Below are 230,686 nucleotides of genomic sequence, written 5' to 3' on the forward strand. Positions count from 1 at the left end.
TTTGTTGGGCTTTTCGTTTTTCATATCATTTCTGTTTTTGAAAAACTCTCCATGTAAACTAAATTCAGGAATCTACACAGCTCAGCCGACCACATCTACAACCAATTACACAAAAAAAGCCCTGCAAGTTTTACACCTGCAGGGCCTTCTATATCAAGCGAATCTAAGCGTTAAGCATCGATTTTCGCGTATTTTGCATTTCTTTCAATGAAGTCCCTTCTTGGTGCCACCTCATCACCCATTAACATGGAGAAGGTACGGTCGCAATCAGCAGCGTTTTCAATAGTTGCCTGCATCAAGGTACGGGTAGCCGGGTTCAAAGTCGTTTCCCAAAGCTGTTCAGCGTTCATCTCACCCAAACCTTTGTAACGTTGAATGTGAACACTTTCCTCTTTACCTGCACCTTTTAAGCGTTGTACAGCAGCATCACGTTGCTGATCATTCCAGCAATATTCCTGCTCTTTACCTTTTTTAACCAGGTACAACGGTGGCGCAGCGATGTAAACATAACCAGCCTCAATAAGCGCCTTCATGTAGCGGAAGAAGAAAGTCAGGATCAGCGTGGTAATGTGCGATCCGTCGATATCAGCATCCGTCATGATTACGATCTTGTGGTAGCGAAGTTTGGTCAGGTTTAGTGCCTTATCATCTTCCGGCGTACCGATGCTCACGCCAAGGGCGGTGAACATGTTCTTGATCTCGTCATTTTCGTAGATCTTGTGCTCCATGGCTTTCTCCACGTTCAGGATCTTTCCTTTTAGTGGAAGAATGGCCTGGAAGTTACGATCACGTCCTTGTTTCGCAGTTCCACCTGCGGAGTCACCCTCCACCAGGTACAGCTCACATTTTACCGGATCACTGTCAGAACAATCGGCAAGTTTACCTGGCAAACCAGATCCACCCATTACAGACTTACGCTGTACCATCTCGCGTGCTTTACGTGCAGCAGCACGGGCAGTGGCAGCAAGAATAACTTTATTGATAATTAAACGGGCTTCCTTCGGATTTTCCTCCAGGTAATTGTTTAAAGCTTCACCAACGGCGATATCAACCGCACCCATAACTTCAGAGTTACCCAATTTGGTTTTGGTCTGACCTTCAAATTGTGGTTCGGCAACTTTTACAGAAACTACAGCGGTAAGTCCTTCTCTAAAGTCATCACCGGTAATTTCAATCTTCAGGTTTTTAACCAACCCTGATTTATCTGCATAAGCTTTCAGCGTACGGGTTAGACCTCTTCTGAAACCAGCGATGTGTGTACCACCTTCGTGAGTATTAATATTGTTTACGTAAGAGTGTACGTTCTCTGCGTAGCTGTCATTATACTGAAGTGCAAGCTCAACGGGAATACCGTTTTTCATACCTTCAACGTAAATCGGCTCCGCAATAAGTGACGGACGGTTACCATCAAGGAACTGAACGAACTCTTTTAGACCACCTGAAGAAAGGAAAAGTTCTGATAGGAAGTTTCCTTCTTCGTCTTCTTCACGCTCGTCGGTCAGCGTTAAGCTGATGCCTTTATTTAAGAAAGACAATTCTCTTAAACGTGAAGCAAGCGTGTCATAACGATATTCTGTAGATTGTGAGAAGATCTCCGGATCTGGAGAGAAAGTGATTACCGTACCACGTTTTTCTGTTTCGCCTACTACTTTAACGTCGTACTGCGGTTTTCCCTTTGCATATTCCTGAACCCAAACTTTTCCTTCACGATGTACTTCAGCTTTAAGGTGTGTAGACAAAGCGTTCACACAACTCACCCCCACACCGTGTAAACCACCGGATACTTTGTAAGTATCTTTATCAAATTTACCACCGGCGTGAAGCACTGTCATTACAACTTCTAATGCAGATTTTTTTTCTTTCTGCATCATTCCGGTAGGAATACCACGACCATTATCGGATACGCGGATAGAATTATCTTTAAGAATAGTAACAGTAATGGTGTCGGCATGACCAGCTAAAGCTTCGTCAATGGAGTTATCGACAACTTCATACACCAGGTGGTGTAGACCTTTAACACCGGTATCCCCTATATACATCGAAGGGCGCTTACGCACCGCTTCCAATCCTTCTAATACCTGTATATTATCTGCCGAATAATTTGACTTTGGATCTTTTTCTTCGCTCATATTTTTTAGTAATACAATAAGCTTCAAAAATAGCGATTTTAGCCCAAATAGCCGAATATTTGAGCAACTATTTGACTTAATGTGGACTAAAAAAGCGTTAAAAAAGCATCTTTCTTAGGATACTAAATTTGAAATTTTATATTTGCTAAAATTATCAGTTCTGTTTAACGGGCGACGAGGCATTTTGAGCTTCCATTGCAGAATAAATCCAAAAAAATTCAAATCAACAATTCAAAATAGATGAACATTAAGACGTTACAATTCGGTAAAATAGCAGCTGCAGTTGCACTGGTTTCAGTTATGGCTGCTTGTCAGAACAAAGAAACCGCTACTACTACCCCAACCAAATCTGCTGATGCCGGTACCGTAAGTACTAAAGATCAGATTGTATATGTGAACTCAGATTCATTATTGACCAAATACGATTACTTCAAAGACTTAAAAACCAAACTTGACGGGAAAGCGAAAAGCGCTGAGCAGGATATGGGTTCAAAAACACAAGCTTTTCAGCGTGAGGTAGCACAATATCAGCAACAGCAAAACACCATGGCTGCTGATCAGCGCGCTGCTACAGAACAAAGACTTGCACGTAAACAGCAAGAGTTGCAGGCTTATCAGCAAAATGCTGGTGCTGCTTTGCAGAATGAGCAAGCTACAGAACAAGAAAAACTTTACGACAAAGTTGCTGACTACCTTAAAGGCTATGCAAAAACCAAAGGTTACAAAATGGTGCTGACTTACTCTAAAGGCAACAGCGCAATCTTATTTGCTGACGAATCTTTAGATATCACCACCGAAGTGATCAAAGGTTTAAATGAAGACTATAAATCAACCAAGAAATAGTTAGAAGCTTATTTAATATTTAAAAAATGCCCTAGTGATAGGGCATTTTTTATGTGATTAGTTTAGTCGTTCAGATCGCCTTCTTTCTCAAAGAAATTGTCGGTATGTTCATCGATCTCCCTTCGGTCGCGCTTGGTAGGCCTGCCTGTTCCACGATCACGCTTCATCGATGGTGAGTGGAAAACAGATTTATATGCAATGGTATCCTCCAAAGGCGTGATATCTTTGTACTTGGTAACAGCAATCTTATACTCCGAACGCTGGTGTAGCAGTTCGAGTACTTCAATAACCTTCTTCTCTATACCCTTAGATACCTGGTAAACATCACCCGGCTTAACGATGGCCGAGGGTTTAACGTTCTGACCATTCTGTTTTACGCGGCCCGCCCGGCAAGCTTCCGTTGCGTTGGTGCGGGTTTTGAAGAGCCTTATCGCCCACAAATATTTATCTATTCTCAGTTTTTCCTGTTCAGCCATAAAAACAGCAAAATTACATAACAAACAGCCAGCAATACATAAAATTGATTTATTTTGTCAAAAATTAGATAAAAACATGATAGCAGATTTAAGAAAGTTAATTGAGGCCGCATGGGAGGACAGATCTTTACTAGAATATAGCGAGTATGCAGAGGCCGTTGAAACGGTGATTATGCAGTTAGACAGAGGCGAATTGCGCGTTGCTGAACCAGTTATGAACTCCTGGGGCATCAACGAGTGGGTTAAAAAAGCGGTGATCCTATACTTTCCGATCAGAAAGATGCGCGAAATTGAAGTTGGTCCTTTCGTGTTTCACGATAAAATGAAGCTAAAAACCAACTACAAAGAGCTTGGTGTTCGCGTGGTACCTCATGGTATTGCAAGATTCGGTGCTTATTTGGCGAAAGGCGTGATCATGATGCCTTCGTACGTGAATATTGGTGCTTATGTAGACGAAGGTACCATGGTTGATACCTGGGCTACGGTTGGTTCATGCGCACAGATCGGTAAAAATGTACACTTAAGCGGTGGTGTTGGTATCGGTGGTGTTTTAGAGCCTATTCAAGCAGCACCAGTGATCATTGAAGATAACGTATTTATCGGTTCAAGAGCCATCGTGGTTGAAGGTGTTCGTGTAGAATCAGAAGCGGTATTGGGTGCCAATGTGGTCCTTACGGCATCGACCAAGATCATCGACGTAACCGGTCTTGAACCCGTAGAATACAAAGGTATTGTACCGGCAAGATCTGTGGTTATTCCAGGTACTTATGCTAAGAAGTTCCCTGCAGGTGAATATCAGGTACCATGTGCCTTGATCATCGGTAAGAGAAAAGAATCAACTGATAAAAAGACATCATTGAATGATGCGTTAAGAGAAAATAACGTAGCGGTTTAATGAAAATCGGATTTGAGGGTAAACGGGCGGCCAATAATTTAACCGGCTTAGGTAATTATAGCCGCTCGTTGATATTACAACTGGCAAATTATTTTCCGAATAACGAATATCTGGTCTATACCTCCAAAGTAAAGGACCACCCCCAGATACAGGCATTCTTTAAAACAGCGGCTATCAAGCTGCAACTTGCCTGGAAAGGTCTGCTCTGGAGAAGCTTCGGCATACTGAAGCAACTAAAAGCAGACGACATACAGCTCTACCACGGACTGAGTCAGGAGCTCCCATTCGGGATTGCTTCATCCGGAATTAAGTCCATCGTCACCATTCACGACCTGATCTACATCAGGTTTCCACAGTATTTTCCATTTATTGACAGGCAGATCTACCGCTTCAAAGGGCAGTACGCCTGCAAACATGCAGATGGCGTTATTGCGATCAGTGAGCGCACGCGTCAGGATCTGATTGCGCTCTTTAACGTGCCTGCTGAGAAGGTTAGCGTCATCTATCAGAGCTGCGATGACAGCTTTAAACAGCCTTTTGAACCTTCAAGGCTGGCTGCGATAAAGGAAAAATATGCACTACCAGATCAGTATATCCTGAATGTGGGCACCATTGAAGAACGTAAAAATCAGCTGTTGCTGGTTCAAGCAATGCCTTTGCTGCCTATGGATTGCAAACTGATCCTTATTGGTAAAGAACAGGCCTATGCAAAGAAGATTCGTGCAGCGATTGACCGTTTAGGTTTACAGGAGCGTGTAATCTTTTTAAAGGATGTTTCCTTTCTGGACCTGCCGGGAATTTACCAACAGGCGAAGGTATTTGTTTACCCTTCCCTATATGAAGGTTTCGGTATCCCGATCATTGAAGCGTTATATTCCGGTGTACCGGTTATTGCCGCTACAGGCTCCTGCCTGGAAGAGGCTGGCGGACCGGATAGCATCTATGTAAATCCTCAGGATGTTGAAGGCCTTGCTGCTGCGCTGAACAATCTGCTACATACACCTGAGTTAGGCGGGCAAATGATTGATAGAGGCCTGAAGTTTGTTCAGAAATTTGACAATAAGGTTATTGCTTCAGCGGTTATGGCCTATTATGAGGCTATTGCTTCAAAAAGATAATTGCATTTCTATTCGTAATTTTGCCAGATGTTTAAAACTGATATTGACAAGTGTCTTGCCGTGTTGAAGGAAGGTGGTGTGATCCTTTATCCTACGGATACGATCTGGGGTCTTGGCTGCGATGCCACCAACGAGGCCGCAGTAGAGAAGATTAACCAGATTAAAGGCCGCGCAGCGGATAAGAGCTTCATCATTCTGCTGGATACCGACTCCAAGATCCAGAGCTATGTTTCTGAAGTGCCAGAGGTAGCGTACGACCTGATTGAATATGCGGAGAACCCGATGACAGTGATCTTCGACAATGCCCGCAACCTGGCTAAAAACGTGATCAATCAGGATGGCAGTGTAGGTATTCGCGTCGTGCGTCATGATTTTGTGCAGCAACTGCTACAAAGATTCCGCAAGCCGATCGTCTCTACTTCAGCGAATATATCCGGTGAACCTAGCCCTAAAAACTTTGACATAATTAGCGAAGAGATCAAGTCTAAGGTAGATTACATTGTGGAACACCAACAAGATGACCGCGCAGAGAAGAAGCCTTCTACCATCATTAAAATCGGGGCTGGCGGCCAATTTTCCTTTATTAGAAAGTAAGTTTTGCTACTTTTGCAAAACTCAGCAGATGGCCCTATTTAAGGGTTAAAGCACGAGGAATATGCTATGGAAGAACATTTGAGGCATCCTGTTTTTAAGTTGCTGGCCAATATTGCCGACAAAAACCAGATCGAAGCATACGTGATCGGTGGTTTTGTTCGCGATCTGCTGTTGAAGCGCCCATCTAAAGACATAGATATCGTTGTCTTAGGCAACGGTATTGAGTTTGCCGAACTGGCTGGTAAACTGCTGAACGCTAAAGTGAGCGTGTTTAAGAACTTTGGCACCGCCATGTTGCGGTATCAGGATCTTGAAATTGAGTTCGTCGGCGCCAGAAAAGAGTCTTACCGTGCAGATTCCAGAAAGCCCATCGTAGAGAACGGCACCATTAAAGATGATCAGCTGAGACGTGATTTCACGATCAATGCTTTGGCCATTTCCCTGAATAAGGCTAACTACGGTGCAATGGTTGATCCATTTAACGGGATCAACGATCTTCAGCAGAAAATCATCAAGACACCGCTTGAACCGGAACTTACGTTTTCTGATGATCCCCTGCGTATGATGCGGGGTATCCGCTTTGCTTCCCAGCTTTCCTTTGCGATTGAAGCCGAAACACTGGCGGCTATTGCTAAACAGAAAAACCGGATCAGTATCGTGTCAAAGGAACGTATTACCGACGAGTTGAATAAGATCATTCTTTCTCCGGTACCATCTGTAGGTTTCAAATACCTTTTCGATACAGGGCTGCTGCATCTGATCTTCCCGCAAATGGCAAACCTGTATGGGGTGGAGATCATCAACGGTAAAGGTCATAAGGATAATTTCTACCATACGCTGCAGGTGCTTGATAACATCTGCAAGGATACCGATGACCTTTGGTTACGCTGGGCGGCCATTCTGCATGATATTGCAAAGCCCGCAACCAAGCGCTTCGAGAACGGTCATGGCTGGACTTTCCATGGGCATGAGGATAAAGGTGCCCGTATGGTGCCGCAGATCTTCGCGCAGCTGAAACTGCCTTTGAACGAGAAGATGAAGTTTGTGCAGAAGCTGGTGCAGCTGCATTTACGTCCGATCGTACTGGCACAGGAAGTGGTAACTGATTCTGCGGTTCGCCGTTTGCTCTTTGATGCCGGCGACGACATCGAAAGCCTGATGATGCTTTGCAATGCTGATGTAACTACAAAAAACGAGTATAAAGTAAAAAAATACCGCAATAACTTCGAACTGGTGAAACAGAAGCTGAAGGATGTTGAGGAACGCGATAAGGTGCGGAACTGGCAGCCGCCGGTTACAGGCCAGGATATTATGAATACCTTCGGCATTGCCGCCGGTAAAGAGGTTGGTTTGATTAAAAACGCCATCAGAGAAGCTATTTTAGAAGGCGAAATACCAAACAGTTATGACGAGGCGTTAAAGTTCATGCTTCGAAAAGGCGGTGAATTTGGCTTGAAACCCGTGACACCATTACCATTATAAATAATAAACTTTATTTTTTAATTTTAGTAAGAAAATAGACCAATGGCGATATATAGATTTAAGGTAAGCTTTGAAGATTTTGATGAGGTAGTGCGCGAAATTGATATTAAGTCAAACCAGACTTTTGAAGATTTACATAAGGCCATTCACCAGTCTACAGGCTATAATCCAGAGAAATCGTCTTCATTTTATATCAGTACTGATCACTGGATCAAAGGTGATGAGATTGCTTATCTGCCAAATCAGCGTAAGGTTGACCGTGGCGTAGCGCTAATGGAAAATTCTAAGCTTAGCAGTTTCATTGAAGATCCACACCAGAAATTTTACTACATCTATAACTTTGATCGCCCTTTTGATTTCCATGTGGAGTTGATAAAGATCATCCTGCAGGCAGATCCTAATTTGCAGTACCCTGCCATTATCAAAAAGATCGGCGAAGCACCAAAGATCATTGATAAGAACAACTTCGGTCAGGTGGCGGTATCCAGCAATCCGGTGTCTAACGACTTCGACTTTCTTAACGAGATGAACTTCGTTCCGGAAGATACTGAAGAGATCGAAGCGATGGATGGTCGTGGTATTAGTGCCAGTCAAACTGATGATGACGACCATGAAGATGACAGCGATACGGATGAATTCTCAGATGATGAAAATTATGAGGATGAAACCTACGACGATAAAGAAGACTATTAATGCCCACTAATGGCATTGTCTAAAACATTAATTTCTATTGTTGGCCCTACGGCTGTCGGCAAGACGGCCCTGGCCATTCAAGTGGCGCAGCACTTAGGCACCGAGATCATCTCTGCAGACTCCCGGCAGTTCTTCAAGGAAATGGAGATCGGGACCGCAAAGCCTTCTGCGGAGGAACTATCTGCTGCGCCTCATCACTTCATTAACTCCCACCACACCACAGAATTCTTCTCCACCGGCGACTTTGAAATACAGGTCATGGAGCTTTTAGAGGAACTGTTCAGAGAAAAGGCCCAGGTGGTGATGTGTGGCGGTTCCGGGCTCTATGTAAATGCCGTGCTCAACGGACTGGATGAACTGCCAGCGACTGACCTCTCCATCCGTGCTGCGCTAAACGAACGGTTCCAGTCCGAAGGACTTGAGGGCATAAAGGCCGAATTGGCCAGTCTCGACCCTGAATACTACGCTCAGGTTGACCAGTTTAACACCCAACGCCTCATCCGCGGACTGGAGTTTGTGTTATCAACTGGAAAGAAGCTATCTTCTTTTCAGCAGAACAGCAAGAAGAAAAGGCCATTTAACATTTTAAAAATAGGGCTTAATAAAGACCGCCAGGCGCTGTATAATCAGATTAACAGGCGTGTGGACCAGATGATGGCGTTGGGCTTGTTAGAAGAGGTAAAAAGACTTCTGCCCTACCGCGAGTTGAATGCCCTGAAAACTGTCGGTTATGCCGAGCTATTCGAGTACCTGGATGGTAATTGCAGCTTAGCGGAGGCTGTGGATAGAATTAAACAGAATACCAGGCGCTTTGCTAAAAGGCAGCTTACCTGGTTTAGAAGGGATGAAGAAATCAAGTGGTTTGAACCGGAGCAAACCACTGAAATCCTTGCTTATATTGATCATTACAGATCAGGTCAATAGTACGATCGTTAGGACAAATGACTAATGCAACAGCTTTAAGCCTGTGCAGTCGGTCCGCCGAAGCCCATTGGCAATACCGGTGGCTCCTGTGTTTTAATCCTTCCATGTAAAGCTTCATATTTCTCTACATTGTCTTGCATGGCTTCTACAAGCCTCTTCGCATGCTCTGGTGTAAGAATAATCCTGGATTTTACCCGTGCTTTAGGTACGCCAGGCATCACCCTGATGAAGTCTAATACGAACTCCGTGTTGGAATGTGTGATGATGGCCAGGTTGGAGAAGATACCCTCTGCAACTTCTTCTGACAATTCTATATTTAGCTGGTTTTCGTTGTTTTGCTCTTCCATATAACAAAACTACCTTTTTAATATTACAGGAAACAAGGATTGAAAGATTATTCAAAAAAAAATCCCCCGACATTACTGAAGGGGGATTTGATATAATTATAGAAGATATTAAGCTTCTACTTCTTCTTGTTTTGAAGCCAACAACTTGTCGTATTCTTCTTGAGAACCCACAATGATACGCTCGTAGCCACGTACACCGGTACCTGAAGGAATCAAGTGACCAACGATAACGTTTTCTTTTAAACCTAACATATGGTCACGTTTACCTGCGATGGCTGCCTCATTCAATACTTTGGTAGTTTCCTGGAAGGAAGCTGCAGAGATGAATGATTTAGTACCTAGGGATGCACGTGTGATACCCTGAAGGATAGAACTTGCAGTTGCAGGTCTTGCATCACGTACCGTGATCTGTTTCATATCCTTACGTTTTAACTGAGAGTTTTCGTCTCTTAGTTTACGCATAGATAAGATCATACCTGGTTTAACGGTTTCTGAATCACCAGCGTCTACAACAACTTTCTTATCATAGATCTCGTCATTCTCTACCATGAAGTCCCAACGGTCTACAGAGTTATTTTCTAAGAAAATAGTGTCTCCCGGATCCTCGATGTGAACTTTCTGCATCATCTGGTGAACAATCACCTCGAAGTGCTTATCGTTAATTTTCACACCTTGTAAACGGTAAACCTCTTGTACACCATTCACCAGGTATTCCTGTACAGCTGCAGGCCCTTTGATTGCAAGGATGTCAGCAGGTGAGATTGAACCGTCAGACAGCGGCATACCTGCTTTGATGAAGTCATTATCCTGTACAAGGATGTGTTTCGACAACGGTACAAGGTATTTTTTAACCTCACCATCTTTAGATTCAATGGTGATCTCGCGGTTACCACGTTTCACACCACCTAAAGTTACCACACCATCAATCTCTGTTACTACAGCAGGGTTAGATGGGTTACGTGCTTCGAACAACTCGGTTACACGTGGAAGACCACCCGTAATGTCTCGTGTTTTTCCGCTTGTACGTGGAATCTTAACTAAGATCTGACCTGGTTTAACAGCATCACCTTCGTCAATTGCAATGTGTGCACCTACCGGGATGTTGTATCCACGGATCAGCTCACCTTTTTTATCCACTACTCTTACAGAAGGGTTTTTAGTTTTATCCCTAGTATCGATAATTACTTTCTCACGGTGACCAGTTTGCTCATCTGACTCCTCACGGAAGGTTACACCTTCAACGATGGCATCAAACTCGATCTTACCAGCGAACTCGGAGATAATAACCGCATTATATGGATCCCATGAACAGATCTTGTCGCCTTTGGTGATTTTCGCACCGTCTTCAACAAATAAGAATGAACCGTAAGGGATGTTATTGGTCATGAGAACTTTGTCAGTTCCTGGCTCAATAATCTTAAACTCACCTGAACGACCTAATACAACTTGTTGTACACCGTCTTCAGTTTCATTCTCTACTGTACGTACGTTTTCAAACTCGATCACACCATCAAACTTAGCAACTACCTGAGATTCGGCAGCAATGTTTGATGCAGTACCACCGACGTGGAACGTACGAAGTGTAAGCTGTGTACCCGGCTCACCGATAGACTGTGCAGCAATTACACCTACAGCCTCACCTTTTTGAACACGTTTACCAGAGGCAAGGTTACGTCCGTAACACAATGCACATACACCGCGTTTATTCTCGCAGGTTAATACCGAACGAATTTCAACACCTTCAATTGGAGATTCTTCGATCGCTTTAGCAATGTCCTCGTCAATATCCTGACCAGCAGCTACCAAAAGCTTTCCATCTACAGGGTTGTAAACATCATGCAGGGAAATACGACCTAAGATCCTGTCATATAACGGCTCAACGATATCCTCGTTATCTTTAAGGGCAGTAGTATACATACCTCTCAAAGTACCGCAATCTTCAGAATTCACAATCATATCCTGTGCAACGTCATGCAGACGACGGGTCAAGTAACCAGCATCAGCTGTTTTCAAGGCCGTATCCGCCAAACCTTTACGCGCACCGTGGGTGGAGATGAAGTACTCTAATACCGATAGTCCTTCTTTAAAGTTCGAAAGGATCGGGTTTTCAATAATTTCACCACCAGAACCAGATTTTTGTGGCTTAGCCATCAAACCACGCATACCGCAAAGCTGACGAATCTGCTCTTTGGAACCACGGGCTCCGGAATCAAGCATCATGTATACAGAGTTGAAGCCCTGGTTATCGCTCGATAGCTGCGTCATCACGAATGATGTTAAACGGTTATTGATGCGGGTCCAGATATCAATGATCTGATTGTAACGCTCGTTGTTGGTAATGAATCCCATGTTATAGTTATTCCTTACTTCTTCAACTTCCGCTGATGCCTGCTCTAATAATGTATGTTTTTCAACAGGGATGTTAACATCCTGAAGGTTAAATGATAGTCCACCACGGAATGCCATTTGGAAACCTAGTTCTTTGATATCATCCAAGAACTTGGCTGCACGTGCCATACCCGTAACTTTTACTACGTGACCAATGATATCTCTAAGAGATTTCTTAGTCAATAGTTCGTTGATGTAACCTACTTCCTCCGGTACCATTTGGTTAAACAATACACGACCTACAGTAGTGTCAATCAATTGCATCTTAATCGATCCATCTTCCTGTTTAACGTTCGCTTTTACTTTGATGAAAGCATGTAAGTCAATGCGTTTCTCGTTGTAAGCGATGATAACCTCTTCAGATGAATAGAAGATTGAACCCTGACCTTTAACCACGCGGGTCTCATCAGTTTTACGGCCTTTAGTAATGTAATAAAGACCCAAAACCATATCCTGAGAAGGTACTGTAATCGGTGTACCATTCGCTGGGTTAAGGATGTTGTGGGCAGCAAGCATCAAGACTTGGGCTTCCAAAATAGCTGCATGACCTAAAGGTAAATGCACGGCCATCTGGTCACCGTCAAAATCCGCGTTGAATGCTGTACAAACAAGTGGGTGTAATTGGATCGCCTTTCCTTCAATTAATCTTGGTTGGAAAGCCTGGATACCCAACCTGTGTAACGTAGGTGCACGGTTAAGCAATACAGGGTGACCCTTTAATACGTTTTCAAGAATATCCCAAACTAAGGGATCTTTTCTATCGACGATTTTCTTAGCAGATTTAACCGTCTTCACAATACCACGTTCAATCATCTTACGAATAATGAACGGTTTGAAAAGCTCGGCTGCCATATCTTTAGGTAAACCACATTCGTGTAACTTCAGGTTAGGACCTACAACAATTACCGAACGAGCAGAATAATCCACACGTTTACCCAACAAGTTCTGACGGAAACGACCTTGTTTACCTTTCAGGATATCTGAAAGTGATTTCAAAGCACGGTTACCTTCAGTCTTAACGGCGTTTACTTTACGTGAGTTATCGAATAACGAGTCAACAGCTTCCTGCAACATACGTTTTTCGTTACGTAAAATTACCTCAGGCGCTTTGATCTCGATCAAACGCTTAAGACGATTGTTACGGATAATCACACGACGATACAAATCGTTCAAATCTGAAGTCGCGAAACGGCCACCTTCCAATGGAACTAATGGACGTAACTCAGGCGGGATCACAGGAACAATCTTGATAATCATCCATTCTGGATTATTCTCAATACGTGTTCTTGCACCACGGAAAGCTTCAACAACCTGTAGACGTTTCAAAGCTTCGTTTTTACGTTGCTGAGAAGTCTCAGTTGCTGCCTGGTGACGCAGGTTGTAAGATAAAGTATCTAAATCAATACGTTTCAACAAGTCTTCCAAAGCTTCAGCACCCATCTTAGCGATGAATTTGTTTGGATCCTTGTCATCAAGGTACTGGTTTTCCTTTGGTAACTTATCTAAGATATCCAGGTATTCTTCCTCCGTAAGGAAGTCCATGTGCTGGATGCCTTCTTCTGCCATAAAACCAGGCTGAATAACTACGTAACGCTCGTAGTAAATGATCAGGTCTAATCTTTTGGTTGGAAGTCCTAATAAGTAACCGATTTTATTAGGCAATGAACGGAAATACCAGATATGCGCAACAGGCACAACAAGGTTGATGTGGCCCATACGCTCTCTACGTACTTTCTTTTCCGTAACCTCAACACCACAACGGTCACAAACGATACCTTTATAACGGATACGTTTGTACTTACCGCAATGACATTCGTAATCTTTTACCGGGCCGAAAATACGCTCGCAGAACAAACCATCACGTTCAGGCTTGTAAGTACGGTAGTTAATCGTCTCAGGTTTTAAGACCTCACCACTCGAACGCTCCAAAATAGCCTCAGGCGAAGCCAGGCTAATGGTGATCGAGGTGAAATTGCTTTTTAATTTATTATCCTTTTTGTAAGACATAGCTTTTTTGAGTTTTAAGTGATAAGCTTAAAATGGTACGCCTCACAGCGTACCATTCTTTCTTAAAACTTTTAGTCTAACGTAATATCCAAACCTAATCCACGTAGCTCATGTACCAATACATTGAATGATTCTGGTACACCTGGTGTAGGGAGGTTCTCTCCTTTCACAATGGCTTCATAAGTTTTCGCTCTACCAATAACATCATCCGATTTAACGGTTAAGATCTCTTGTAGAATGTTGGCTGCACCAAATGCTTCCAGTGCCCAAACCTCCATCTCACCAAAACGCTGACCACCAAACTGTGCTTTACCACCCAGAGGTTGTTGTGTAATTAATGAGTATGGTCCGATTGAACGTGCGTGCATCTTATCATCAACCATGTGACCCAGTTTCAGCATGTAGATAATACCTACTGTAGTTGGCTGGTCGAAACGCTCACCTGTTAAACCGTTGTATAAATAGGTTCTTCCTGTTGCAGGTACACCAGCTTTGGCGATCCACTCTTCAACCTCATGTAACTTCGCACCATCAAAGATTGGAGTCGCGAATTTCACGCCCAGTTCTTTACCAGCCCAAGCCAATACAGTTTCATAGATCTGTCCAAGGTTCATACGTGAAGGTACACCCAGTGGGTTCAACACGATATCAACCGGTGTTCCGTCTTCAAGGAACGGCATATCTTCATCACGAACGATACGGGCAACGATACCCTTATTACCGTGACGACCAGCCATCTTATCCCCTACTTTCAATTTACGCTTTTTAGCAACATAAACCTTAGCCATTTGTACAATACCTGATGGCAACTCATCACCAACAGAGATGGCGAATTTGTCACGCTTGTATGCACCAAGCTCTTCGTTTACGCGGATACCATAGTTATGGATCAACATTTTGATCTGCTCGTTTTTGTCATCATCAGTAGTCCATTTGTATGGATTGATGTGCGCATACTCCAGATCAGCTAAACTTTTCTGCGTAAACTTCGCTCCTTTAGGGAACAACAGCTCCTTGTAAACATTGTAAACACCTTGTGAGGTCTTACCATTTACAATCTGGAACAATTTGTCTAGCAGCTCATTTTTAAGGTTAGTTGTTGCCAATTCATATCTCTTGTCTAATTTTTCTATAGCAGATTTTTCTTCCGCTTTAGAAGTTTTCTTAGCTCTAGAGAACAACTTGGTATCAATTACCACACCTTTAATAGATGGAGGTGTTTTAAGCGATGCATCTTTCACATCACCAGCTTTATCTCCAAAAATCGCACGAAGTAATTTCTCTTCCGGAGAAGGATCAGACTCGCCTTTAGGTGTGATCTTACCGATTAGGATATCACCTTCTTTAACCTCAGCACCGATACGGATAATACCGTTCTCATCTAAATCTCTGGTTGCTTCTTCAGAAACGTTAGGGATATCTGGTGTTAACTCCTCTTCCCCACGTTTAGTATCACGCACCTCTAATTCAAACTCCTCAATGTGAAGTGAAGTAAAGATATCTTCTCTAACAATACGCTCGTTAATTACGATCGCATCCTCAAAGTTGTATCCTTGCCAAGGCATGAAAGCTACTTTTAAGTTTCTTCCTAATGCCAGCTCACCATTTTCGGTTGCATATCCCTCGCAAAGTACTTGTCCTTTAACAACACGCTGACCTTTCTTAACGATAGGCTTTAAGTTGATACAAGTATTCTGGTTGGTTTTCTTGAATTTAATTAATTTATAAGTCTTGCTGTCACCTTCAAAAGAAACTAAACGATCAGCATCGTTACGCTCATATTTAATAGTGATCTCGTTAGCATCAACATATTCTACAACACCATCACCTTCAGCATTGATCAACGTTCTGGAGTCACGGGCAACGCGACCTTCCAAACCTGTACCAACGATTGGTGCTTCAGGACGTAACAATGGTACGGCCTGACGTTGCATGTTCGATCCCATCAAAGCCCTGTTCGCATCATCATGCTCCAGGAAAGGAATCAATGAAGCAGCGATCGAAGTAATCTGATTCGGCGCTACGTCCATTAAGTCTAATTTCTCAGGCTCAATAACCGGGAAGTCACCCTCATAACGTGCTTTAACACGTGAGGTGGTGAAGTTACCTTTATCATCATACTCCGCATTTGCTTGCGCGATGGTTTTACCATCCTCATCTTCAGCAGATAAGTAAACAACCGGCTCATCAACAGAAACCACACCATCAACTACACGTTTGTATGGGGTCTCAATGAAACCAAGGTTATTGATCTTCGCGTGAACGCAAAGAGATGAAATCAAACCAATGTTTGGTCCCTCTGGCGTTTCGATGGTACACAAACGACCATAGTGCGTATAGTGAACGTCACGAACCTCGAAACCTGCACGCTCACGTGAAAGACCACCTGGACCTAAAGCTGATAAACGACGCTTGTGCGTGATCTCTGCCAATGGGTTAGTTTGGTCCATGAACTGAGACAACTGGTTGGTACCAAAGAAAGAGTTAATAACCGACGATAAAGTACGGGCATTAATCAAATCTGTAGGTGTAAAAACCTCATTGTCGCGAATGTTCATACGCTCGCGGATGGTACGGGCCATACGTGCTAAACCAACACCAAACTGGGCGTATAACTGCTCACCTACGGTACGAACACGACGGTTCGACAAGTGATCGATATCATCCACCTCTTCTTTGGAGTTGATCAATTTGATCAGATACTTAACAATCGCAATGATATCCGCTTTTGTCAATACCTTCACGTGCTCCGGGGTATCCATTTTCAGTTTCCTGTTGATGCGGTAACGACCTACATCACCAAGGTCATAACGTTTGTCTGAGAAGAACAAACGCTCAATGATACCTCTTGCAGTTTCCTCATCAGGTGGTTCTGCGTTACGCAAAGCACGGTAGATGTTTTCAACAGCCTCTTTTTCAGAGTTTGAAGTATCTTTCTGTAAAGTATTATATATGATGGTATAATCAGCCTGGCTGGCGCCGTCCTCTTTAGATAAGATGATTGTTTTCACGCCAGCATCGATGATCATATCGATGTGATCTTCTTCTAAAACAGTATCCCTGTCTAAGATAACTTCGTTACGATCTATTGACACAACCTCACCGGTATCCTCGTCAACAAAATCTTCAACCCATTTTCTAAGAACCCTTGCAGCAAGTTTACGACCGATGTATTTCTTCAAACCAGACTTGCTAACTTTTACTTCGTCAGCTAAATCAAACAGTTCTAAGATATCCTTATCAGAGTCATAACCAATAGCACGCAATAAAGTGGTTACCGGGAATTTTTTCTTACGGTCGATGTAAGCATACATTACGTTGTTCACGTCTGTAGCAAACTCGATCCATGATCCTTTGAAAGGAATTACACGGGCAGAATAAAGCTTGGTACCGTTAGTGTGACGGCTTTGGCCAAAGAACACACCTGGAGACCTGTGTAATTGAGAAACAATAACACGCTCTGCGCCGTTGATAACGAATGTACCCTTAGGGGTCATGTAAGGTATAGTACCTAAGTATACATCCTGAATAATGGTTTCAAAATCTTCGTGCTCCGCGTCGTTACAAGAAAGCTTTAACTTAGCCTTCAACGGAACACTATAAGTCAATCCACGGTCGATACACTCAGGTATATCATAACGCGGTGGATCGATAAAATAATCTAGAAATTCAAGAACGAAAATATTTCTTGAATCTGTAATTGGGAAGTTCTCCGCAAACACCTTAAACAAACCTTCTGTGTGACGGTTATCTGAGGTGGTTTCGATCTGGAAGAACTCGCGGAACGATTGCAACTGCACATCCAGAAAATCTGGGTAATCTATGATATGCTTACTACGTGCAAAATTTACTCTTTGGTCGACTTTATTTGCCAATGGACTAAAGTTAATTTACTTTAAGAATAAACTATTTGTTTGGTTTGCCGTTATACATTTTCATCAACCAAGCAAAATGAAAAGTTTATAAACAGGTATAGACTCCGACTATTCAGTCGGAGTCTATATTAAAATGTGGTTAAATTAAGTGATTACTTAATTTCAACTACAGCTCCAGCTTCTTCAAGTTGTTTTTTCAACGCTTCAGCTTCGTCTTTAGCAACACCAGCTTTAAGTTCTTTTGGAGCACCATCAACTAAATCTTTAGCTTCTTTCAAGCCTAGACCAGTTAAGTCTTTCACCAATTTCACAACTGCTAATTTAGCACCACCAGCTTCTTTCAATATTACATCAAAAGTAGTTTTTTCTTCTGCAGCCGGAGCAGCATCAGCAGCAGGGCCAGCAACAGCAACTGCAGCAGCAGCTGGTTCAATACCATACTCGTCTTTCAAGATTTGAGCTAATTCGTTAACTTCTTTAACTGTTAAGTTTACTAATTGCTCAGCAAACGCTTTTAAATCTGCCATTTTTATAGATTTTAAAAATTTACGTAAAATAATTTATTATAATATGAAACTTATCAGGTGTTCCTTAACCTTCTCTTTCTTGAAGAGTTTTAACAATTCCTGCAATTTTGCCACCGCTTGATTTTAACGCTGAAATAACGTTTTTAGCAGGTGATTGTAATAATCCAACGATGTCTCCGATAAGCTCTTCTCTCGATTTGATGTTTACCAAAGCATCTAAGTGGTTATCACCAACGTATACCGAAGCATCGATATAAGCTGCTTTTAACACTGGTTTATCAGATCCTTTTCTCAAGGCTTTGATCAGCTTAGCTGGACCATTGCTTTGTTCTGAGAATAATAATGCTGACTGACCTTTTAGTGCTGCAAAGATCTCTGATGCATCGCCATCTAATCCTTCAATCGCTTTTCTGATTAAAGAGTTTTTAGCTACCTGCATTTCAATCCCGCTCTCAAAACATTTGCGGCGGATATTATTCACTTTTGCAACTGTCAATGCTGAAGTATCTGCAATATAGAAATTGCCATACTGTTGCATTTTAGCTTGCAGAGTTGAAACTAGTTCGTGTTTTTCTTCTCTGTTCATAATTAGATCCCCGCTACTGATTTAGTTTCGATTGCAATTCCAGGACTCATTGTTGAAGAAACGTGAATGCTCTTGAAATAAGTTCCTTTTGCAGCAGATGGTTTTAATTTCGAAATTACCTGAAGTACTTCTAAAGCATTTTCATATATTTTCTCTGCTGGGAATGATACTTTTCCTATCGAAGCATGAATGATTCCAGTTTTGTCAACTTTAAAATCGATCTTACCTGCTTTTACCTCATTAACTGCTTTACCAACTTCATTGGTTACAGTTCCTGATTTAGGGTTTGGCATAAGGTTACGTGGACCTAAAACGCGGCCCAGTTTACCTACTTTTGCCATACACGCAGGAGTAGTGATAATAATGTCAACATCTGTCCATCCACCTTCAATCTTAGACACATATTCATCTAAACCGACGAAATCTGCACCTGCCGCTTTAGCCTCTTCTTCCTTATCAGGATTACAAAGAACTAATACACGTACAGTTTTACCTGTACCATGTGGTAAAGTAGCAATACCACGTACCATTTGATTGGCTTTACGTGGATCTACACCCAAAGATACATCAATATCTACTGATGCATCAAATTTAGTTGTAGTAATTTCTTTTACCAAAGCAGCCGCATCCTGTAAAGAATACGTTTTACCAGATTCTAGTTTAGCATGTGCCTTTTTTTGATTTTTTGTTAATTTAGCCACTGTTGTAAACTGTTTTTTGTTAATTAATTTGTCCAGGGCGCATCACCGCTAACGGTGATTCCCATACTGCGTGCTGTACCGGCAACCATACTCATTGCCGACTCGATAGTAAATGCATTTAAATCTGACATCTTATCTTCAGCAATCGATCTAACCTGATCCCAAGTCACCGAACCAACTTTTTTACGGTTGGGCTCAGCAGAACCACTCGTTAATTTAGTTGCATCTTTTAACTGGATAGCAACCGGAGGGGTTTTGATGATGAATTCGAAAGACTTGTCAGCATAAACAGTAATTACAACTGGTAATACTTTACCGGGCTTATCTTGGGTACGAGCATTGAATTGCTTGCAAAACTCCATGATGTTAACACCTTTAGCACCCAATGCAGGTCCTACCGGTGGCGAAGGATTTGCAGCTCCACCCTTGATTTGTAATTTAACAAGCGCACTGACTTCTTTTGCCATTTTCTGTTTTGTTAATTTGAATACTCAATGTTATTTTTGGAAGCAAGTAACATTTAAGGCTTTTATGATAGTAGTAATCCCTCGAGATTACTCTTTTTCGACTTGCATATAGTTAAGTTCAAGCGGTGTTTTACGACCGAAAATCTTAACCATTACTTTTAATTTTTTCTTTTCTTCGTTTACTTCTTCAATAACGCCGGTAAATCCGTTAAACGGTCCGTCCATTACTTTAATGTTTTCACCTACATAGTAAGATACACTCATCACCTCACTTTGCTGGCTCATCTCGTCAACCTTACCTAAAATGCGGTTAACTTCTGCCTGACGCATTGGAACCGGAGTACCATTTTTGTCACCCAGAAATCCGATAACACTATTTACACCTTTAATAACGTGCTCAAGCTCACCATCCAGTTGAGCTTCGATTAACACGTAACCAGGGTAGAAGTTACGTTCTTTGGCTATTTTCTTGCCCTCTTTCATTTGGTAGTATTTCTCCATGGGGATCAATACTTGAGGAACTCTTTCAGAAAGACCTAAACGGCTGATTTCAGAATCGATATACTGTTTTACCTTCTTCTCTTTTCCACTAACAGCCCTAACCACATACCACTTTAACTGATCGTCCATTCTAGCTTATTAATTTGAGAGTGATTTATAAAAAGTATCCAGTACAAATACAGAACCCTTATCCATTGCAAAGATAACGATTGCAATGACTAAAGAGGCAACTAAAACCAACATCGCGGAATTTTGCAAATCCCCCCATGTAGGCCAGGTAACCTTTTGGGTCATTTCTTCATACGATTCTTTTACAAACTGAACTACTTTAGCCATTATTCTATTTTTTGCACGGGAACAAGGATTCGAACCCTGATCAAAGGTTTTGGAGACCTCTATTCTACCATTGAACTATTCCCGTGTTTAAAAAAACTTAGTACTTGAATGAGCCAAATTTCGCCGTATCCAAGTACTAAGCTCTATTTTCTATCAGATTGCTCCGATAATTATTTTACGATTTCAGTTACCTGACCAGCACCTACTGTTCTACCACCTTCACGGATAGCGAAACGTAGACCTTTTTCCATTGCGATTGCGTTGATCAATTTAACATTGATGGTAACGTTATCACCTGGCATAACCATTTCAGTTCCTTCAGCTAGTGAGATCTCACCAGTTACGTCTGTGGTACGGAAATAGAATTGTGGACGGTATTTGTTGAAGAATGGAGTGTGACGACCACCTTCTGCTTTTGATAATACATAGATCTCAGCTTGGAAATCAGTGTGAGGTGTTACAGAACCTGGTTTACAGATTACCATACCACGACGGATATCAGTTTTCTCAATACCACGTAATAATAGACCTACGTTATCACCTGCTTCACCATAATCAAGGATCTTACGGAACATCTCAACACCTGTTACAGTTGATTTAAGATTTTCTGCACCCATACCCAAGATCTCAACTGGATCACCAGAGTTGATTACACCACGCTCAATACGACCAGTTGCTACAGTACCACGACCAGTGATCGAGAATACATCTTCAACAGGCATTAAGAATGGAAGATCAGTTAAACGTGGAGGAATTGGTACGTAGTTATCTACAGCATCCATTAATTCCATGATTTTAGCAACCCATTTCGGATCACCGTTCAATCCACCTAGAGCAGATCCTTGGATAACTGGAATGTCATCACCTGGGAAATCATAGAAAGATAATAGTTCACGAACTTCCATCTCTACTAGTTCTAGTAACTCAGGATCGTCAACCATATCCACTTTGTTCATGAATACTACCAATGAAGGAACACCTACCTGACGAGCCAATAGAATGTGCTCACGAGTTTGTGGCATCGGACCATCTGTAGCCGCTACAACGATAATAGCACCATCCATTTGCGCCGCACCTGTAACCATGTTTTTCACGTAATCCGCGTGACCTGGACAGTCAACGTGAGCATAGTGACGGTTAGCAGTTGAATACTCAACGTGTGCAGTGTTAATAGTGATACCTCTTTCTTTTTCCTCAGGAGCTGAGTCAATAGAATCAAATGAACGCGCCTCAGATAAACCAGCATCAGATAACACTTTAGTGATAGCTGCTGTTAAGGTTGTTTTACCGTGGTCAACGTGACCGATTGTGCCGATGTTTAAGTGCGGCTTACTGCGGTCAAACTTTTCTTTTGCCATGTTTTTATACTTATTAGTAGGTTAACTTTTATTTTTATTTGTTGTTGTAATTTCAATGCAGAAGACCTTGTTCATGCTGTGTGTTATTACAGATTAACAAAGTCTCTTGTTTCTTTTTTGAGCCAAAGATGGGACTTGAACCCACGACCTCTTCCTTACCAAGGAAGTGCTCTACCGCTGAGCTACTTCGGCTTTTAAATCCTTATGTCCTGCCGAACAGCCCATCCAATTTTAGAGCGGAAGACGAGGTTCGAACTCGCGACCTATAGCTTGGAAGGCTATCGCTCTACCAACTGAGCTACTTCCGCTTCTTAATGGTGGGGAGAGAAGGATTCGAACCTTCGAAGTCTTGCGACAACAGAGTTACAGTCTGTCCCATTTGGCCACTCTGGTATCTCCCCGTATTGAGCCTCCTATCGGGATCGAACCAATGACCTACTGATTACAAGTCAGTTGCTCTACCAGCTGAGCTAAGGAGGCTAATACTATAATTTCACAGAACAAATCCATTTCTTGTTTAGAAGCGAACCGCTGTCCCTGAAATGGAATGCAAATATACACGCATATTTCAACTGTCCAAAACTTTTTTCAAAAAAAAGATTGGCAGTTTAAGTGCTGCCAATCCATTTTTGTCGCTATTAGAAAATATATCCTTAATACTCAGCAACTTCATAAGTCCGTAAAAATTCTTTGTGCTCATAACTTTTTGCACGATTTTTAGCTTTATGCCTGGTGATTTGTTTAATCAATGACTCGACCGACAAATCTGTAGCCTCTTCAAAGGATTTACATTGTGCTTTTGCAAACATGGTTCCGCCCGGTACATTGAGCTTAATCTCGCAAATTTTGTTTGCCTCATCTTCCACTTTGGACAGTTTCAGGTAAACTGCCCCACTCACAATCTGGTCAAAGTACTGGTCCAGCTTGTTTGCTTTCTTCTGAATAAAGTTTAACAACTTGATGTCTGCATCGAAGCGGATTGATTGAATTGTAATCTTCATGTTTTCCTCCTTTTGTTACGCCTTTGGATGGGCTTGTTTATAAATTGATTTTAGTCTTTCAATAGAATTGTGTGTATAGACCTGTGTGGCCGCCAGGCTGGCATGCCCAAGCAACTCCTTTATCGCATTCAGGTCGGCACCACGATTCAATAAACTGGTGGCATAAGAGTGCCTCAATACGTGCGGGCTCCGCTTCTCCTGTGTGGATACGAGTGCCAGGTAGTGCTTTACTTTATTATAAACATACTTCGCATATAACGGCTCGCCTTTGTCGGTAACGAAGAGCGATGCTGTTGCGGTATCAAATTGCTGCAGGTGTTTCATATCCAGGTAAGCTTTAAGCTGCGCAGATAGCTGTGGCGTAACCGGCACAATACGCTCCTTGTTCCCTTTACCCAATACACGAACCGTGTGCTCATAGAAGCTTACATCTGTTTCTTTCAAGCTGATGAGCTCCGACAGTCGCATACCGGTACCGAAAAACAGTTCCATCATCATCTTATCACGCAGGGATGGGAAACTGTTGTCGAACACAACCTCCGAATCCAGCAGCTCGTCCATCTTTTGTTCATCCACAAACACCGGTAGCTTTTTAGTGATCTTAGGTGCCTTTACAAGCAACATCGGATTACGGGATACCAGGCCCTGGCGTTGCAGGTACTTATAGAAGCTGCGTAAGGTAGAGAGCTTTCGGCCGATAGAACTCGTACCCAGGCCCTGTTCCATCAAGTAAACGATATACTCCCGGGCATGGATATGCTGCACAGCTTCAAAGCTGAGCGCATAGTTGCATCGAATAAAATCTTCAAACTGCAGCAGATCCTGTGCATAGGCGGTCTGCGTATGAGCGGAGTATTTCTTCTGCTCTGAGATGTATTGTATAAAACGCGCTTTCAACATAATCCCCTGATCTTCGAAATCAAGATACACATTGCCAACTAAAGAACAAAGTAAAAGGCTGATTTAAAAAGACGACCCTGGCTGATCTGACCCCAATTCGCTATAATATGGACTAGTTTACGATGTCCTGCCATGATGTATTTTGCTTCATTCCGATCTTCAAAATTCACGAAAATGCGGGCAAATTTCTCCAGCAAACCGGAAGAACCCTGGACAGAAGTGAATTGTCAATTTACATAATCAAAGTACCTTTAACCATTATTTTTCGTTAAATTGATTGATGAGTCAGGCCTTACTTGATCAAACGGTTATACAGTAAATCAATGGAGTCCAATACGCATCCCTGTCACTGTTGGAATATCGTCTCACAATCCAAAAGAGATGTGGAAGACGAGCAATTTTTCCGGAACTACTTTGACGCCAAAAGGAACTCTCCCGACTTTCCCTTCGTCATCTTTGCAAATGGTGTCCCCAACCCTTTCGAACTGGCACAAATTCAGGGCTTACCCACAACTTTCCAGAAAACGGCAAGGCCAATTATCCTGGTTTTAAAACAGCCCCTTAGTGATGTTTACGATTGTCTGCAAATGCTGATTACCGGAATTGACGACATGGTGGAATGGTCAGGCAGAAATGAGCTTGTTGTCTATTTCGAATCGAAGTATGCGCACAGCAACAGCATTAAGAAGGTACTTGACTCTGCATTCGTAAAAGAGACATTAATAGGCAGCAGCATAATCTGGAATACCTTTCTTTTTGAACTGATAGAAACCATCCTGTTTTCACAGGCACCGGTATTGTTAATTGGTGAATCTGGCACAGGCAAAGAACTAATTTCAAACCTGATCCATACAGTTGATTTGCGCAAAAACAAAAAAAATCTGATCGTCGTAGATTGTACAACCATCGTTGCGGAGCTTTCTGGCAGTGAGCTTTTTGGCCACGAAAGAGGATCGTACACCAATGCGGTTCAGAGCAGAGAAGGCGCTGTTGCCCTGGCAAATGGCGGGACGCTCTTCTTAGATGAGATCGGAGAGTTGCCGCTGAACCTTCAGCCAGAACTATTGCGGGTACTTCAGGAAGGAACATATAAGAAGATCGGCAGCAATACCTGGCAGAAATCATATTTCAGATTGGTATGCGCTACAAACAGAAATCTCCTGTCGGAAGTTGAACAAGGTCGCTTCCGACAGGATTTATATTTCCGTATTTCCGACTGCCAGCTGCGGGTTCCATCTTTGGACGAGCGACGGGAGGACATCCCTGCCCTTGTCGATTACTTCCTGACGCAATTGTTCGAAGACAAAGAACGCCCGGAACTTGACAAACCTGTTTTGCAGTATTTGCTTAACCGACCATATGTGGGCAATATCCGGGAATTGCGCCAGCTTGTCCAGAGAATGGCCTTAAAACATGTAAGGCACAACAAAATCACCATAGGTGAACTTCCGGCCGCAGACCGGCAACTCGCCAGTGCCACACAAAGGTCCAATAGACCTCCAGAAAGTATGGAAGCGCTCATCCGTAAGGCCCTGCTTACCGGCGAAGACTGGTGGAAGCTCAAGGATAGAATATCAGAAACAGCCATTGAAGTGGCCCTTGATCTTGAAAATAACAACAAACAAAAAGCAGCAAAAAGACTTGGTGTTGACGTGAGAACCGTTCAGCAATATGTGAAAAAGAAAGTAACAGCCGCCTTGAGCAATCTATAAGTTATACGCACAGCGCTTTTCCGCTAAACTTTCCCGCCGCAAAACAATGTGTTGGAAACTGACCGGCTTTACTAAGATTATTTAAGGTCCTGACAAACATGGCGGAACCACCACGTGGCGCAACAAACATTCCATTTGGCTTTACAACAGGTCTTCCACTTGAATTGATCACGATATCAAAGCCCCATGTGAAGGCATTTAGCAGGACATTCTTGTTTCCCTTACGCACACCAACCAAGGCAACTTCGGCATTCCAGAACACGCGCTTACCTGCAGAAGCACTTGCCAAACTTCTGCTGGGCTGGTCTTCAAAAAGCAGGTGGTAGCACAAATGATTGTGGGAAGAAGGCCGGTCCATGAAGGCCGTGACCTGTAAATTTGGATCGCCGACACCGGGTTCATTCCAATAATACGGATTATCGGCCACAGCGCCAGATGCAGGAATCGGATCAACATATTTGCTGTATTTTTTAACTGTTCTACCGGTCGTTTGGTTGAGCGTCTGATTCGTTTCTATCACTTGTATCCATCGAAATTGAGGTTTACCTGCAGCATCCACAAATCCAGCCTTTTTAACCGCATCCATATCTGTAATCCTGAAACCCAACTCGATGTGCATGGCTCCTCTGTCGTTTCCGGCTGTTGGAGCCGGCCTGCAAATACTTCCATCTAGGTAACATACCCTGTAGGCTGCAGTCTTCTCTAGAATACCGAGCTTCCGGCCGCCGTAATAGACCACGGTCGACAATGGATATTTTAATTTGGGCAGCAGGTTCATGGTTGCCCAGCTTCTTTTATCAAGTATTCCTGTTGCCGGTAATTTAGCCTTTGCTTGCCAGGCGGCAATTGCACAAGCCAGGTCAGCTTCTGTTACAGCAGCGCCGAGCCTCAATAGCCTTAGCAACTCTGGGATGGCATTTACTTTACCTGAGATGAGGCAGCCCCATCCAATATCTTTGGCAGCAATCCTGTTTGCTGTGCGCGCGCTGCCAACTTTGGCGGCAGACAACGTTCCACAGGCTGCAGGAGCCACTTCTGAGTACAGTTCATCCTCAAAAGAATACTCCTGGAGGATAGATTCGAGTTCGGGAACAAGCTCGAACTCTCTTGATTGACAATTGTTGCACATCTTGTGTTCTGTTTAATAGGTGTATGTACTTTTTTCGAAATGCATTTTACTCCTAGTACCTTCTGGAAAAGCGTTGTTTTTCCCGGTTTAGCCGGCGGTAAATATGTAAGCCAGGTAACAGCGCACTGACCTCCGGATTGATATTTACGGTGGGTGCAGAAAGATCTATTCCGGTCACGGTATAATAGCTGTGAATGTAACGCTGAATGGCATCCCGGAAAGCATCGGCCCAATTGGTCGCATGATCCCTGCTGGAAACATTGGTCCAGTTGCCATAACGAATGCCGAGAATAATCTTCTCCCCATTTACAGCCAAGTCGCGGTAAAAGGAAATACTTGTATTATCCCAGCCCTGTAAGGCCTTCATGCTGTCCACACGATCCATCCAGGGCTCTTCATAAGGAACCATGATGCGTCCCCCCAAAAACTCCCGCACTTCAGGTCTGGAAAGAATCCATTGTTCAATAAGCGTCTCAATTCTGGCAACAGTTGGCAGGTCGCCAAATTGATTGTGTGCACCTTCCGCCAGTATCCGGTGGGTATCCCTTAAGGCATTCAGCAGTTTGAATCCGTCCGGCCTGATCGTTGTATTGTCCGACTGCACAAAGTATTCGGTCGCCTCATGGATCAAACGATGAAAGGACTGCAGGAACTTCGATCTCCTGTCTGCCGGGTTAAATCCTGGCTTCACGTTTCCAAGCACAGCCAGATCATATTCACTGGTATATTCATAGTTCTTGCGCGTTGCCGTAAGACGATGCTGCTGATCTTGAATATAACCCCAAAGAATGTGGTTTAACGGCCGAAGTGGGTCGAGTGCAAAGTTGAGCAGCGGATCTTTGTACCCGTTTTTGATATTCTGAAACCTTCTGGCCAATGCGTTCATGGTTTGGCTAACCTTGCCTTCTTCATGCCAGTAGTTCCAGATCAGTTCAATCAGGTTCGCATCCGCATTCCCCTTTAAATATCCGGATTCCGCCCCTGTTCTGATAAAATATTCTTTGATCTTGGCTTTGATCAAATCGTAATACGGAATGATTTTGTCCTTGCCCAGGTAATCATTTAAGTCGAAGCTATCTTCGTTCGAACTATATTCGTCGGCAAATCTAGCCAGGCTATAAACATGTTCTACATACCGCTCTGTGGCAAACTTCAGCAAACTATAAGCTTCTGTCCGGTTGAATGGTAAACGCATGGAATCAGCAAGCTTCATTTGCTGACTTTCACTCAGCTTATCCTTTTTTGAACCGGCAGTTGGAGACCCAGAATTGAAGTAGGCTCTTCCTTTTCCACCTGGCCCCTCAAAACGCAACACCTCATCTATGAAATTGCTGTAGTGCTTAAAATCGAGTTTATGACTGTTGATCGTATCCCATAGTGCCTGATCCTTGGTTTGTCCGCCACTCGTTGGCGTTAACCGGATCTCCAAAGGCTCTTTAAACCCAAAGGATTTTAAATTCACATTGACATCGCTCTCTATAGACACAGGGTTGAGTTCTGAATTTTCAGGCGGATGAATAATCAGTGTGATGGTATGGTCTGAATTTGCCAGCTGTGCAGGATCAATGACATGCGTATATCTGGGATTATCGGCCAGCGATATCAGCTGATCAATCCCTTTGTAAGTAAGCCTGATGGTGTCGTTCGGCTGCAGATCTGCGTTCGGAATGAAATTCTTGTTTGTTAGCCGGAACTTTTTGACAATCGATGAGCCATCCTCTGCTTTCTCTCTTGTAATGGAAACTTCCAAATCAGCCGGATCATAATTTCGGGTTATGTCGAGTGGCCTAATAATTATCTTGGTCATGATTTTATGTATTTAGGGTTGAATTTTTAATTTCTTTCAAATGCCCACCTCCGCAATTGTTGAGTGAGTACCTGACTTTCTTCTTGGGCGCCAATGGCCAGGTCGAATTTAGCCTGGCCGAATAAGGCGAATACAAGCGTTGGAGGCATGGATTGTAGTTGTAATTTTTTAGATCTCCATAATTGATACAGTGCTTGAAGTTTCCGCGGCTCCCGCTTTTGCAAGGGAAAGAGTTCATAGAGCTTTTTAGCCTGCATCTTTCCTGTTGTATGATGAATCACCAGATCTACGAAAGGATCTATTTGCTTTTCAATGGTGCTTATGATTCTGACTGAAGCAGCATCAAGTCCCTGTTTTGGATAAAACCTGGTCCACATCTCCCATAAAGTATCCCATTGTTCATGTGGATACAACTGTTTTCCAAATGCACAGCTAAGCTGAACCCGGATATAAGGTGTTGGATGGGGATCAACGACATTCAACCGGAATTGAAAATATCTGGGCAAGGTTACCACGCCCATCAATCCAAGTGTTGCAGAAATGCCCAGATGGCCCATGGCCCATACGTCGCTTACGATCTCCGAAATACAGCGGTTATAGTATTCCCAGGCGAGTTTATCGGGAGAACTGGTTGCCTTTTTTGCCAGGACGGTGCTTAAACTGGGCACAAGATTCAACAAAGCAGCGGCCTGATGCCCGACCTCATGAATCAGGGACGAAGCAATTCCACTACCCACCATCCGCTCTCTGGGCACCCGAATAATTGCGACTGGATTCTGAACACCGCCTGGCAATCGTGTGCGGGCTCTCCTGATGGCTGCCCCATGGCCCCGGTCCAGGTAAACCATCAAATTGGGTATTTCTGTAAACGGCTCAAGTACCTTGAGGCCATCTTCAGCAAGCACATCCAAACCTGCCGCCCAAATACCAACATCGTATTCCCCACGTTGGGACAGTACATCGGCGAAAATGTCCAGTTGATCTAAAATGTTGTTAAATCGTATTTTTAGAACCGTAAAGCGGCTTTGAAAATGCCGTTCGTCAATCTTAAGCCTTTCAGCCTCTTTTAAATCTTCAATGAACTTGTTTATGCCTTTTCTTAATACTGATTTTTCACGCTCAAGCAAAGCAATCACTTCCTTGTACGCAGCCTTGCCGATTGAAGCACCTTTAACCATTGGCATGGTCATACTGAAAGGCTTAACCTGGTTTAATCGCGCCAGCAGTGATCGGGCTTCGTTGTTCAGGTATTCAAATGAATATTGCATCGTACCTGCCTTTATTGGTTCCTACGGCTCTTTCTCATCAATAAACCAGGTGCATGCCGCATTGCCGCGCTGATTAAAGCATTTCTGGCATCATCACCTTCGTTGCCGGAAGGCCTCACGTTGTCCAGGGAAGCCGCAGCATCGTTTGTCAGACGCACAAGCGCCCGTGCAACTTCAAATTCCTGATCCTCAAGACTCAATCCTTCCAACTCCAATTCAAACATGTTTGATGCGGCCGAACCCAGCTTCCCACCAACCGCGGTACCTACTGGCCCGCCGAAAAAGGTACCTGCAGCAGCTCCCGCAACCGGTAGTGCGGTTTTAATGACGGAACGCAATATACCTTTAAGTGGCCCGCTGAGACCGCCCAGAAAGTGATCCAGCTCCCGATCGTTATTTGTAGCCAATAGCTCAGCTGCCAGCTCCATTTCTTCCATTTCATCTTGTTCCATTTCGCCGTCCATTTCAGACTCCATATAGTATTCATAATCTTCCATTTCGGACTGCGGCCCTTCCGATCCTGGCTGAGCTGCTGCAGCACCTTGCGGAGCTGGCCCTTCCGGGGCTGCCATTGATCCGGAATTTCCAGGCTCTATCATCGACTGCTGCAACGCATTCACGTTTGCGTTGGTAGTGGCCAACTGACGGGAAAGACTCTGAATGGTGTCCATCAAATAGCTTGGTATACCAGCGGAAGCTGCTGGTGTTGCTGCAGTTCCTGCATCATAGTCCGCAAATCCAGATTGCGCAAGATTGCTGTAACCATAAGGCTGAGCGGAATAACCTCTGCTTTGGCCCCAATAGCGGTTGCGCCATGGGCGCAGGGCAGCGCGATAGGGATTGTTCCGGTAGTTCTGCCGCTGAAAACCAAAGCCAATGTAGCCCGGACGTGACATTCTATAGTAAGGCGCTGCCCCTGCCCTTGGAGAAACCCGAACACCGGATCTGGGCGTATAAGGCCTCTGCCGTCCGCTTGATCCGGAGGGCCGCCGGGAGCCAGTGCCGCCTGTCCGCCTATGATCACGAACATTTCGGCTGCTCTCCTCCTCAAATTCATCTTCATACTGGTATTCCTCCTCTCGTTCAGCTTCATCTTCAGCCTCGTACGCAGCTTCCCCTTCGTACGCACTTTCATCTTCGTACTCAAACTCGTCTTCATAGTTTTGCTCCGTATTGAACTCTGGAATCAGTTCATCTTCGTTTTCATATTGGCTGCCAGACTCATCCTCGAATTCAAAACCTGACTCCTGTTGCGGCTGACTTCTTCTATAAGGATCATAGCCCGCCTGACCATATGCGTTGCCGTAGTTATACATGTGATATCGTTTTAGGTGTTTATAATTAACAAACCATTTTCACTAGGTTATCCCAAACTGATGCCAAATGCTAACTATCTAAAAATGAGGTATTTACATATCATACCTGCGAAAAGGAATTCGTTTTCCTGTTGGTTTTGGTTTGAACACGAAAAATCTGTCGCAATAAATAGGATCTTGCTGTCGGATTTTAATTCTTTAAACGAGTTTTACATTGAGGCTTTGAATGAAATTACAGGATCAAGCAAAGAATCAGTCCCTCGGAGTTTTACCTACACTAACCCCAACTTTCCCGCTGCCAAGTTTAGACAGTCCAGATCTGATCATACTGGAAATTAGGCCGGATAATAAAAGAAATCGCCTGTTTTATGATCAAACCAAACCATTCTGTAAACCTCTTAATGAGGTTTGATGCATCTTGCTATGATGACCATCATCTTAGCAGAACATGCAAATAGTGCCATTGATGTGCTTAAAGTATTAAAAATGGTGCTAGTACATGACATAGTTGAAATCGACGCCGGCGATACATTCATTTATTATACCGCGAAAACTTGACAGGTTTGAACCACTTTTGCAGAATACTTCTAACAATTGGGGGTACTTGGGCTGAATTCCATGTGAACTATGATAAGTTTTACAACAAGAAAAAAGCCATTGAACGGGGACCAAGTTCTATCTGGATGTATGCCGTAAACCCCCTTCAGGAAAGTGTTGAAAAAGAAATTCTTAGAAAGTAGTTGACTGTCATTTTTCTAAATCGGGATAATGGCAGCAAAAGAAAAGTTTGAAATTTATCTACATTGCAGTAGACCGAACCCTGCTTTTTTAATGCATGGATGAACAGACCTGTAGTAAAGGCCTGGTAAACACCTGACCACACTTTGAACTTCTTGATGGCCTTCAGGGGATAGCTGCTGTATCTGTAGTAGACTTTCATTTATGGAGTTTGTCTTTACGTACTACAAAGACAACTTAATTTCACCTGCATATCTTGCTATAGACTTCTTCTTTTGTCTCTCAGGATTTTTGACTGCCTATGCTTGCGATTCTAATATATCGACTTTAGGTTTGATGGCTTTTCTAAAACTAAGGCTAAATCGCTTTCATCCGCTTGTAATCATCGGTTCCATTATAGGCCTAGCGGGGCATAGGTTTGTACATTTGTGCTGAAATTATCAAAAATTATGGCGGGTGATTATGAGTGGAAAGTGAAAAATGACATGGATCAAACTTCAGTTTTACCTTGCCCATAGAATACAAGACTTTTTTGTAAAGATGTATTTCGTTTTAAAGTAAGCAGAGGTGGTGGTTTCTACACCTGGTTGAAGCCTCCACAATCAAGCCGGAATGGTGAAAATCAGATACCTGAGCAGGAACTTTGGGAAGCTTTTAGGGAAAGTAAATGCAGATCTGGAAGCCCCAGAATTACTAAAACGCTGAAATAAGAAGATAAAGTGTACAGACCTCGGGTTACCAGAATTATGAAAAAGATCCATCTAAGAAGTATGTGAAAAAGAAATTCAAGATAACTTCTGATTCGAATCATAAATCTACGGTACATGAAAATAAATTAGACCGGAATTTCAAGCCAGGTACTTTAGGGGCCGCCTGGCTATCGGATATACCATATATTAAAACAAAGCAGGGATGGTTGTGCCTGACAACTGTTATAGATATTGGTGACAGGAAAGTAATCGGTTGGGCGCTGAGCGCAACAATGAAAACCAATAATTCGGTTGTCCCGGCATTTAGAATGGCACAAAGAAATAGGCCAATTACACAGAAACTGCTCTTCCATTCTGACCAGGGTGTTCAGTACGCCTGCAATGAATTCAAAACATTACTTGAAAGCAATCCCTTGATTATAAGAAGCATTAGCAGAAAAGGAAATTGCTGGGACAATGCGGTGGCGGAGAGCTTCTTTAAAACATTAAAGGCCGAATGTATATACAAGAACAAGTTCGAAAATCAAGCCCAGGTAGCAATCGTGGTGTTTGAATACATAGAAGCCTGGTACAACCGAAAAAGAATGCACTCTACCATAGGCTTAATGTCCCCAGAGAGCTTGAAAGAAACTTAAACAAACGGAATATTGCAGCTTAACAAAATGTTCGTTTTATTGTTGCAATTCCACTATAAAGATGTTGTCAACATCGTTAAACAAGTTAGGTTTTTTGCCCCCCCCCTTGTCGGTACTATCTAAGGTAAATCAAATCAATCTAGGTCTCCACATATACAAACTCAACTATGTATATGTGAAGAGGTAGATTATCGATGCATCGAATCATCGTGCAGATAAAAAGGACCAGAAGAAATCGAAAACGTCGATCACTAAGGAGAACTATTTACTCATTATAAATCGATAAATTAGGTGCTAGCATCTTAGTAGACATTCCGACTAAATACTTCAGACTCTACATACTTGTTCTTCTAGTTAAATTTTTGAACCTTTGTATAAGTTCGAGTTTGCTAACCGCATGAATATTAGTTGTTGCAACGTATACTGGATAAATAACAACCTGTTGAGTTGGGGAACCCCCATCGGGATCATTGGGGGAAAGGCCACTTTCCTGCATGATTAACTGTGCTATGCGATACGCATCTTTACTAAGCAACAGTTCTTTTTGCTCTTTTGTTAAGCCAACTTTTTTTGCGGCTTTATTCGGTTCATTTTGAAAGGACTCAGATAACAGGGGGTCTGTCGCTAGTTCAATGAGAAAGTCTGCAAAATTTTTCATAACTGTCCATACAATTATTTCGTTACTGAAAGACGCTTAACTTTGTGCCTCGACGCTGGACTCGGTCTCGGTAACAAGAGATACGTCCGGAAGTATTAGATCATTAAGTGTCAAACCCAATTTATACAGCATGTCTTCATTGATCTCCGCTAAACCCTTTGGTGGAATATAAAGGGTTGATATGCCAGAAATATTTGCTGTTGACAATTGATTTAGCGTAGTTTCGATTATTTTAGGCTGACAGATCGGGTATTGAGCCGCTTCATAAACCACCACAAGTTGGTCAGGTGAGTATTCCTTAAGTAGGACATCGATTAACACTTCAAGTCCATTCTTATTGTATTTCCGCTCAGTGTTATAGCCCAATTCCCCAATTACACTTATCTGCCACAACACCAACGATACATATGGATCAAACCTTCTGTTGAACAATAGAAAATCAGATGCTTCAAAGCTTTGGCATCCATCGGCGCCGGGATCTACACCTAGATCAGCATACAAACAGTCTTCTGCCGATATTCCGGGCAACATTCTAGCGTCAAAGCCTTCGGATCGGGCTTGCTTGATCGCTTCATGACTAGGAAAGACGAATACCCCTGGATGGCCATAGAACGCGGCACAAACCTTTTCACCTGCACGAACACACGTGAGAATTCTTTTTACCATCTCTAAGTAGGTAATAATGCGTTTTTTCTCAGCGTGATAGTAGTGCTGTAAAGATTCATTGTTCGGGTTTAAGTTTCTTACCCAGTGTATAGTTGCCGGGTCCGCGACAAGGTAGATTAAACGATCAGCTTGTTCCATATGCGCCTTACTTTCCAAAGTTATTTGACCAACAACACTGATACCAGTACCAACAATGATTAATGAGCCTTTTTTATTTGCTTCCATATTAGTAATTTAAATAGTGGTTAATAATTTCGATCACCTCTTCATGTACTGTGAAAATGTGAATCCTCGTGTAGCCTCTAGCGCGATTGTTTTACTTTCTACATTCACGATGACGACCACCCATTCAAATGCTGCCTGATCACCTACACTTATATCACTTGCTATTGCTTCACGTAATTTGATTGCATCTTTACTTGAGATTATTGCTTGTTGTTCAGACGATAAGCCAGATTGCCTTAGATACTGTTCTGGATTATTAGAAAACTCCTCAAGTGTTCTTGGATCTTCAGCAAGCCGAAGAATCAAATTTGTTAATTCCTGTGCCATAATGGTTGTTGTTTAAAGTTTATCCTCTACCTAATGAACCTCCGCCTGTTAGGCGGTTTGAAAGGGCCGAGAAGTCTCGACGTGTTGTTAAAACTTTGTCCAAGCTTCCCCTAGTCCAAGTCAATACAACTACGGTTATTCCATCCGCAGAATCTGCTGATGCACCCAAAGACGTATCATTAATGACTGCATCACGGACGAGTGCTGCATCGTTACTTTGCAAAATGGCTCTTTCGGCCGCTGATAACCCAGCTTCTTTTGCGGACTTTTCCGGTTCTGCTTGGTACTTTGCCAATGCTTGAGGGTTCTCTGCAAGCACCAGAAGAAACTTTGTGAAATTTTCTGCCATGATCTTAAAATTTTGATTTTAATATATGTTAATTGGCATTCTTTTAGATTACATGAGAATAAAAGTAAGTTGTCTAAAATAGTACGCTCAACTACTTTTAAAATTGAATTAGCTGATTAGGATTCTCTCTTCCATGAATGTATAAGCTTTGCAAGGAGTTATTATGCCGCTAGTTCTAAGCTCGAGACTGATTTGCTTTGACAGAATACTGGAAATGAGGTGATAAAAGCTAGGGATGAGCCAATTCGTTTAAAGCATATTGCTCACTAATTTTATTAAATATAAGAAAGGATCAGAGTACAGGAAATAGCTAGTTATAGCTATTTTGAAACCTGGATGAATGCTACTATCCATGGTAGATATTCTGACTAAAGTGGTTCTCCGTCACTTTTGGTGATTCAATCTGATTTTATTAGGATCATTTTTCTTAGTAACTGAAAGCCAGCTCTGCCGTACATTCTTCTCTTGATGTTTTTAATGCGCTTAACCTGCCCTTCAACTTGGCCGTTACTTGTTCCAGTTTTTAAAGCGTTATTTACCGCCTCGTAGTCCTTCAATAGGTTTTTGGCGAAATTTCTAAGGCCACACTTTGGAGTTGCTACAGATTGCCTGGTGCCTTTCAGGCATATGATCTTTGATAGTGGTATAACCATGGCTGGTATAATTTCTGGTATGGACAGCGATTCTTTGACCTTCGTAATAGACCTCAACGGTGTCCTGATCATAAGCAATCCGCACTTCATAATTACAGCTTTTAGAGACCCACTGTCTCATGTTATCTGACTTTACGGTCAGGGGAACTCCCCAGAAGTAATTGATGGTATGATTCAAAGCCTTCACCACTTGAGCTAGTTTGGCATCAGGAAGCGCCTCCATATAACCATAACCGCTAAAAGGAAGTACGGCAACATATACCGGGCAGGGTATAAGTTCTCCTGTTGAGGGATCTGCATAATGTAGCACATCGCTTGCGAAGTCCACTTCCAAAAGCTTTGCCGGGGAAAGCAGTAAACGGGTCACCCCAGTGCGGCTAAGTTCCTTTTTAAAGTACATGATCTGGTTGATGAAATGAGCTTTGCGGGGTCAGCATTCTGTGGTACAGATGGCTTATGCACTCTCCTGATCAGGAAAGGTCTTGCGGACAATGGAAGTTATCCTTCTCATCATATCCTGGTAAAGGGTATAGTTGGAGGACCGCCACCAGAGCGCACCACTTTGCTGCTGCTCACGCATGGCAAAGTAGGGTGTTCCCATCTTTATGCCTAGCTCTTCTTTAGCCTCATTGGACCTGGAAATTGCGCAACCATCATTATTGGAGAGCACACAACCTGCTTTTCCTCGCAGCTCGGGCTGAAAAACCCGTTCAGCACTAACGTAAAAGTTGTTCGAATCTATTAATGCGAGCACCGTTCCTCCTCCTTTGATCTAAAATACTATGTGGCACCACCCCCCAAATTTCAAAATGAGTAATTTCATTTCTTTCGATGGGCTTAAAATATGGGTTATCGGGCATCAAGTATTCTTTCTGCCCTTTTTTGAAATAGGAACGGAGGATAAATTCATTATCAATAATACCAACTACAATATCGCCTGATGACGGTGTTAATGATTTATCAACAACAAGCAGATCATCAGGAAAGATTCCTGAACCTACCATACATTCACCAGTTACTTTTGCAAAAAAGGTTGCTTCCGGGTATTTTGTAACATAATCATTCAGATCAATCCTTGCTTCCTCATAGTCAGCCGCTGGGCTTTCAAATCCGGCATGTATTTTTTCTGCAAAAAGAGGCATTAAAGCACCTCTCCCTTTTCCTCGCTCGTAAATCGTTATTTCTTTCATCAGCTAACCATTTGAGTCTACAAATATTGCTAATATTTTTAGTATCCCAAGGCTATTCTGTACATTGTTGAAAAAAATAGGTCTACCTCAAGCTAATGCTTTAGTGTTAACGTCGCCGGTAAAATAAAAAACGACCGTTTTTTTGATAAGGGAATGTGTGAGACCTTACAGTTAAGTTCGAGCGGAGTATTACACAATTGATGCGAAACTTTTGTCCAACTAATAAGGGGTTGGTACAGCTTTCTGAAGGTTTAGCATTAATCAGTTGATGCAGGATTCTTTTTAAATAATTTTAAGTCGTATCATTACTTCATAGCATACTGGTATAATTACCCAACTGGCAATCTAAAAATGCACTCGCTTCCGCTCTCAAATAGACTATACTTCACAAGTAGTTCTTTTATTAAGCAGCTTTGCTTCGTCTGCCGGATCACGCAATAAAATTTAATTATGGCAAAATCGACCAAAGCTCTAGGAGCAAATGAGGAACTTGAAATTGTATCTAAGATGCCAAATCCAAGGCTTGTGAAACTGATTGTGAAAAACTTCAGGTGTATAGGGAAAGAACCGGTTAGTATCGATCTAAGTGATATTGTTGTTCTTGTTGGGTCAAATAATGCTGGGAAGAGTTCGCTCCTAAGGGCATATGAACTAGTGATGTCGGAAGGGTCAAAAGCCGCAGATCTAAAAACAGATGACTTTCCAAACAATGTAGTCGATCCAGAAAATCTTCCAGAAATTGAGCTACATACGATTGTATTTGAATCAAGGGTCGGGGAAATGTGGCTAGAAGCGACGGCTGAGAACGAGTTTCTTGTTAGAGAGAGATGGACTTGGCGAAATATTGGAAAACCGGAAAGGCGAGGATGGGATGTCTCAGCAGGTGAATGGCATAGTAGCAAGGCACCGTTTGGATTTGCTAGTATAGCAAACTTAAGAAGACCGGAGCCGCATAAGGTAGATGCCTTTAGTAAGCCAGAGGATCAAGCGGATAATATCAAAAAGCTATTGCTTTCCGCAATACAGGATCGGGTAAATCAGCTAAAGACCGCTGAGGAAAAAAATGAATACCATTCAATGATTGAATCGGTGAAAAATGTACAGCTTCAGATTGTTCACGAAACAAAGGGGCAGCTTGACGAGGCCAATACCGAACTGACTTCACTGATAGGCAAAGTTTTTCCAAATTATCAGATTAATTTTAGTGCGCAACCAGACAATAACGCAGAGTCGGTGCTTTTTAAATGGACATCGGAACTTTTGATGGGGCCAATCGATGGTTTTATGAGCACCATTGATCGTCAGGGCAGTGGGGCAAGAAGAACACTGCTATGGACTGCCCTAAAATATATTTCTGAAACCGAGAGACCTGTGAAGGCAGATGACCAACCCACCCGCCCTCACATACTGCTTATAGATGAACCCGAAATATGCCTTCATCCAAATGCAATAAGAGAAGCCTGTAAAGTTTTATATGATTTACCATCCCTTGGAAACTGGCAAGTAATGGTGACTACACATTCGCCCATCTTTATTGATTTCTCCCGGGATAATACAACGATCGTCAGGGTAGAAAGAAATCACAAAGGAGACGTTGGAGGTACAACTATATTTAGACCAGAAAAGGCTAAGCTCGATGATGATGATAAGATTAATCTAAAACTACTTAATATATGTGACCCTTATGTTGCAGAGTTTCTCTTTGGTGGAAAGGTAATCATAGTGGAAGGGGATACTGAGTATACAGCTTTTAACTACATAAGATCGATTTTTCCTGAGGAGTATCAGGATGTTCATATCATAAGGGCTCGAGGAAAGGCAACCATAGTGTCACTGGTTAAAATATTGAATCATTTTGGCAAGGGATATTCGGTGCTTCATGATAGTGATATGCCTTTAACTAAAAAGGGGAATATGGCAAATCCGACTTGGGGAAACAATCCAAATATTTTAGAAGCGGTAGCCGCAAGGCCTGATGGAACAAATGTAAGACTACTCGCATCATTGCCGAATTTTGAGCAGGCGTATTTTGATATGGAGGTATCCAAAGAGAAGCCTTATAATGCCATAGTTACACTTAAAGAAAATATGGAAAAGTTTGATGTAATAAAATCGCTACTTGATGCTCTATTGGATCATGATAAAGAAGTACCTAACAATTGTGTCGAATGGTCTAATCTTGAGCAGCTGAAGAAAGATTTGGAAGCTGTGACTAGTGAATAAAAAGTCAAAGCAGCCATCTCGTGGCTCAAAAAGAACAAATAGGTCCCTTTACATATCGTTATACCATACTTTTCTGATAATGTATCTAATGCCATTTTACCTTTGTGCAACATTAACTTTTTATGAATCAAACAAAACCGCTATACAACATTGCCAACTTGCCAGACAGAAAAACGTTAGATAAAGTGACTTCAGCGCTTCGCAGTGCTGATCTTTCAAAAGTTTCTTATCAAAAAGTGCTTTACAGCCTATTGAATGACCTTAAGGTGATTCCATTTGTAATAGCTAAGCTTAAAGCAGGGCACCACATAGAGAGGGCAAGGATAAATGAGCCAAATCAACTTTTTTATTCTGAAAAGGAAATTAGTTACAGAACTGACTTTCAAAACATAAAGAGCTATGGAAGGGCTAATTCCCCTGGACAATCTCTTTTTTATGGTGCTGTTAAGACTGAAAATATTGAGCATCCAAGAATAATAAATTTACTTGAAACGAGTGAAATGTTCCGTAGCGCAGATAGAAAACGTGATGCAGAATTTGTTATGACGGTAGGTAAGTGGAGAATCAGAGAGGATTTTGAAGTAATCGAGTCTGTTTTCAATAAACATAATATTCAAACTATCCCACAGATAAAACAATCTTACGAGTATTATCTAAACAAACTAAAGGCTGAAATGCCAGACCGAATTGATGACATTGAATTTCTATTAGAGTTTTTCTCTGATGAGTTTGCAAAAAAAGAAATCAAATCAGGCGATGATTACAAAATCTCGGCAGCTTATACTGAACTTGCTATGAACTTCCACAATGTTGCTGGTGTAGCATATCCAAGTGTGAGAACAGACTATCAGGGCTTTAATGTTGCTCTCGGTATCTATGCAGTTGAAAACTTCTTAGAACTTGAAGTAGCCGCTATGTTCAAAATTTACAAAAAGGGAGAACAAACGTTTATGGATAATTTGGCTTATGCGACCGATTTAGGAGAAATGAAAAGTGACTTTAAATGGATTGACATCAAAGGAACGCCAGAGGACTTTATAAATGAACATTTACTAAAAAATTGAATATAAAATAATAGCGAACCCATTTTCGATAGCCGAATGATCATTAAAGCCAACTTAAAGAACTTCACCCAAAAGTTTTGTCCCTTTTTATATGATATTATAAACAATAAAGAATACATCTGGAATGAGGTATCATCTAAATTTGAAGTAAAACTTAATAATGCAAATGAAAAGGTTCTTAGTGAGGGGGGGATAATTATAGAAAACTCTTTGCCTGCTTTATTAGGAAGAGCTGAACAAGGGGATGTTTTGTGTATTTCCTTTTTAAGATTTATTGATTCAGAGATAAAAACTTTATATGATTTTGTTCCACCTCATTTAAAAAATACAGCTATAGGGTTGTTTCACAGATTATTTTTGGAATTTGATAAAAAGGAACAAGCTAAACCAAATCCGACATACTTAAACGGACTATCTGAGATCATGTCCATAAATAAGTTATTGAAAACGGGCGATTACGAATTAGATGGGATAGAAGATAGCCTAACAAATAATAAACGTGCTGATTTCACCTTAATACATAATCAAACCAAAGCTAAGTCTTATGTAGAAGTATTTAACATTCATGTTGATTCCAAACAAGTAGAAGATTGTGAAGCATTTGATAGATTTATGAATCATAGAATCAATCAAAAGTATTTGGAAAAAACCAAACATTTAGACGATGATATCAAGTCTCGGTTTTTTCTAATCTCTATTATATGGGCTGATGATGATGTAGCCGAATTAGTCAAGCAATATTGTCAAAATTTTGATTTAAAGGATATTCAAGCTATAGGACCATGCTCTTTGGTTCAATATAATAAAGATGGAAACAAAATGTTCTATTTCGGATTGAATGAATAATCAAGAGTATTTCTGCTTTTGGACATACTAACAATAAACCTTGCTAAATTCACTTTAACCCGGCTTTGTTTTGTATTGACTTGCTGTAAAATCCACCGTTTTTGATATCTAAATAGGTCTAAAGGGTTATGGCTTGGTATTATGAGGAAAGTCACAATTTTTAAGCTCGAAGTATACAAGGCTAAAATGACAATAAAACACTAAGCCTTGTTCTCAGCCTCACTAATACAATGCGATAGTTAAGTCTATTTTTAATATTCCACTTGAGTTAAATTAAATTTCTTGGAGAATTCATAGTCAAGTTCATTAATTATTTTATACAAAGCTGGAACTATTTTATCTACATAGTCGAATGTGAAATTAAGATACATACTTTCTACAAAATCTTCATTCGGAAATTGTCGGATAAATTCTTTTGAAATTTTGCCCCTATTGTGAACTGCTAGATTTCTCTGTTTAACAAGAAGATTTATTGTTTCAGATTTTTCTTTAAACACTTCTACTCCAATTCGGTCTTTAAAATATTTTTTAATACCATCAATGCCTTGATAAAATAGGGTTTCAATTTTCTTTTCAGCAATTGCATTAATTAAACTTGAATAATCTGTGAATGATAAAATGAAGTCTAGTTGTTCGGTTTCTTTAGATTTGAGCACCCGAGGGTCGCTAACAACAATTTCCGATAAAATTTCTTTGAAATAATTTTCAAAGTTGTCAATTGTTTTAACGTACATCATTGTCGACAACGTCTTTTCGTAGTAATTTACTTCCAAGAATTCTTTTTCCAGCTTGGGATCAAGGTCATAGGGGATTTCTAAGTTGTCATTGAAAGTTCTGAGTTTCGTAATGGATTTTAGTAAGTCTTCATTTATAAGATTGTTACTTACTTTGAAATATAGTAGAATCCTTTCGATATTCTCAAATTCGACAGCAGCTGTAGTAAATGATTTTGAGGCTTTATTTTTCTTTTGTGGTGTTTCCAATGTTCAACCTTTTGGTAATAACGGCAATGTTAATATAATTTAAGTAACCTAAGGCAGACGATGTGTAATTCGAAATTCCAAATTAAGTGCCTTGAAGACCAACCTCATCTGCTCAGGAACTCTCTTAATTGTTTCATATTTTCGAATGCATGACCTATAGCGTTAATATCAAAACCTTTAGAAACACTCTCACTATATTTTGAAAGGAATTCCGCGGCAATTTTAGAGTAGGTAATGTAATCACCATTGATGGTAAGACCCTCCATTGATAACATCTTAAGGTTCCAAGCCGAAGCCTCTTCTAACGATATCAAGTCTTCAAAGTTATTGTAAATCTTTCCGCCTGATATTTTAACTGGATAGCCGCCTATTTGACCATTAGGACCTGGTAAATGGCAATTTAGATCGGAATTATCAATAAGCGCATTAATTATTGGAATTGTGGTGCATGCTGTTATTCGGTTTACCGAGCTGTCACCATTACAACCGAAGTTGTCAAACAACTCATTTGTTGATTTAAGTTCTACATCATTCATCCACACTCTGGGATTGTGACCCGACACACGATTCGTCAATATGTTATTAACATTATAGTGCTGAGCAAGCATTCTAAAGCTTGTCTCGTGATTTAATTTAAGTATTGATTCTAAGATACTAATATTCCCTATGCCAGAGAATACCTTTAAGCCTTGCCTTTTTAATATATAGTTTACAACATCGGGATAGCAACAATTTATAAGTCTAGTTTGTATTCCAGAGTCGTCAATACAGGTCGCAAGTATGTTTGCTAAATACCATTGAAACAATACTGTTGGACCATAGCCGTTAGTTTTTATGAATTTGGACCATAGCGATTCTTTTTGCAACTGCCACATTGATTGCAAAGAAGCTGTATGAATAATGAGCTGAGGAGATATTCTCCTTATTACGTTGATAATCTGTTCTTTGTGTTGCCAATCAATTTGAAATGGAAAATATCTAGTACGTGAACCCAGAAGCCTTGATCTGGCATTTCCAATAGTGGAATGCCAGACGCAATTCTCCCGTATTCTACTTATTATATAGATATCTATTTGGCATGAATCTATAGCAGTCAGTTCTGTCAATATGCTCTGAGCCAATAAGCCAGTACCGGTTATGATAACCTTAAAACGTTCCAATTATGTTGTGAGCTAACCGTGTAACATCATGAAGAAAGCTTCCACTAAAAATATTTTTATCATAATTACTTAAGCAAGTTCTAAACATTTTGTCTCTACTTTCCCAGCGGTCTGCTATAGGATAATACTGTGTCCGGTATTTATCATTATGTGAAATGTGCAATGCTGTGCCACTGATTTCCCTTTTCAGGCCGGCCCCTAGAGTTAAGCGGCTTATCATGTCCTGATCTTCCCAACCCCAACCATGTAACGATGAATTATACCCGTTAATAGCTCTAAAACTATTAATAGACGTGATCAGAAGGCCAGGAGCGTTACGGGTGCCGTCGGTTGCATCCTCTTCTGAATCGATTATTTTAAGAGTTCTCCCATCTCTGGTCTTAATATTTAATTGGTATCCAAAACTCACAATATGATTATTGTCAATTGAGTTTACTATTGTTTCTTTCACGCCTTTGAGCGTCCCAAAAGTTCCAGAATCACATGAAACAGTGGCAAAAAGCTTTACCACATCTTCGGTATTAAGAATAATGTCGCAATCACAGAAAAACAGGTAATTGTTTTTTGCATAATACGCTCCAATATTTTGGGCAGCTGCTTTATTGAAAAAGGGTTGTTCCTGGACCTGAACAACATTGATGTTATATTGATTCTCTAATTGGCTATTTAACAACTTGGTATCCCCGTCATAGTTTACCACTATAACTTCACCGCCCAATTTTTCTGCACAATTTGAAATCGAGGAGATGGACTGACTCAGCTCTAGCCTATTTTTCCAAGAAACTATTATTGACAACATATGTTTATGATTAATTGAGAATTTGAAGTATTTCGAGGGCAATTATTTCCGGATTAACACTTGGAAGCGTTAGCATGTCATCATAATTTCCAGCTTTACCAGTATATGATGGTTCCCAGCCAAAACGTTTGTCCACCTTAATTCCGCTCATTTCTACTATTGATCCAAAGCCACCGTCTCTATAATGATCTTCAATAGTAAATATATACTTGACTTCTTTCAGAAGATCTTTTAACATGCCAAAGGGAAGCGGGTGTACCTTAATACAGTTAATTATTCCTAATGACACGCCTTTTTCTGCAAGTATCTTTTTAATTTTAAGCGCTATATCTACGGCTAAGCCCGTCGCAATCAGCGAAATTTCTTTGTGGTTTGTTGCCCAATAGCATAAGTCGGAAGCTTTTTTGATATCCATATTTAAAAGCTCCTCCCTCGGAAGTCGCAAATACGCCGCTTTATCCTGACTTGTAATTTGTTCCATCGAAAAGATGACGTCAGCAGAAGAGTATGGAGACCAGATTGAGATGTTCGGGAGGCTACGGATGATGCAAATGTCATTTAATGCTGAATGTGATTGCCCGTTCTTTCCTGTAAAGCCACCTGAGTGGGACCCAACTAAAACTACCATCATATTGGTTTGTGAAATACAAGTTCGTATTTGATCTAAGCCTCTAAAACACAGGAATGCAGAAAATGAAAACACCCACGGCTTTAATCCCATGGATGCCATTCCTGCAGCAACAGATATCATATTTTGCTCGCAAATTCCACACATGATGAAGTTTTCTGGCTTGGACTTTGCAAAATTTTCGGCCCCATAAGAGTCTGCAAGATCTCCATCTAAAAGCCATATATCATCATCGATTAGAGCTAGCTGGATTAGGTAGCTTGAACAGAATTCAGCAAGTCTCATATTAGCGATTATTGATGTTTAAGTATTCAGAAGAGCTTAGTTGGCCACAATGAAATCTTAATGGATCATTTTCAATAATATCTATGCCTTTTCCTTTGATAGTTTTTGAAATCAGTATTTTAGGCTTTTTTGTTGTAGCTTTCAATTTATTAACTCCATCTCTTATAGAATGAAAGTCATGGCCGTCTATCTCTATAGCTTCCCACCCAAATGCCTGCCATTTTGTTAGAGAATTGACCAGAGGATTTTTTGGAAAGATATTTGTAATTCTGTATCCGCATTCCTGATAACCATTCTCATCGAGAAAAACATAAAGATTGTCAATTTCGTATCTTGAAGCAAACATTGCCGCTTCCCATATTTGTCCTTCTTGGCATTCCCCATCACCAATTACAACCCATATATTCGATTCATATTTTCTTGAACCTAAAGCCATTCCACATGCAACTGAAATGCCTTGACCTAAAGAGCCAGTTGAGAAATCAATTCCTGGGCTAAGGAGCATGTTAGGATGGCCTTCCAAAATGGATTCCAACTGGCCTATTGAGTAGAGTTGATTCTTATCGAAATATCCCAAGTCAGCTAAGATTGCATATAAAGTAACAGCCGCATGTCCCTTAGAAAGTATAAAACGATCTTTTTCAACTTCCTTAAGAAACCTCATTTCATATTGAAAGATATACAAGAGGATTTCAACACAACTTAAGCAACCTCCGAAATGACCTCCGCCGATCTTGTATAAAACATCTATGATTTGTTTCCTCAAGTTACTAGCCTTTTTATTAAAAAGATCCTCTTGAAATTTTAAGTTGCTATCTATCATAGAGCGGATTTGTTAACTTTTCTGTACGATTAGTGATATTCCATATTTAAGATCCTTGTAGAGACTAGGTGAATCAACTTGATTGTTGCGCCAGTCCGTAATGGACACGATGTTCCCAAATCGAGAAAATAAACTTTGATAATCTTCTACCTTATTATTTAGTACGCCACTGTCTTGCTCGGTACCACTAAAATCTGTAGATATTTGGAGAAAGAAATACTGAGTTGCTTTTAATAAGCCAAATAGATTTTTAGTACTTAAGGGGACATCTATCGAAAATCTGTTAATTGATAGAAGTTCATAATGGTACCAACTCATGCCTCTGCAGAATATTAGATCTAACGACTCAGGTTCCAATATGGATCGTAAGTTTGCAGCATCAAAGCAATGAAAGTCGATATTTGGATAATTTTCCCTAGCAATTGTTATTGCATGTTCTGAACTGTCCATTCCAATTACTTTAAAGCCCATTTGATGAAGAATATTGGAATGGAACCCAACGCCACATCCTAAGTCAAGAACAGATGCGCCATTTTGGATATTAATCTTATCAATTAGTTGCCTTTTAATAAAACTTTCCTCAAATTTATAGTCATAATTCCACCCGCCATCTTTGTAGAAATTGTTGTAAAAGTCCTCTGAATGATTTTTCATATGAACGTTGTAAAGGTGATGGTTCTTTTTGGTCGAAAGGAAAACACACTATATGGTGAGAATATTTCCCCTGAAATCGCAGGGGAGATCGCAACGATTCTTAATACAAATGGTTTTCAAGCAACCTGTTATGAGTTCAATCCTGATAATATAAAAATATCAATAAAAGAATATAATCCAAATGTTATTTTCAATTTAGTTTATGGCTACACCAACAAAGGTGGAACCATACGACTATCTCAACCGGATGTAGTTAAACTACTAGAGACACAATTTGACTGCATTGCTGGTGCAACCTCAGCTGCACAATTCATAGTGCAAGATAAATTGCGAACTGGCGACTTACTTACAGAAAAGGGCTATAATGCACCTAAAATTATAATTTTAGACAATTATGTTGAAGGAACACCCGTTGTTCTAAAGCCTAGGTTTGGCTCAAGGCATGTCAACGTCCGGGTTGTGAATTCTATTATTGACATAAACAGTCATTTAGAAAAAAATTCAGATGTGTTGATTGTTGAGTATCTTCCAGATGACGAGTTTACCACGGCTGTATACCAGGTTGATGGAGGCACCTTTGCATTTACTCCGATTAAAATTCAATATGATTCATTAGCTGAATGTGCTATTATGAATTGGCCAATGCACACTTGGGATTATGTTTACGATTTCCATGATGAATTCAATTTAAAGCAACTCGCAGTAATGCTATTCCTTGACTTCAACTTAAAGGACTATGCACGAATTGACTTTAGAGTCAAAAACGCTATTCCTTATGTCTTAGATATAAATTCGTTGCCCAATCTTGATCCAAATATTAGTTTATTTCCACTTTCAGGCATTAGTGACGGAAAGACCTATGAAGAACTGATAATTAACATTGTAAGATCCACCTTGTATAATCATGGAAGTATATCTAATTAATGCCTGCGGAAATATTATTTTAATGTTGTATAGTTCCAACCTTGGAAAGTCTTTCGACTCTTATCAATCTACTACCTTCAAATTAGCTGAACAATATCAATTAACTTTTGATCTAATGTGTATGGTGGATAAAGAGGAATTAGTAGCGAGATTTTGGAATAGAGATAAGACTGAGGAAGAGGTCTGCTTTAATGCAATTCGTTCAATTGCCCTATTATTACAGACCGAGTCAAAAAAGAACGTTCTAAGGCAGATAACAACTAAAAAAGGGCCTTTTATTATAAGAAGCAATAAGTTATCAAATGAATTGCATATCCCATACAAGTACATTTCCTACTATAGTGAAGGACTGTTTGGATTAGTCGTGGATGTGGGTACGCTTCACTTGACAATTGAAGAGGTAAACCTTGAAAAAATAAATTATGAGGACATTAGTGGATTGATTAAATTATACTTCATAAGCTACTCTTATTATCACCACCACAATGGACTCCTTTATGGAAGAACTTTTGAGCGCGGTGTTGGTGAAACAAACTCATGTGGCTCTGGCGCCGTATCAATGGCAGTCGCGTATTGGATTAAAGTCCACGGTACCTTCATGTCTGACTTCAAAACGAATGTTATTTTTAACTCTGGTGAGATCTTAGAAGTTGAGTCGCATTCTGACAGAAAAATCGTTATTCTAAGAGGTAAATCAAAGCTAATTAAAATGCTAAATTTAGATGTGTAAACCAAATAATTAAGATGGCATGTCAGGAACCCTATAATGTTGAATTAAAAGAAGCATCCAGAATTCTCTCTGTTAATGATTTTTTCTTGTTCCTCATTAGGGGAGCTCCATCATACGGCCATACTATCATTAAAGGCGAGCGCCATATTCCGTTTGGTCATGTTGCTAAGCCTAGTAAAAGTGACGCTATTAGAAGTTGGTCGGCCTGTGAACATCTACCTTTTTGTGATGAAAATATTTTCGCAGCTGCAAAGAGGTTAAACGACACTCTTAAAAGTGTTATCTTAAACAAAGTCGCAAACGAAAAAAAGATAGGAATACTTCTATCCGGAGGTTTAGATTCGTCTATTGTAACATACATCGTCTCTTTAAAAAGTAGAAATGTCATATGCTACACCTTAGAATATAAGGGGAGAGTAGGTACCAAAGAAGCCAAGATTGCCAAAAGGTTAGCCGCTGACTTACATTGCGAACATGTTGTTGTGAAGATTGATGAAAAGGAATTCGAACAGATGAACTTGGAAATATTACAGCATCATAACAGACCACTAATATGCTGGAGTGCCATTAACCAGCTAGCTTTACTAAAACAAGCAAAAAGAGATGGTTGCGACTTTGTTATCTCTGGGATGGGAAGTGATGAAGTCCTTGTAGGTTATCATAAATTAGGGCACTGCCTTATTGACTTCAACAAGTACATTGAAAACTCTCCGCCTGATAGTTGGAGAAAATACATGCAAGAAGAAAGCCTCGAGCAGTCACTTCTGTTCACAGGTAACACAAACCCTTTTCCGAAGTCTACTTTAAAGAACATTTTTCCCGCTCAGAAAATAACCTGCGATAAATACAATGATTTGGAAGCTTTTTATGCAAACTTGTTAAAAAACAACCCAAGATGTTCAATTGAATCATTGTTCATTCAACAGGAACTGGAATTTAGGGTTGGCCAAATACTTCTACCAGACTATAACGTTGTGGCAAAAATCGCAGACATTGAAGTTTTCTATCCTTTCCTAACAGAACAGGTTATAAAGGAAGTGGCGAACATCCCGTTTAACTACAAATATGTAGTCAACAAAAGTAGTTTTTTAAAATATCCGCCCGCTACCAAATACATTGATAAGTTAGTTTTAAGATTAGCTTTTGAAGATGAAATTCCCACCTATATACACCAAAGGAGCACGCGCCTCACGTTTACTGCGCCATTTGCTGTTTGGATTAGAAAAGCAGATGTACTAGAAAAAGTTTTTAATGAGATACTAGAGTCGACGTTAATGGTACATCTTGGGATTGACCGTGTTTATTTAAGAAAGTATTTCCGTGGGTTTAATGGAAATCCATGGAGAAAACCCTTTCAGCTTTGGATTTTGTATCAAACAGCACTTTGGTCCTCCAGGCACGGGATCCTATTTGGTGCTTAGGGAGTAGTTAATCTACTTTTCTTATTTTCGCTTGTACGAATGGACCCATAAATTGAAGAGATGTATTTTCTAAAAGAAGTTGGTTATCCTTTATCAGCTGAAAATCATTGTTCCACATCTTCAAAAATTTCCTTCTTACAGGCGAGTTAAGTCTTGTTGTATATGCTGTTGTTAGAGAATTTGGGCGTCTTCTTCTGACATAAAGAAACTCATTAATGTTCATAATACAATCTAAGATAAAGAAACTGCGAAGCAGATACTGTGTATCATTTGCAAAAATTTTATCTTCAGAAAACTTACCGCACGATTGATAGGCTTTTTTCGATATTATTGATGTTGGATGTAGAAGTGCATGTCCTGGTCCATTTTCTAATGCCATTTTCACATTACGAGGGTATCTTATAGCTTGGACAGTTTCGGTAAAATAATCTACTCTTACCTCATTTGAGCCGCATAAATCACAGTTATTGGCTGACATAAAATTTGAAAGCGCACCAAATCTGTCGTAACAAGGTAAATCATCTGAGTCTTGGAAGCATTTAAGTTCACTTTTCCCTTCTTTGATTAGAGAATTTCGTATTATATAAGGGCCGACTGGATTGGGTGAGAACTCATAAACAAAAGAGCTAGGATAATTGTCAACTATGTTTCTAACATTTATAGAGTCATCTTCGTCAAGTCCAATATAAGTGTGCAATTTGCTACTTTCATTCATGAACTTTAGCAAAGTTGTTAAGAATGTAAAGTCCCCTTTGTGAGGTATAATTATGTCAATTTCATTCACCTGCTCAGCTTCTTCGAATTTGAGCGGAATTTCTTTAACGAAAATTTTTGTGAATGGTGTTTCTCCGTTAAATAACGATGTTAGCAAAGAATACAAGCATTTGTTTTCATCGATCTGGCTTTTTAAGAAGTCCTTACATGCATGAAACGAACAACTAAAGCTATAAATAAGCTCGTCATAGCTTATTTCATACAATGGTTGATCCTTGGTACTTGTTAAAAGAATTAAGGCGTTCGTCTGCTTGCTGTGAAATTGGGTTAGCTTAAAGACAATCGACTCTAAAAAGGTTATTGATGTTTCAATCGGATCATCAAATTTCCAGAATAAAAGAAAGTCATAGTCTTCATTGATTTCTCCTAAATTTGTTGTGGTACAAACCTTAATCCTTTTTAAATCATACGCTGACCAAAGTATAATTTTGTGGATGGGTTTTCGTGCAAATACTGTTTGTTTCATGATAAATAAAAGTTGAAATGGCAATCGCTAATGGTGAATTTTTAAAAAATCTGCTCATCGAAATAGCAAATGAACCTCTGTATCCAATAATATCTTCCAACAAATCTGTCACGGTAAAGCCAGATGTCCTACTTACAAACTTAAGAGGTAGCATCGGATCACTGTATGTACGTACCCTTTACCGAGCACTCCAAGTAAATGAAGATTTTCCATTTAAGTGGCGGCTTGAAAACAAGTATGTTCAATATTTGATATTTTCATCGTATTTGCCACTTTCTGTCCCTGAAACGATTAGCCTGTCAGATATTGTTTTACAAGAAGAAAAGGGCCTGATTATCGACAAGTTACTTAAAAAAGGTTATTTCTTAAAATCGACATTAGGCCATAGCTCGGGGGATGACAATTCTTTTGACAGGACGTCTGAGCTTCAATCAATCTTGCAGAATTATAATCCTAAAGAGAGTAGAAACTTTGATGAAGTCTGGGTTTTGCAACAAAAATTAAACTTAAAAAAAGAATTTCGGGTTCATTCCTTCGGTCAAGATGTAATTCAAGGCCTGTCCTTCGAAAGATATGGGTTAAATGCAACCGATAATTTCGTTGCTCCTGAGGAGTTCGTAAAACACACTCTAGCCAAATTACCCGCGAGCATCACGCATGGATGTTTAATTGGCTGGGATGTGGGTGTAAATTTTGACAATCAATTCTACATCATAGAGGCTAATTATACTGGTTTTCATCCAGTATATAAACGAGGCTTTCAAACGAGTGGCTACTTTCAAGATAATGTTTACGGTCCAATATCTTGTCTAAGATTAAATTTATATTTCAAAAATAAGTATGGCCTATCCCTTTGCAAGATCAATAAAAAGCTTATAACAGAGTTCCAATTTATGAAAGCTATGGATTTTCACCTGAAGTTAGAAAATGGTGCTTTGGATGAAAGCATTCCGAGAGATGAAGAAAATGAGGCCGTGGCGGGACTTTTATACGCAGGGCGATATAATGCAGGTGTAGAACCTACTACGTTATCGTACTTAAAAAATATGAGTTTCATTCAACGAATATACATTGTATCGCATGAGGAGTCTTTTACTGTCCTTGAAGAAACATTTAAGAATATAAACAAGGTATTTGTAATTGAAGAAGAAAAACTGTTCGAAGGAATTGAATTAGAATTATTTTCTTCTTGTAATGATAGGTTAAAGAGAGAAATCATAATATTTAATGCCCATAGAATAGTAAAAGAGAAATATTGCATTTTTTTTAAGCCTTATTCTATTGTAGTTAAACACCTTGCACGATCTGATTTCTTTATAGATGGTAAGATCATTAATTTTAAACATTTTGTTTTATCCAAAAGAAAAAGTAGTCAATGCATGTTAAGACTACTAAAATTGCCTGCTTCAAACTACGAATATGAAGATAATACTTTTTATAAAGTGAGCCTATCTAAGCAGCTTTCAGAGTACATAACAAAAATTCACGAAGACTTTTTGGTAAATATTATTACAAATCACCCTACTACAGTTTTTTCATCAGTATTTTTCAATTATCTAGAAAACAGCAATCTTTACTATTTGTCTTACCTTCAATGTTCTGAAAATTATGTAAAAGTGTTTAAATCTACAATTGACGGTTCAGGAGTTTCTATCGATCACCCCAAGTATAAGAACACGTTTATGTTGATTGATTGTGCGCCATAGATCTTGTAATTGTCACCACTTAATTGATGTGCATATACATCATCGCCTGTATAAATGGTCTGTCCATCTTCATCTGGAACATAATCTATCAAAATTATCATAACTGTTTTTGTCCTCTTTATCTACTATGATGTCAGCGGTATATATCTGAAATTTCATCTTCTTGCTTGAAAATAAGAAGATAAAAACTGATTTTATTAACTAAGTGTTTTAATGTCAATTTTCGTGATTAATCATCTTAATTATTATTAATCCCTCAATTTTTGATCAGGTAAAAAGAGTTAGTATAAAACCTGTACGCTCCCCTCTCCGACCAAGCGACACTTTCCCCAATTATCAAGAACTCATTCCATTAATCAAACGGCATTTTCTAGTTTTTGATAATGAGTAAATGATAAATCCAAATGTGGTCATGCATTACCCCCGTCTCACTAATCGATCACTTTTAGTAAGCAAGCCAATATTTACTACGTCGCTGATTTCAACCCTTATCTAAACACAAGTCAGTCTTATTGTGCCGTCTCATTAATCAATGTATTTTTTATCGCTCCGCGTAACGTTTAAGTATCAATATCCACGAAAGTAAGTTCGGTGCATGCTAAGTTACATCAGGTACTCTTCTTTCCATATAAAGAGACATCTACCTGCAGTACAGTCCACCCTAACACAAAAAAGCGCCTGTGAATTGCTTCACAGGCGCTTTTAATTTATGTATTGAAAAGAACTAGATCGTTCCTTCTAATTGCATATTTTGTTTGTAGATAGCATGTTTAACTTGCATGCGACGAGCTACGGATTTTTTCTCGTATGCCTGACGACTACGCAGTTCTCTCAAAACTCCAGTTTTCTCAAACTTCTTTTTGAAACGTTTTAGCGCTTTATCTAATGATTCGCCGTCTTTAATATTAATGATGATCATAACGTTGAAATACCTCCTCTCGTTGTTTTTAGGACTGCAAAGGTAGCATAAATTATTTTAATATCAGCACAATAATTATACCGGCTGAAATAATTGAACCAGAAAGGTTGGTGCTGAAATGGGAGTCGAGCCGCCCTCAAGCCGCCCTTGACCCGGCCTCCAGCCGGGGTTGACTCGCCCCCTGGCCGGATCAACCCCGGCTAGAGGCCCTATTTACCCCTATATAACCCTTGATCATTGCTACCAATTCGGGCAAGCTAAGACTATTATGGTCCTACAGCAGGATAGGCACAAAAAAATCCGGCACCTCAAATGGAAAGGGCCGGATCAACAATATATTTGGTTAGAATATGTTGGATGGATGTTATTCTTCTTTATGCATTCAGCACTTCACGGGCGATGACGATCTTCTGGATCTCTGAGGTCCCCTCGCCTATTGTGCAGAGTTTACTATCACGGTAAAACTTCTCTACCGGAAAGTCTTTGGTATACCCGTAGCCGCCAAAGATCTGTACGGCTTCAGTACTGGCCTTCACGGCAACTTCTGACGCAAAGTATTTGGCCATTGCAGATTCCTTTGTCATCTTCAGTCCACGGTTTTTCAGATCAGCAGCCTGTCTGATCAAAAGCTCTGCAGCTTCGATCTCTGTAGCCATATCCGCCAGCTTAAAGCTGATACCCTGGAAGTTTGCAATAGGTTGTCCGAACTGATGGCGCTCCTTGGCATAAGCTACCGCAGCTTCATAAGCACCTTTGGCGATACCCAGAGATAGCGCAGCGATCGAGATCCTGCCGCCATCGAGTACTTTCATGGCTTGTTTGAAACCTTCACCCTCAACGCCCAGCAGGTTTTCCTTCGGTACCCTGCAGTTGTCGAAGATCATCTCTGTAGTCTCGGAAGCACGCATACCCAACTTATTCTCTTTTTTACCAGCAGAAAATCCTGGTGTTCCACGCTCCACGACGATGGCGGAGATACCCTTAGAGCTACCCGATTCACCGGTACGCACCATAACAACGGCGACATCGCCAGAGTTACCATGGGTGATCCAGTTCTTGGCGCCATTGATCACGTACTCGTCGCCTTCCAGCCTGGCAGTGGTCATCATCCTTAAGGCATCTGATCCTGTGTTAGCTTCTGTAAGGCCCCAGGCACCGATCCATTCTGCTGTAGCCAGCTTCGGCAGCCATTTCGCTTTCTGCTCCTCGTTTCCGAAGGCTAATATATGTCCTGTACAAAGGGAGTTGTGTGCTGCAAGCGAAAGGCCGATAGAGCCGCATACCTTTGAAATACCGACGATGACGTCTACATACTCCTGGTAGCCAAATCCTGAACCGCCATAGGTTTCGGGTACGAGCACCCCCATCAAACCCAGTTCACCGAGTTTTTTAAATACCTCCACCGGGAAGATCTGTGCCTCGTCCCATTCCATCACATGTTCACGAATGTGTTTCTCCGCGAAATCCTTAACCATACTCCTAACCATCATCTGGTTCTCTGATACAGAAAAGCTGTATCCCATTGGTTCACTTAATGTTTCAAGCATGTTGTTGTGTTGTATTTTCACAATGATAAAGAATTATAACAACAGCAATTACAACAAAATATTTGCCCAAGAACAGAATGAAATGGTATTTAGTTCAATATCCCGATTGGTTAATCCATCCCCTGCTAAACACAGCAATACAAAGCCAAGGAGATTTTTTTTCAAAAAGGCCTGAGTTGCATTGAATTTTAGGTGTAAGAAGCCAAAGAAAAGGTCACCGGGCTAAATTCAGCCAGTCTTTCCTCACCCTTAAGGAAGTCTAATCCAATGATAAAGGAGAAAGCAGAGACTTCTGCACCAAGTTGTTCGATCAGTTTTGCAGCTGCTACAACCGTACCGCCAGTGGCCAGTAAGTCGTCATGAACAAGCACCTGCTGTCCTGCCCTTAGTGCATCCTCGTGCAATTCCAGTACAGCACTGCCGTATTCCAGGTTGCAAGCCTGCTGAATGGTTTTGAAGGGAAGTTTACCCGCTTTGCGGATCGGCACGAAGGGAACATTCAAGGCCTGTGCAAGCAGCATACCGAAAAGAAAACCGCGACTTTCAATACCTGCCACAACATCGATCTGCACACCAGACAAACGCTCCACTAATGCTTGGGTGATTTCCCTGCACAAAGCAGCATCTTTAAGAATTGGCGTGATGTCTTTGAAAATGATACCTGGCTTTGGAAAATCAGCCACATCTCTAACGGTGTCTTTAATTTTTGACTCAATCATAGCTAAAATGAAAAATACGGCACCAGCTTGTCTACAGTTTCTGCAGGCAGGATGGCTACCTTTTTTAAGTCTGCAAAACTACTGTAATTTCCGTGTTGTTTCCTATATTCTATAATTGCGTTCACCTGTTTATACCGCAGGTATGGGTGTTGTCTCAGCGTTTCGAAGTCGGCCGTATTGATGTTGATCTTTCTTAACAGGCCTTCATCGATGCGGATCTGTGGCCTGATCTGTTCGTAGTGGGCGCTGTCGATACCAAATACTTCCAGCAGTTGTTCTGGCTGTGCAAATCCGCCTAGCCGTTCCCGGTACTTAAAGATCCTTCTGGCGAATGCCGGTCCGATGCCATTGATGGCTTGCATCCCAGTGGTGTCAAGGCCATTTAGCTCATATATTGTGGCTGTTTTCTTCGTGAATGTAGCTTTGGCATAGGTTTGCTGAACGGGCTGCCGGTTGGTATCCCTGATCTGTACATGAGCCTTGAGCAGCTCGTACAACTCCGGCCGGATGGTGTACATCTTTTTGAGATCTTCTGCTTTGCGGAACCTGCCACCCTTGCGCCTGTAATTGATAATTGCGGTAGCCTGCTTAGGCGAAAGGCCAAAGCCCTCCCAACCTGCCTGGTCCAGGGTGTTCGGGTCAAAAGCATGGAAGTTCAGTATTCTGCCGGGACGATCGCCTCTTGTGAAGGGCGTCTTTTTTGCCTCCACATTGAAATGCTGGCCAAGCTTCAGGCTTTTGATTTCAGCAAGAGCAGCCGGTTCCAAGGTGTCTGGTTGCAGCCAGCGATATAACCTGGGCAAGGCCAAGAACAATATGATCAGGACAAAAAGGGTCAGAATTCCATTGAACTCCGCCTTTGTAAAATTAAAGTAGGTATTGATCCATTTACGCATAGCTGTACAGTATAGCCCGGGTTTTAACATTATTAATCATATTTTTGAAAAAAGCTTTTAATACCATATTCATGAAGATCATTACCACACAGGAATTCGCGAAAGCCACGAAAATTGATAAACTCGGCGTGCCAGGTTTAGCTAAATTGCTGATGGAGGTCATGAAACTCAATGACATCAATGAGGTATTTTCTAAGAACCAGCATTTCGAAGGACTGGAGTTCGTAGACAAGATCCTCGAGACTATCGGCGTGAGCATCGAGTTCGATGAGCAGGACTTGAAGAACATTCCAAAGACCGGCGCTTTCATCGCGATAGCGAATCATCCTTACGGTGGTGTTGAAGGCCTGGCGCTGGTAAAGCTTTTATGCACCGTACGGCCAGAAGCTAAGGTGATGGTTAACTTTATCCTGAAGAAAATACCCAACCTGAGTGAGTTTTTTGTCGCCGTAAACCCCTTTGAAAACGTTCAGCATTCGTCCAGCATCAGCGGTATTAAGGCCACACTGGACCTGCTTAAAACAGGTACGCCTATCGGTATCTTCCCTGCTGGTGAGGTTTCCACCTTTTCATTGGAAAAACAGGAGATCACCGACCGTCTTTGGCATCCTGTGGTTGGCAAACTGATCGCCCGGGCTAAACTTCCAGTGGTGCCGATATATTTTCATGGCAACAATGGGGTGCTGTTTAATATCCTGAGCTTTATTCATCCCACGCTTCGTACGGCGAAGCTGCCTTCAGAGTTCCTGAATAAAAAAGGTTTAAAAATCAAAGTGCGCATTGGTAAGCCAATCGACATCAATGAGATCTCTTATAAAAATAACAGCAACAAGTTACTGGATTTCCTTAGGGCAAGGACCTATGCTTTAGGAACGGCACTGGAAGAAGAACGCAAGTTGTTTAATCCAATCGGGCTTTTTAAAATTCTGAAAACACCAAAGCCGATCATTGAGGAGACTTCTAAAGTGGCGATCAGCCAGGAAATCGGGCAGCTGGAAGACTTCAAGGTTTGGACAGAAAAGAATTATGAGGTGTATATAGCACCGACTACCCATATTCCCAACATCCTTAGGGAGATCGGCCGTCTTCGGGAAATTACCTTCCGGGAAGTTGGTGAAGGTACCAATAAGAAGATCGACCTGGACAATTACGACATCTATTATCACCACCTGTTTATATGGGATAAAGAAGCTCAAATGATTGTTGGTGCCTACCGCATTGGTAAGGGCGATCAGATTCTGGATACTTTCGGTCGCAGGGGCTTTTACCTATCTGAGTTGTTTAAGATCAAAGAACCTTTCTATCCATATTTAAGGAAGGGCATTGAACTTGGCCGTTCCTGGATTAGAAAAGAATACCAGCAGAAGCCTTTACCACTATACCTATTATGGAAAGGTATTTTGAAATACCTGTTAGACAATCCGCAGTACCGCTATATGTTTGGACCAGTGAGCATTAGTAATAACTTCTCACAGTTTTCTAAATCGCTGATGGTTGATTTTATCACCAAGAACCACTTTGACTATGATCTTGCAACTTATGTGAAGCCCAAGAACAAGTTTAAAGCAGACCTAAGTCCGATTGATGCGCAACTTCTTGTGGATAGCAGCGATAGTTTAAGGGATCTGGACAGCCTGATTTCGCAGATTGAAAAATCACATATTAAGATTCCAGTCATGTTAAGGCAGTACTTGAATCTGAATGCAAAGATCATTTGCTTTAACATCGATCCGAAGTTTGCAGATTGCCTGGACGGTTTTCTGGTGGTGGATATGCAGAACATTCCAGCCGAGATGCTGGAAAAGATTGGGAAGAACATGTAGATATTAAGGCTGCCTGGATAAGATCATTTCCAAGGGGATCGAAAAGCTCATGATCTGATCCTTGGTGAATCGCCACTCTGGTCTTTTGGGAGTTATATGCCAGCGCATTTTACCACTGTCAAGAAGCTCCATAGTACCTTTGCCTCTGAATTTGGTGGTGCCATCGGTGATAAAGAAGATCAGTTTTCCATCTTGAATATTGCCAGCAGCAAGGTTAGATCTGGTGGTGTCATTTACTGAATTATACTTTTCAACTTCATTAATTTTATATTGGTACTGTCCAAGTAAAACCTCCATGGTATAATCCTTATTACCAGCAAAATCAACGACACGCTTATAAAGCTTAAGCTTAAAAAATTGGTTATTGTCTTTCCATTCCCATATACCCTCGTAAGGGGTAACATTTGCTGTCTCGATACGATCGCCTTTCTTGTAGGTTTTACCGTTGATCTCCATCGTCTGTGCATAGGAAGATATGGAGAGGAATAATATGAATAATGTGCGTAAAATCTTCATAATTGCTTGGATGATGGTCTGTGCTGGCTAGCATGAAAAAACGCGCAGGCCTTTCGGCGCTACGCGTTCTAGTTTTAGATTATTTAACACACAATGTTCTAGAATGAGGCACCTGAAGCGGCGGCTGATCCAGCTTTCACTGTAAAGTTTGGTGCTGTTAAGCTGTATGGTGTTGTTAGCAATGCGTCAGCAAAAGCCTTTTCAATGAACACATTATCTTTAGAAGTCAGGTAGGTTTTAAGAAGATCTACGTTAGCGAATGATGGTGTTGCACCGCTTGCCATCACTTCTTTACCTGCTTCATTCGCCTGGTAGATATTGTTCTTGATCAATGAGCTACCATCGGTTAATGCATCTCCTGTTTCTTTATCACGAATGTCGATACCATATCTGGCATTGATGAAAATAGAATTTGCCAACACCATTTTAGAACCTCTTCTCCATAGATTCGCATTTTCATGTTTACCATCGCTTAGTGTACCCGGACCGACTAAGGTAAGGTTTGAAATTACCGGACGTGTTCTTGGCTCAGTTGTAAACGCTTTTTCAGAGTTATCTGATTCAATGCCGTTAGATTGACCCGCCTGATCCGCTAATGCAGGATCGCGTTGCGCAACTAAGTATTGTAGTTTACCGGTATACCCATTATCAAAGTCAAATACATCATCGATATTGGCGATTGAAACAAGGTGTTTTGCATTTACTGTTCCACCGAACCATTCATATGAGTCATCTCCGCAGTAAGATACCTGTAGATAGTCAAGCGTGGTACCTCTACCAACGGATCCGAAAGTAATACCGTTGATTTCGTTACCTGGCACGAATGGAATACCAGGAAACTCTACACGAACATATTTAAGTACACCTGAGTTATCTTCATCGTTGCTGCCGCCATGTTTTCCGAAAGGCTCTGTGAAACCACCTTCAATTAGCCCTTCTCCACCAGGAATGTTGTTTTTAGCCTTTCCGAGGATTATTATTCCGCCCCAGTCACCCGGCGCCCTAGAACCTACAGCTTTGTTTGACGTAAATACGATTGGTTTAGATGCAGTACCTTCAGCCATGATTTTTCCACCTCTGGTAACTACTAGGGATGCTTTTGACCCCTCGTCACCGCGGATAATTGTTCCGGCAGGAATGGTTAGGGTTACGCCATCGGTAACATAAACAAAACCTTTTAACAGGTAAACTTTAGAAGCATCCAGCGTTTTGTTGGCTGATATTGTACCCTCAAGGGTTTCCGTTGTAGCAGGGTATACCGTAGTTTTAGGATCAAAGTTCGTCCAGTCTTTAGTCCAGTCCGTTGTTCCAAAAGCACCTTTATAAGCCACTTTATCAAAGAATGAATCTGCAAGAGATGCATCAGAGCCTGTAGGTGGAGTAACCGGATCAACAATTGGGTCAACAGTCGGATCGTCGCTTTTTGAACAGCTGCTCATCAGAGCGGTTCCTGCCATCATTGCGGCTATAAGACTAAGGTTAAATTTACTTTTCATGTTTGCTATTTTGTTTAATCAAAAGTAGGTCGGGTATGTTACCGGGATGTTAGTTAAGGGTTACCAATACCTTTGTTTGTTGTTAAATTAACATGAACAACTTGTCGGTAAACACAAACAGCTATAGCGTTTGTCGCCATAGCTGTTTGCAGGAATAGGTATTTATATTTACTTGATCCGGTAAGAAAAACCGATCGTAAGCGTGGAACCAAAGGTATCCGCGATATTCAACTTATCTGTACGTTTGTCATACGATGCATCAGGATCTGCACCTTTTGCTTTTTGATAATAGATTGCACGGTTGTTCAGGATATCACTATAGTTTAGCTTGATCTCAGCCCTCGATTTTGCAAAGCGTTTTGATAGCTGCAAATCAAGAACGTTCCTTGGATTTTCATAAATATCCGGATCGATCACATTACCAACAGCCCAGATGCGTTTTCCAATCCGGTTATATAGTAAACTTATCCCAGTCGAGTTTTCAACTTTTGAATTATACTGCAAACCTACATTAATCAAGTATGGAGATTGACCTTGCAGTGGGCGTTTACCAGTACTATTTATCGTTGTGGATACCTTCACTTCTGATTTCATATAGGAAGCATTTGCACTGAATGTGAAGTTCGCTAAATCTTCGCTGATCAGGTCTAATGGTCTTCTAAACTCCATCTCTACTCCGTATAGGGTGGCAGATTCGGAGTTTCCGTAGCCGAAGATCCTTCCGGTACTACCCAGCTCCAGCCGCTGTTCAATAGGCAAATCAAACTTTTTATAAAAGGTAGAAACGGAGAATACTTGTCCCGCAGATGGGTAAAGTGCATAGCCAAGATCCACATTGGTCGTTTTAGATTGCTTCAGATTTGGATTACCTACTACAGTTACGTTTTTGTTGAAATCATAAAAGCCAAAGGGTGCGATCTCCCTGAACTCCGGGCGACCTACGGTCTGTGAACCGGATAAACGCACACTTGCTTTTTCAGTTAAATTATATATCAGGTTAAGGGATGGCAACAGGTTAACATACGTGGTATCTACATTTATTTCAGTACCGGCATTATCTGCACTATTCAGCTTTTGATTGTAGGACTCCAACCTGGCACCTACACCTATCCTTAGTTTCTCGGTTACAAAACCATCAAACATGGCATAACCTGCATTCAGGAAAGAATTTGCGTCATAGACATCCGAACCGTTTGTGATGTCGCTTAACACATAACCATTTTCACGAATGTTTTGAGGTGCAAAGATCTGATCTTGCGGAAGGTTTAACAGATCTGCATCAAACTGGCCATTTCTTATAAATCCAAGTACCCTAGCAGCGAAGTCGCGCTTCCTGTATTGAGTAAAATAACCGAGTTTTATCTTGTTTTTCTCCTGTATCCACCTAACTGGAATGGTCAAGTCTAACGCTCCACCGTATAAGTTTTCATTCAGCTGGGAGTTGAAATCTCCAGCAAGCCTTGGATCTGCTTGCCCCGAGGAAGGAATACTTGCGCGGGTATACCCACCTTGACCGCTCTCCTGCTGATACTCCATTCTTTTGAAACCTGGTTCTTTACGATCCGTGTTTGCATAGTTCAGGTTCCAGTCAAGCTTAATCTTGCTCTTTTCAGACAGCTGGTGATTACCCGTAAGTTGTGTGGAGATTAAAGAGCGTTGAAGCAGATAATCTGCTGTTCTGAAGAATCCGCTTCCGGAATCATCGATACCTTCACGTGCAGTGAACTGGTTTTCCAATACGCGGTTATAGATATTCTTCAGCGCGATTTTGTTGGTTCCCCAGGAATAGGCAAAGTTTGCCAATCCACCGATGTTTGTATTGTAGTTGAATACGTTGTCACTGAACCGATCACCGATGGCGTCTCCCATAAAGGCGATCTGCTCGCTTTTGCGTAAACGTTCATCATAACGGTAAGATAGTGATAGTACGGTTCCAAACTGGCTGTCGTCTTTAAACCGCTTGCTGGTACCATAGTTTGCCTGAAAGATCGGGCCTAATACAGATTTCACGTTGTTATACCCCCAGTTATTAGGGAACTGTCTGGAAAGTGCCACACGTTCATTGAGGGGTAAGCTCAGGTACTGATTCTTCGAAGGGAAGTTTGCAGGTATTTCGCGGTCCTTGTTTGCAAAGCCAAACACCTCGCTACCGCCTCTTTCAGAACGCTGAAAGTCTTTGAATGCCGACTGGAAGTTATACGCTGTACCTAGAGAGAAGTTCAGGAACTTGGTATCTGGGAAATCTTTCGTGGTCACTTGTACAACACCACCAGAGAAATCTCCAGGGATATCCGCTGAAGCGGTTTTATTTACAACGATGGCATCGATCAGGTTAGAAGGCAGAATATCAAAGGAGAATGCTTTCTTATCAACCTCGGTATTAGGTAAAACGGCATTGTTCAGCATCGCTGAATTATAACGATCAGACAATCCCCGCACCACGATGAACTTGTTGTCCTGGATACTCGCACCACTAACACGTTTCAATACCTCTGAGGTATTCTTATCAGGACTTCTTCTGATCAGTTCTGCAGAGATACCGCTGGAGATGTTGATGCTGGCCTTCTGGTTCGCATAAAGGTTGTTGACCGACTCCCGGTTAGCCTTGTAGGTAATTTTAACCTCTGACAGGTTATTCTCAGAGGATTCTTCAAGTACGACATTTAGCGGGGTAATGGTATTCTCTTTGATCTCCACGTCGGAGATGGTCTGTGTAACGTAACCAACATAAGATACTTCGAGGGTATATCGTCCGGTAGCTACACCAGCGATCAGGAATCTGCCTTCGATATCGGTAGATGCACCGATTTTGGTGCCCGCAATTTTAACGGTTACACCGACCAGGGTTTCGCCGGTTTTCTTGTCCACTACCGTTCCGGAAATCTTTCCGATTGGGGCAGCGATACTGAAACTGCTGATGAAAAGAAGTAGAAGGGTTAATACGCTGCGCGTATAATTAACTTTTGCTTTCAATTTGCTTAATTTTAATTTAAAGCAAAAGTAGCTTGAGCTTGTTAGCTCAAAGTTAGCCTAGCATTACCATTCATTAAAGACTGTGTTAAGCTGATGTTAAATGTGCCTCTAACTAGTATCTGAGGCCGATTTTCTTACAGATGAAGTGTAAAAGCCAGATTGGGCCGATTAACAGAAATTTAACATCGTCCAAAAAGGAGGGTTTCTTCCCTTCCACCTTGTGCCCATAGAACTGACCAACCCAGCTTAACACAAAGATTACCAGTGCTGATACCCACATGGCAGGGCCGCCACTCTGCTCCCATTTCTCCAGCATAACGATGAAAAAGCTCATGATAAACACCGCAATAAGCATGAAGTAAGACATCACCGGTGAAAGCTTGTAGTAATAATAGATGGCAAAAGCAATAAGGAAGGATGCCGAGTTTACAAAGCCATTGTACTTACCCAGGAATTCCAGATGCGGAAAGGGTATCGCCCATACCAGCGCAAGCAGGCTGAACACGATCAGCGGAACGCAGATCCAATGGATCAGTTTATTGGTTGGGTTTTGATGACTCTCTGCATACTTGTCGAAAAGTACATCAATTTCCCGTTTCTGAATTGCTTTTGCTGTTGTTTGCTTCTGGATCTTGGCCATGTGGTAAAAATAAAAAAAGCGGCAGATAAACTGCCGCTTTCCATGTATAAATTCGGTAAGATTAATCTGGCTGGTGTTGCAGGTTTAATCGCAACTGCCCTGGCCTAATCTTATTATTCTATTTAGCGAATGATACGGAACGTGTTTCGCGAATTACCGTAACCTTGATCTGACCTGGGTAAGTCATCTCGGTTTGAATACGGTTCGAGATATCTGCCGCAAGCAGTTCAGCCTGCTGGTCAGTTACACGCTCACTTTCTACCACTACCCTTAATTCACGGCCTGCCTGTATAGCGAATGTTTTTTCTACACCAGGGTATGATAAGGCTAGCTCTTCAAGTTCTTTCAGACGTTTGATATAGCTTTCTACAACTTCACGTCTTGCTCCAGGGCGTGCACCAGAAATGGCATCACAAGCCTGAATAATTGGAGAAATCATAGAGGTCATTTCGATTTCGTCGTGGTGGGCACCAATGGCATTGCAAATCTCTGGGTGTTCTTTATATTTCTCTGCAAGCTGCATACCCAGGATTGCGTGAGGTAGTTCTGGATTATCATCAGGCACTTTACCGATATCGTGTAGTAATCCGGCACGTTTGGCCATTTTAGCGTTTAAGCCAAGTTCTGCTGCCATCGTTGCACAGAAGTTAGCCACCTCACGGGAGTGATGTAACAGGTTCTGGCCGTACGATGAACGGTAACGCATACGACCTACCATACGGATCAACTCCGGGTGTAAGCCATGGATACCAAGGTCGATCACGGTACGTTCCCCGATCTCAACGATCTCGTCTTCGATCTGCTTTTTGGTTTTCGCAACCACCTCCTCAATACGCGCCGGGTGAATACGACCGTCCGTTACCAGGCGGTGTAATGCCAGACGGGCAATTTCTCTTCTTACCGGGTCAAATCCTGAAAGGATGATGGCTTCCGGGGTATCATCAACGATGATCTCGATACCGGTTGCAGCTTCCAGTGCACGGATGTTACGTCCTTCACGACCAATTACACGACCTTTGATTTCATCACTTTCAATATGGAACACAGAAACCGTGTTCTCAATTGCCGCTTCAACTGCTGTACGCTGAATGGTTTGAATTACGACTTTCTTGGCTTCTTTAGTTGCAGTAAGTTTAGCTTCATCTACAATATCTTTAACCTGAATCATGGCTTGTGCCCTGGCTTCAGTTTTCATGTTCTCTACAAGTTGATTTCTGGCTTCTTCAGCGCTTAGACCAGCGATGGTCTCCAGCTGCTTCACGTGCTGGGTTTTTAGGTGCTCTACCTCTTCCTGCTTCTTAACAGCGATATCTGTTTGTTTTTCCAGGTTCTTTCTTTGATTGTCAAGTTCCTGCTCTTTGCGATTCAGGTTCTCCAGCTTTTGGTTTAAAGACTGTTCTTTCTGTTTGATGGCGTTTTCACGCTGATTGATCTGGTTGTTTTTAGCATTTACTTCCTGCTCATGCTCGCCCTTCAGTTGAAGGAACTTCTCTTTGGCTTCAAGAAGCCTATCTTTTTTCATGATCTCCGCCTTAGTCTCGGCATCTTTCAAGATCTTTTTAACTTTCGTTTGTGCAGCAATTTCCTGCTTCTTCAGTAAACTCCTTAACAGGTATCGCCCTGTGATAATCCCGACTGCAAGGCCGGCGAGTATGTATCCTATTATTCCTACTATTTCCATTTTATTTATATATAAAAAAACCGTTATTAAAATTTAAATTTCTTGTACATACCATTAAAAGGAACAAGTCTGGTATGACTCCACCCTCTAAAATTATAATAATGAAACTTAAAATTTAACAACGGTTAAATTTCTTTGCTAAAGTATAAAGAACGCCCTATTTTGAAAAGAAGTCGTTTAATAAATTATCCAACTCCTCTATTTTTTCTGTAACGGCTGTATCCTGATCCTGCACCTTAGATTCCACCCTTAAGGCGGCAGTTGCATAATGCAGCAATGCCATAGAGAGTAAATCCTGTTTATCTCTTACCGCATAGTTTTCCTGATAATCTTTGATACGTTCATTGATAACCTTGGCTGCACGCCTTACGATTTCCTCCTCTTCCGTAGCAACCTTTAAAGGATAGATACGGTCAGATATAGATATTTTAATCGAGATTTCTCCCATTTCTTAGCTTTGTTTCACTATTATGGTATGGCTCATTTCTTCAGTAATACAACACACTTGTCAATCTCCCGTACAAATTCATTGATCTTCTGTTTGATGTCAAGCGACTTTTCGGAGGTTCCCTCCAGGCTTTTGGCAAGCTTTAAAACCCTTAGTTTCTCCTCCAGTTCTGCATTCTTGGTTCGTGAGCTTGTTAAAGCAGCTTTTACAGATTCATTCTCCTGTTTAAGCAGGTCATTTTCCTCCTGAAGCGCATTACACAACTCGATCAGGCGAGCTGTTTTATGTAGTACGGAATCTAATTGATCTGCTACCGTGGACATTTGTTATCTGTTAATCTAGCTGTAAAACCTTGCTAAAATAAAAAAATATATTATTTTCTTATCTCCGCTTTTGCTGTTTGGGCTAAGTTAGAAATAATCTTTTGCATAACCGCATCGATCTGCTTGTCGGTTAAGGTCTGATTATCATCCTGTAACGTAAAACTTAAAGCGTAAGATTTTTTCCCTTGGGGAATTTTATCCCCCATATAAACATCGAATACCTGAATGTTTTTGATCAGTTTCTTCTCTGTTTTATAGGCAATCCCTTTTAAGTCCTCGAAAGTCACGGCCAGATCTACGTACATAGAAAGGTCACGACGAACCGCAGGATACTTTGGTATATCCTTGTTGATGATTTTGTTTTTTCTAACCATATCCATCAGCAGTGCCCAGTCAAAGTCCGCATAGAATACGTCTTTGTCTACGTCGGCCGTTTTACGGTCCTTTGCTGTTGCTGCACCAAAAGTCACGATGGTTTTGTCGCCACGGAAATACTTTAAGCCGTAAGCGAAGTTTTCATCAGCCACTTCCTCAATCTGGAAGTTGGTCAATCCCAACCGGCCCATTACGGCATCTGCTGTTGATTTGACATGATAGAAGCTTACCGTACGTGGTTTTTGATTCCACTGCTCTGTTTGCAGGTTGCCAGAAACCAATATTAGTAGTCGTGGTCTTTCCACGTATTTCTCGTTGATCAGGTGGTAAGTTTTCCCGAATTCGTAGAACTTAAGGTCTGCGTTCTTGCGGTTCTGGTTATAGGCAACGCTTTCCAGTGCGGGCATAAGCAGGCTTTGGCGCATCACGTTTAGGTCGGAACTCAGGGGATTTAAGATCTTTACCGCTTCTTCTTCATTTTTGGAATAAGCAGCCTTGGTTAACGAGTTGCACCAGATCTCCAGAAAACCGTTCGCCGTTAACATATCTGCGATGACGTGCTGTGTTTGCTCCCGGTTTGGTTTTACGCCATAAGACAAACTTGCATTTACCTTGGTTGGAATAGGAATGTTGTTGTATCCATAAATACGAAGTACCTCTTCGGTCACGTCACATTCCCTGGTTACATCAACTTTGTATGCAGGCACCTGAAGGTGCAGACCAGCTGCTGTTTCGGCAGCTACACGCATACCTAGTGCTTCTATGATTTCCCTGATCTGTGTTTCCGGGATCTGAACGCCAATTAAAGATTGAATATTCTCGTAGCTTACTTCTACATCAAATGGCTTAACAGGATTCGGATATAGGTCACCCACCTGACTGCTGATGGTACCGCCGCCAAGCTCCTGGATCAATAATGCCGCACGCTTTAAAGCATATACCGTGATTTCAGGATCAGTGCCCCGCTCATAGCGGAAAGAAGAATCTGTTTTCAGTCCATGTCTTTTAGCGGTTTTACGTACGCTTACAGCATTGAAATAAGCACTCTCCAGGAAGATGTTTGTGGTCTGCTCTGTTACACCCGAGTTCTTACCGCCGTATACACCGGCAATCGTCATCGGACCTGCTTCATCACAAATCATCAGGTCCTCAGCAGAGAGTTTACGTTCAACACCATCTAGGGTTACAAAGGAGGTGCCTTCCGCACATTTCCTAACGATTACACTTCCTTGAATTTGATCTGCATCAAACGCGTGTAACGGCTGACCGAGGTCATGAAGCACATAGTTCGTGATGTCTACGATATTGTTGATTGGCCTGATGCCGATTACTTTCAATCTATCCTGCAACCAGTCTGGTGATGGTTTTACCGTTACACCAGAAATTGTCACGCTGCTATAGCGTGGGCAAGCCGTTTGGTCTTCTACACTTACTGGAATGCTTAGAGATTCATTTGAAACGCTAAAAGCTTCCACCTCCGGCATCGTAACGGAGCTGCGGAAGTAAGCCGCAAGATCTCTGGCCACACCTAGATGTGAGGCTGCATCGGCCCGGTTCGGTGTAAGTCCGATCTCAAACACAAAATCATCTTCCATTTGGAAATGATCCTTTGCAGCAATACCAATCGGCGTGTTTTCATCCAGCACCATAATGCCGGCATGCGAGCCACCCAATCCAATTTCATCTTCAGCACATAACATCCCTTCGGATACCTCCCCACGGATCTTGGATTTGTTTATTTTAAAAGCTTCACCTTCATTTGGATAAACCGTTGTACCTACGGTTGCAACCACAACTTTTTGTCCTTCGCCAACATTGGGTGCTCCACAAACAATCTGTAGCAGTTCAGGGCCGCCAACATCAACAGTAGTTACGCGCAGGCGATCAGCATTCGGGTGTTGTACACAGGTCATCACCTTCCCGATCAGTAATCCTTCCAGGCCACCTACAATCGGCTGTACTTTATCTACGCTTTCAACCTCCAAACCAATGTCCGTTAAAATCAAGGATAGTTCCTGTGGAGTTTTATCTGTTTGGATGAATTGCTTAAGCCAGTTATATGAAATTTTCATGATATTACTCAGTATAAAGCGCAAAGATATAAAATTATGCTGTTGCTGTTCCATGAGGCAGCAAATCCCTAGATCAAGCCCTCATCACAAAAGCTATAGTAGGAATGGTCTGCAAGGATCAGGTGATCTACCACCAGCAAGTCCAGCAGCTTGCCCGCTTCCACAAGCTTTTTGGTAAGCTTGATGTCTTCTGCACTTGGCTTAAGATTTCCCGAAGGATGATTATGTGCGAGGATAATGTACGCGGCCTGATGCTCCAGTGCGGTTTTAAAGATGATTTTGGGGTCTGCAACCGTGCCGGACTGCCCACCTTTACTAACCAGGTGTTTAGACTTCACGTGATTTGCACGGTTCAGGAGCAGCATCCAGAACTCCTCATGATTGAGGTCTGCAAAGTCGGCATGGAGGTGCTGAAAGGCATCATGGGAGCTGCCAACTTTAACAACCTCCGCTCTGGCCGTTTCCTTGCGCCGGCGACCGAGCTCCAGCGCTGCAACGATGGCAATTGCTTTTGCCTCTCCGATTCCCTTAAACTTAGACAGTTCTTTGATTGAAGCCTTTCCAAAAGCATCGAGGTCATTTTGATAGGCTGTGAGCATACGCTTACTCAGGTCGACCGCAGTTTCTGTCCGGCTGCCCGAGCCAATTAAGATGGCTACCAGTTCCGCATCCGTTAATTGCCGTCTGCCATTAAGCATCAGCTTTTCCCTGGGCCGGTCAGCTTCGGCCCACATCTTAATTCCTAGTTTTTGTTCATAAAAATCCATAAACAAAAAAACGGGATAAGCAGCGCTTATCCCGTTCGGAATATTGTAAGTATATACTTAGCCTAAGCCATTAACAAATTTAGTTAACTTCGATTTGTTGTTAGCTGCTTTGTTCTTGTGAATAATGTTTTTCTTAGCTAAACGGTCTAACATAGAGATCACTTTAGGTAGTAATTCTTGACCAGATTTCTTATCTTCTGCAGCACGTAATCTCTTGATGAAAGTACGAGTTGTTTTTGCCTGATATCTGTTACGTAAACGCTTCGCTGCGTTTGCTCTTATTCTTTTTAAAGCTGATTTATGATTTGCCATTGTTTTTAGCCTATAATTTCTATTTTTTTCGGACTGCAAATATAGAACTTATGTTTTTAATTTACAAAACCCTTGTGAGAATATTTTTATTAACAGATTAAACCACGGGCATTTCCTGCTAATAAAGCGCCAAAATACGAATTTAAAGGCTAAATTGTTACTTTTGAAAAAAAGACTAACAGTGAAAAAACGAATTGCCATCTTTGCTTCAGGTTCAGGATCCAACGCTCAAAAGTTAATGGAGTACTTTAAGGATAGCACAGCAGCCGAAATCTCGCTTGTGTTAACCAACAACCCCGATGCATACGTTATTCAACGTGCAGACAACTTCGAAATTCCCGTACACATCTTCGACAGAAATGAATTCTACAAAACAGACCGGATACTGGATCTGCTTAATGATCTGAATATCGATCTGATCGTACTTGCAGGCTTCTTATGGCTTATTCCTGAAAATCTGATTAAACGCTACCGGAATAGAATAATCAACATCCATCCTGCTATCCTGCCGAAGTTTGGCGGTAAAGGTATGTATGGCGATCATGTACACCATGCTGTTATTGCAGCAAAAGAGGTTGAAGGCGGCATAACCATTCATTACGTGAACGAACACTATGACGAAGGTGAATACATCTTCCAGGCTAAGTATAAGATAGACAAGAATGACAGCCTGGAAATGATCAAGTTCAAAGGTCAGCAACTAGAACATTTACACTACCCTAAAATTGTTGAAAATATCCTAAAAAAGCTTCCTGAGTAGTTTTATTGCAGGTCCTTAAAATAAATCATCAAAAAAGGCTACTTTTGCGGCTCAAAATTCTTCACAGATGAGTCAATCAATAAAGATCAAAAACGCTTTAATTTCAGTCTATTACAAAGATGGTTTAGAACCTTTAGTACGTCTGCTGGCAGCACAAGGTGTTCAATTATTCTCTACCGGTGGTACCGAGCAGTTTATAAAAGACCTTAATTTACCAGTAACGGCAGTAGAAGATTTAACCGGATACCCTTCTATTTTAGGTGGCCGCGTAAAAACCTTACACCCGAAAGTATTTGGTGGAATTCTTAACCGTAGAGGCTTAAAAGAAGATCAGGAACAGATTGCTTCTTATGAAATTCCAGAGCTTGATCTTGTTATTGTAGACCTTTATCCATTTGAAGAAACCGTAAAAGCAGGTGGCACAGAACAGGAGATCATCGAAAAGATCGATATCGGCGGTATCTCCCTAATCCGCGCAGCAGCGAAAAACTTTAATGATGTCGTGATCCTTGCCTCTAAAGACGATTACAGCACCTTACAACAACAATTGGAGACACAAAATGGCGAGACTACATTAGCTCAGCGTAAAGCATATGCTAAAAAAGCATTCCACGTGTCTTCAGGTTACGATACTGCAATATTCAACTACTTCAATAACGAAGAGCCAATTAACGTTTTCAAGCAAAACATATCTTCAGCACAGGTATTACGTTATGGTGAGAATCCACATCAACAAGGTGTTTTTTACGGCAACCTGGATGAGATGTTTACCAAATTAAATGGCAAAGAACTTTCTTATAATAACCTCGTGGATGTTGATGCAGCGGTTGCCTTAATCGATGAATTTGAAGCACCTACTTTCGCCATCTTAAAACATACCAATGCATGTGGTGTCGCTTCAAGAGCAACCATTCTGGAAGCATGGAATGATGCACTTGCTTGTGACCCGGTTTCTGCCTTCGGTGGCGTACTTATCGCTAACCGCGAGATCGATCTTGCTACCGCAACCGAGATCAATAAATTATTCTTTGAGGTCCTGATCGCACCATCTTACCAGGCTGAAGCAGTGGAGCTTTTCCGCGCAAAGAAAAACCGCGTTATCCTTCAACGTAACGATGTCGAGCTGACTAAAAAACAGTTCAAGACCCTATTGAACGGCGTTATTGAGCAGGATAAAGACCTAAGCATTGAAGGCCCTGAACAAATGACACCAGTAACGGATAAACAACCTACTGAACAGGAATTACAGGATCTTTTCTTCGCAAATAAGATTGTAAAACATACCAAATCAAACACCATTGTTTTTGTTAAAAACCAGGTGTTGGTAGCGAGCGGTGTGGGTCAGACCTCCAGGGTTGACGCCTTAAAACAAGCGATCGTTAAAGCAGAATCGTTCGGATTTACCCTGCAAGGTGCAGTGATGGCTTCTGACGCGTTTTTCCCTTTCCCGGACTGCGTTGAAATCGCTGCAGATGCTGGCATTACTGCTGTTTTACAACCAGGTGGATCGATCAAAGATGCAGACTCGATTAATATGGCAAATGAGAAAGGTATAGCAATGTTAACCACTGGTATCAGGCATTTCAAACACTAAGTTTTTTTTCCGCGGATACAATAAAAAGCTGTAGTTTTACATTACTTATAGTACACAGAATTTTTCATATTTAAATTATCACCTATAAATGGGTTTATTTAATTGGTTTACACAAGAGGTTGCCATAGATTTAGGAACCGCAAATACCCTGATTATACATAACGATAAAGTAGTAGTTGACGAACCTTCTATCGTTGCTTTCGACCGCCAGACAAACAAAATTATAGCTATAGGACGCCAAGCCATGCAAATGGAAGGCAAAACCCATGATAATATCCGCACCGTTCGTCCATTAAAAGATGGTGTGATCGCCGATTTTAATGCCGCAGAAGCCATGATCAAAGGCATGATCCGCATGCTTAATGGTGGAAAAGGCTGGATGTTCCCATCCCTTCGCATGGTGATCTGTATCCCTTCCGGTATCACAGAAGTTGAAAAACGTGCTGTACGTGACTCTGCTGAAATTGCCGGTGCTAAAGAAGTTTATTTAATTCACGAGCCGATGGCTGCTGCTGTAGGTATCGGTATCGATGTGGAAGAGCCTATGGGTAACATGATCATCGATATCGGTGGTGGTACCACGGAGATTGCTGTAATAGCCCTTTCTGGTATCGTGTGTGACCAAAGTATCCGCGTAGCCGGTGATAACTTCGACTCTGATATCGTAAACTACATCCGTCGTCAGCACAACATCATGATCGGTGACCGTACCGCGGAAAAGATCAAGATCGAAGTTGGTGCTGCATTGCCCGAACTAACTGATCCACCTTCGGACTTCGCCGTTCAGGGAAGGGACCTGATGACTGGTATTCCAAAGCAGATTACCGTTTCTTACACTGAAATCGCACACTGTCTGGATAAATCCATTTCCAAGATCGAAGAAGCGATTCTTAAAGCGCTAGAGATTACGCCACCAGAGCTATCGGCCGACATCTATCAGACTGGTATTTACCTGACTGGTGGTGGTGCCTTACTTCGTGGTTTAGATAAACGTGTTGCAGCTAAAACCAAATTGCCGGTTCACATTGCCGAAGATCCACTTCGTGCGGTTGTTCGTGGTACTGGTATCGCCCTTAAAAACATCGGTGGTTATAAATTTTTAATGCAATAAAAACGGTGGTGAACCTCAACTATGCGTAACCTTTGGATTTTCATAAACAGATACAACGCATTTTTTCTATTCATCATATTTTTCTCTGTAGGACTGATTTTAACTGTTAAAAACAACATCTATCAGCAAAGTGCTGCCGTGAATTCTGCGAATGAAGTGATTGGCAACGCTTATGAAAAACTGAATGTTTTCAAGAAATACATCAACTTAGGCCGTGTTAATGATAGTCTGGCAGCGGAAAATGCCAGACTACATACGGCCATCTTTGCCTTGCGCAACATCGACTCTGCCAAGAACACGGTAGTGGTGGATACCACCACCAACTACCAATACACCTACCTTGCCGCCAGGGTTATCAAAAACTCCATCACTTTAAGGAATAACATCATCACGATCAACAAAGGTTCCCTTGATGGTATTGAGCCCGGCATGGCCGTTATCGCAGCAGATAAAGGTGTTGTCGGCTTTGTACGTGATGTGTCACCACACCTGGCCACCATCCAGTCCTTACTGCATAAAGACACCAAAATCAGCGTAAACATCAAAAAGAACAACGCGCTGGGCTCACTGGTCTGGGGCGACCGCAATGTAGACTTCCGCAAAGCTTACGTGAAAGAGATTCCCAATCAATACAAGATTAACCTGAGAGATACCGTGGTGACCTCCGGGTTCGGCTCCTTCCCTCCGGGCATTCCCGTGGGCCGGGTAAGCAACACCGGTATCGCTACCGGCGATAACTTCCTGACCATCGAGATCGCACTGTTCAATGATTTCAGTACCTTACAATACGTGAATGTCATTAAGCATAAATTCGCCCAGGAAGAGAAGGCTTTAGAAGCAAAACTGCCCAATGAATAGTAAATTAGTTTTCATCAACATCGTCAGGTGGATGCTCCTCCTTTTCATTCAGGTATTCCTGCTGCGGAACCTGGGCTTCTATAACCTTGCAACACCCTTTGTGTATGTGCTGTTTTTACTCCTGCTGCCATTCCGTACACCAAACTTATTGCTGTACCTGATTGCATTTGTCACCGGCATAACTCTCGATGCTTTTTACGACACCATCGGCGTGCACGTGGCCGCAAGTGTTACCCTCATCTATGTTCGTATCCTGTTCATCAGCGTCAGCGTTAACCGCGACGGCTTCGATGAACCCGAACCAACACTTGGAAATATGGGCTTTAAGTGGTTTTCGCTTTATGCGTTACTTTGTATCTTTGCACATCATCTGGTACTTTACTTGCTGGAAGCCTTTAAATTAACAGAGCTCTCTTACACCTTAATGCGGTGTTTATTTAGTGGTTTATTAACCATGTTAACCGTTCTATTGATAGAATTCGTTTTTTATAACAGGAAATTACGCTAATGGACAATTTGTTCGACAGGAAATATACGATCCAGGGTCTGTTTATCCTGGTTTGCCTGATCCTCATGGCCAAGCTTTTTTACATACAGGTGGGTAGCGATAAGTACTTCATCTCGGCAGAAAGTAACGTGCTCAAGAAGATCTATACTTTCCCTGCGCGTGGAGTGATCTACGACCGCAAGGGTAAGGTGCTCGTGCAAAATGAGCCCGTTTACGACCTCATCGTTATCCCCAATCAGGTAAAGGAGTTTGATACCCTGGATCTATGCAATACCATTGGTATTGACATGAAGGGTTTTCACAAGCGCTTTACCAAGGCGATGAACCAATCCCGGTACCAGCCATCGATCTTCGAGAAACAACTTTCCGTGCAGATCTATGCTTCGCTGCAGGAGAAACTCTCCAGGTTTCCAGGTTTTATGGTGCAGAACAGAACCATCAGGCATTACCCGGACAGCGTGGCCGGACAGTTCTTTGGCTACGTAAAAGAGGTAACCAAGAAAGATATCGAAGAGAATAACGGCTATTACCGCCCTGGTGATTACATCGGCAAAGCTGGAATTGAAAAGCAATACAATGATGTACTCCGTGGCGAGCGTGGGGTAATTAACATGCTCTATGATGCCCGTAACGTACCACAGGGAAGTTATGCGGAAGGAAAGTTTGATACCCTTGCCCGTGCAGGAGAAAAGGTCTACTCCTCGCTGGATATGGACATCCAGAAACTGGGTGAGCAGCTGCTACAGAATAAAGTCGGCAGTATTGTCGCCATAGAACCCGCGACAGGTGAAGTGCTGGCCTTTGTAAGTGCCCCAGGTTATGATCCGAACAGGATGGTTGGCCGCAGTCAGGGTAACAACTACATGGAGATCTTCGGTAACCCGAACCGCCCCTTCCTGGTACGACCAACATCTGGTTATTATTCTCCGGGTTCGGCCTTCAAACCTGTAAACGCATTAATCGGCTTACAGGAAGGTGTGATCGACCCGGAAACGCCTTTTAACTGCCCTGGTGGCTACCGCGCCGGCAATCACGTGGTGAAATGTGAGCACGTGGATGGAAACATCAGTCTACGCCGCGGACTCGCGCGTTCCTGCAATACCTATGCTTGTAATGTGTTCGCACGCATCATGACCCAGAAAAAATTCAAGAACAAGATTGCTGCCTACAACAACTGGGAAGAAAAAGTGCGTAAATGGGGCATCGGGCAAAAGCTCGAGATCGATATCCCCTTTGAGAAAAAGGGTATCCTGTTTACTTCAGACGAATACACCAAACGCTTTGGTAAGTACTGGGGCTATACCACGGTGATCTCCTTGGCCATCGGACAAGGCGAAATGAACACCACACCGCTGCAAATGGCCAACATTATGGCCATCATTGCGAACAAAGGTTATTATGTTAAACCGCACCTGATCAAAGCCATTGGCGAAAAGAAGACCATCAGCAAGGAATATGTACAAAAGAACTTTGTTGGTGTTGAAGAAAGACATTTCGAACCCGTAATCGATGGCATGCAGGAAGCGGTAAACAGTCCATGGGGTACTGCGGTGCTATCCCGCGTGCCGAACATCATCATGTGCGGGAAAACGGGTACCGTTCAAAATCCACACGGTAAGAACCACTCGGTGTTCATCGGTTTCGCACCACGTGATAATCCGAAGATCGCGATTGCGGTAATCGTGGAGAATGCCGGTTACGGAAGTACCTATGCTGCACCGATCGCCAGTTACATCACTGAAAAATATTTAACGGACTCCATCTCCAAAGGTCGTCAGGCACAGGTAGAATGGATGAAAAAACAAGTGGTGTTACCAATTATGCCGAAGCCAAAAGTAAAATACCAGCCGAAGCAAACGGAGGATACCACGAAAAAACAATTACCTGCAAAACTGGAAGCTACCCCGGTGACGGAGATCACGGCGCAGCCAAAACCAATTGAAATCACTAAATGAGTACACAACAAGGCAACAGATTCTTTTTTAACGTAGACTGGATAACTATCCTCATCTTTGTTGCGCTCTGTACCATCGGCTTCATCAACATATATGCTTCGGTATACAACCCCGATACGGCTGACGTGTTCGACTTCAGCAGCAACTATGGTAAGCAGCTTATCTTTATCCTTACTGCACTAATCCTGGGCTTCTCCATCCTGCTGGTAGATGCGAAGTTCTTCAGCGTCTTCTCCCCCATCATATATGGGGCTACAATACTGCTCTTACTGGCCGTACTGGTTGTGGGCCGGAATGTTGCCGGTAACCAGGCCTGGATCCCCATCGGAAGCTTCAGGCTGCAACCTTCGGAGTTTGCGAAGTTTGGTACTGCACTACTGATGGCGCGGTACATCAGCACCTTCAATCCGAAACTGCGCGACTTTAAATCCATCGCTTTTGCAGCGCTGATCGTGCTGGTACCGCTTGGGCTGATCATGCTGCAACCAGATACCGGTTCCGCATTGGTATTCCTTTCTTTCATGTTCCCCCTGTACCGGGAAGGCCTTTCAGGTTACTTCCTGCTTATATTCCTGGGCATGATCGTATTGTTCATCGCGGACTTTCTGATGCCCATCGGCCTGATCATCTTCATTATTGTCATGGTCTCGGCCTTCTTCATTTATCAGAACCGCAGAAAGCAAAAGATGATCTTCACCATTGTACTCGCGGCAATTGTTTCGATAGCTTATCTATATGTCGTTAAACTAACCTATACCAAGGTATTGGAACCCCATCAACGTAGCAGGATTGAGATCATGCTCGGGCTGAAGACGGATCCAAAAGGTGCGGGTTACAACGTGATTCAGTCTAAGATCGCAATTGGCTCGGGACAGACCTTAGGACGGGGATTTCTACAAGGAACCCAGACCAAATACGGTTACGTTCCAGAGCAGAGTACCGACTTTATCTTTTCTACCATCGGTGAAGAATGGGGTTTTGTAGGCTGCAGTGTTGTAATTGGCCTGTACTGCTTTATGCTGCTCCGGGTGATCAATCTTGCCGAGCGGCAACGTTCTACCTTCTCCAGGGTGTACGGCTACTGTGTAGCCAGCATTATCTTCTTCCACGTATTCATCAACATCGGCATGACGATCGGCATCATTCCGGTCATCGGAATTCCACTGCCATTTATCAGCTACGGTGGATCTTCGCTATGGAGTTTCAGTGTATTGCTATTTATATTCCTGAAGCTGGATGCCAACCGGATGGGCTTTATTTAGGGAAACGCTGGTGTAACAGTTCATAAAACTGATCTGCAGTACTTTGTTTTGCCGCCCAGTTGTGCTTCGTTGCATAATGCTTCTGCAGGAAGGTATCTGCAGTCTGGAAATCCGGCATTTTGTTCAGCAGGTCAATTGCCTCTGCATAGGCCAGATTATAACCGTCAAATAAATCTTTAACAAACAACAACTTTTCATTTAAGCTGATTGCACGCTTCAGATCCTGAATCACCGGTTTGGAGGTTTCCTGCTCCGGACGCGCATTGCTGCTCTGCCTGCTGGCAGCAAGCAGTTCATTTAAGGTCGGCTGGTGCGTTGGCGCCGCTGCAGGTTGCACGCTTGCAGGCTTTGCAGGTTCTGCGTATGGTCTTTCTGGCTCGGTATAAGTTCTTGCAGGCTCCGCAACAGGTTCTATCTCCGGCGAGACTGCAGGTGCTGCTGGTGCGGCAGGCTGACTAGGCGTTGTAAACACCGGGATCACGGGCTCTGGTACTGCGGCTGCAACTGGCGTTGGCGCAGGCAGTGGTTGAGGTGCTGGTTCAGGTGCCGGCACTGGTTCAGGTGTTGCTGCAGGTCTGCCTGCTTGTTCCTGTGCAACCAGGAAAGGCTCCGGTCCAACTTCATCTTCTTCCTCCACCGGGTCAGTTTCTGCAACCGGTTCATCATGGGCAATCTGTTCCGGTGGGATGCTACTGATGTCTATGTTACTGTACACCGGATGTACATAGCGGCTTGCAGGTTTCGGATCCTCCACTGGCTCCTCCACAGGAGCTTGTTCATAGGGTTCCTCCTCCGGTTCTTCGATCTCGTACAATTCCTTTTCCGGGTAGTCGTCGTCTCCATCTTCCTCCGGCGGGTTCGGATCAATCACCTGACTTGCACTCCCAGCGACGAGCTGTGGCTCCTCCCTCCGCTCATTAACAATAAATTCAAAGGTCGGTGTTTCCTTATCTGGGGTAAAGAAATCGTCAAACACCTTCGTCTCCCCGGCATTGCTGTCATCCAAGGATGGCTGTGCATGTTCCGGCAAGGCTTTTACGGGATGAAAACTGCTGATCTTCTTCAAGATCTGCACATGCTCCGATAAAAAATTGGCATTGGCGAGAAATAACTCGAGTTCCAGCTCACTGATCTGCTGTGGATCCGCTGACATGAACTGGTATTGTTCCTGAAGTTCATTCAGGATCGCGCCTGTTTTTTTCAAAAGATCTTCCTGTTTCATCATGATTATTAAACGGAGATTTATGTTTAATGTTTTTTCCTTATTTCAAATATAAGCGAATGGAACTAACAATATCAAAGCAGGCTTTAAATCCCGGCGGTTGTTACATTTTTTGTTACTTTTGTAGCCATAAGGTAACAACCTTTCCTTCCCCAAAAACAAGAATTTGAATGTTATTTAGTGAGCAGAATTACAGACGAGGCGAATATTGTGGCAGCATAGAAGTAGTTTGTGGATCTATGTTTTCCGGTAAAACCGAGGAACTGATCAGAAGATTAAAAAGAGCTCAGATAGCAAAACTTAACGTCGAGATTTTCAAACCCAAAACCGATATCCGCTACGACGAATCTGCTGTGGTGTCCCATAACGCAAATGCCGTACAATCCACCCCGGTTGATCATTCTTCTGCAATACTCCTGCTGGGGGCCAATACTCAGGTTGTAGGTATAGATGAGGCACAGTTCTTTGACGATGAACTGCCGGAAGTCTGCAACAAACTCGCCAATAAAGGTATCCGGGTTATCGTTGCGGGTTTAGATATGGACTTCTCCGGTAAACCCTTCGGCCCGATGCCGGCACTGATGGCGATTGCAGAACATGTGACTAAAGTTAATGCCGTATGCGTACGCTGTGGCAGCCCGGCCATGTATTCCTATAGAACCGTCACCAACGATTCCAAAGTGCTGCTCGGTGAAAAAGAGAGCTATGAGCCAAGGTGCCGATGCTGCTTTTACAGCAAAGATTAGGGCTGGCATAGTTTTTACGCTTCAGGTTCAACAGCAACCTTGAAACATGCCTTCTTCTGTCATCCATGCCTACGAATATGACGCCGCCCAGCACATCCTCACCATTACCTTTGTTTCTGGAAAGGTTTACGCCTACAAAGCCGTACCCAAGCAGATCTATGTAGGCATGCGCGGCGCTGTGTCTAAAGGCAGATATTTCAACAACTACATCAAAGACTTGTACGACTTCGAAGAACTGGTTTAATCACCTACATGCAAAATACGGAAGAGCTCCTCTATAAACAGGGTGGCTGATTTCTTCTTATGCACCCCTTTCTGCCAGAGAATGAAAGCCTGTTTGTAATACTCCTTACCCGAGATCGGTATGGCAACCAGATCTTCCCAGGTTAGAATAGCTTTCTCATTGATGATCGTTGCCCAGTTGCCCTCATCTACCATCGACAGCAACGAGTGTACATCATTCATCTCAATTTTTATGACCGGCGTAATCTTACCGCGACTGAACAGGCTATCCAACAGATCCCTGGAACTAAAACCCTTGCTCGGCAGGATCAATTCGACCTTTCCCAGCTCAGCCAGCGAAATCTTCTTCAGGCCTGCCAGGGGATGTCTTTTCGAGACCACCATCATGATACGGGAGGCATATAAATGCTGCATCTCCAGGCCAAGATCGTCAGCCTCGGATTTCTCATGGAATGCCAGTATCACATCCAGCTCGGCCATCTTCAGCTTCTGCTCTAACTCTCCCGCAGTTCCATATTCCACAACGATCTTGATGCCGGGATACTTAGAGGAAAATGGCGGCAAGGCGGGCAATAACATGGAACTGAAAGCATAGGTTACACCAATCCTCAACTCGCCGGTCACCAGATTATTGAGTTCATCAATGGCCTGTTTGGAACGCTTTACATCCAGCTGAATCTGCCTTGCATGCCCCAGGAAAACCTTGCCCGCTTCCGTAAGTCGCACCTGCTTACCTACCCGGTCAAACAACAGCATACCCAGCTCATCCTCCAACAGCTTGATCTGCTGCGAAAGCGTCGATTGCGTAACAAAGGATGCCGCCGCAGCTTCTGTAAAATGCAACAGCTCAGCAGCTTTAATGAAGTAGTTCAGTTGTCTTAATTCCATAAATCCCCCCGGTCAATCATCGATAAAACTAATCAATATCATTAAAACAATCAATTTTACTACTGTTTATATTATATGGATATTTGTAAGTGTAAAAATCACACTAACTATGAGCATATTCAGATCTTTAAAGTACCGCAACTTCAAGCTTTTCTTCTACGGACAGTCCATCTCACTTGTTGGAACCTGGATGCAGAAGACGGCCGTAAGTTGGCTGGTATACAGACTGACTGGCTCAGCACTGCTACTCGGACTGGTAGGTTTTGTAAGTCTTATCCCCTCTCTGGTATTATCACCTTTTGCAGGGAGTCTTATCGACCGCTACGACCGTTACAAGATCCTGATGATTACGCAAATCGTGTCGATGCTTCAGGCGGGTGCACTCGCTGCACTAATTTTCTTTCAGTTCTACAACATCCCCATGATCATTGCACTCAGTTTGCTGCAGGGTATTATCAATGCCTTCGATGTGACCTGCCGCCAATCACTTATGGTGGAGATGGTCGACAATAAAGAGGATCTTCCAAATGCGATCGCGTTGAATTCAACCATGACCAACCTGGCCAGAATTGCTGGCCCGGCACTGGCAGGGATTCTGCTAAGCGCCTTCGGTGAAGACTTCTGTTTCATTGGTAATTTCCTGAGCTACATTCCGGTACTGCTTTGTCTCTTCATGATGAAGCTAAACCTGACGATCACAGAACCAAGTCAGAAAAGCATCTGGCTTGAACTTGAAGAAGGTTTTAAGTATGTTGTGGGTGATAAGGAGCTCAGCAGCATGATCATCCTGATCGGGATCAGCAGCTTATTCGTCATTCCTTTTAATACGCTGATGCCGATCTTCGCAAAGGACATCTTCAATGGAACGGCCAGAACATTCAGTTGGTTTGAAAGTGCAGCCGGTCTGGGATCTGTAGCTAGTGCCATGTATATGGCCAATCTGAAATCTTCAAAGTTCCTGGTAAAGATTACCATGGTGGCAAGTATCATCTTTGGGTTTAGCCTAATCTTTTTATCCGTAGCCGGATCCTTGCCAATAGCCTTGTTCTTCATGACCATAACAGGTGTCGGCATGATGGCACAAACGAGTTCCATCAACACCTACATCCAGACACACGCCATCCCGGAAATGCGTGGACGGGCAATCAGCTACTTCGTTATGGCTTATCAGGGTATGATACCGATCGGTAGTTTATTGATCGGCTGGACGGCCAATGCTTTTGGCCCACGAATGGCCCTGACCATCGCAGGGGGCATCGGTTTGCTTGCAACAGCAGGATTTATGTTTTACAAACACAAGGTGAATGCAGCGAAACACCTTGCGTTTGAATAAGCGTTAATGGCTAGGTTGGATTGTTGATGTCCCTTAAAGGGCCATCTAAAGTATCCAGATCATCTTCATGAACGTTGGTGACATCGTCGTCGAAATCGTCATCATCATCATCTGCAAGTAAGTCATCGTCGTCATCGAAGTCTGCATCCAGATCATCCGGAATATCACCATCTACCAATTCGTCATCATCGTCGTCGTCCAGTGGTGTACCAATGTCGGTTAGGTCATCGTCATCATCATCCAGGGTTTGCGCCAATGGACCATCTGTAGCAAGCGAGCGGTTAGATCCTGTTCCTGACGTTAGCGGCTCACTCGGCGTATATTCGCCAGTTTCTAAAATGTTTTTTTCCTGGGTTTCCATAGGTTTAATATTAAAATTGTCCAACAATCAAATTGCTTAGGTCTAATAGCATAAACAATCAACCTGGGTCTTTGTTAAATATTAAAACAAATAAATAATGAAACAATTCCGCATTGAAATACCAGATAACGACACCCTCCAGATTTTTAGTATTACAGAACTGGGCGACAATCAATACGAGATCCATAAGGCCGGAGAACGCATCGGCATGATCCAGATTGATGGTGAAAGTCATGAGCATTGTAAAACCGTAGACTGTGAGATTGACTTGCCGCTACTAAACTCCATTCGGGAAGCAATCCTGGTTCACCGCGATTTAGCTTAGGTCGGTTGTTGCCCAGGCGCATACCTGGCGTTGACAAGGGGTTAACACGGCCCGGGCCCTGTCAACCCCCTGTCAACCCCCTGTTAACGCCTCGATAACTTAAAACCACAACACGTCTAAATACCGCTTCATAGCGAAATTGGCGCACAAAAAAATCCAGCCTTTTGGAGACTGGACTTTTAAATGGCTTGTATGCGCTAAAAATCTAATTTTACCCTGATTCCGGTGCCGATCAGCCTGAGGTTGTCGGCAGAGGTTTCCTTCATCGGCAGCTTTACAAATGGCTCCAGTGAAAGCGTGTTTTTCTTTGATAAGGGCTGTTTCACACCAAACGAAAGGTTGTAGAAACCTATATATTTATCGCCAAGGGATGCATCTGGTGCCGGTTCAGTCACCTTCTGGTTCATGACCACGATCCTTAATTCACCTGCCGTACCAGGGTCTGAGGAAACCGTCTGCATGGAACGTTCCTGAATATAGGTATTATTTTTACGCTCATTCAGTACCGCAAAAGCAGATACGCCAACATTGGCATAAAACTTCTTGCTGAGGTTGTACTTAATGCCAAGTGGAATATCAATACCGGAAACGCTAGCTTCTACAGATTGCAGATTCTTCGATTCCCCGGAAAAGAATGCGGCAGTATTTGGGGGTGCGGCGGGCACCTGGTTGGAAGCATTCATATCATTATAGGAGATCCCGGATACCAAAGAAACTTTTTTCGACAAGGCATAGCCCATGCTTACACCATAACCCAGGTTAAGTTTATTGTTGTTGGCAATTGAAGGGGCAACCATTACACCCAGCTCCCATTTATCCTGCTGTGCAGGGTTCTCCTTTGGGGCGACTTTAGTGCTTGCCAGAAGCTGCTCCCTTTCAAGTAATTTCTCAAAACTAGCGGAGCGTTCGCCTTGTTCCGGCATTGCGCTAATCGTAGGTACAGAGGGCTTGCTACGTAAGGACAGTCCTGCATTAAATTGCATTCTTCTTGCCCCGTTCAAATTCTGCAGCTGAATGTCTTGTTCAGGTGCCGTCAACATGGTCGTTTGTTCCAGGATTGCAGCGGAATCAACCGCACGGTAAGCATATTGTTGTACTATGCCTGCCTGCATTGCAGAATCCAGCAGCTCGTCGGTAGATTTTCGCTTTGCAGTGTAAATACTTCTGTCTATTTCCGGTAAGTCGGCGCCAGCCTCCAGATCTTCCGGTGTAACATCAGCTTTATTGTCTGATGTTTGTACTGGTGCAGCTTTCTTCTTTACCACATCCGTTTTAGGTTTTTCCACAACCTTATCAACATATAAAAATACAAAAGCGCATACCAGCAGCATGGCAGCAATGTTAAGGACCTGATAGAAACCAAAAAGGCGCTTCTTGTCTTTAGCAGTACTTTCATTAAATTTTTCCCATGCACCAGGCAGGTATGGCTCCTCATACGAGGCCATCGTCTTTTTGATGTGGGAAATCAACTCATCTTCTGAAGGTTTCATGCGCTTAATTGTATAGAATATAGTTCCCTAAGTTTATTTTTCGCTCTAGTGAGGTAAACCCTGCTGGAGCTTACCGGAATATCAAGCGTCTTTGCTATTTCATCGTGCGAATAGCCTTCAATTTCATACATATTAAAAATAATGCGGTGCGTGTCTGGCAAAGCATTTAGCAGTCTCATAATATCCTGAGCATTCAGTTGTGCAATTGCACTTTCAGGTGTTGCAGTGTGTTTATCTTCTGGAATGTCATCCACATTCAGGTACACCTTTTTGCTACGCAGGAAATCTATTGCCGTACGGGAGGCTACTCTGGACGACCAGGCTCGAAAAGCATTCTGCAATTGTGCAGGATCCTGCGGGTGACGGAAGGTGTGCAGGTTTTTGAAGATCTTAATGAAGCTATCGTTCACAAGTTCTTCAGCATCTGCGCGCTCTCCAACATAGCGTAAAATCACGGCAATCAGGTAGCCGTAAAATGACTTGTAGATCATTTCCTTACACTTATTGTCTTGCCTTAAACAACCTGCCAGAATTTCCTCAAAGGTGGACATACGTATTCTGGACAGCAGGGTATACGATCATATTGATGCGCAACAGATTAACAATGAATTTATTTAAACCGGCCCGGTATGCTGGACCGGTTTAAGGGTCAAACTTAGTGTGTAAAAATGGCAAGTCCAAGTTTTGTTGAGTCGGTTGCGGCTTTTAATCCTTTTACCCAGATCGTATAGGTTGCACCTGATTTGATCTCAACATCTGCCAGGGTTGCTTCAACAGCACCTGTAGCTTTGTTTTTAGCAGTAAAAGTTACCTTAGGCGCAGCATCGATCGTCGTAAACTCAGAGTATTGTTTGTATGCTTTGTCGGTCACAAGGTCTGTTGCAGCAGTGCCTACCGCAAGGTTTAAAGCAGGGGCATCAGGGCTAACATTCACAAAGCGAACATTTGCTTTTCCGCTTGCTGGCATGGATACACTGTCTTTTACCATCAGGAATTTCAATGAATCCACTTTACCGATTACGAACAGGGAATAACCGCGCTCTGGGGCAAAGTTGAAGTTCTCACTTGCAAGGGTTGTCTGACTTCCCTTTTTAGTGATACTGATCTTGCTGGTTCCGGAATACAGATTGTAGTAGCCTAGCTTTTTACCTAAACCGAAGTTCTCGTTGTTGCCACGTGTGTTGTTCACGTAGAAGTCTAACAACTCGGTTGTTGGCGAAGCATTAATCATGTTTAAACCTGAAACCGCTGGTGCAGGCGTATTATCAAAATCCTTTGAACAGGATGTTATTACCGCAGACAAAGTCAGCGCTGCAAACAGCATTTTAAAGGACGATTTAAGATTAGTTGAAATTTTCATAATTCGTGATTTTAATATTGATGATCGTTATTGGCCTTTAACATTTTAACCTCTAAACGGCTGCACCATACCAAACGCTACAAGCTTTGAAAAAATTTGCGCAACATGCCAGGGGCATGGCAGCCAGCCCTCCTGAACCAGGTTGATAAAAAGAGACAAGGCTCCCCTGCTGATGCAGAAGAGCCTTGTCTCTTAGATTGCTATTGTTGGTTATGCAAGACGAATTGCCTCTGCAAGTGCCTTTGCTGCTGCAGCAGGATCTTCCGCTGCATAAATTGCTGCACCTGCAACCGCTACCTGAGCGCCTGCTTTAATTACCGCGTCGATGTTGTTGATGTTTACACCTCCAGCGATGGAAACCGGTACACCTACCACTGATGCTTCGTCGATAAGTACCTGAATAGAATAACCTTCAGCCCATTGCTCGTCTAAACCAGCATGTAGTTCTACGAAATCCACACCCAGTTCGGTCACTTCACGTGCACGTTTCACACGGTCAGGATGACCAATGGTATCCACCACTACCCCTTTGCCATGTGCTTTAGCAGCCTTCACTGCGCCAATGATGGTCGCATTTCCAGAAACACCCAATACGGTCACTAGATCTGCACCAGCTTTAAAAGCGATGTCCGCTTCCAGTTCCCCGGCATCTGCTGTTTTTAAATCTGCAAATACCAGTTTATCCGGATGTGCAGCTTTCATTGCAGTGATCACGGTTGAACCCATGTTTTTGATCAATGGGGTACCCAGTTCGATAATGTCTACATAAGGTGCAACTTTCGCCGCAAGTGCTAATGCTTCTTCTGTTGTTAATAAATCTATTGCTACTTGTAATCTTGCCATTTTATTGAAATTTTAAATTGATGATTGTATTTGTTGATCGCTAAACCTTATTCCAGGTTCGCATGTCTTTTCCAGAGTTCTTCGGCAGGTATACCGGACGATTTCCAAAGCTGATGGAATATCGCGTCACTGAGCAGGAGTAGAAATTGCTCGAACAGTCCACCAGCATATTGTCTTGAGCGGTTGTTGTCGTGGTCCTGCTTATCTGCGGCAGGGATGTGCAGGATCAGGTCTGCAAGTGCTGCGAGTGGTGATTTGCCTTGTGTCGTTAGCACCGCTACCGCCGCGCCGACTGAGCGTGCTTTGTCGGCCGCTTTAACGATGGTGCTGGTGGTGCCAGATCCAGAGGCTGCGATTAACAGGTCGCCCGACTGAATTGCAGGGGTCGTTGTATCGCCAACGAAATGGACCTTCAGTCCAAAGTGCATGAGCCGCATTGCTGCGGAGCGCATCGCAAATCCGGATCTGCCGGCCGCAATAATGAATATGTTTTCCGCACCCTGAATGTATTTCATCAGCGCTTCTACCTCGTTGAAATCAATCTGATTCAAGAGCCAGCTGTTCTCCTCCAGAATCATGTTCAAATTTGTCTTCAGCTTCTTTGCAGTTTCTGTCTGGTTTTTTATGGTCTGCATACTTGTATGGTTTGTGGATCAAAAGTACCTGCCAGCCCGGCGGCCGTGATTACACGATATGCCCCAAAGGGTGTACAATTTGGAAATACAAGTAAGCCGAAAGTCATAAACAACAGCCTTAATCAGGCGATTTCCATATTGTGCACCATTATTGCCGGATCATCCAACAAGCCCTTTTCGCAGCCCTTACCTTTGTAAACCATGAGCACCGCACAACATCCACCGCTACAGAAGTCTGTTATTTACATCAGAAACTTGGCAAATTGTCCACCCAGCTATCTGAATGATCCAAGCAGGAAAGATTTTTTTGAAATTGTATGGCTAAAGAATGAACTGCCTTTACACGCACTGAAGAACCCCGAACTGCAGGTTAAAGGCGACTGGATCTACCTGATCCCACCCTACCGGGTGCATCAGCTGAACAAGGCCGGAAAGAATGGCGTGCTGATCTCCTTCAAGCAGGAGATGCTGGAAGATGAAGACAAGGAATTTTTGCTGGACCTGTTCAAGGTGTTTAACGTTCAGGGAGAATTTTCCTGTTTGCATTTGGCAGTAGCGGAAGCTGCAGCACTGGCAAGCGTTTATGAGCTGCTGGAGCAGGAATATCAAACCGCTACGAATAGCTACCTTATTGTAAAAGCATTACTGAAGGTCTTTCTCTTAAAACTTATGCAGGTTAAAGAGCAGCAGTCTACCAGCCACGACATTAACCAAAAGCGGGTATATGCTTTTTTCATGTTGCTGGAAGATCATTACCAGGAGGTTAGAAATATAGAATTCTATGCCGAAAAGCTTGGCATCAGCGCTAAACGGCTTAATCAGATCTTAAAGGAGAACCTCGATAAAACCGGGATGCAACTCATCCATGACCGGGTGATCCTGGAAGCAAAGCGGAACATCATTCATAGTGAACGTACGATCAAGGAAATTGCCTACTATCTTAACTTTTCAGACCGTCCGTATTTCAGCAGGTTCTTTAAAAAGCAAACCGGACAAACACCGGAGGAATTCCAGAAAGAAGTGAAGAATCATATAGAATCGAAATTCAATACCCTGGTTTAGGTTTAAACCAGGGTATTGAAAGGGAATACTATGAGGCGCAGGCTAATTGCAGGAGCCTTAGTTAACTTCAATTTGTACCTGCGCAGCCTGCAGACCTTCGCTGCTCGCGCTTAAGGTTACCTTCGAAGCTTTACTTCCTGCTTTGATGATTGCAAGTGCCAGACCATTGAAGGCCTTCCGGTGATTGGCCTGGAAAGACTCGTGACTTATTGGACTGCCATTATCAACAGCCCTGATTTCAGCATCACCTTCTATTTTGAAATTGATCAGGTTTGCCGCATCCGGAACCAGGTTACCATCTTTATCCAGCACGCGTACCGTTACAAAGGAAAGATCTTTCCCGTCTGCATGGATCTTGCTTCGATCGGCGGTAAGTTCAAGCTTGGCCGCTGCACCCGCTGTACGGATCACCTTTTCCAGTACGGTCTTGCCGCTTTTCCGGGATACGGCTTTAAGTTCACCCGGCGCATATTTCAAGCGCCACATCACCTTCATGTCCTGACCTTGTTTAGACTTCTTACCCTGTGATACGCCATTCAGGTAAAGTTCAACTTCGTCGGCCTGACTATAATAGCTGATCACATCGATCTCTTGTCCATCTTTCCAGTTCCAATGCGGCATAATGTGTAACACCGGCTCATTGGTCCAGGCGCTTTTGTACAAGTGGTATACGTCTTTTGGAAATCCAGCGAGGTCCATAATGCCGAAGTAAGAACTTCTTGCGGGCCAGGTGTAGGGCGTTGGTTCGCCCAGGTAATCAAAGCCGGTCCATACGAACATGCCCGATACCACAGGATTGTTCTCAAATGCCTCCAGAGTTTGCTCATGTGAGGAGCCCCAGGGCGTATAGCAGTTGTCATAAGCAGAACAGCTGAAGTCGTCGTTACCAGTAAGTAATGGTAGATCCCAGCGTACCGGCCAGATTCTCGCACTGTCAGATTTCATATCATAACTTCCACGCGTCTGCAAGGCCGAGGTGGTTTCCGAAGCAATCAGCTTCTGTCCAGGATAAGTTTTATGGAAATCCTTCCATTTGTCGTGGTTGTAATTGTAGCCGATCACATCCAACGCGCCGGATAAAACCAGGTTGTTATTCGCTTCTACATTATTATTCCCTGTAGTTATGGGGCGCGTTTTATCAAGGTTTCTCACAATTGCCGCGAGCTCACGTGTAATTACCCTGCCGCTGGTGTCGGCACCTGTTCCACCTTGTTCCGGAATCTCGTTTCCTATGCTCCACATCATCACCGAAGGGTGGTTACGATCCCGCAGGATCTGGTCTTCAAGGTCTTTCTTGTGCCACTTATCCCAATCCAGGTGATAATCATAATCACTCTTCTTTTTAACCCACATATCGAAAGCTTCATTCATTACAATGAAGCCCATCTTATCACAAAGCTCCAACAAGGCTTTCGCAGGAGGATTATGAGAAGTACGCAGGCCATTCACACCCATGGATTTAAGGATCTCCAATTGTCTTTCCGCCGCACGCACATTAAATGCCGCGCCGAGTGCACCGAGATCATGATGCATACACACACCTCTGATCTTCATTTCTTTACCATTCAGACTGAAGCCCTTGTGCTGATCAAAGCTGAAGCTGCGGATGCCCAGTGGGGTATCATAGCGGTCAACTTCCTTACCATTTACAAGGACCTGTGATTGCACCGTGTACAGGTAGGGATGCTCGACGGACCAGCGATTAGGATTTTTCACTTCCAGGCTTGTTGTAAAAGGTCCTGTTCCGCCCAGCTGCACTTTCGGGGTTGTGCTGGCAACTACCTTTTTGCTTGCATCAAGGATCTGGGTTTTAATTTCCGCAGCCTGCTTTTTACCCGCCGCAGCAACGCTGAGTTCTACCTGCACTTTTGCCGACTGCTCGGTCACTTCGGGGGTGGTCACATAGCTGCCCCATTGTTCAACATGAACAGGATTGGTGGTCAGCAACTTTACGTCCCGGTAAATGCCGGACCCACTGTACCAGCGGCTATTTGGCTGTTTAGCATTATCAACCTTTACGGCGATGGTGTTCATGCCGCCATAACGCAAGTGCCTGGATAAGTCATAGCGAAAAGCGATATAGCCGTTCGGCCTTTTACCAAGGTAATGGCCATTGATCCAAACCTCAGCATTGCGGTACACCCCATCAAAATCAATGGCGATGTATTTGCCTTTGGCACTGGCCGGCACCTGGAATTGCTTCCGGTACCAGCCTGTTCCGCCGGGAAGTGCCCCACCACCAACAGTGGCCGGGTGATTCTTATCAAACTTACCTTCAATGCTCCAGTCATGGGGCAGATCCAGTGTTCTCCAGGTTTTATCGTTTAACTCCGCTGCGGACCAGCCGGCCTGATCGCCAAGCGTAAACTTCCAGCCTTTATTGAAATCCAGCTCCTGGCGTGGCTGCTGCTGTGCAAATGTTTTAGTTCCCCCGATGCATAACGCAAACAGGAGAACCAAATATGTTTTAGACTTCTTCAAATGTTGTTTCTTCTAGGTATTTTCAATTGTTTTTTAAAGTACATAGTGGAAGGCAAACCACTCATCCTTCTCCGCGTTGTAATCCGTTCCAAACCAGATACCATTGGTTTCAACCTTTCCTGGAAAAGCTTTTACCACTTTGAAGGTGTTTTTAGTTGGCGACATGAAGCTGCCGGGGTTTTGGATCAACAGGTTGCCATTTAAGGTCACCTCATTGGTTGCTTCATTAATCGTAAAGGTACCGGTGGTGACCACACCGTTTTGATTGCGGGTATATTTCTGTCCACCTACACGGTCAAACAGGATCCAGGAATCCGCTGCTGCGGCATCCCAACTTGCATTCCATCCCCAGTCCCTGGAGTCGGCATGCGATTTTGTCCAGCCTTTGCCTTTACCGATCCAGTCTACCGGATTACCTGTAGCATCCAGTTTCCACAACCTGCCGGATGTGGTACCCGTTAGCATGCTCAGCAGTTCACCTGCCTTAAATGTCGGATCGAAACCTTCATCTGGGCCAGTTACCGGTGGCACATAGCTGTCCTTAAACTCCTGGGTGATGAAGTTGTAAACCAACATCGCCGGTCCTTCTCCATCTACATCACGGTCTCTGATCACACCCAGCTGCAGGCTGTTCTCATCTAATGAAAGTACTTTATAGTTGGTCCAGTTGCTCACGCCCGTAAGTCCGTTTTTAGCAGGTTTGTAACCGCGCAAGATGGAAGCATTGTTAATGGTCAAGGTCTTTGCTGCCACATTCAGGTAGTAAGTGCCATTCTGGGTAGCATTGTTTTCCATAGGCTTTACCGCTTTGAAAGAAGCGGTGCCTTTTAAACCGAAGGTCATCACGCCATAATTGCCTGCAGCCATCATGTTCGGATAGATATCCCCTGTTCCCGGACCCCATGTCCAGCAATCGCCACCATAACATCCGGTCGCATTGGCGCCATCTGCCCATGCAGCACCTTCTTTAAGCCAGCCATTGTTGACACCATAGAAGGATAATGGACCAGAAAAGAAGATACCATCAGTATCCAGGATCCAGTTTTTTTCATTGCCCACACCACCGGATAAAGCGGTCCATAGTGGATCGTTCACGTAGTTCAGGTTATCTTGAGTAACCTTTACCACTACAGAATCCATCTTTACCACCAATCCACCGGTTACCGCGGAAAACTTGATCACATAATCCCCTGCAAAAGCAAACTTCACGGTATCCGTTTTACGGGTAGAAGTTCCGGTTCCATAATCCCAGATGGATAAGGTGCCGGGGGTATTATTCTGCAGGATCACGGTATTACCCCCGGGGTCTGCTGCCATATCTTGCGTTACGCTAAAGTTAATGGCGGATTTATCGAGCACCGGCTCCAGCCTGTGTTCTTCTTTTTTACATGCAAGGAATGCCATAGAAAGCATAAACATTGCAAATATTCTAACATGTAATTTCATCGTCTTGTTGTTATATAATCAATGTTACCAACCTGGATTTTGCTTCAACGTACCATTCGCCAGGTTGATCTGGTTATATGGAATCTGTTGCAGACCCTGTGTTGCAATTACGTTTGCTGCCAGGATCGTCTTTTGGGTACTCACACCGCCATTGAGTACAGTTGTACTTTCTGCAATCTGCTGGGCTGCACGGTCCACCCCCTGGCGTAGCAGGTCATAGTAGCGGATGCCTTCAAATGCAAACTCCAGTCTGCGCTCTTTCATAATGTTTTCCTGGTTTACAGGAAGCGGGCTGAAAGCATCTTTCAACGCACGTTGTCTAACCTGATCGAAATAGGTCTGCGCATTGGCACTACCCAACTCCGCTGCCATCAGCAGCACATCGGCATAACGGATCGATACGTAATCCTGGAACTGCGCGATCTGGAAGTTCGGGTTACCATAACCCTCAGGCACTGGCTTTCCGTTCTCATCCACCATTGGGCTATACTTCTTGGTATAATATCCGGTGTATTCTCTTGCTTTACTTTGGTTGGTGAAGGGAAGTTTTTCATCTACAATGGAGATAATGGAAGCCGCTCTGCGGGTATCATTTGCAGCATAAGCATTCCATAATTTCGGGTTCACGGTTTCAGCACCCCAGCCATTTCCGTAAGGGAAAATTGCCTGCTCACGGATACCGCCCATGATCATCCAGTGGTTACCATCGGTATTGCCGTTGTAATCACTGGTGTAGGTGTATTTAATTGCGAATACAGTTTCCTTGTTGTCCTCTTTGGCGTAATTCGCTAAAGAAGCTGCAGGCCAAAGGTTTGCAAAATCTTCTACCAGACCATGACCGCTGTTGCTGATCACATCTTCCAGATAGCTGAGCGCCTGGGCTTTGGTCACCACACCTACAAGGTCAGCTTTACCATAATATCCGGTATAGTACAGGTAAACCCTGCCTAATAGAGACGCTGCGGCGTATTTAGTGGCGCGTCCGCGTTGCGCTAGTGGTTGTGCAGCATATCCAACCGCTGGCATGTTTTCAGCAGCAAACTTCAGGTCTTCTGCGATTACTTTATACACCTCCTCCGGGCTAGCCTGAGGTACATTTTCTGCGGATGCTTCAGTTAGCAAAGGGATGTTACCCCAAAGGCGTACCATGTCAAACAGCAAGTATGCACGAAGGAATTTCGCTTCCGCCTCATAAGCCAACCTGCTTGTCGCATCATCTCCCCACTGGATTTGATCAATTTTGCTGATCAGCATATTACAGCGGTATAGTGCTTTGTAATAAAGGATCCAGTTACGCTCATAAAGGTTCTGATCTGAAGGAGAACGGTTCCTGTCAAACTCGTCGATCATCTGGTAACCGAAACCATCAGAAGCACCGGTACCCCCGAAGGTATTGTCGGACATGACCTCTGCCGCTACCGGCAAGGCTACGCCCTCCGACCATACGATCTGTAATCCGTCATAACAGCCAACAAGGGCCGCATAAGCATCTTTTGGTGTTTTATAGAAGTTCTCATCCGTTACTGAGGTGATCGGTTCAGTATCCAGAAAACTTTTCTTGCATGCGCCTGCAGATAGTAATACCAGGGCAATTGCACATATTTTTATAGCTTTCATAATCGTAAAATCTGCTTGATTAAAATCTAAAATTAGCACCGAACATAAAGGTTCTAGGTCTAGGGTAATAACCCACGTCTACACCTGAAGAAAAGCCTTCAGAGCCATATCCGATTTCCGGATCCATACCATCGTATTTCGTGAAGGTGTACAGGTTAAGTGCTGAAGCGTAAAGTCTCACTTGTTTTAGGTAGCTCTTTTTGAACACGCGTCCAAGATCATAGCCTAGCGTCACGTTGCTGATGCGCAGGTAATCGCCTGACTGGATGTAAAGGTCGGAGAAGTTGGTCCAGTTGCGGTTGTCTTCCGTTACCCTTGGCGTTGTATTCGAAGAACCTTCACCGCGCCATCTGTCCAGTATTCTGCTGGTGTAGTTGCCATAAGGATTTGCCTGATTGCGGTAAGACTGTACCAGATCATTCCCGGCAACACCTGAAGCAACTAAAGAGAAATCGAAGCCTTTATAGTCTGCCGAAAGCGTGATACCGAACGTATAATCCGGGTTCGGGTTACCGATCATGGTGCGGTCGGCGCCGTCAATTTTACCGTCGCCATTTAAGTCAACGTAACGTACATCACCCGGAGCTGCCGTAGGCTGGATCGGGGATCCGTTGGCCTGATAAGCTTGTACATCCGCTTCATTCCGGAAGATACCATTGGTCTTTAAGCCCCAGAAATAACCAATCGGGAACCCGCTTTGTGCACGGTAAAATTCCTGTGCATTATCAAAAAGCTGATTGGTTAAGCCGTGCACGATACCGTCAGCGGTAGGAATATTACCTACGGTGTTTTTGTTGTAGGCACCGTTTACACCGATGCTGTAGTTGAATTCTCCAATTTTGTTTTTGAAGGTTAGGGCAAGCTCCATCCCAGTGTTCTTTACGTTACCACCATTGATGAAAGGCGCATCAGCACCTGCTGTTGCCAGAATCGGTGCCGAGATTAACCAATCCTTGGTTGTTTTCTGGTACCAGTCGAAATTGATGCTCAACATACCTTTCAGGATATTTGCATCAAAACCGATGTTGCTTTGTTCTGAAGTTTCCCACTTTAAGCCTGGGTTAGCAATACGGCTTGGGTAAGCGCCAGGTACCAGTGCACCTTCTTCAGGTCCGAAGATGTAATTGGTATTGCTTAAGGTGATTGGTGCCAGGTATTGGAAAGCAGCGATGTTCTGATTGCCGACCTGCCCCCAGCTCGCACGAAGCTTGAAGAAATCCAGCCAGTTGCGTTGTCCCTCCATAAATTTCTCATTGGTAGCCACCCAGCCCGCAGAGATAGAAGGGAAATAACCCCAGCGATTCTGCGCAGAGAACCTTGAAGAACCATCCGCACGGAAGGTAGCATTCAAGAGGTAAGTTTGTTTGTAGTTGTAATTCAACCTACCGAAATACGACATCCGGCGATCCTGATCATAAGGCGCACCACCTAAAGTAATACCGGCGATGTTTTTTCCTGTCGCATTACTCAGCCAGGCATGATCCAAATCTTCAAAGATCAGGTTGGTGTTGGTGCCGAAGATATTCGATCCATCCGCCTGGTAAGCAGAACTACCAGCCATCACTTCAAACTCGTGATCGGTTTTTACATTAAACTTATAGCTTAACAAGTTATCCCATATCAGCGATTTACCTTTGTTCATCGACTGGCTTGCGCGGGTCGTCAGGTTGTAAGCGTAAATTGAAAGCTGGTAGATCGGCACAAATGAGCGACTCTCTGCAGCGTTATAGTCCATACCAAGGCTGGTGCGGAACTTCAGGTTTTTAATTGGCTCAACCGTCAGGTAAACATCACCCAGCAGACGCTGATTGTTTCTTCTGTTCTGGTTACCGTAAACCATCTGTGCGTAAGGGTTAGCCTCACCATTGTTCCAGCTGGAGTTTGAGTTATCGAAGAAGTTGCCGTTTTCATCATACATCTGCACAAATGGGCTGGTATTGAAAGCACCACGTAAGGCATTGTTGTACTGGTTGCCTACGCCGATACCATTGTTGTTGATGTCGGTATAGGTTAAATGTTGACCGATTTTAAGGATGTCTTTATAGAAGTTGTGCTCGGAGTTGATCCTGAAGCTGTAACGCTCATAGTTGCTGAGGTCTTTACCGCCCACGATACCTTCCTGACTCGTATAAGAGAAAGCCGTGGAGAACACGGAAACATCTGAAGCGCCGGATGCACCGAGGGAATAGTTCTGCGTTAAAGCATCTTTTACAAACATCTCGTCCAGCCAGTTGGTACCTTCTCCGTAAGCAATGATCTGATCGTTGGTAAAGATCGGCTGTTTGCCACCATTGATCGCAGCCTCGTTCATGATGGAAGCATACTCCCTAGCGTTCAGCATGTCTGTCTTTTTAGCGACGTTCTGGATACCGGCATAAGCATCAAAAGTGATGGCTGCCGACTGACCAGGTTTACCGGTGCGGGTGGTAACGAGTACCACGCCGTTTGCTGCCTGTGAACCATAGATTGCAGCAGATGCCGCATCTTTCAGTACGTCGATGGACTCGATGTCTGCAGCGTTCAAGTAGGTGATATCTCCGGTGAGCACCCCGTCAACCACATACAGTGGTCCGGAGTTACCAATGGTACCAAGACCACGGATGGTCACTTTCATGGCTTCACCGGGCTGACCTGATGTGGAAGCGATCTGTACACCTGGTGTCTGGCCCTGAAGTCCTTGCAGCGCATTGGTTGTACTCTGCCGCTGCAGCGTCTCCCCTTTTACCTGTACAGTAGCACCGGTGACAAGTTTCTTCTGCTGCACGCCATAACCAACAACGACAACTTCATCAAGTTCCTGGTTGTCTTCTGCAAGGCTCACATTGATGTTGCCTGATGCGGCCACAGTGGCTTCTTTGGTGGTAAAACCTATGGAGCTGAATTGTAAAACATCTCCTGTTTGTGCCGTGATGCTATAGGCGCCATTCTGGTCCGTAGCGGCACCGCCGGTTTTGCCTTTTACTTTGATCACCACACCGGGGATCGGCTGTCCGTCGCTGGTTCCGGTCACCTTTCCACTAACTTGCCTTTGCTGCGCAAATGAAGGATGATTCAGAACAAGTAACGAGAGCAAAAACAGCAGGTAGAAGCCTGCTTTTTTAATACTGGGTTTCGTTTTCATTCCGTTCATAACGATTGAGTAATTAATTGATTCATTTATATTTGGTTGTTGTTTGTGCAGCTTATTTCAGTTTCAGGGAAGTTGCCTTGCCTGAATACTTGATCAGATTTTCTGTTTTCTGATCGAAGTCTAATGCTTTTGCCGACTTTGGTGTGATGTAGACCACACGGATATTTCTGTTTGGCAACATGCCTTTGAAGCTTCCCTTACGGTCTGCGATGTTCAAGGTTTTTGTTGCTTCCGTATAGTTCAGGGTGATGGTTGAAAAAGCCCCCTTCTCGTAATTGTAGTTGGTGCCTTCATCTTCATATAGCGTAAAGGATGCATCTTTTCCACCGTAAACAAAGATGGTTAGCGGGTCTGCTTTCTTCTCTGAGGTGTACTGAAGCTCCGGCCCGGTTGGAATAATGGAACCTTCTTTTACATATACCGGCATTCTTTCATATGGTGCGTCCGCATTGATCTGCTGACCACCTTTCAGGTAGTTACCAGAATACAGATCGTACCAACCCTGCCCCTCCGGCAAGTACAGGCTACGTTTGGTGTCTTTATAGTTGTAAACCGGGTTGATCAATAATGAAGGTCCGAACATGAATGCATCGTTCAGGTTAGATGCTTTCAGATCTTTCGGGAAGTCCATCATGAGCCCACGCATAATGGTATAGTCATTCTGATGGCTCATACCTGCAAGGGTGTACACGTATGGCATCAAGCGATACCGCAGCTTGTTGTAGTACAACATAGATTGATAGGCTTTATGATCTTCGGGTGCGATGTTGTAGATCTCGCGGAAGGGATATTGTCCGTGTGCACGGAACAAGGGTACGAAAGTACCGAATTGGAACCAGCGGGTGTTTAGTGCGCGCCACTCTTCCAGGTTTTCTGCGTTAGGTTGTTCGTACCTTCTTTCTACAGAGAAACCGCCAATGTCCATGGTCCAGTATGGCATACCGGATAGGGAGAAGTTGATACCTGCACCGATCTGTGCTTTCATATCTTCCCAACGTGAAGCAATATCTCCGCTCCAGGCTGCAGCGGCATACCTTTGTAGTCCTGCGTATGCAGAACGGGTTAAGATAAACACACGATCCTGCGGATTGGTCTTACGCTGCCCTTCATATACACCTTTAGCATTTACGAGTGGAAAAGCATTGAAGTAAGTCGTTGCAGAACCCTCATAGGTTGGCGTCATCAGCTCCTTGCGGATCTCCACCGGCAGATTGGAGTGCATATCTGGCTCCGTAGCATCCATCCACCAGGCATCGATGCCCTTGCTATACAGTCTCTTGTTCATCAGGCTCCATAATGCCTCACGACCTTTAGGGTTAAAAGCATCATAGAAGGTGTTAGAATAGCCCTTGCCAATCCAGTCTTTACGTCCATCTTCGATATTCCGCTTGTACAAATAGTTGTTCTTGTCAAATTCATCATAGACATCGAAGCCTTTGTTGAACTTCGGCCATACGGAGATCATCAGCTTCACGTTCTGATCGTGTATGGTTTTGATCATCTGGTCTGGATCTTTAAAACGTGCAGGATCAAACTCCTGGCTGCCCCATTCTGGTTCTTTCCAGTATGACCAGTCGAGTACGATGTTGTCTAAAGGAATTTTCCTGCTGCGGAACTCTTTTACGGTCGACAGGATCTCGTCCTGTGTTTTGTAACGCTCACGACTTTGCCAGAAGCCCATTGCCCATTTTGGCATGAGTACGGCTTTGCCAGTCACGGTGCGGTAGCCAGAAATGACCTGGTCGGCATTTTGCCCCTGTATAAAGTAGTAGTCAAGGGCAGCGCCAGATTCTGAGCTTAAGGCGAAGGTGTTTTTATGCGACTCAGGTGCCGGTGGCAGCACTTCCAGTCCGATATAGGACTCAGCACCATCGGGTATCCATTCGATCTTTACTTTGGTCTTTTTATTCTGTTCCAGGTTTAAGTCCAATACCGCGGAACCGGCATTCCAGGCCTGGCGCCAGTAATCAGCCACCAACTTGCCATCAAACCATACTTTGATGTAACCTGCATATTTTAGCTGTAACTGATAGAGGCCACTAACACCGCTAGACACAGAACCTTCATAGGTTACCAATGCATCTTGTAATTTGATGCGGTCGGAAGGAAATTTGTGCTGGTCTGTTAACCAGTTCATTGATAGCTCTGAAACGGCAGTGCTGAACAGCGTTTTCTCCGGTGCTGTTTTGTTCGCATAACTTGCGGTCAACCAGCCTTCTTTATTATCCTTAGAAAAAAGACGCATGGCACTCAGGGGCTCATAGTCCCTGATATCACCTGCACGGGTGATGGAATAGTTGTCCCATAGGATGCCATAACCTTTATTAGAGATTACAAAAGGTACAGCGATCTCCGTATTGTATTGTACAAGGTCAACCCTTCTGCCGCGGTAGTTTACGATACCTTGCTGGTGTTGGCCCAAGCCATAATAGGCTTCATTATCCTGTGCATCGAAGATTTGAGTAACCTGGTACGATGGCTCACCATTGAATACTTTGGCGCGCAGGGCAGGTTCTGCAATTTTGCTTTGTGCAAGTAAGATGTTATTGTTGGCGTCACGGTAAGTGATCAAACCTGTTTCCTTAGAAACCTCAACTTTTACCGCTGCGGTGATCAGTGAAACGATTTGTGCGTCTGAGCTGGCGGAGAATTTTACGTTGCCATTGGTTTTGATGGCCATTAAGGATTTACTTTCCGGGAAGCCCTCCGCTGCTGCGGATATGCCGCGGACATGAATGATCTGGTCTGTAACAGGTTCAAGTCTCAATTTTTTCAGGCCGGACAAAGCGTGGCCAATGGTTACTTCTATGCCATTTGATGTTTTAACATAGTCTTTACCTTCCTGGGCAGATACGTGGAGGTACAGGAAAAAACTGCCCATAAACAATAAGGATTTCGCCCTAAATTTATTCATAAGAATACATGATGGTTTACATTCGGTTTATTGACCTAAAAGTATCCGTATGAAGCTTTGATGAAGGGATAGAAATGATAACAATTTGGTATCAAAATGTTAACAAACCCGCCTGTTTTTACGATACAGGCGTTTTTGACTGCTTGGACTGGGCATATGTGGAAGGTAGGATTCCGAATTCCTGCTTGAAGTATTTACTGAAATGTTTAGGGTTGCTGAAGCCAACCTGGTAAGCCACTTCGGCTATACTGAGTTGTGATTCCAATAGTGGTTTTGATTTCTGAAGGCGGTAAGAACGGATCACTTCGACTGGTGATTTTCCGGTTAGCGGCACCAGCTTTTTATACAAGCCTACCCTGCTCATATTTAAGTCGGCGCTGAGCTGATCTACGCTATAATTGCTGTCTGATAAATGCTTTTCTATCTGCATAGAGAGCTGCCGGATAAATTTATCGTTTACAGATTCTACCTCTGCCTCCTGCGGTTTTAGGTCAACCTGCTTCTGGTAGGTCTTTTTACTCAGCGCCTGTTGTGCCAGCAGGTTCCGGATCTTGGACAGCAGGATCTCAAAGTTGAATGGTTTGGTCATGTAATCATTGGCACCTGTTTCCAGTCCGGTGAGTTGTTCGTCATCGGTGGTCAGGGCGGTTAACAGGATCACGGGCAGATGGGCGGTACGCTTATCCGACTTGATCTTTTTACATAGCTCGATACCATCCATCTCCGGCATGCTCACATCGCTCACAATGAGATCAGGATGCAGCGCGAGTACTTTCTGCCAGCCTTCCCTGCCGTTTACAGCTTCTACGATCTGGTAAAATTCTTTCAGGTTATCTTTAAGGTAGAAACGGAAGTCTTCATTGTCCTCTACCAACATCAACACAGGCTTCTTGCTATTTGGATCCAGCTCATTCCTTTCCTTTGATGCAACATTTTTACCACTGATCAGCATCGCTTGTGGCGGCATGATGCTGCTGTATTCGGCATGCTCTTCAGCAAAGGTCAGCGTAATGGTGAAGGTGCTACCTGCATTGACCACACTCTCGGCTTTGATCTCTCCGCCATGAAGCTTTACAAACTCTTTGGTGATGGACAGACCAATGCCACTACCCTGATTCACGATGGAATCTGGTACCTCGTTCTGAAAGAAACGTTCGAAGATCCGGTCGATCTTGTCGGCTTCGATGCCGATACCGGTGTCTATAACCTTCAATACCAGCGCCGTTTTATTCTGAAGGGTGTACCTGGTGCTGAGTTCAACGCCAACTTTACCGCCTTGCGGCGTGAACTTAAAAGCATTGGAGAGCAGGTTGAACAGGATACGCTCGATCTTATCATGATCAAACAAGGTGATCAGACTGCTGCGGTCAGCTTTGAAGTTCAGGCAGATGTTTTTACGATCGGCAACGTCACTAAAGGAAAGGCATAGCTCTTTGATGAAGGCGATGATATCGCCAGTTTTAGGATGCAGTTTAAGCTCGTGTACTTCCATCCTGCGGAAGTCCAGTAGTTGGTTTACCAGGTTGAGTAAGCGGCGGCCATTACGCTGTATCATTTGCAACTGCTGCTTGTCAGAATCACTGGCATGTTTGATCAGCTTCTCCAAAGGGGTGATGATCAGCGACAGCGGTGTACGGAATTCATGGCTGACATTGGTGAGGAACTTAATTTTCAACAGGTCCAGCTCGTGGAGGCGTTTACCCTGTTGCCGTTCCTGTTCGAGTAGAAACTCTTCCCGGGCGCGCTTAATGCCACGGTGCCGAAGGTATAGTAAGGAGCCACCAAACAGCAGCACATACATGATGTAAGCGAAGGTGGTACGCCAGATGGGTGGTTTGATCACGATCCTAACACTCTCCTCATTATTCGCCCAATTTCCAGAGGCATCCGTGGATACGACTTTAAACACGTACTCACCAGGATCGATATTGGTGTACGTGGCTCTTCGGATATCTTCCTGGAGTTCCTGCCATTGCTGGTCGAAACCCTCCAGCTTGTACCGGTATTTGATCTTCTGCGGACCGAAGTAGTTGAGTGCCGCGAAGCTTAACGTTATACTGTTCTGGCTGTATTTTAGTTCGAGGGTGTCTGTAAAAACAATGGATTTATGTAGAAGCACCCGCCCATCGATCTGCTCACCGATACCGACGCTCTTATTGGAGATCTGCAGTTCTGAAAGCACGATTAGCGGCTTGCTGTTATCTGTCTTGATCTCATCGGGGTTGAAGAGGTTAAATCCGTTCGCCCCACCGAACAGTAGCTCTCCTTTTCGCGTTTTATAACCGGCATTAGCGTTGAACGCACTGCCTTGCAGGCCATCATGCTCATCATACTTCCGGAAAGAATAGTTGAAGCGCTTCTGTTGATCACGCTGTACGATGATCTTGAAAAGTCCGTTCGCCGTACTCACCCAAAGGTTTTTATCCTGATCCTCAATTACCTTTAAAGTAGCTTTTTCAGTAAGCCCGTTCCGGCTGTCGAAGTTCAGAAAGTCCATGGTTTTTGGATTCAAACGACTCAAGCCGTCCCTGGTAGCAATCCAGATGAAACCATAGCTATCTTCCATCAGGTCATATACGATGTTATTGATCAGCGTATTGCGTTTACCCGCTTCCGTTTTGATGTGCTGGAATTTACCCTCCGGCGAAAGCTTATCTATACCTTCTGAGGTACCAATCCAGATGTTTCCAGCACGGTCTTCGATAAGGCAGGAGATGAAATTGGAGCCTACACTATTAGGCATACCGGCTTTGTAATGGGTAAACTTACCGGTTTGGCGATCCAGCTGATCCAATCCCCCGCTCAGCGTTGCTACCCAAAAGCGCCCTTTTCGATCTTCCAGAATATCCCATACCCGGTCGTCTGCCAGGCTGTTCGGATTCGCTGCTTTGTGTTTGTAGTTGTAAAACTTCCCATTTTCAAAGCGATCGAGCCCACCGAAGTAGGTGCCGATCCATAAGATCCCAGCTTTATCAATGAACAGGCTCACAATGATGTCGTTGCTCAAGCTATTCGAATTTGCAGGATTATGCTGGAAGCGTTTAAATTGTCCGGTTTTGCGGTTGAAGTAAAATAGTCCGCCACCATTTGTACCGATCCATAGATTTCCTTCTTTATCCTCCACAAAGCGGTTGATGTCGTCATAGACCAGTCCCGCTGGATTTACGCCCTGGTGACTGTACAGCGGAAACTTCAGGATCTTCTCATGGTAGAAACTCAACCCACGTTTAAAGGTGCCAATCCAGATGATGCCAGTCGGATCTTTATACAGGCTGGTAATACTGTTCTGACTTAAGCTTTTCAGGTCATCTTCCTTATTCAGCAGGTACCGGATCTTGAAATCGTGCTTATCGAGCAGGTTAACTCCGCCATGATCGGTAGCAATCCAGATCATGCCTTTGTTATCCTGCAGTAAGCCAGCGATAAGATTGTTGTTCAAGGACCCAGGTCCCTTGTCCAGGTAGCGCTTATTACCTTTCGCAGGGGAATAGTAGTCGATGCCATGTTGGGTGTTCGTGGTATAGATCCAGAGGTCCAGATCCTGATCTACAAACAGCCTGAAATCCTGGAATTCAGAAGTTTTCTTTAGTTGATAGTTGCGTATCCGTTTTTGCACTTTGCCGGACTTCCGGTCCAGCAGTTCTATGCTTTTGTTGCGGTGGATGACCCAGATATTGCCTTCAGCATCTTTCTGGATGGCAGAAACCGCGGTTTGATCTAAAGCACCTTTTGTTTCTCCGGCATTCTTAAGGTGCAAAGTCCTTTTCGTTGCAGGATTGTATTTGAAAACACCGGCCTCCAGTCCATTGAACCAGAAATTACCATCTTCATCCCGGATGATGTCACGAATGGCGCTGGCTGTAATGTTTAGCGTCTTAAGGTACGGTTTGACATCCCGCACAAAGCGCTGGCTAATGTTATCGTAGATGTTGGGGCCGCTGCGGGTTTCCAGGTATAACTTGTGCCCGGGTAGCTCAAAGATTCCGGTTACGAAATCGTCTACAATGGTTGTACTATCCCGCGGGTCATTCTTAAAGGTTTTAAACTGGTAACCGTCATACCGGTTCAGCCCGGAGAGCGTACCGAACCACATGAAGCCTTTGGAATCTTTCAGAATAGCATTTACCTGATTGTGGGATAGGCCGTTAGAGAGATCCAGCCGGGCGAACTGAATCTGGTTCTGTTGCCCGAAGCAGGTCGCAGATATTAAAATTATGGTCAGGAAAACAAGAAGTCTTTGCTGCAACATCAATACTCTGGCGCTAACCCGTTAGATATATTTGGAATAACGAAATTAAAAAACTCCAGCCCCTAAGCAAGCATAATCAGCAAAGTATTTCAAGCTGCAGGGCTGAACATCAACTTATTTCAGTGTGATCTCCAGGTTAACTTCCCTGGTTTGCGGAAGATTTAGCAAGAACTTACGGTCTTTAATCCTGTTGTTGCTTACCGTGAATCCATTTATCTTTAGCTGCTCGACTTCAGCAGGCATCACCAGGTTAACCTGGCGGCGTACGCCAGATCTAAGCGTAACTTTGATGCGTTTATCTGCCCATTCCAGTTGCTGCAGTTGAATGTTCCCCCTTAATAAAGCGCCTTCAAGTTTTCCTTTGTTCCATGCTTTTGGAAGTGCCGGCAGCAGTTTGATCATGTCTTGCTCGGAATACACCAGCATCTCCAGGATCACAGCGGGCAGTCCACCACTGATGTCGGTATTGAACAACTCGCCAACATTATGGAAAGAGCCCATACCAGTAGACCAGTATTTGGAAGACAGGAAGTCTACAGCGGTTTTTGCTTTCTCGGCTTCGCCGATGTGCGCCGCAGCGAGGCCAAGTTGTACCAGACCAAAAGACATCTCCCCGCCGCCTTCGTCCTCCCTGAATTTCATTTTACCATCTATGGTCTTGTTTACCGCAGCGAGAAGTGCCGGGTTACCGGTGATTGCGGAATCTGCTTTGTTATAGAGGGCATACAGTTGAGATACATGGCGGTGCGGCATGTTCTCCTCCAGCCCCGGCCACAGCCATTCGCGCAAGGTACCGTCGCTTGCCACTTCATATTCCGGCATTTTGCTCAACATCTCCGTCCAGAGCTTAACCTTTGGCGCATCCAGCGCTAAGGTTTTCGCTGCCGCAATGCAGTTGTTTAGCAGCTGGCGGGCGATCATCACATCCATGGTGGCATTGATCACCGCCTGGGATTTAGCGTTCGCCGGATTGTTTTCCGGGGAATATGAAGGATTAAAAATGTATTTCCCATCAGGTCCGGTGGTTAGAAAGGACTCGTAAAAGGCCGCAGCTTCCTTCATGAAAGGATAAGCACGGCTTTTCAGGAACTCCCGGTTTTGGGTGTACTGATAATAGTCGTAGAAAAAATCTGCCGCCCAGCCTGCTGCCCCGGTCCAGTATGTGAGGCACCAGATTTCACCGAAGTCAGTATCCAGTCCGTTGTTACTGGTATGTGCCGGAATGTGAATACCTTCGGCGCCGTATAGCAGCCTGGCATTTTCCCGGAAAGTAGGCATCTTATCTTCAAGGTATCGGAAGTATGCATCCATCAACTCCGGCATGTTGCTGCTTAGCACACTGGCAATAGCTGCAGGCAGGTTGCCGTCATGCGTAAAATCGGCCGACCATGGTGCCGTCCAGGTACCTGACCAGATGCCCTGCAGGTTTGGTGGATTCTTACCCATAGCACTGATGATGTTATATCTACCAGCATCATACACCTTTTCGATCAAAGCTGCAGGAACACTGGTCTTTGACTGCGCTAACAATGCTTCGCTATTTAACTGGCCTGACGCAGGATCTGCATTTAGATGCAGTCGCGAGCGACTGAATAATTTATTGTGAATTGAAACGTGGCGGTCACGAAGTACCGAATAGTCGGTACTCAGGTCATTCAGCTGTGCTTTCATTGCAGCAAGTTTGGACTGGCTCCAGTTTTTGGAAGGCTTGATCTGGATGAGCACTAATATTTCATCTGCATCTGTAATCTGCAGCTTTTGGCCAACAACCTCCACTTTCCCGCCTTTGAGCAGCACACGGCCAGCACCTTCATAGCCTTGTAAACCATCTTTGTAGTGGTTTTTAAATTTACATTGAAAGGTTAAGAAGTCAGGCTCCGCGGTGGCCTTTGCCTCCGCCACCCCAGTCTTCACGAAATCTGCCTGTTCAGCTTCTATGGGCCGTTGTGCAAAGTCGAGAGTCGTGCTGATCTTTGCATTGCCTTTAATGGAAATCACAATCACGCTATCCGCCCGCGAAACAAAGACCCTACGTTCGAAGGTACCTTTTTCATCCGCCCAGGTTACCATGGCTTCACCCGTTTCGAAGTTTACACTGCGTTGGTACTTTTTCAGGTTTAATGCTTGCTGATCGATATGCATGTCGAACGCAGGAATATAAGGATCGCGGCCAATATCAAATCCTTCCTTGTTGCGTTGATCAACAGGAATTCTGGCGGCAGTTTCGCCTTTACCCTCCAGCAGCAGCTTGCGGATCTCCTCCATCCGACTGCCCTGATTAATCGGCGTTTTAGGTTCGTTTAAGGGAATATACAGATCAGCCTGACTGAAGATCAGTGTTTCCGCATGAGGCTGTCCCATGACCATTGCGGCCAGGGTGCCATTTCCACTAAGCAGTGCATGTGACCAGTTGGATGCTGGCGCTGTACTTACAAAGCCTCTGGCGGGTGCCGTAAAGGGAATGGTTTGTGCACAAAGATTCGTGAAGAGCGTAGTCAGAAAAAACAACAGGGACAATCGGAATTTCATCATCAGGTATCGGGCTTAAAGTACCAAAGTTAAAAATATAGTGCTTCAAGCATTCGCAAGGTATCCCAATGTTTACTTTTGGGTACTTAAATGTAAACTAAAGATCCCGGAAGATGTGATGATAAACTTTGCGGAACAGTTCATCTGGCAGGAACGGCTTCACGAGGATATCATCTATACCCGTTTCCGCAAGCTTCGTCTCGATCTCAGAGGGCAAGGTCGCCGTTAAAGCAACGATCGGGATTTGAATGCCTTTAACCCGCATGGCCATCGAGGAGCTGTAACCATCCATCACCGGCATATGCAGGTCCATAAGGATGAGCTTGTGCCTCAATACATCTACCTTCTCCAAAGCATCTGCACCGTCTACAGCGACATCAACCGTGGCACCCCAGCGCTTCAGGAATGACTCTGCGACCATCACGTTCATCGGGTTATCCTCCACCAGCAGAATTGGCAAACCGGAGAACGGCTTGTTATCGCCTACCTTTAAGTGTTCTGCCTTTTTCACCTTTAAAAGCGTATGCGTTCGTTTGAAAGTGTGAGAGAAAAAGAAATTGGACCCTTTACCAGGTTCACTCTTCAATTGCAGCGTGGTTTTTCTTAGTTCGAGAATCCTTTTGGTAATGGCCAGTCCTAATCCAGTTCCGCCAAATCCCCTGACCGTAGACGAATCGGCCTGCGTAAACCGTTCGAAAATCCGGGCCTGGTTTTCTTGCGATATACCGATTCCGGTGTCTTTAACCTGTATTAGCAAGGTGACTGTTTGCGCATCAGCCTCGGTGACATTGATGTGTAAGGAGACACCACCTTCGGCGGTAAACTTGATCGCATTATGTACGAGGTTGGTAATGACCTGGAACAGCCTGGTTGGATCACCAATAACACGGTAGTTCAGTGATTCATCGATAAACAGCTTTAAAGAGATCCCCTTATCCTGCGCTGCACTATTCAGACTTGAAACCAGGTTGTTCGCTAAAGCAGGAATGTCCATCTCGATCTCCTCGAAGGTGATTTTACCAGCTTCTATCTTACTGTAATCCAGGATGTCGTTTACGATATTCAGCAGGTTGTTTGCAGAGAAAATGATCACATCCAGCAACTTTCGCTGATCTTGCCGGGGTTCATTTTTAAGCAAGAGGTGACTCATTCCGATCACCGAGTTTAGCGGGGTTCGGATCTCATGGCTCATGGTGCTCAAGAACTCTGATTTCGCTACAAGGCCTTCCGCAGCTTGTTCGCCTGCTTGTTTAAGCACGAATGACACCCGGTGAGACAGCACCAATGATTGCAGAAAGAAAAAGCTGATGTAACCCACAAAGCTGATCAGTTGTAGTTGCGGCAGAATGTGCCAGTAGTGGAGCAGCGAGATCGTAAAAACCGACATCAATGCAAAAGCGCTCGCAAGTGCATACAAGGAGCCTGGCCGTTTTTTGATGCAGGCGCGGATATACAGGTATGGCACGTACAACAAACAGAAGACCGTTACAACGAGGAACGGATTAATGAGGCTGCTGAACACGACCGGCGGAAACACGAGCGCCACAGCAGCAAAGCCAAAGCAAATGGTACAAATGGAAAAGACAACATACCGGTTGATGTCTTCTGGGTATAGATAGCGGCTGTAAAGGCCAAAGAAGCCAATTGCGGAGAATAAACTGATGTACTCAATTCTGATGGCGATATACCAGTTGACACCCGGAAACAAGCTATGCAGCACGTAATTGTCCGTACCAATCATACGATAGCTATAGATCATGGCAAAGATCGCGAACAGTAAGATTGCTTTATCGCGGTTACCAAAAAGGTACAGTCCAAGAAAAAACAATCCCCCCATGAGCACACAGCCGGTAAGCAAGAGATCGAAGGCTTCAGTACGTTTGCGGTCGAGTTTTACAAACTCTTTTGGTCCCAGGAAAATGGGCTTACTGATACCACCTTTGTGGTGGGTGAAATTAGAGATCTGGAGCAGTACGTTTAAGGTGTCGACACCGAGATCAAGGTCTACGTCCTTGTTTATCCACTCTGGAGTGGCCTCTGCAGCGCTCTTGCCGACGCGTCCATTATGCGCCACAACGGCGCCATTGATGATCAACTTGTAGGAGGTATACACTTCAGGCATACTGATCCGAAGCAATCCGGCATCCTTCGGCAGCAGCACAGTAAGCTTGTATGTGGCATATCCGAAAGATGGATAAGACTTTCCGTCGAAATTATAGCTGGTCCAGAGCTTGGGTACCTGTACCTTAACCCCTGGTTTCGATGCTTGCTGATGATCCTCGATCAACTCGTTCCAGTAGAACAGCCATTCGCCGTTTAGGGTAATATTCTCGGAGATACTCTGCTTACGAAGGTCGAGGATACCATCTTTCGCTTCAACATCCATCGCGTAACCGGAACCAACACTGCAGGAAAGCAGGAGCACTAATATTACATAAAGTGTTGATCGATTGAGTGTTTGTACAGAAAGCATTAGCAGCCAGATGGTAGGCCCAAGATAAAAATTTTCTTCTTAGGATTGCATTGCTTTTCTACATGGGTTTTTATGGTGTTTGCCGTGATACCGCGGGCTTAACAATATTGCTGATCATACCTTTAAAAATGAAGCCATGAAACGGCAATACGGAATACCAATATAGCCGGCCCAGCAGGCCTAAAGGTCTGAAGGTTGCCGTTTGTGTAAGTATATTGTCTTCGTTCATTTTAAACTCCAGCCAAGCCTCACCGGGTAGCTTCATCTCCGCGTAGAGCAACAGCCTTCGCTCCGCTTTATTGGCAATGAGCACCCGCCAGAAGTCAAGGGACTCTCCGGCATAAATTTCGGAGTCGCTTTTTCTTCCCCTGCGCATGCCTACCCCGCCCACCACCTGGTCCATAAAGCCACGAATCTCCCAAAGCCAGCGCCCATAATACCATCCACTTTTTCCGCCAATCGCCCAGATACGCTGCAGTGCGAGCTCAGGCTGTAGCGCCGATCGCCGTTGCACGTCCCGAAAGCAGCCATTCACCGGAACATCCAGATAGTGGGTCAGGCTGTTCTTGAAAAGGTCACTCGTTTGAGCATCTTTCCAGCTGGATAAAACCTGGTTTTGTTCAATCTTGTCGAATGCCAGTTTGATGGAAGTATCATAGTCGAGCAGCTGAATATGGAGCAGTTGTGCCAGATTATTGGCTTTGCAGATCACCTCCACTTTCATGCTGTTCACCAGATTTTTGGCCAGCACATAGGAGGTAGAAGTCACGAAGTACAGCCAGTAAGAAGATAAACGGGGTGTCATGACTGGCACAATAAAGATCCGTCTCTTCAAACCTCTGATCTTAGCAAAACGCAGCAGCATTTCTTTGTAGCTCAGTATATCTGTTCCGCCGATATCATAGGATCTACGGTACGTTTCCTCCCTTCCCAGCACCCCTACCAGGAACTCCACGACATTGCGGATACCGATAGGTTGGCATCTGGTCTTCAGCCATTTGGGTGTGATCATCACCGGAAGCTTTTCTACCAGATCACGGATAATTTCAAATGAGGCACTGCCTGATCCTACAATAATGCCTGCACGCAGCGTTGTCAGTGCAAAACAGCCAGTGCTTAGGATATCTTCAACGTTCTTTCTGGAGCTTAGATGTCGTGAAAGCCCGACATCATTTACGATGCCACTGAGGTAAATAACCTGTTTAATGTTCGTCTGTTCAATGCTTCGCTTGAAATGCTCTGCACAGGTTTGCTCCATCTGGCCAAAATCTGCAGACTGCGTAGACATGGAGTGAATGAGGTAATATGCCACATCCAGATCAGCGGGAATCTGCTGCAAGGTTTCTTCCTTAAGAAAATCGACCTCAATGATCTGCAGTTTAGCCTGCGGATAGCTATGATTAAAGCGGAACTTGTCCCGTACACAAGCTACAACTTCGTGCCCCTGATCCAGTAAGACCGGTAGTAACCGCTGTGCGATATAGCCGGTGACACCGGTGAGTAGTATTTTCAAAATCTAAAGGTTAAAACCATAAGAGCAAGTACAAAATGGGTATTCCACTAAACTCAGTCCTCCTGATGTTTCCTGCGGAAGATCTTCAGGAACTCAGTTAGGAACAGAGGCACCAATCCGAGTGCAATCACCATCATCCAGCCTTTAAGATCAAGCATCTGCAATCCAAAAGCTTCCTGCATGAATGGAATGCCAATAACAAGCAATTGTAACGCCAGACCGAGTACAATTGCTCCGGCGAGGTATTTATTGCTGAATACACCAATGCTAAAGATGGATTTTACGTGATTTCTGATGGCCAGGGAATAAAAAAGCTGACTGGCAACAAGCACCATGAAAGCCATGGTTCTGGCATATTCCACGATTTCAGGATTTACGGAGTGGTCAAAAGGACTTGCTCCATGCTCATAATAGCCATACCAGAAAGCGATAACGGTAAGCATACCGATGAGCAATCCACCGACCAGCACATTCCAGCCGCTTCCACCAGCGAAGAAGCTTTCGTTTTTAGCCCGAGGTTTCTCCTTCATCACATCCGGATCTCCCGGATCCATCCCCAGGGCCACCGCTGGCAAGGAATCGGTGATCAGATTGATCCACAGCAGTTGCGTGGCAATCAAAGGCACTTCCCAACCGATGCTCAGCGTAACGAACATGGTAACCACTTCACCCAAGTTACAGGTGAGCAGGAAGATTACAGACTTTTTGATGTTGTTGTAAATGTTGCGGCCCTGCTCAATAGCAACCACGATCGTCGAGAAGTTGTCGTCGGTAAGGATCATGTCGGCTGCACCTTTGGCGACATCGGTACCGGTGATGCCCATCGCCACGCCAATGTCAGCAGCGTTCAATGATGGTGCATCATTTACACCATCGCCGGTCATGGACACGATATTACCATGAGATTTTAATGCACGGACAATTCTAACCTTGTCTTCTGGCGATACCCGTGCAAAGACATGATACTGCTCAATGTTGGCCACAAAATCTTCTTCTTTCATGGCATTAAGTTCCTGAGTGGTTAGTGCTTGTTTAATATCATCAGCAATGCCCAACTCACGTGCAATGGCAAAAGCCGTGTTCTTATGGTCGCCGGTGATCATCACACAGGTGATTCCCGCAGCTTTGGCGCGCTTCACGGATTCGATAACCTCTGGTCTTGGCGGATCGATCATGCCGACCATACCGATCAGCACCAGATCCTGTTCCATTTCAGCTTCCGGTATGGGGCCACTTACCTGCTTGTAAGCTGCACCAAGGGTACGTAGCGCCTGATCAGACATCTGATCTGCAGCTTTCAGAAAAGCTGCTTTATGGCTTTCTGTAATTGGAACTTCCTTGCCTTGTTCTAACACCCGGCTGCATTTGTCCAGGAGGTTATCTATGGCACCCTTGGTGTAGACGGTATATTTTCCATCACTTTCGATCAGGGTAGACATGAGTTTTCGATCGGAATCAAAGGCAAACTCACCGATACGTTTATTGACCTGCGCCAAAGTTTTACGATCTAATCGGAGGTTATCGGCATAGATCAGGAGCGCAATTTCTGTCGGATCACCGGTACCTTCGTCATTTTCGTAGGTTGCGTCTGAGCAAAGGACCATCGCCTTTGCAAGCAGTTCAGCGTCGGCAGTGCCCTGCTGCTGATCTGCAACATCCTGCTCTCCCTCAAGCGTAAAACTTCTGGTAACGGTCATCTTGTTCTGGGTGAGTGTACCGGTTTTATCTGAACAGATGACATTCACGGAACCCAGGGTTTCTACTGCCGGCAACTGGCGGATGATGGCATTGCGTTTAGACATCTTGGTAACACCGATGGAAAGCACCACCGCAACAATGGCGGCAAGACCTTCCGGAATAGAAGCAACAGCCAATGACACGGAAGTCAGGAACATCTCCAGCAACTCACGGCCTTGGAACCAGGCAACGATAAAGATGAATACACAGATTCCAATCGCGAGCAAGCCAAGCGTTTTACCCAGTTTATCCAATCGTTCCTCCAGCGGCGTTTTGGATTCCTGCTCATTGCCAATGATGTTCGCGATTTTACCCACTTCCGTCTGCATGCTAATCGCGGTCACCACGCCTACACCCCTGCCATAGGTCACCAGCGTCGACATAAAGGCCGAATTATCCCGATCACCAAGCGCAGTATCTTCATCATGTATTTCCTCTGCGTTTTTACTGGAAGGAACCGACTCGCCGGTAAGCGAAGATTCCTCTACCTGCAGGTTTGCGGATTCGATCAAGCGGATATCCGCAGCGATAAAGCGGCCGGTATCCAAAATAAGGATGTCACCCGGCACAAGGGTTTCAGAATCAATTTCCTTGATGTTTCCGTCTCTTTTTACAATCGCTTTTGGTGAGGCAATTTTCTGTAAGGCTTCAATGGCATTCCCGGCTTTGATCTCCTGAACTACCCCCAGGACTGCGTTCAGAATGATAACGATCAGAATAATGACCGCATCTACATATTCGCCCATAAATAGGGTAATCACCACTGCTACAAACAGCACGTAGATCAGCCAATCCTGTAATTGCGCAATAAACAGCTGAAGTATACTTTTCCGCTTTTTACCGATAAGCTTATTGGGGCCATATTGTTCCTGCCGATTGGCGACGTCCTGCGAAGAAAGGCCGGTATTGGGATCAACATGAAGTTCGGAGAGTACGTTTGAGATGGCTTTGGCGAAATACGACATAAAGGAATGCTAATACTTAGGGAACAACCACTAATTAACAAATAAAAAATCGAGTTGTTGACAGCAATTGGAGAAACTGGATGTGTTTAAAACACAAGACCTTTAGCCACTTGGTTTATTTTCTTTCGCTGTTTTTTTATGGAAAAGCCCCAGACGAGACATCCTCAATTTAAAATAGATCTATTTACCTAACCCTTAATGTTATGTTCGGTTCCAAAATCAATCTGCACAGAGAAGAATGGCTTGATGTTATTTTCGATCAGAAGAATAAAAATTATGGTGCCTATGAATTACGGCGCCAAAGTGACGCGAACACTTCCAAATCACTGCTTTATGCCGGAACATTATTCATTCTCCTGTTCCTGAGTCCGAGAATTATCAGTTTGATCAACGGCACGGTACCCGAGGATGTTACCAGCAGCCCAGTGGAGGTGATCATTGCAGCACCGCCGCCAATAAACCCGGAAACACCACCACCGCCAGCTGTCGAACCGCCTCCTGCACGACAAAATCAGCTGAAGTTTCCTCCGCCGGTGGTTCGTGCAGATAATCTGGTGAATGATGTGGAACCGCCACAGATCAAAGATTTGCAGAATGCAGATCCTGGTCAGAAGACCATAGCAGGATCACCAGACGCGGATATTGTGATTGTCGAGCCTGCTGGCGATGGACCGAAAAGAGATGCAGCTGCAATAGTTGACGATACAAAGGTCTATGACATAGCCCTACTGGAGGTGCAGCCTACCTTTCCAGGTGGTATTGAAAAGTTCTACCAATACCTGAATAAATCGATCAAATACCCGCCAATGGCTGCAGAGAACAACATTCAGGGAAAAGTTTTTGTATCCTTTGTCGTTGAGCGGAATGGAACATTAACAGACATCAAGGTATTGAGAAGTCTGGGCGGTGGTACAGACGAAGAAGCAGTCCGGGTACTGAAGGCAAGTCCGACCTGGATACCCGGTGTGCAAAATGGCAAGCAGGTCCGGGTAAAGTATAATATCCCGATCAGTTTCTCGCTTTCGCAATAATCAGCTGGTCAGCGTTGACCAGAAGGTTGCTTCTGGTTAACGCTGGCTTTGCAAATTACCGCTTTAAAATATAGAAGTTCATCTCCGAACGTACAACAAATCCCATTCTTTGATAGAGATCGGCAGCTAAGGTATTCTCTGATTTTACGTGTAAATAAGGTACTCGTCCTGCAGCAGTTATTTGTTTTACCTTGTGCATGATTAGTCTTCTCGCAAAACCTCTCCCAGCATAATCCGGATGTGTGCAAACAGCACTGATCTCCGTGTAGGCTCCAGCACGCAGACGCTCGCCTGCCATCGCAACCAAATCATCCCCAAAGAATATACCGCTGTAGCCTCCAAATTCAATTGTTCGCTGGGAAAAGGGTCCTGGTGGAGCGATCTGCGTCAAGGTTAACATTTGAGGAACATGCTGTTCGCTAAGTTCAACAATATCCCCTACCTGTACTTCTTCAGGAATTTCAGCTTCAAAAACCATCTGCAATCCTGGTATTTTGTCGACAATGGTCCATGGCGATGGATCAAGATCATTCTTGGGCGAGAACATCACTATAATTTGTTCATCCCTGAAACACTCGAGGAGGCTGCTAAAGTTATCGGGTGTATCTTCAATTAATGCGGCGAAAGGCGAAACCTCCGGAAAGAAGTATTTCAGCTGATCCGTGCCTTGGCCAAGATGCCGGCTTTCACCGTTCAATGCCCACCAGATCGGGTTGTCTAAAATGTGTGTCATATCGTATGTTGCAAAGATAAGAAGATGTCCCTATAACATGGGCCTGGCTTAAAGCCGCAGCACAAACAACCTGAAAGCAGGATTGTTAACTTTACTAAAGCAGCATATGAACCTTCAACGTCAGCCACATACCAGCCCCCTGCAAAAAGTAGCGAGGATTCTGCTCGGCACCTTCATGGTCTTCGCCGGAATTGGCCACTTAACTTTTCAGCGCAAGGCCTTTCAGGCGCAGGTTCCGGAATGGTTACCGGTTCCTAAGGACTTCACTGTTGTTTCGTCAGGGTTCGTCGAAATCGCATTGGGATTAACACTAATCTTCTGGAAAAAGCAACGGGTAAATACAGGGATCTTTCTGGCGCTTTTTTATATTCTGGTGTTTCCGGGGAATATTGCTCAATATATCGGGCACAAAGATGCCTTTGGACTAGATACTGATGGAAAGCGCTTGGGCAGGCTGTTCTTTCAGCCTGTGCTGATTTTATGGGTGCTTTGGTCTACCGGGGCATTGAAGAAAATCAGCAAACGGGAGATTGGATAACTAATCGTATACCCCTAGATCTGCTGCAATTTTATGAGGGAGCATAATCATCGTCTGCAGCTCTAGAGCATCTTCGGTATTGTAAAACAGTTTTTCAATCGTCCGGAATACCTCATGTTCAGAAATCATCTTTGGTTTACCAGCCTTTTTCCCGGTGATCATGACCAAAAATGGGATACCGATCTGTTTGATTTGTGGGCTCGGAGCGATTTTATGGAAATCAATCTTGTTCAAAAGCACCGGCTCTATATCGGGGAAGAAGATTTGAACATGGGATCATTACTTTCCAACTTGGGAACGCTTTGATCAATCAATACCCTGACTGCAAATACATAGTTTGCTGTTGAATCGTTTACCTTCTCTACGCTAAATGCGGAACTAAATACTTCATCAAGTCTTTTGTATTCTAATGTCCGTTCCTGATCTGTAAATTGTCCATATGCATTTAAACATACGCAGAAGCTCATTAGGAACAAGAAAGAAAACAATCTAATCGCCTTGGTCTCATTGTGTAAGCTAAATTCCATCAGTTGAGCGTTTCTTTTTCAATGCGTTGGCACAATGCGGAATTGTGCTAAACTATCAAAATCGAGTTTGAGGCTGTCTTAAGAAATTTCACAAGCTCTATAGATTGACTTGGAACCTTACTGGAAATCCGTATAACGCAAAAAAGCTCCAGATTTCTCTGAAGCTTTTTTGTGGTGCGAGCTGGGATCGAACCAGCGACACAAGGATTTTCAGTCCTTTGCTCTACCGACTGAGCTATCGCACCTTTTACCGTCTATCTTACTAAACGTTCCCTCGGTTGGGGATTGCAAATGTAGCTTCTTTTTTTTACTCACCAAATCTTTTTATAAACTATTTCACCCCGCACCCCTAAACACCTGATTTCCTGTATGAAAAATTTTATCCCTAAAAACATCTTTTTTTCCAAACAACATCAATTTAAAAACTATTATGCATGCATAGGAATATTCTCCACACAATTTCTTTACCTTAGCACAACTAAATAGAAATCTAGCGTAATGGTATTACAAATCCTTTTTATTGCATTCGTCATCGCTGCAATAGCCTTATTTAGCTTCAACTTCAAGAAAGTAATCCGCAACATCCGTTTAGGCCGTCCAGTAGATCGCTTCGATCAACCTGGAGAACGCCTTAAAGTCATGCTTAAAGTGGCTTTCGGCCAAACGAAAATGGTGGCACGCCCGATCCCTGCCATCCTGCACTTCTTCGTTTATGCTGGTTTCATCATCATCAACATCGAAGTATTGGAGATCATGATCGACGGGATCTTTGGAACCCACCGTGTATTCTCCGGGTTAGGTGGCTTCTATAACTTCCTGATCGGCTCCTTCGAGATCCTTGCCTTTACCGTATTGGCCTCCTGCGTGATCTTTCTGATCCGTAGAAATGTATTGAAGTTAAAACGCTTTCGCGGAATTGAGATGACCGAATGGCCGAAGTCGGATGCAAACTACATCCTGATCACGGAGATCCTGCTGATGACTGCATTCCTGCTCATGAACGCAGCAGATGCGAAATTACAAGCCATGGGTGCAGGCCACTACACGGTAGGCGGTGCATTCCCGATCAGCCAGTTCCTGCAAGGCATGTTACCTGCATCAGAGGCAAGCCTGATTGCCATCGAACGTGGCTGCTGGTGGTTCCACATCATCGGGATCTTCGCATTCCTGAACTACCTGCCTTACTCTAAACACTTCCATATCCTGTTGGCATTCCCGAACACCTACTTCTCTTATCTGAAGCCGAAGGGCGAATTCAGCAACATGCAAAGTGTAACCAATGAGGTAAAAGCCATGCTTGATCCCTCATTTACCCCACCGGAAGCAGAAGCCAGCAGGTTTGGTGCTAAAGACGTAAAAGACCTGCACTGGGCCAACCTGCTCAATGCCTATACCTGCACCGAGTGCGGAAGATGTACTGATGCTTGTCCGGCAAACATGACCGGCAAACTGCTTTCCCCAAGAAAGATCATGATGGACACCCGCGACCGGGTATCGGAAGTTGGAAAGAACATCGACAAACATGGCGTTGACTACGATGATGGCAAGTCTCTGTTGGACGACTACGTGAGCCGCGAAGAGATCTGGGCTTGTACCAGCTGTAATGCCTGTACACAGGCTTGTCCGGTGAACATAGATCCATTGAGCATCATCGTGGAGATGAGAAGATACATCGTGATGGAAGAGTCACAGGCACCAGGAAGTTTAAACACCATGATGGGTAACCTGGAAAACAACGGAGCACCATGGAAATACTCTCCTGCCGATCGCTTTAACTGGGCGAACAAAAACTAACAAAATACTAACCCTATATTTGCGTCAAAGATGACTGAGCAATTGAATTTTGAAGTGCCTACAATGGCTGATCTTATCGCCCGCGGCGAAGAGCCCGAAATCTTGTTCTGGGTGGGCTGCTTCGGCAGTTACGATGAACGCGCCCAAAGAACAACCCGCGATATTTGCAAGATCCTGCACCATGTAGGTATAAAATATGCCGTACTGGGTACGGAAGAAAGCTGCACTGGAGACCCCGCTAAACGCGCAGGTAACGAATTCCTCTTCCAGATGCAGGCGATGACCAACATCGAAGTGCTAAATGGCTATAACATCAAAAAGATCGTTACCGGCTGTCCGCACTGCTTCAACACCATCAAAAACGAGTATCCTGGATTGGGTGGCAATTATGAAGTCATTCACCACTCGCAACTGATCCAGCAATTGATCGATGAGGGTAAACTAAGAGCTGAAGGTGGCGAAAGCTTTAAAGGCAAAAAGATCACCTTCCATGACCCATGTTATCTTGGTCGTGGTAATGGCATCTATGAAGCCCCACGGGCAGCCCTGGAGGTACTGGATGCGCAACTCGTAGAAATGAAACGCTGCAAGGTGAACGGTCTTTGCTGTGGTGCCGGTGGCGCACAAATGTTCAAAGAGCCTGAGCCGGGTAAGAAGGATATCAACGTTGAACGCGTGGAAGAAGCCCTGGCCCTGAACCCACAGATCGTGGCGACATCTTGCCCATTCTGCATGACCATGTTAAATGATGGTGTAAAGATTAAAGATCAGAACGAAAACGTAGATGTCCTGGACATCGCAGAAATCACCGCCAGAGCGAATGGATTGTAACGATCTATATATCACCTCCCTGAATTCCGGCAGTAACGGCAATTGTTACTATGTGGGCAACAGCGAAGAAGCTGTACTCATAGACGCTGGAATCTCCTGTCGTGAAATAGAAAAAAGAATGCTGCGCCTTAACCTGTCTATGAACAAGGTTAAGGCGCTTTTCATATCCCATGAACACTCCGATCACATCAAAGGGGTATGCACACTGGCAAAGAAATACCAGTTACCCGTTTACATCACCTCCGGAACTTTACGCAACTGCAGGTTCGATCTGAATCCAGGCTTGGTAAGAAACCTAAGCAGCCACAGCAGAACGCAGATCGGCAGATTAACCGTAACCGCCTTCCCGAAAATACATGACGCCATTGAACCGCACAGTTTCATGGTGTCCTGCGGAGACACACATGTGGGCGTATTCACTGATCTCGGCGCTGTTTGTGGCGAACTGACCAGGTACTTCAAACTATGCCAGGCAGCCTTTCTGGAAGCCAACTACGATGAGCAGATGTTGCAGAATGGTGGCTATCCATACTTTTTGAAACAACGCATCTGTGGTGGCCGGGGACACTTATCCAACCGTCAGGCACTGGAACTATTCAACACCCACCGCTCGCCGCAGTTGAGCCATCTACTGCTCTCCCATTTAAGCAAAGACAATAACGACCCAGCAATGGTAAAGGCGCTTTTCGACGGCCATGCCAAGGGTACGGAAATTATTGTAGCTTCCCGTCAGGAAGAGACAGCCGTGTTTGTTGTTTCTGCAAAGTCTCCCGCATCGAAAGAATTCTCGACGTTAAACTATTCAAATCCTCAGCTTCAACTTGCTTTAGGGGTATAATCAGATAACTCGCCATACTGTCTACATCTCCCTCAGGATCTTTATAGGTCTGCACAATTACATCTTCTTCCCCGGTCCTCAGGTAGAGCAGCCCCTTAGTCGTTGTACCCATAAAATCACTTTCCTTAAACCGGAGGAAGTTAAAAGCAAAATATTCTACTTTGCCGTTTTGGAAATAACGTTTGTACCTGCAAAACCCACTATTGGTGACACTTAATTCATAACGTTTGATTTGCCTGGCGGAGAAATCCTCATCATAATGTGCTACAAGCTTGTTTTCCAGAAAAATAGAATCTTCTTCCAGCGGATCAATAATCAAAAAGGCAGAAAAGATGAAAAAAATGCCAGCTGCATAAAAAAAGCACCACATTTTCATGTATTGTGTAAACTTTTTCATCATAATGCTTATTACTGATTGTAATTTAAATAAAATACTAAATTTGCGTTATGAGTTTTTCTCCACAATCTAGAGTTTGGGTTTATCAAAGTAACCGGGAATTCACTACTTCAGAAGTAGCAGAAATTCAAGAAAAGCTGGACGCATTTACAGCACAGTGGCAGGCACACGGCCATCAGTTGAAAGCAAAGGCAGAAATCATTCATAACTTTTTCATCGTGATCACCGTAGATGAAACAGCGTCTAATGTAACCGGATGCTCTATTGATGCATCTGTCCGGGTGCTGAAAGAAATTGAAGAAAAGTATAACCTTGATCTGTTTAACAGGTTCAACATGGCCTATATAGCTGATGGGAAAGTCGTTACACTGAACAAGGAAGACTTTGAAACACTTGTCAGCATCAAAAAGATCACACCAGACACCATCGTATTTAACAATACCGTACAGACACTTGAAGAATTTGAAACCAAGTGGCAGGTACCCTTTGCACAGAGCTGGCACAATACTGTGTTCTCACACTTGTTCTAAATCGTATGCTAAACAAAAAGGGGCCAATTGGCCCCTTTATCAATACAGCTAAAATATTATTTATAAATCTCCACGCTGATCTTACCGTCCTCAGTAACCGTTCCACGGTACATGCCAGCGGTATTAAATTCCATCGCAACATGGCCGTTTTTGTCCAAGGCGATCAAGCCCCCATCTCCGCCTAGTTTGCCCATCTTTTCAATCACCTTTTTTGAAGCCTCCTGAACGGAAAGTTTCTGGTACTCCATCATGGCAGAAAGGTCATGTGCCAGCACGGTACGGATGTAAAACTCACCCCAGCCCGTTCCGGATATTCCGGCAGTAGCATTGTTTGCATAAGTTCCCGCACCAATGATCGGCGCATCTCCTATCCGGCCATAACGTTTATTGGTCATCCCGCCAGTAGATGTTCCCGCAGCCAAGTTGCCAGATTTATCTAATGCAACGGCACCAACGGTCCCGAACTTAAAATCCCGGTTTATGGTCCCGAGTTTCAGGGCTTTCTTATCGTGATCAAGCACCGCTTTCATCGAATCCTGTTTAATGGCCTGCTGTAATCCCCGCCAACGATCTTCTGTATAAAAGTACGATGGCTCAACAATGGTCAGACCAGCTTGCTTGGCGAACGTTTCAGCACCTTTGCCAGCCATCATCACATGTTCAGATTTCTCCATCACGGCTCTGGCGGCACTGATCGGATTGCGGATAACCGTTACGCCTGCAATAGCACCAGCTTTCAGGGTCTTACCATCCATAATGGCAGCATCCATCTCGTTCTTACCCTCATGGGTAAATACAGCGCCTTTACCGGCATTAAACAGCGGAGAGTCTTCCAATACGTGAATGGCGACTTCAACCGCATCAAGGCTCGATTTACCGCCTTTTAAAGCATCATAGCCGGTCTGTAGTGCCTTTGTCATCGTTTCCCGGTAAGCAGCCTCCTTTTCCGGGGTCATGTTTTTCTTTAGGATCGTGCCTGCACCACCGTGCATCACCAATACATACTTCGCATTTTTATCCTGCGCAAATGCAGATGTTGCAACAGACAACAACAGAATCAGACTTAATTTCTTTAGGTTTATCATTCAGGGAGATTTCAGATCAGGGTATTTGTTTATATTCCAGTGGTAATCTACGCATATTCCGTAAAATCAACTGCTGTTTATGTCTAATGTAACGGGTTGGTTTCAAAGGGGTCCAACGTCGCGGATTCGGAAAACAGGCCGCGATCATGGCGGCTTGGGAACGGGTAAGCTTACTGCTGGATTTGTTGTAATAGGCCTGCGCTGCCGCTTCAGCGCCATAGATGCCATCTCCCATTTCGATCACGTTCAAATAAACTTCCAGTATCCGTTCTTTGCTCCAGAGGATCTCAATTAGCAAAGTAAAATATGCCTCAAAGCCTTTCCGCAACCAGGAGCGCCCTGGCCACAGGAAAACATTCTTGGCCGTTTGCTGCGTAATGGTACTTCCTCCCTTTATCGACTTACCCTGTTCGTTGCTTTTAAAAGCATTGCTGATGGCTTTTACATCAAAGCCCATATGCTTCAGGAACTTCTGATCTTCCGCACAAACCGCCGCCAGTTTCATGTTCTTCGAGATTTGATCGAAGTCTACCCACTCCTTCTCCAGCTTAAAAGATTTCCCATCAGATTTTCGCTCAATATTCCTGGTGATCATCAGCAATGTGATCGGCGGATTGATAAAACGATAGGCCAGCACCCAAAAGAATGAAACCAGTATAAACCAGATTAAGATCCTTGATATGATCCCTGAAATTTTATGTAGTATTTTGTTGCCCGATTTACCTTTAGACATTCTTTTCTTCGTCATCTGTTCAAAGGTATATAAAAACATTTTCCGCCAAAATTGTTTACTTTTATCGGCAGCAAATTACACACACTATTCGCTCAATGAAATTCAAAGCATCCAGACTCTCAGAAGGTAACAAGGTATTCCCCGCAGAGATCAATTTAGAAGAAAACAATATCGAGATCAAAATCCCAGGATTATTCCGTGGAGATTCTAAATACCTGAACTATCAGGACATTACTTCCATTGAAGTAGATAGTCCAATGATCGGCTTCTGCACTTTAAGGCTATTCATGAACGGCAACAAAGTTGAGGTTAAGGGTTTCAGCAAGAGTGATGTTAAAGAGATCCGCAGGATCATTGACGAAAAAAGAAGCGCTTCAAGGAGGTAGTTGGACTTCGCTTTACTTTGTAATAGCCGAGCAATATAAGCACGATAAGTATTAAAGTAGAAGACACAATAATGACTCCGTTATTGTGTCTTCTTATGATTTCATTCCTGGAATCTCCTATAAGCACCACTCCTGCCCAAGAATACGGCAAAGATCCTACATTGGCATCATTGTTTAGCCACTCAATCTGGGCATTTTGGAGTGCTAAATCAATTGGTAAACCCCTGCCTACACCTTCCCATATCACACGCGATAGTTCATAAGCATCCTGATCTTCTATTTCCCACAATGCACTTATTACAGACGGAGTACCTAAAGCCAGGAATGCACGAGATAGGCTATAAACGCCCTCACCAATATGATTTGTACCAATACCCGATTGACACGCGGTCAACATCATTATTTTGGTAGCACTTGGACTTAGCCCCACAATACCAGATAAACCTAGGCTGGCATCAGCAAAATACAGCTTGGTTTGATCCTCCAGACTATCAACATACGCATGTGTAATGACCTGAACAACACGGTACTTCTGCCAATTCGACAAAAAGTTATGGCTGGTCGCCTGCTCAGCACTCATGATCTTCGAACTTTCGAAAGACTTTGCATTCTCCCGAATCGCCTCTGTGGAATATGGCAATGGCGACAGCGTCTTCGAGTAGTTAAAACTAACAGGTGCTACACCTAAAAAATCACCTTTTATCTCGGCTTCATCCAGGTGCGGAAACTTTCTAAAAAGACTTTTTGCCGAATTAATGTAGCTGAAAGCATAATGTCTGACCATGTAATCTTCTTTCTCGGCGGAACGACTTAGTGCAGCAAAGGGAAGTGGTGCAGATTCCGTGGAAATGATGATCCTATCGTTCATCTTCATAGCCAGTGGCTTAAATAAGAGGTTATATAAGCTATTAGATACTTTTAGATAGCCCCGATAATCTCGGTTCTGCAACTGCTTATTACTTATATAAAACCCGAGCTGTTTTGTTAAAAGCCTAAAGGTGTTCGCGTTAATTTTCTTCCGCTCCAAAGTTTTTGGACCGATCGCAATGAAATATACAGCGTCTTCACCTACAAAATAGGAAATTAAAGTTTGTTGGGAAATGCCCAAATAGTTCTGAATCTCCTTTATAACAGGTACTGCATTGTAGTATTTAAAATAAAAGTATTGAGGATATTGATGTTCCAGCGTTTTGACAAACAGCTTCAGTTTTTGATGTGCGGAAGTTAATAATTCGGGATTATGCGGCTTAGCTAATTGAGCACTCCTTAATCGCAATCTTAGCTGCTCTTCCTCCCAAACCTTTAGAGTGGGCAGCATATTGGCCGCCTGTAAATTGTTAAGCTCATCGTTCAGTAATGCCGAATGACTCTTCTCCATAAAATAAAATGCTCTATCCGTTCTGTTTAGCAGAAAGCTAGTTTCGATTGCATCCTCGTACATCTTAATCATTTTGGAACGCCAAAACAGCTGTATGACGCTACCTTGGTGTTCCCACCTGATCAGATCCGTAAGACTGTCTAAAAGATCAAAGGTCTGCAATGCCTTGGGAAGGTTTGTTTGCGACTTGAGCAACAAAGAAGCTTTGTCGAGCAATACTGTAAGCACGTAATCTTTTTCGGACAAATTCTCTAATGATTCCAGCGTTGGATTTTCAAAGATGTCTTTAGGCTTAAAAGAAATCGGTAGATCTATTAGGGCTTGGTTCAGCAGGGAAAAGCTTGCCTCATACATATCATTAGAAGCTTTATCCAGCGCCATATTGTTATGTAGTCTGCTTAAGTAATATGGATTTTTTATATACCGTTGGGCTAAAAGCTGATATTGAACCTTTGCCTTTTGATCTTTCATTAGTATGGCGGTGAAATGAAGATCTAGATAAATCCCGCCCAGTTCTTCGTAGAGTTCGTTTTTAAAGTATAAACTACTTGCTTTTAAATACCATTTTTGAGCTTGTAAGTGTAGCTCCTGGTTTAATGAGATATCCCCGGCAAGCTTATAATAGCTAGCAAGTTCAACGTGACCCGTTTGTTCATCGTTGATCGACATCAGCTCGATCATTCCTTTAGAAGCTTCTCCAAGCCGGCCAAGTGCATTAAGGTTCACACACTTCTCGTACATATTTCTCGACAGGGCGGCGTGGTTCCCACGTGCTAACGAATATTTACAACCCAACTCCGCATATTGGAGACCGGTCTGGTAATCTTGAATTTGATAGTAGCTATGAGCTATGGCTTCACAGGCCAGTTCCCTTATACCCCACTTATCTGCTGCTGTTTTCGAGATCTGCAGGCACCTTTGATAACTTATCAATGCCAGATCATGTGCATTATTTTGAGAAAGATAATACCCTGCATAATAGTAGTATTTAGCTAAGTAGTGGCTGGGGTTTAACTCAGGATAGCGTTCGGCGACACGGATGGCTTGGTTTACTAAAATGATAGCCGTGCTGGCTTGATCATTAGCAAATTCAGCGCCTGCGTAAAGAAATAAAAGGTTTGAATAAGTGGTGTCTTTAGTAAGCCCATTATCAATACATCGCTGCTGAAGGCCCCTGAAAGCTTCGCATTGCGCTGCTGGTTCAAGTTTTACAATCGGATAGAAAGCTGCCCAAACTTGCTGTTGGAAATTGGTCTGTGCACTTACCGGAACGAAGCTTAAGCATAACAGCACGAACAGCTGCAATCGTTGCATCAGTCATCGAGTTTTAAAGGTTTCAGCCGTTGTTAACACCTTGGGTTTTGTTCCTGATAAGTGTAACCATAGCTTGTTCTTAGAAACACCATCAGGAAGTATAGGAGGCGGTGGAGGTGGTAGTGGTCTAGGATTATGTACTTTAAATAGAATTTCCTCCCCCCAAGAATGTATCCCCGGCCCCATGACAAGGAATGCGGTATGCTCCTTATTTAGTATCTTGACTTGAAGTTGACCAACATCGATTCTTTCTGCACCCAATGCCTTCACCTGGGCGAAGACCTCCTGACTTTTTACAGGCTGAGGATAATGGAGTATTATCTGATTTTTCATCCAAAACTCTCCTCTTTTTCCTGCGAGGAAATTTTTTGATACTAGTGTATTTGCCATAACTTTGGTTTAATCTGGTTTTTCGTTTAAAAGCTTCAGTGCCGCTGCTTTTCCCGCTTCATCATTGCGCACGATATCTCTTAACAATTCAATTGCTCGAACCTTATCCGTTTTAACATTCCGGTTTAAAAAGGTAAGCGCTTCGTAAAAGTGTCCCGGATTAGTATACAGCGTCTTTTGAATGCTAATCCTGCGAAAATAATGAAGTGCTTTTTCATAATCTTGTTTCTGTAGAGATGCAAGGCCGATTACCTCTAGTGCTTCCACATCATTTTGATTTTTCTGAAGTAATGGCAATGCCATCCGTATAGCGTCATCATAATTTCCTTGATTATATTTTGCTAACGCAAGCTGCAAGGTATCTGTTGTTGAACTCAACTGTAAAGGCAAAATCTTCAGATCTTTTGAAACATAACGCCTGGCCCGGTCTTCGGGTGATTGGTGAAAGGGATTAAAGAAAAGCAACAATCCAAGTACTAGCACGAATACAGCTGCTATGGCTAACCAGTTTGACTCAAACATCCCCCTTTCACTAGCCGATCCTAAAGACTCCCATTCTTGATGTTTTCTCGACAATTCCGACCGCCTGGAAGCATCCCGCAGTGCGAGTTTGGCTTTGATGTAAAAAGCCAAATCCTCAGAGAGCGTAGGATCTGTATGCAAAGCATGTTCAAAATCCTGCTTTTCCGAAGCTGTTAGCGTTGATTCTAGATACCGCTCAATACGTTCGTCCATGACTATTCTTTAGTTAAACTTCCTGCTACATCTGCGATGTTGTACATTTTCTTCAACTTACTCAAGCATCGCAGTCGGGACGTTTTTGCGACTGCTGAAGATAAATATCCAAGATCAGCTGCAATCTCCTGGTCGTGGTACCCTTCGCCCCAAGCCATTAGAATCTGCTTACATTTTGCATCCATTCGCGAGATTCGTTCCTGTAGTCTTGCTACCTCATACTTTTCACTTAAGTGCTGAATGATATCTCGTGCATTTGCAGGGACAACATCCAGGTAATCTTCAAGCGACTCTAATTGGCGGCCACGCTCTTTGTTAGTTTGACCTGCTCTGATTCTGTCTATACATTTATTTTGATAAATCTTGTTTATATATGTTTTCAGCGATGACTTTTCTTCAAAATGCCTGGTCCTGACTTGCTTGATGATTGAAAGGATGGTATCTGAATAGGCCATCGATGCATCATCTTCAGTCAACTTATGCCGCCATGCTGCGTCTTTAATCAAGTAGCGATATTTTAAGTATAACTTGTTTTCCCAAAGTTGTGGTCGATCATGATCTCCTGAAATCCCCATGATCAACCTAGAATCTTCTGTATGCCTCTTCAAAGTGAGCTTCATGTTCCAGTACATCAATTAGAATTGAATTTAAGAATTTCCACCCAAACCTCAACGAAAAATAAAGCATAATAACTTTATAATCAACAGGTTCTTATTGGCTAATTTATTTTCATGTTTTTGTTTCCATTCCTTTTCCTTATTCCGACTAATAAGATAATGGCGAAGATGACCAGCACGTAAATGATTAGCCTATGGTAGTATAATGCTTTAAACTCTGGAACCGGAACAAGCCGCATCCGTTTCATAATAGCGGTTAAATAATTTCTAACCTTTTAAATAACAAAGCAATGCCAAATCCACAATTAACAACAGACAAATTAAGAGTAAAGCTTCGTGCTCCTTTTATCGACTTAATCAATAACGTGTACTTCTCGCTGGAGTACACTGCTAAGAAAGCCATAGCTGCCAAACATGCTGAGCTTGGTGGCCATACTGGTCTATTGGGACCCACTGTAGAAAACCTAGGAAAGTGTCCTGATGGAACAGGGTACTATCAACGCTACGCCGGTGGGATGATTTACTATACACCCAAGACCGGAGCCAATGAGGTGCATGGAAGAATATTAGAGAAATGGGCATCAATGGGCTATGAACGATCTTTTCTTGGCTATCCAGTGCATGATGAGCGAGGAACACCTGATGGCATAGGCCGTTACAGTCGTTTTGAAGGTGGAATGATTTATTGGACGCCTGAAACTGATGCACATGAAATCCACGGCGAGATTCTGCGCCACTGGTCTGATCTCGGGTTTGAAAGAAGTTATCTCGGTTATCCGGTTACTGATGAACTCGATCTGGGTGTAAATTCAGGAAGGTTTAACAATTTCCAGCATGGCCAAATTGCTTGGTCTCCTGCATCCGGCGCCTCAGTAGCAAACTGCACGATGGACTTTAGCTCAGGTAACAATGGAGGAATTAAACCACAAGGCCTTGACAACGATAATGTTCCTGTGATTCGCAGACTAGTAACCGTTTCAGCGCACATGGAATTAACCGATGATGAGACATTTGGCAGTAATGAACACGGTTCGCAAAATGGTCAAGGCCAGGTTTATATTACAAACAAGCTTGCAATGGGCCTAATTTCTCTTGTAGGAAAAGCAGGAGGCGAAATGCGTGTGGAGTTAACCGTCGATTGTATAGCTACTGTTGAAGGAGATGTATTTGTTACCGGGAAAGTTAAACTGTTCGAGGGTACCAGCGAAGAAACAGATGATCTTGACGGCACTTTCGACATATCACTTACCGTAATTCGTGATGGCATTATAACCCAGCCAATCCATGTTCGCAATACGGATGAAGGTGGAGATTTTGCTGACATCACTTTAACGATAACCAACTTCGCGGCCTAAAACAGCAACTGAATTTGCAATTGTCGACTTCACAATACCCATAAAAAAAGCGTCCCGGAATCCGGAACGCTTTTTCTTATCTTGTAATAAAGATTACTCCGCTACTACTGCGAAAGGAACTTTAACTTTCACTTCTTTGTGTAAGTTTAAGTTAGCAACATAGTCACCAACAAATTTAGGTTCAGTTTCAAAAGTAATACGGCGACGGTCAACATCAAAACCTTGTTGTTTCAATGCGTCAGCAATCATAATGGTGTTAACTGCACCAAAGATTTTACCAGACTCACCAGCTTTAGCACCGATAGACAATTTAACATCAGTTAAACGTGTAGCGATCTCTTCAGCATCTTTCTTAATTTTATCTTGTTTGAAAGCAGCTTGTTTCAAGTTTTCAGCCAATACTTTTTTCGCAGAAGGTGTAGCCAATTGAGCAAATCCTTGAGGAATTAAGTAGTTACGACCAAAACCTGGCTTTACATTCACGATATCATCTTTCTCCCCTAGGGATTTGATATCTTGTTTTAAAATAATTTCCATGTTCAGCGCTTATTTTAATTGGTCAGCAACGAAAGGTAACAAACCAATGTGACGAGAACGTTTTACCGCCTGAGCCACTTTACGTTGGAATTTCAATGAAGTACCGGTTAAACGGCGTGGTAAAATTTTACCTTGGTCATTGATGAATTTCAACAAGAAGTTTGCGTCTTTGTAATCAATATATTTAATACCATTCTTTTTGAAACGGCAATATTTCTTTCTGTTATCGTCCACTTTAGGAGCGGTAACATACTGTATTTTTTGATCTTTCGCCATTATACTGCAGCCTCCTGTTTAGGTTTTTTGTTAAAAGCACCACTGCGTTTCTTCTCGTTGTATGCAACCGCGTGACGGTCCAATCTAACGGTTAAGAAACGTAGAACACGCTCATCGCGTTTTAGTTCTAATTCCAATTTGTTAATTAATTCACCTGACGCTTTGTACTCCGTTAGGTGGAAATGTCCGCTTGCTTTTTTTGCAATCGGATACGCTAATTTTCTCAAACCCCAACTATCCTCTTGGATAATCTCGGCTCCGCTGTCAGCGATGATTTTGCTAAATTTCGCAATTGCTTCTTTAGCTACTTCTTCTGACAACAACGGGGTTAGAACGATAACAGTTTCGTACTGATTCATTGTTATTTAATTATTTAGTTTATCCCGCATCGACTACGGGGATGCAAACTTAAGAATAATATTCTTTTAAACAAACTGTCAGACTGCATTTATGTATATGATAATCACCTTGTTGCTTTAAAAATTAGTGCTTCCCTAAATTTACCCGTAGTTTTGCGGCACAATCAAGCTTATGGAATACAGCAACAAAAGAAAAATCGTCGCACTTAAGCAGAAAGCAAATCATACCCTCAGCTTTAATCCCTTCGTTTTCAGTCGGATGTTCTGGCTCTGGATCCTGCTTGGTGCGCTAGGCGGCGTCACTGCAGGCGCTTACTGGCTCGTGCTCGAAGAAATGATTCACCTGTTATCAAAAGTTGAAGGCCTCTGGATCATTCCCTTGATGACCCTGGCGGGACTACTCGCCGGTATTGTAATTAAAAAGCTTGGCGACCCCGGTGAGATCGATCTGATTGTGGACAACATCCGCTTCAAAGGCGGACAGCTGAACGCGAAGAACAATCCTTCCATGATCATGTCTTCCCTGCTTTGTATTTCCAGCGGAGGAAGTTTAGGTCCCGAAGCACCTTTGGTGCAAGTCTCCGGTTCCATCGGCACCTGGGTAGCGCGGAAATTCAAGATGAAAGGTGAAGATATGCGTTCCCTGACCATCGCCGGTATGGCTGCAGCATTTACTGCGCTCTTCGGTTCGCCACTCGGCGGAAGTCTTTTTGCCATCGAAATCCTGCATCATAAACACGTCAGCCAATACTATCAAGCGATGATCCCAGCCATTGTCGCCAGCTGCGCAAGTTTCGTTGTCTTCCTGCTGATCACCGGTACCCCCATCGGACCGACCTGGAACTTCCCTCCCTACGTGGAAACGAACCTATCCGACCTGATGTATGCTGTTGCCTACGCCATGATTGCCACCGCAGTAGGTTGGCTATTTATCTATATGGTAAAACAGTTCAAATCCGTTTTCAAGAGCTTTCCTGTTCCCATTTACATTAAGCTGGCCATCGGCGGACTAATCCTAGGCATCATTGGCTATCAGTTGCCGATCACGCGCTATTTCGGTCATGATGAAATATCAGAACTTCTGGTCTCTGACCTGAGCCTGACCATGCTTTTCGCAATCATTCTGGGAAAATTGCTTGCCATTTCCATTACCATGACTTCGGGCTGGCGTGGTGGATTTATCATTCCATTGTTTTTCGTTGGCACCACACTTGGGTTGATCCTGCACCGGTTCTTCCCGGATCAGAATATCGCTTTGATGATGGTTTGCTGCATTGCCGCAATCAATGCCTGCGTAACCCGCACGCCGATCAGCGTCATTGTATTGCTAGCTACCATGACTGGCTTCCATTACTTTGTACCGATTATGTTTGCGAGCCTTACGGGATTTTTCCTGGCACCAAAAACACCACTGATCAATGCACAGTTCGGGGAAGCAAAGCCAACAGCAGCCTAGCCGCACACAACAGGCTAAGGCTGAATTATTTACCCCAGGCATGATTGATGAATCTACGACAAGGGCGCTCAAGCCAACGGTAAGAGATGTAAGAAATCACTATCAGCAGCACCAGATAAATCAAGCAATAAAATATGCCGCTGAAAAGTTCAATGTTCTGTCTTCCACGACCTACACCTACCGTTCCGGGAAGCTGATAGCCATGCGAAAAGGGCTCCTGTAAAAAGATCTGCATCAGATAAATGGAATAAGAAATATCACCTAAGAACTGCATCACCCGGCTATTAAACAAGGTTGCTATCTTTCCAGTATTTGCAGCGATGCTGAGCACGAGCAGCGCAAAAAGTGACACGGTAACACCGTCATTTAAGGCATAATGCAGCGAAAGACCAATGCCAAGCATCAGTAATATGGAAACAAAATCACCAGAAAAGGCTCTCTTGAAGGACTGCAATCCGTAAACCAGATATACGAGCATGCCGGTAACGAAACCCGCAATGCCGCGGATATAGCCATAATCAAACGTGGTATTCAGATTGTGCGGCACCGGAATGGCGGGGTTTATCGGGTTTTTCCGTGGCAGTACATACATGATCGAATAGTAGGCTGCAACAACAAACACTGCCAACAACAGCACGGCAATCAAGCGCTTCCTATTCAGAAACAGTGCAAGGAAAGGAAATAACAGGTAGGCGGCATATTCGGCGCTGATGCTCCAGGAGGGAATGTTCCAGGAATAGATCTTGGTAAATCCAAAGGAATGCAGCAGCAGGATGTTCGGTAAAATGTCGGATGGTTGTTCCAAAAGGATCGGTGGATTGCCCCAGTCGGTTAGATATCGAACAATCACCACCAGCAGTAACGTTGAAAACAGATGCAATGGATATACCCTTGCAAAACGAGCTATAAAAAACTTCTTCAAAGACTCACCTTGAATACGTTCATCAAAATCCTTGCTGTACACATGCAGCATGATAAATCCGCTCATGATGAAAAACAAGTCAACCATAAGGTAGCATTTTTCAAAGAACATAGACTGCGCAGCGGGAACAAAGCGGGCTGCAGCCATTTCAAAGTGAAACACCGCCACCAGCAATGCCGCGATGCCACGCAATGCGGTTAAGGAAGAAAGATATTCTACTTTGTGATCCTTGACCTGAACAGATTGGTCATTAATGGACGTTGATGAAGTATCGGCATCGGAAAGAAGCGCAGCTTGATTCATACAGGTGTTATTCAAATTTTAAACTACAATATTCACCGCAGCTAACTCGCGGTACTCTTTTTTATAAATACAATCAGATCAAAATGCTTTGCCATTGCCAATTTCACATAAGCTGGTGTGGCTGTTGAACCAATCATACGCATATTTAAGGGCTGTTCAAAGAATGTCTTTAAGGCTGGCATCTGCTCCCTGGCGTTTAGATTCAGAAAGAAGTTTTCATACCTCAGTTGTTCAAAATAATACTCGTAGATCTTTCGGGAGTCTGGCTTTGGATAATGAACAGCTTGAAGCTTATTTCTCCCTTGATCCTTTACGCTAACCAGCACATCACCCGCACTAAAGTCCGTAGCCACAACATAGTAATCATGTGCTTCCGCCAGATATTGTCCCATTTTCTTGATGCGGAACAGCGGCGCTTTGGAAACATGGCCGTTATGTGCCCAAACAATCAACTTTTTGTTCTTTGTTTGCTCAAGCATCCAGTTGGCATTTCGCGCCATCGCTTCATCACGAACACCTGCGTATGTTGTACCAAAGTGCTCTATTGCATCTGATAGCATATCCAGGTAATGGCTAAACACCGCTGGGGAAACTAAATTCAAGCGCTGCTCTGCCCGCAAGGATGGAAAGGATGCTTTTAACTTTGAAATGTCGCTTTTTGTCAATGCGTAATAATCCGTACGCGCAAACTTCTGAAGGATCTGTTTGTCCGCAGCTGAAAGATCAGGTGCTGCAGCCAATATCCTTGCGGAAATGCTATAAAACCCTCGCAACTCCAATCCATAAAGATGAACGCGGTCAGCGGCAGACTTATCCATGTTATAGCTTCTGAGCCAGGACAACATAACCCTGGTATGATCATTCAAAGGAAAGCCGCCAGCAACCTTGATGGTATCCGCGACATGATTAATGTAATTATCCAGGTGTTCAACGGCTATAAAGTCGCTTTCAAAACCGATCGCTTTGAAACTATGCTTCGTTACCAAATAACGGATCAGCCTGTCCTTGTACCTGAACACTTCCGCGGTACCATGCGTCACCTCCCCTAATCCAATTACATTTTTTGAAGCGATGACTTCATCCAAAAAGTTCAAGTCTGAAAAGCTACCCTCAGGCTCAAGCGTCTCAACTGGCCTGATCACACGATTTAACGCCTCGAGGATGCCGGCATCCTGTTGCTGCGCATAGCTATTGGAATGGCTCAGCAACAAAGCAAAAGCCGCAAGTATCCACAATTTAGGTAATCTCATTTAGGACGGGTGTTAACAGTTCTGTTAACACTAAAGTAAGGGCAGCGAAATTGTAGGGCAATTGAAAACATTATTAAACATCATTTAACAACTTCGTACCCGGCGTCCGTTAGCTTTAACGTTAGCGATGAGCCATCAAATTTTCCTTTATGCTCCTTACTCCTAACCATAAGCGATTGAAGATTCTTAATTTTCAAAGTCTGCGCTGTGGCATCATAAACGATCTCATCTGCAATCACGGCAACATCTTTCGACATAATCTTTGCATCACCAAAAAGCGATACAACCTTCCTGTCCGCAGAATACTTTGTGGAATCTCTTGCGAAAGATTTAATCAGGGGCTGGGGATCCTCCGCAACATTAACCAGAATGTTTGTGGAGCCAGTGCTTTGTGCAGCATGCGCTGATACACTTAATAATGCAAGAATGGGGATAGCAAGGAGCATACGGTTACTTTTCATATGTTGAGCTGTTAAAAACTGATGCTTCAAGATACAACTATTTCCACAGATGCTTAAGCAGATAGCCCATTCCGGCGTAATATTTTTAATACAGCTCTGGACGTTTGCGCATCACACTAATCCTGCATGATCATGATATATTTCTGCTGAATGCTCGATGTAGGCACGAGCGGTTTAATCGCCTCGGCAACTGCGACCGGATAATCGGTTTCCAGGATATCGATCCCTTGCGAGAAAGCATCCCTGTAATTGGCCGCACGCCTTGCCGGTTCGCGCAGCCTGTCGTAAGAAGAAGCAGCCGATATCATACACATCACCCCTTCCGCATGCAGCAACTCGTATAACTTCCTATTTTCCGCTTTATTTAGCGGCCCTACATAGGCTACGATATTCTTCCATGGAATTCCAGCGGCCACATAGGCATCGAATACGGCTTTGGAATTGATATGAGCGGTCATCATCCTTTCCGGGTTATCATTGTAGTAAAACATAGCTTCTTTGGGGTTAGCAACACTTACCAGAACGGCTTCATTACCACATTCCCTTAAAATCTTCGCGGTCATAGCAAGCGGCACATCCTTTTTGTCCAGGTTGAGCACCGTCTTCCCTCTACTCCATTCCAGTGCTTCCACAAGTGTAGGTATCCGGTAGGCGGTAAGCTTGCCTTCAATATCAATCAGCTTCAGCTGTTTGAGCCCTTCATAGGTATAATCAGAGACGCGCCCGGTACCTGTCGTTGTCCGCTCGAGTGTTTCATCGTGCAGGAGTACCACAACGCTGTCTTTAGTGAGCCGCGGATCCACTTCGTATATGGCCGGCGTATAACGCAGCGTGTTTTCAAAAAGGGCAATAGAATTTTCAGGATAACCCTTCATCATACCACCCCGGTGCCCACTAATGATCGGCCGGTCTTCCCCTGAATACCGGAAGAACTCCTGAAGTTCCCTGGCATTGCGGATATTTAAGCGGTGATTTGTCTGAGGATTATTCTTCGCACAAGAGGTACATAGCGTCAATAGGAAAGCAAGGCCATATACACACTTCTGGGTTATCATGCTAAGAAATTTACTACATAAAGATAATGGAAATTCCAGGCGTAAAAAAAGCCGCAAAGGCTGTGCCCGCGGCTTTTCTTTTAAGAGCGCATGCTTTAGTTATGGCTGATCTGATGAACACTGATGTCGTCAGCATTCGATCCGGCAACGTAAACGGTGTAGATCTTATCCGGTGCAAATGCACTCAGATCAAAGTTGCCCAGATTTGTGGTTTGCCCAGCTGCAAATACCTGTAAAGACAATACTCCTGGACCGACAGTTACCCAATCGCTCGCTTTATCATGTTCAAGATTTACAACCAGGTTGTCACCATTTGCCCGGCGGATATCCACATTTGCCGGTGCAGCATCGCTCAAGTGCACAAATCGTACTTTAGCTTGTCCGCTGGTTGGCGCAGCCAGGTTGTCCTCAAAAGCCCTAACCCTTGCATTCTGACCGTCGCCGGCTAAAAACACACTGTAGTTTCTGCCGTTAACCAGATCGATCTCCTCAGATGCGTATTCAGTATCAGAGCCGTCATTTTTAAAAATGGCGCGCAGGTTATTGCCAGAGTTCGTCGCGATGTACTCTGTATTTTGTCCGAAGGTTAATCCTGATCTTACGGTATTCCCTGCAAGCTGGAAAGTTTGCGCTGAAGACCCGGTTGATGCATTCACCACAATCACATTGGCTGATCCAACCTCATCAACGTCATCCTTCTTACAAGATGTAATTAAAGTCGCAAATAACAACAATGACGTCCCCGCTAATACATTTTTTAAGATTGATGTTCTTTTCATAGCTTCAAATTTTAAGTTCAAAAATTTAGTAGATGTTTGTACTGCTGGATTTACAAGAAGCAAACCAAAAACTACCGGAACAGAAAATAATGATGTTAAAAGAGTAAGTCTGCTTAGTGCCTGACAGGGAATCTTAACAATTCATAAACATTCGAAACCGTGCAAAAAACTGTGAAATAGGTGTTCCCATTTATAGACATTTCTGTCTGCATTAAGGCACAAATTAATCTTTATTCAATGAGATAGGAACATTCAATCCCCATACAGAAACTGCCTTTCCCTGATATTTGGCTGGCAATAGCTGAATGCCTTCAAAGACCATGTTAACATGTTGACCCTGGCCTTCATTACTGAGAATTACATCCCCTGTTAAGCGACCGTTATCCAAAAACATTAATGTCACAAAAAGCTTCCTGCTCTTGCCAAGCCGCTTTTGAATTTCAGTCGACTGCATAATTTCTTTAGCGATCTGGTCCTGTAAAACAAAACTTAGCGCCCCAGCTGATCTAAACAGATCTTCTGGCCCTTTACTGGTCAAAACCTTTGGTAAGGTATCTACATCATCCAAATACATCGTATCTGCATAAGCAATAGGTTGCCCGAGTTCTTTAAGTAGTTCAGCAGCATTTCGGTCATGCAGTTTAACGCCCTGCTGAAAAATTTCAAAAGCTTTATTTTGATTTCCAAGTTCGTAATTTACCACGCCGAAATTGAACAACGCATCTTTATGCAGCGGGTTGAACTGTAGCACTTGCTGGAAAAGTTGCATTGCTTGAGCTTTGTCTTGCTGCTCGTAGCAGTGTAAGGCTGCTTGATATAAGCTATCTGTTTTCGAACTGTTTTGGGCATAGGCGGCATCCAGGCAAAGGAAGCACAGCAGCGTTAATAGGATTGATTTAAACATGTGAGCGTCTTTCGAGCAAAGTACGAATAAATTATTCTGAGTCCAGTAACCTATTTTGGATTCCTGGTACGTTTTCCGCGGTAGCTTCGCTTCCAAAGCTTGTACCAGTGTTTGTTGTGCGGATACTTCCGGTGTGGGGTCGCATTGTTGAACACTATGGCCACCAGCAGCAGGATCAAGACGCCGGTTAGTACCGGACTGAACACATACATAAAGCCTAAAGCATGTATTTTTTCTGAACCAATATTCGCGATCAATGCGGTTGCGCCACCCGGCGGATGCAAAGTTTTGGTGATCTGCATGGCAACAATGGACAGTGATACCGACAAAGCGGAGCTCAGCCAGAGCTCGTTTGGAATGAGCTTGTACACGCAAACGCCTACAAAGGCACAGACCACATGGCCACCAATAAGATTTCTGGGTTGCGCCAGCGGACTGTTGATGATTCCATAGATCAGCACGGAACTGGCGCCAAAGGAACCAATGATAAACAGGTTGTCGTGAACGGTGAGGTACTCGCTATGGATGAACCCAATGAGCGCAATACCAACAAAAGAGCCCAGGAAGGTCCAGAAATGTTCGCGGTAGTCGATCAGGGTTTCTTTGTAAAATATGTATTTCGCGGTACGATACCGCCGTCTGAATCTTTGTTTCATGCCTGAAGGGTGGATCTAAAGCGCAAATGTCGCAATTAAGTGAAAATACAGCGTGAATAACTCAAACCGGAATAACAACTCCAAGTGTATAAGCAGTTTAGAATTAACCGCTAAACACGTACAGCTATACTAGGAGAAGGCAAGGATAAGACAGCTTTGGGGTCGACCCGCCCTCAAGCCGCCCTTATCCCGGCATTGACCCGCCCTTGAGCCGGCTATAGGCGGCTGGACCCCGGCTTGACCAGGGCTCAACCATGTCGCAGCTACAGCGCAGCTGGGCTTGGAAACGTTTGCTGCTGGCATTATTTTCCAACATATTCCCTATGGCACGCAAAAATTATCTAATTTCGTGGCGATGGAAAATTTCATTGTTTCTGCCCGTAAATATCGCCCAGCTACTTTCGAAACCGTAGTTGGACAAAACCATATTACCGGTACGCTGAAAAATGCCATCAAGAATAACCAGCTTGCCCAGGCTTTTCTTTTCTGCGGTCCCCGTGGTGTCGGAAAAACAACCTGCGCAAGGATCCTGGCAAAAACCATCAACTGCACCAATATCACCCCCGATCAGGAGGCCTGTGGTGTTTGTGAGTCCTGCGTTTCTTTTCAAACCGGACATTCTTTTAACTTCCATGAACTCGATGCTGCTTCAAATAACTCGGTAGATGATATCAGAAGTTTAATTGAACAGGTTCGTATTCCACCGCAAGCCGGCAAGTATAAGATCTACATCATTGATGAGGTGCACATGCTTTCGGCAAACGCCTTCAACGCATTCCTGAAAACCCTGGAAGAACCACCTTCCTATGCGATTTTCATTCTGGCTACAACAGAAAAGCATAAGATCCTGCCGACCATCCTTTCCCGTTGTCAGATCTTCGATTTCAACCGGATCCAGGTAGATGATATTGCGGGTTTATTGAATAAGATCGCGCAACGCGAACAGATTAACGTTGAAGCAGACGGACTGCATATTATTGCGCAGAAAGCCGACGGCGGTTTGCGTGATGCACTATCCATGTTCGACCAGATTGTTAGTTATACCAACAAGAACCTGACCTATAAATCGGTTATTGATAACCTCAACATTCTGGATTATGACTATTATTTCCGCTTAACGGATTACCTGATCAATGCCGACGTGAGCAATGCACTAGTGCTTTTCGATGAAATCCTGAACAATGGGTTCGATGGAAATAATTTCATTAACGGACTGGCAACGCATTTAAGAAATCTGCTTGTGGCTAAAGACCCAATGACAGTTAAATTGCTGGAAGTAAGTGAAAACATTAAACAGAAATATCTAAGTCAAAGTCAACAGATCCAGGTATCTTTCATTCTTACCAGTTTGAACCTGGCCAATCAATGTGACCTCAGCTATAAGAACAGCAAGAATCAACGACTGCAGGTCGAGCTGGCCCTGATCAAAATGTGTCACATCCCATCCGTACTGCAACTGGCCCAAATGCCGAAAAATGGTACTGAAGCGTTAACTGACACAGATCAGCTTAAAAAAAAAACTAATGTAACGCCGCCAACGCCGACCAGCGTTGCAGTTGAAAAGGCTTACAGCAACGATCAAAAGCCAGTAGCTCAGACCTTTAAAGAACCTGAGCCCGTAGCAAAGCCGGCGACAGATAAGCCCCAATCAACAGCGGCAATTCCTGCTATTGCAGCGGTGCCAGAAACACCGATTAAGCTAAAACCGGAAAGCGGCAGCATGTCCATCAAGCTGAATGGCAATATAGGTTCTGGGGGCACGCTGATCCCTTCATTAACGGCATTGGAAAACCTTGCTGCTGGCGTGGATGATAAGGAGCCGAAATATATTGTTGGTGACGATAAGGAAGCTTTCAGCTATGAACAGCTCTTAGCATTATGGGAGGAATACACCAAAAAGGCTTTTGATGCACATAAGATCAATTTCTTCACGATCCTGAAAAGTAATCCACCGAAGCTGGAGAGCCCTACACAGATTAAGGTCGCTATAGAAAATAGTGCGCAGGAAAGCATCCTGCAAAGTGAAATGGTGGAGTTTTTAAACTTTTTAAGATCCAGGTTAAAGAACTTTGATCTGACCATCGTTACCGAAAAGGTGGAACGGAAAATTCAGAACCGCTTATACACCAGTACCGAGAAATACCAATACCTGCTTGGCAAAAACCCGAAACTGGAAGAAATGCGCAGGCGCTTTAACCTGGATATCAATCCTTAGCCCTTAGGGCATTGGAGGGGCATCATTTATGGGGTAACCTTCTTCATCCAGATCCGGACGGTCATCTTCAGGGGTTTTCGATAAGAACTCGTCTTCAGGATCAAGCTCCACAATATCACCATCATCGATGCGCATACCAAGATCATCTAAGGCACCTTCAAGGCGCTCATCTTTTGCCGCATATTCATCGCCAATGTGCGGGTTAGCCTCATCGTAAGTGGAATTGAAATCTTCGCCCGTTGGCGCGCTGGTATCATAAGGTAGCGGATGATCATATTCATCATCATCACCTTTTACATCCAGTGTAAAGCTGTTGGCGTCTTTATCGTAAGCCAGGTTTTCAAAGTCTTTTACTTCACCCAGATCTGAAAGGTGTAATTTATCTTTAGAGCTTAAATCACTTCCGGGAATATTTTCTTCATTTGTGTTCATATCTCAGGTTTTTATCATAATAACCTGCTCAAATCTTTAATTGTTTTTAGATTTATATCTTTGTAAAATCTATCGAACTTAAAATTGAACCCGTATATGTCTGTACAAAAAATTAAAGTAACCCAGCCGGTTGTAGAGCTTGATGGTGATGAGATGACCCGCATCATCTGGAAATTTATCAAAGATAAACTGATCTTACCTTACTTAGATCTAGATATTAAATACTACGACTTAGGTGTAGAATACCGCGATCAAACAGATGATCAGGTAACCGTTGATGCTGCAGAAGCCATTAAAAAATATGGTGTAGGTATTAAGTGTGCAACCATCACACCTGATGAGCAACGTGTGGAAGAATTCGGCTTAAAGCAAATGTGGAAATCACCAAACGGAACCATCCGTAATATTCTTGATGGTACTGTTTTCCGTGAGCCAATTGTAATGAGCAATGTTCCGCGTTTGGTTCCAAACTGGACCGCTCCTATTTGCATTGGTCGTCACGCTTTTGGTGATCAATACCGTGCAACGGATCTAGTAACTAAAGGTAAAGGTAAGTTAACCCTGACTTTCACTCCTGAAGATGGTGGCGAAGTACAGTCGTTCGACGTTTACAACTTTAAAGGTGATGGTGTTGCTTTAGCAATGTACAATACAGATGAAAGTATCCGTGGTTTCGCTCATGCTTGTTTCAACCAGGCATTGATGAAAAAATGGCCTTTATATCTTTCTACTAAAAATACCATTCTTAAAAAATACGATGGTCGCTTCAAAGATATCTTCGAAGAGATATATCAGAATGACTACAAGCAAAAATTTGATGAAGCTGGTATCACTTATGAGCACCGCTTAATTGATGACATGGTTGCTTCTGCATTGAAGTGGAACGGTAACTTTGTTTGGGCTTGTAAAAACTATGATGGTGACGTTCAGTCTGATACCGTAGCACAAGGATTTGGTTCATTAGGTTTAATGACCTCTACATTGGTTACACCAGATGGAAAAACCATGGAAGCTGAAGCAGCTCACGGTACAGTTACCCGTCACTACCGTGATCACCAGGCTGGAAAACCAACTTCTACCAACCCAATCGCGTCGATCTTCGCCTGGACAAGAGGTTTAGAATTCCGTGGCCAGTTGGATGGCAACCAAGAGTTGATCAACTTCTGCCATACTTTAGAGCAGGTTTGTATCGAAACTGTAGAAAGTGGAAAAATGACTAAAGATTTAGCGGTTTGTATCCACGGTAACAAAGTTGAGCATGGTAAAGACTACTTATACACGGAGGAGTTCTTAGCTGCTATCGACGAAAACTTAAAAGCAAAATTAGGCTAGTCCTTCTTTTAAATACATTAAAGCCGTTTCTTTAACCAGGAACGGCTTTTTTTTGCCATCGACAGATCCAGATGTGAGCGGGGGCCAGGCCGTGCAGGCTGCTATCAACGCGTAATTTCCTGCTTCGATCTGAAAACCAACTGCGCATCTAAATGCGCTGTTTTGCCGGGCTCGAAAACATCTGGATTTAGAGCTTGTTTTATTTGAAACGAACATAAATGAAAAATATCTCCAAGGCCTTAGCCCTACTACCTCTTGGACTGGTAGCGATATCGGGCAGCAACATCGCTGTCGCGCAGACAGACCAGATTAAAACCAAATCCAATCAGACCTTAAACCTTCCTGCACCGAACCCGGAAGCCTCTAAAAACCGCTTCAGCAAAGTTATCGGATGGCCGGAAGGTAAGACCCCGGTGGCACCGGCAGGTTTCACCGTAACTAAATTCGCGGGCAACATTAAGAGTCCACGTAACCTCTATGTGCTTCCCAATGGAGACGTACTTGCCGTACTATCCAATTCCGAGCGCTCTACCAAGGAGCAGATCGCCAATGTGATATCGGGTAAAGCAAAATCAGAACAAGGCGGTGAAAGTGCAAACGCCATCATCCTGTACCGCGATAGCAACAAGGATGGAAAACCGGATTTACAAAGCTTGTTCTTATCCGGCCTGAATCAGCCGTATGGCGTGTTGGTTATTGGCAACACCCTATATGTAGCCAATACAGACGGTGTGGTTACCTATCCTTATAAAACGGGGGCCACCAAGATCACTGGCAAAGGTAAGAAGATCGTTGACCTGCCTGCGGGTAGCTATAACAATCACTGGACACGGAACCTGATTGCAAACGAAGACAATTCGAAGATCTATGTCAGTGTTGGATCCGGCAGTAATGTTGGTGAAAACGGGATGGAACATGAAGTGAAAAGAGCCAATATATTAGAGATCAATCCCGATGGTTCCGGAGAGATCATCTATGCAGCAGGCTTAAGAAACCCTGTAGGTATGGCCTGGGCACCAGGAACGAAAAAGCTGTGGACTGCTGTAAATGAGCGCGACAAGCTGGGTGATGATCTGGTTCCGGATTATGTGACCAGCGTGAAAAAAGGCGGCTTTTATGGCTGGCCATATGCCTACTTCGGGCAACATGAAGATCCGCGGATGGCTGGCAAAAGACCAGATCTGGTGAAGGCTACACTCGTGCCGGATATTGCGGTGGGATCCCATACGGCTTCGCTTGGATTGGCATTTTATAATGGCAAAAAATTCCCTGCGAAATACCAGGGGGGTATGTTCATCGGACAGCATGGTTCCTGGAACAGGTCAGCATTGTCGGGTTATAAAGTAACCTTTATCCCATTTAAGAACGGTGAACAAGCAGGGCCGATGGAAGATTTCCTGACAGGCTTCATCGCGGATCTTGAAAAAGCGGAAGTGTACGGCAGACCTGTGGGCATTGCTGAGATGAAGGACGGCGCTATCCTGGTGGCAGATGATGTGAGTAATACAATATGGAGGGTGGCAGCGAAATAATGAAGCAATTTACGACCTCCATTTTATTACTGCTTTCTTTAAGTGCAGCGGCCCAAATTAATCCAGACAGCAGCAGAACACTAAAAGAAGTTGTTATCCATCCTTATTTTTCGACCCAACCACTGTTACGCGCTACAGGCTCCATTGGTGTTGTGGATCAGCACATTCTTGGCAGGCAGCCTTCCATCTCGCTTATTCCGGCGGTAAATACCACACCTGGCGTACGGATGGAAGAACGATCTCCCGGCAGTTACCGCTTGTCCATCCGTGGTAGTTTATTGCGCTCCCCTTTTGGGATTCGTAATGTAAAGCTCTACTTCGATGAGTTCCCGTTAACGGATGCCGGTGGCAACAGTTACCTGAATGCTTTGGACGTAAATGCTGTGGGGCAACTGCAGATCCTTAAAGGTCCGCAAAGCAGTGTCTATGGTGCCAACTCGGGCGGTGTGGTGCTGATCAATCCAGAGACACCATCGGCAGGACCTGCAGCTAACCTTCGTGTGGAAGGCGGATCCTTCGGCATGTTTCATGAGAACGCTTCCGTAAGCAATAGCTGGAAGAACTATGACCTGGGTATCAGCCAGGGTTACCAGCGCAGCGATGGCTATCGTGATCACAGTGCCATGAAGCGCAATTACCTGCAGCTGACGCAGAAGCTGCGTTATGCAGACAATGCAAATCTAAAGTCGCTGTTCTTCTATTCAGATCTGAGTTATCAGACACCGGGTGGCTTAAATGCCGCGCAGTTTGAAGCCAATCCACGTGGGTCCAGACCGGCAGCAGGTGCCATCCGCTCGGCGGCGGAGCAGCAAGCAGGGATCTACAGTAAAATGCTCTTCGGCGGGATATCCAACGAATGGAACTTTGCCCCCGGTTTCCGTCATGTAGCGGCCGTTTATGGCGCCTACATCGATTTCAAAAACCCTTTCATTACCAATTATGAACAGCGCTTTGAATCTACATTGGGCTTGCGCACTTTCGTAGAATACAAGCAGGAGGTCCAGGATCTGAAATACAGTTTCAACCTGGGTGTTGAAAGCACGGGTACCTCTTCGGACATCAATAACTACGACAACAACTATGGTACGCCCGCGGCGGTGCAGTCGAAAGATAAACTCCGTGCAGCATCCAACTTCGCGTTCTTACACGCTAATTTTGACTTCAAGGACAAGTGGCTGCTGGAACTTTCTGCCAGTGCCAACCTGTACAAATATGACTATGAAAGCCTTGCCCCGGTAGCAGTTGCGGAGCGAACCAATAAGCTGGATGTACAATTTATGCCGCGCGTGGCACTCTCCTACCTGATCAATGATGATTTTGCCTGGAGGGGCTCCGTAAGCAAAGGCTATTCGCCGCCAACCATTGCGGAGATCCGGGCTTCAGACCAGGTCATCAATGTAGACCTGCAACCCGAATCGGGTTGGAACTACGAAACTGGTTTCACGCTGCACAGCAGGGATCAACGGGTAAGTGTTGATCTGACCGGTTTTTACTACCGACTGAACAACGCTATCGTACGACGATTGAATGAGGATGATACGGAGTTCTTTGTCAATGCTGGTGGTACCAATCAGTACGGTTTGGAAACCTCGCTGAGTGCATGGCTCCTGCCTTACGCTGAAGCCCGCTTTGTACGCGGTCTGCAGCTTCGCAGCGCCTATACACTGAGCAAATTCCGCTTTAGAGATTACCTGGACCGCACAGCAGATTACTCTGGCAACAGGCTTACCGGTGTGCCTAAGGGAAGTATCGTCAGTAGCGTAGACATGCAGTTCCCCAAAGGATTTTACTTCTTCTTGCAGCATAACTTTACGTCGCGCATTCCGCTGAATGATGCAAACTCGGTTTTTGCGGATAAGTATCATCTGGTACAAAGCAAGATTGGCTGGAGAACGTTGAAGTTTAACAAGGCCATCCTGGAGATCTATGCAGGTGTAGATAACCTCTTTAATGAGAAATACAGTTTAGGCAATGACCTGAATGCTGCTGGGAACAGGTATTTTAATCCCGCTGCAACCAGGAACTTTTATGGTGGCGTAGCTTACCGATTTAATAAATAAACAGCTGCTGCGCTAAGCAGGCTGAACTTCGCTTGTTATTGCAATGTTTGTAAAAGGCTCCTGATGATGCAGGAGCCTTTCTTATTTTATAAGGAGCAATCTAATTTTATAGCGAGCAATTGGATCTTTATTTATTGATCCCTTCAAGCGCAAACAGGAAAGCGTAATTGAGCGCAACATCCTTCAGGTAATCAAACCTTCCGGAAGCACCACCATGTCCGAAGTCCATATTGGTCTTGAGCAACAGGACATTCTGATCGGTTTTGGTTGCCCGCAACTTGGCCACCCATTTTGCAGGTTCAAAGTATTGTACCTGACTGTCGTGCAGACCCGTGGTCACCAGCATGTTTGGGTAAGCCTTCGGTTCAATGTTTTCATAGGGAGAATAGCTTTTCATGTAGTCATAAGCGTCCTTCTTTTTAGGATTTCCCCATTCATCAAACTCATTCGTGGTTAAAGGAATACTTTCATCCAGCATGGTGTTCACCACATCTACGAAAGGTACCTGCGCAATGATCCCTTTCCAGAGGTCGGGTGCCATGTTAACGACGGCCCCCATCAGGAGTCCTCCTGCGCTGCCACCCATGGCATACAGATGCCCCTTGGAAGTATACTTCTGATCAATCAGATACTCCCCGCAGCTGATGAAGTCGGTAAAGGTGTTCTGTTTTTTCATCAGCTTGCCGTCTTCATACCACTGGCGGCCGAGTTCCTGCCCACCGCGGATGTTGGCAATGGCATAGATGAAGCCGCGGTTAAGCAGGCTGAGCACATTTCTGGAGAAAGCGGCGTCCATGTTGGCACCATACGAGCCATAACCATAAAGCAGCAATGGTGCCCTGCCGTCGCGTTTGGTGCTGTTTTTGTAGACCAATGCGATGGGCACTTTGGTACCATCTTTCGCGGTGGCAAAGATGCGCTCGGTTGTGTATTCTTTTGGTTCATAACCACCAACGATCTCCTGCCGCTTCATCAGTTTGCGTGCTTTCGTCTCCATGTTATAGTCGTACGTAGAAACAGGCGTCGTTAAAGAAGTATAGATAAAACGCAGTGTCTTGGAATCATATTCCGGGTTTTCGGCACTCTCCAGCAGGTAGGCAGGCTCCTTAAACTCTACATCGTGCTCGTTGCCGTCACGCCGCTGGATGCGCAGCTGTACCAAGCCGTTCTTACGCTCGGAAAGCACGATAAAGTCTTTAAATTCATCCACGTATTGCAACAAAACATCTTTTCGATGCGGTATGACTTCTTTCCAGTGTTCGCGACCGGTATTATCCATCGCACATTCCATTAAACGGAAATTCTTAGCATCCAGATTAGTTCGTATCAAGAACTTATCGTCCAGGGCGATCACATCATAGAGCACATCTTTGATGCGGGGTTGGAAAAGCTTAAAGCTTTGATCCGGTGTGGCGGCATCAATGTACCGGATTTCCGAGGACATCGTTGCGCCAGAATAAATGAAGATCTTTTGGTTGGACTTTGATTTATAAACTCCAATGTAGTTACTTGGATCCTTTTCATGATACACGACTTCATCCTGGCTCGCTTCCGCTCCAAGCTTATGTTTTTTCACCTTTTCGCTTAGTAGGGTTTCTATGTTTTTAGAGGTGTAGAAAAGTGTTTTATTGTCCGCTGCCCAGGTTGGGTCAGCTTCCGTATTTGGGATGGCATCTTTCAGGATCTCGCCGGTTTGCAGATCCTTGATATAGATGGTATACTGGCGGCGTGATAGTTTATCAACGCCGTATGCCAGATAACGGTTATCTGGGCTTACGCTAAACCCAGCGGCGGAATAATAGGCTAAGCCTTTCGCCATTTCATCAATATCCAGCAATATTTCTTCTTTGGCATCCAGGCTCCCCTTTTTACGGCAGTACTTGAAATATTGCTTGCCCTCTTCTGTCCGGGTATAATAGTAGTACCCATTCTTTAGCGCCGGCACACTCTCGTCCTTTTCCTTGATGCGGCCTTTAAGTTCTTTAAAAAGGGATTCCTGAAGATCCTTTGTACCACGCATCATGGTGTCCAGATACTTATTTTCCGCCGTAAGGTATTCGACCACCTTATTGCTGTCTGGTCCTTTTTTAAAGTAATCGATCATCCAGTAATAGTTATCGAATACGGTGTCGCCGTGTAGCGCTCTCGGCATCGGTTTCATTTCTGCTACAGGTGGAGCCGCCTCCGACCATTTGTAATTATTCATGTCTTTTTCAGTGCTGTTACAGGCCGCTGTTGCAATAAGCAGCAAAAAGCCTACAAGTTTCTTTTTCATCGAAGAAGAATTAGGTCCATACCTAAGTTACTGATTTACAATACCAAAAAACTATTAGAAATGAAGCATTTAGGTGACAAATTTCAACATTGGCACCCGGTTCATTTTGAGATAACCTCTATGGCATTGACAATAATTTCGGTACTGAAGCGCTGTTCTCCTTTTTTATCCGTGTAAGTTTGGTTATTTAATTTGCCTTCTATACAAATCGCTGTACCTTTTGTGATACTGCCCTCAATAAGTTCAACTTTCCTGTTCCAGAACACCAGGTTGAACCATTGTGTTTTGTTTACGAAATCTCCGCTGGTGTTTTTGTAAGATTCATTTACGGCTAGACTGATCCGTCCCATTCTTTTGCTGCCAGGATAATCTACGATTACCGGATCTGTGCCTGTGAAACCTGCTAAGCGTACGCTGTTTTTTGAGTAGTCCATGATTTGAAGTTCTAAGTTAAAGGATCGCGATCATTTCCAATCGCCAGAACAAAGTTGAACAGCGCATCAAGGTTTAGTCGTAAAATAAACGGATACATACGTAAATAGCCGTCTAACAACGGCTATTTAGTAATAAAAGGGTCTTAGTAGAACGCTCTAGCGTGGCAGGTCTTAAATTTTAGCTTTGAAACCCAGGGTAAGCCAGGTACCTGGCATCGGCACAGCGCCAGATTCGATGTACTGAACATCCAGCAAGTTTGCGCCATCGAGGTAGATCTGGTATCGCTTCAAATTCGCTGCAAGTCGTGCATCCAGCACCTGGTAGCTCTTGTAATTAATTCTTTCATTGAACCTGGAAGTCAGGGTCAGGGAAAGCAGGTTGAAGGCTTGGGCATTTGCCGTCAAGCTAAGCTGATTTCTCAGGCTTTCCAGTGCATATCTTGAGAATACGGCATCCGCAATGGTGGTTTTGAAACTCGGATCGAGGTTGGTGTAAGATGCACCAAGTCGCAAGCTGTTGAAGCTGGCATTTGCACTGAAGTTCATCAGGTAATCGCCGCTGAGGGTGAAACCTTTAGTGGTTACATCACTAAAGTTACGGGGCTGCCATGGATCGGTTTGAACGGCTTTTACCCAGTCGATGAAGTTGCTGATCTTCCGGTTGAAATAGCTGGCATTGAAGGTGAATTTGGCATCCTGATACTTAATACCACCCTCCACATATTTCGACTTCTCGGAAACGAGGTCCGCATTACCGATGTTTGTAGGCCCTTTGTAGTAGAGATCCGTGTAGGTTGGCAGGCGCTGTCCCGTGCCCAGGTTCATAAACACCTTCCAGTTGCCGTAGAAATTGTAACCAGCGTCTATGCCGGGGAATGCTTGCCAGCCATAGTCGGAGTTATAGTTCACATAAGTACCAGCGTTGATTAACAGCCCAGCCAATGGCTCAAACTTGTACTCTGCAAATGCGCCGCTATTGGTGCGGTCACGTTTACCCAGATTCGTACTGTTGATGTTTTCTGTTCGAAGCTCCAGCCCTAAACCGAAGGTACCAATGCCGGTTTCTATGGTATTGTTTAATTCAACATCCAGTACGCCGGTTTCATGGTGATTATGAAACCGGTCAGGCGTTTGTTTGATGTATAAGTAATCATCGATATTATAGCGATAGCTTACCCTTGGTGCAAAGGTCCAGTTGGGATTGATGTTGCGGGTGTAGGCTACAGAAGCCAGTGCGGTTTTCACCGTTTCTTCCGCTTCCAGATCTCCAGGTGCAGAATAGAAAGCATTTGCGCCGAAGTTGTTGTGGATGTACCCGGCATTCAGGTCCAGCTGGTCTGCCGCTGAAAGGTTCAAACGCCCCTGATAGTACAACTTCTGGTTGTTAAAAGCGGTGTTGTAGCGATAACCATTGCTGGCTTCCTGACTTAGAGAAAACAGGTGACTGGATTTGTCCAGTACAAGATCGCCACTCAGTTTTACGCCATAATTAGCGAAGGTTTCTCCATTTGAAACATCCTTCTTGAAACTACTTCCGGTAAAAACATTCAGTGCTGCACCAGTTTTTTCAGGTGTGCGAGTGATGATGTTGATGGCCCCTGTGATGGCGTTAAGACCATAGATACGGGATGCCGAGCCTCGTAATACTTCAATATGTTCAATATCGTCCATATTGATCGGCAGGTTCATCATGTTGTGTCCCGTTTGTGGGTCGGAGACTTTAACCCCATTTAACAGGACCAAGGTCTGATCGAAGGTTCCGCCATCCATGCTGATGTCGGCCTGAGTGCCTGCTGGTCCACGTTGGCGTACATCTACACCGGAAACAAAGCTCAGCAGCTCCGCAACGGATCGTACCGGCAGGCTTTTAATCTTTTCTTTGTCAATGATCCAGATGTTCCGGTTTTGACTGGAGAATGGAAGTTTAAGCCGGTTTTCATTGACTACAACTTCATTCAAGTGATTCACGCTATCTTTTAGAGCGTGCTGCGCATTGGCCAACATGGCGCTGCCAGTTAGCAGAAATGCGGCAAAGGAGAATTTCTTTAAGTACATCAATTTGCGATTGAGGCGGCAAATATAGTTGCTTTTGGCAGATGTGCACCATGAAAAAGAAAAGGACCTACCCGCTGAAAGTCAGTGCTTTCGGCTGGCAGATCCTTTTTTATGATTCTAAATTCTAGCGATCTAGGCGGAATACACGTAGAATCTGGTATCGCGGATTGGCTGTCCCTTAATGTTCAGCGTCTCTCCTTTATGATCCCTGGTTGGCTTGATCACAAATGGATCAGTTCCATTTTTAATTGCCTCATAGGCCATATCCAGCTTACTAATATTCGTATCTGAAGCTACTTTCCATTTTTTATCCTGATACATGAAGTATGCAAAGAAGCTTTTGGAATTGCCTTTAAGTTTGTTATCCAACCGGATAGCAGCATGATTGGCTGTTTTAAATGGCTTTACCGCTTCTTCGTAGAAGGTTGTAAAATCCGGGTAAACAGGCTTGGTATTATTTGCAGACATAGTTCTTTTATATTCTTTTATTAAGGCACAAAAGTAGTCCTAATAAAAGATATATACACATTATTTATTGCTCCACTGGTCAGCAAGTAACTTGATGAAGTATCCACCAACCACACTTCTGGCCTGGAAGCCTACTTGTTTACCGTCTATTGTTTCATGCCAGTCGCTCAAAGGCACACGGCTAGGCGTTTCTGTGGCATACTTGTAAACCGGTTTAACAAACTTCAGGAAGTCGGCACGGTTATCTGTCAGGGTTGCTGTCCAAAGGATCCAGTCTGACTTGGTATAGCCTTTACGGCTGTCTAAAGGCAATCCGTAAGTGTTCTGTTTGGTCAGGTAGTAAGCGATTTCCTTAGTGTATACGTGTTTTGGAAATAGATTAAGCTTCAGCAGTTTGTCCCAGACCATATTATATTTCTGGCTCCAGGTATTTTTGTTATCAAACACCAAAGCGTAGTGATCGCCGCTATTTGCGAGTTTCTCCCATTTGTCGGCCATTTCAAGCGCTGCTGCCCTGTACTTTGCAGAAACATCTTTCATGCCCAGCTTTTCTGCCATCTGCGCGTAGGCACCAAGTGCTACAATGGCTTTTACCGAAAGGTTGGTATTGTGCGCAAGGTGGCCGGCGAAGTCGTCGGTACACAATTGCTCTGCCGGGTCAAACCCTTCATTAAGAAGGTAATTACCCCAGGTCGTTAAAGTTTCCCAATGTTTTTTGGCGTAAGCAATGTCTCCATCCGCTTTGACTACAGCAGCAGTAAGGATCAGCATGTTCCCTGCTTCTTCAACAGGCATATCTTCGCCATAGGTTTGACCATTTGCTAGTGGATAGGTACCAAGATCGTGTGCCGGAAAGGGCTTTTTCCATCTACCGCTTTCGCTATAGTAGAAGATACCGTTCATCATACCTTTTAACAATTCCGGATTATAAACCAGGTATTGTGGTGCAGATGGATAGGTAATGTCTACGGTGTTGATGGAGCCATTACTGAAGTTCTCCTTAGACATGAACAGTAATTCGCCGTCTGGGGATCTCACAATCTTGTGCGCGGCTACGCTTTGACGATAAGCGAGCTTACAAAGTTCGGCATATTCCATACCCCCGGCCTTCAGCGTTTTTGCTTCAAGGTCCTTGTCAAAAGCAATACTGCGCTTCATGATGTCTGGAAATTGAGCGGCGGCTAAGGCTAGCTGATCTACAAAGGTCACTTTGTCACTGGTTTTCCAGAGTGGCTTGAGGTTTTGTTTAAAATATTGGATCGGGTCTGAGTCATCATAACCTACCATCACGTATTTGCTTTGTGCGGTATTATTTACACTTGCGAACTCAAATTCGGTGCTCAAGTTTAAGGAAGGCCCGGATTTGATCAGTAGCTGTGTTGCTTTATAGTCCTGCGGGACGGCAACATAAACATAACCCCAGTCAATGCGGATGTCGTCACCTTTCTTTTGCAATACCGGCTGCTCCACAGTACCAGCTTTCAGGAAGGAAAGTCCTTTTTCCTGCTGCGTCCATGCTTTTACGGTTTGTCCCGGGGTGTTTACCGCCAGGTCAGACGATGCCGTAAAATTGATCCTTACCTGGTGCGTTTTACCATCATTCGCTTTCACGGTATAGTTGATGTAGCTGATCGGTCTTTCGGTGAGTTCCACATCATTCAGCAACAATGGAGAAAGGAAGGTGACGTTCAGATTTACATTGCCGGCGCGGAAGTCGTAGATGGTGCGGGTTGCTTCCACCTGTACATTGGTTTGCTCCGCAAGCGCGATACTTTCATCCTGTACAGGTTCGGTTACCAGGTCAGCATCAATGTGGCGGCCCCCAGCAGTGTTCTTCACATGGATGGCCAGTTGGTTTTTTCCATTTTTAAGGACGCCTTCGGGGATTGGTACATAAACATACTCATGTACCCAGCCTTCCTTGCGCATGATCTCTTTTCCATTCAGGAATACCACGATGTTATCATCATGGTTGATCTTCAGGTACACCTTCTTTGATGGCACTGCAAGCACATCGAACACTTTGCGGAGGAAGATCTCATCACTTCTCCACTCCGTTTTGGCGAAGCTTTGGTCATCACCGAAGGGTGCGGCATCTTCTTTCCAACTGGAGTCATCGTATGTGGCATCCATCCAGTTTCCGGCAGGTGCCGTTAGGGTGTAGCGGAATTTCGGCACCTCACCTTCCAGGCTGGATACGAGCGGCAGATAAGGTTTAACCTCCTGCCCCATGAAGCGATAAAGTTTCCCGTCAACGCTGATGGTGCCCTGCAATGAATGGGTTTTACCGCTCCAGTGCCGGGTGGGCGAGCCATTGAGTTTATCGGTGAAAGACCATACACTGAAGTACGTGTTGTTGGTGAGTAGCGGGTAAGCGGGGGCTTCATGCTGTGCCTGCGTTTTGAAAAACAGGAAGCAGCAGAGTAGTAGTAGGGCGGTTTTTTTCATGATTATATATTGGTTTCAGCTAAATTACGGATTTAAAGGAAGTTACCAACCCGGATTTTGCACCATCAGATCGTCCGCATTCACGTCGTTTGATGGGATCGGGAACAGGTAATGTCTTTTGGTAAATACCCTGCTTTCAAATGGTACCACATTCAGGAATTCGGGCATGTTCTTACTGATATCGAGCCCATAGATTGGCCCATTATCGGTTTGCTCGGCAATTTTCCATCTTCGGGTATCGAAGAATCTAACATTTTCAAAGGCAAGTTCAGCGCGGCGTTCTTTACGGATGGCTTCACGCATGGCATCTACACCAGCAGGTGCCGGAAGTTCGGCCGAGCCGTATTGTGGAACACCTGCGCGCTCACGGATCAGGTTCAGGTAACGGAGCACCTCCGCATTTCCAGGTTCAGCTTCATTTAACGCTTCGGCATAATCCAGGAAGATGTTTGCCAGGCGGATCAGGATAACCGGCCGGTTGTTCTCATCCCATTTGCCGAGGCCCATTGCCTTTCTGACTACATAACCGGTTACGGTATAATCGTTACCACCGGTCGCTTTACCTGAGTTGCCGTTGTTAAAGAACTCGGTGATGATGGTACCGTTATTGGTGTTAAGCCACACACTTCCATTGTAGGTGATGTTTACATAAAAGCGGGGTTCTCGGTTCACCCATTGGTTGTACGTGCTGGTCACGACATCTGTACCCGGAGCTTTGAAGTCGCTGAAACCCGTAGGCTGATAGCCGGAAGCCGGATCATCGATGCTGCGGCCATTGGCGGTGAAGAAAGCATCCACCTGGTTTTGTGTTGCAGCCAAGCCGCCTGAGCCGCGGGATTCGGAGTTTTTACCGCTGTGGTATGGTGTCATTTCATACTGGCGTGAGGATAACGATGATTCCGGGCGGGCGAAGATCACCTCCTTGTTCCAGGCTTCGAGAAATACATTGCGGCAGGATAAGTATGGGTCAAAAGCACCGCTGGCGTTGTTTACCCGGTACAGGTCGTATGTTCCCGGAACAAACTGGGTAATAAATGCCTTGTAGGCATCGGCAGCTACACGCCACTTGTTGACATCGTAAGTCTGCGAAACGAGTTGTTTACCATCCTTATTTACCAGCGAAGCCAGGTCAGTGTTGCCATTGTAAAGCGGACTTGCAGCAAGCAGGTAGGCCTGTGCACGGAAAGCCAGTGCAATGCCTTTGGTGATGCGGCCGTAGTTGTTGTCATTGCTCGGCACGACAGGTAAGTCTGCAGCGGCCTGCTCAAGTTCAGTAGCAATATAGCTTACGCACTCATCCATGCTGCTCCTGGCAATGCGGACCTGTTCTGCCGGTGCATCTGGTTCAATTACGTCTTCACCCAGGATCACAACTGGTCCGTACAGGCGGATCAGGTAATAATAATACATGGCGCGCAGCGCTTTTGCTTCTGCCTTGTATTGCACTTTAAGCTGTGGAGAGATGTCCTGGTTAACTTTGTCAATGTTGGCGATGAAGAAACTTGCGGAGCGGATACCACGGTAGTAGTTGCGCCAGAAGTCGCCCACAAAACCGGAGTTGGCGTCCCAGTTGCCGATGTTCATGCTGTTGGTTTGCACGAAGCCCCATACGAATTCTGCTTCATCGGAAGCGCCGGTCCAGAGTCCGCCATTGCGGTCGCCACCCGGATTGCGCTGTCCGAACTCATCTGGTATTTGTGAATAGATGTTGTTTAGGAATTTCTCTGCGGTTGCGCGGTTTTCAAAGGTTTCCTCTAAGGTCAGGCGATCATTCGGCACCTGATCCAAAAAGCCTTTTTTGCAGGAAGTTGCACTGGTCAGGAGAGCGATTACCAGTATTGCGATATATTTTTTCATGTTCGTAGCGATTAGAATTTAACGTTAAGACCTAAAGACAAGGTGGCTGTAAGTGGATACTTTGATCCGTTGGCTCTGCCATCAATGTTTGTGTTTAGCTCAGGATCCCAGAGTTTGAAGTCACTGAAGGTTAGCAGGTTTGTACCGATCAGGTATACTGCGGCATTCTTCAGTCGCAATTTTGAGGAGAAGTTCTTCGGCAGGTTGTAACTTAACTGTGCACTCTTTAAGCGAAGGAAACTAACGTCTTTTACCCACCAGGAGCTTTCCTGAGTGTTGTTGAAGTTCTGATCTTCACCATAGGCCAGACGAGGATAGAACGCTTCTTGTCTTGGAGCTTCCGGTGTCCATCTGTCCGTTACATTGCTGTAAGCGTTCGAGAGTCCCCCACCTCCATTGAATGGGAAAATACCGGAACCACCGAGCATGATGTCGGCTCCTGATACGCCCTGCATCAATGCACTTAGTGCAAAACCTTTGTAGGAAGCACTCAAGCCAAAGCCGAAAACTTTGTTTGGAACATCTCCCCTGCCGATACGGGTTTTGTCGTAATCGTTGATCAGTCCATCGCCGTTAAGATCGGCGTACTTGATGTCTCCAGGTCTAACCAGCTGCTTTGATCCTGGTGTTGCACTGGCATCTATTTCCGCCTGAGAGTCAAACAACTTCTCCGCAACATAGCCGTAACGTGCGAGGATGTTATTGCCGATGTGTGACATCCAGGGATATGGCTGGTTCGGACGGTCGTCATTGAGCAATTTATCCTTGGTGTAGGTGAAGTTTCCTCTCAAGCCGATGTCTACCTGTCCAACGCGGAAGTTGTATTCTAGGGTTGCATCAAAACCACGGTTATCGACCTCTCCCAGGTTTCCATATGGTGAATTGGTCAGGCCGATATAAGCGGGGATAGATTGACGTTGCAGGAAGATCCCGGTGCGGTGTTCTTTGAATACGTCTACGATCAGGTACAGGTTATCGTTTAAGGTACGGATTTCCATACCAAAATCCTGCTTTCTTGCTTCTGCCCATTTGATGGCTACGCCATAGTCGGTAACATTGATACCACCGGTATTGTTGAAGTTTTTACCGAGTTGGTAGCCGCGTGCGTTATCTGCCACCAGGGTCAGGTAAGCGAAGCGGCGCCCGTTGATCTTGCCGATGCCGGTTACCCCGTCAGAGTAGCGGAACTTCAGGAAGGAGATTGCCTTTTTCAAAGGCTCGAAGAACTTCTCGTTGGAAGGGATCCAGCCCAGGCCGAAGGCCGGGAACGAACCATACCTGTTTTCCGGCGCGAAGAGCTCTGATCCGTTATAACCGTAGTTGATTTCAGCGAAGTATCGGTCGTCATAGGAATACGTTGCCCTAGTGGCGATACCAACCATACGTTCCGGGATAGAGCTGGTAAAATCACCTGCAAAAGGGTTAGAGCCGTCTTCGGTATAGCCGAGCATTAAGGCACCAACACGGTGTTTACCAAAAGCACGGTCATAGTTCACCGCAGCTTCCGTGTAGAATTTACGGTTACCACCGCGGTCTGGATTAAAGCTCAGGTAGTTTCCTGAACTGGTATAGGTCTGGCGGAGGTTCAGTGTTCCATCTGGCAGATATGGCGAATTGGTGCCTTCCACATTCTCCGGGAAGTAGGTGCTTTCCCTTTTGGAGCGTCTGATGTTGTTCCAGTTGTAAGAGTCAAAAGCGACCATTGCCGTTGCCGTCAGACCTTCGGTCAGCATGCCCAGGTCTTGCGTCAGTCGCAGGTTGCTGTACAGCTGGTTCCTGAATTCCGTGCGGTAGCCCCTGCGGGTAAGATCCGCATAAGGGTTTCGGAATCCACCGTTTGATGATTTTCCAGGAATAAAGTTCCCGGGATACATCACCGGATATTCCACGGAAGATACATCCAGTGCAGAGCGGAAGATGTCCTGGGTATTTTCGCCGGGATAGTTGCCGGTGGATGCATAACCCTGCAGTCCAAGGTCGAGCTTCGTAGTTGGCGTAAGCTTCAGGTTCAGGTTACTGGTGAAGTTGTAGCGTTTGAAGTCGAGCGAGGAGTTGTACTGGGAGAGGTCATCGGTCTTCAAAAAACCTGTTTCATTGTAATAGGCCAGGGAAACATAATACTGTGCGTTGTCTACACCCCCGCTGGCATTCAGGTTTGCACGTCTGTTACGGCTATAATCTTTGAACAATTCATCCATCCAGTTCACGTTTGGATAAAGCAGTGGATCTACACCGGAAGCCGTTTTCTGGATATAATCTTCTTCGTATTTTGCAGCCTGTCCACGACCCACGGTCGCTTCATTGGCCAGGTTCATATAGGTAATTCCGTCTGCCATTTCGGGTCTTCTGGTAAAGGTGCTTATCCCTTCGTTATAGTCGAACAGGATGCTTGGCTTACCGACCTTACCTACTTTGGTACGAACGATCACCACCCCGTTTGCGCCACGTACACCATACACGGCAGTTCCAGAGGCGTCTTTAAGTACGGTGAAGGACTCGATGTCTTCCGGGTCAATGTCGGAAATAGAACGTTCTACCCCATCTACCAGGATCAGTGGTGAACTGGAGTTACCACCGAAGGTGGCAATACCGCGGATCCAGATGTCGGCAGTGCTACGTCCAGGCTCACCGCTACGCTGCACGCCCACAACACCGGCGATCCGGCCTGCAAGGGACTGCGTCACACTGGCCACGGGCTGCTTCAGTTCAGCAGGAGAGACCGTCGACTGTGCCCCGATCAGGGAAACCTTGCGCTGGGTACCAAAACCCACCACCGCAACTTCTTCAAGCTCATTGGCGTTTGGAACAAGCGTAACTTCAAAGGTCTTCTGCGAACCTACGGTGATTTCTTTAGCATCAAAGCCGACGTAAGTAAACACCAGTACGGCATTCTCATCAGGCACAGCAATACTAAAGCTACCATTGACGTCCGTTGCTACGGCTGTAAGACTTCCTTTCAGCTTTACACCTGCGCCGGGGATCGGTTGTCCTTTGTCGTCACGGACCACCCCTCGAATAACGATCTGCACAGGCTTCACACTTGAAAAACCCTGCTTTTTAGAGAGAAAAATCGTTTTACCAACAATGTTGTAAGAAATGGAGTTTCCATTTAGGCAGGAACTTAATGCCTCTTCAAGTGATGCGTTTTGAACATTTACACTTACGTTTTCCGTGGCAGGATTGAAATCATTGCTCAGGAACACAAAACCCGTCTGCTTTTTTATGGACGACAGCGCTTGTGCTAGCGGTTTATTGTTTTGCTTGATATTAATCTTTTGGCCCACTACAGCTGCGCTTGCATGCACCAGCGTGATCATGAGGATAAAAGTGGTTAATTTCATAATCAATAGGGTTTTTCGGCCAAGCCTGATGTAGGGCATGACCATATGAAAAGCATTTATTTTCATCTTTTTCAGTTTGTTTCGGAGATGAAGCGATCTTGACCTTTCCGTTTATGGAAAGCTCGAGATGGTTTCATACTTTTGAATGGGTTTGGGTAAACGATAATTGTCAGATTATAATGTTCCGCTATCGGAATGGGTTTACTCAGATCTTTAGCCTGGCAATGGGTCCAAGCATTGTCAGGCTTCTTTTTCTAAGCACCCGATGTGGTCAGGGGTGATATCGTGTCTGTGTTCTCATGTTCATACGGTTTATTTGGTTAGTATTTGGTTGTTTTATTTGTTGGAGATAATAACTTTCTTTCTGCCTTTGCCGCTTCCCGGTGCTTCTACACGGAACTTGATGTGTGCGAGCTTTAAGAGCTTCAAGGCATCATTAGCGTCCATATCGCGATAGATCTCACCAGTGAACCGGTTCTTGGGCGCTGCCCCTTCATACGCCACATCGATATCGTACCAGCGGGAGAATTGCTGCATCACCGAATAGATATCCGCAGTTTCGAACTTGAACAGCCCGTTCTTCCAGGCCACGGCAGTACTGGTATCTACCGCAGAAACCCTTACGCCGGTGCCAGTGAGTGCCTGCTCGCCGGGTTTGAGTAACTTTTCAAAGGCCTCCGGACGGCGTACAACAACAGCACCTTCAAGCAAGGTGGTTGCAACCTGTGCTTCATCTGCGTAACTTCTCACATTGAAGTGCGTACCCAGCACTTCCACCTCCTGCCCTTTACTGCGCACGATAAAGGGAATGTGCATGTTCGTGTGTTGGAGCTTTGCGACTTCAAAGTAAGCTTCGCCTTGCAACTCTACCTTGCGTTGCTTCAGCCCGGCAAGGGTGATGGGGTATTTCAAGGAGGAGGCTGCATTCAGCCAAACTCGCGTACCGTCTGGCAACAGCACCCGGTACTGCCCGCCTGCGGGTGTAGATATTGTATTGTAGGCAGTGGCAGTTCCAGAATGCTGCTTTCCAGCGGGAGAGCTATTCCGTTCATATATCAACTGACCATCGGCGGTTCTTCTGATCTTAAGATCAGCCTGGGCAGCAATAATTTCATTGGAATGATCATCGAGTGGAACCTTGGTTCCATCGACTAAGGTGAGGTAGGCTTTATTCGTCCCCGGCTTCAAGGCACCATAATAGGGCTTGAAGCGCTGGGACTGCTTGGTATGGTAGATGAAAAATGTGGAGATGGCCAGCATAATGATCACCATGGCTGCGGCAAGCATGGCTTTCCAGTAACCACGCGCGGGATACAACTTTACAGCATGCGCTACTTTCGGCTTTTCCGTTTCCAGAAGCCTGTCTGAATTGAAGATATTGGTCAGGATCCGGTCCTTTTGCTGACCGTTGAGACTGGCGCTGTAAGTATTAGATTTCAGGTAATCATCCATCAGCTGGTTCAGCACCGGTTTAAGTTCATCCTGATCCACCAGCGACATGAATTCATGCAATTCAGGCGCGCTGAGTTCGGCATGAACATACCGCTCGAATAGTTGTCTGAGTTTGTATTCCGATGACATTACCTGTAAATATTTGGTTATTTACTGTTACTGACGCAGCAAACAATAGATCGGGGTAATGCTGTAAGCGATTTTTCGAAAGTTTTTTAGAACCTGCAGATCAGGAACAGGAAGATGGCAGTGTGCAGCGCTTGAAGATGCGTACGAATGGTCCTCAATGCCAGTTTCATGTGGCTGTGTACCGTACCGGGAGAAATGTTCAGCTGCTGTGCTACCTCTTCATATTTCAGACCTTGTCCGTGGCAAAGTTCATAAACCTGCCGTCGCTGCTGTGGAAGTGATGCTACCGCATGCTGCAGCATTTGGAAAGATTCATTGTATAACACCAGATCTTCCGCATTGCTGCCGTCGTTGAGCTCCAGGTGGGACTGGTCCAGCTCCACGAGCCGCTCCGTTGCGATCTTTCTTAAAGCAGAGTAACATTGATTGCGCGTGGCGCGATTGAGGTAGGCGCCTAAGTTTTCAATTTCCGGAAGTTGAGTACGTTTGACCCAGATGTTCATAAAGATGTTCTGAACAATCTCTTCTGCATATTCCTTGGAGCGTGTAATGTGCAGCGCATATCCGTAAACCATAGACTGGTACTGCTCAAACAGGGCGGTAAAAGCATACTGATCTCCATCCGCTATCTTAGCGATGAGATCATTGTCATACAGGGCTGAATTTGGCTTGTCGAACATTTAAACTTTCTACAAAGATTAAATGTAGCAATATCAGATTCAAATTGTATAAAAATAAAGTGACAACATGTTAATGCTGCCACTTAGATTCCATTTTCAAATGGTTCGTTCACTAAGATTCAATAGGAAGCTGTCTTGATTTTGGCTCTGTATGTTTCAGGGTTGTTTTCGTAAGATCAACGTTTTCTGCATCACCCGCCAGTTTATTTGCGGCTTCCATGACTTGTGATCTTACATCTTCCACCACATGATCCTTGATTTCCACGGGCTTTTTAACTGCATCTTCGCTTAGCAGCCCTTTAATCCTTTTAGCAATAAGTTCCCGGTATTCTGAACCACTTTTTGTCGCAAATAAGGCTGCAACAACCGCACCTGCAGCAAGCCCGGTGATAAGCCCAATGGTCTTTAAGTTTGTATTTTCTCTGATTAATTTCATGGTTGATCGTTTTATAGAAGGAACAACCTCCAGGGAGAAAGTGTTTTAGAAAAGTTCGTCTGCTGCCTCCAGCCCCACTATTTCAGTGTCGCAGGATCTAAGGTCGCCGGACGTTCTTTGCCGTTATGGCAAGTGATACAACTTACCGGCAGGATGGCGTTGGGATTCTTTACATCCTTTACATGAAAAAACTTCTTGTTAATCTTGGCCGTCATTAACATCATCATACGTGCAGTTTCTTTCTCCGGCTTGGCATCACTGGCAAAATCGAGTTTACCTTTTTCCGTTTCACTCGCTGCGTGGCAGTAATTACACTTAACACCCAGTGATGTTTTAAATCCATCCATCACTGTTCCAAGGTCTTCCTTGCTGATATCCTTTGGCAGCACTTTTAGATTCTTGTATATTCTTTCCTGTGGCATCGGGATAAATGCACTCATTAATACAACAATGGATAATAGTAATCCGAGTGTGATGATCGCTTTCAGTTTCATAAGCATGAATGATTTTGAAATTAACACAATTTACTTACCTGTAATATGACAATTGTGTTAACATATTGTTTAAGCATACACTGCTTCTTTGTCTTCAAGATAATGTTTTTACCTCAATAAAGATTGTTTTAATTGATTAAGCGTTAGATTAGAACACAGGCAATTCAAACGCTTGTATAAACCTAGACTCCAGACAGATGAAAAAGTATTTTCTTATTGCCGCCTGTGCAACATTGCTTGCTGCATGTAATGGCAACTCCAGCACCAAGCAAGCTGCCGACAGCACCATTACTGCAGAAACCGCGGTAGCTGCCGCGGCAGAATCCAGAACCTGCTATGTGCGTTATGAAAATCAGGATAGTACGTACCTGGATCTGCACATCAAAGGAGATCAGGTAAGCGGTCTGCTGAACATCATTCCGCGGGAAAAAGATAGAAATAATGGTACCGTAAGCGGGCTGGTAAAAGGCGACACCATCCTTCTTGATTATACCTTCCAATCAGAGGGCATGCAGTCGGTGCGTCAGGTAGCCTATCTGCAAAAGAACGGTAAACTGATAGAAGGTTTTGCCGAAGTGCAGGAGCAGGACGGCAGAGCAAGCTTCAAATCTTTAGGTGATCTAAAGTTTGATGGCAGCGTTGTGCTCGAACAATCGGCATGTAAGTAGGAAATTAACCCCTAGCGGTGATCTGGCAGCTGATTAAAACTGCTCGAAGCGCTCCCAGAAGCCATCAACAGGCAATTTGGCGAAGATGTTCACCGGTTCTTTCTTAACGGGATGCAGGAACTGCAGCCTTCGGGCATGCAAGCAGATGCTGCCTTTTCTACTCCCCCGGGGATAGCCGTACTTGTTATCCCCCACAATCGGGCAGCCCATGGTCGCCAGCTGCACGCGGATCTGGTGGGAGCGGCCGGTCAAGGGGTCTACTTCCAGCAGGTAATAGCCCCCAAGCTCCGCAATCAGACGGTAGCTTAGTTCCGCCCGTTGGCTCCCGGCTACTTCATTCGGGTGTGCGGTAACCACATTCTTCTGTGTGTTTTTCACCAGCCAGTTGATCAATGTTCCTGAAGGCTTCGATGGCTTGTTCCGTACCACCGCCCAATAGGTCTTCTTCACCTCGCGGTTTTTGAAGATGGCGTTCATCCTTTCCAGCGCTTTACTCGTCTTGGCAAACAGGATCACCCCACTTACCGGACGGTCCAGCCGGTGCACCACGCCCAGAAAAGCACTGTTTGGTTTATTGTATTTAGCTGCGAGGTAAACTTTAACTTTCTCGTCCAGCGGCTGATCCCCTGTTTCATCCACCTGCACAATATCACCTGCCCGCTTATTGATCGCGATCAGGTGATTGTCTTCATAGAGCAGGTCTTTATCTGTTATCGGCATGCTTATCGATTAGTATTGTTCTTTCTCGTTCGGGAAATCATTTGATTTTACATCCTTGATGTACTGCTGCGCAGCATTCAGAATACCATCATAAAGGTTTAGGTACTGGCGTAGGAAACGTGGACGGAAACCTTTGGTTAAGCCGATCATGTCGTTTACCACAAGCACCTGACCATCGCAATGCGGGCCAGCACCAATCCCGATCACCGGAATATGCACGCTTTCAGAAACCTCTTTTGCAAGCTTTGCAGGGATCTTCTCTAGCACCACACTGAAGCAACCTGCTTCCTGTAACAACAGCGTATCCGCTTTAAGTTTCTCCGCCTCGGCTTCATCTTTAGCCCGTACGGTATAAGTTCCGAACTTATAGATCGACTGCGGCGTTAAGCCCAGGTGCCCCATCACCGGGATCCCGGCAGTAATGATACGCTGAATAGATTCTACAACTTCAGCGCCGCCTTCAAGCTTCACCCCATGTGCACCAGATTCTTTCATGATGCGGATCGCGGAGTTCAAGGCTTCCTTGGAATTACCCTGATAGCTGCCGAAAGGTAAATCCACCACGACGAACGCCCTGTTGGCACCACGAACCACACTCTGCGCGTGATAGATCATCTGGTCCAAAGTAATCGGCAGTGTGGTCTCATGTCCGGCCATCACATTTGAAGCAGAATCACCAACCAATAAAACGTCTAATCCGGCATCATCCAGGATCGTTGCCATGGAATAATCATAAGCGGTTAACATGGAGATTTTCTCCCCACGTGCTTTCATTTCCTGAAGGATGTGTGTGGTTATCCGTTTTACTTCTTTATGCTGAGACATATGTGTTGTTTTTACAACAAAATTAGGTTTAATTAGCCATAAAACCTATCTTTGCAGTCGAAAATGAAGGGGTTAAATCACTGCATATTTCTGAACCAACTAAGCGCCAACCCTGTCGCAAATCCCACGTTTTTCTTTTTTTTCCACATAACTTCTGATCATAAATTATGACTAACTACACCAAGTTACCTGCAATTTTGCTTTTAGCCGATGGCACTGTATATCACGGAAAAGCAGCAGGAAAAATAGGAACCACAACAGGTGAAATCTGCTTCAACACCGGAATGACCGGTTACCAGGAGATTTTTACAGATCCTTCCTATTTCGGACAGATTATGGTGACCACCAATGCACACATTGGTAACTATGGTATTCACAAAGCGGAAATTGAATCTGATTCCATTAAGATCGCCGGACTCGTTTGTAAGAACTTTAACATCGGCTATAGCCGTAAAGAAGCTTCTGAGTCTATTCAGGATTATTTCCAAAACGAAAACATCGTAGGTATCTCTGATATCGATACCCGCGCTTTGGTGAAACACATCAGAGACAGAGGGGTGATGAATGCGATCATTTCATCTGAAATCCTGGACATTGACCAGCTGAAAGAAAGATTAAACGCGGTACCAGCAATGGACGGTTTGGAACTATCTTCTCAGGTTTCTACAGACAAACCTTATTTCTACGGTTCTCCGGATGCGAAATATAAAGTTGCTGCGGTTGACTTTGGTATCAAGAAAAACACCCTTCGTAACTTCGACGATAGAGATCTTTATGTACAGGTATACCCTGCTAAAACCTCTTTCGCTGAAATGGAAGCCTGGGGTGCTGATGCATACTTTATCTCTAACGGCCCTGGTGATCCATCAGCAATGCCTTACGCCATCGAAATGGTAAAGGAGATCTTAGCGGCTGATAAACCATTGTTCGGGATCTGCTTAGGTCACCAGTTATTGGCACAAGCAAACGGCATCAAAACCATGAAGATGTTCACCGGACACCGCGGATTAAACCACCCGGTTAAAAACGTGATCACCGAAAGATGTGAGATCACTTCTCAAAACCACGGCTTCGGTGTTGTACCAGAAGATGTAAGAAGTTCTGATAAAGTTGAAATCACCCACGTGAACCTGAACGACCAGTCGATCGAAGGTATCCGTGTTAAAGGTAAAAAAGCATTCTCCGTACAGTATCACCCGGAGTCTTCACCTGGCCCGCACGATTCCCGTTATTTGTTCGATGATTTCGTGGGCCTGATTACTGGCGAGGTAAGCTGGTAGTCATGGACAGCGCTAAGGCGATAATCAGCGTTAAAAACCTGGTTAAAAAGTACGGCGACTTCACCGCCCTGAGGGGCATTACCTTTGACGTTCAGGAAAACGAGATATTTGGATTACTCGGCCCCAATGGGGCCGGGAAAACCACGACCCTCGAGATCATAGAAACCTTACGCGATAAAACCTCGGGCGAGGTACGGGTGAATGGTTACGATGTAGATAAACATGCCGGACAGATCAAGCAGATCATTGGCGTGCAGCTGCAGGCGGCAGGCTATTACCCAAACTTAAACCTTCTGGAACTTATCGAGCTCTTCGCAGGTTTATATGGCGTAAATACCAAGCCAATGGATATGCTCGCGAAGGTTAACCTGCAAGACAAGGCCAAAGCCAAGTACAAGGAACTTTCCGGTGGGCAAAAGCAGCGGTTTTCCATTGCAACAACCTTAATTAATTCACCAAAGATTGTTTTTCTTGATGAACCCACCACCGGACTGGATCCCCAAGCCCGGCGCAATCTCTGGGACCTGATTATCGACATCAGAAATCAAGGTACCACGGTGGTACTCACCACCCACTATATGGACGAAGCAGAGCAACTCTGCGACCGCGTAGCCTTCGTGGAGCGCGGCGAGATCATTGCCCTGGACACCCCGGATCAGCTAATTGACAACCTGGTGAACAGCGGCTTTGAACGTAAAAAAGAAGTTAAAAAGGCCAACCTGGAAGATGTATTCATCAATCTTACCGGTAAGGCATGGCGCGAAGGATAAAAATGCAGCAATCATACAATCATACTAAAGCGACTCTGGCGCTGGCGAAAGCTAGTTTCCGTTCCATTATGCGCAGTCCTTCTGCAGTTGTTTTTACCCTCGCTTTTCCGCTGATCTTTATTCTGATCTTCGGCTTCTTAAGCGGCAGCGGTCCCAAGGTAAGCCTTGGCGTAGCACCGGGCTCCGACCTGCACAACCCGGTGATCACCGCCCTGGAGCAGATCCAGGTGGTAAAGCTGGTACGGGATAAGAACACTGAAGAGCTGAATAACAGTCTTGAAAAAGGAAACATCGACGGGGTCATCAACATCCAGAAAAACCCTGCAGATACCCCGGCATATACCGCCAACATTCAATATACCTCTGCTTCAAGAGATAAGGGAAGCATTCTAAAATCATTACTGACCAACGCCCTCTACGAGCTCAACACCAAAAACCTGAAACCCAGTGTGGCGGTTTTGAAAGAGAGCACCATACATGGCAGAACCTACCGGGTAATCGACTTTATCCTGCCTGGTCAGCTGGGCTTTTCCCTTCTCAGTACCGGCGTGTTCGGCACGGCCTTCGTATTTTTTAGCTTACGGCAAACCCTTGTGATCAAAAGGTTTTTTGCCACACCAGTACGACGCTCCAGCATTGTGTTCGGTGAAGGTATTGCCAGGATCGGCTTTGCGTTGCTTGGTGCCGTGTTCATTATTCTGGTTGGTCACTTCTTCTTCCACTTTACGCTGATCAACGGTGTGGTCACCGTGCTCAACATGCTGCTGCTCGCAGTCTTAGGTTTAATTGTCTTCATGGGCTTCGGCTTCGTGGTCTCTGGTATTGCCAAAAGTGAAAGCACCATACCGCCGATCTCCAACATCGTAACCCTGCCGCAGTTCCTGCTCTCAGGCACCTTCTTCCCGATTGATAATTTTCCGGAATGGCTGCAACCAATCAGCAGAGCCCTGCCTCTCACCTACCTGAATGATGCCATGCGCAAAATCGCTTTCGAAGGCTATAACCTTTGGGATGTTAAATTTGAGATGATGATCCTGGTAATCTGGGGAATTCTGATCTACTCCGTTGCCGTTAAAGTCTTTAGGTGGGAATAAAATATCGCCCTGCAAACCTATTATTTTATTATTTGTTTAACTTTGAATACTGCTTGGTAATTGTAAACTTTACACTAAGCGAAAAACAAAACATAAAATAATATAAAAATGAGTTTAATAATCGATGTTCATGCAAGGCAAATCCTTGATTCAAGGGGAAATCCTACGGTAGAAGTTGAAGTAATTACAGAAAATGGCAACATGGGCCGTGCTGCTGTGCCATCTGGCGCAAGTACTGGTAAACATGAAGCTGTTGAACTAAGGGATGGTGATAACAATGCCTACATGGGCAAAGGTGTATTAAAAGCAGTTGAAAACGTAAATACTAAAATTGCTGAAGCCCTTCGCGGTGTTGATGTTTTCGAACAAAACATGATCGACAAAGCGATGATCGAGCTTGACGGTTCTGAGAACAAAGGCAATTTAGGTGCAAATGCAATCCTTGGTGTTTCTTTAGCGGTTGCTAAAGCTGCAGCGCAGGAAAGCAGACAACCATTATACCGCTACATTGGTGGTGTAAATGCAAACACCCTGCCTGTTCCGATGATGAACATCCTGAACGGTGGTGCACACGCGGATAACAAAATTGATTTCCAGGAATTCATGATTATGCCTTTAGGTGCAAGCAGCTTCTCTGAAGCATTGCAAATGGGTACTCAGGTTTTCCATAACCTTAAAACTGTACTTAAGAAAAAAGGTTATTCCACCAACGTAGGTGATGAAGGTGGTTTCGCACCAAACATCGGTTCTAACGTTGAAGCTATTGAAACGGTACTTACAGCGATCGAGGCTTCTGGTTACACGCCAGGAAAAGACATCTGGATCGCTATGGATGCTGCCGCTTCTGAAATGTACGATTCAAGCTCTAAAACTTACAACTTCCACAAATCATCAGGGGAGAAATTAACTTCTGAAGAGATGGTGAACTACTGGGTTGATTGGGCAAGTAAATATCCAATCATCTCTATTGAGGATGGTTTAGATGAAGACGACTGGGCAGCATGGGAATCTTTAACCCGCGCTATCGGTGATAAAGTACAGCTTGTAGGTGATGACTTGTTCGTAACCAACGTTAAGCGTCTTCAACAAGGTATCGAGAAGAACATTGCAAACTCTATCCTGGTAAAAGTAAACCAGATCGGTTCACTAACTGAAACCATCAATGCAGTAAGCTTAGCACAAAACAGCGGTTATACTTCCGTAATGAGCCACAGAAGCGGTGAAACCGAAGATGTAACCATCGCTGACTTAGCAGTAGCTTTAAACTGCGGACAGATCAAAACTGGTTCAGCTTCACGTTCTGACAGGATCGCTAAATACAACCAATTGCTTCGTATCGAAGAAGAACTTGGTTCTGCAGCACGTTTCTTGGGAAGAGACTTCAAATTCTTAAAGAAATAATATAAAGTATATACCGGCAGCGTATAAGGCTGCTGAAATACACTTAAGCGCTTGATCGGAATTCGAATCAAGCAAGAAATAAACGGTCATTACAGCTGATGTAATGGCCGTTTTTCGTTAATCAATTTCCCTGCAGATTCTTCTTTGTAAATAAATCCACTTCGCTCCGCTTTTCTTTTATATTTGTATCAATGAAAAGGATCATTGAACTCTTCCGGAACAAGTATTTCCTCTGCGCTTTCGCCTTTGCAGTATGGATGTTGTTTTTCGACAGGAATGATATGTTATCGCAATACGAATACAGCTCTGAAGTAAGCAAGCTGAAGGAAGAAAAGGCTTTCTATGAAAAAGAAACCAATCAGGTAAAGAAAGACCTTCGTGAGCTTACCACCAACCTGAAGATGGCGGAGAAATTTGCACGTGAAAAGTATTTCATGAAGAAAGACAATGAAGATGTCTTTGTAATCGTGAAAGACACTCCTAAAGAATAAAGCCCTACCCGATCAGCTAATAGCCAAACTTTGGCAGTGCAAGCTTGTAGCGCACCACAATGATCCGCAACACGAAGATAAAACCAATCACCGCCACTTTCGCGAAGTCGGGCTTCATATGCAACTCCAGCAGTCCGAAGTACAAAACTCCCCCCAGAATACATGCAGTAGCGTAAATCTCCTGCCGGAAGATCAATGGGATCGCATTTAAGAGCGTATCTCTGATGATACCACCGAAGCAGCCGGTGATGGTACCTAGCGCAACACACATCCCAGGATCCAGTCCGAAATTAATGCCCTTCTGCAAGCCCAACATCGTAAATAAACCTAAACCCAAAGAGTCAAAAATAAACAGGGTCACCTTGAAACGTTTGATGTTCTTTTTGAAGAATATGGTTAGCAGTGAAGTCACCAGGATCAACAGGCAGTAATTTACGTCCCGCATCCACTTCACCGGTGTATCGCCAAGCAGCAGGTCACGTACCGTACCACCGCCGATAGAGGTCACAAAAGCAATGATCAGCACACCGAAGGGATCGAGTCGCTTTTGCATGGCAGCAAACGAACCCGATATGGCGAAAGCAATGGTACCCAGGATTTCTATTGCGACGGAGGTTGTGATGGTCATTTCAGATGTTCAGGCTTCAAGCAACAATATATCCAGAATTTTTTGCTAAAAAAAGAACCCCGCAGCAATTGCGGGGTTCAGTGCGTATTTCCTCAGCTGAATGATCCAGCTTTAATTATAATGATGTATCTACAGCATACCGCCGTCTACAGCGAGCACTTGTCCCGTTACATACGAACTCATGTCTGATGCTAGGAAAACGCATACGTTTGCCACATCTTCCACCTCACCGGCACGTTTCAAAGGAATACCCTCTTCCCAGCCTTTAACAACCTTTGGATCCAATACGTCGGTCATTTCCGTACGGATGAAACCTGGAGCAACCACGTTGCTACGGATGTTCCGGGAGCCAAGCTCTTTAGCTACGGACTTAGAAAAACCAATGATACCAGCTTTTGAAGCGGCGTAGTTCGCCTGACCGGCATTACCCTGCACACCAACGACAGAACTCATGTTGATGAACACACCTTTACGTGCCTTCATCATGATCTTAGAAGCCGCCTTGGTTACGTTGAACACAGACTTAAGGTTTACATTGATCACATCATCGAAGTTCTCTTCGCTCATGCGCATCAGCAAACCATCTTTAGTGATCCCTGCATTGTTAACCACGATATCCAATGCCCCGAAATCAGCAACAATATCATTGATCAATTTTTCTGCTTCATCAAATTTTGAAGCATCAGAACGGTAACCTTTAACCTGGGTACCGAAGCTTTGCAATTCCTGCTCTAAAGCTTCACCTTTTTCAACAGACGATAAATAAGTGAAAGCTACTTTTGCCCCTTGTTCTGCAAATTTCTCTGCGATCTTACGACCAATTCCTTTAGAAGCACCAGTAATCAGTGCGGTTTTTCCTTCTAATAATTTCATTTATGCTTGGTTATTTATTTATCAATTAAACTACTGGCACCGGCTTGTATATTGCAGGTTCCTGCTGACTCAAACAGTGGAAACTGCCCAGTCCCCAGATGATATCCGTAGAGTCGATCCCTACCACTTTACGGTCCGGGAAAACACTCTGGATGATTTCCAGTGCGCGCTGGTCGTTGGCATCCCGGAAAGTAGGTACCACAACCGCTTTATTCGCAATATAGAAGTTCGCGTAAGAAGCCGGCAAGCGGGTATCTTCATGGATCACTGGTGATGGCATCGGCAAAGTAACTACTTTCAACGGTTTCCCGTTTAGCAGTTTCATTTGTTTCAGTGCTTCCAGGTTCTCCTGCAGCAGGTGGTAATTCTCATCCTCCTCGTTTTCCTCCACAACGGTAAGTACCGTATCTTCATTTACAAAGCGGGTGATGTCGTCAATGTGCCCATCCGTGTCGTCACCAACGATACCATCCCCTAACCAGAGGATTTGCTCCGCTCCGTAGTATTCCATCAGGTATTGCTCAATCTGGAACTTGTTCAGGTGCGGATTACGGTTTTCATTCAACAAACATGCCGTAGTGGTCAAGATCGTACCTGCACCATTAAACTCCACAGATCCGCCTTCCATAACGATGTCAGGAGTGTATAGAGGTAACTTATATTGCTGCGCGATGGTTGTTGGAATCACATCATCCAGATCGAAAGGCGGATATTTACCACCCCAGGCATTGTAGCCCCAGTCGATCACCGCCTTTTTGGAGCGATCTGCATTCAACAAGAACGCAGGACCATGGTCGCGGCACCAGGCATCATTTGTGGGATGCATGAAAAACTCCACATTGTTCAGATCGGCACCTACTTTCTGCAATTCTGCAATTGCAAATGCTTTGGTTTCCTCATCATTGATGTTGATACGCACTTTCTCCCCTTCTGCCACCACCTTGATGAATTCGCAGTAAGGACCGTAAATGGTCTCAATTTTTCCAGGCCAGGAAGCCTCTTTATGTGGCCAGCTTAACCAGGTCGCTTCATGTAGCTCCCACTCCGCCGGAAAGGCATAACCTGCCTTTTTCGGCGTATCGTTAAATAGACTCGTCATCTATATACCTTTTAGTGATCTGTGCATAACTGTCAATTCTGCGGTCGCGAAGGAATGGCCAGTGTGTCCTGTAGCTGTCAGATCTGGATAGATCAAGCTCCACCACTTTCAATTCTTCTTCATCGTGCGATGCTTTGTATAATAGGCTTCCGAAAGGATTGGACACAAAAGATCCACCCCAGAACTTAACGCCTGCTTCTTCACCTACACGGTTTACGCTCACCACGGGAACACCGTTTGCAATGGCGTGTGAACGCTGAATGGTTTGCCATGCATTATACTGCTCCGTGTTGGTACCTTCATCCTGTGTAGTCGCCCAGCCAATTGCAGTGGGGTAAAACAGGAAGTCGGCGCCCATAAGCGCAGTAAGTCGTGCAGCTTCAGGATACCATTGATCCCAGCAGATCAGCACCCCAATCTTCGCATATTTTGTTTTGAATACTTTATAACCTAGATCTCCAGGGGTAAAGTAAAACTTCTCGTAAAAACCTGGATCATCCGGGATGTGCATCTTGCGATACTTACCCAGGTATGCACCATCAGCATCGAGCACTGCGGTGGTATTATGGTAAAGACCTTCAGCTCTTTTCTCAAATAAAGAAGCTATAATCACTACATTCAATTCTGCAGCAACCACAGACAAAGCATCTGTTGAGGGACCAGGGATGGCCTCTGCCAACTGAAAATTATCATAATTTTCTTCATCGCAGAAATACAATGAGGTAAACAACTCCTGCAAACATACCACCTGGGCACCTTGCGCAGCAACCTCACGGATCTTTACGATCGCTTTATCTAAATTTTCCTGTTTATTACTGGTACAGCTCATCTGCACCAATCCAACTTGTACTTTAGCCATTCAATAAAATTTTGAAATGCAAAGTTATAGAAAATATTTTTGGGACTGCTCTATACTTAATTCAAGGCGCTAATTATACCGCATTATTACAGAAAGAAGCCGTAACTAACGCATTGTCATGTTGCATGGAGAAAATATTAGCGTATAGAACTTAGATACTCCAGCTGTAAGTCATGAAGGCATTTGACACACAAACAACCGTCATAAAGCTCCGCGATGTACTGAACTTCATTAACCGTAAGTTGGATGTTTGCGCACTGGCACTTGCTATAGGAATTTGCTTTGCACTCCATACGGGCAGTACAACGTTCGCAGGAAATGATCTCGTGTTTAGACATGCTGATTTATCGACACTGTAGCCGGAATTTAAAAACAAAAAAAGGGAGCAGATGAACATCTACTCCCCGGTGAATTAACCACTAAATTATCTTAGCCAGAGCAGCTGATACAGCCCTCTTCCATGGTACAAACTGGACCTTCAATGATCTCCTCAGCGCCTTCTGAAATCAATGCCGGAATAACAGGCTCCAGGTTTTTACCCGATTGATTCTCAATCGTGAATTTAACCGCTTGTGAAGCTGCCTGGGTACGCAGGTAATACATACCTGTTTTCAAGCCTTTTTTCCATGCATAGAAGTGCATTGAAGTTAACTTTGAAGTATTCGGTGCATTGATGAATAAGTTCAGTGACTGCGACTGACAGATGTAAGCACCACGATCAGCAGCCATATCAATAATGCTGCGCATCTTGATCTCCCAAACGGTTTTGTAAAGATCTTTGATGTATTGCGGGATTTCTGCAATGTCCTGAATAGAACCGTTCGCAAGAATGATCCTGTCTTTCATTGCCGTATTCCAAAGCCCTAAAGCAACAAGGTCTTTAAGCAGGTGTTTGTTCACTACGATGAACTCGCCACTCAATACCCTTCTGGTGTAAATGTTAGAAGTATACGGTTCAAAACATTCGTTGTTACCAAGGATTTGTGAAGTTGATGCCGTTGGCATTGGCGCAACCAATAAACTGTTGCGGGCACCATGTTTAATAACCTTTTCACGTAAGCTTTCCCAATCCCAGCGACCGCTTTCCGGGCTAACATTCCAAAGGTCAAACTGGAACTTGCCTTGTGATAATGGCGAGCCTTCAAAGGTTTCATAAGCACCATCTTTCGTTGCCAGATCGTTAGAAGCTGTCATAGCAGCGAAGTAGATCGTTTCAAAGATCTCTTTGTTCAGTATCCTTGCCTCTTCGCTTTCAAAAGGATAACGCATCAGGATAAAGGCATCTGCCAAGCCCTGAACCCCTAAGCCAATTGGTCTGTGACGAAGGTTCGAGTTCCTCGCCTCGTCTACCGGGTAATAATTATTGTCGATGATCTTGTTCAGGTTCAATGTAGCCTGATAAGTAACATCATATAATTTCTGGTGATCAAATTCACCGTTGATTACAAATCTAGGTAATGCAAGCGAAGCAAGGTTACAAACTGCAACTTCATCTTTGGAAGTGTACTCGATGATCTCAGTACAAAGGTTGGAGCTTTTGATCGTTCCAAGGTTTTGCTGGTTAGATTTGCTGTTCGCAGCATCTTTATACAACAAGAATGGGTTACCAGTTTCAATTTGCGCATCAAGGATCGCAAACCATAGTTCCTGTGCCTTGATGGTTTTTCTTGCACGGCCTTCCTGCTCGTAACGTGCATATAACGCTTCGAACTCCGCGCCAAAGCAGTCGGCGAGCCCTGGTGCTTCATGCGGACAGAATAAGCTCCACTCGCCATCTTCTTCCACACGACGCATAAACAAATCACTGATCCATAAAGCGTAGAACAAATCACGGGCTCGCAATTCTTCTTTACCGTGGTTCTTACGAAGGTCAAGGAAAGAGAAGATATCCGCATGCCATGGCTCCAGGTAAATTGCGAAAGCACCTTTACGTTTACCTCCACCTTGATCTACATAGCGTGCCGTATCGTTGAAGACCTTCAACATCGGTACAATACCATTGCTGGTGCCGTTTGTGCCACCAATATAGGAACCCGTAGCGCGAATGTTGTGGATGCTTAAGCCGATACCACCTGCACTCTGCGAAATCTTTGCAGTTTGTTTCAAGGTGTCATAGATACCTTCAATACTGTCGTCCTGCATCGTTAACAGGAAGCATGAAGACATCTGAGGTTTCGGTGTACCCGCATTGAACAAGGTTGGTGTAGCGTGTGTAAACCAACGCTCACTCATCAGGTTGTAAGTTTTAATGGCACTGTCGATATCAGCTTTATGGATACCTACGGCAACACGCATGAACAAGTGTTGCGGACGTTCAACGATCTGTCCGTCAACTTTAAGCAGATATGATTTTTCCAAGGTTTTGAAACCGAAGTAGTCAAACCCAAAGTCTCGGTCATAAATGATTGTGCTATCCAAAATATCGGCATGCTCCTCGATAACCGCCCAAACATCATCCGCAATCAGCGATGCTGGTTTACCATTTTTTGGATCTACATAATTATAAAGCATTTCCATGGTCTTGGAGAACGACTTGGTGGTGTTCTTATGCAGGTTAGACACCGCAATACGGGAAGCAAGTAATGCATAATCCGGGTGTTTGGTGGTCAACGACGCTGCCGTTTCTGCAGCAAGGCTGTCCAGCTCAGAGGTTGTTACACCATCATAAAGCCCTTCAATCACCTTTTTGGCAACATCAATAGGATCAACCAGCTCCGGATTGAAGCCATAACATAGCTTTTCAATTCTGGCGGTGATCTTGTCGAATTTCACCACTTCCTTGCGGCCATCTCTTTTTTGTACAAACATATCTTAAAGATTTTTGAGGCGACACCAAAAGCCCACAAAGGGGCTTAATTGTCGAACCGTGATTATTTTTTAAATTTTAAAAATCGTCATCCAGGGAGAAAGCAGATGCTTTGTCCTCTGTGGAGGTCAACACACCACTTTTCTGGTAGTCACCCACACGTTTTTCAAAGAAGTTGGTTTTACCCTGCAGCGAAATCATCTCCATGAAATCAAATGGGTTGGTTGCATTATAGATCTTGCTGTAACCCAACTCTACCAACCATCTGTCGGCAACAAACTCGATGTATTGAGACATCAGCTTCGCATTCATACCGATCAGTGCTACCGGTAATGCATCGGTAATAAATTCTTTTTCAATTTCCACGGCATCGCGGATGATGCCCTGTACAGCTTCTTCGCTCAATTTAGTCTGTAACATGCGGTATAATAAGCAGGCAAACTCGCAGTGCATACCCTCATCGCGGGAGATCAGCTCATTGCTAAAGGTTAAACCCGGCATCAAACCACGTTTTTTCAACCAGAATATGGAGCAGAAACTACCGCTAAAGAAAATACCCTCTACGGCTGCAAATGCAACAAGGCGCTCAGCGAAGTTACCGCCATCGATCCAGCGTAGTGCCCATTCTGCTTTTTTCTTCACACAAGGTACAGTTTCAATCGCATGGAACAAACGATCCTTTTCTACCGGATCTTTGATATAGGTATCGATCAATAACGCATAAGTTTCAGAGTGGATGTTCTCCATCATAATCTGGAAACCATAGAAACAACGCGCCTCCGGAAGTTGCACCTCGCTCATGAAGTTTACGGCAAGGTTTTCGTTTACAATACCATCACTTGCTGCAAAAAATGCAAGTACGTGGGAGATAAAATGCCTTTCACCATCATTAAGACCATCCCAGTGTTTTTGGTCGTCAGACAGGTCAATCTCTTCTGCAGTCCAGAAGCTGGCCTCCGTCTTTTTGTACATTTCCCACAACTCCGGGTACTTAATAGGCAATAGAACAAAGCGATCCTTATTTTCTTTTAGTAATACTTCTTCTTGTTGCATATGTTTCTATTTTGGATGAGTAATTATTTAATTTTTTGAACACTGCCGTTCGTCTTTACAAAAACGCCCCTGAGCTGAGCCAGGCGACAGCTGAAATTTTTGCATCAAAGTTAATCTGCTAGATTTCAACAACTTGTTCAAGGTTCCTCACATCTACGATGTGCGGAATTTGTGTTAACAAATATAAACAGCACCCCTTAGCTTAGCTCCGAATAGTTCTTAACAAGTGAGCAATTTTATCAACATTGCACACATAAAGTGACACATTTATTACGAGCAGAATTTGCTTAATCGAAGGTGTTGTACCCGGTAAGTTAAACATCACATCCATCCTAAATTAAGCTAAACCCGCTTAGGATGTTGACCAAGCGTCAGCAGGGTATCTTTAGAGGCTTGACCCGGTAACCGGCCGGTCGAGGGCGTATTGACCCCGAATTGAGGGCGGCTTGAGGGCGGTTCAACCTACAGGCAGTTAAATCTCCATCCGCAGCCTGAAACGAACATGGAACCCGCAAGCCATACTGATGCTGAAGCAGGCCATAAAAGCAAATGCCGTTTGTGGAACACAAGCGGCAGCGGGAAATTGATTTAGTTAGACCAGAAGAATTGGTGTCGGATTACTTTTTAACATAGGTAATCTCCACCCGGGCATCGCCTTTTTTCCAGATGCCTAGTTCTTTCGCAGCTTGTGCGGAGACATCAATGATATAGCGCTTGGTGAATGGCCCTCGGTCATTTACTTCCACATCTACAGTTTTACCATTTTTAAGATTTTTCACGGTAACGATGGTACCGAATGGAAGCGTGCGGTGAGCTGCGGTAAGCTTATGTGCACGGTACTTTTTACCGCTGGTGGTTTTTCGTCCTTCAAACCTCGACGAGTAGTAGGTTGCGAGTCCTGTTTTAGTTTTAATATTGGGATTTTTATCTTCTAGCGGACTACTAGCACCCGCCTGAAGAAAGAAGATCATACCTAGTAAAAGCAAACAATATCTCATATTTCTTTCTTTGATGAACTGCCAAATATAAGAAAACGAAGCGCTTATAAAAATTTTAGCCTCCTGACTAGTTTGCCCTCTATCCAGAGGAGCAAACTAACCAGGAGGCTTTAATAAACTTAAATCGCTGTTAATCTTTCCAGTTTGATAAACTTCCCAAACTTTTTATTTAACAGTTGTTCAGGTTAAAAAAATGAAAAATTTAGAGCGCTACTTTCACATCATACAGCTTTTTACTTTCTGATTTTAGCTTTTTCGGCTCTATTTTGATCACCTTTCTATCATAGGTGATGAAGCCATTCACCTCCCCTTCCACGTCAGTAGTTTGGGTATATACGGCAGCAGAAAGTCCCATCGGAATAAGCTCTGTCATGCGATCGATAAATGTTGTATACCGGGTAAACAAGCTGTCTGCAGATTTGAAGTTCTGGTAGCCCCAGTTATCACGTTCCTGCCACAGGTGACCGGTTAATGGTAAACCCAATCCCCCGAACTCCCCTAGTACCAGGATACGCTTCGCACCAAACAATTCCGGATCAGGCATCGCCGGACGTGGATAATTATGCAGATCGACAATATGGCCATCTTGCGTGAAATTACCGCCGCTGGCGCTGTTCACTAACCTCGAAGGATCTTTCTGAATGGTCCAATCGGTGATTTCTTTGGTTTTAAATTGTCCCCAGGCCTCGTTGAAAGGTACCCACACCACAATCGATGGGAAGTTATGAAGACTGGTCATGATCCTGTCCCATTCTTTCCGGTAATAGCCTTCAGATTCCGGGGTTCTTTTCTGGTCTGTTGCCCTGTCGATCACACCCGGGTGATTTTCCCAGCCATTACCAAGATCACCGCTCGGCATGTCCTGCCAAAGCAGGATACCATTTTTATCACAGTAGTTATAATAACGTGCGGGTTCTACTTTGATGTGTTTACGGATCATGTTAAAGCCCATGTCTTTCAAACGGTCAATATCCCACACCATCGCTGCTTCTGTTGGCGGCGTGTATAGACCATCAGGCCACCAACCTTGATCCAGCGGGCCATATTGGAACAGGAACTTGTTATTTAACAGCATGCGTTGGATGCCCGCCGCATCAGGTGCCATAGAGATCTTACGCATGGCGAAATAGCTATCTACCTGATCCAGGGCCTTGGAGCCACGCACCAGGGCAACTTTCAAGTCATACAAATAAGGATCATCGGGCGACCAAAGATGCTGATCTTCCAGCTTCAGCACGGCAGTAGCATCTGCGGCAACCACCTGCTCGGCAACAACTTTACCGCCAGCCAGTGCCTGTACCCTGATCTGATCACCAGGTTTTGCAGCAGCAACCGCAGCACTTACGGTAAGGGTTTTCGCATCGATGTCTGGTGTATGTTTCGTGCTTTCGATGTACGTTTCCGGCACTGCCTCGAGCCATACCGTTTGCCAGATACCTGTTACCGGCGTATACCAGATGCCGTCCGGCTTGTTGATCTGTTTACCTCTAGGTTGAGGCCCGTCATCAGTTGGATCCCAAACACGTACTTTGATCTCCTGATTGCCACTTCTGGTCAGCAGTTTCGTGATGTCGAAACTGAAAGGATCAAAGCCACCTTCATGTTTACCGGCGCTTTTACCGTTTACAAATACTTCGGTTTGCCAATCTACCGCACCAAAGTGCAGCAACACCTTTTTGCCACGCATATTTGTTGGTACGGTAATGTTGTGCTGATACCAGAGTACGCTGTCCTTGCCTACCCGGCGACCTACACCAGATAGTGCAGATTCCACGGCAAAGGGCACCAGAATCTTGCCTTCGTATTTAGTGGTGGCTTTCTGATTTTTTGGAACGATGGTATAGTTCCAAAGGCCATTGAGGTTTTTCCAATTGTTGTTTCGTACCAACTGGGGACGCGGATATTCCGGCAAAGGCGCATTTACATCGACCTGCGCTGCCCATGGCGTTACGATCCTTTCCCGGACAAGACTCCAGGATTTTTCCTGCGCCTGAACTGCAAATTGACTTAAAACGAGCAGTAAAAGTGAGATTCCTTTTTTCATTCAAATTGATTTTAGATGTATTATAGTTGGATTTTTTGGAGCGGTGAAAATATCATATCCTCCACTCCGGAGATTTTTAGTCCGATACGTGCAAACACATAGTTTTGTGTTGGCGTCATGGCAGGCACCGTGACAGACAGGCTTACATTTGCCGGGTCGGTGATCGCTGCCGCGCCGAGTTCGGCATTTGCGATGTTATCTGCTCTGGACACAAACTGTGTTTTATTAATGAACAATGCCACATTTTCAATGAGCTTCGCATCCGCTCCGGTGATGATCTGATCAATGCGACAGCTGGCATTGATGGTGGTGCCAGTAGCCGAGTAGCTTGCATTCCGTAGCAGGAAGTAAGGTGTTGCTTCAAGATCAAGGGTCTGGTTGCCACTCACGGTCACATTCAGCGTATCGCGGCCAGCACTTGAATTTTCCTGCCAGCGGAAGGGTCCCTGCCCGTTAGGAATGATCAACTTATACTGCCCGTCGAACAACAGGGATGAATAGCTGCCATCCTGCGCGAAGGTTGTGGCAATTGCACCCGACTTGCCGAAACCTGGTTGGTACAATTCCAGTGGGACCTGATTAAACTCCAGCCCGATCTCTTCGCCGTTGTACATGATCCGGCCGTTTAAGGTCGATGCCGGCGCTTCATAATTGTCTTTCTTGCAAGACTGAACCCCAAACGCAATGGCCAAAAGGATGATATAATGAATTTTAAACTTCATGACGTCTTAAATGTAAGTGTCTTATTGATTTGGTTGCTTAACAATTTTAGGATTTGCCGAAACAATGTCGTTACCTATGTTGGAGTAGTAGTTACCCAGCTGGAACCTGCTTGCGCCGGTTACCGGACTTGGCTTCACTTCGCGGAACAGCCATTTTCCATTGTTCGGATTCCCAGGATTGTAGTATTTGTATGGCCACAAACCAAAAGGCTGTGTGTTTTTCTTGGTAGCGGAACCAATGTTGCTGGTAAGCTGGCTAACCGTCATCTGGCTGCCATCCCATACCACATGGGCAAGCCGCCAGCGCTTCATGTCGAACAAAGTATGACCTTCGAACACCAGCTCTACCCGACGTTCATGCACGATCCTGTCGAAGGTAATTTCGGTTAGCGGTGTGGTGAGACCCGCACGCTGCCGCACCCGGTTCAGGTAATCGGCCGCTAAGCTGGTCTGACCCAACTCGAAAGCAGCCTCGGCAGCGTTTAAAAGCACCTCTGCGAAGCGGTAGCGGATGAAAGCAACATCACTTCGGCGGCCCCTTCTTCCCGATCCTTCTTGAGGATCCAGATATTTGCGGATGTAGAAGCCAGTCTGGCTTCTGAATTCCTGCCCATTTACCGGACCATCTTTTCCGACCACCTGCACAGGAACGGTTGTTCCAGGAAGTGGCACCAGGCGACTGGCATCATCACTGCTGAGGATGCTTCCATCAGCAAGCAGGTAACCCGCCCAGATGTCTACCCGTTTTCCTTTGAAGAGCCCATTTGGCAGCAGCACTGTTCCCGCAAGACGTGCATCCCGGCCCGCGAAAATATCCAGCTGATTGGTGTAATAAATTGGGTTACCATTGGCATCCCGGGTTGCCAGCGGTGCATAGGTATTATCCAAACGTTCAAAAGCCTCTACAATGTTAAGTGAAGGGTTCAAACGTCCTGCATCAAGGCCTTCATCCGAGATGGAGAAAGGCTGATTGTTTGTCGTAAAGTTGTGCACCCGACCGGTATTCACTTTAAAATCTTCAATAAAGATCGGTTCGGTATTCACACTGCTTTTATCCAGGAAAAGTTGCGCATAATTATCAGACAAGTCAGGTAAGACACGATATAACTGGTAGCCACCAGCGCTTCCACTAATGATCTCTTCAGCGGCCCGTAATGCCTTGGTATAATAATCATTAGCAAGGTTCGCAGGAATGCCAACCTCTCCGCCCGGCAAAGCGACCTGCGGTGTTGTGGCGCCGTATTTAGCTATCGACGCTGCGTATAACGCTGCGCGGCATTCCATGGCTAAAGCAGCACCTTTGCTGGCCCTTGATTTCACGTTCACATCTGCTGGGAGCAGGGATTTGATCTCCTCAGCTTCGCTGATTACAAAATCATAGATCTCCGATTCTTTTGATCTTGGTGTCTGCAGGTTGGTTACATTACCGCTATAGTCATACACCAAAGAGGTGGTGATCAGCGGCACTCCACCCATGCGTTTCACCAGTTCAAAATAGTAGTTTGCCCTTAAGAAGCGGCCCTCTGCAATAAAGCGCACTTTGTCGGCTTCTGAAAGTTTGGTCGCTGCCGTAGCCCGCTCAATGAAAAGGTTCAGGTCACGGATATAACCGTAATCCCAGCTCGACCATTCTCCATAGCCCCAGCTTGTCCTTTGAACAATGTCGTAAGCGCCATTTTCCGAAGGAAAAGCCTCACTGAAATCAACAAAGCTGTCCCAGCCATCATCCAGGCTTGAAAAATCCTGTTGCCGGTTGTACAAGTCGCCCAAGACCGACAGCACGAGTGCAGGGTCGGAGAAAGCGGTTTCTTCAGGAATAATCTGCTTTGGCGGCACATCAAGAAATTCGCTGTCTTTTTTACAGCCCGCGACCGACAGTACTGCGAGCATTATCATCAAATATATCTTCTTCATGGTAATTCGATTTGTGGGGCTTAAAAGGTTAGGTTTAAACCAACATTAACAACTTTATTCTGTGGAAATTGAAGACCGTTGTCGTCTGTTGTTTCCGGATCAACGTTGTAAGAGCTTAGGTTATCGATTGAAAACAGGTTGTACCCATTCAGATATACCCGGGCACGTTTAACCTTGATCTTCTCGAGAATCGATTGTGGCAGCGAATAGCCAAGCTCTATCGTCCTTGCACGCAGGTACCGCACATTGTGCAACCAGAATGTGGAATTTGAGCCGTAGTTACTGTGGCTGTTTCCCGGATTCATCCGGTTTGCAGGATACTTACCCTGGATCCATTCGCTATTGAGATTGAAAGGATCAGCGCGATGCCAACGGTCTTCAAAAATCGAGTTCAGGTTACCATTGTTCTGGAATGCCCAACGTGTTTCCCAGTTCTGGAACCAGGTATACCCTGCACCACCAGAAAAATCAGCATGGAAGTCGAAAGACTTGTAAGACGCGCCAATGCTGAAGCCGAAATTCACGTTCGGTTGCCTGCCGTAGCCAAAGCCTACAGGTCGCTCGTCGTACTGGTCGATCTTGCCATCACCATTCTGATCCTTATAGATCAAGTCACCCGGCAATAGCGTACGGTTACCCCTACCATCCACATTCACGGGATAGTTATTGATCTGTTCCTGCGAAGAGAACTGCCCGGCGATCTCGTAACCCCAGTCAATATTCGCAAATCTGTTTTCCGAGGAGTTGCGGTACTGATCCCAGGAGTTAAAGAAAATCGGATTGTAAGAGTTCAGATTCTTCAAGCGGGTATAGGAAATGTTTCCACCAATATTGTAGGTTAAGTCTCCGATCTTGTTGGTATAGTTCAGTGATAACTCCTCTCCATACTGTGCATCAGAATTCACGTTTTCCTGCGGCAAGCTATATCCAATTTCTATTGGCACGATCAAGTCATTCTTATTGCCCAGCAAGCCGGTTCTTTTACGGTAAAAATAATCAATGGTACCCGTTAACGTATTATTAAACAATGCAAAGTCGGCCCCGACGTTGAAGGACTTACTTTTAAGCCAGGAAACTCTGGTTACCGGAATGCCCTTGTCTCTGGAAACAATCACCGCATTTCCATCGATGATGGCTGTACCTTGGTTGTAATTATAGCCTGGCAGATAAGCGTAAGCAGCAACAATAGGTTGGTTGGGATCATTCGGGTTTCGGTCATCCCCCAGGATACCGTAAGATCCTCTGAATTTCAGGTCACTTAAGATCTTGCTATCGCCAAGCAGCTTTTTCATGAAGTTCTCTTCCGTGATCCGCCATCCTGCAGACACACCCGGAAAGTAGCCCACCCGGTTTTCCGGCGCAAACAGGTAGGAGGCATCCCGCCTGGCGGAAGCTTCGAAGAAGTACCTGTTGGCAAAGTTATAGGTGATCCGTCCGATGTAGCCGATCCTGGTTTCTGCATCATCCCGGTCATTGTAGGTATCTGCTGTAGGGAAATAGATCAGCGGCAAATTGTTTGAGATTGGCGAGGAGTGGATGTAGTTGCCCAAATGTTTAAGCTCGATCCTTTCATTCACCAGGGTTGCACCTACGGTGTGTTGACCAAAGGTGTTTTGATAGTTGATCTGCGCCTGGAATGTTGTTGCAAACTCTTTACGTTGCTCACGCTCGCGGTATGGGTTATTACTACCGCCGGTGATGTCGTAGGTGTCTGTTTCCGGGCGATAGGTGTAAGTGTTATAGGTATATTCATGGTTATTGAGCAGGTAATCTGCAAAATAATAGGAATACACTGCCCGGGCAGTAAGCCCTTTCACCCCGGGAATCTGGTATTCCGCGTTGAAATTGGTCTGTAATACACGCCAGTCGTTCCGGTAGGTTCCGGAGAGCCTCTTGTTCAGGAAAGCGTAATTCGATTCCGTGTGGCCAATATCGTTCAGGTACAGCGGGTTGTCGTTTGCATACGGACGTTCAAGTGGGGAGTTGCGCAGTACGGCAAATCTGGCCAGGAAGTAATCATCGACACCAGGTACACCAGGGTTTTCCCTAGTTTCGATCCGACCGTTAATATTTACGCCAACTTTTAGGCCGTTGGCCACCGTGGCACTAACGTTCGATTGAATGTTAGTACGTTGAAATTCATATTCCTCTCCTAAAACGGAGTTCTGATAAAGATTTGTTGCAGACACATAATAGTTCAACTTATCCGTGCCGCCGGTGAAGTTCACGTTCAGGGAGTTCTGAGGCGCATTGTTATTACTCTTCAGCACATATTCCCGCCAGTCGAAACTGCGGTAAGCCGGGTCGGTGCCAGCCTGATATTTCGCCAATTCCTCTTGAGTGATACTGGTGTTGCCATTCGAATTCATCTCCGCTTCCGCTTTGTAACGCATGTAATCATATGAGGTACGTACAACATCAGGAAAGCGCGACCAGTTCTGGAAACCCGCATAGGCATCCACATTGATGCGACTATCGCCTTTTGCGCCTTTTTTGGTGGTAACCACGATCACCCCATTTGCAGCACGTACACCGTAGATTGCCGCTGATGCGTCTTTTAATACGGAGATCGATTCGATATCATTTGGTGCGAGGTTGTTGAACTGCCCTTCATCCTGTTGGATCCCATCAATGACATACAATGGGCGGCCCATGTTACGCACCTGGATGCTCGCACTGGCACCCGGCCGGCCTTCAGACATCCGGAAAGTGACACCTGGGATCTTACCTGCAAGGGAGGTACTTACGGTAGCACCACCGTGTACCCGTTCGATATCCTTACTGGTTACCGAGGAGATTGCCCCGGTGATGGACTCCCGCTTCTGGGTACCGAAGCCGGTTACCACCACTTCTTCAAGCTTCTGATTGTCTTCGGCAAGGGTTACGGTTAAACTGGAGCGACCATTAAGTGGAACCTCCTGGGTGATGAAACCGACATAGCCGAACTGCAAGGTTGCATTTCTATTGGCTACGGCGACCTGGAACTTGCCATCTCCATCCGTTGTTGCACCAACTGTGGTACCCTTTACTTTCACGGTTACGCCAGCAAGGGGGACACCTTTGTCGTCGGCCACGGTACCAGTGATGGTGCTGTTTTGTGCCAGCGTCGGTAAGGAGAAAAGAAGGATTGAGAAACAGCACAAAAGTGTCGTAAGAGTACGCCACTCTAAGCTTATGCTCCTGCCATAAGCGTGTAAACGTCTTTTCATAAGGTTAGCTATTTGGTTTAAACATGCTGCATGCAGCATGCGGTTACTCAAATATGGCGCTTTTGAAAAGCTCGTCGTTTACAGAATTGTCTCATTAATTCCTCAAATCGTCTCAAAATTTCTGCACTATTCCCTATTTTGAGTAAACAACCACATCATATCTTTGATATATTTGAGAAAGCCTAACCAATTGAACCGCATTCTCTTAATCATTGCATTTGCCTGTACATACCTGCATGGATATGGCCAGCCGTACTATTTCAAACACTACCAGGTGGAGAACGGCTTGTCGAACAATACGGTGTATACCTCCATTCAGGACGACAAAGGTTTTATGTGGTTTGGAACCAAGGATGGTCTGAACCGTTTCGATGGTTATACTTTCAAAACTTACCGCAACGACCCAAATGACCCGAAAAGTCTTGGCAATAACCTGATCTATTCTTTATATAGCAGCCAGGGCCAGCTGTTTGTGGGTACAGGCAATGGTATTTATAGATTTCATGCCGCTGATGAAAGCTTTGTGATGCTGAACCATACCAAGGGCATCCGGGCGTTCAACATACAACAGGATCACCGGGGCAACCTGTGGATCATAGCTGCAAATGGCTTGAGCAGATTGTCTAAAGACAACAAAACGATCCGGAGATTTAAGGATAACAAGGTTGATTATACCTTTATTTACCCAGCCGATGACGGCAGCATCTGGCTCGGTGCCAGTGATGGCATCCTCAGGCGCTATGACCAAGGCGCAGACAAGATCAGTATGGTTCAAAACCTGAGTACCGCCGGGATCCGCGAAGCCGCTGCCATCTCGACCATACGGAAGACCGACGATGGGAAACTGCTGGTCGGCACCACCACTCAGGGTTTAAAGCTATTTGACCCGAATAATAGCAAGGTGACCGATGTCATTAGCTTCAACCCGGACAAGACTAATATTTATGTCAGGGATATCCTCCGGAATACGAATCAGGAATACTGGATTGCGACCGAATCCGGCGTATACATTTACCATCACGATACGGGCAGGATCACCCACCTGGAAAAACAGAACAACAACAGATATGCTTTGGCGGACAATGCCGTTTATACCCTTTGTAGGGATAATCAGGGTGGGATCTGGCTGGGCAGCTATTTCGGAGGCATCTCCTACTACTCCGCACAATATTCCATTTTCAGCAAACACTTTCCGCAGCAGCAGGAAAATTCGATCAGCGGAAATGCGGTGCGCGAAATACAAAAAGATCAATATGGCAGGCTATGGATCGGAACCGAAGATGCAGGATTGAACAAGTACGAGATCAACACCGGACGATTCAGCAACTACCGCCCAGATGGGAAAAAAAAGAGCATTGTGCATTCGAATATTCACGGGTTGATGGCTGATGGCGATAAGCTTTGGATTGGAACCTTTCATCACGGCATAGATGTGATGGACCTGAGCACCGGAAAGGTCATCAAACACTATAATGCGGGAAAAAATGGCTTGACCAGCGACTTTGTGATGGCTTTTCAGCGCAGCAGAAAGGGTGAAATGCTGGTGGCCTCTACAAATGGATTGTTCCGCTACCGGGCCCTGGATGATTATTTTGAACGGTATGAAGCGGTGCCACCTGTTTCATACAGCTCCGTTTTGGAAGCGAGTGATGGCACGATATGGGTCGGCAGCTTCGATGAGGGCTTATTTAAGATGAGCGGGGCCGGGCGGCTTCTAAAACACTACCGTCAAGAGCAGGACCCTGCGAATGGACTGAGCAATAATACCGTCACTTCCATTTTCGAAGACACAGATAAAAATATATGGATCACCACTGAAGGGGGTGGCTTGCTTAAGTATAAAAAAGATGACGATACTTTCCTGAGATATACCGTCAAGAATGGTTTCCCGACAAATTTTCTCTTCCGGATTGAGGAGGATCAGGACCACACTTTCTGGATCAGCAGCAGCAGAGGTTTGATCAATTTCAACCCGAAAACACGATATGTAAAAACCTATACCAAATCTGATGGATTGCTGACCAACCAGTTCAACTACAGCTCTTCTTTTAAGGACGCAGACGGCCGGATCTATTTTGGCAGCTTAAAAGGCCTGATCAGCTTTGATCCTCAGGCTTTGAAAAACAAGGTGTTCGACCCTCCGATCTTCATCACGAATTTTCATGTGCAGCATACCGGAACAAATGACAGCCAGGAAAGCTATCCTTTTGACCACTCCATCATCTCATCCAAGGAGATTACCTTGAGATACGATCAATCCTCGTTTAACATCGATGTGGCTGCCCTCAGCTTCTTTGCACCGGAAATGACTGAATATGCCTACCGGATGACAGGGTTATATGATGATTGGGAGCATTTAAGAAGTAACAGGAAGATCTACTTTACCAAGCTAGAGCCAGGCACTTATAATTTTCAGGTCAGGGCACTTGTACATGGCAGTACGAAATGGAGTAAAAACGAAGCGAATTTAAGAATTATCATCCTTCCGCCATTATGGAGAAGCGGCTGGGCGTACCTGCTCTATGCAGTGATCGGGGCATTGACGGTATTGCTGCTGATCCGCTACTTTGACCGCAGGTTAAAAAGAAAGAACCATATCCGACGAAAGATCTTTGAGAATGAAAAAGAAAAGGAGATTTACCAGGCCAAGATCGAGTTCTTCACCATGGTTTCCCATGAGATCCGTACACCGCTGACGCTAATAAAAGGACCTATGGAAAAACTGCTGAAGCAAGCGCGCGAAGTTCCATCGATGGAAAAAAACCTGAACATTTTGAACCGAAATACCGAACGGCTGCTTAATCTCACGAACCAGTTACTGGACTTCAGAAAAACCGAGATCAGCGGTTATTCACTAAACTATGTTCGGGCAAATATCCCGGAGATCATCCGGGAGGTTGCGCAGAACTTTGAAGCACTCGCTGAACATAAGCACATCACGGTGAGATTGCGTCTTCCTGCGGAACCTTTGTACGCCTATGTTGACATAGAGGCCTTTTATAAGATCATCTTTAGCCTGCTGGATAATGCTTTTAAATATGGGAAGACCATCGTTGCTGTTGGCCTGGAAGGTCAGCCCAGGGCCGACCATTCCTTCAGGATCGCGGTAAAGAGCGATGGAGATATCATACCTGCAGCGGCAGCGGAAAAGATATTTGAACCTTTCTACCGGGTGAAGGAAAGCAAATCGCTACCGGGTACGGGCATCGGATTATCCATTTCAAGAGCACTTACCGAACTACATCAGGGCACACTGGTGTTGGATCAGCATAACACAGGTTATAACACTTTCATACTAAAACTCCCAATACATCACGCTATCGAGTTTAATCTTCAGGAAAAATGGAAAAAACACTTACCCTCAACACCGATCAGCAGCAACCAGACATCAGACCAGCCATTTTAATCGTCGATGATAACCCTGACATCCTGGACTTCATCTCTGACGACCTCTCGGCGTATTATGCTCCCCTAACTGCGACAACAGGTCTGGAAGCCCTGGACATACTTGAACGGGAGGTGATCGCCCTTGTGATCACAGACATCATGATGCCGGGGATGGACGGCTTTGAACTTTGTGAGAAGATCAAATCGAACATCAATCATTGCCATGTGCCGGTTGTGCTGCTCACCTCTAAAACGAATGTTCAATCCAAAATTGAGGGGCTGGAGCTTGGTGCAGATGCCTATGTGGAAAAACCATTCTCCCCGGACTTCCTGCTGGCGCAAATCTCTTCCTTATTGAAAAACCGGAATACCTTAAAAACGTATTTTTCCAGCTCACCTTTGGTTCACATCAACAGCATTGCACATTCCCGGGCGGATGAAATTTTCTTGCAGCGACTGCAGGCGACCATCCTGAAGCACATTGCCAATCCGGCACTGGATGTAGATTTGATCGCGGATGAAATGAACATCAGCAGACCTACCCTATACCGGAAGATCAAGTTGATTTCAGACCTGTCTCCGAATGAACTCATCAATGTTACGCGACTAAAAAAAGCGGCAGAACTGTTAAACGAAGGCAGTTTGAAAGTTTATGAAATTTCAGAACAGGTAGGTTATAGCTCACAAACACACTTCGGCAGGAACTTCGCTAAACAGTTTGGTATGTCACCCACGGAGTATATTCAACAGCAAAAAAGAATGTGATGACAATTGAATTGCTGCAAATTCTTAACATTGCTTTCAGAAAAACAGCTGAAAGACGCAGTTGAACATTAAAGCTAGACATGACATATAAATTTGAGAAAGCATCAATAGATCAGGCGGAGGAAATCTGGGCGATTTTAAGTGAGGCCATCGTTCGAAGAAGATCGGACGGCAGCAATCAATGGCAGGATGGATATCCAAACCTGGAGGTTGTAAAATCCGATATTGCAAATGGCTACGGCTATGTGGTCAGGGATGAGCAAGGGATCGCTGGCTATTGTGCCATCCTGATCAACGATGAGCCGGCATATGGAGACATCGAAGGCGCATGGCTGAGTGCAGGAGATTTTGTGGTCTTCCACCGGGTGGCTGTGGCGAAGCAATACCTGGGTAAGGGCATCGCAAGGTTGATGCTTGGCTTTATTGACGAGTATGCTTTGAAAAACAACATCTTCAGTGTGCGGGCAGACACCAATTTTGACAATGCGGCCATGCTCGCCTTGTTCGAGAAGACCGGGTATCAATACTGCGGAGAGGTATATTTCAGAGGCAGCCCACGTAAGGCATTTGAGAAACTGCTTCCTGAAGCTAATTTGTAGTTTTAATTAGAGGATAATGGAGACCTTAGAAATACGAAAAGCTACTGCAGAAGATCTGCTGTTGCTGCAAGATATCGGGCGACGGACCTTTCTGCATACTTTCTCTTCAAGCAACACGGAAGAAAGTATGCTTAAATATTTAGCTGAAGGCTTTTCGGCTAAAAAACTTCATGCCGAGCTTCTAAACAAAGATTCACAATTCTACTTCGCAATGCTCGGGGAAGATGTAGTCGGTTATTTGAAGCTGAATACGGGTCGGGCCCAGACCGAACTCAAGGAAGAAGCCGGACTAGAAATTGAACGGATCTATGTTCTGGAGGCCTACCATGGCTTAAGGGTTGGTCAGGCGCTGTATGACAAGGCGATTGAAGTTGCAAAAGCATTACACTCGGCTTATGTATGGTTGGGTGTTTGGGAGAAAAATGCCAGAGCAATTCGCTTTTACGAGAAAAATGGCTTTGTGGCGTTTGACAAACACCTGTTTAAACTCGGCGATGAAGAACAAACGGATATCATGATGAAAAAGGTACTTTAGTGTTTTTACTTCTTTAAGGAAAGCAGGCCATTTACCAGTTCTTCATTAAATCTGCCAATGGTATTGTTTGTCAGCACCTCGTGAATCTGGTCCCTAATGGCCTTGAATTGATGGTGTAAAGGACAGGGATTCACTTCCGAGCACTGCTTCAAACCCAAGGCACAGCCTACAAAAATACTGTTACCGTCTACTGCTTCCACAATGTCACTAAGTGGCCTGGAAAGCGCAACCTCAGTGATGTAAAAGCCTCCGTTCGGACCCTTTATAGAACTGATCAAGCCCTTGCGGCTAAGATCCTGAAGGATTTTAGCCAAGTAAAGCTCGGGTGAATCAATGCCCGCTGCGATGTCCCTTATCCCTACTTTATTTCCAGTAGTTGTTTTGTGCGCAATATAGAGCACTGCGCGAATAGCATACTCGCAGGTTTTTGAAAAAATAGCCATAATTCGTACGAGCGAAGATACAAAATTAATAAAAGACATTTTTATCTTTAATACAAAGTAGCTATGTTTGTATAAATAAAGACAAAAAGGTATTTTAATATAATTGAGTATGACAAACGAGCAAAAAGCACTTGTGCGCGGCACAGTACCTGTTCTCAGAGAACATGGTGTGGCCTTAACCACTTATTTTTACAACAGGATGCTCAGCCATAACCCGGAGTTGAAGAATGTGTTTAATAGTGCAAACCAACGTACGGGCGCGCAGCCTACAGCCTTGGCGATGTCAGTTTTGGCCTATGCTGAACACATTGATAATCCCGCAGTACTTTCGCAAGCTGTGAACCGGATCGCGCATAAACATGTGAGTCTTGACATCCGTCCGGAGCAATATGCGATTGTGGGGAAACATCTGCTAGCATCCATCTCTGAAGTACTTGGGGAGGCTGCAAGCTCAGAACTAATTGACGCCTGGGCAACAGCGTATGGCGAATTAGCTGCGATCATGACCGGTGTAGAAGCAAGTTTATATAGTGAATCTGCAAACAAGGAAGGTGGCTGGAGCAGTTGGAGGCCCTTTGTAGTACAGAAAAAGGTAAAAGAATCTTCTGAAATTACTTCCTTTTACCTGTATCCCTCTGACGGCGGTAAAGTTGCAGATTTCCTACCGGGGCAATACATCACTGTTCGCTTATTTGTGCCTGAATTGAAAGTACTTCAACCACGTCAGTACAGTATTTCCTGTGCACCAAATGGAGCGTACTACCGGATTTCGGTTAAAAAAGAACGCGGCATTGATGAGCAACATGCAGGTTTTATTAGCAATATGCTGCATGACACCATCCATGAAGGCGCTGTTATAGAGGTGGCACCTCCTGCGGGGGATTTTACATTGGATCTGGAATCAGACAAGCCGGCGGTTTTCATTAGCGGCGGCGTGGGGCTAACCCCATTCATGAGCATGCTGGAGTATATGGTACAGTCGAAAAAGGACAGACCAATTACCTGGATTCATGGCAGCCGGGGTTTTGAAGTGCATGCTTTCAGAGACACCGTCACAGAATTAAGTGGCCAGCACAGTTCTATGAACATCCATACGTTTTATGATAAACTCGAAGATGAGAAGCAGGATAATTACTACGAAGGTTTTGTAGACCTCAGCCAGGTAAAAGATGCTATCGTCCCGGGTGCGGATTATTACATCTGCGGTCCTGGTGTATTCATTAAAAAGCATTTTGCATACTTGCGCGAGCAGGGAATAGATGCCAATGCTATTCATTTTGAAGAATTTGGGCCGGCAATATTGGTCGTAGAATAACCTGAGGTTTCGCTATTGCTGCCTGGCCTGAAAACTAAAATTGATAGGGCTGGGCAGCTAAAGCCCCTGGATATTTACTTACCGTATGTTTTTTCTAAAATAGCCATAATTGCTGTTTTAATCCGCTGCATACCTTCTGGTGTATTGAGATCAATTTCGCAGATCTTGCAATCCGTTGATCTGGAATACAGCACCAGGTAGTAGATGCCTGCAACCAATAGTGCGGTGACTGCGCGCAGGTCAATATCTTTGCCTTTCAGTTCCTGATCTGCAAGGGCGAAGAAATGATGTCCAACCTTTTCCCGTTCCTCAGAAACTTCCTTCATCAGTTTTGTGGACTGGCTGATCTGCCATAAGATGATCTTCTGCATCTCTTCATCTTTTAAAAAGTAATCCAGCTGATTTTGAAGCAGATTGTTGAGCATTTCCCGTGTACATCCCGCCTGATGTGCCTCTGAAATTTTATTGGCATCGAAAGTTCCAATCCAATAGTCATAACCACGAACGTAGGTTTCTATCAGGGTGTTTACTGAACCAAAATAAAGGGTGATCAACCTCCGGTCCAGCCCTGCTGCCCTGGATATATTGGTTGCAGTAAGCCCGGTGTACCCTTTTTCCCGGATAACAGCGCCTACAGCTTCAATTAATTTTTGCTTTGATCGTTCCTTGTCATTAACCTGACCTTGATACGGTTTCTTGTTCATCCTGGTTTGTGTGTTGACCTAAGATACATATAACGTATCAAATACGCCCGGGAGTGCTTTATCCGCAGGCCCCAAAAAATATTTGTTCCAAATTTCCCAGGTATGGGAAAAGTTATATATATTTGATTCACAGCAATGTAACAAGGCACTCCGCTGAACAGTTCGAGACGAACCTTAGCATCTAAAAGAATATACAACGCTCAAAATCGAAGCAGCAACCGTAAAGGTTGCTGCTTTACTCCTCCTCTCCGCTATTCTTCATCTTCATCAATAAGGTATAAGCATTTTTGGTAACCATTCTGGTTGAACTATTAAGACCAGGCGCTTCGATCTGTTGTTTGCCTTGCGACTGGTTACCCAAGCTCACCTTAGTCATCTTAAAATGATTAGCTCCGGTTTCAACAAATACGTAATGGTTGTTCTGCCAGCGTACAATCGCATCTTCGTTAAGCGTCAGCGCCTTTTTGTTTTGTACTTCCACTTCAGCATTCATAAACATACCCGGCAATAAGGATGGGTCGAACTGCTCAAAGTGGCAGTGCACGGTAGCCATGCGGTCGGCATCGAGGTTTTTGCTGATCAGGATGATCTCAGCTTCATATTTTTTCTCTGGGTCATCATTCTTGTAGGCCAGTACGCGCTGTCCTATAGACAAGCTGTTGACATCCTGCTCAAATACGTTCAAAGCCAGGTGAATGTCTTTTGGATTGACGAGCTCAAACAGCACATCGGTTGGCGCGGTGTACTTACCAATATTAACATCTACTTTGGCTACAAATCCATCAATTGGAGATAAGATGTTTACGCTCTTGGAAATGTTCGATGCGGTAAGGCGGCGGGCGTTGATGCCGATCAGCTCCAGCTTTTCTGCAAGCGCCTGCATGTTTATACGTTGAGTTTCCATTTCTGCGCGACTCTGCTGAAAGACCTTGTCGCTTGCTGCCTTATTTACATTCAGTTCCTGATAACGGTTGTATTCATTGGTGGCAACATTCAAGCGCTCTTTCGCGGTCAGGTAATCTTGCTGCAGCTGGATGAACTGCATATCTTGCAGCACCCCAAGTACCTGGCCTTTTCTCACATGCATGCCGGGCAGCAGGTCCGTAGATTTAAGGTATCCCCCCAAAGGAAAGCTTACGCTTACGGTGCTCTGCGGCGGAACATCAATGCTGCCTTGTAAGCGAATGCTGCCGCTTAAGGCACTTTCGTCCGCGGTACCGACTTCGATAGCTGCGGTTTTCATCTGCTGGGCAGAAATATCCACCAACATGGTGTCTGTAGCTTCAGCAGCTTCCGCATTTTCTGCCGCTGGATCTGTTTTCGCCTCCCCACAGGCAATCAGGAATAATGGGATATAAAGGTATAAGAGGTATTTCTTCATTTGAGTGTGGCTATAGGTTGTTGATTTTCTGCGCTTGAATGACCGCTTGATTGTAGCTGTTCAGCATGTCTAAATATTCGCTTTTAATGTTAATGGCCTGGTCAACCAGGATCACCCATTGGAGGTAATTGATCTCTCCGCCGACAAATTGCTGGTCTGCTGTGGCGATGATCAGGTTGGCGTTTTCCAGCCCTGTCTGTTCGAAGTAGTCCAGGCTACCAGCATACTTTTTAACTTCCAGCAGTATCGCTGCCTGCGCTGTTTTGGTTTGTTGGAGCGCATAATCTTTGCGTTTTTGCGCCAGCTGCCAATCGACCTTTGCAGCGGATGTTCTTGCCGATTGTGCACCAAAAAACAGGGGCACGCTGATACCGGCATTCACATAGCTGAAGCGTTTGCTTGTCGGCACGTAGGTTTCTTGGCCATTGATGACCTGAGACCCTGCAATACTCTGATTGTTATAACCGATGAAAAAATCTGGCAGCAGTTTCGAGCGCTCAGTACGCCAGCGCCACCTTGCAGCTTCAGCATCGTGTTCGAGAACCTGCACCTGTAATATGCTTTCAGGTGATGCAATTGCCGCTGGCAGCATCAGGCGAACATCCTGCTGATCAACCTGCGGGATGAAGCCTTGCTCCTGGCCCAACCACAGGTTAAACCTGGTCTGGTTAATGTTCAGATCACCTTCCAGCATGCGCAGTTGATTAGCAATCTGCTGCCGGTGAGCGGAAGCTGTCGTTTTTTCGAGGATATCTGTTTCTCCCACCTTGAAACGCAGGTTTGTTTTACTTTCGAAAAGCTGATAGATGCTATCTGCATAAAGTAACAGTTTACGCTTCTCCTGAAGATACACCAGCTGATAGTACAGGCTCCGTACATTGGTCTTAATGTCAAGTTCGGTCAGCTTACTTTGCAATTCCGCAACGAGATAGTTCTCCTGCAGACTGCGTTTCTGGTTTGTATATACGGAAGGAAAGCTGAAGGATTGTGTGAGCCCTAGTCGCATATCTTTCGTTGCGCTGTTGATTTGTCCATATTCTCCACTCAGCTCCGTTTTTGGGATGTCCCAACCGGTTTTCTGTCGCAGCTTTTCTGCCTGCGCGGTCAGCTGTGCCGTTTGTGCCTGCAGATTATGCTTTAAAGCGGTGTCGATCGCTGCTGGCAAGGAAATGCCTTTGGGAACATCCTGTGCAGCAACCTGACCTATGCTGAGCAAGACGAGCAGCAAGGTTGTTATGGTTTTATTCGGTTTCATTTTAATTTTGCCTTCAAATAAAAGATAGAGTGCCGGCAGCACAAACAGGGTAAGGAAAGTTGCGGTAATAAGTCCTCCGATCACCACAGTAGCCAGCGGTCTTTGTACTTCGGCACCCGCGCCATTACTTAAAGCCATGGGCAGAAATCCCAGGGAGGCTACAGCGGCCGTCATGAGCACGGGGCGCAGGCGGTTTCTGGTGCCAGCTTTAATCAGCTCCAATGGATCGGTGATCCTGCCTTCCTTTTTGATGCGGTTGAATTCAGAGATCAGCACGATGCCGTTCAGTACTGCCACACCGAATAAGGCAATAAATCCTACACCTGCCGAGATGCTGAAGGGCATATCACGTAGCGAGAGTGCGAATACACCTCCAATGGCGGAAAGCGGAATTGCGGTATAGATCAACGCAGCTTCTTTGAGCGATTTAAAGGCAAAATAGAGCATACCGAAAATCAGGAGTAAAGCAACGGGAACGGCAATCATTAAACGTTGCTTCGCCTGTTGCAGGTTCTCGAAGGATCCACCATAAACAATGTTGTAACCAGGCTCCAGTTTAACTTTTTGGCCGATTTTTGCCTGCAGGTCTTCCACAACAGATTGCACGTCTCTACCCCGCACGTTGAAACCAACGGTGATCCTTCGTTTCGCATCTTCACGCTGGATCTGGTTTGGTCCTTCAACTTCATCCACCGAAGCGACCTGATATAAAGGGATCTGGTTTCCACCAGGGGTAACGATCATCAGGTTGCGTACATCCTCAATGTTTTTGCGATTCTCGTTTCCAACTCGTACTACCAAATCAAAGCTTTTCTCCCCTTCATAAACCTTTCCGGCCGCCGCGCCTGCAAAACCGGCATTTACCGTGCGATTGATATCGTTGATGTTTAAGCCGTATTTGGCAATTTCCGCACGATTGTACTTGATCACTACCTGAGGCATACCGGTCACCTTTTCCACATACCAGTCTGCCGTACCCTCTACGGTTTTGCTGATCGCGCCGATCTGTTCCGCATAGCGGGACAGGGCATTCAGATCTTCACCGAAAATCTTACAAACCACGTCCTGTTTGGAGCCGGTCATCAATTCGTTAAAGCGCATTTGCACCGGGTACTGGTAACTCTGCGTGACACCAGGAGCCGCCTCCTGCACCACAGCCGACATCTTGCTGGCCAATTCCGTGAAGCTGCTGGCACTGGTCCATTCTGCCTTTGGCTTAAGTACAATGATCATATCCCCACCTTCAATGGGCATAGGATCGGTGGGGATTTCTGCACTACCAATCCGGGATACGATCTTCTCCACTTCGGGGAAATTCTTTTGCAGCACGCCGCTGATCTGTTGAAAAGCGTTGATGGTAGTGCTCAGGTTAGTACCCACGAGTAAGCGGGTTTCTACAGCAAAATCACCCTCTTCCAGCTGCGGAATAAATTCACCGCCCATACGGGCGAACATCAGGACAGCAAGTGCAAACAGACCGAAAGCGAGGCCGACAAGCAGCCTTTTGATTTGCAATGCGCGACTTAGCACCCGCATATACCAGTTCTCCAGCTTTTCCATCACCCTGTCGGACAGGTTGGGTTTATGCGATATTTTCTTACTGATGAACAGCGAACTGATCATCGGTACATAGGTCAGGGATAAAATGAATGCCCCAAGGATTGCAAAGGCAACGGTTTGTGCCATAGGCTTGAACATCTTGCCTTCAATACCGGTTAGTGACAGGATTGGCAAATAGACGATCAGGATAATGATCTGGCCGAAAACGGCGGCATTCATCATTCTGGAGGCCGAGCTAGCCACCTCTTCGTTCAGTTCGTTTTGAGATATTTCATGGACACTGCTGTACTTCTTTGAGAAATGCATGTGATGTAGAATGGCTTCCACAATGATTACGGCACCATCGACGATCAATCCAAAATCTAGAGCCCCAAGGCTCATCAGATTACCACTTACACCGAACAAGTTCATCATGATGATTGCAAAAAGCATAGAAAGTGGGATGACGGAGGCAACGATGAGTCCGGCGCGAAGGTTACCCAGGAAGAGTACGAGCACGAAGATGACGATCAGTGCACCTTCAAGCAGGTTATGTTCTACCGTGCCGATAGCATTATCCACCATCTTGGTGCGATCCAGAAAGGGTTCAATGGTCAACCCTTCGGGTAACATTTTCTGGATGCTTTCTACGCGGGCCTTCACGTTCTTGATGACATCAGAGGAGTTCTCGCCTTTGAGCATCATGACAATACCGCCGGCCACTTCCCCATTAGGGTCGTAATTCAGGGCGCCATAGCGGATAGCGGATCCCAACTGTACGGTTCCGATGTTTTTCACAAGTACCGGAGCTCCGTTTGCAGCGGTCCTGACGACTATGTTTTCAATATCTTCTATGGAACCGGCAAGACCTTCACTGCGGATATACATCACGGTAGGCCCTTTTTCAATATAGGCACCGCCGGTGTTCTGGTTGTTGGTTTCCAATGCAGTGAAAACCTCTGCGATGGAGATACCAAAGGCTTTCAGTTGACTAGGGTTAACCGCAACTTCGTATTGCTTCAGTTCGCCTCCGAAAGTTGAAACATCGGCAACACCTTTGGTGCCAAGCAGGTTCCTCCGGACGGTCCAATCCTGAATACTGCGGAGCTCGGCAAGGCTGAACTTGTCTTCGAAACCCGGATCAGGACGAAGGACATACTGGTAGATCTCACCAAGGCCCGTAGATGCCGGTGCGAGTTCGGGTGTGCTGGCGTTTTCATTTATCTCTACCTGCTGAAGCCGCTCGGTGACCTGCTGACGTGCCCAGTACACATCTACGCCGTCTTCAAAGACCACGGTAATCAACGAGAGCCCGAAGCGGGACATGCTTCTGCTTTCCTTGAGTTTTGGAATATTACTCAGCGCCTGTTCAATTGGGAAAGTAATCAGACGTTCCACATCCTGGGCACCCAGCGAGGGCGCAGAGGTTATAATTTGTACCTGATCGTTTGTGATGTCAGGTACCGCATCGATCGGTAAACGGGTAACTTCATAGACACCATAGATGGTCCACAGTGCAATGAAAATGCCGATCACCAGTTTGTTATGTACAGAGAACCGGATGATTTTATCAAGCATCATTTTGCTTTAAGAATGCAACAAATTGGCCGCGGCACACCGTTACAATGTGTAAGGGTACAAGGAGCCATTAACAATAAGTTTTACAATGATTTGCAGCAGTTAAGCACGTGGAGGGCGGAATAGCGCGGAAAGCGCGGGATTTGTCCTATACCGCGGCAGGTACTCCGGATGGTCCAGGCGGATCAGGAACACCGCAGATTTAAGCTTAATACCAATTCTGGGCGGAAGAAAATGCACAGGAACATGGTTAAGCTCCAGTTTCTTAAAAGGGAGTTCCATGTCGCGACTGTTATCGTCATCATCCATGTCATCACCCCAGTAGTGCATGGAGAGAAACTCCATGAATTTGAGCTTTGAATTGCGTTGCTGGTGTTCGGCATAATGCTCGAACAGTATCGGCAGCTTTACAAACTCGTGTAACTCTGTCGTCTGTGCAAGCAAGGCCAATAGTATGGTAAATATCCAAACACGCTTCATTGCAAGCAAAGCTATGAAAATTCGGCTGGTTTGCAGTGTAGTAGCCGTCTTCATGTGGATTGTAGCAAAGATTTTAGATTCTTAGATCTTCAAAGTGTTAAGTTGTTGAGGACCAAACAGACCGCTATCCCTTAAAGATTAATTAAGATTTATTCTAAATAGTTTGGATTGTCAGCAAAAAGTATCTTTCTTTGGGCAATTAAGAATTAATCCAAATAAGAAAAATGAATCACTTTACCCGGATCTTGACAGTGATACTGTTTTTAGGTTCTTCCGTTCAAGCACAAGCGCAGCGAAACAGCAGCATTAAAGGAAAAATCGTCACCGCCGATGGATATCCGGCAGTAGCGGTTTCCGTAAGCCTCAAAGGTGAGGCGATCTCGACACAGAGTAACGTTGATGGTCTGTATCAGTTTACGAAACTGAAGCCCGGCAGCTACCTGGTGGTGGTTTCTGCATTGGGATTGAAATCTGACGAGAAGACGATCAACCTTGGGAATAATGAAGATCAGGTTGCGGACTTCAGGTTATCTGAAAAGTCAGATCAGTTGAAGGAAGTTGTGATTGGTGGTAAAGTGAAACGATATAAGGTGGATGTGCCTTCCACGTCGCTCCGATTAAATGCGCCATTATTAGAGATTCCGCAAAATATCCAGATCGTAAGCGGCCAGACGCTGGCCGACCAACAGGTGATCAGTATGAGCGATGCACTGGTAAGGAACGTAAGTGGTGCCACGCGTGTAGAACACTGGGGTGATATGTACACCAACATTACCATGCGTGGTTCACAGATCCAGGCCATGCGCAATGGCTTTAACTTCGTGACTTCGTTTTGGGGCCCGCTAACTGAAGACATGAGCTTTGTAGACCATGTGGAGTTTGTAAAAGGTCCCGCAGGCTTTATGTTGGGTAATGGTGACCCTAGCGGGATGTATAACGTGGTGACCAAAAAGCCAACGGGAAGCAATCGCGGCGAGGTTTCGTTTACTGCAGGCAGCTATGACCTGTACAGAACCGCTGTAGATTTAGACAGAAGATTGACGGATGACGGCAAGTTGTTATTCCGCTTCAACGCGGCGGTGCAGAACAAAGGTTCATTCAGACCATTTGAGCATAACGACCGCTACACCATTGCGCCTACGGTGAGTTACCAGATCACCAATACCACAAAAATCACTGCAGAATATGCTTACCAAAACGCAAAAATGACCGAGGTGGGTTCTTACTACCTCTTCTCCCCTAATGGTTATGCTACCCTTCCGAGGGACTTCACTTTGACCCAACCGGGTGTGGATCCGACGAGAATGAATGACCACAGCGCTTTTGTTAATTTGCAACACAACTTCAGCGATACCTGGAAGGCTACTGCTCAGGTGGCTTATTCGAAATATCTGCAAACCGGGAACAGCTCCTGGCCCTCCAGCGTGTTCGCAGATGGCACGCTGATCCGGAACGTGGGTATCTGGGATGCTGAGGCGACCATGAAGCTTGCACAATTTTTCGTAAACGGCAAAATCAAAACCGGCGGCATTACACACAACATCTTAACAGGATTTGATGGAGGTAAGAAAAACTACTATGCAGACTGGGGACAATCGCATGATCTGGATCTGCCATCTGCACCATTTGATGTCAATAACCCCAACTATGGTTTCCCAGGGAATGGCTATGCTAATTTTGACAGAAGTCTTAGCGTTAAAGAACGTGCAATTGCAGGCGGCGGTGTTTTCGATCAGGATTATACCAGCTTCTACCTGCAGGATGAGCTTGCTTTTTTTGACAACAAAGCCCGTTTAACACTTGCTGGAAGATACTCGAAGGTAAGCCAATCTACTTTTGGTGGCGAGCCTAATAAAGCGGAACGCTTTACGCCGCGCATTGGTCTAAGTGTTTCCCTGGATAAAAATGCTTCGGTGTATGGCGTGTACGACCAGGCTTTCATCCCGCAGACCGGTTTTCTTCGAAATGGCACCAAGATCGATCCGATTACTGGTAGCAATTACGAGTTAGGGATTAAAAAAGACTGGATGAACGGTAAATGGAATACTACAGTATCGGTGTACCGGATTCGTAAACAGAACGAGCTAACAAGTGATCCAAGAAATGCAGCAGGCGAAAACTTCAGCATTGTTGTTGGCGAAAAAAGAGCGCAAGGGGTCGAGTTTGACTTGAAAGGTGAACTTGCTAAAGGCTTAAGCCTGATCGCGAACTATGCCTACACGGATGGCAAGGTTACTGAAGTTGCTGAAGGCGTTACCAGTATGTTTGTGGGCCAGGTTGTGCCTGGATTCGCTAAACATACCTCCAATGCCTGGTTAAGCTACACCATCCAAAGCGGTGCCCTTAAGGGAACTGGCATTTCTTCTGGATTCACGCACCTTGCAGGTCGTGCAACCAACACCTATAACGCCGAGCAGCGCGAGCAGAACTTACCGAACTATTTCAAACTGGATGCGGGGCTCTTCTGGGAAGGTCATGGTTTAAGAATTACTGGAAACGTGTTTAACGTTTTGGATAAATACCTGTATTCGGGTGGTTATTATTCAAACTATTGGAATGCGCCTGATTACAACCAGCCGGCTTACTCTTGGCAGGCAGAGGCACCAAGAAATTACAGAGTTAGTGTAGCTTATAAATTCTAGATGGTAAAGAACAAAAAAAACCTGAGACATTGGATCGGACAAATACATTTATGGCTCGGACTTACGTCCGGCCTATTTGTATGTTTTCTGGGCATCACCGGCTGCATTCTTGCTTTTCAGATTGAAATTGAAAACGCCACGCAGTCCTATCGCTTTGTGGAAGTGCAGAATAAGCCCTTATTAAGGCCCTCGCAAATACAGCAAATCACCGACAAGGTACTCCCGAACAAGGAAGCGCACAGTGTAGGCTATCAGGATGGGAAGTCTGCGATAGTGACCTACTACTCCCTGACGGACACCTATTTCTGGACCGTATTTGTGAACCCTTACACGGGTGAGGTCTTGAAGGTTAAGGATATGTCTAAAGATTTCTTCAGGCAGGTCATCAACGGTCACTACTACCTTTGGCTGCCCCCGGATATCGGCCAGCCGATACTAACCACTGCCACCATGATGTTTGCTTTCCTGCTGATTTCAGGCTTGGTGCTTTGGTGGCCTAAAAACCGTGCGGCAAGTAAAAAGCGTTTTACCATCAAATGGAATGCAAAATGGCGCCGGGTAAACTACGACCTCCATAACGTGGTTGGATTCTATTTAACCTGGATCATGATCTTCCTGGCATTAACGGGTATGGTAATGGGCTTCCAGTGGTTCGCTAAATCTACTTACTGGCTGGCTTCAGGTGGAAAAGAGATGATCCCATTCACTGAAAGTGTTTCCAAGAGTGCGACCAACCCCGAGCTGGTTGCCTTGGCGAAAGGTAAAGCCCCTGCCCAGGACATCCTTTGGGCAAAAGCAAGGGCTGAAAGACCGGGCTTCAAAGGAAATATGGATGTGCACCCGCCACACGCGAAGGATGCAGCCATAGAACTTGCGATAAATCCGGAACCGGGTACTTACTGGAAAGCAGACTATTTGTTCTATGACCAGTACACCCTGGAAGAGATGAAGGTGGACCATATGTTTGGGAAATTTGATGAAGCCAGCACCGCGGACAAGATTGCCCGGATGAACTTTGATTTGCATGTAGGTGCCGTACTTGGACTACCAGGAAAGATCATGGCATTCTGTGGCAGTTTAGTCGCTGCAAGCTTGCCGATCACCGGATTTTTAATCTGGAGGGGTAGGAAAAAGAAGAGCAGGGCGAAACTTCAGCTCGCCGCAGCATTATAAAAGAACCGCATAACAGAAAAGCCTGTCAGATAAATTTGACAGGCCTTTTTATTCATGGATTTCCTTTATCGTTGATGGCAGCATCTTCAATTGGAATGAGGTCTTCCTGGGCTTCTCGATTTGTTAAACCGCTGAAGTAGCTTAACTTTAACAGTTGTTAATTTTATCCGCCATGGGAAAGCTATTTACCAGGATTGAAAGTCATCATAGAGACTTTATCGAAAAACAGAAAATGTTCTTTACCGCTACCGCACCGCTAAGCGCAGCAGGTCATGTAAACCTCTCGCCTAAAGGGCTGGACAGTTTTAGGGTACTGAGTGATACCCGGGTGATGTATCTGGACATCAATGGGAGTGGAAATGAAACTTCCGCACATATGCTGGAGAATGGCCGCATTACTTTTATGTTCTGCGCCTTCGACGGTCCACCGCTAATTTTACGTTTGTACGGTAAAGGCCAGACGATACTGCCCGGCGATGATATGTGGGATGAACTCCTGCAAGCATTCGATCTAAAGATCGCTGCCCGGCAGATCATTGTGGCTGATATCCATCTGGTTCAAACGTCCTGCGGCTTTAGTGTCCCTTTGTACGACTACAGTGGCGAGCGTGATCATGCATTCCAGTGGTCGGAGAAGAAAGGACCCGAAGGTTTAGAAAAATACAAGGAGGAAAAGAACCGGATCAGTTTGGATGGCCTACCAACCGCCCTGCAGATCGCCGCGGAATAGTGAAATAAACAAAAGAGTCGTCTTCAGGACGACTCTTTTGTTTATTTAGCTTATAACAATCCGCCAGCGACGGTAATTCTTTCGCCGGTAACCCAGGCAGCATCATCGGAAGCCAGGAACAAGGCGACTTTGGCCATATCTTCCGGCAGTCCTAACCTACCCAGGGGCGTAATGGCCAGCATCTGCTGTTCAAGCGCAGAACCCCTGATCACGTCACGTGTGCCTTCCGTTTCCGTCATGCCAGGCGCAAGTGTATTGATGCGGATCTTCTTCGGTCCGAGTTCCTTTGCAAGTCCTTTGGTCATGGCATCCACCCCAGCTTTTGCCGCTGAATAAACCACGGTACCTGGAACAGGATTCTGGCTCACGGTAGAGCTGATGTTAATAATGCTTCCACCCTGCTCGCCAAACAGCTTTACCGCCTGTTGTGTGCAAAGGAAGTTGCCAAACAAATGGGTGTTTACCTGTACATGAAAGCTTTCCTCGCTGACCTCCTCTATTGGCTCAATTTTATATACTCCAGCATTATTTACCAAGACATCCAGCTTACCAAAAGTATCTTTCACTTCCTGAAACAACCGCTTCACCGCTGCAGCATCTTTGATGTCTGCTTGAACGGCGATCGCCTCAGCGCCTAGCGCTTTGATCTCTTGCACTACCTTTTCCGCTCCTGTTTTATCCGAAGCATAGTTGATTACGAGTTTTGCGCCAGCCTGTGCAAATGCTTTTGCAATCCCTGCACCAATTCCCTTTGATGCACCGGTAACGACTGCTACTTTATTTTTTAGTTTTAAGTCCATTTCTTTTTACATTAAATGAACTGCAATAGTAGCGGAACGGTATACTTTTGGCAAGTATGTACTTTTTAGTATGTTACCAACAAAAAAGTATGTATTATTGATTATCAACACCTTACAAGGCCACCAGAAATGAAACATGACATAAACGTTTCCGAAGTCGCGCAGGTTTGTGCGGTGGATTATGCCTTTAAACGCATCGGCGGTAAATACAAGGCTCGGATTTTATGGTATCTGAATATGAAAACGGTACTCCGTTATGGGGAGCTGAGCAGGACCTTGCCTGATATCACCACGAAGATGCTTACACAGACCTTACGAGAACTGGAGGAAGACAACCTGATCAGCCGCAGGGTTTATCATGAAGTGCCTCCGAAAGTCGAATATTCTTTGACGGAAACTGCCCAGGAATTGATCCCCTTTATCGCGCACCTGCAGGCCTGGGGTAAGAAACAGATTGAAAAAGAAATGCTGGTTAGTGATGGTAAAATTCCGAAGCTTAAGGCATTACCCTGCCAGGCGGACTGTTGACGCGGAGTTGGTTTTATGAGCGGATGCCCGTGCTAATCCCAGCGGGCAGCACAAATCTGAATTGACAACCATTGGCAATGACAATAATTCTAAACATATGAACGCAAACAATAAAGCTATTCTCGAAGAAGCAAACGCGTTTGTCGCGAAGGGCGACTATGAGCGCTTTTTGACGTACTGTACAGAAGATACGGTATGGACTTTTCTCGGCGAGCGCATCCTGCGCGGTAAAGAAGCGGTTAGACAGTACATGGCAGAAGTATATGTAGAGCCACCAGTCTTCGACGTTGAACATACGGTTGCGGAAGGGGAATTTGTTACTGTAATTGGAAAGATAAGCTTGAAAGACAAAAGCGGAAATACAAATCATTACGACTACTGCGATGTCTGGAAATTCCGTGACGGCAAGCTGCACGAGGTTAAGGCCTTTGTTATAGAGGCGCAGCAATTATAGGTTTGCTCTACTGATAATCAGCTTTAAAAATCCGTATCAAGCTTCTTCTCCATTTCCTTTTGAATTAAGTTAAAAGTCGTCAGCATCTTTTCGTTCAGCGTTTTTAGAACCCGCATTCTTTGACGCTTTAAACTCTGCCGAGAATTAGCAAGGTTACGCACCGGCATACTGTGGGATACAAAGTCCTCATAACTGTTGTACTTCAAAGATTGCCCATAAGTATACTGTGGCACTTCCATCTTGATCTTATACTTTCCGTCCTTAACGATTATAAACAATAGCGCATTGAAGTTGTATTTGTCAGTAGTCGGATCATCACTCAAAGAACCCATAAAGGTTCTGTCGCTGATGTCGTAAAAATTATTAATGCTGCATATGCCGGATTCCAGATCATAATTGGACGTACCCAATTTGTTTCCTGCGAAGGTCTTCTGCACGGCAAGTTTAGCTCTCGAAAACAACTCCTGTTTAGTGGTATTTGGAAGTTCCACTACGGCTTCCACATACACGTTCCCATCTTTCAAAGGGAGGTAGTCTTCTAGTGCAACGGTATCAGGAACGGTACTTCCATTTCTGTGCGTACTCCAGGTTATAGCATCTTGTGAGAAAGATTATAGGCTTGATGACAATATAAACAAGCTCAAGAGTATTAATTTGTTAGGTTTCATGAGATCTTTTTATGAAGATAAAAAATTTCCCCTTGATTGAAAATACTTGAATAATCGCTTATAAACTAGGTCAGCGATTTTCATGATCCGCTATTGATATAGGTCATATCTAACATCCTTTTGATTTTCAAAGATCACTAGTTGTAGCTATTCGCCAGAAAGAACTCATGTTAAATACCTGATCATTAAGTCTTTGAATATTATTTCTGTAAATTCATGTATGCTAAGCTAAACGTAACACCCATGGCACTTTCAAAAACGGTTGTTCTCATACATGGGAACTTTGTGAACAATAACACCTGGACAGATTGGAGCAGTTGCTACAACAAAAAGGTTACTCGGTTTATACACCTGCCAACCCAGGACATGAAGGTGTACCTAGAGAACTTAGGATGAAGATTCATCCTGATCTAACAAAAACAGGCTTCAAAGACGTCGTGAATAATCTGGCGAAATTCATTGATAAACTGCCGGAAAAGCCTTTGATTATTGGTCATTCTATGGCTGGTATGGCTGTGTTAAAACTTGTGGAACTGGGGAAAGCAGCGGCGGCGGTGAACATTGATGGTGCGCCACCTAAAAACGTCTTCCCGCCCTTTCAAACGCCCAAATAAGAATTCTTTATACTAGCTTGCGGTGTGATTACTTAGATCCGATCAGTCCTGCATCAAACGCGATCTCGCCATTAACAAGGGTCAATAGACTTCGGGTCTTCATGAGTTCATTTAGTGGCACAGTGAAGATGTCCTGCGACAAAACGGCCAGATCAGCAAACTTTCCTTTGGTTAAGCTACCCTTATCCTGCTCCTGGAATTCCGCATATGCCGCTGTTTTCGTGTATGCGATTACGGCTTCTTCCCTGCTCAATGCTTCAGAAGGCCGCATTGGATGGGTGATGGCCAGCATGATGTTCAGGAATGGATTATGCGGTCCATCAGAACCTACCGCTAGCGGGATGCCTGCTTTCACAAGTGTTTTCATCGCCATTCCATGACTGGTACCTGGCGGAGGCAAGGGCATGCCGGGGACAGGTCCAAAGTGGGTAGGATTTTGTACGACAATTATCCCGAGGCGACGCACTTCATTCAGGTACTCCGGTGAATAATCAACCTCGTCCCCATGCTCAAATCTTGGCCGCAAGGACGGCCAGTCGACATCTACCTTGCTCATCAGTTCCAAAAGCAACCCAATGGTTTTGGTACCGCCAATATGAAAGCAAATCTGATCTTTACGTGTGATAGCTTCCTGGATCATCCTTTCCATTTCAAGAACCGTATAGTTCATCCGACCATGCCAATTATCTGAACCGGGATAAGCAGCCAGCTGCGCAGCGCCTTGCTCCAGCGGGGTGCCTTCAAGGAGCCATTTGGTCCCGCTGACGCGAAGCAAAGGCAGGCCTTCAACTTTGACCGGCAGCTGTTTGGAAGGAATATCTAGGCTGCCATCTGGATTGATATCCCCCCAGCGTATAAGTCGCATTCGCAGCGGCAAGCCAGCTTTCTTCCAGTATTGTACAAAATCATCTGCTTTGGCACCGGTACACATATTCTGAAAGGAGGTAATACCCAGGCTCAGTAGATCCTGACTTAAATTGCGGAGGTTTGCTACCAGCCTTCCATCATCCCGCATGGCCATTATCTTTTTGTAGCTGGTATTCGGCCAATAAGCGTTCTTTTCATAGGCTTTACCGGTCAGGGTTTTGCCATCTGGCAGGCGCTCATAAAATCCACCCTTAGGATCCTGCTGAGTGGTCCCGATCCCGAATTTCTCCATGGCCATGGTATTGAAAATACCCACATGCCCCCACCAGGATAAAAGCAAAACCGGGTGATCAGGTGCCAGTTTATCTAAACTAAAGCGGGTTGCATCTGGGCTTTTGGCAATATCAAGTCCTATGCTGGCGGTAATAAACTGTCCCTTAGGGGTATGTTTCAGGGCAAGCCTGATGGAATCTACTAAAGCCTCCCAGGATGGATTCATTCCCTTCAGATGGATCATGGTAGACTTCAGCGCATTTGGCAGATGGTTATGTGCATCATTAAACCCTGGAACCATAAGCTTACCGGCAAGATCAATTCGTTTTGTGCTGCCAGCTTGATATTTTTCCATTGCAGCGTTGCTGCCTGTTGCCAGGATCCGGCCATCCTTAATTGCTATCGCTTGTACGTAAAGATTGGTAGTGTCGGAAGTAAAGATCTCTCCGCCATAAAATATCAGATCGGCGACCTGTGCATGGCAACTCAGCGCGATTACTAGTAGGAATATTGTGAGTAACGGCTTCATAGCCCATCATTTTCTAAATAAAAATACATCATATTGCTCTGGTAATCAATGAAATAATTAAATTATTTCTTTACCGTCAGCTACTAAGCAGCAATAATACACCCATCTGATATAAGGATAATTTAGATTCGGTTTCTTTGCAGCAAAATTTACAAGCTATAATAATGGAGAAAAATGTATTAAAAGGAGCATTACTGGTCGGGTTAGGTGCTTCCAGCTACGGTGCACTGGCGACCGTAGTCAAATTAGCCTATGCAAAAGGATTTACAACCGCACAAGTTTCTACTGCACAGTTCTCCATTGGATTAGCAGTCATGCTGCTGCTGCAAACGCTGTTTAAGAGTCCAGCGAAAAAACATGAATCAACGGATCGATATTCGATCTTAAAACTTATTATCGGGGGAACATCGCTGGGACTTACCAGTATCTTCTACTACTTTTCAGTGAAATACATTCCCGTTTCAGTGGGTATTGTACTTTTGATGCAGTCGGTTTGGATGGGCATCTTACTTGAGGCGGTGCTGGACAAAAAATGGCCTTCCAGAAGAAAGATCGTGGCCACCTTCATTGTGCTGATCGGCACTGCCCTTGCCACAAACATCTTTTCTGCGGCTCATGAACTCAACTGGGTTGGCATTGCCTGGGGTTTTGCAGCAGGCTTGTCCTATACCATCTCTTTATATTCTTCGAATAGCATTGCTGCGCACCTGCCTTCCATAAAACGAAGCCTTTGGTTACTGGTGGGTGGTTTATTTATCATTGTACTCATCTTCGGCGCTACATCATCGTATGAGAACTTCAACTTCGGAATTTACTGGCCCTGGGGTGTCTTCCTGGCTCTATTTGGTACCATCCTGCCACCGCTGCTTTTTACCAGTGGCATGCCACATACTGGCATAGGGTTGGGCACCATCATCGCTTCTGTAGAACTTCCCGTGTCTGTGATGTTTGCCTATATCTTGTTGAAGGAACCGGTAAATCTTGTGCAATGGGTCGGCATACTATTGATCATCGCTGCTATCGTATTGATGAATATCAAGAGCCTTCAGCCGAGTAAGTAAAAGAACTCTTAACGGACATCAGCGACGGGATTTCGGTAGGGATATCGCTATCAGTAGGTATTAAAAGTTGGATTATTTGTTCGTAAATTGAATAGACCAATCAACCACATAACTACCTGGTAATGAAAAACATTTACACTTCAGCACTGGCAGCATTGTGCATAATGCTGGCCCTGTCAGGCTGTGAAAAAGATGTTCCGCTCAGCAGTAGCGAAAATCACGGGTTGAATACCCCGGCATATGATCTGCCAACTGGAGCCTTGAAACCACATTACGTATATACATTAGCGGGAAACCCCGACAACTTCAATCATAACGATGGGATCCGTGACCAGGCTGGATTTATGAGTTTACAGCAATTATTGGTCAAAGATGGCTTCCTTTATGCCCTGGATTCTTACATCATCCGTAAGATCAGGATCAGTGATGGAACGGTAACAACCTTAGCTGGTGATCCACTAGGCGGAGCATCTCGCGATGGCTTGAAAGATCTTGCGACATTTGAGCTACCTACAAGTATGGCTTTTGGCCCGGATGGGAACATCTACGTTGCTGAGTACTTAAAGGTTCGTAAAGTCACTATGGATGGCATGGTGACCACTGTGGCAGGCACAACGTTCGGCTACCAAGATGGGCCAGCAAAAACAGCTAAATTCGCCAGACTAAGCAGTATAGGGGTATGTACTGATGGAACTATATTTGTGTTTGATAATGGGATAAACCAGATCCGGAGAATCAGTCCTTCTGGTAAAGTAAGTACGCTTACCTCTGGTGGACCTTCCGGCACCGGAGCCCCAAACTGGAGTTTTAGTAGCATATCTATTAACGAGAAGAGCGAGATTTATGTTGGCGGAGCAGGCATCTATAGGCTAAGTGATAAAGGTAAACTTACAGCGATAAAGAAAACGACATCAGTAATCGGCAACGGGCTTTTGGCCTTAAATGATGGGAGCTTGTTCGTTTCCACCAACAACCAGATACAAAAACTTTCAGCTAGCGGGAACCTTGCGCCATTCGCGGGTTTACCCGAAACCGATTCATTCAATAGGCCAGCTGAAGGTCCAGCAGACAGTGTCGACCTACTTACACCCAATGGTTTCGCAATAGAAAATAACATATTATACTTCGCCGCTCATCCTGATTTTATGGGAGATCCTGGATTCCCCTCTCAACAAGGCCATGTCATTCAGATGATTTCCCTGGCTAAAAAGTAGCCAATGGCGCCAATCAGACGTAGCCATCAGTTAAAACTGGTCTTGCAAACCTGTTCCTATACTCAATGGGCGTAAGACCAGTAACTTTTTTGAACACGTCGCGGAATGCCTTGGTATCCGAATAACCAACGTCATACATCACATCGGACACATTCTTACGTGAGGCCTCAAAGAATTTCTTTGCGGCCTCTATTCTTACCCGCTGTATGTACTCCAGTGGGGTATTATTGGTAGCCTCCTTAAACCTCCGCTCAAAGGTCCTTCGACCAACAAGCATGAGTGCTGCAAGTTCTTCGACCGTTATTCTTTCCTCGTAATTCTTTTCGATGTAATCCTGCACCTGCCTAATGCCTTGATCGTTATGGTCACGCTGACCTTTGAAAATGGCGAATTGCGACTGGCTGTCCCTTCCAATATCTATTGCGAAATACTTCGATATCATCACTGCAGTTTCCCTGTCGGAGAACTTTTCGACCAGATACAAGATCAGGTTCCATAAGCTACTGGCACCTCCGCTGCTATAAATATTATCATGTTCAGTGATTACGGCACCATCTTCGACCTCGACCTGCGGATATCTTTCTCTGAACGCTGCAATGTGTGCCCAATGCGTTGAACACTTCCTGCCATTCAGCAACCCGGTTTCCGCAAGTAAAAAGGCGCCCGCACACAAACTGGCAAGTGAAGCACCTTTTTGGTGGAGCGCTCTAAAAAACGGGATTGCTTCTGCATTCGCCTGAATACCCAACTCGGGATTTCCGAATGTTGGTGGTATGACCAGCAGGTCGGTTTCCGCCAGGTCTTTTAAAAGCCGGCCTGTTTTAACCATGTATTCGCCCCCACTGGCGCTTACATATTCAGTTAAGCCCACATACTCAACTTCAAAGATGGGCCTTTTGCCAGATGTGGCAAGGAATTCATTCGCTGTATTAAATGTTCTAAATGGTGGTGTGATGGCTTCAATCACACCCTGGTTGGGAACAAAGACCGAAATACGCATAATTTTAATTGTTACAATGACCTATCCGTGCTACTCGACAAGTTACATATTGTATTGTCGTGATCCACCCCTAAATTGTCGTTTTTACAATAGCCTAGACCTTGAAATTGTCAGCAACTTTGTTTTGTAAATTATTCAATTAAAGAGATAGCCATGACAACAGCAAGAAAGATCACGGTAGAAGCAACCGTAAATGCTCCGGTTTCAAAGGTGTGGAAAGCCTGGAATGATCCAAAAGACATCATGCAGTGGAATGCTGCAGACCCGAGCTGGCATTGTCCAGCCAGTGAAAACAACCTCAGCCTAGGCGGCAAGTTTAAACACCGGATGGAAGCCAGGGATGGAAGCTTTGGCTTCGACTTCGAAGGCGAGTATGACAAGATTGAGCCACTTCATGAGATTAGTTATAGCATGCCCGATGGAAGAAGGGTAACCACCTGGTTTGTGGCGAAAAATGGCACAACAACCATTACAAGCAGCTTCGATGCAGAGGAAGAAAACGATCCGGATATGCAAAAGCAAGGCTGGCAAGCTATCCTCGATAACTTCGTGAATTACGTCTCATCAAAATATAATCTAAACTAAATCACGATATTATGAAGAAGATGAAGGTCATTTTTTGGACCGCCACCCTGATCCTGGTACTTTGGGAAGGCCTAATGCCTTTGGGCACCCTCCTGTTCGCACATGAATATTTCAATGCGGGAACAAAGCCTTTGGGCTATCCTGATTATTTCGCGTACACCTTAATCATCTGTAAAGTGCTTGGCGTAATCGCGATCGCGTACCCAAATACCCCTGGGTTGCTGAAGGAATGGGCTTATGCAGGATTATCCTTCAACCTTATATTTGCGTTCATCAGTCATGCATGCGTAGATAAAAACGTTGGTTTTATGCTGATGCCACTTGTATTTCTGGCGATCCTTGCAGTTTCATACCTCTATAACCGAAAGCTTCAAGAAGCCCGGCATACTGGCCTTCCTAGCTATTGAACAAATTCACCAACTTGATTTTAACAAACCAGATCGACTGCTAACTGGTACAAATGATCTATTAATAAGTTAATTAGACTACACTAATCCTAAGTGAAATGAAAAATAACACCGTAACATTACACCGGGTACTTCAGGCAAGCCCAGAAAAAGTTTTTCGTGCTTTCGCTGATCCCTTAGCCATACCAAGCTGGTATCCACCCTATGGCTTCTTATGCCAAATTCACGAAATGGACTTCAGGGAAGGCGGACAGTTTAAAATGTCCTTCGTGAATTTCACAACAGGAACTGCACAATCCTTTGGCGGCGAATTCCAGGAAATTAGGGCAAACGAATTCATCAAGTATTCGGACAAGTTTGACGATCCCGCCCTACCAGGCGAGATCACGACCATAGTCTCGTTAAATGCCGTATCTGCGGGCACCGAGCTCAAGATCGAACAAAGCGGCATCCCAGAGGTCATCCCTGCCGACATGTGTTATTTGGGATGGCAAGAGTGCCTGGACAAGCTCAAAAGGCTGGTTGAACCTGAAATTCCAGATGCCTGATCTCTTGGTTATGCGGCAGCAATGTAAAAGCATTTCGAGAAGTGGCGTGTTCATTACCTTTCCAGGGAACTGCAGAGCCGCACTTACGTTCTATCAGAGTTGCTTTGGCGGCATGCTACACTTTGATGTTTTTGAAAAAGCCTTAGATGATTTTACCGAGACACCAGTCATTATCGGCTCACTAGTTTCGGATCGGCTCATCATCCATGGCTCGGACCTCGTTCATAACGAAGGCAGAAAGATCGGAAACCATGTTTCGATATTTCTGCCTTGCAGAAATGTAGAGGAACGATCTTCTTTTGGCGAAAAGTTAGCAGTAAATAATGGTTGGCTCCAGACCATAGATCAAGAGGCGCAAATATTGCTGGAAGTGACCGATGCTTTTCAGGTAAACTGGATACTGAGTTTGCGGTAGCGCAGCAGTTAGCCGAAGCTATTAGTTAACCAGATTACGATGCCTACAATGAACAAAAAGTGATATACCTCCGGCTTAGCGAAGTTGAAAGTCCAGCCCATAGCTTTAACCCTCTTAGGTACTAATATGCGCTCATCGTCAGGATTGTAATAGAAAACACCCCATTTATAAAACTGCGGGTTTTCGCTTGGCTCTATATTATTCATCCCTTACAATTTAAATAATTTCAACCAAAATCAAGCATTATTGATCGACAATGAAATACTAGATCATCAGGTCTTGCTGCTCAGGTTTTATTAAATTATTTATGCGAGGTAGCTTACAAATAATTTGATGCAAACATTGTTTAAGATATCAACAAAAAAGGCTCCAACCATAGGAACAATCAAAAATGCCTTATGTGATGGTCCATATTTGTCCGTTATGGCTTGCATGTTAGCAACCGCAGTCGGCGTTGCACCGAGACCGAACCCACAGTGTCCGGCACTCAATACAATTGCATCATAATCCCTCCCCATCACCCTATAGGTTATAAAAATTGCAAATGCGACCATCATTACCGTTTGAAGCACAAGCACGATCAACACCTGAGAGGCTAAGCCCTGCAATTGCCACAACTGCAAAGACATTAAAGCAACGGCCAAAAACAAGTATAACCCGGTATTCCCAAGAACATCCACGGCATGATCATTTACGATATAGGTAGATAAACGGGTGAGGGTGTTACGGATAATGACACCAATAAATAAACACCATACGAAATTGGGTAGCTCAAACCACGTGTCCTCTAGAGATTCATATAAGAGTTGTCCCAGGGCCAAACATATCGCTAACATCGTCAGGGTCTCAATCATGTTTCGAACATTTATCCTCCTGTTGGAAACCGGATTTTCAAACATCTCTACTGGTTGAGCCTGAACTTCCACTTCCTTAGCTGGTGTAATATGTTTTTTCTTCAGCAGGAACTTTGCAACCGGACCTCCGATAACGCCACCCATCACCAAGCCATAAGTTGCACAAGCCATGGCTAATTCGAGGGCACCACTGATCTGAAAAGTCTCGGTAAGATTTTCCGCCCAGGCAGCACCTGTACCATGCCCTCCGGTCAGTGTTATGGAGCCCGCAATAAGTCCGTATACCGGATTTAGCCCCACCAAAGAGGCAATTGACACACCCGCTATATTCTGGACCATAATGAACGAGCCCGTTAGTATGATGAAAACCATCAAGGGTCTGCCCCCCTTTTTTAACTTTTCGAAGTCCGCACTTAATCCGATCGAAGCAAAGAAAATAAGCATCATGGTAGATTGCAGGGTGCCTTCGAAGCTGAAACTAAGGCCGGTTGTATAATTTAAAATATAAAGGATAAGGGCAATAAAAAAACCTCCAACAACAGGTTCGGGAATGTTGTAATTTCTAAAAAAGCTGACTTTTTTTACGATAAAAAATCCCAGAAGCAGAACAAGACAGGCAAAGGCTAACGTTTCAAACAATCCAAATGTCATAGCGTGATTTTATAGGTTTTTGCCAATATAAAAATTCTAGCGCATAATTGAAGTCCCGGTGTTGGGGCTGCCGATGGCAGCGGTAGAATAAAGCGGTGATGAATTGATTGAAACTATTTGACAACAATCGGGTTGTTAAACCATGAAGATCTTCCCCGCATTATTCGTGTTCGTGCTGTTGTTGGGCTGCAGCAAAAATGACAACAGCCCTGAAGTGGCTGACCTCAACCAAAATGAAACCGCGGCAACAGCTGCAGCCATTCCACAGCAAACCTACCTTTCACTTGGCGATTCTTATACCATTGGAGAATCAGTTCCTCAGGCGCAAAGCTTTCCTTTTTTGCTGGTTTCTAAACTAAATGCCCGAGGAAAGAACTTTGCCGCTCCAAGGGTAATTGCCCGTACGGGTTGGACCACCAGTGATTTACAAAAAACAGTGCTTGCAGCAAACATCACCAAGAAATACGACTTTGTAAGTCTACTGGTCGGCGTGAACAACCAATACCAGGGACTATCAAAATCCAGCTATCGTTCACAATTTCGAGATCTACTGAACCGGGCCATCAATTATGCCGGAGGCAAACCAAACCATGTGACTGTAATCTCCATTCCAGACTGGGGACAAACGCCCTTTGGGAAAAAAAGCGGCCGCGACAGGCAGAAGATTACGGAAGACATCGCTGCATTCAACGCAATTAACAAAGCGGAAGCGAGCGCAAGAGGTGTCATTTACACCAATATCACAACGATATCAAACAAAGTGAGCACCGACCCCGCCCTCGTGGCTCAGGACGGACTACATTATTCCGGTAAAATGCACGCCTTGTGGGTTGATGCGATCATCACTGCTTTCAACAAGGCTAATTGAGACACGCAAAAAGGTTCTTTACCCAACGCTTAAATCATCTCCGGGCAATACCGATCCCAGTATTTTAATAGCAGTCGCTTGCCATATTTCGTGAAGCCCCGTCCCATCGCCGGAGTAGGCGTGAACTCACAAAAAACGGCGCCTTTGTCCGATGCGAAAAAATCAATCCTTACAAAGATGCCATATGCTTTACTGAGTATTTTTGCCTGTTCCAACATCTGATCAAAACACTTCGGTTTCGCTGGTTCATCCTTTCCCGGATACAAATGGTGCAGGCGCTCCATTTTGTTCCAATGCTCATCATAAAAGTAACTGTAACCAACCTTCGGACTTATACGATCAATAACAGCCACAGAGGCAACTTCTCCATTGAAGCAAAGGAATTTGAAATCATTAGGAATTTCATATTCCCCGCTTTCCGTCCTTACAAACTCCTCAAACAGAAATTCCAGCGCCATATGTTTATCAAGCTCGGCTTGCAGTTGCTCACAGATCTGTTCGGTTGTATACCGCTTCTGGTCAAAGAGATTCAGTCCATCGTTCATGATGAATACGCCTTTTGATCCATGCCCGATCGTTGGCCGGATGACATACTGGGATGGGAACGAATTAAAATCAAGGGTACTCAGATCCCTTCCTTTCCAGTAGAGATCTGCAACATTACAGCCGAGTAGCTTCGCGAATTCTCTCGCATTATATTTATTACTTAATCTTCGTTGCCAGTTCGGAACGTTTTGCCAGGCATCAAGTGGCATGCCTTCATGCATCTTTGAGTTTCGCACGAATTCAGCTTCTGGGTCAGACCAGAACATGTGGTGGCGTTTTCTAATCCTTGCCGGAAACTCACCGGAGTTTCTGATTAAGTTGGAGATGATTTGGAACATACAGATACTTGGTTTTGTATTAATTGGCTTTATTTACCCTACGTAATTGCTACTTAAAAGGATGTTAACTTTTGTGGCATGAGGCAAAAAATGTGTATTAAGGACATTATTTCTCACTTGTTTCTATGGTCTTTTGCTTCTTCACATAAAGTTCATCTACGAGAACTATGATGATGGCCAAAAGCGGAGTAGCTAGCAAAATCCCCAGAAAGCCTGACACGGTGCCCATGAGCACCTGGCTCAAAATAGTCAGTGCAGGCGGCAGGTTAATCATCTTCTTCTGAATCATGGGAGTCACCACATTACTTTCAATCGTCTGAATAACTAAATACGTTATGGCAATCAATATGGCCATGTTCACACTAATGGTAAACCCGATGAGCACCGCGGGAATCATGGCGATCAGCGGTCCAAAGTTTGGTATGAAATTCATGATCCCGGCTAGTATTGCCAAGGTCAGCGCCAGGGGAATTTTAAAAATGGACAAGGCAATTACGGTCAATATGCCAATCAAAAACATAGCCAGCAACATCCCTTTCAACCAGCCTTTTAGCACGATGCTGATGCGATCAAGTACGATCCTGGCATCTCTTTTACCTGAAACTGGCGTCAGTTTAATTATACCCTCTTTGTAAATAGACGGATCAACGGTAAAAAATATACCAAGAAATATGATGATGTAAAGATCTCCAATTACGCCAAAGCTGGTATTAAACACCCCTTTCGCGGTAGACACCATTTTAGTATCATCAAAGCCGGCAATGCTTTCGAGTATCTTATTGCCGACAGCGGAATGGCTCAATGAGGCTTTAGCTTTTGCAATCATTTCGGGGAGATCGCTGTTAAGCTCCGCAATTTGTGCCTGTATTGTGCTGCCCATGAACCAGAATATACCAGAGAGAAATGCAATTGTGATCAACACACCTGTAAATACAGAAATGCTGTGTTTTAGCTTGGTAAACCTTTCTATCATATCCCCAAGGCCATGAAAAAACACCGCGATGAGACATGCGGCCAAAACAATCAGTAGCACGCTAAATGCCGCTTTTAACACAAAGATCACGATAACAGATAAAGTGAGTATACCAGTTACAATCCAGACCTTATGGCTGAATGAAAGCGCTGAATTTGAACCATCACGAGGATCTTGGTCGTTGATCATAGAAATTTTAAAATGAATGATTGTTGCCTGGAGCGTGCGGAAGGCCTGAATAACGGAGCTGTTGCAACTACAACGGATGTACCCCGGCTTTGTTTGACTCAGAGGGACGTAATTTGTCTATCGTTCGCCCGTATGATCATTTGGCTAAACTTGTAACAATTAGCCGTGGCCATAATCTACTCAACATGACAACCATAAAATCAACATCATTAGGAAGATTGATCGTCTTCATGTTGCTCGTTACCTTGCAGTTAAACGTCTTCAGTCAACATGAAAAGGCCCAAATTCATAGCGTTATGCAGGAAGCACACGAGCTTGGTGTTTTTAACGGAAACATCATGGTACTGCAGTCTGGTAAACAAATCTATTTGGGATCATTTGGTCCGGCAGGCGCAAACAGTAACGAAAAGCTTAGCAAGGAACATCGATTCAATATCGGTTCCATAGCAAAGGAATTTAACGCCGTTGCCATCATGATGCTGAAAGAACAAAATCAACTGCGCCTAGATGATTCGATAGCCAAGTACTTGCCAGAACTCCCGATCTGGGCAGAAAAGATTAAAATTCGACATCTCCTGCAGTATACAAGCGGCATTCCCAATAGTAAATGGAAAGAAATCAAAGGAGATCAGGATAATCTGAACAAGTTGAAAGCGGTGACTGAACTTGATTTCAGCTCAGGAACAAAGTATGCCTATAACAATAATGATGTCTTTCTCCAAAGACAAATCGTCGCAAGGATTAGTGGCATGTCTTTCAATGATTTTGTAAAGGAAAGAATGTTAAAACCCCTTGGAATCAAACATGCAATTCTCGACCCTTTGCCAACTGATCAGAAGATCGCAAAAGCATATAATGATCAAGGAATTGAGGATGATATCACACCCCCAATTTCCGGTTGGACAAACTTGAATGTTGAGGATTTCTATCGTTGGTCTGACGCACTAAATACATTTAAGCTAATCAGTCCGGCTTCTACAGCGGAACTGCTGGTTCCGTTTTCTCCTGGCAATCAAACTGGTCTTGGTAGCGGAATGATGAAGGAAAATAAGCTTGTGAGTCACGTTCACGACGGCACTGCAAGAAATTATCAGGGACTTTTGATCAGTGAACAGGATAAAGGACTTACTATTATTCTTCAGACCAACAACCAACAAAACAACCTTTATGCTATAAGCCGTTCCATTCAAAACATCATGGAAAACAAGGTTTATGCAAAAATTAAGAAATCTTTCCTGAAGGCATTTCAGCCACAGCTACAGCAGCTGGGTGCTAAGGAGATTATTAAACTTTACGAGCAAACAAAAGCAAAAGAATATGCAAGTTTCAGCTTCGACAGTGAAGAGCTGTTTAACGACGTTGGTTTCGATTTGTTGCGCCAGAAAAGGTATATGGATGCAGTCGAGATCTTTACCTATAATACCAGGCTTTTTCCTGAGTCTGCTAATGCATATGACAGCTTGGGAGAAGCTTATCTTCAATCTGGAGATAGGAACAATGCATTAGTACAATATAAAAAAGCCTTGGAACTAAATCCCGGTTTAGCTTCTGCGATCAAGATGGTTGCTGAACTCAGCAGGTAAGTAATTGTTGCCCTACCAGGTCAAATTTGTATATTAACGTCTATAAATTTGACGATAAGATCATAGGATGTTAACATCTTATCAAACACCTTTAGTCACCTTAGTTCCTGATGGTATTTATGATAAAAAAGCAACTAGCACTCGCAATTCTGACCTTGTTTATTACAGCAAGCCAGCTTCTGGCTCAATCCGCAAAACACGTCATCTTCGTCACCATAGATGGTTTCCGACCGGACTTCTATCTTGACAGTAACTGGCAAATGCCAAATGTACAGGCGCTGATGAAAAATGGCGCCTATGCAAAAGGTGTGAACAGTGTATTCCCTTCCATGACCTACCCTTCGCATACGACAATCGTTACAGGTGTGCAACCCGCAAAACACGGAATATTCTATAACAACGTATTTACGCCAGATGCCGCAGCACAACAGCCCTACTGGCAGGATAGTTCCATTCATGTGCCGACGGTCTGGAAAGCCGCAAAAAACAAGGGCATGACGGTTGCTTCACTTTACTGGCCGGTTTCTGCAGACGCGCCGGTAGACTACAACATTCCTGACATTGGCGGCCTGGGTGACGCGATCCGGGAGCAATATTCATTACCAAAGGGCTTTTACGCAGAGGTTAAGAAAGAGGTATTTGGTGGGGCTGAGAAGATAGATCACGGAAAGAATCAGAACATTGCGAAGATTGCTGCCCACATCTTAAAAAAGAGCAAACCTGAATTAATGACCATTCACGTGTTTTCTGTCGACGGTGCCTCACATGCTGCCGGGCGTCAGGGAACACGCGTGCAGGAAGCTGTCGCTGATGCAGATGCTGCCGTTGGTATCCTTGTGGATGCCCTGAAATCCGCAGGCATATGGGAAAGTACCGTCTTACTGATTGGTGGCGACCATGGGTTTTACGATGTAAGAAAGACAATTTCACCTAATGTATGGCTGAAAGAAGCCGGCCTGATCAAGGACCTTAAAGCAGGCGATTGGAAAGCACAATTTAACACGGTAGGTGGATCTGCTTTCCTGTACCTGAAAGACGCATCGGACAAGGCTACAGCCAATAAAGTAAAAGCACTTTTAGCGGCACAGCCGGATAGTGTTAAGCGCTACTACCGCATGATCAGCAAGGAAAAGCTGGCAAAAGGCGGCTATAATCCTGGTGTGGCTTTCGCGCTTACCGCCGAGCATGATGGTTCATTCAGCGCTACCACCACGGGTGAAGCTGTAAAAGCCGGAAAAGGCGGTGCTCATGGACATTTCCCAGATACAAAAAATATCCGTACAGGCTTAGTGGCCCATGGTCCCGGCATTCGCAAAGGCGCGGTTATCGAAGAAATGAACCTGCAGGATATGACACCTATAATGGTAGAACTTCTTGGCATACCATTTCCAAAAGTTGATGGAAAGATACCGGCAGGTTTATTAACCAAATAGCTTCGCTGCTCATCGCGTAGTGCAAGCGGCCTTACACTTCCGCTAAATATTTATGGACGAAACTGATGGCCATACTTCCTTCGCCGACTGCTGAAGCAACCCGGTTCATGGCATTTGCCCGGACATCACCAGCGGCAAAAATGCCATGGGCACTGGTTTCGAGCAGGTAAGGGTCGCGCTGAAGTTTCCATATTTTTTTGAATCGTTCATAATTCTGTGCATCTCTACCGGTTTCAATGAAGCCTTTGTCATTTCTAATGATCTCTTCGCCAATCCAGTCGGTATAAGGTTTTGAACCAATAAAGATATATATGGCATCGGCCACCTTAGTTTCAGATTCATCACGGTCAATCCTGCCAATGCGCACCTGCTCAATCCTGTCCTCCCCCATGGCTTCTTTAATCTCCGTTTTACCCAACACCTGGATGTTTCTGGTTCCTTTGATCTGATCAATTAAATACGAAGACATGGATGAGACAAGATCCTCCTTACGTATGACGATATAAATATTACGCGCAAACTTCGAAAGATACATCGCTGCCTGCCCTGCAGAGTTCCCTCCACCCACAATATACACCTCTTTGTCCTTGCATGACGCAGCTTCAGTCATTGCCGCACCATAGTAAATGCCAGCTCCGGTAAACTGCTCAATCCCCTTGGTATCCAGTTTCCGGTAGTCCACACCTGTAGTGATTACAACCGCCCGTGTGTTGATCTCGATGCCGCCTTCTAATACAAGTCGTTTGTATCCGTCCTTTTCATGAATTGAACGCACATCCTGTGGAGAAAGAAATTCAGTGCCAAAACGTGTAGATTGTGTTAAGGCCCTACGTGTAAGTTCAGAGCCGCTGAGTCCCGCGGGGAAGCCCAGATAGTTCTCAATCTTGGAACTGGTACCAGCCTGTCCTCCTGGAGAATGTCGCTCTATCAAAAGTGTCTTTAAGCCTTCCGATGCGCCGTAAACTGAAGCCGCTAAACCTGCAGGGCCAGCGCCAATAATGACCACATCATAAACTTCATTCTTTAGCCCGGGGCTCAAGCCTATCCTGGCTGCAAGCTCCTGGATGGAGGGTGTTTGTAGAACGCTTCCGTCTTCAAATAAAACGACCGGCAGGTCTTTCAACTGAATATTATTAAGTTCCAGCAGCTGCTGTGCTTCCCTGTTTTTTTCGATATCCATCCAATGGTATGGAACGAGGTTGCCTGCCAGGTATTCCTTCAGGTTGTGCGACTTCGGTGAAAACTGGTACCCGATTAGCTTCATCCCTTTAAAATCAGGCTTGTAACTGTTCTGCCATTCATCTAAAAGATCATCAATAACCGGAAAAAGCCGTTCTTCAGGTGGATCCCAAGGCTTCATCAAATAATAATCCAGCTTGACTTCATTGATCGCTTTTATGGCGGCATCCGTATCAGAATAAGCGGTAAGTAAGACCCTTTTGGCATCAGGATAAAATTCAAGCGCTTTTACCAGGAATGATACCCCGTCCATTTCGGGCATTCTCTGGTCAGCGATAAAGATAGCAACAGCTTCCCCCTGGTTCTTCAACTCCAAAAGCGCATCAAAAGCCTCCTTTATGGACGTGGTGCTCAAAACCTTATATTCTTGTCTGTACTTGGCTTTAAGATCCCGTGTTATCGCCCGTAATACCTGCAAGTCGTCATCGATACAAAATATGATTGGTTCGTTCATTGGGTAAATGCTGCTTTAATAATCTTTAGTATACTAGGATTCATTGATCGGAAAACAAAGTACAAACGCGGTACATCCTGGCTTGGAATCTACCTTCAGAGAACCATTGTGTTGCCTGACTATTCTGGAGACGACATCAAGCCCCAGTCCGGTTCCCTTCCCGATCTCTTTTGTCGTAAAAAAAGGTTCAAATATCCGGTTCTTGATGTCTTCTGGAATGCCGGGGCCGTCGTCCGTTATCGTTACTTCCACATACTCCCGGTCTCTTCTTGTTTTTATTTCTAACCTGCCCCTTTTGTTTACTTCCATTGCATCCAGGGCATTGTCGATGATGTTCGTCCATACCTGGTTAAGATCTCCAACAAACACCTTGATTTTCGGCAAAGAGGTGTCGTATTCTTCCAGCAGCTCAACATTTCCCTTTGTAAACTTGTACTCGAGCATGGTAATCGTGTTCTGAATGCCGCTGTGGACGTCTGTATACTCCTTGTCACGACCACGATCCATATGGGTAAAATTCTTTATCGCACCCACCAATTTTTCAATTCTCCTGCTTGCCTCCTGTATGTCATTGACCATTCTCTCGGTAACCAGGTTATTGTTCATCCAGTTCAGTACCGGCGACAAGTTTTCCGAGGCAATCAGCGCCGAGAACTCATCCATATCATCGCAGGTAAAGCCGTACTCCACAAAGTTTTCAGACAATTCCTGGCTATTTACCACGCCATGGCTATCCAGGCAATCTACAAAGTCGTCTTCCAATCTCCTGCGCTGCATCATCGTCAGAACGGGCTTCTCCTTCCTTGAAAGGACTTCGAAAAGCTTAGTATTTGCCCGGTCTACATGCTCTGCACTCATTTTTATAGAAACCACCGCTTTGAAATTCTCGGGCTGCAGCTTCAAGTGTTTCAGCAGCGAGTCTGAACCTCTTACAATGGCCGCTGCCGGATTATTCAACTCATGTGCAAGGCCTGCAGAGAGTTTACCCAAAGCAATCATTTTTTCATTCTGCTGCTGGAATATTGTTGCCTCACGTACCCTGGTCGACATGATGTGTACAAGGGCCTGTGTGAGTTCAAAATGTGAATGAATTAAACTGTTCATGCTTCCCACGGGAAAGGTCATGACCTGCGTCCTGGTCAGCGCCCTACCATCGATACTATTCACGATACCTCTGGAAAATGGTAGATAACCGGTAATGTCCTTGGCCCCCAGAACAGTTAAGTTTTGTACGCTATTTTTTTGGCTGATGTACATTTGCACGCGGCCATCGATGATAACATGCGTTCCTGTGGTCTCTGTCCCTTGTCTGATCAGGAAGTCGCCCTCCTGCAGCTCATAATGGTGGCTCTGATCGATCCACCACTGCAACTGGTCTGATGGAACTTCACGTAGAGATTCTATCGACTGTAACCATTCTTTAGTCACTAATTGCATAAGGCTTCTCGTTTGCTATGATCTTTGGAAATATTGGAAATAGAGATAACGTTCTCTCTTCTAAAGATAACCAAAATCTTCAAGCAAAATATTGACTTAAATCAAGATGCGTGTTACTTTGGATTTTTAATGGTGATGAAATCCGTACCGGAAATCGGCAGGCTTCCTGTTGAAGTAATTTTCCGTCCGGTAATGTTCAGTTTAACACATTGATTTAATTTCACATTGCCCAGCGTTTTGCCGACTTTTTGAATATCAAACTTTAGCACCAGATCTCTCAGGCCATCGGGCAACTCCCTTCCGCAAGTTCTACAGTCAACTGCCTTCCCGGAAATTGGGGAGCTGCTATATTCAATGGTAGATGATTCTGGTGCAACACCATTGATGCGTATTGATTTAAGGTCGATCGTTGTTACATCCACCGAGTCGCTGCCGAGTAGGGCTACTGACACTAGTCCTTTTTCTGAACAAATGAAATTATTCGGGCATTCATCAGGTTTGATGTCGAATCCCACTGGAATAGGTTCTTTTCTAAGCGCTATTCGGGCTGGCAGATCGTATAGCGCCACAATAAGATTGAGGAAGTCACTTTCATACCTTGAGAATAACTCTAAGTTGTTTAAACCTGGAAATAAAGCTGAATTTACTTCAACGTCCAGAATGTCCCACCGTCCCCCCGGAACGGTTGTTCCGCTGAAAATATCGGGACCTCTGAAGATGGACGCGGGCCACACAATAATTTCACCATCAGTTGAGGAGTCACCATCCGACACGTGTAATTGGAGAAAGGCATTCCCCTGGAAATAGTTGACACCCTCCAGAATTACAGACCAGTCCGATGGATCTCTAGGCGCTTCTGGAATGCCAGGTATGCCTGCGAAATCAGTATTGGCATCGTTTCCATTAAAGATCACAACATCCCTGTTATTGCTGCTGTTTCCATCATCATAAAATATTATGATGGAGGCACCATTCGGGTTCAAGTCGCCGAATTCACTCAGCTTTATTGCTCGCCCAGCACTTGATCGCAAAAGTTCGGTAATATCAGCCCGGTAAGCCTGGGTGTTCGCATAGCCATAGCCGAAAGAGAGACCAATTCTTACACCTGTAATCCTGCTCGAATTTACATTGATCTGTTGACCGGTAGCCGAAGTTGAATTACTGTACCCGTGCCAATACAATAGCGCTGTCTTAATCGACTGATAGGAAAATGAGTTGGGTAGGTTGATGGTTCCGACCCCTACGTCCCGAAGTCCCCCTACTCCAGCCGAAACAAAGTCGGTTTCTGTAAAGGTCTTGTAGTATGGCAGCGGTCCCCTAACCCTTGATGTATTTTGATTCAGTGCCGCAGTCTTCGAACTGAGTTTGGCAGTTGAGTCACTCAGCACTGGAGGCCCATCCATTACCTGCTCCTTTTTACAGCCCCAAACAAGTGCTCCGGCAACTAGCATAACCATGCAAAGCCGACTTAACAGTTGATTTTTCATAAACGTAGTATGTTTAAGAACATCGGCGTGGTGGCTCGCCTGATTACGTTAAATTAGGCTTTAAAAAGAACTTTGTAAATCGCTAGTTGTAGTAGTTTTGAAAAATAGATATTCAACTATTTGATTAGCCTATTTGCTATACGGGAAATTTCTAGAAACCTTTCTCATCATACGATCGATTAACTCGTCGCTTGACGTAAAGACTCCATCATTCATTGCTTTATAGAAACGCCACAACATATCACCTGTTTTGCCGTCATTAATCACCATGGTAAGTGACCCTGAACCAGTTTTACTTCCAAGTCCACCAAATAGAACCGTAGTTACTATTGCGCCAGCTTCTGACCTTGTTTGTTCTGTTTCAAATTTTCCGGAAATTACAGCATCTACACCTAAAGCAGCTGCCAATTCATCTTTCGTCACCTCATCCAATTTGTTAATCAGCCCGGCTTTTTTTAAGAGAATATTTGTCTTTTCTACATCCTGAAATTCTACCGAGTAGCTGTTTGATTTTCTAAGCAAAAAAGTATACATACTAGACTGAATTGAGGTGGCCATCGCAATCTCCTTTTGAATATGTGCTTCCGCATCAAAGTCTTTAGGTTGTTTTTTAAAAGAAATCTTAGATGCGAAGGGCAGAATTGCAACCAACTTATGCGAAGCAACAGCATTCTTTAATTTTGGACTTCCAAAAACCTGCTTGGCATTTTCATATTGCGCAAAAGCAAGTAAATTAGTACTGATAAGTACGAGGATGAGAAACGCTTTTTTCATTTTATTATTGTTTGTACAATGATAAATAAATTTATCGAGTTTACTTGTCTCCCCAAGCTTAATTATAGCCCTATTTCTAATAAAATATATCGAGTTTTTGCACTTCTGAATAATCAAATCTTTCGAAAAGACATGCATTCGATTTGGTTACAAATCTCCCTGATTCGGTTAATCTGCCCATCCAATAAATGCTGAATTTTGAATCAACAAATTATAGCAAACATGGAAAACAGAAAAGAATCATCAGCAAACAAGCAGCTCATCGCCCTAGTTACCGGCGCTAATCAGGGCGTAGGATTTCAAATCGCCAAGGCGCTTGCCAATAATGGGTACATCGTTTACGTCGGCTCACGTAATCCGGAGAATGGCGCAAAAGCTGCAACCGAGATTGGCGATAACGCGCAGGCAGTTGAATTGGACGTTACCAAGCTGGCAACCCTTTCTGCTGCTGCAGCACACATCGCGAAGGAACATGGCTACCTCGATCTGCTGGTAAATAATGCTGGTATATCACATGCCGGCAAGCCGGGCAGAACACTTCAAGAGGTCGTCCAGGCAAACCGCGCCAGCAAAGCCTCCTTAGATGAGGTTCGAACGGTCTGGGAAACAAATGTCTTCGGGACCATAGCCGTTACCCAGACCATGCTGCCCTTGTTGCGAAAAGCATCCGTAGCACGAATTGTCAACGTATCAAGCGGCTTGGGTTCACTGTCCTGGATCGCTGACCCGGCAACATGGGAAAGGGAGCATTTTGATTTGGTATATGGCGCATCTAAAACAGCGATGAATGCGGTGACTATGGCTTTTGCACTCGAACTGGAAAAAGAGAATATCAAAGTCAATGCGGTCAGCCCCGGCTTTACAGCTACGGCATTGAACAACTTCCAGGGTACAGATAGTGTTGAAGTTGGTTCTCGTGAACCGATCCGTGTAGCGCTCGACACCAACGGACCAAACATGACCTTTACCGGGCCAGAGGGACCTCTTCAGTGGTGATAAGTACAACGGTCATAGTCCTTATCTTTATAAATAAAAAATGTCATGCAGCAGATACCCAAACTGGATTCCATAACTGAAATTCACCGGATGCTCGGGCTTGCCGGGCCTGTGCATCCATTAATTACTTTATTCGATCCAAACAAAGATCTGGTGAACCTCAACCGGCTTCCGGTAAGTTACATCTCCGGTTTTTACAAGATATCTTTCGTTACAGCACTGGCTGGGCAGTTCAAGTATGGCCAGAGCTATTATGATTTCGACGAAGGCAGTCTGCTTTTCACTGCACCAAATCAGCTTATTGGTAATTCTCATGACTACAAGAACAATAAGGGCTTTTCACTAATTATTCACCCGGATTTTCTCCAGGGTCATGTGCTGGCTAAAAAGATCAAAAGCTATGGTTTCTTCTCTTACGCAATCAACGAATCATTGCACCTTTCCGAGGAGGAGAAAACAACTATGCTCGCGATCTATAACATCATTGGACAGGAGTTAAACAGCCGCATAGACGAATTCAGCCATGAGGTAGTGATCGCCCAAATTGAGTTGCTGCTCAGTTACGCAAAGCGCTTTTACAAACGGCAGTTCCTCACCAGACAAGTAGCCCACAATCATCTGCTACAACGGATAGAAGAACTGCTGAACACCTGCTTTGAAGAAGAGCAATTAGCCAGTGCCGGTGTACCCACGGTGCAGTTTCTCGCTGATCAGCTTAACTTTAGCCCCAACTATCTGAGTGATATGCTGCGAACGCTGACCGGGCTTAGTGCGCAGCAGCATATCCACCAGAGGCTGATCGAAAAATCAAAAGAACTTTTATCTGTCACCAACCTGACCGTTAGTGAAGTCGCTTACCAGTTAGGTTTTGAGCACCCTCAATCATTCAGCCGGCTGTTTAAGATTAAAACGAATCTTACACCACTGGAGTTCAGACAGGCTTTCAACTAAGGTGACGGGTAATCATTGGATCATCAGGTCAGCTTGTAAATGTGCTCTTCAATTTCCATCTGCCGTGCATTAGCGAATCCTCTATCGGTCCCAATCATTGCAAAATCACAGTTTACCAAGACCTTTTGGGAACCAAAGTTGTCAAATGCAACGCGGCCGAAAATAGGTCGCATTTTCTCCATAACTAAAAAGTTTTTTAGTGCTGCTGTGGCAATACCTATCCCCCAAAACTTTCTATCTATCCAATATGTAATCTCAGCCTTGCCCTCTATTTCAAATTTTGCAATGCTGCCGACAATGGTGTCGTCAAGTAAAATAGTTTGCATATTAATGGTTGGATCAGCTAACAGCCTAGTAAACTTCGCTAAATATGCCTTCTTATCCCTACCGTCTTTAGGAGTAAATGCTGCGAGATAATTGCCCTCTTTGTCCAGCTGAAATTGAAAGAATAGTTCAAGGTCCGGCTTCAGCGTTTGTCTAAGTGCAACCTGGCTATTTAACATATGATAAATTCTTAATCCTTCCCAAGTTAAGTATTTACCAAGGTAAACGCAGTGTGGCTCTTTAATATCACTCTTGGCCCTATGCAGTTTCTTTTTCTTGTTGTTTTTGCTACTTTCAAGATTCCTTATCCAACAATTTATCAATATGAGAAAAGAATTTTTGTTCCTGATTTTTTTAACCCTGGTGTTTACCAAGGCTACAATGGCTCAAACACGTTCAAGAGGTCAGGAGAAAGTTTATACAAATCCTTTAAAAGTTCAGTTAGGAGATCCCTTTGTATTGTTTACTAATGGTACGTATTACATGTACGGCACCGGACCAGCAACGGATCGTGGTTTCTCCGCATATTCATCTAAAGACTTAGTCAACTGGAAGCCCGAAGGAGAGGTCTACGCCTATGACAATAAAAATGGATGGAGTGATCCAAATAGCGCCTGGAATGGAGCCTACTGGGCACCGGAGGTATACGAAGTAAAAGGCAAGTTCTATCTCTTTTACAGTGCACAATGGAAGGTAAACCCTGCAAAGGAGATGGAAAACTTTAAGATTGGCGTTGCGGTATCCGATAAACCTACAGGCCCCTTCATTGACTTGGCAGCGAAACCACTCTTCGATCCTGGCTACCCGATTATAGACGCTAATGTATTTTTCGATACTAATGGCAAATCGTACCTATACTATTCACGAGCGGCCTATAAACATCCGGTGGAGAGCGAAATAGCAAACCAGGCACGCAAAAGCGGTAAGTTCAAAGAAATTGAAGAAAGCTGGGTGTATGGGGTAGAGTTGAAGCCAGACTTTTCCGGTGTGACCGGTGAGCCGGTATTGCTACTTCGCCCTCCGGTAAAGTTAAAGGACAAGCAAGCAGCCTGGGAAAGCCTTTCTGTGACTTCTGGAGAGGTTAATCGTCGCTGGACCGAGGGTTCCGTGACGTTTAAAAAAGATGGCATCTACTATATTATGTACTCTGCAAACCATTTTGGAGGTGAGCACTACGCCGTCGGTTATGCCACAGGTAATTCTCCCCTTGGCCCTTTCAAGAAGGCAGAAGAGAATCCTATTCTGCACAAGAACACGCATAAAGGTGGCATAGTCTCTGGTACAGGGCACAATAGCATTGTTTATGCTCCAGATGGGAAGGAAATGTTTTGCGTTTATCATGGAAGAACAATAGCTACGGGTTCGGAAAGAGTAGTATTTATCGACCGGATGAAAGTGGAAAATGGCAAAATCACCGTTTATGGTCCAACCACTCAGCCGCAGAAAATGCCTGCAGTTTCTCGTTAATATTTCAAGGTATTCTAGAAATCAGGCTATGATCTGCTAATCCTGTGGTGATCTTCGCTTCAAAATCAACGCAGTAATTAGCGATACGACAAGGCCGACAGGCAAAATCTCCATATAAGTAGCTCCCGCCACTCCGATCGGAGTGGCGTACCATCCTTTGAAAGTTTTTATTTGCTCACGTATTCCAGCAAGTTCATTTGGAGTCATTTGACTGACTTTGGCTGGACTTAACTGA

Annotated in this window: 201 protein-coding genes and 6 tRNA genes (1 of these 207 cut by a window edge); 72 read left to right on the forward strand and 135 right to left on the reverse strand. The window is 44.5% G+C overall.

The genetic code is table 11. The features are described from left to right. Nucleotides 1-170 precede the first annotated feature (170 nt). On the reverse strand, nt 171-2,129 hold the full coding sequence (gyrB, locus tag ACTHQF_RS00005; RefSeq protein WP_440427591.1) for a DNA topoisomerase (ATP-hydrolyzing) subunit B: 1,959 nt from the start codon (nt 2,127-2,129) through the stop codon (nt 171-173). A 240-nt stretch (nt 2,130-2,369) separates the two neighbouring features. Between gyrB and ACTHQF_RS00010 the strand changes: the two genes are divergently transcribed. After that, nucleotides 2,370-2,972, forward strand: coding sequence for an OmpH family outer membrane protein (locus tag ACTHQF_RS00010; RefSeq protein ID WP_440427593.1), 603 nt, complete (start codon nt 2,370-2,372; stop codon nt 2,970-2,972). Nucleotides 2,973-3,034: 62 nt separating this feature from the next. On the opposite strand, the gene ACTHQF_RS00015 is transcribed toward ACTHQF_RS00010, so the two are convergent. Beyond that, nucleotides 3,035-3,448 carry an RNA-binding S4 domain-containing protein gene (locus ACTHQF_RS00015; protein WP_440427595.1) on the reverse strand — a complete coding sequence of 138 codons (414 nt, stop codon included), beginning with the start codon at nt 3,446-3,448 and terminating at the stop codon, nt 3,035-3,037. A gap of 76 nt (nt 3,449-3,524) precedes the next feature. Between ACTHQF_RS00015 and ACTHQF_RS00020 the strand changes: the two genes are divergently transcribed. The 6 genes from ACTHQF_RS00020 (at nt 3,525) to miaA (ending at nt 9,154) form a co-directional block, all read left to right on the forward strand. After that, nucleotides 3,525-4,343: a 2,3,4,5-tetrahydropyridine-2,6-dicarboxylate N-succinyltransferase gene (locus tag ACTHQF_RS00020; RefSeq protein WP_440427597.1), complete on the forward strand. Its 819-nt coding sequence runs from the start codon at nt 3,525-3,527 to the stop codon at nt 4,341-4,343. Then, nucleotides 4,343-5,461 (forward strand): glycosyltransferase family 4 protein, encoded by a 1,119-nt coding sequence (locus tag ACTHQF_RS00025; protein ID WP_440427598.1) that lies wholly within the window; start codon nt 4,343-4,345, stop codon nt 5,459-5,461. Before ACTHQF_RS00020 ends, ACTHQF_RS00025 begins: the two co-directional genes overlap by 1 nt. Before the next feature lie 27 nt (nt 5,462-5,488). Then, nucleotides 5,489-6,055, forward strand: coding sequence for an L-threonylcarbamoyladenylate synthase (locus ACTHQF_RS00030; RefSeq protein WP_440427599.1), 567 nt, complete (start codon nt 5,489-5,491; stop codon nt 6,053-6,055). A gap of 66 nt (nt 6,056-6,121) precedes the next feature. Next, nucleotides 6,122-7,537, forward strand: coding sequence for a CCA tRNA nucleotidyltransferase (locus ACTHQF_RS00035; RefSeq protein WP_440427600.1), 1,416 nt, complete (start codon nt 6,122-6,124; stop codon nt 7,535-7,537). 42 nt (nt 7,538-7,579) lie between these two features. Next, complete coding sequence (locus ACTHQF_RS00040) at nt 7,580-8,230, forward strand: IS1096 element passenger TnpR family protein (RefSeq protein WP_440427602.1); 651 nt, start codon at nt 7,580-7,582, stop codon at nt 8,228-8,230. Between the two features lie 9 nt (nt 8,231-8,239). Continuing rightward, nucleotides 8,240-9,154, forward strand: a complete 915-nt coding sequence (miaA, locus tag ACTHQF_RS00045) for a tRNA (adenosine(37)-N6)-dimethylallyltransferase MiaA (protein WP_440427604.1) — start codon at nt 8,240-8,242, stop codon at nt 9,152-9,154. 35 nt (nt 9,155-9,189) lie between these two features. On the opposite strand, the gene ACTHQF_RS00050 is transcribed toward miaA, so the two are convergent. The 17 genes from ACTHQF_RS00050 to ACTHQF_RS00130 all read right to left on the reverse strand — a co-directional run bounded on the left by ACTHQF_RS00050 (nt 9,190) and on the right by ACTHQF_RS00130 (nt 24,148). Beyond that, nucleotides 9,190-9,501 (reverse strand): DUF3467 domain-containing protein, encoded by a 312-nt coding sequence (locus ACTHQF_RS00050; RefSeq protein WP_440427606.1) that lies wholly within the window; start codon nt 9,499-9,501, stop codon nt 9,190-9,192. A gap of 108 nt (nt 9,502-9,609) precedes the next feature. Further along, a complete protein-coding gene (gene rpoC, locus ACTHQF_RS00055; protein WP_440427607.1) occupies nt 9,610-13,896 on the reverse strand; it encodes a DNA-directed RNA polymerase subunit beta' in 4,287 nt (1,428 codons plus the stop codon). 71 nt (nt 13,897-13,967) lie between these two features. After that, a complete protein-coding gene (gene rpoB / locus ACTHQF_RS00060) occupies nt 13,968-17,771 on the reverse strand; it encodes a DNA-directed RNA polymerase subunit beta (protein ID WP_440427609.1) in 3,804 nt (1,267 codons plus the stop codon). Between the two features lie 152 nt (nt 17,772-17,923). After that, complete coding sequence (gene rplL / locus ACTHQF_RS00065) at nt 17,924-18,298, reverse strand: 50S ribosomal protein L7/L12 (RefSeq protein ID WP_188627861.1); 375 nt, start codon at nt 18,296-18,298, stop codon at nt 17,924-17,926. Nucleotides 18,299-18,362: 64 nt separating this feature from the next. Further along, the gene (gene rplJ / locus ACTHQF_RS00070) at nt 18,363-18,884 is read right to left on the reverse strand and encodes a 50S ribosomal protein L10 (protein WP_440427611.1); all 522 of its coding nucleotides are present in this window, start codon (nt 18,882-18,884) and stop codon (nt 18,363-18,365) included. A 2-nt stretch (nt 18,885-18,886) separates the two neighbouring features. Further along, on the reverse strand, nt 18,887-19,585 hold the full coding sequence (rplA, locus tag ACTHQF_RS00075; RefSeq protein ID WP_188627863.1) for a 50S ribosomal protein L1: 699 nt from the start codon (nt 19,583-19,585) through the stop codon (nt 18,887-18,889). Between the two features lie 23 nt (nt 19,586-19,608). Beyond that, complete coding sequence (gene rplK, locus ACTHQF_RS00080) at nt 19,609-20,052, reverse strand: 50S ribosomal protein L11 (RefSeq protein WP_440427613.1); 444 nt, start codon at nt 20,050-20,052, stop codon at nt 19,609-19,611. A gap of 87 nt (nt 20,053-20,139) precedes the next feature. Then, nucleotides 20,140-20,682 (reverse strand): transcription termination/antitermination protein NusG, encoded by a 543-nt coding sequence (gene nusG / locus ACTHQF_RS00085; protein WP_440427615.1) that lies wholly within the window; start codon nt 20,680-20,682, stop codon nt 20,140-20,142. A 9-nt stretch (nt 20,683-20,691) separates the two neighbouring features. Further along, complete coding sequence (secE, locus tag ACTHQF_RS00090; protein WP_440427617.1) at nt 20,692-20,889, reverse strand: preprotein translocase subunit SecE; 198 nt, start codon at nt 20,887-20,889, stop codon at nt 20,692-20,694. Between the two features lie 14 nt (nt 20,890-20,903). Further along, nucleotides 20,904-20,974: transfer RNA gene (locus tag ACTHQF_RS00095), tRNA-Trp, on the reverse strand. Between the two features lie 85 nt (nt 20,975-21,059). After that, nucleotides 21,060-22,247, reverse strand: coding sequence for an elongation factor Tu (gene tuf / locus ACTHQF_RS00100; RefSeq protein ID WP_440427619.1), 1,188 nt, complete (start codon nt 22,245-22,247; stop codon nt 21,060-21,062). Between the two features lie 120 nt (nt 22,248-22,367). Further along, a tRNA-Thr gene (locus tag ACTHQF_RS00105) sits at nt 22,368-22,439 on the reverse strand. Between the two features lie 43 nt (nt 22,440-22,482). After that, nucleotides 22,483-22,555, reverse strand: a tRNA-Gly gene (locus tag ACTHQF_RS00110). Nucleotides 22,556-22,562: 7 nt separating this feature from the next. Further along, nucleotides 22,563-22,648: transfer RNA gene (locus ACTHQF_RS00115), tRNA-Tyr, on the reverse strand. A gap of 6 nt (nt 22,649-22,654) precedes the next feature. Beyond that, nucleotides 22,655-22,727, reverse strand: a tRNA-Thr gene (locus tag ACTHQF_RS00120). 173 nt (nt 22,728-22,900) lie between these two features. Continuing rightward, on the reverse strand, nt 22,901-23,248 hold the full coding sequence (hpf, locus tag ACTHQF_RS00125) for a ribosome hibernation-promoting factor, HPF/YfiA family (protein ID WP_440427621.1): 348 nt from the start codon (nt 23,246-23,248) through the stop codon (nt 22,901-22,903). Between the two features lie 15 nt (nt 23,249-23,263). Continuing rightward, nucleotides 23,264-24,148 carry a tyrosine-type recombinase/integrase gene (locus ACTHQF_RS00130; protein WP_440427623.1) on the reverse strand — a complete coding sequence of 295 codons (885 nt, stop codon included), beginning with the start codon at nt 24,146-24,148 and terminating at the stop codon, nt 23,264-23,266. 323 nt (nt 24,149-24,471) lie between these two features. Between ACTHQF_RS00130 and ACTHQF_RS00135 the strand changes: the two genes are divergently transcribed. Beyond that, nucleotides 24,472-25,860: a sigma 54-interacting transcriptional regulator gene (locus ACTHQF_RS00135; RefSeq protein ID WP_440427625.1), complete on the forward strand. Its 1,389-nt coding sequence runs from the start codon at nt 24,472-24,474 to the stop codon at nt 25,858-25,860. 1 nt (nt 25,861) lies between these two features. Here the strand turns inward: ACTHQF_RS00135 and ACTHQF_RS00140 are convergent, their stop codons facing one another. From ACTHQF_RS00140 to ACTHQF_RS00155, 4 genes are read right to left on the reverse strand one after another with little or no spacing between them, the layout of a single operon-like run. After that, the gene (locus ACTHQF_RS00140) at nt 25,862-26,989 is read right to left on the reverse strand and encodes a hypothetical protein (protein WP_440427627.1); all 1,128 of its coding nucleotides are present in this window, start codon (nt 26,987-26,989) and stop codon (nt 25,862-25,864) included. A 52-nt stretch (nt 26,990-27,041) separates the two neighbouring features. After that, the gene (locus ACTHQF_RS00145) at nt 27,042-28,796 is read right to left on the reverse strand and encodes a hypothetical protein (RefSeq protein ID WP_440427628.1); all 1,755 of its coding nucleotides are present in this window, start codon (nt 28,794-28,796) and stop codon (nt 27,042-27,044) included. A 26-nt stretch (nt 28,797-28,822) separates the two neighbouring features. Then, a complete protein-coding gene (locus ACTHQF_RS00150) occupies nt 28,823-30,064 on the reverse strand; it encodes a hypothetical protein (RefSeq protein ID WP_440427630.1) in 1,242 nt (413 codons plus the stop codon). Between the two features lie 11 nt (nt 30,065-30,075). Beyond that, complete coding sequence (locus ACTHQF_RS00155) at nt 30,076-31,380, reverse strand: hypothetical protein (protein ID WP_440427632.1); 1,305 nt, start codon at nt 31,378-31,380, stop codon at nt 30,076-30,078. 426 nt (nt 31,381-31,806) lie between these two features. Between ACTHQF_RS00155 and ACTHQF_RS00160 the strand changes: the two genes are divergently transcribed. Both ACTHQF_RS00160 and ACTHQF_RS00165 read left to right on the forward strand, forming a co-directional pair. Next, entirely contained in the window at nt 31,807-31,938 is a 132-nt protein-coding gene (locus tag ACTHQF_RS00160) for an HD domain-containing protein (protein WP_440428976.1), read from the forward strand. Between the two features lie 952 nt (nt 31,939-32,890). Next, nucleotides 32,891-33,463 (forward strand): IS3 family transposase, encoded by a 573-nt coding sequence (locus ACTHQF_RS00165; protein WP_440427634.1) that lies wholly within the window; start codon nt 32,891-32,893, stop codon nt 33,461-33,463. Nucleotides 33,464-33,797: 334 nt separating this feature from the next. Here ACTHQF_RS00165 and ACTHQF_RS00170 read toward each other — a convergent pair whose 3' ends face one another. The 8 genes from ACTHQF_RS00170 to ACTHQF_RS00205 form a co-directional block, all read right to left on the reverse strand. Further along, complete coding sequence (locus ACTHQF_RS00170; RefSeq protein ID WP_440427635.1) at nt 33,798-34,121, reverse strand: hypothetical protein; 324 nt, start codon at nt 34,119-34,121, stop codon at nt 33,798-33,800. Nucleotides 34,122-34,157: 36 nt separating this feature from the next. Beyond that, nucleotides 34,158-35,012, reverse strand: coding sequence for an SAM-dependent methyltransferase (locus ACTHQF_RS00175; RefSeq protein ID WP_440427637.1), 855 nt, complete (start codon nt 35,010-35,012; stop codon nt 34,158-34,160). A gap of 33 nt (nt 35,013-35,045) precedes the next feature. After that, on the reverse strand, nt 35,046-35,339 hold the full coding sequence (locus ACTHQF_RS00180) for a hypothetical protein (protein ID WP_440427639.1): 294 nt from the start codon (nt 35,337-35,339) through the stop codon (nt 35,046-35,048). 19 nt (nt 35,340-35,358) lie between these two features. Continuing rightward, on the reverse strand, nt 35,359-35,688 hold the full coding sequence (locus ACTHQF_RS00185; protein WP_440427641.1) for a hypothetical protein: 330 nt from the start codon (nt 35,686-35,688) through the stop codon (nt 35,359-35,361). A gap of 398 nt (nt 35,689-36,086) precedes the next feature. Next, nucleotides 36,087-36,341 (reverse strand): transposase, encoded by a 255-nt coding sequence (locus ACTHQF_RS00190; RefSeq protein WP_440427643.1) that lies wholly within the window; start codon nt 36,339-36,341, stop codon nt 36,087-36,089. Continuing rightward, the gene (locus ACTHQF_RS00195) at nt 36,265-36,741 is read right to left on the reverse strand and encodes a hypothetical protein (protein WP_440427645.1); all 477 of its coding nucleotides are present in this window, start codon (nt 36,739-36,741) and stop codon (nt 36,265-36,267) included. The genes ACTHQF_RS00190 and ACTHQF_RS00195 overlap by 77 nt, the downstream gene beginning before the upstream one ends. Before the next feature lie 54 nt (nt 36,742-36,795). Then, entirely contained in the window at nt 36,796-37,095 is a 300-nt protein-coding gene (locus tag ACTHQF_RS00200) for a Y-family DNA polymerase (protein WP_440427646.1), read from the reverse strand. After that, on the reverse strand, nt 37,058-37,531 hold the full coding sequence (locus tag ACTHQF_RS00205; protein ID WP_440427648.1) for a LexA family protein: 474 nt from the start codon (nt 37,529-37,531) through the stop codon (nt 37,058-37,060). The genes ACTHQF_RS00200 and ACTHQF_RS00205 overlap by 38 nt, the downstream gene beginning before the upstream one ends. Nucleotides 37,532-37,981: 450 nt before the next feature. Between ACTHQF_RS00205 and ACTHQF_RS00210 the strand changes: the two genes are divergently transcribed. The 3 genes from ACTHQF_RS00210 (at nt 37,982) to ACTHQF_RS00220 (ending at nt 41,664) form a co-directional block, all read left to right on the forward strand. Further along, nucleotides 37,982-39,754: an ATP-dependent nuclease gene (locus tag ACTHQF_RS00210; RefSeq protein WP_440427650.1), complete on the forward strand. Its 1,773-nt coding sequence runs from the start codon at nt 37,982-37,984 to the stop codon at nt 39,752-39,754. Nucleotides 39,755-39,876: 122 nt separating this feature from the next. Further along, a complete protein-coding gene (locus tag ACTHQF_RS00215) occupies nt 39,877-40,818 on the forward strand; it encodes a hypothetical protein (protein ID WP_440427652.1) in 942 nt (313 codons plus the stop codon). A gap of 36 nt (nt 40,819-40,854) precedes the next feature. After that, nucleotides 40,855-41,664 (forward strand): hypothetical protein, encoded by an 810-nt coding sequence (locus ACTHQF_RS00220; RefSeq protein WP_440427654.1) that lies wholly within the window; start codon nt 40,855-40,857, stop codon nt 41,662-41,664. 251 nt (nt 41,665-41,915) lie between these two features. Here the strand turns inward: ACTHQF_RS00220 and ACTHQF_RS00225 are convergent, their stop codons facing one another. The 6 genes from ACTHQF_RS00225 to ACTHQF_RS00250 all read right to left on the reverse strand — a co-directional run bounded on the left by ACTHQF_RS00225 (nt 41,916) and on the right by ACTHQF_RS00250 (nt 46,996). Continuing rightward, nucleotides 41,916-42,647 carry a hypothetical protein gene (locus tag ACTHQF_RS00225; protein ID WP_440427656.1) on the reverse strand — a complete coding sequence of 244 codons (732 nt, stop codon included), beginning with the start codon at nt 42,645-42,647 and terminating at the stop codon, nt 41,916-41,918. Nucleotides 42,648-42,751: 104 nt separating this feature from the next. Next, a complete protein-coding gene (locus ACTHQF_RS00230; protein ID WP_440427658.1) occupies nt 42,752-43,183 on the reverse strand; it encodes a hypothetical protein in 432 nt (143 codons plus the stop codon). Nucleotides 43,184-43,793: 610 nt separating this feature from the next. Then, a complete protein-coding gene (locus ACTHQF_RS00235; RefSeq protein WP_440427660.1) occupies nt 43,794-44,606 on the reverse strand; it encodes a galactosyltransferase-related protein in 813 nt (270 codons plus the stop codon). Between the two features lie 10 nt (nt 44,607-44,616). Further along, nucleotides 44,617-45,519 (reverse strand): transketolase family protein, encoded by a 903-nt coding sequence (locus tag ACTHQF_RS00240; RefSeq protein ID WP_440427662.1) that lies wholly within the window; start codon nt 45,517-45,519, stop codon nt 44,617-44,619. Between the two features lies 1 nt (nt 45,520). Continuing rightward, nucleotides 45,521-46,342, reverse strand: a complete 822-nt coding sequence (locus ACTHQF_RS00245; RefSeq protein ID WP_440427664.1) for a transketolase — start codon at nt 46,340-46,342, stop codon at nt 45,521-45,523. Between the two features lie 12 nt (nt 46,343-46,354). Beyond that, nucleotides 46,355-46,996, reverse strand: a complete 642-nt coding sequence (locus ACTHQF_RS00250) for a class I SAM-dependent methyltransferase (protein ID WP_440427666.1) — start codon at nt 46,994-46,996, stop codon at nt 46,355-46,357. Between ACTHQF_RS00250 and ACTHQF_RS00255 the strand changes: the two genes are divergently transcribed. Genes ACTHQF_RS00255 through ACTHQF_RS00265 form a run of 3 tightly spaced genes read left to right on the forward strand, consistent with a single transcriptional unit; the run spans nt 46,997 to nt 50,071 of the window. After that, nucleotides 46,997-47,920, forward strand: coding sequence for a hypothetical protein (locus ACTHQF_RS00255; RefSeq protein WP_440427668.1), 924 nt, complete (start codon nt 46,997-46,999; stop codon nt 47,918-47,920). After that, the gene (locus ACTHQF_RS00260; RefSeq protein ID WP_440427669.1) at nt 47,901-48,650 is read left to right on the forward strand and encodes a hypothetical protein; all 750 of its coding nucleotides are present in this window, start codon (nt 47,901-47,903) and stop codon (nt 48,648-48,650) included. The genes ACTHQF_RS00255 and ACTHQF_RS00260 overlap by 20 nt, the downstream gene beginning before the upstream one ends. Before the next feature lie 14 nt (nt 48,651-48,664). Next, nucleotides 48,665-50,071: an asparagine synthase-related protein gene (locus tag ACTHQF_RS00265; protein ID WP_440427671.1), complete on the forward strand. Its 1,407-nt coding sequence runs from the start codon at nt 48,665-48,667 to the stop codon at nt 50,069-50,071. A gap of 7 nt (nt 50,072-50,078) precedes the next feature. Here the strand turns inward: ACTHQF_RS00265 and ACTHQF_RS00270 are convergent, their stop codons facing one another. Next, nucleotides 50,079-51,311, reverse strand: a complete 1,233-nt coding sequence (locus ACTHQF_RS00270) for a hypothetical protein (RefSeq protein WP_440427673.1) — start codon at nt 51,309-51,311, stop codon at nt 50,079-50,081. Nucleotides 51,312-51,328: 17 nt separating this feature from the next. Between ACTHQF_RS00270 and ACTHQF_RS00275 the strand changes: the two genes are divergently transcribed. Beyond that, entirely contained in the window at nt 51,329-53,017 is a 1,689-nt protein-coding gene (locus ACTHQF_RS00275; protein WP_440427675.1) for a hypothetical protein, read from the forward strand. Between the two features lie 724 nt (nt 53,018-53,741). On the opposite strand, the gene rpsU is transcribed toward ACTHQF_RS00275, so the two are convergent. The 4 genes from rpsU to ACTHQF_RS00295 all read right to left on the reverse strand — a co-directional run bounded on the left by rpsU (nt 53,742) and on the right by ACTHQF_RS00295 (nt 57,098). Then, on the reverse strand, nt 53,742-53,936 hold the full coding sequence (rpsU, locus tag ACTHQF_RS00280) for a 30S ribosomal protein S21 (RefSeq protein WP_440427677.1): 195 nt from the start codon (nt 53,934-53,936) through the stop codon (nt 53,742-53,744). A gap of 374 nt (nt 53,937-54,310) precedes the next feature. Beyond that, entirely contained in the window at nt 54,311-55,483 is a 1,173-nt protein-coding gene (locus tag ACTHQF_RS00285; RefSeq protein ID WP_440427679.1) for an acyl-CoA dehydrogenase family protein, read from the reverse strand. Nucleotides 55,484-55,671: 188 nt separating this feature from the next. Beyond that, the gene (locus ACTHQF_RS00290) at nt 55,672-56,202 is read right to left on the reverse strand and encodes an adenine phosphoribosyltransferase (protein ID WP_440427681.1); all 531 of its coding nucleotides are present in this window, start codon (nt 56,200-56,202) and stop codon (nt 55,672-55,674) included. A gap of 2 nt (nt 56,203-56,204) precedes the next feature. Then, on the reverse strand, nt 56,205-57,098 hold the full coding sequence (locus ACTHQF_RS00295) for a ComEA family DNA-binding protein (protein WP_440427682.1): 894 nt from the start codon (nt 57,096-57,098) through the stop codon (nt 56,205-56,207). Nucleotides 57,099-57,169: 71 nt separating this feature from the next. On the opposite strand from ACTHQF_RS00295, the gene ACTHQF_RS00300 reads away from it, so the two are divergent. Continuing rightward, nucleotides 57,170-58,921 carry a GNAT family N-acyltransferase gene (locus tag ACTHQF_RS00300; RefSeq protein WP_440427684.1) on the forward strand — a complete coding sequence of 584 codons (1,752 nt, stop codon included), beginning with the start codon at nt 57,170-57,172 and terminating at the stop codon, nt 58,919-58,921. A 3-nt stretch (nt 58,922-58,924) separates the two neighbouring features. Here the strand turns inward: ACTHQF_RS00300 and ACTHQF_RS00305 are convergent, their stop codons facing one another. From ACTHQF_RS00305 to rpsT, 10 genes are all read right to left on the reverse strand, one after another. Then, nucleotides 58,925-59,437 carry a DUF6705 family protein gene (locus tag ACTHQF_RS00305; RefSeq protein ID WP_440427686.1) on the reverse strand — a complete coding sequence of 171 codons (513 nt, stop codon included), beginning with the start codon at nt 59,435-59,437 and terminating at the stop codon, nt 58,925-58,927. 98 nt (nt 59,438-59,535) lie between these two features. Further along, complete coding sequence (locus ACTHQF_RS00310; protein WP_440427688.1) at nt 59,536-60,933, reverse strand: hypothetical protein; 1,398 nt, start codon at nt 60,931-60,933, stop codon at nt 59,536-59,538. A 168-nt stretch (nt 60,934-61,101) separates the two neighbouring features. Further along, the gene (locus ACTHQF_RS00315; RefSeq protein ID WP_440427689.1) at nt 61,102-63,906 is read right to left on the reverse strand and encodes a TonB-dependent receptor domain-containing protein; all 2,805 of its coding nucleotides are present in this window, start codon (nt 63,904-63,906) and stop codon (nt 61,102-61,104) included. Between the two features lie 112 nt (nt 63,907-64,018). Next, the gene (locus ACTHQF_RS00320; RefSeq protein ID WP_440427691.1) at nt 64,019-64,546 is read right to left on the reverse strand and encodes an Mpo1 family 2-hydroxy fatty acid dioxygenase; all 528 of its coding nucleotides are present in this window, start codon (nt 64,544-64,546) and stop codon (nt 64,019-64,021) included. Between the two features lie 118 nt (nt 64,547-64,664). After that, nucleotides 64,665-66,227: a ribonuclease Y gene (gene rny, locus ACTHQF_RS00325; RefSeq protein ID WP_440427693.1), complete on the reverse strand. Its 1,563-nt coding sequence runs from the start codon at nt 66,225-66,227 to the stop codon at nt 64,665-64,667. A gap of 157 nt (nt 66,228-66,384) precedes the next feature. Continuing rightward, on the reverse strand, nt 66,385-66,675 hold the full coding sequence (locus ACTHQF_RS00330) for a cell division protein ZapA (protein ID WP_440427695.1): 291 nt from the start codon (nt 66,673-66,675) through the stop codon (nt 66,385-66,387). Between the two features lie 32 nt (nt 66,676-66,707). Further along, a complete protein-coding gene (locus tag ACTHQF_RS00335) occupies nt 66,708-66,998 on the reverse strand; it encodes a hypothetical protein (RefSeq protein ID WP_440427697.1) in 291 nt (96 codons plus the stop codon). A 50-nt stretch (nt 66,999-67,048) separates the two neighbouring features. Continuing rightward, entirely contained in the window at nt 67,049-69,445 is a 2,397-nt protein-coding gene (pheT, locus tag ACTHQF_RS00340; RefSeq protein WP_440427699.1) for a phenylalanine--tRNA ligase subunit beta, read from the reverse strand. A gap of 68 nt (nt 69,446-69,513) precedes the next feature. After that, nucleotides 69,514-70,212, reverse strand: coding sequence for a RadC family protein (radC, locus tag ACTHQF_RS00345; protein WP_440427701.1), 699 nt, complete (start codon nt 70,210-70,212; stop codon nt 69,514-69,516). A 57-nt stretch (nt 70,213-70,269) separates the two neighbouring features. Continuing rightward, nucleotides 70,270-70,524, reverse strand: coding sequence for a 30S ribosomal protein S20 (gene rpsT, locus ACTHQF_RS00350; RefSeq protein ID WP_440427703.1), 255 nt, complete (start codon nt 70,522-70,524; stop codon nt 70,270-70,272). Nucleotides 70,525-70,705: 181 nt separating this feature from the next. On the opposite strand from rpsT, the gene purN reads away from it, so the two are divergent. The 7 genes from purN to rodA all read left to right on the forward strand — a co-directional run bounded on the left by purN (nt 70,706) and on the right by rodA (nt 78,572). Continuing rightward, on the forward strand, nt 70,706-71,284 hold the full coding sequence (gene purN / locus ACTHQF_RS00355) for a phosphoribosylglycinamide formyltransferase (RefSeq protein ID WP_440428977.1): 579 nt from the start codon (nt 70,706-70,708) through the stop codon (nt 71,282-71,284). A gap of 67 nt (nt 71,285-71,351) precedes the next feature. After that, the gene (purH, locus tag ACTHQF_RS00360; protein ID WP_440427705.1) at nt 71,352-72,878 is read left to right on the forward strand and encodes a bifunctional phosphoribosylaminoimidazolecarboxamide formyltransferase/IMP cyclohydrolase; all 1,527 of its coding nucleotides are present in this window, start codon (nt 71,352-71,354) and stop codon (nt 72,876-72,878) included. An 88-nt stretch (nt 72,879-72,966) separates the two neighbouring features. Further along, entirely contained in the window at nt 72,967-73,989 is a 1,023-nt protein-coding gene (locus ACTHQF_RS00365) for a rod shape-determining protein (protein ID WP_440427706.1), read from the forward strand. A gap of 21 nt (nt 73,990-74,010) precedes the next feature. Next, entirely contained in the window at nt 74,011-74,847 is an 837-nt protein-coding gene (gene mreC, locus ACTHQF_RS00370; RefSeq protein WP_440427708.1) for a rod shape-determining protein MreC, read from the forward strand. Beyond that, on the forward strand, nt 74,840-75,355 hold the full coding sequence (locus ACTHQF_RS00375; RefSeq protein ID WP_440427710.1) for a rod shape-determining protein MreD: 516 nt from the start codon (nt 74,840-74,842) through the stop codon (nt 75,353-75,355). The genes mreC and ACTHQF_RS00375 overlap by 8 nt, the downstream gene beginning before the upstream one ends. After that, entirely contained in the window at nt 75,355-77,310 is a 1,956-nt protein-coding gene (gene mrdA, locus ACTHQF_RS00380) for a penicillin-binding protein 2 (protein ID WP_440427712.1), read from the forward strand. Before ACTHQF_RS00375 ends, mrdA begins: the two co-directional genes overlap by 1 nt. Further along, the gene (gene rodA / locus ACTHQF_RS00385; protein ID WP_440427714.1) at nt 77,307-78,572 is read left to right on the forward strand and encodes a rod shape-determining protein RodA; all 1,266 of its coding nucleotides are present in this window, start codon (nt 77,307-77,309) and stop codon (nt 78,570-78,572) included. The genes mrdA and rodA overlap by 4 nt, the downstream gene beginning before the upstream one ends. On the opposite strand, the gene ACTHQF_RS00390 is transcribed toward rodA, so the two are convergent. Beyond that, entirely contained in the window at nt 78,565-79,797 is a 1,233-nt protein-coding gene (locus tag ACTHQF_RS00390; protein WP_440427716.1) for a hypothetical protein, read from the reverse strand. The genes rodA and ACTHQF_RS00390 overlap by 8 nt on opposite strands. A 167-nt stretch (nt 79,798-79,964) precedes the next feature. Between ACTHQF_RS00390 and ACTHQF_RS00395 the strand changes: the two genes are divergently transcribed. Both ACTHQF_RS00395 and ACTHQF_RS00400 read left to right on the forward strand, forming a co-directional pair. Continuing rightward, entirely contained in the window at nt 79,965-80,540 is a 576-nt protein-coding gene (locus ACTHQF_RS00395; RefSeq protein WP_440427718.1) for a thymidine kinase, read from the forward strand. Between the two features lie 46 nt (nt 80,541-80,586). Next, nucleotides 80,587-80,784 carry a KTSC domain-containing protein gene (locus ACTHQF_RS00400; RefSeq protein ID WP_440427719.1) on the forward strand — a complete coding sequence of 66 codons (198 nt, stop codon included), beginning with the start codon at nt 80,587-80,589 and terminating at the stop codon, nt 80,782-80,784. Here ACTHQF_RS00400 and ACTHQF_RS00405 read toward each other — a convergent pair. Beyond that, nucleotides 80,781-81,671 (reverse strand): LysR substrate-binding domain-containing protein, encoded by an 891-nt coding sequence (locus tag ACTHQF_RS00405; protein ID WP_440427721.1) that lies wholly within the window; start codon nt 81,669-81,671, stop codon nt 80,781-80,783. The two genes, ACTHQF_RS00400 and ACTHQF_RS00405, sit on opposite strands and share 4 nt — an antisense overlap. A gap of 109 nt (nt 81,672-81,780) precedes the next feature. Between ACTHQF_RS00405 and ACTHQF_RS00410 the strand changes: the two genes are divergently transcribed. Then, complete coding sequence (locus tag ACTHQF_RS00410) at nt 81,781-83,004, forward strand: MFS transporter (RefSeq protein ID WP_440427723.1); 1,224 nt, start codon at nt 81,781-81,783, stop codon at nt 83,002-83,004. 10 nt (nt 83,005-83,014) lie between these two features. Here the strand turns inward: ACTHQF_RS00410 and ACTHQF_RS00415 are convergent, their stop codons facing one another. Further along, on the reverse strand, nt 83,015-83,365 hold the full coding sequence (locus ACTHQF_RS00415; RefSeq protein ID WP_440427725.1) for a hypothetical protein: 351 nt from the start codon (nt 83,363-83,365) through the stop codon (nt 83,015-83,017). A 97-nt stretch (nt 83,366-83,462) separates the two neighbouring features. Here ACTHQF_RS00415 and ACTHQF_RS00420 point away from each other — a divergent pair, with 97 nt between their 5' ends. Next, nucleotides 83,463-83,690 carry a hypothetical protein gene (locus tag ACTHQF_RS00420; RefSeq protein WP_440427727.1) on the forward strand — a complete coding sequence of 76 codons (228 nt, stop codon included), beginning with the start codon at nt 83,463-83,465 and terminating at the stop codon, nt 83,688-83,690. A 197-nt stretch (nt 83,691-83,887) separates the two neighbouring features. On the opposite strand, the gene ACTHQF_RS00425 is transcribed toward ACTHQF_RS00420, so the two are convergent. The 5 genes from ACTHQF_RS00425 to hxlB form a co-directional block, all read right to left on the reverse strand. Then, a complete protein-coding gene (locus tag ACTHQF_RS00425) occupies nt 83,888-85,180 on the reverse strand; it encodes a hypothetical protein (RefSeq protein ID WP_440427729.1) in 1,293 nt (430 codons plus the stop codon). Further along, nucleotides 85,177-85,671, reverse strand: coding sequence for an RNA polymerase sigma factor (locus ACTHQF_RS00430; protein ID WP_440427731.1), 495 nt, complete (start codon nt 85,669-85,671; stop codon nt 85,177-85,179). Before ACTHQF_RS00430 ends, ACTHQF_RS00425 begins: the two co-directional genes overlap by 4 nt. Nucleotides 85,672-85,835: 164 nt before the next feature. Then, nucleotides 85,836-86,540, reverse strand: coding sequence for a DUF4397 domain-containing protein (locus ACTHQF_RS00435; protein ID WP_440427732.1), 705 nt, complete (start codon nt 86,538-86,540; stop codon nt 85,836-85,838). A gap of 210 nt (nt 86,541-86,750) precedes the next feature. Then, entirely contained in the window at nt 86,751-87,383 is a 633-nt protein-coding gene (gene hxlA, locus ACTHQF_RS00440) for a 3-hexulose-6-phosphate synthase (RefSeq protein ID WP_440427734.1), read from the reverse strand. A 47-nt stretch (nt 87,384-87,430) separates the two neighbouring features. Then, the gene (hxlB, locus tag ACTHQF_RS00445) at nt 87,431-88,018 is read right to left on the reverse strand and encodes a 6-phospho-3-hexuloisomerase (protein ID WP_440427736.1); all 588 of its coding nucleotides are present in this window, start codon (nt 88,016-88,018) and stop codon (nt 87,431-87,433) included. A 201-nt stretch (nt 88,019-88,219) separates the two neighbouring features. On the opposite strand from hxlB, the gene ACTHQF_RS00450 reads away from it, so the two are divergent. Then, complete coding sequence (locus tag ACTHQF_RS00450; protein WP_440427738.1) at nt 88,220-89,080, forward strand: helix-turn-helix domain-containing protein; 861 nt, start codon at nt 88,220-88,222, stop codon at nt 89,078-89,080. Between the two features lie 57 nt (nt 89,081-89,137). On the opposite strand, the gene galB is transcribed toward ACTHQF_RS00450, so the two are convergent. The 10 genes from galB to ACTHQF_RS00500 form a co-directional block, all read right to left on the reverse strand. Further along, complete coding sequence (galB, locus tag ACTHQF_RS00455; RefSeq protein ID WP_440427740.1) at nt 89,138-91,561, reverse strand: beta-galactosidase GalB; 2,424 nt, start codon at nt 91,559-91,561, stop codon at nt 89,138-89,140. A 33-nt stretch (nt 91,562-91,594) separates the two neighbouring features. After that, nucleotides 91,595-93,007: a hypothetical protein gene (locus ACTHQF_RS00460; RefSeq protein WP_440427742.1), complete on the reverse strand. Its 1,413-nt coding sequence runs from the start codon at nt 93,005-93,007 to the stop codon at nt 91,595-91,597. Nucleotides 93,008-93,031: 24 nt separating this feature from the next. Further along, nucleotides 93,032-94,624 (reverse strand): RagB/SusD family nutrient uptake outer membrane protein, encoded by a 1,593-nt coding sequence (locus tag ACTHQF_RS00465; protein WP_440427744.1) that lies wholly within the window; start codon nt 94,622-94,624, stop codon nt 93,032-93,034. Between the two features lie 19 nt (nt 94,625-94,643). Then, entirely contained in the window at nt 94,644-97,745 is a 3,102-nt protein-coding gene (locus tag ACTHQF_RS00470) for a SusC/RagA family TonB-linked outer membrane protein (protein WP_440427746.1), read from the reverse strand. A gap of 61 nt (nt 97,746-97,806) precedes the next feature. Next, nucleotides 97,807-100,668: a TIM-barrel domain-containing protein gene (locus tag ACTHQF_RS00475; protein WP_440427748.1), complete on the reverse strand. Its 2,862-nt coding sequence runs from the start codon at nt 100,666-100,668 to the stop codon at nt 97,807-97,809. Between the two features lie 118 nt (nt 100,669-100,786). After that, a complete protein-coding gene (locus ACTHQF_RS00480; RefSeq protein ID WP_440427750.1) occupies nt 100,787-104,917 on the reverse strand; it encodes a two-component regulator propeller domain-containing protein in 4,131 nt (1,376 codons plus the stop codon). A gap of 114 nt (nt 104,918-105,031) precedes the next feature. Beyond that, the gene (locus ACTHQF_RS00485; protein ID WP_440427752.1) at nt 105,032-107,449 is read right to left on the reverse strand and encodes a glycosyl hydrolase family 95 catalytic domain-containing protein; all 2,418 of its coding nucleotides are present in this window, start codon (nt 107,447-107,449) and stop codon (nt 105,032-105,034) included. A 94-nt stretch (nt 107,450-107,543) separates the two neighbouring features. After that, entirely contained in the window at nt 107,544-109,919 is a 2,376-nt protein-coding gene (locus tag ACTHQF_RS00490) for an ATP-binding protein (RefSeq protein WP_440427754.1), read from the reverse strand. 70 nt (nt 109,920-109,989) lie between these two features. Next, on the reverse strand, nt 109,990-111,432 hold the full coding sequence (locus ACTHQF_RS00495) for an SDR family oxidoreductase (protein ID WP_440427756.1): 1,443 nt from the start codon (nt 111,430-111,432) through the stop codon (nt 109,990-109,992). 53 nt (nt 111,433-111,485) lie between these two features. Next, a complete protein-coding gene (locus ACTHQF_RS00500; protein WP_440427758.1) occupies nt 111,486-114,134 on the reverse strand; it encodes a cation-translocating P-type ATPase in 2,649 nt (882 codons plus the stop codon). Nucleotides 114,135-114,337: 203 nt separating this feature from the next. Between ACTHQF_RS00500 and ACTHQF_RS00505 the strand changes: the two genes are divergently transcribed. Continuing rightward, complete coding sequence (locus ACTHQF_RS00505; RefSeq protein WP_440427760.1) at nt 114,338-115,165, forward strand: energy transducer TonB; 828 nt, start codon at nt 114,338-114,340, stop codon at nt 115,163-115,165. 55 nt (nt 115,166-115,220) lie between these two features. Here ACTHQF_RS00505 and ACTHQF_RS00510 read toward each other — a convergent pair whose 3' ends face one another. Beyond that, nucleotides 115,221-115,898 carry a GNAT family N-acetyltransferase gene (locus tag ACTHQF_RS00510; protein WP_440427762.1) on the reverse strand — a complete coding sequence of 226 codons (678 nt, stop codon included), beginning with the start codon at nt 115,896-115,898 and terminating at the stop codon, nt 115,221-115,223. 106 nt (nt 115,899-116,004) lie between these two features. Here ACTHQF_RS00510 and ACTHQF_RS00515 point away from each other — a divergent pair, with 106 nt between their 5' ends. Further along, nucleotides 116,005-116,436: a DoxX family protein gene (locus ACTHQF_RS00515; protein WP_440427764.1), complete on the forward strand. Its 432-nt coding sequence runs from the start codon at nt 116,005-116,007 to the stop codon at nt 116,434-116,436. Here the strand turns inward: ACTHQF_RS00515 and ACTHQF_RS00520 are convergent, their stop codons facing one another. The 3 genes from ACTHQF_RS00520 to ACTHQF_RS00530 all read right to left on the reverse strand — a co-directional run bounded on the left by ACTHQF_RS00520 (nt 116,437) and on the right by ACTHQF_RS00530 (nt 117,208). Then, complete coding sequence (locus ACTHQF_RS00520) at nt 116,437-116,670, reverse strand: hypothetical protein (protein WP_440427766.1); 234 nt, start codon at nt 116,668-116,670, stop codon at nt 116,437-116,439. Between the two features lie 11 nt (nt 116,671-116,681). Further along, entirely contained in the window at nt 116,682-116,963 is a 282-nt protein-coding gene (locus tag ACTHQF_RS00525; RefSeq protein ID WP_440427767.1) for a hypothetical protein, read from the reverse strand. A gap of 172 nt (nt 116,964-117,135) precedes the next feature. Next, nucleotides 117,136-117,208, reverse strand: a tRNA-Phe gene (locus tag ACTHQF_RS00530). A 253-nt stretch (nt 117,209-117,461) separates the two neighbouring features. Between ACTHQF_RS00530 and ACTHQF_RS00535 the strand changes: the two genes are divergently transcribed. From ACTHQF_RS00535 to ACTHQF_RS00550, 4 genes are all read left to right on the forward strand, one after another. Beyond that, nucleotides 117,462-118,757: a 4Fe-4S dicluster domain-containing protein gene (locus tag ACTHQF_RS00535; RefSeq protein WP_440427768.1), complete on the forward strand. Its 1,296-nt coding sequence runs from the start codon at nt 117,462-117,464 to the stop codon at nt 118,755-118,757. Between the two features lie 30 nt (nt 118,758-118,787). Then, entirely contained in the window at nt 118,788-119,588 is an 801-nt protein-coding gene (locus ACTHQF_RS00540; RefSeq protein ID WP_440427770.1) for a (Fe-S)-binding protein, read from the forward strand. After that, nucleotides 119,542-120,426 (forward strand): MBL fold metallo-hydrolase, encoded by an 885-nt coding sequence (locus ACTHQF_RS00545; RefSeq protein ID WP_440427772.1) that lies wholly within the window; start codon nt 119,542-119,544, stop codon nt 120,424-120,426. Before ACTHQF_RS00540 ends, ACTHQF_RS00545 begins: the two co-directional genes overlap by 47 nt. A gap of 447 nt (nt 120,427-120,873) precedes the next feature. Further along, a complete protein-coding gene (locus ACTHQF_RS00550) occupies nt 120,874-121,353 on the forward strand; it encodes an ABC transporter ATPase (RefSeq protein WP_440427774.1) in 480 nt (159 codons plus the stop codon). A gap of 56 nt (nt 121,354-121,409) precedes the next feature. Here the strand turns inward: ACTHQF_RS00550 and ACTHQF_RS00555 are convergent, their stop codons facing one another. Together ACTHQF_RS00555 and mtgA are read right to left on the reverse strand one after the other, a co-directional pair. Then, nucleotides 121,410-122,438: an isoaspartyl peptidase/L-asparaginase family protein gene (locus ACTHQF_RS00555; RefSeq protein WP_440427776.1), complete on the reverse strand. Its 1,029-nt coding sequence runs from the start codon at nt 122,436-122,438 to the stop codon at nt 121,410-121,412. 16 nt (nt 122,439-122,454) lie between these two features. Then, nucleotides 122,455-123,186 (reverse strand): monofunctional biosynthetic peptidoglycan transglycosylase, encoded by a 732-nt coding sequence (gene mtgA / locus ACTHQF_RS00560; RefSeq protein WP_440427778.1) that lies wholly within the window; start codon nt 123,184-123,186, stop codon nt 122,455-122,457. A gap of 80 nt (nt 123,187-123,266) precedes the next feature. Between mtgA and ACTHQF_RS00565 the strand changes: the two genes are divergently transcribed. Then, nucleotides 123,267-123,557 carry a hypothetical protein gene (locus ACTHQF_RS00565; RefSeq protein ID WP_440427780.1) on the forward strand — a complete coding sequence of 97 codons (291 nt, stop codon included), beginning with the start codon at nt 123,267-123,269 and terminating at the stop codon, nt 123,555-123,557. Here the strand turns inward: ACTHQF_RS00565 and ACTHQF_RS00570 are convergent. Genes ACTHQF_RS00570 through ACTHQF_RS00585 form a run of 4 tightly spaced genes read right to left on the reverse strand, consistent with a single transcriptional unit; the run spans nt 123,523 to nt 128,006 of the window. After that, complete coding sequence (locus ACTHQF_RS00570; RefSeq protein WP_440427782.1) at nt 123,523-126,249, reverse strand: CHAT domain-containing protein; 2,727 nt, start codon at nt 126,247-126,249, stop codon at nt 123,523-123,525. The genes ACTHQF_RS00565 and ACTHQF_RS00570 overlap by 35 nt on opposite strands. Before the next feature lie 3 nt (nt 126,250-126,252). After that, nucleotides 126,253-126,639, reverse strand: coding sequence for a hypothetical protein (locus ACTHQF_RS00575; protein ID WP_440427783.1), 387 nt, complete (start codon nt 126,637-126,639; stop codon nt 126,253-126,255). Nucleotides 126,640-126,648: 9 nt separating this feature from the next. Further along, nucleotides 126,649-127,374, reverse strand: coding sequence for a tetratricopeptide repeat protein (locus ACTHQF_RS00580; protein WP_440427785.1), 726 nt, complete (start codon nt 127,372-127,374; stop codon nt 126,649-126,651). A 2-nt stretch (nt 127,375-127,376) separates the two neighbouring features. Next, nucleotides 127,377-128,006, reverse strand: a complete 630-nt coding sequence (locus tag ACTHQF_RS00585) for an RNA polymerase sigma factor (protein WP_440427786.1) — start codon at nt 128,004-128,006, stop codon at nt 127,377-127,379. A gap of 350 nt (nt 128,007-128,356) precedes the next feature. Between ACTHQF_RS00585 and ACTHQF_RS00590 the strand changes: the two genes are divergently transcribed. After that, nucleotides 128,357-129,346, forward strand: coding sequence for an LGFP repeat-containing protein (locus ACTHQF_RS00590; protein WP_440427788.1), 990 nt, complete (start codon nt 128,357-128,359; stop codon nt 129,344-129,346). A 93-nt stretch (nt 129,347-129,439) separates the two neighbouring features. On the opposite strand, the gene rplI is transcribed toward ACTHQF_RS00590, so the two are convergent. Genes rplI through rpsF form a run of 3 tightly spaced genes read right to left on the reverse strand, consistent with a single transcriptional unit; the run spans nt 129,440 to nt 130,518 of the window. Continuing rightward, nucleotides 129,440-129,883 carry a 50S ribosomal protein L9 gene (rplI, locus tag ACTHQF_RS00595; protein ID WP_440427790.1) on the reverse strand — a complete coding sequence of 148 codons (444 nt, stop codon included), beginning with the start codon at nt 129,881-129,883 and terminating at the stop codon, nt 129,440-129,442. A 9-nt stretch (nt 129,884-129,892) separates the two neighbouring features. Beyond that, nucleotides 129,893-130,159, reverse strand: a complete 267-nt coding sequence (gene rpsR, locus ACTHQF_RS00600; RefSeq protein ID WP_188626327.1) for a 30S ribosomal protein S18 — start codon at nt 130,157-130,159, stop codon at nt 129,893-129,895. Continuing rightward, the gene (rpsF, locus tag ACTHQF_RS00605) at nt 130,159-130,518 is read right to left on the reverse strand and encodes a 30S ribosomal protein S6 (protein WP_440427792.1); all 360 of its coding nucleotides are present in this window, start codon (nt 130,516-130,518) and stop codon (nt 130,159-130,161) included. Before rpsF ends, rpsR begins: the two co-directional genes overlap by 1 nt. A gap of 172 nt (nt 130,519-130,690) precedes the next feature. On the opposite strand from rpsF, the gene ACTHQF_RS00610 reads away from it, so the two are divergent. Beyond that, complete coding sequence (locus tag ACTHQF_RS00610; RefSeq protein WP_440427794.1) at nt 130,691-131,974, forward strand: chloride channel protein; 1,284 nt, start codon at nt 130,691-130,693, stop codon at nt 131,972-131,974. Between the two features lie 25 nt (nt 131,975-131,999). Here the strand turns inward: ACTHQF_RS00610 and ACTHQF_RS00615 are convergent, their stop codons facing one another. The 7 genes from ACTHQF_RS00615 to ACTHQF_RS00645 all read right to left on the reverse strand — a co-directional run bounded on the left by ACTHQF_RS00615 (nt 132,000) and on the right by ACTHQF_RS00645 (nt 138,304). Continuing rightward, entirely contained in the window at nt 132,000-133,199 is a 1,200-nt protein-coding gene (locus ACTHQF_RS00615) for an acyltransferase family protein (protein WP_440427796.1), read from the reverse strand. A 41-nt stretch (nt 133,200-133,240) separates the two neighbouring features. Beyond that, complete coding sequence (locus ACTHQF_RS00620) at nt 133,241-134,449, reverse strand: erythromycin esterase family protein (RefSeq protein ID WP_440427798.1); 1,209 nt, start codon at nt 134,447-134,449, stop codon at nt 133,241-133,243. An 80-nt stretch (nt 134,450-134,529) separates the two neighbouring features. Then, on the reverse strand, nt 134,530-134,910 hold the full coding sequence (locus ACTHQF_RS00625) for a hypothetical protein (protein ID WP_440427800.1): 381 nt from the start codon (nt 134,908-134,910) through the stop codon (nt 134,530-134,532). Nucleotides 134,911-135,026: 116 nt separating this feature from the next. Beyond that, nucleotides 135,027-135,965, reverse strand: coding sequence for a glycerophosphodiester phosphodiesterase family protein (locus tag ACTHQF_RS00630; protein ID WP_440427802.1), 939 nt, complete (start codon nt 135,963-135,965; stop codon nt 135,027-135,029). Nucleotides 135,966-136,060: 95 nt separating this feature from the next. Next, entirely contained in the window at nt 136,061-136,744 is a 684-nt protein-coding gene (locus tag ACTHQF_RS00635) for a DUF4397 domain-containing protein (protein ID WP_440427804.1), read from the reverse strand. A gap of 223 nt (nt 136,745-136,967) precedes the next feature. After that, nucleotides 136,968-137,447, reverse strand: coding sequence for a hypothetical protein (locus ACTHQF_RS00640; RefSeq protein ID WP_440427805.1), 480 nt, complete (start codon nt 137,445-137,447; stop codon nt 136,968-136,970). A gap of 251 nt (nt 137,448-137,698) precedes the next feature. Further along, nucleotides 137,699-138,304, reverse strand: a complete 606-nt coding sequence (locus ACTHQF_RS00645; protein WP_440427807.1) for an HPP family protein — start codon at nt 138,302-138,304, stop codon at nt 137,699-137,701. 355 nt (nt 138,305-138,659) lie between these two features. Here ACTHQF_RS00645 and ACTHQF_RS00650 point away from each other — a divergent pair, with 355 nt between their 5' ends. Beyond that, the gene (locus tag ACTHQF_RS00650) at nt 138,660-140,519 is read left to right on the forward strand and encodes a DNA polymerase III subunit gamma/tau (RefSeq protein WP_440427809.1); all 1,860 of its coding nucleotides are present in this window, start codon (nt 138,660-138,662) and stop codon (nt 140,517-140,519) included. 3 nt (nt 140,520-140,522) lie between these two features. Here the strand turns inward: ACTHQF_RS00650 and ACTHQF_RS00655 are convergent, their stop codons facing one another. Beyond that, nucleotides 140,523-140,951, reverse strand: coding sequence for a hypothetical protein (locus ACTHQF_RS00655; protein WP_440427811.1), 429 nt, complete (start codon nt 140,949-140,951; stop codon nt 140,523-140,525). A gap of 96 nt (nt 140,952-141,047) precedes the next feature. On the opposite strand from ACTHQF_RS00655, the gene ACTHQF_RS00660 reads away from it, so the two are divergent. From ACTHQF_RS00660 to ACTHQF_RS00670, 3 genes are all read left to right on the forward strand, one after another. Next, a complete protein-coding gene (locus ACTHQF_RS00660; protein WP_440427812.1) occupies nt 141,048-142,283 on the forward strand; it encodes an NADP-dependent isocitrate dehydrogenase in 1,236 nt (411 codons plus the stop codon). 218 nt (nt 142,284-142,501) lie between these two features. Further along, nucleotides 142,502-143,815, forward strand: a complete 1,314-nt coding sequence (locus tag ACTHQF_RS00665; protein ID WP_440427814.1) for a PQQ-dependent sugar dehydrogenase — start codon at nt 142,502-142,504, stop codon at nt 143,813-143,815. Next, nucleotides 143,815-145,875 carry a TonB-dependent receptor gene (locus tag ACTHQF_RS00670; protein WP_440427816.1) on the forward strand — a complete coding sequence of 687 codons (2,061 nt, stop codon included), beginning with the start codon at nt 143,815-143,817 and terminating at the stop codon, nt 145,873-145,875. The genes ACTHQF_RS00665 and ACTHQF_RS00670 overlap by 1 nt, the downstream gene beginning before the upstream one ends. 127 nt (nt 145,876-146,002) lie before the next feature. Here the strand turns inward: ACTHQF_RS00670 and ACTHQF_RS00675 are convergent, their stop codons facing one another. The 11 genes from ACTHQF_RS00675 to ACTHQF_RS00725 form a co-directional block, all read right to left on the reverse strand. Next, complete coding sequence (locus tag ACTHQF_RS00675; RefSeq protein WP_440427818.1) at nt 146,003-148,150, reverse strand: S9 family peptidase; 2,148 nt, start codon at nt 148,148-148,150, stop codon at nt 146,003-146,005. Between the two features lie 101 nt (nt 148,151-148,251). After that, nucleotides 148,252-148,584, reverse strand: coding sequence for a single-stranded DNA-binding protein (locus tag ACTHQF_RS00680; protein WP_440427820.1), 333 nt, complete (start codon nt 148,582-148,584; stop codon nt 148,252-148,254). A 171-nt stretch (nt 148,585-148,755) separates the two neighbouring features. Continuing rightward, nucleotides 148,756-150,639 carry a TonB-dependent receptor plug domain-containing protein gene (locus ACTHQF_RS00685; RefSeq protein WP_440427822.1) on the reverse strand — a complete coding sequence of 628 codons (1,884 nt, stop codon included), beginning with the start codon at nt 150,637-150,639 and terminating at the stop codon, nt 148,756-148,758. 132 nt (nt 150,640-150,771) lie between these two features. Continuing rightward, on the reverse strand, nt 150,772-151,107 hold the full coding sequence (locus tag ACTHQF_RS00690) for a hypothetical protein (protein WP_440427824.1): 336 nt from the start codon (nt 151,105-151,107) through the stop codon (nt 150,772-150,774). A 60-nt stretch (nt 151,108-151,167) separates the two neighbouring features. Next, a complete protein-coding gene (locus ACTHQF_RS00695; protein WP_440427825.1) occupies nt 151,168-153,555 on the reverse strand; it encodes a glutaminase domain-containing protein in 2,388 nt (795 codons plus the stop codon). Between the two features lie 42 nt (nt 153,556-153,597). After that, a complete protein-coding gene (locus tag ACTHQF_RS00700; RefSeq protein WP_440427827.1) occupies nt 153,598-155,412 on the reverse strand; it encodes a RagB/SusD family nutrient uptake outer membrane protein in 1,815 nt (604 codons plus the stop codon). 11 nt (nt 155,413-155,423) lie between these two features. Continuing rightward, nucleotides 155,424-158,753: a TonB-dependent receptor gene (locus ACTHQF_RS00705; protein WP_440427829.1), complete on the reverse strand. Its 3,330-nt coding sequence runs from the start codon at nt 158,751-158,753 to the stop codon at nt 155,424-155,426. A gap of 336 nt (nt 158,754-159,089) precedes the next feature. Next, nucleotides 159,090-160,334: a FecR family protein gene (locus ACTHQF_RS00710; RefSeq protein ID WP_440427831.1), complete on the reverse strand. Its 1,245-nt coding sequence runs from the start codon at nt 160,332-160,334 to the stop codon at nt 159,090-159,092. 86 nt (nt 160,335-160,420) lie between these two features. Then, complete coding sequence (locus ACTHQF_RS00715) at nt 160,421-161,014, reverse strand: RNA polymerase sigma factor (protein WP_440427833.1); 594 nt, start codon at nt 161,012-161,014, stop codon at nt 160,421-160,423. A gap of 112 nt (nt 161,015-161,126) precedes the next feature. Beyond that, complete coding sequence (locus ACTHQF_RS00720) at nt 161,127-161,450, reverse strand: YtxH domain-containing protein (protein ID WP_440427835.1); 324 nt, start codon at nt 161,448-161,450, stop codon at nt 161,127-161,129. Between the two features lie 77 nt (nt 161,451-161,527). Next, nucleotides 161,528-161,944, reverse strand: coding sequence for a c-type cytochrome (locus ACTHQF_RS00725; RefSeq protein ID WP_440427837.1), 417 nt, complete (start codon nt 161,942-161,944; stop codon nt 161,528-161,530). A gap of 197 nt (nt 161,945-162,141) precedes the next feature. On the opposite strand from ACTHQF_RS00725, the gene ACTHQF_RS00730 reads away from it, so the two are divergent. After that, on the forward strand, nt 162,142-162,612 hold the full coding sequence (locus ACTHQF_RS00730) for a hypothetical protein (protein ID WP_440427839.1): 471 nt from the start codon (nt 162,142-162,144) through the stop codon (nt 162,610-162,612). Nucleotides 162,613-162,645: 33 nt separating this feature from the next. On the opposite strand, the gene ACTHQF_RS00735 is transcribed toward ACTHQF_RS00730, so the two are convergent. Then, the gene (locus ACTHQF_RS00735) at nt 162,646-163,332 is read right to left on the reverse strand and encodes an RluA family pseudouridine synthase (RefSeq protein WP_440427841.1); all 687 of its coding nucleotides are present in this window, start codon (nt 163,330-163,332) and stop codon (nt 162,646-162,648) included. Between the two features lie 9 nt (nt 163,333-163,341). Then, a complete protein-coding gene (panB, locus tag ACTHQF_RS00740; RefSeq protein WP_440427843.1) occupies nt 163,342-164,157 on the reverse strand; it encodes a 3-methyl-2-oxobutanoate hydroxymethyltransferase in 816 nt (271 codons plus the stop codon). Between the two features lie 167 nt (nt 164,158-164,324). Here panB and carA point away from each other — a divergent pair, with 167 nt between their 5' ends. The 5 genes from carA (at nt 164,325) to ACTHQF_RS00765 (ending at nt 169,193) form a co-directional block, all read left to right on the forward strand. Continuing rightward, a complete protein-coding gene (carA, locus tag ACTHQF_RS00745) occupies nt 164,325-165,437 on the forward strand; it encodes a glutamine-hydrolyzing carbamoyl-phosphate synthase small subunit (RefSeq protein ID WP_440427845.1) in 1,113 nt (370 codons plus the stop codon). Between the two features lie 2 nt (nt 165,438-165,439). Continuing rightward, a complete protein-coding gene (locus tag ACTHQF_RS00750; RefSeq protein ID WP_440427847.1) occupies nt 165,440-166,207 on the forward strand; it encodes an ABC transporter ATP-binding protein in 768 nt (255 codons plus the stop codon). Continuing rightward, a complete protein-coding gene (locus ACTHQF_RS00755) occupies nt 166,192-167,301 on the forward strand; it encodes an ABC transporter permease (protein WP_440427849.1) in 1,110 nt (369 codons plus the stop codon). The genes ACTHQF_RS00750 and ACTHQF_RS00755 overlap by 16 nt, the downstream gene beginning before the upstream one ends. 108 nt (nt 167,302-167,409) lie before the next feature. Further along, nucleotides 167,410-168,702 (forward strand): phosphopyruvate hydratase, encoded by a 1,293-nt coding sequence (eno, locus tag ACTHQF_RS00760; protein ID WP_440427851.1) that lies wholly within the window; start codon nt 167,410-167,412, stop codon nt 168,700-168,702. A 191-nt stretch (nt 168,703-168,893) separates the two neighbouring features. After that, nucleotides 168,894-169,193, forward strand: coding sequence for an FtsB family cell division protein (locus ACTHQF_RS00765; RefSeq protein WP_440427853.1), 300 nt, complete (start codon nt 168,894-168,896; stop codon nt 169,191-169,193). Between the two features lie 16 nt (nt 169,194-169,209). Here the strand turns inward: ACTHQF_RS00765 and ACTHQF_RS00770 are convergent, their stop codons facing one another. The 12 genes from ACTHQF_RS00770 to ACTHQF_RS00825 form a co-directional block, all read right to left on the reverse strand. Next, nucleotides 169,210-169,821 (reverse strand): trimeric intracellular cation channel family protein, encoded by a 612-nt coding sequence (locus ACTHQF_RS00770; RefSeq protein ID WP_440427855.1) that lies wholly within the window; start codon nt 169,819-169,821, stop codon nt 169,210-169,212. A 129-nt stretch (nt 169,822-169,950) separates the two neighbouring features. Then, nucleotides 169,951-170,694, reverse strand: coding sequence for a 3-oxoacyl-[acyl-carrier-protein] reductase (gene fabG / locus ACTHQF_RS00775; protein ID WP_440427857.1), 744 nt, complete (start codon nt 170,692-170,694; stop codon nt 169,951-169,953). Nucleotides 170,695-170,719: 25 nt separating this feature from the next. After that, complete coding sequence (locus tag ACTHQF_RS00780) at nt 170,720-171,793, reverse strand: agmatine deiminase family protein (RefSeq protein WP_440427859.1); 1,074 nt, start codon at nt 171,791-171,793, stop codon at nt 170,720-170,722. Next, nucleotides 171,777-172,652: a carbon-nitrogen hydrolase gene (locus tag ACTHQF_RS00785; protein ID WP_440427861.1), complete on the reverse strand. Its 876-nt coding sequence runs from the start codon at nt 172,650-172,652 to the stop codon at nt 171,777-171,779. The genes ACTHQF_RS00780 and ACTHQF_RS00785 overlap by 17 nt, the downstream gene beginning before the upstream one ends. A 137-nt stretch (nt 172,653-172,789) precedes the next feature. Beyond that, nucleotides 172,790-172,990: a cysteine-rich CWC family protein gene (locus ACTHQF_RS00790; RefSeq protein WP_440427863.1), complete on the reverse strand. Its 201-nt coding sequence runs from the start codon at nt 172,988-172,990 to the stop codon at nt 172,790-172,792. Nucleotides 172,991-173,081: 91 nt separating this feature from the next. Continuing rightward, nucleotides 173,082-175,460, reverse strand: a complete 2,379-nt coding sequence (locus tag ACTHQF_RS00795; RefSeq protein ID WP_440427864.1) for a ribonucleoside-diphosphate reductase subunit alpha — start codon at nt 175,458-175,460, stop codon at nt 173,082-173,084. Nucleotides 175,461-175,536: 76 nt separating this feature from the next. Continuing rightward, nucleotides 175,537-176,511: a ribonucleoside-diphosphate reductase small subunit gene (locus ACTHQF_RS00800; protein ID WP_440427866.1), complete on the reverse strand. Its 975-nt coding sequence runs from the start codon at nt 176,509-176,511 to the stop codon at nt 175,537-175,539. Nucleotides 176,512-177,128: 617 nt separating this feature from the next. Next, nucleotides 177,129-177,482 carry a septal ring lytic transglycosylase RlpA family protein gene (locus tag ACTHQF_RS00805; RefSeq protein ID WP_440427867.1) on the reverse strand — a complete coding sequence of 118 codons (354 nt, stop codon included), beginning with the start codon at nt 177,480-177,482 and terminating at the stop codon, nt 177,129-177,131. 229 nt (nt 177,483-177,711) lie between these two features. Then, nucleotides 177,712-179,553 (reverse strand): glycoside hydrolase family 2 protein, encoded by a 1,842-nt coding sequence (locus ACTHQF_RS00810; RefSeq protein WP_440427869.1) that lies wholly within the window; start codon nt 179,551-179,553, stop codon nt 177,712-177,714. A 20-nt stretch (nt 179,554-179,573) separates the two neighbouring features. Further along, nucleotides 179,574-180,275 (reverse strand): DUF3823 domain-containing protein, encoded by a 702-nt coding sequence (locus tag ACTHQF_RS00815; RefSeq protein ID WP_440427871.1) that lies wholly within the window; start codon nt 180,273-180,275, stop codon nt 179,574-179,576. Between the two features lie 21 nt (nt 180,276-180,296). Continuing rightward, a complete protein-coding gene (locus ACTHQF_RS00820) occupies nt 180,297-182,189 on the reverse strand; it encodes a RagB/SusD family nutrient uptake outer membrane protein (RefSeq protein ID WP_440427873.1) in 1,893 nt (630 codons plus the stop codon). 20 nt (nt 182,190-182,209) lie between these two features. Continuing rightward, nucleotides 182,210-185,398: a SusC/RagA family TonB-linked outer membrane protein gene (locus tag ACTHQF_RS00825; RefSeq protein WP_440427875.1), complete on the reverse strand. Its 3,189-nt coding sequence runs from the start codon at nt 185,396-185,398 to the stop codon at nt 182,210-182,212. A gap of 172 nt (nt 185,399-185,570) precedes the next feature. On the opposite strand from ACTHQF_RS00825, the gene ACTHQF_RS00830 reads away from it, so the two are divergent. From ACTHQF_RS00830 to ACTHQF_RS00845, 4 genes are all read left to right on the forward strand, one after another. Continuing rightward, nucleotides 185,571-188,804, forward strand: a complete 3,234-nt coding sequence (locus tag ACTHQF_RS00830; RefSeq protein ID WP_440427877.1) for a ligand-binding sensor domain-containing protein — start codon at nt 185,571-185,573, stop codon at nt 188,802-188,804. Next, nucleotides 188,741-189,550, forward strand: a complete 810-nt coding sequence (locus ACTHQF_RS00835; protein ID WP_440427879.1) for a response regulator transcription factor — start codon at nt 188,741-188,743, stop codon at nt 189,548-189,550. The genes ACTHQF_RS00830 and ACTHQF_RS00835 overlap by 64 nt, the downstream gene beginning before the upstream one ends. An 80-nt stretch (nt 189,551-189,630) precedes the next feature. Then, nucleotides 189,631-190,149, forward strand: a complete 519-nt coding sequence (locus ACTHQF_RS00840; RefSeq protein WP_440427881.1) for an N-acetyltransferase family protein — start codon at nt 189,631-189,633, stop codon at nt 190,147-190,149. 16 nt (nt 190,150-190,165) lie between these two features. After that, entirely contained in the window at nt 190,166-190,684 is a 519-nt protein-coding gene (locus ACTHQF_RS00845; RefSeq protein WP_440427883.1) for an N-acetyltransferase family protein, read from the forward strand. A gap of 5 nt (nt 190,685-190,689) precedes the next feature. On the opposite strand, the gene ACTHQF_RS00850 is transcribed toward ACTHQF_RS00845, so the two are convergent. After that, nucleotides 190,690-191,127, reverse strand: coding sequence for an RrF2 family transcriptional regulator (locus ACTHQF_RS00850; RefSeq protein ID WP_440427885.1), 438 nt, complete (start codon nt 191,125-191,127; stop codon nt 190,690-190,692). A 109-nt stretch (nt 191,128-191,236) separates the two neighbouring features. Here ACTHQF_RS00850 and hmpA point away from each other — a divergent pair, with 109 nt between their 5' ends. Next, a complete protein-coding gene (hmpA, locus tag ACTHQF_RS00855; RefSeq protein ID WP_440427887.1) occupies nt 191,237-192,442 on the forward strand; it encodes an NO-inducible flavohemoprotein in 1,206 nt (401 codons plus the stop codon). 74 nt (nt 192,443-192,516) lie between these two features. Here the strand turns inward: hmpA and ACTHQF_RS00860 are convergent, their stop codons facing one another. The 4 genes from ACTHQF_RS00860 to ACTHQF_RS00875 form a co-directional block, all read right to left on the reverse strand. Continuing rightward, the gene (locus ACTHQF_RS00860) at nt 192,517-193,146 is read right to left on the reverse strand and encodes a TetR/AcrR family transcriptional regulator (RefSeq protein WP_440427889.1); all 630 of its coding nucleotides are present in this window, start codon (nt 193,144-193,146) and stop codon (nt 192,517-192,519) included. A gap of 235 nt (nt 193,147-193,381) precedes the next feature. Beyond that, nucleotides 193,382-194,527: an efflux RND transporter periplasmic adaptor subunit gene (locus tag ACTHQF_RS00865; RefSeq protein ID WP_440427891.1), complete on the reverse strand. Its 1,146-nt coding sequence runs from the start codon at nt 194,525-194,527 to the stop codon at nt 193,382-193,384. A 10-nt stretch (nt 194,528-194,537) separates the two neighbouring features. Further along, entirely contained in the window at nt 194,538-198,902 is a 4,365-nt protein-coding gene (locus tag ACTHQF_RS00870) for a CusA/CzcA family heavy metal efflux RND transporter (RefSeq protein WP_440427893.1), read from the reverse strand. Between the two features lie 99 nt (nt 198,903-199,001). Continuing rightward, nucleotides 199,002-199,433, reverse strand: a complete 432-nt coding sequence (locus ACTHQF_RS00875; RefSeq protein WP_440427895.1) for a hypothetical protein — start codon at nt 199,431-199,433, stop codon at nt 199,002-199,004. A gap of 170 nt (nt 199,434-199,603) precedes the next feature. Here ACTHQF_RS00875 and ACTHQF_RS00880 point away from each other — a divergent pair, with 170 nt between their 5' ends. The 3 genes from ACTHQF_RS00880 (at nt 199,604) to ACTHQF_RS00890 (ending at nt 203,924) form a co-directional block, all read left to right on the forward strand. Continuing rightward, complete coding sequence (locus ACTHQF_RS00880; RefSeq protein WP_440427897.1) at nt 199,604-202,021, forward strand: TonB-dependent siderophore receptor; 2,418 nt, start codon at nt 199,604-199,606, stop codon at nt 202,019-202,021. Continuing rightward, complete coding sequence (locus ACTHQF_RS00885; protein ID WP_440427899.1) at nt 202,022-203,194, forward strand: PepSY-associated TM helix domain-containing protein; 1,173 nt, start codon at nt 202,022-202,024, stop codon at nt 203,192-203,194. It abuts the gene before it with no gap. A gap of 172 nt (nt 203,195-203,366) precedes the next feature. Further along, complete coding sequence (locus ACTHQF_RS00890; RefSeq protein ID WP_440427901.1) at nt 203,367-203,924, forward strand: pyridoxamine 5'-phosphate oxidase family protein; 558 nt, start codon at nt 203,367-203,369, stop codon at nt 203,922-203,924. A 50-nt stretch (nt 203,925-203,974) separates the two neighbouring features. Here the strand turns inward: ACTHQF_RS00890 and ACTHQF_RS00895 are convergent, their stop codons facing one another. Then, nucleotides 203,975-204,724 (reverse strand): SDR family NAD(P)-dependent oxidoreductase, encoded by a 750-nt coding sequence (locus ACTHQF_RS00895; protein WP_440427902.1) that lies wholly within the window; start codon nt 204,722-204,724, stop codon nt 203,975-203,977. 129 nt (nt 204,725-204,853) lie between these two features. Here ACTHQF_RS00895 and ACTHQF_RS00900 point away from each other — a divergent pair, with 129 nt between their 5' ends. Both ACTHQF_RS00900 and ACTHQF_RS00905 read left to right on the forward strand, forming a co-directional pair. Continuing rightward, nucleotides 204,854-205,252 carry a winged helix-turn-helix transcriptional regulator gene (locus ACTHQF_RS00900; RefSeq protein WP_440427904.1) on the forward strand — a complete coding sequence of 133 codons (399 nt, stop codon included), beginning with the start codon at nt 204,854-204,856 and terminating at the stop codon, nt 205,250-205,252. A 97-nt stretch (nt 205,253-205,349) separates the two neighbouring features. After that, nucleotides 205,350-205,706, forward strand: a complete 357-nt coding sequence (locus ACTHQF_RS00905; RefSeq protein WP_440427906.1) for a nuclear transport factor 2 family protein — start codon at nt 205,350-205,352, stop codon at nt 205,704-205,706. A 23-nt stretch (nt 205,707-205,729) separates the two neighbouring features. Here the strand turns inward: ACTHQF_RS00905 and ACTHQF_RS00910 are convergent, their stop codons facing one another. After that, complete coding sequence (locus ACTHQF_RS00910) at nt 205,730-206,230, reverse strand: DUF4468 domain-containing protein (protein WP_440427907.1); 501 nt, start codon at nt 206,228-206,230, stop codon at nt 205,730-205,732. Between the two features lie 452 nt (nt 206,231-206,682). Between ACTHQF_RS00910 and ACTHQF_RS00915 the strand changes: the two genes are divergently transcribed. After that, nucleotides 206,683-206,988, forward strand: a complete 306-nt coding sequence (locus ACTHQF_RS00915; protein ID WP_440427909.1) for an alpha/beta fold hydrolase — start codon at nt 206,683-206,685, stop codon at nt 206,986-206,988. 28 nt (nt 206,989-207,016) lie between these two features. Here ACTHQF_RS00915 and ACTHQF_RS00920 read toward each other — a convergent pair whose 3' ends face one another. Next, complete coding sequence (locus ACTHQF_RS00920; RefSeq protein ID WP_440427911.1) at nt 207,017-208,657, reverse strand: amidohydrolase; 1,641 nt, start codon at nt 208,655-208,657, stop codon at nt 207,017-207,019. Nucleotides 208,658-208,821: 164 nt separating this feature from the next. Here ACTHQF_RS00920 and ACTHQF_RS00925 point away from each other — a divergent pair, with 164 nt between their 5' ends. Both ACTHQF_RS00925 and ACTHQF_RS00930 read left to right on the forward strand, forming a co-directional pair. Then, on the forward strand, nt 208,822-209,718 hold the full coding sequence (locus tag ACTHQF_RS00925; RefSeq protein WP_440427913.1) for an EamA family transporter: 897 nt from the start codon (nt 208,822-208,824) through the stop codon (nt 209,716-209,718). 122 nt (nt 209,719-209,840) lie between these two features. Continuing rightward, the gene (locus tag ACTHQF_RS00930; RefSeq protein WP_440427915.1) at nt 209,841-210,932 is read left to right on the forward strand and encodes a hypothetical protein; all 1,092 of its coding nucleotides are present in this window, start codon (nt 209,841-209,843) and stop codon (nt 210,930-210,932) included. A gap of 13 nt (nt 210,933-210,945) precedes the next feature. Here the strand turns inward: ACTHQF_RS00930 and ACTHQF_RS00935 are convergent, their stop codons facing one another. After that, nucleotides 210,946-211,932, reverse strand: coding sequence for a GlxA family transcriptional regulator (locus ACTHQF_RS00935; RefSeq protein ID WP_440427917.1), 987 nt, complete (start codon nt 211,930-211,932; stop codon nt 210,946-210,948). A gap of 153 nt (nt 211,933-212,085) precedes the next feature. Here ACTHQF_RS00935 and ACTHQF_RS00940 point away from each other — a divergent pair, with 153 nt between their 5' ends. From ACTHQF_RS00940 to ACTHQF_RS00955, 4 genes are all read left to right on the forward strand, one after another. After that, nucleotides 212,086-212,517 carry an SRPBCC family protein gene (locus ACTHQF_RS00940; protein ID WP_440427919.1) on the forward strand — a complete coding sequence of 144 codons (432 nt, stop codon included), beginning with the start codon at nt 212,086-212,088 and terminating at the stop codon, nt 212,515-212,517. Between the two features lie 11 nt (nt 212,518-212,528). After that, nucleotides 212,529-212,924: a DoxX family protein gene (locus tag ACTHQF_RS00945; RefSeq protein WP_440427921.1), complete on the forward strand. Its 396-nt coding sequence runs from the start codon at nt 212,529-212,531 to the stop codon at nt 212,922-212,924. A gap of 98 nt (nt 212,925-213,022) precedes the next feature. Continuing rightward, a complete protein-coding gene (locus ACTHQF_RS00950; protein ID WP_440427923.1) occupies nt 213,023-213,472 on the forward strand; it encodes an SRPBCC family protein in 450 nt (149 codons plus the stop codon). Further along, complete coding sequence (locus ACTHQF_RS00955; protein WP_440427925.1) at nt 213,465-213,887, forward strand: glyoxalase; 423 nt, start codon at nt 213,465-213,467, stop codon at nt 213,885-213,887. The genes ACTHQF_RS00950 and ACTHQF_RS00955 overlap by 8 nt, the downstream gene beginning before the upstream one ends. A gap of 8 nt (nt 213,888-213,895) precedes the next feature. Here the strand turns inward: ACTHQF_RS00955 and ACTHQF_RS00960 are convergent, their stop codons facing one another. Together ACTHQF_RS00960 and gltS are read right to left on the reverse strand one after the other, a co-directional pair. Next, on the reverse strand, nt 213,896-214,093 hold the full coding sequence (locus ACTHQF_RS00960; RefSeq protein WP_440427927.1) for a DUF5808 domain-containing protein: 198 nt from the start codon (nt 214,091-214,093) through the stop codon (nt 213,896-213,898). A gap of 99 nt (nt 214,094-214,192) precedes the next feature. After that, nucleotides 214,193-215,392 (reverse strand): sodium/glutamate symporter, encoded by a 1,200-nt coding sequence (gene gltS / locus ACTHQF_RS00965; RefSeq protein ID WP_440427929.1) that lies wholly within the window; start codon nt 215,390-215,392, stop codon nt 214,193-214,195. Between the two features lie 142 nt (nt 215,393-215,534). Here gltS and ACTHQF_RS00970 point away from each other — a divergent pair, with 142 nt between their 5' ends. Then, complete coding sequence (locus ACTHQF_RS00970) at nt 215,535-216,260, forward strand: GDSL-type esterase/lipase family protein (protein ID WP_440427931.1); 726 nt, start codon at nt 215,535-215,537, stop codon at nt 216,258-216,260. Between the two features lie 29 nt (nt 216,261-216,289). Here the strand turns inward: ACTHQF_RS00970 and ACTHQF_RS00975 are convergent, their stop codons facing one another. Together ACTHQF_RS00975 and ACTHQF_RS00980 are read right to left on the reverse strand one after the other, a co-directional pair. Next, the gene (locus ACTHQF_RS00975; RefSeq protein WP_440427933.1) at nt 216,290-217,144 is read right to left on the reverse strand and encodes an ATP-grasp fold amidoligase family protein; all 855 of its coding nucleotides are present in this window, start codon (nt 217,142-217,144) and stop codon (nt 216,290-216,292) included. Between the two features lie 106 nt (nt 217,145-217,250). Further along, the gene (locus tag ACTHQF_RS00980; protein WP_440427935.1) at nt 217,251-218,306 is read right to left on the reverse strand and encodes an AI-2E family transporter; all 1,056 of its coding nucleotides are present in this window, start codon (nt 218,304-218,306) and stop codon (nt 217,251-217,253) included. A gap of 185 nt (nt 218,307-218,491) precedes the next feature. On the opposite strand from ACTHQF_RS00980, the gene ACTHQF_RS00985 reads away from it, so the two are divergent. Both ACTHQF_RS00985 and ACTHQF_RS00990 read left to right on the forward strand, forming a co-directional pair. Further along, nucleotides 218,492-219,889 (forward strand): serine hydrolase, encoded by a 1,398-nt coding sequence (locus tag ACTHQF_RS00985; protein ID WP_440427937.1) that lies wholly within the window; start codon nt 218,492-218,494, stop codon nt 219,887-219,889. A gap of 119 nt (nt 219,890-220,008) precedes the next feature. Continuing rightward, entirely contained in the window at nt 220,009-221,322 is a 1,314-nt protein-coding gene (locus ACTHQF_RS00990; protein WP_440427939.1) for an alkaline phosphatase family protein, read from the forward strand. 31 nt (nt 221,323-221,353) lie between these two features. Here ACTHQF_RS00990 and ACTHQF_RS00995 read toward each other — a convergent pair whose 3' ends face one another. The 4 genes from ACTHQF_RS00995 to ACTHQF_RS01010 form a co-directional block, all read right to left on the reverse strand. Next, the gene (locus ACTHQF_RS00995) at nt 221,354-223,015 is read right to left on the reverse strand and encodes an FAD-dependent oxidoreductase (protein ID WP_440427941.1); all 1,662 of its coding nucleotides are present in this window, start codon (nt 223,013-223,015) and stop codon (nt 221,354-221,356) included. A gap of 33 nt (nt 223,016-223,048) precedes the next feature. Beyond that, on the reverse strand, nt 223,049-224,452 hold the full coding sequence (locus ACTHQF_RS01000; RefSeq protein ID WP_440427943.1) for an ATP-binding protein: 1,404 nt from the start codon (nt 224,450-224,452) through the stop codon (nt 223,049-223,051). 113 nt (nt 224,453-224,565) lie between these two features. Continuing rightward, on the reverse strand, nt 224,566-225,939 hold the full coding sequence (locus ACTHQF_RS01005) for a hypothetical protein (protein ID WP_440427945.1): 1,374 nt from the start codon (nt 225,937-225,939) through the stop codon (nt 224,566-224,568). Between the two features lie 129 nt (nt 225,940-226,068). Beyond that, nucleotides 226,069-226,713, reverse strand: coding sequence for a hypothetical protein (locus ACTHQF_RS01010; RefSeq protein ID WP_440427947.1), 645 nt, complete (start codon nt 226,711-226,713; stop codon nt 226,069-226,071). A gap of 222 nt (nt 226,714-226,935) precedes the next feature. Here ACTHQF_RS01010 and ACTHQF_RS01015 point away from each other — a divergent pair, with 222 nt between their 5' ends. Together ACTHQF_RS01015 and ACTHQF_RS01020 are read left to right on the forward strand one after the other, a co-directional pair. After that, nucleotides 226,936-227,709, forward strand: coding sequence for an SDR family NAD(P)-dependent oxidoreductase (locus ACTHQF_RS01015; RefSeq protein ID WP_440427949.1), 774 nt, complete (start codon nt 226,936-226,938; stop codon nt 227,707-227,709). A 45-nt stretch (nt 227,710-227,754) separates the two neighbouring features. Continuing rightward, the gene (locus tag ACTHQF_RS01020) at nt 227,755-228,660 is read left to right on the forward strand and encodes a helix-turn-helix domain-containing protein (protein ID WP_440427950.1); all 906 of its coding nucleotides are present in this window, start codon (nt 227,755-227,757) and stop codon (nt 228,658-228,660) included. A 23-nt stretch (nt 228,661-228,683) separates the two neighbouring features. On the opposite strand, the gene ACTHQF_RS01025 is transcribed toward ACTHQF_RS01020, so the two are convergent. Beyond that, nucleotides 228,684-229,163 carry a GNAT family N-acetyltransferase gene (locus ACTHQF_RS01025; protein ID WP_440427952.1) on the reverse strand — a complete coding sequence of 160 codons (480 nt, stop codon included), beginning with the start codon at nt 229,161-229,163 and terminating at the stop codon, nt 228,684-228,686. A gap of 145 nt (nt 229,164-229,308) precedes the next feature. Here ACTHQF_RS01025 and ACTHQF_RS01030 point away from each other — a divergent pair, with 145 nt between their 5' ends. Continuing rightward, on the forward strand, nt 229,309-230,451 hold the full coding sequence (locus ACTHQF_RS01030) for a glycoside hydrolase family 43 protein (RefSeq protein ID WP_440427954.1): 1,143 nt from the start codon (nt 229,309-229,311) through the stop codon (nt 230,449-230,451). A 36-nt stretch (nt 230,452-230,487) separates the two neighbouring features. On the opposite strand, the gene ACTHQF_RS01035 is transcribed toward ACTHQF_RS01030, so the two are convergent. Next, nucleotides 230,488-230,686 carry the 3' portion of a DUF4199 domain-containing protein gene (locus ACTHQF_RS01035; RefSeq protein WP_440427956.1) on the reverse strand. The gene runs 326 nt beyond the window's last position, so only the last 199 of its 525 coding nucleotides appear in the window; its start codon lies beyond the right edge, outside the window; its stop codon occupies nt 230,488-230,490.

This window comes from Pedobacter sp. SAFR-022, from assembly GCF_051965375.1.
Taxonomy (GTDB): Bacteria; Bacteroidota; Bacteroidia; order Sphingobacteriales; family Sphingobacteriaceae; genus Pedobacter.

What these genes read in the sequence shown, in the direction of transcription:
- gyrB (WP_440427591.1), bottom strand. Translation starts at nt 2,129, where the DNA reads ATGAGCGAAGAAAAAGATCCAAAGTCAAATTATTCGGCAGATAATATA.
- ACTHQF_RS00010 (WP_440427593.1), top strand. Translation starts at nt 2,370, where the DNA reads ATGAACATTAAGACGTTACAATTCGGTAAAATAGCAGCTGCAGTTGCA.
- ACTHQF_RS00015 (WP_440427595.1), bottom strand. Translation starts at nt 3,448, where the DNA reads ATGGCTGAACAGGAAAAACTGAGAATAGATAAATATTTGTGGGCGATA.
- ACTHQF_RS00020 (WP_440427597.1), top strand. Translation starts at nt 3,525, where the DNA reads ATGATAGCAGATTTAAGAAAGTTAATTGAGGCCGCATGGGAGGACAGA.
- ACTHQF_RS00025 (WP_440427598.1), top strand. Translation starts at nt 4,343, where the DNA reads ATGAAAATCGGATTTGAGGGTAAACGGGCGGCCAATAATTTAACCGGC.
- ACTHQF_RS00030 (WP_440427599.1), top strand. Translation starts at nt 5,489, where the DNA reads ATGTTTAAAACTGATATTGACAAGTGTCTTGCCGTGTTGAAGGAAGGT.
- ACTHQF_RS00035 (WP_440427600.1), top strand. Translation starts at nt 6,122, where the DNA reads ATGGAAGAACATTTGAGGCATCCTGTTTTTAAGTTGCTGGCCAATATT.
- ACTHQF_RS00040 (WP_440427602.1), top strand. Translation starts at nt 7,580, where the DNA reads ATGGCGATATATAGATTTAAGGTAAGCTTTGAAGATTTTGATGAGGTA.
- miaA (WP_440427604.1), top strand. Translation starts at nt 8,240, where the DNA reads ATGGCATTGTCTAAAACATTAATTTCTATTGTTGGCCCTACGGCTGTC.
- ACTHQF_RS00050 (WP_440427606.1), bottom strand. Translation starts at nt 9,501, where the DNA reads ATGGAAGAGCAAAACAACGAAAACCAGCTAAATATAGAATTGTCAGAA.
- rpoC (WP_440427607.1), bottom strand. Translation starts at nt 13,896, where the DNA reads ATGTCTTACAAAAAGGATAATAAATTAAAAAGCAATTTCACCTCGATC.
- rplL (WP_188627861.1), bottom strand. Translation starts at nt 18,298, where the DNA reads ATGGCAGATTTAAAAGCGTTTGCTGAGCAATTAGTAAACTTAACAGTT.
- rplJ (WP_440427611.1), bottom strand. Translation starts at nt 18,884, where the DNA reads ATGAACAGAGAAGAAAAACACGAACTAGTTTCAACTCTGCAAGCTAAA.
- rplK (WP_440427613.1), bottom strand. Translation starts at nt 20,052, where the DNA reads ATGGCAAAAGAAGTCAGTGCGCTTGTTAAATTACAAATCAAGGGTGGA.
- nusG (WP_440427615.1), bottom strand. Translation starts at nt 20,682, where the DNA reads ATGGACGATCAGTTAAAGTGGTATGTGGTTAGGGCTGTTAGTGGAAAA.
- secE (WP_440427617.1), bottom strand. Translation starts at nt 20,889, where the DNA reads ATGGCTAAAGTAGTTCAGTTTGTAAAAGAATCGTATGAAGAAATGACC.
- tuf (WP_440427619.1), bottom strand. Translation starts at nt 22,247, where the DNA reads ATGGCAAAAGAAAAGTTTGACCGCAGTAAGCCGCACTTAAACATCGGC.
- hpf (WP_440427621.1), bottom strand. Translation starts at nt 23,248, where the DNA reads ATGAAGATTACAATTCAATCAATCCGCTTCGATGCAGACATCAAGTTG.
- ACTHQF_RS00130 (WP_440427623.1), bottom strand. Translation starts at nt 24,148, where the DNA reads ATGTTGAAAGCGCGTTTTATACAATACATCTCAGAGCAGAAGAAATAC.
- ACTHQF_RS00135 (WP_440427625.1), top strand. Translation starts at nt 24,472, where the DNA reads ATGGAGTCCAATACGCATCCCTGTCACTGTTGGAATATCGTCTCACAA.
- ACTHQF_RS00140 (WP_440427627.1), bottom strand. Translation starts at nt 26,989, where the DNA reads ATGTGCAACAATTGTCAATCAAGAGAGTTCGAGCTTGTTCCCGAACTC.
- ACTHQF_RS00145 (WP_440427628.1), bottom strand. Translation starts at nt 28,796, where the DNA reads ATGACCAAGATAATTATTAGGCCACTCGACATAACCCGAAATTATGAT.
- ACTHQF_RS00150 (WP_440427630.1), bottom strand. Translation starts at nt 30,064, where the DNA reads ATGCAATATTCATTTGAATACCTGAACAACGAAGCCCGATCACTGCTG.
- ACTHQF_RS00155 (WP_440427632.1), bottom strand. Translation starts at nt 31,380, where the DNA reads ATGTATAACTACGGCAACGCATATGGTCAGGCGGGCTATGATCCTTAT.
- ACTHQF_RS00160 (WP_440428976.1), top strand. Translation starts at nt 31,807, where the DNA reads ATGACCATCATCTTAGCAGAACATGCAAATAGTGCCATTGATGTGCTT.
- ACTHQF_RS00170 (WP_440427635.1), bottom strand. Translation starts at nt 34,121, where the DNA reads ATGAAAAATTTTGCAGACTTTCTCATTGAACTAGCGACAGACCCCCTG.
- ACTHQF_RS00175 (WP_440427637.1), bottom strand. Translation starts at nt 35,012, where the DNA reads ATGGAAGCAAATAAAAAAGGCTCATTAATCATTGTTGGTACTGGTATC.
- ACTHQF_RS00180 (WP_440427639.1), bottom strand. Translation starts at nt 35,339, where the DNA reads ATGGCACAGGAATTAACAAATTTGATTCTTCGGCTTGCTGAAGATCCA.
- ACTHQF_RS00185 (WP_440427641.1), bottom strand. Translation starts at nt 35,688, where the DNA reads ATGGCAGAAAATTTCACAAAGTTTCTTCTGGTGCTTGCAGAGAACCCT.
- ACTHQF_RS00190 (WP_440427643.1), bottom strand. Translation starts at nt 36,341, where the DNA reads ATGGTTATACCACTATCAAAGATCATATGCCTGAAAGGCACCAGGCAA.
- ACTHQF_RS00195 (WP_440427645.1), bottom strand. Translation starts at nt 36,741, where the DNA reads ATGTACTTTAAAAAGGAACTTAGCCGCACTGGGGTGACCCGTTTACTG.
- ACTHQF_RS00205 (WP_440427648.1), bottom strand. Translation starts at nt 37,531, where the DNA reads ATGAAAGAAATAACGATTTACGAGCGAGGAAAAGGGAGAGGTGCTTTA.
- ACTHQF_RS00210 (WP_440427650.1), top strand. Translation starts at nt 37,982, where the DNA reads ATGGCAAAATCGACCAAAGCTCTAGGAGCAAATGAGGAACTTGAAATT.
- ACTHQF_RS00215 (WP_440427652.1), top strand. Translation starts at nt 39,877, where the DNA reads ATGAATCAAACAAAACCGCTATACAACATTGCCAACTTGCCAGACAGA.
- ACTHQF_RS00220 (WP_440427654.1), top strand. Translation starts at nt 40,855, where the DNA reads ATGATCATTAAAGCCAACTTAAAGAACTTCACCCAAAAGTTTTGTCCC.
- ACTHQF_RS00230 (WP_440427658.1), bottom strand. Translation starts at nt 43,183, where the DNA reads ATGAATGATGTAGAACTTAAATCAACAAATGAGTTGTTTGACAACTTC.
- ACTHQF_RS00235 (WP_440427660.1), bottom strand. Translation starts at nt 44,606, where the DNA reads ATGTTGTCAATAATAGTTTCTTGGAAAAATAGGCTAGAGCTGAGTCAG.
- ACTHQF_RS00240 (WP_440427662.1), bottom strand. Translation starts at nt 45,519, where the DNA reads ATGAGACTTGCTGAATTCTGTTCAAGCTACCTAATCCAGCTAGCTCTA.
- ACTHQF_RS00245 (WP_440427664.1), bottom strand. Translation starts at nt 46,342, where the DNA reads ATGATAGATAGCAACTTAAAATTTCAAGAGGATCTTTTTAATAAAAAG.
- ACTHQF_RS00250 (WP_440427666.1), bottom strand. Translation starts at nt 46,996, where the DNA reads ATGAAAAATCATTCAGAGGACTTTTACAACAATTTCTACAAAGATGGC.
- ACTHQF_RS00255 (WP_440427668.1), top strand. Translation starts at nt 46,997, where the DNA reads ATGAACGTTGTAAAGGTGATGGTTCTTTTTGGTCGAAAGGAAAACACA.
- ACTHQF_RS00260 (WP_440427669.1), top strand. Translation starts at nt 47,901, where the DNA reads ATGGAAGTATATCTAATTAATGCCTGCGGAAATATTATTTTAATGTTG.
- ACTHQF_RS00265 (WP_440427671.1), top strand. Translation starts at nt 48,665, where the DNA reads ATGGCATGTCAGGAACCCTATAATGTTGAATTAAAAGAAGCATCCAGA.
- ACTHQF_RS00270 (WP_440427673.1), bottom strand. Translation starts at nt 51,311, where the DNA reads ATGAAACAAACAGTATTTGCACGAAAACCCATCCACAAAATTATACTT.
- ACTHQF_RS00275 (WP_440427675.1), top strand. Translation starts at nt 51,329, where the DNA reads ATGGCAATCGCTAATGGTGAATTTTTAAAAAATCTGCTCATCGAAATA.
- rpsU (WP_440427677.1), bottom strand. Translation starts at nt 53,936, where the DNA reads ATGATCATCATTAATATTAAAGACGGCGAATCATTAGATAAAGCGCTA.
- ACTHQF_RS00285 (WP_440427679.1), bottom strand. Translation starts at nt 55,483, where the DNA reads ATGCTTGAAACATTAAGTGAACCAATGGGATACAGCTTTTCTGTATCA.
- ACTHQF_RS00290 (WP_440427681.1), bottom strand. Translation starts at nt 56,202, where the DNA reads ATGATTGAGTCAAAAATTAAAGACACCGTTAGAGATGTGGCTGATTTT.
- ACTHQF_RS00295 (WP_440427682.1), bottom strand. Translation starts at nt 57,098, where the DNA reads ATGCGTAAATGGATCAATACCTACTTTAATTTTACAAAGGCGGAGTTC.
- ACTHQF_RS00300 (WP_440427684.1), top strand. Translation starts at nt 57,170, where the DNA reads ATGAAGATCATTACCACACAGGAATTCGCGAAAGCCACGAAAATTGAT.
- ACTHQF_RS00305 (WP_440427686.1), bottom strand. Translation starts at nt 59,437, where the DNA reads ATGAAGATTTTACGCACATTATTCATATTATTCCTCTCCATATCTTCC.
- ACTHQF_RS00310 (WP_440427688.1), bottom strand. Translation starts at nt 60,933, where the DNA reads ATGAAAAGTAAATTTAACCTTAGTCTTATAGCCGCAATGATGGCAGGA.
- ACTHQF_RS00320 (WP_440427691.1), bottom strand. Translation starts at nt 64,546, where the DNA reads ATGGCCAAGATCCAGAAGCAAACAACAGCAAAAGCAATTCAGAAACGG.
- rny (WP_440427693.1), bottom strand. Translation starts at nt 66,227, where the DNA reads ATGGAAATAGTAGGAATAATAGGATACATACTCGCCGGCCTTGCAGTC.
- ACTHQF_RS00330 (WP_440427695.1), bottom strand. Translation starts at nt 66,675, where the DNA reads ATGGGAGAAATCTCGATTAAAATATCTATATCTGACCGTATCTATCCT.
- ACTHQF_RS00335 (WP_440427697.1), bottom strand. Translation starts at nt 66,998, where the DNA reads ATGTCCACGGTAGCAGATCAATTAGATTCCGTACTACATAAAACAGCT.
- pheT (WP_440427699.1), bottom strand. Translation starts at nt 69,445, where the DNA reads ATGAAAATTTCATATAACTGGCTTAAGCAATTCATCCAAACAGATAAA.
- radC (WP_440427701.1), bottom strand. Translation starts at nt 70,212, where the DNA reads ATGGATTTTTATGAACAAAAACTAGGAATTAAGATGTGGGCCGAAGCT.
- rpsT (WP_440427703.1), bottom strand. Translation starts at nt 70,524, where the DNA reads ATGGCAAATCATAAATCAGCTTTAAAAAGAATAAGAGCAAACGCAGCG.
- purH (WP_440427705.1), top strand. Translation starts at nt 71,352, where the DNA reads ATGAGTCAATCAATAAAGATCAAAAACGCTTTAATTTCAGTCTATTAC.
- ACTHQF_RS00365 (WP_440427706.1), top strand. Translation starts at nt 72,967, where the DNA reads ATGGGTTTATTTAATTGGTTTACACAAGAGGTTGCCATAGATTTAGGA.
- mreC (WP_440427708.1), top strand. Translation starts at nt 74,011, where the DNA reads ATGCGTAACCTTTGGATTTTCATAAACAGATACAACGCATTTTTTCTA.
- ACTHQF_RS00375 (WP_440427710.1), top strand. Translation starts at nt 74,840, where the DNA reads ATGAATAGTAAATTAGTTTTCATCAACATCGTCAGGTGGATGCTCCTC.
- mrdA (WP_440427712.1), top strand. Translation starts at nt 75,355, where the DNA reads ATGGACAATTTGTTCGACAGGAAATATACGATCCAGGGTCTGTTTATC.
- rodA (WP_440427714.1), top strand. Translation starts at nt 77,307, where the DNA reads ATGAGTACACAACAAGGCAACAGATTCTTTTTTAACGTAGACTGGATA.
- ACTHQF_RS00390 (WP_440427716.1), bottom strand. Translation starts at nt 79,797, where the DNA reads ATGATGAAACAGGAAGATCTTTTGAAAAAAACAGGCGCGATCCTGAAT.
- ACTHQF_RS00395 (WP_440427718.1), top strand. Translation starts at nt 79,965, where the DNA reads ATGTTATTTAGTGAGCAGAATTACAGACGAGGCGAATATTGTGGCAGC.
- ACTHQF_RS00400 (WP_440427719.1), top strand. Translation starts at nt 80,587, where the DNA reads ATGCCTTCTTCTGTCATCCATGCCTACGAATATGACGCCGCCCAGCAC.
- ACTHQF_RS00405 (WP_440427721.1), bottom strand. Translation starts at nt 81,671, where the DNA reads ATGGAATTAAGACAACTGAACTACTTCATTAAAGCTGCTGAGCTGTTG.
- ACTHQF_RS00410 (WP_440427723.1), top strand. Translation starts at nt 81,781, where the DNA reads ATGAGCATATTCAGATCTTTAAAGTACCGCAACTTCAAGCTTTTCTTC.
- ACTHQF_RS00415 (WP_440427725.1), bottom strand. Translation starts at nt 83,365, where the DNA reads ATGGAAACCCAGGAAAAAAACATTTTAGAAACTGGCGAATATACGCCG.
- ACTHQF_RS00420 (WP_440427727.1), top strand. Translation starts at nt 83,463, where the DNA reads ATGAAACAATTCCGCATTGAAATACCAGATAACGACACCCTCCAGATT.
- ACTHQF_RS00425 (WP_440427729.1), bottom strand. Translation starts at nt 85,180, where the DNA reads ATGAAACCTTCAGAAGATGAGTTGATTTCCCACATCAAAAAGACGATG.
- ACTHQF_RS00430 (WP_440427731.1), bottom strand. Translation starts at nt 85,671, where the DNA reads ATGATCTACAAGTCATTTTACGGCTACCTGATTGCCGTGATTTTACGC.
- ACTHQF_RS00435 (WP_440427732.1), bottom strand. Translation starts at nt 86,540, where the DNA reads ATGAAAATTTCAACTAATCTTAAATCGTCCTTTAAAATGCTGTTTGCA.
- hxlA (WP_440427734.1), bottom strand. Translation starts at nt 87,383, where the DNA reads ATGGCAAGATTACAAGTAGCAATAGATTTATTAACAACAGAAGAAGCA.
- hxlB (WP_440427736.1), bottom strand. Translation starts at nt 88,018, where the DNA reads ATGCAGACCATAAAAAACCAGACAGAAACTGCAAAGAAGCTGAAGACA.
- ACTHQF_RS00450 (WP_440427738.1), top strand. Translation starts at nt 88,220, where the DNA reads ATGAGCACCGCACAACATCCACCGCTACAGAAGTCTGTTATTTACATC.
- ACTHQF_RS00460 (WP_440427742.1), bottom strand. Translation starts at nt 93,007, where the DNA reads ATGAAATTACATGTTAGAATATTTGCAATGTTTATGCTTTCTATGGCA.
- ACTHQF_RS00465 (WP_440427744.1), bottom strand. Translation starts at nt 94,624, where the DNA reads ATGAAAGCTATAAAAATATGTGCAATTGCCCTGGTATTACTATCTGCA.
- ACTHQF_RS00470 (WP_440427746.1), bottom strand. Translation starts at nt 97,745, where the DNA reads ATGAAAACGAAACCCAGTATTAAAAAAGCAGGCTTCTACCTGCTGTTT.
- ACTHQF_RS00475 (WP_440427748.1), bottom strand. Translation starts at nt 100,668, where the DNA reads ATGAATAAATTTAGGGCGAAATCCTTATTGTTTATGGGCAGTTTTTTC.
- ACTHQF_RS00480 (WP_440427750.1), bottom strand. Translation starts at nt 104,917, where the DNA reads ATGTTGCAGCAAAGACTTCTTGTTTTCCTGACCATAATTTTAATATCT.
- ACTHQF_RS00485 (WP_440427752.1), bottom strand. Translation starts at nt 107,449, where the DNA reads ATGATGAAATTCCGATTGTCCCTGTTGTTTTTTCTGACTACGCTCTTC.
- ACTHQF_RS00490 (WP_440427754.1), bottom strand. Translation starts at nt 109,919, where the DNA reads ATGCTTTCTGTACAAACACTCAATCGATCAACACTTTATGTAATATTA.
- ACTHQF_RS00500 (WP_440427758.1), bottom strand. Translation starts at nt 114,134, where the DNA reads ATGTCGTATTTCGCCAAAGCCATCTCAAACGTACTCTCCGAACTTCAT.
- ACTHQF_RS00505 (WP_440427760.1), top strand. Translation starts at nt 114,338, where the DNA reads ATGTTCGGTTCCAAAATCAATCTGCACAGAGAAGAATGGCTTGATGTT.
- ACTHQF_RS00510 (WP_440427762.1), bottom strand. Translation starts at nt 115,898, where the DNA reads ATGACACACATTTTAGACAACCCGATCTGGTGGGCATTGAACGGTGAA.
- ACTHQF_RS00515 (WP_440427764.1), top strand. Translation starts at nt 116,005, where the DNA reads ATGAACCTTCAACGTCAGCCACATACCAGCCCCCTGCAAAAAGTAGCG.
- ACTHQF_RS00525 (WP_440427767.1), bottom strand. Translation starts at nt 116,963, where the DNA reads ATGGAATTTAGCTTACACAATGAGACCAAGGCGATTAGATTGTTTTCT.
- ACTHQF_RS00535 (WP_440427768.1), top strand. Translation starts at nt 117,462, where the DNA reads ATGGTATTACAAATCCTTTTTATTGCATTCGTCATCGCTGCAATAGCC.
- ACTHQF_RS00540 (WP_440427770.1), top strand. Translation starts at nt 118,788, where the DNA reads ATGACTGAGCAATTGAATTTTGAAGTGCCTACAATGGCTGATCTTATC.
- ACTHQF_RS00545 (WP_440427772.1), top strand. Translation starts at nt 119,542, where the DNA reads ATGTCCTGGACATCGCAGAAATCACCGCCAGAGCGAATGGATTGTAAC.
- ACTHQF_RS00550 (WP_440427774.1), top strand. Translation starts at nt 120,874, where the DNA reads ATGAGTTTTTCTCCACAATCTAGAGTTTGGGTTTATCAAAGTAACCGG.
- ACTHQF_RS00555 (WP_440427776.1), bottom strand. Translation starts at nt 122,438, where the DNA reads ATGATAAACCTAAAGAAATTAAGTCTGATTCTGTTGTTGTCTGTTGCA.
- mtgA (WP_440427778.1), bottom strand. Translation starts at nt 123,186, where the DNA reads ATGACGAAGAAAAGAATGTCTAAAGGTAAATCGGGCAACAAAATACTA.
- ACTHQF_RS00565 (WP_440427780.1), top strand. Translation starts at nt 123,267, where the DNA reads ATGAAATTCAAAGCATCCAGACTCTCAGAAGGTAACAAGGTATTCCCC.
- ACTHQF_RS00570 (WP_440427782.1), bottom strand. Translation starts at nt 126,249, where the DNA reads ATGCAACGATTGCAGCTGTTCGTGCTGTTATGCTTAAGCTTCGTTCCG.
- ACTHQF_RS00575 (WP_440427783.1), bottom strand. Translation starts at nt 126,639, where the DNA reads ATGGCAAATACACTAGTATCAAAAAATTTCCTCGCAGGAAAAAGAGGA.
- ACTHQF_RS00580 (WP_440427785.1), bottom strand. Translation starts at nt 127,374, where the DNA reads ATGGACGAACGTATTGAGCGGTATCTAGAATCAACGCTAACAGCTTCG.
- ACTHQF_RS00585 (WP_440427786.1), bottom strand. Translation starts at nt 128,006, where the DNA reads ATGTACTGGAACATGAAGCTCACTTTGAAGAGGCATACAGAAGATTCT.
- rplI (WP_440427790.1), bottom strand. Translation starts at nt 129,883, where the DNA reads ATGGAAATTATTTTAAAACAAGATATCAAATCCCTAGGGGAGAAAGAT.
- rpsR (WP_188626327.1), bottom strand. Translation starts at nt 130,159, where the DNA reads ATGGCGAAAGATCAAAAAATACAGTATGTTACCGCTCCTAAAGTGGAC.
- rpsF (WP_440427792.1), bottom strand. Translation starts at nt 130,518, where the DNA reads ATGAATCAGTACGAAACTGTTATCGTTCTAACCCCGTTGTTGTCAGAA.
- ACTHQF_RS00610 (WP_440427794.1), top strand. Translation starts at nt 130,691, where the DNA reads ATGGAATACAGCAACAAAAGAAAAATCGTCGCACTTAAGCAGAAAGCA.
- ACTHQF_RS00615 (WP_440427796.1), bottom strand. Translation starts at nt 133,199, where the DNA reads ATGAATCAAGCTGCGCTTCTTTCCGATGCCGATACTTCATCAACGTCC.
- ACTHQF_RS00620 (WP_440427798.1), bottom strand. Translation starts at nt 134,449, where the DNA reads ATGAGATTACCTAAATTGTGGATACTTGCGGCTTTTGCTTTGTTGCTG.
- ACTHQF_RS00625 (WP_440427800.1), bottom strand. Translation starts at nt 134,910, where the DNA reads ATGAAAAGTAACCGTATGCTCCTTGCTATCCCCATTCTTGCATTATTA.
- ACTHQF_RS00630 (WP_440427802.1), bottom strand. Translation starts at nt 135,965, where the DNA reads ATGATAACCCAGAAGTGTGTATATGGCCTTGCTTTCCTATTGACGCTA.
- ACTHQF_RS00635 (WP_440427804.1), bottom strand. Translation starts at nt 136,744, where the DNA reads ATGAAAAGAACATCAATCTTAAAAAATGTATTAGCGGGGACGTCATTG.
- ACTHQF_RS00645 (WP_440427807.1), bottom strand. Translation starts at nt 138,304, where the DNA reads ATGAAACAAAGATTCAGACGGCGGTATCGTACCGCGAAATACATATTT.
- ACTHQF_RS00650 (WP_440427809.1), top strand. Translation starts at nt 138,660, where the DNA reads ATGGAAAATTTCATTGTTTCTGCCCGTAAATATCGCCCAGCTACTTTC.
- ACTHQF_RS00655 (WP_440427811.1), bottom strand. Translation starts at nt 140,951, where the DNA reads ATGAACACAAATGAAGAAAATATTCCCGGAAGTGATTTAAGCTCTAAA.
- ACTHQF_RS00660 (WP_440427812.1), top strand. Translation starts at nt 141,048, where the DNA reads ATGTCTGTACAAAAAATTAAAGTAACCCAGCCGGTTGTAGAGCTTGAT.
- ACTHQF_RS00665 (WP_440427814.1), top strand. Translation starts at nt 142,502, where the DNA reads ATGAAAAATATCTCCAAGGCCTTAGCCCTACTACCTCTTGGACTGGTA.
- ACTHQF_RS00670 (WP_440427816.1), top strand. Translation starts at nt 143,815, where the DNA reads ATGAAGCAATTTACGACCTCCATTTTATTACTGCTTTCTTTAAGTGCA.
- ACTHQF_RS00675 (WP_440427818.1), bottom strand. Translation starts at nt 148,150, where the DNA reads ATGAAAAAGAAACTTGTAGGCTTTTTGCTGCTTATTGCAACAGCGGCC.
- ACTHQF_RS00680 (WP_440427820.1), bottom strand. Translation starts at nt 148,584, where the DNA reads ATGGACTACTCAAAAAACAGCGTACGCTTAGCAGGTTTCACAGGCACA.
- ACTHQF_RS00685 (WP_440427822.1), bottom strand. Translation starts at nt 150,639, where the DNA reads ATGTACTTAAAGAAATTCTCCTTTGCCGCATTTCTGCTAACTGGCAGC.
- ACTHQF_RS00690 (WP_440427824.1), bottom strand. Translation starts at nt 151,107, where the DNA reads ATGTCTGCAAATAATACCAAGCCTGTTTACCCGGATTTTACAACCTTC.
- ACTHQF_RS00695 (WP_440427825.1), bottom strand. Translation starts at nt 153,555, where the DNA reads ATGAAAAAAACCGCCCTACTACTACTCTGCTGCTTCCTGTTTTTCAAA.
- ACTHQF_RS00700 (WP_440427827.1), bottom strand. Translation starts at nt 155,412, where the DNA reads ATGAAAAAATATATCGCAATACTGGTAATCGCTCTCCTGACCAGTGCA.
- ACTHQF_RS00705 (WP_440427829.1), bottom strand. Translation starts at nt 158,753, where the DNA reads ATGAAATTAACCACTTTTATCCTCATGATCACGCTGGTGCATGCAAGC.
- ACTHQF_RS00710 (WP_440427831.1), bottom strand. Translation starts at nt 160,334, where the DNA reads ATGTCATCGGAATACAAACTCAGACAACTATTCGAGCGGTATGTTCAT.
- ACTHQF_RS00715 (WP_440427833.1), bottom strand. Translation starts at nt 161,014, where the DNA reads ATGTTCGACAAGCCAAATTCAGCCCTGTATGACAATGATCTCATCGCT.
- ACTHQF_RS00720 (WP_440427835.1), bottom strand. Translation starts at nt 161,450, where the DNA reads ATGAAATTAATCAGAGAAAATACAAACTTAAAGACCATTGGGCTTATC.
- ACTHQF_RS00725 (WP_440427837.1), bottom strand. Translation starts at nt 161,944, where the DNA reads ATGAAACTGAAAGCGATCATCACACTCGGATTACTATTATCCATTGTT.
- ACTHQF_RS00730 (WP_440427839.1), top strand. Translation starts at nt 162,142, where the DNA reads ATGAAAAAGTATTTTCTTATTGCCGCCTGTGCAACATTGCTTGCTGCA.
- ACTHQF_RS00735 (WP_440427841.1), bottom strand. Translation starts at nt 163,332, where the DNA reads ATGCCGATAACAGATAAAGACCTGCTCTATGAAGACAATCACCTGATC.
- panB (WP_440427843.1), bottom strand. Translation starts at nt 164,157, where the DNA reads ATGTCTCAGCATAAAGAAGTAAAACGGATAACCACACACATCCTTCAG.
- carA (WP_440427845.1), top strand. Translation starts at nt 164,325, where the DNA reads ATGACTAACTACACCAAGTTACCTGCAATTTTGCTTTTAGCCGATGGC.
- ACTHQF_RS00750 (WP_440427847.1), top strand. Translation starts at nt 165,440, where the DNA reads ATGGACAGCGCTAAGGCGATAATCAGCGTTAAAAACCTGGTTAAAAAG.
- ACTHQF_RS00755 (WP_440427849.1), top strand. Translation starts at nt 166,192, where the DNA reads ATGGCGCGAAGGATAAAAATGCAGCAATCATACAATCATACTAAAGCG.
- eno (WP_440427851.1), top strand. Translation starts at nt 167,410, where the DNA reads ATGAGTTTAATAATCGATGTTCATGCAAGGCAAATCCTTGATTCAAGG.
- ACTHQF_RS00765 (WP_440427853.1), top strand. Translation starts at nt 168,894, where the DNA reads ATGAAAAGGATCATTGAACTCTTCCGGAACAAGTATTTCCTCTGCGCT.
- ACTHQF_RS00770 (WP_440427855.1), bottom strand. Translation starts at nt 169,821, where the DNA reads ATGACCATCACAACCTCCGTCGCAATAGAAATCCTGGGTACCATTGCT.
- fabG (WP_440427857.1), bottom strand. Translation starts at nt 170,694, where the DNA reads ATGAAATTATTAGAAGGAAAAACCGCACTGATTACTGGTGCTTCTAAA.
- ACTHQF_RS00780 (WP_440427859.1), bottom strand. Translation starts at nt 171,793, where the DNA reads ATGACGAGTCTATTTAACGATACGCCGAAAAAGGCAGGTTATGCCTTT.
- ACTHQF_RS00785 (WP_440427861.1), bottom strand. Translation starts at nt 172,652, where the DNA reads ATGGCTAAAGTACAAGTTGGATTGGTGCAGATGAGCTGTACCAGTAAT.
- ACTHQF_RS00790 (WP_440427863.1), bottom strand. Translation starts at nt 172,990, where the DNA reads ATGTCTAAACACGAGATCATTTCCTGCGAACGTTGTACTGCCCGTATG.
- ACTHQF_RS00795 (WP_440427864.1), bottom strand. Translation starts at nt 175,460, where the DNA reads ATGTTTGTACAAAAAAGAGATGGCCGCAAGGAAGTGGTGAAATTCGAC.
- ACTHQF_RS00800 (WP_440427866.1), bottom strand. Translation starts at nt 176,511, where the DNA reads ATGCAACAAGAAGAAGTATTACTAAAAGAAAATAAGGATCGCTTTGTT.
- ACTHQF_RS00805 (WP_440427867.1), bottom strand. Translation starts at nt 177,482, where the DNA reads ATGATCTTCTTTCTTCAGGCGGGTGCTAGTAGTCCGCTAGAAGATAAA.
- ACTHQF_RS00810 (WP_440427869.1), bottom strand. Translation starts at nt 179,553, where the DNA reads ATGAAAAAAGGAATCTCACTTTTACTGCTCGTTTTAAGTCAATTTGCA.
- ACTHQF_RS00815 (WP_440427871.1), bottom strand. Translation starts at nt 180,275, where the DNA reads ATGAAGTTTAAAATTCATTATATCATCCTTTTGGCCATTGCGTTTGGG.
- ACTHQF_RS00820 (WP_440427873.1), bottom strand. Translation starts at nt 182,189, where the DNA reads ATGAAGAAGATATATTTGATGATAATGCTCGCAGTACTGTCGGTCGCG.
- ACTHQF_RS00825 (WP_440427875.1), bottom strand. Translation starts at nt 185,398, where the DNA reads ATGAAAAGACGTTTACACGCTTATGGCAGGAGCATAAGCTTAGAGTGG.
- ACTHQF_RS00835 (WP_440427879.1), top strand. Translation starts at nt 188,741, where the DNA reads ATGGAAAAAACACTTACCCTCAACACCGATCAGCAGCAACCAGACATC.
- ACTHQF_RS00840 (WP_440427881.1), top strand. Translation starts at nt 189,631, where the DNA reads ATGACATATAAATTTGAGAAAGCATCAATAGATCAGGCGGAGGAAATC.
- ACTHQF_RS00845 (WP_440427883.1), top strand. Translation starts at nt 190,166, where the DNA reads ATGGAGACCTTAGAAATACGAAAAGCTACTGCAGAAGATCTGCTGTTG.
- ACTHQF_RS00850 (WP_440427885.1), bottom strand. Translation starts at nt 191,127, where the DNA reads ATGGCTATTTTTTCAAAAACCTGCGAGTATGCTATTCGCGCAGTGCTC.
- hmpA (WP_440427887.1), top strand. Translation starts at nt 191,237, where the DNA reads ATGACAAACGAGCAAAAAGCACTTGTGCGCGGCACAGTACCTGTTCTC.
- ACTHQF_RS00860 (WP_440427889.1), bottom strand. Translation starts at nt 193,146, where the DNA reads ATGAACAAGAAACCGTATCAAGGTCAGGTTAATGACAAGGAACGATCA.
- ACTHQF_RS00865 (WP_440427891.1), bottom strand. Translation starts at nt 194,527, where the DNA reads ATGAAGAAATACCTCTTATACCTTTATATCCCATTATTCCTGATTGCC.
- ACTHQF_RS00870 (WP_440427893.1), bottom strand. Translation starts at nt 198,902, where the DNA reads ATGATGCTTGATAAAATCATCCGGTTCTCTGTACATAACAAACTGGTG.
- ACTHQF_RS00875 (WP_440427895.1), bottom strand. Translation starts at nt 199,433, where the DNA reads ATGAAGACGGCTACTACACTGCAAACCAGCCGAATTTTCATAGCTTTG.
- ACTHQF_RS00880 (WP_440427897.1), top strand. Translation starts at nt 199,604, where the DNA reads ATGAATCACTTTACCCGGATCTTGACAGTGATACTGTTTTTAGGTTCT.
- ACTHQF_RS00885 (WP_440427899.1), top strand. Translation starts at nt 202,022, where the DNA reads ATGGTAAAGAACAAAAAAAACCTGAGACATTGGATCGGACAAATACAT.
- ACTHQF_RS00890 (WP_440427901.1), top strand. Translation starts at nt 203,367, where the DNA reads ATGGGAAAGCTATTTACCAGGATTGAAAGTCATCATAGAGACTTTATC.
- ACTHQF_RS00895 (WP_440427902.1), bottom strand. Translation starts at nt 204,724, where the DNA reads ATGGACTTAAAACTAAAAAATAAAGTAGCAGTCGTTACCGGTGCATCA.
- ACTHQF_RS00900 (WP_440427904.1), top strand. Translation starts at nt 204,854, where the DNA reads ATGAAACATGACATAAACGTTTCCGAAGTCGCGCAGGTTTGTGCGGTG.
- ACTHQF_RS00905 (WP_440427906.1), top strand. Translation starts at nt 205,350, where the DNA reads ATGAACGCAAACAATAAAGCTATTCTCGAAGAAGCAAACGCGTTTGTC.
- ACTHQF_RS00920 (WP_440427911.1), bottom strand. Translation starts at nt 208,657, where the DNA reads ATGAAGCCGTTACTCACAATATTCCTACTAGTAATCGCGCTGAGTTGC.
- ACTHQF_RS00925 (WP_440427913.1), top strand. Translation starts at nt 208,822, where the DNA reads ATGGAGAAAAATGTATTAAAAGGAGCATTACTGGTCGGGTTAGGTGCT.
- ACTHQF_RS00930 (WP_440427915.1), top strand. Translation starts at nt 209,841, where the DNA reads ATGAAAAACATTTACACTTCAGCACTGGCAGCATTGTGCATAATGCTG.
- ACTHQF_RS00935 (WP_440427917.1), bottom strand. Translation starts at nt 211,932, where the DNA reads ATGCGTATTTCGGTCTTTGTTCCCAACCAGGGTGTGATTGAAGCCATC.
- ACTHQF_RS00940 (WP_440427919.1), top strand. Translation starts at nt 212,086, where the DNA reads ATGACAACAGCAAGAAAGATCACGGTAGAAGCAACCGTAAATGCTCCG.
- ACTHQF_RS00945 (WP_440427921.1), top strand. Translation starts at nt 212,529, where the DNA reads ATGAAGAAGATGAAGGTCATTTTTTGGACCGCCACCCTGATCCTGGTA.
- ACTHQF_RS00950 (WP_440427923.1), top strand. Translation starts at nt 213,023, where the DNA reads ATGAAAAATAACACCGTAACATTACACCGGGTACTTCAGGCAAGCCCA.
- ACTHQF_RS00955 (WP_440427925.1), top strand. Translation starts at nt 213,465, where the DNA reads ATGCCTGATCTCTTGGTTATGCGGCAGCAATGTAAAAGCATTTCGAGA.
- ACTHQF_RS00960 (WP_440427927.1), bottom strand. Translation starts at nt 214,093, where the DNA reads ATGAATAATATAGAGCCAAGCGAAAACCCGCAGTTTTATAAATGGGGT.
- gltS (WP_440427929.1), bottom strand. Translation starts at nt 215,392, where the DNA reads ATGACATTTGGATTGTTTGAAACGTTAGCCTTTGCCTGTCTTGTTCTG.
- ACTHQF_RS00970 (WP_440427931.1), top strand. Translation starts at nt 215,535, where the DNA reads ATGAAGATCTTCCCCGCATTATTCGTGTTCGTGCTGTTGTTGGGCTGC.
- ACTHQF_RS00975 (WP_440427933.1), bottom strand. Translation starts at nt 217,144, where the DNA reads ATGTTCCAAATCATCTCCAACTTAATCAGAAACTCCGGTGAGTTTCCG.
- ACTHQF_RS00980 (WP_440427935.1), bottom strand. Translation starts at nt 218,306, where the DNA reads ATGATCAACGACCAAGATCCTCGTGATGGTTCAAATTCAGCGCTTTCA.
- ACTHQF_RS00985 (WP_440427937.1), top strand. Translation starts at nt 218,492, where the DNA reads ATGACAACCATAAAATCAACATCATTAGGAAGATTGATCGTCTTCATG.
- ACTHQF_RS00990 (WP_440427939.1), top strand. Translation starts at nt 220,009, where the DNA reads ATGATAAAAAAGCAACTAGCACTCGCAATTCTGACCTTGTTTATTACA.
- ACTHQF_RS00995 (WP_440427941.1), bottom strand. Translation starts at nt 223,015, where the DNA reads ATGAACGAACCAATCATATTTTGTATCGATGACGACTTGCAGGTATTA.
- ACTHQF_RS01000 (WP_440427943.1), bottom strand. Translation starts at nt 224,452, where the DNA reads ATGCAATTAGTGACTAAAGAATGGTTACAGTCGATAGAATCTCTACGT.
- ACTHQF_RS01005 (WP_440427945.1), bottom strand. Translation starts at nt 225,939, where the DNA reads ATGAAAAATCAACTGTTAAGTCGGCTTTGCATGGTTATGCTAGTTGCC.
- ACTHQF_RS01010 (WP_440427947.1), bottom strand. Translation starts at nt 226,713, where the DNA reads ATGAAAAAAGCGTTTCTCATCCTCGTACTTATCAGTACTAATTTACTT.
- ACTHQF_RS01015 (WP_440427949.1), top strand. Translation starts at nt 226,936, where the DNA reads ATGGAAAACAGAAAAGAATCATCAGCAAACAAGCAGCTCATCGCCCTA.
- ACTHQF_RS01020 (WP_440427950.1), top strand. Translation starts at nt 227,755, where the DNA reads ATGCAGCAGATACCCAAACTGGATTCCATAACTGAAATTCACCGGATG.
- ACTHQF_RS01025 (WP_440427952.1), bottom strand. Translation starts at nt 229,163, where the DNA reads ATGTTAAATAGCCAGGTTGCACTTAGACAAACGCTGAAGCCGGACCTT.
- ACTHQF_RS01030 (WP_440427954.1), top strand. Translation starts at nt 229,309, where the DNA reads ATGAGAAAAGAATTTTTGTTCCTGATTTTTTTAACCCTGGTGTTTACC.